Source organism: Pseudoxanthomonas sp. LjRoot143, from assembly GCF_964252945.1.
GTDB lineage: Bacteria > Pseudomonadota > Gammaproteobacteria > Xanthomonadales > Xanthomonadaceae > Pseudoxanthomonas_A.
In genome coordinates, this window is the sequence record NZ_CAXUPM020000001.1 from 2,862,671 (window position 1) to 3,093,356 (window position 230,686).

Below are 230,686 nucleotides of genomic sequence, written 5' to 3' on the forward strand. Positions count from 1 at the left end.
GTTCCACTGGTTCCACAACCGCGGCGAGCACCGGCGCACGAAGTTCATCGCGCTGGAGAACGGCTACCACGGCGAGACGCTCGGTGCGCTGGCGGTCGGCGACATCCCGCTGTACCGGCGGGTGTATGCGCCGCTGCTGACCGAAGCACTGTTCGCGCCCTCGCCCGACGCCTACCTGGCGCAGCCCGGCGAGACACCGGCCGACTGCGCACGCCGTGCCGCCGATGCGCTGGCGGCGCTGCTGGACAGGCATGCGGACGAGGTCTGCGCGGTCATCGTCGAACCGCGCGTGCAGTGCGCCGGCGGCATGCGCATGCATCACCCCGACTATCTGGCGCGCGTGCGCGAACTGTGCGACGCCAGCGGCGCGTTCCTGATCGCCGACGAGATCGCGGTGGGTTTCGGCCGCACCGGCACGCTGTTCGCCAGCGAGCAGAGCGGCGTGATGCCCGATCTGCTGTGCCTGTCGAAGGGACTGACCGGCGGCTTCCTGCCGCTGGCCGCGGTGCTTGCCACGCAGACGATCTACGACGGCTTCCTCGATGATTCGCGCGAACGCGCGTTCCTGCATTCGCACAGCTACACCGGCAACCCGCTGGCGTGTGCGGCAGCGCTGGCGTCGCTGGATATCCTCCGCGCCGACGATGTGCTGGCACGCAATCGCGCCACGGCGCGCACGATGGCAGCATTCGCCGAGCCCCTGGCGAGTCATCGACACGTGGCCGACGTGCGCCAGGCGGGCATGATGCTGGCCTTCGAACTGACGCAGGACGGCGACAAGGCAACGCCGTTCCCCGCCACCGCGCGCATCGGCCTGAAGGCGTACCGCGCGGCGCTGGCGCGTGGTGTGGTGCTGCGCCCGCTTGGCGACGTGCTGTACTGGATGCCCCCCTACTGCGTGGACGAGGACGCCCTGCGGATGCTCGCCGACGTCACCCGCCACGCCATCGACGAGGCCACGTCATGCGCCTGACCCGCTGCCATGTGGATGCCGCGCTCGCCGTCGGCACCTCGCTCGCGCTGCCCGATGCCGCCGCCAACCACCTCGCACGCGTACTGAGGCTGCGCGAAGGCGACGGCTGCGTGCTGTTCAACGGCGACGGGCGCGACTTCGACGCGCGCATTACCGCGATCAGCAAGCGCGGCGTGCTGGCCGACATCGTCGGCGCGCGCACCGTCGACAACGAATCTCCGCTGCACGTCACCCTGCTGCAGGGCATCGCGCGCGGGGAAAAGATGGACCTGATCCTGCAGAAGGCCACCGAGCTGGGCGTGGCGGCGTTCATTCCGGTGATGGCCGAGCGCACCGAAGTGAAGCTGGACGCCGAGCGGGCGGAGAAACGCGTGGCGCACTGGCGCAGCGTCATCGCCTCGGCCTGCGAGCAGAGCGGCCGCGCACGCTTGCCGACGCTGGCGCTACCCGCCGCCTTGATTGATGCGGTGCGCACCGTCGACGACGGGGCCACGAAGCTGACGCTTGACCCGACCGGCGACGTCGCGCTGTCCACGGTCGAGGTCGCCGCAGGTGGCGTGGTGGTGGCGATCGGACCGGAAGGCGGCTGGTCGCCGCGTGATCGCGACATCCTGTCGGCCGCCGGCTTCACCGGACTGCGCCTCGGCCCGCGCATCCTGCGCACCGAAACCGCCGGACTGGCGGCGATCGCCGCATTGCAGTCGAGATTCGGAGACCTGTAGGGCGGGCTCAAGCCCGCCATCGCACGGCGTCGGGTCCACGCAGCGGCAGACCAGGGCGCTCTTAGTCCTTGCGGATTGAGTGGTGGGCCAAGGCCCACCCTACGCAGCATCAGGCCGCGTTGGCCAGCGCGTCGCCGATCATCGTCTCGACGAGCTCCAGGTCGGGCAGCACGGCGGCTTCGTCGCCGAGCAGCACGCGGACCTTCACCCCGACCGGAAGATCCTCCTCGGTCGCGTCGGCAAGCAGGCCGTCGCGCGGCACCGATACCAGGCGCGGGAACGACGGCGTCAGCAGGGCGAAATAAGGGCGATCCTTGTCGCCGCTCAGCGCCTTCAGCACGACGATCTTGCTGTTCAGCGCCACCGGTTCGCCGGCGTTGCCGGTCAGGCGTCCGAACGCGACCAGCGGTACCAGCCAGCCGTGCCAGTCGATCCGGCCGGGCAGCCAGTCGGGCATGTCCGCGACCGGCTCCACGGGCGCGCGCGTCAGCACTTCGGCGACGGTGGCGTTGGGCAGCAGCAGGCGGTACTCGCCGGCCTGGATCAGGACGCCGCGGATTTCGTCGTTGGAATGGGCCATCGTATGTTCCTCAGAACCAGCGGTCGGTCAGGCGCTGCGCGATCTGCGCGGGGGAGCCCAGGTCGGCGCCGCGCGCCGCGAGCGCCTTGGGCGCGGCGGGGTCGTAGCAGCCTTCCTGCGACTGGCCCATGACCAGCGCCCCTTCACTGCCCAGCGTGGCCGCGGCATCGACCAGCGCGGTGTCGCTGCCGCTCAGCAGCAACACGGCGCTGTCGGCCGGCGGCAGCTGCGGGATCATCGTGTGGATCACCGCACCGGGGCGGAAACTCACTACGCCCGCATCGACGAACGGCACCACGTCACCTGGGAGCACGTACACATGCCCCGCCTCGGCGGCCTTGCCGGCTTCCGCCAGCAGCACCGGCATGTGCGACACGCGCTCCATCTGCCGGACCAGGTTGTCGTAGCGGCCACCATCGAGGCGCAGGTGCACCATCACCGGCTTCGGGAAACCCGTCGGCAGGTCGGCCAGCAGCTTGCGCACGGCATCGGGGCCGCCGATGCCGGCGAACACCAGCACCGCGCCCTGCACGCGCGCCGACGCGAGACTACCTGCTTCCAGCGGTTCCAGCTCCAGCTTCGACAGGTCGAAGCCGGCGTGACCGGTGCTGGTCGCGGCCGGTGCGGGAGGCAGCGGTGGCGGTCCCCCGGTCGGCAATTCGGGGAGTGGCGGCGGAACGGCCGGAGCCTCCGCCTGTGCGGACGCCGACCGCAGCCAGGCATCCGCATCGATGACCTGTTCGTCCGTGTCGCGCGCCTGGAAACTGCCGGTGTAGGCGAAATCGTCGCTCGGGAGTTCCAGCGCCATGCCGGCGGCCTCCTCGAGGTGCAGCGAGATCTCCGCACCTTCGTGCAACTGGGCCGGCGTCACCGGCAGGCCGGGCTCCAGCTGCAGGGCCACGTCTTCTTCGCGGCCCGGCGGCAGCACGTCACGGTGGCCGTGCAATTTGGCGGCCAGGTGGCGCGCCCAGCGCTGGGCGTCCCAGCCCTGGCGGCGCGCGGCGAGTTCGGCCTCGTCGAAGATCACCGCGACCGCGGGATCGTGCAGCACGCTGTCGAAGCGTTCCAGGCTGTCCTCGATGGCCGGTTCCAGCGCCACCAGCACCACCTGTGGTGCACTGTTGCCCAGCGCCTCGGCATCGAGCGCATTGGGGTCGTCTTCCAGCACGATCTCGGCGCCGGCCTCGTGCAGCGCCACGCGCAGGCGCTCGCGCGCCTCGCCCGGGCGCGCCAGCAGGGCGACGCGTTTGGCTTCACTCACGGACACGGGCGATTCCCAGCAGGTCGTACACGTTGCGCATCAGGTCGAGCTCCTGGTACGGCTTGCCCAGGTAGCGCTGCACGCCGATGTCGAAGGCGCGCTGGCGGTGCTTGTCGCCGGTACGCGAGGTGATCATGACGATGGGCACGTCCTTGAAGCGCGGATCGGCCTTCATCGCCGTGGCCAGCTCGTAACCGTCCATGCGCGGCATTTCGATGTCGAGCAGCATCAGGTCGGGCACGCGCTCGTCCAGTTTCTCGAGTGCCTCGACGCCATCGCGCGCGGCGGTGACCTCGAAGTTGTGGCGCTCCAGCACGCGGCTGGTCACCTTGCGCATGGTCAGCGAGTCGTCGACCACCATCACCAGCGGCACGCGGCGCTGTTCGACCACGGGTGCCTGCTGCGCGGGCTCCTGCGGCTGCGCCAGGTGGCGACGCACCAGCGGTGCGGCATCCAGGATCACCACCACGCTGCCGTCGCCGGTGATCGTGGCGCCGTAGATGCCGGGGATCGACGCAATCTGCGGACCGACCGGCTTGACCACGATTTCGCGGTTGCCGAGCACCTGGTCCACGGCCACGGCGGCGCGCAGGTCGCCCGAGCGCACCAGCAGCAGCGGCACCTGCGGCTGGCCTTCGGCCTTGGCGGCGCCCTGGCCGACCAGGTGGCCCAGGTTGTACAGCGGGTAGTCTTCGCCGGCGTAGTGGTAGCTGCCCGCACCCGCACTGAAACGCGCGTGGCTGATGCGACCGATGCCGCTGACCGCTGCCACCGGCACGGCGAACTGCGTCTCGCCAATCTGCACGAACACGGCCTGGCTGACGGCCAGCGTCTGCGGCAGGCGCAGGGTGAAGGTCGCACCCTTGCCCGGCACCGAGCTGATTTCCAGCGAACCGCCCAGCTGGCGGACTTCGTTGTAGACCACGTCCATGCCCACGCCACGGCCGGCCAGCTGGCTGACCTTGTCGGCGGTGCTGAAGCCGGGCTCGAGGATCAGGCGGTCCAGCGCGGTGTCGGGTAGCACGGCGCCCGGCTGCAGCAGGCCGCGCTGTTCGGCGCGCTTGCGGATGGCGTCGCGGTTCAGGCCGGCGCCGTCGTCGGACACCTCCAGCACCATTTCCGAGCCTTCGCGGCGCAGGGCGACATGCACCGTGCCCTCTTCCGGCTTGCCTGCCTTACGGCGTTCCTTCGGCGTCTCCAGGCCATGCGCGATCGAGTTGCGCAGCAAGTGCTCCAGCGGCGCCGTCATGCGGTCCAGCACGTTGCGGTCCATTTCGCCGTGCGTACCGGAGAACTGCAGGCTGACCTGCTTGTGCGTCTCGGTCGCGGCCTGGCGCAGCACGCGACGCAGGCGCGGCACGATGCCTTCGAACGGCAGCATGCGCGCGCGCATCAGGCCGTCCTGCAGTTCCGAGCTGACGCGCGACTGCTGCTGCAGCAGGCTGTCGTACTGGCGCGCGAGGTCGTCCAGCACGCCCTGCAGGCCGCTGATGTCGGCCGCCGATTCGGCGAGCGCGCGGCTCAGCTGCTGCAACGTGGAGAAGCGATCGAGTTCCAGCGGGTCGAACGTCGGGTCCTGCTTGTCGTGTTCGCGCTGGTAACGGGCGACGATCTGCGCCTCCGTTTCCAGGTCGAGGCGACGCAGCTGGTCGTGCATACGGATGTTGGTGCGGTCCAGTTCCGCCATCGCACCGCGGAACGCACCCAGCTGCTGTTCCAGGCGGGCGCGGTAGATCGCGACTTCGCCGGCGTTGTTGACCAGACGGTCCAGCAGATCGGCGCGGACGCGCACCTGCTCCTGCTGCCCGACGGGGAAGAACTCTTCCTCGACCGGTGCGGCCGCTTCGGTGTCGATCGGCGCAGACAGCGGCGCGAGCTCGACCGGTGCGGCGGGCGCATCCGTCGTCGCCGGCGCATCCGGCAGTTCGATGCCGCGGGCGCGCGCGTTGAACTCCGCGACCATGCCGTCCGGGATGGAGACGGTGCGGCGCGCGGTGACACGCGCAAGCTGCGCATGCAGGGTGTCGAAGCCGCGTTCCAGCAGCTGGATGCCGCGGCGGTCCAGCTCGGTGCGCTGGCCGGCGATCGACTCCAGCATCGACTCGATCGCGTGTCCCAGGTCGCCGACGGCATGGATGCCCGCCATGCGCGCGCCACCCTTCAGCGTGTGCAGATCGCGCTGCAGGCCGGTGAGCAGCGTGCGGTCTTCCGGCGTTTCACGCAGCTTGGCGATGAGGTCGTCGGAGTGGTCCAGCAGGTCGTTGCCTTCCTCGACGAAGATCTCGACCAGGTCCAGGTCGAGCCCGGTCAGGTCGAGCGCGTCTTCCGGCTCCGGCATGTCGGCAGGTGCGGTCACGGCAGACTCCTCGACTTCGACGGAGGCAACGGCTTCGACTTCGACTTCCTGCAGTGCGGGGACTTCCGCAGCAGGTGCATCTTCGACATCCACAACATTCACGATGTCCTGGATCTCGACGGTCTCGTCGACGGCGGCCGGCTCCGGCACGGCGTCCTCGACAACCGCATCCTCGACGGAACCCAAGGCGTCGGTGTCATCCGCGGAAGCGGTCTCGCTGGCGGATGCGTCGTCCTGCGGGACAACGGACAGCACTTCCGCCGCCACCGCTTCGTCTTCCGCCAAGACCGGCACGGCGTCGAGGCTGTCGACGGTATCGCCCTCGACGGTGATTTCTTCGACGGTGACCTCTTCGACGGCGTCGGCGACGTCTGTCGTCCAGGCGGCGGTCTCCGACACGTCGTCGGAGAGTTCCGCGGGAGCGGCTTCGTCCTGCGCCGCGACGTCATCGGCCGGGACGGACAGATCCGCTTCGGTCGCCACGTCACTGCCGCCAGCGTCGGTTATCGATGCGTCCTCCGCCTCGGCGAGGAACGCGGGCAGGTCGCCATCGACCACCAGCGCATCTTCGTCGGCGTCGGAGGCCGCTTCGTCGGCTACCAACCCGACGACGTCCGCATCGGAGACCACAACGGGCTCCTCGATCGCCGTCGAGGCGTCCTCGGTGACATCGACCAGGCCGGTATCGGCTTCGGCGACGACGATTTCCTCCGCCTCGGCGGGCGCCTCTTCCTCTTGGACGTCGCCGCCCGCCGGTGCCGCAGCCTCGGCATCCGGCGTCTGCGTGCGCGGCAGGATGCGGTAATCGATGTCGTAGAAGGTGACGCTCTGGTCCACGGGCGCCGGGGTTTCCGGCACCACGGGCGCATCGACCGATGCTGTCTCCGCCGCGTCGTGCGTGGCCTCTTCGATCACCACGCCGTCAGCCGCATCGGGAACGGAATCCTCGACGGGCACGGCGGCTTCGAATCCACCGGCGCCGTTGGCCGCCTCGGCATCGAGGTAGGCCGACAGGTCCATCGCCAGCAGCTCGACGTCCGACGGGCCGACGGGCGGCGCGATCGGCGTCTGGCCGACGTAGGTGCCCTGGCGCGTGTCGTCCACGATCTGCGCACCCTGCCGCACGTCGGGCAGGCTGTCGGTCAGCGCACGCAACTGGCCCGCGAGGGCAGCGAACACGGGGATGCGCGGCGACGGCGCCTGCAGTGCCGCGACGCTGCGACGGATCGCCTGCGCGGTATCGGCGAACGCGGACACGCCTTCCGGCGTCGGCGTTTCGCCGGCCGCCAGCAGCCGCTTGGTGTATTGCTCGGCCGCGGAGGTGACGTGGGTGATCTCCGGTACGTCGGCCATCGCCAGCGCACCGTTCATCGTGTGGATCGCGCGCAGCAATTCCTCGGTGACCGGCGTGGCTTCGACCTGCGCCTTCTGCAGCCAGTGGTCTACCGTATCGAGATGATTGTCGACCTCGGCTTCGAGGATTTCGCGCAGCACCGCGTCGACCGACGCCGGCGTGCCTTCGGTTTCCGGTTCGAATACGGCCGGCGCGTCGTCGACGAAGGCGACAGGCGCCACGGGTGTCGGCTCGACGAAGTCGGTCTGCTCTTCCAGCACGGTCGGCTCGGCGCTGTAGTACGCGTCCTCGCCCGCGGCCAGGCGGTCCGCCACGTCCTGCAGGCCGGCCAGGTCGGCGGTGACGCTGCCCTGGCCGCGCAGCGCAGCATTGAGCTGAGGCAGCGTGTCGCAGGCCTGTTCGAGCAGGACTTCGACGGCGTGGCTGGGAGCGCGCGTGCGGTCCAGCACGCGGTTGAGCATGTTCTCGACCTTCCAGCTGAACTCGCCGAGCGTCTTGGCGCCCACCAGGCGCCCGCTGCCCTTCAGCGTGTGGAACACGCGGCGGATCGGCCGCAGGCGCTCCAGGTCTTCGGTGTTGCTGCGCCAGGCCGGCAGCAGCTGCCGCAGGTTGACGATCTCTTCGTCGAACTCCTCGAGGAACACCTCGCGGATGTCGTCGTCGATGTCGGTGCTGTCGCCATCGAACCCCCCCATGATGGTGGAAGGCACGGCGGCCGCGGCCGCTGCGATCTCGTGACGCAGGTCGGGCAACGTATCGGCCTCGACCACCGGCGCGGGCGCCTCGGCGTCGACCGGCGCGTCGACCGGCGCGTCAACCGCCGTGTCGATCACCGTGGTGTCGACAGTGTCGACCGCGGTATCGCTTGCATTGCTATCGCCAGCCTCGATCGGCAGGTCGAATGCAGGCACCTCCGCCTCGATCGTCGCCGGCGAAGCGGTGCCTTCCTCCTCGAAGCCCACGGGATCGAACGGGTTCGCACCCGCGTTCGACGGCGGCGCCGGCGCGGCATCGAGCGGCTCCAGCGAAAGCGTGCCGAACGACGCCGGCGCAGGTGCTTCGGCGACAGGTTCGGAGACCGCTTCGGCGGCGGGCGTCGCCACGGTCACCGGCGCTTCGACGACGGGCGCTTCCGACGGCGCGACGGTTTCCGCCGGCAACGGCCAGTAGCGCAACGCTTCCAGGCTGCCCCGGGTGATCTCGAGGATGTCCTCGCGGTTGGGACGCCGCTCGCGCAGCGCCTCCAGGTAATACTCCAGACTGGCCATCGCGTCGGCCAGGGTGTCCAGCTGCTGGCCACCGGGGACGCGCTTCTTGCCGATCAGTTCGCCGCTCACGTAGCGCTTCACGCCGACGACGTAGTCGCCGGCCTGGCCGAGTTCGAGCATGCGCAGCGCGCCCGCCACTTCGTCGAGCAGGCGCGGGACATCCGCCAGTTCGGCGTGGTCCCAGTTGGTTTCGATGAAGGCGACGAAGCGCTCGCGCGCACCAGCGAAGTTGATGATGGCTTCCTGCGCCAGCACCTCGACCGTGCGCTGCGATTCCGCCGCGCTCGGGTCCTGTTCGGCATCGCCGCTACCCAGCCGCGCGACCTGGTCGTCCAGCGACGCGTCGACGTACAGCAGCGCACCGGCGACGTCGAGCAGGGTGCCCTCGTCGGCCGGACGCGACCCGGAGGCCACCTCGCGCAACGTGTCGCGCTGCTGCAGCACGACGTCGCGCGCCACGCCCAGCCCCATCATGCCGAGCGTATCGGCGACATTGCCCAGTTCGGTGACCTGCGAGTCGAGCTCGTTCGCGTCGCTGCCCGTGCGCAGGTGCAGGTCCAGCGCGTCCTTCACGCGCAGCAGTTCTTCCTTGACCGCGTTGCCGACGGTGTCCAGCAGCTCGCGATTGCGGCCACTCAGGCTGCTGCGCGCGTGGTCGATCTCGGCTTCGCTCGGGGCCGCTTCGTCGCGGGCGCCGCCCGGGAACAGCATGCTTTCGTTGAGGCCCGGCGCACCGCGCGAGGCACGGATCTCGTTGAGCAGCGGCAGCAGCACGATCGGGATGTCGCGATGCCCTTCCTGCAGGCGCTCCAGGTAATCCGGCAGCAGCACCGCGCCGCGCATCAGCGTGGCGCACGCCTCGTCGCGATCGCCCACGGCACCGTCCTGCAACGCCTTGGCGAGCAGTTCGAGTTCTTCGGCGACCATCGCCGGCGCGTACAGCTCGACCATGCGCAGCGTGCCCTGCACCTGGTGCAGGTAACCGGCGCAGAAGCGCATGCGGCTGGTATCGGCCGGGGCTTCGACGAACGCTTCGATCTCCTGGCGGACCAGGCGCAGCGTTTCGTCCAGTTCGGGCTTGACCCAGCCGAGCACGGCGTGGCTCATGGCTTCGCGCAGCGCACTCATGGGCGTGCTCCCGCGGCGACGGCAGGACCGTCAGCCTTGCGCTGCTGGCAGGCGGGATGGCGTAGGAAGTTCATGCAGTGCGTCCCGTCCTCAGCCCGGCAGCTTGAAGTCGGCGACCGAGCGGCGCAGGTCCGCGGCCAACTGCGCCAGGTGGCCGATGGACTCGGCGGTCTGGCCGGCGCCCAGCGAGGTCTGCGAGGTGATCTGGCGGATCACGCCCATCGTCTGGGTGATGTCCAATGCCGCCGACGACTGCTGCTGCGCGGCGCTGGAGATGCCCTTAATCAGGTTGTTGAGGTCGTTCGACACGCGCTCGATCTCGCCCAGCGCGGTGCCCGCGTCCTCGGCCAGGCGCGCACCGGACACCACTTCGGCGGTGGTCTGCTCCATCGAGCTGACCGCTTCGTTGGTATCGGCCTGAATCGTCTGCACCAGCGATTCGATGCGGCGCGTCGCGCCCGAGGTGCGTTCGGCGAGGCGTTGCACTTCGTCGGCCACGACCGCGAAACCGCGCCCCGCTTCACCGGCAGAGGCCGCCTGCACGGCCGCGTTGAGCGCCAGGATGTTGGTCTGTTCGGAAATGTCGTTGATCAGTTCCACGACCGAGCCGATTTCCTGCGACGACTCGCCCAGGCGCTTGATGCGCTTGGAGGTTTCCTGGATCTGGTCGCGGATCTGGTCCATGCCGCGGATCGTCTCGCGCACCACGCCCGCGCCCTCGGTCGCGATCTGCACCGAGCGCTGCGCCACTTCGGCGGACTCGGTGGAGTTCTTCGACACCTGGTCGATGCTGGTCGCGATCTCGCTGATGCGGTCGGAGGCGGTGGTGATCTGGTCGGCCTGGTGGCCGGCGGCTTCCGCCAGCTGCAGCGCGGTGGCCTGCGTTTCCTGCGTCGACGCCGCCACCTGCACCGAGGTGTCGTTGATCGTCGTCACCAGGTTGCGCAGTTCGTCCACGGCGTAGTTGATGGCGTCCGCGATCGCGCCGGTCATGTCCTCGGTCACCGAGGCCTTCACCGTCAGGTCGCCTTCACCCAGCGAGGAAATTTCGTCCAGCAGCCGCATGATCGCCTGTTGGTTGCGGCTGTTGTATTCCACCTGCGTCTGGTAGCGCATTTCCTGCTCGCGCTGGCGGGTGCGGTACAGCGAGTACAGCAGGCCGATGATGGAGATCAGCGCCGCGGCACCGGAGGCGATGCCCAGCCAGAAGTTCGGGAACAGGCGCGTGTCGCGCACCGAGCCGAACGCCGAGAACGCCTGGAACAGGTTGGTGCTGTCCTGGAGCATCTGGCCGGAGCCGTTGGTGAGCGCGGCGGCGGCCGACTGCGCGGCGAACAGGTTGCGCGAGCTCGCCAGGATCGCGTCCAGGTCCTTCTTCATCGCCGTCCACAGGGTCTGCGAGTTCTGCAGGGCCGACAGCGCGGCGGCATTGCGGACCGGGGCGATGCCGAGGTCGGGATTGCCTTCGCGCAGGCCGTCCAGCACCTGGCCGAACAGCACGGCGTCGCGGCCCAGCGCGTCGCCAGCGGTGGCGGCACCGGCGCCACCGGCGCGGATTTCCGTCACGCGGCGGGCCATGGTGCCGGCCAGCACGACCTGCTGCAGCGCGCTGTAGATCTGCGACGACGGCGCACCGCCGGCGGACATGGCACGCACCACTTCGTTGAGCTGTGCCTGCAGGCTGGGCACCTGGGTGGCGAACCGGTCGGCGTTGCCGGCCAGCGCCAGTACGGCGGCTTCGGAGGCGACGATCTGGTCGGCGTTCTTGCCCAGCGGCGCCCAGGTGGCGCTCAGCTTGGCCAGCGGGCCGGAGATGGCGCCTTCGTTGCCGAAGCGGGTCTGCAGGTCGGAGACGGTGGATTCGACCGACTGCTTGGTCTCCTTGAACGCCTTGAACGCCTCGGCGTTGCCGGCCACGGCTTCCCGGCCCTGGTTGGTCAACTGCTGCGACAGCACGCGCATGTCCGATGCGCCGGTGCTGGCGCCGGACAGGCGACTGCCCTGGTAGGTGGCCACACCGGTGTTGGCACCGAAGACCAGCACCGATAGCGCCAGCAGCAACAGCCAGAAATTGTTGCCGAAACTGCCGACCTTGCCGGCGCTAGGAGAATCCGTCGCAGTGCTCATCGTTCAACCCCTGATTGTTCTTGTCGTCCGCGCTCAGAGCGCGGTCTGGCGGAATTCCGGCGTGCGCGCCAACAGCCCCAGCGCGAAAACGCCCCACCGCTGATCGTCGCTGGCGAAAGCGCGATCGATGAAATGCCCGTAGCGGCCGTCCGCCAGATCCCCCGGCTCGACCTGCTGCGATTCGTGGAAACTGCGCTGGCCGTACAGCTCGTCGATGGTCAGCGCGACATCGCCACCGGCCTGGCGCATGACCAGCACGCGCTGGCCCTCGTGCAGCACGGTGCGTTCGCCTTCGAGGAACTGCTTCAGGTCCACGACCGGAAACAGGTTGCCGCGCAGGTTACCGATCCCCAGCAGCCACGGCTGCGCGCCCGGCACCGGCGTGACCGGCGGCATCTGCACGATTTCCACCACTTCCCCGAAGTTGGAAATCAGCCGGCGCTTGCCGACGCGGTAGCCGACGCCACGGTACTGGTCCTGCGCGATCTCGCGCGCCGGCTGTAGCACGGCATGCGCCAGGCTGCGGCGCTCGTATTCGGCCAGCGTATCGAACGGTGTGCGGATCATCGCCCGCCCCCTGTGCACTCAGTGCGAATGGTCGCCATGGCGCCAGCCCCTCAGGTGCTGACGTGGGCGCGGATGGCGTCGAGGAGTTCCTCGCGCGTGAACGGCTTGGTCAGGTACTGCTCCGAGCCGACGATGCGCCCGCGCGCCTTGTCGAACAGGCTGTCCTTGGACGACAGCATGATGACCGGCGTGGACTTGAACACCTGGTTGTTCTTGATCAGCGCACAGGTCTGATACCCGTCCAGGCGCGGCATCATGATGTCCACGAAGATGATCTGCGGCTGCTGGTCGGCGATCTTGGCCAGGGCCTCGAACCCGTCGGTCGCGGTCACGACTTCGCAACCCTCGCGTTTCAGCAGGGTTTCCGCGGTGCGGCGGATGGTTTTCGAGTCATCGATCACCATGACCCGTAGGCCGTGGAGTCCACCGGCCTGGCCTTCGTTCTGCGTCATTACCTGATTTCCCCATGCGCGCGTGGCTTCATTGACGAACCGGCCACGCTGCGTTGCTGCTTATATCCCCCATCCCGGCGCGCACTGTCAAGCCGCGCCTTTCCGGTGCGCGTCGCTGAACGGCATCATGCGATCCACGTCTCAATTTTCCGCCACCGGACGGACGCGGTGTTCCACCGGCGTCCGGACCGGCGGCCGCGTCCGCCCTGATACCATGCGGCGTCTCCCGCAGAACCGCCCCCATGCCGCTGGACGTCATCGTCGTCATGGACCCGATCGGGTCCATCAAGATCGCCAAGGACACCACCTTCGCCATGCTGCTGGAAGCCCAGCGGCGCGGTCACCGCCTCCAATACGTTATTCCCGGCCGCCTGTCGCTGCGCGAGGGCGTGGCCCAGGCCCAGGTCGCGGCGTTGACGGTGAAGGACGACAAGGCCGGCTGGTCCACCCTCGGCGACACGCGCACGCTGACGTTCGGCCCCGGCCAGGTCGTGCTGATGCGCAAGGATCCGCCGGTCGACGACCAGTATCTCTACGACACGCACGTGCTGGGCGTCGCGCAGCAGGCCGGCGCGCTGATCGTCAACGATCCGCAGGGCCTGCGCGATTTCAACGAGAAGCTGGCGGCGCTGCTCTTCCCGCAATGCTGCCCTCCCACCCTGGTGAGCCGCGACCCGGCCGCGCTCAAGGCCTTCGTGGCCGAGCACGGCGAGGCGGTGCTGAAGCCGCTGGACGGCATGGGCGGCCGCTCGATCTTCCGCGTGAAGGCCGGCGACCCCAACACCAACGTCATTCTGGAAACGCTGATCGGCGGCGGCAACTTCACCCTGGCCCAACGCTTCATCCCCGGCATCAAGGACGGCGACAAGCGCGTACTGCTGGTCGATGGCGAGCCGGTGGACTACGCGCTGGCGCGCATTCCGCAGGGCGACGAGTTCCGTGGCAACCTGGCCGCCGGCGGCCGCGGCGAGGGCCGTCCGCTGAGCGAGCGCGACCGCTGGATCGCCGCGCAGGTCGGCCCGGAGATGAAGCGTCGCGGCATGCTGTTCGTCGGCCTGGACGTGATCGGCGACTACCTGACCGAGGTCAACGTCACCAGCCCCACCTGCGTGCGCGAGCTGGACGGCCAGTACGGCCTGAACATCGCCGGCCAGCTGTTCGACGCCATCGAGAAGAAGCTGGCCGCCTGAGATGTCGGCCGTCCCCGTTCCACCGCCGAAGATCGGCGCGAACGAACGCCTCGGCGCCACCCTGGCGCTGTCGCTGATCGTGCACGGCCTGCTGGTGCTCGGCGTGGGCTTCGCCCTAGACGACGCCGCGCCGGTGATGCCGACGCTGGACGTGATCCTGAGCCAGACCAGCACGCCGCTGACGCCGAAGGAAGCCGACTTCCTCGCCGCCGCCAACCAGGAAGGCGGCGGCGAAAGCGAGCAGGCCAAGCGCCCGCGCGACAGCCAGGCCGGCTGGATCCCCCAACCCGACACCGGCCTGGCGCCGCAGCCGCTGCGTGCGCAGACCACCGCGCCGGTGCCGCCGCCGGAGAGCCGCGTGGTGACCACGCGCGACAGCGAGACGCGCGCGCCTGCCGCCGAAGCGCGCCCGCAGCCGGACCAGCCCGAACTGCCGCAGGGCGAGCAGAAAGTGCAGCGCGATGCCGAGATGGCACGACTGGCGGCGGAGTACCACCTGCGCTCGGAGCTGTACGCCAAGCGGCCGAAGCGCAAGTTCGTCTCGGCCAGCACCAAGGAATACGTCTACGCGAACTACTTGCGCGCCTGGGTGGATCGCGCCGAGCGCGTGGGCAACCTCAACTATCCCGACGAAGCGCGCCGCCGGCGCCTGGCCGGCACGCTGGTGATCAGCGTGGCGGTGCGCCGCGACGGCAGCGTCGAGCAGACGCGCATCATCCAGTCCAGCGGCGTGCCGTTGCTCGACTCGACGGCGCAGCGCATCGTGCAGTTGTCCTCGCCGTTCCCGCCGCTGCCGGAAACGGCGGAAAACGTCGACGTCCTGCACGTCACCCGCACCTGGCGCTTCCTGCCGGGCGGCGAAGTGCGCGACGAGTAACGCAGGCGCCCGCCTCAGCGTGAGGCGCGCAAGGCTTTCTGCTCTTCCAGCGTCAGCGCGACGTTGTTGCGCAGGTAGGCGGGCTCGACGAGCTCGGGCGCCACCATCTCGCCCCGGGCGAACGCGTCTGCCGCGAGTCGCGCGAGATCCGCCGCATGCGGCAATGCCTGTGCATCGATGCGGACGAAGCGGGATGACAGGCGCGCGGCCAGCACACCCTCGCCCGCCGCGAAACCGGTCCCTACCCCGATCCAGCCGGCGTCATCACCCGCCAGCGCGTAATCGGCCGGTGCGATCACCGCTTCGCCCGACGTTGCCTCGAGACGGTCGCCACGATGCACGAAGGTGCCCGTGTAGACCTCGCCCATACGCGCGTCGATCGCCGCAAGAATGGGGTGCGCGGTGCCGACATCGCAGCCGCCTTCGCCCGCCGTCACCCACGGTGGCGGCACCTGCGAGGCCAGCACGGCGAGCGTGGACACCGGCACCAGTGGCCGGTCCAGCGCCAACGCGATGCCCTGCGCGAGCGCGATGGCCAGGCGCACGCCGGTAAAGGCGCCGGGACCACGGCTCAGCGCAATGGCATCGAGCTGGCTGCGCACGATGCCTGCTTCCACCAGCAGGTGCTCGGCCCAAGGCAGCGCAAGTTCGGCATGCCGTCGCGGCGCGATTTCGAAACGCTCGCGCACCTCGCCATCGACATAGACGGCAATGGAACAGGCTTCGGTAGCGGTTTCGAAGGCGAGCAGATTCATAGGACGGACGGGACGGGGAAAGGGGGCTAGCTTAAACGCTGGCGCGTTTGCGCGATCGCCACCCCGCATCGGTGGAAACCCCGCCGCTGCTCTCTGGACGTCGGGTACTGCCTGATTACCTGCCTCCCGCTGCGGGCCTCGTCTTCAAGGCGTCAGGTATGGCGCCACAGGCTCGGCCTTTCGCTGCCGGTCTATCGCCAGCAGATCCTGGAGGATCGCGGTGTGGCCTGCTCCACCGATCACCAGCACGCGGCGCCCGGGCGCGGCTGCTTTCTGCACGTTGGCGTACATGCGGAAATTGCGATGCCACCAGCTGGCCGATGCATCGGCGCCCACGAATCCGCCGCCGGCATCCGCCGCATTCGTGGCGATGTACAGGTCCTTGTTCTCGCGATCCCGCTCCGGACTGTTGGCCAGCCGCAGCAGTTCGGATAACGGCAGCGTCGCCTGCTCTCGCGCCTCGCGTGCGGACAATGCCGCGAACACCGCGTCCATGGCCGCCTTCCGGTCAGGCTCGCGCTCGGCGATGTAGGCGAACAACGCCTCCCCCTTCCAGTGCACCTCATCTTCGTCAAAGCAGGTCACACCATCGAGGCCGGCCAGCTTGGCCACGCGGTAGCCGATCTGCTGGATTTCGTTGATGCCCAGCGTCGCGCCGTCATCACGGTACGCCACATAGGCCGCATCCTGCCGCGCCTGCGCCGATCGCTCGCATTCGACGAGCACATCGGTCGGCCGGAATGCCGCCAGTCGTGACGCCAGCCCCGCCAGATAGGCCTGGTTGGCGGCCGTCATCACGTCGATGACGTCCGCCTTCACCACGTCCCGACCAGGATTGGCGAAGTGGAACACCCCCAGCATCATGACCTTCGCAGGCTCCGGCGCAGGCTCGGCGGCGCGCCCCTGTACCGGTATGCCCGCCGCGCACAGCAACACCAGTGAGAACCACGACACGCGAAAACCCATCTCGAACTCCTGGACCAGACGAAGGCAAGTCCTTCGTCAGATGCAACAGACAGGCAGAGGGTTTAACCCAACCCGATACCCGTGTCAGGCGTCGGATCCGGTCCGGTCAGAAGCGCGCGTCCGCAAACCAGTCGTCCGCATCGCCGGCACGTGCCGGCGACGGCGCCGCCTCCTCGACCTCGGCACCGAAGAAGCGCTGTACGTCCTGCACGCGCTGGGTGCGGCGGAACGGCGGCAGCGAGTCGAGGAACACGCGGCCGTAGGGCTTGCCGGTCAGGCGCGGATCGCACAGCACCAGCACGCCGCGATCGGTCTCGCTGCGGATCAAGCGGCCGACCGCCTGCTTCAGCGCGATCACCGCCTGCGGCAGTTGTTCGTCGCGGAACGGATTGCCGCCGGCTCGGCGCACCGCTTCAAGACGCGCCTCGAACACCGGATCGTCTGGCGCGGCGAACGGCAGCTTGTCCACCACCACCACGCTCAGCGCATCACCGACCACGTCGACACCTTCGCGGAAACTGGCCGCGCCCAGCAGCACACCGTTGCCCGACTCGCGGAACCGCTGCAGCAGCGTGCCGCGCGGCGCCTCGCCCTGCACGAACAGCGGCCAGGGACCACCCCGCAGCGCCTCCGCGGCTTCGCGCAACGCACGGTGCGAGGCGAACAGCAGGAACGCGCGTCCCTGCGATGCCTCCAGCACCGGCCGCAAGGTCGCGATCAGCCCCTGGCCGTAGCCCGGTGCATTCGGATCGGGCAGGCCGGTAGGCAGGTAGCACAGCGCCTGCTGTGGCCAATCGAATGGACTCGGCTGCAGCAGCGTCGGCGGATCGTCCAGGCCGAGCCGCACGGCAAGATGGTCGAAGCGACCGCCTACCGCCAGCGTGGCCGAGGTGAACACCCACGCCGCGCGAGACTGCTCGCGATGCTGTCGCAGCGGTCCGGAGACATCGAGCGGCGTGCGCTGGCAACGGAACGCGCGCGGGGTGAGTTCGTACCAGAGCACGTCGCCATCGTCGGCCTGCGCCGCCTCCTCCGTGTCGTCGAATGCACCCGCGCCGGACGGCGCGGCATGCCAGCGCGACAGGCGCTTGGCGAATTCGGTGGCGCGCGCGGCGCAGGCTTCGAGCCCCAACGACGCCTGCGCCAGCGGTGCGAGCGCCGCGGACAGGTCGGCGAGCGCATGCTCGATGGCATCGAACCCCGCGCCGACCTCGGGCCTGGCCAGCAGGCGCTCGCGGGTGCCGCGCGCCGGCATGCCCTCCATGGCCGCGCGCGCCTCGCGCAACGCCTGTTCCAGCGCACGCACGGGCGGCTGCAAGGCGGCCAGTGCGCCCGCCGCGTCCTTCGACTCCGTCAGGCAATCGCGCGCCAGTTCCTGCAGCGGCCGCATGCCGAAGCCTTCGCCGAAGAAATTGGCGGCGAGTTCAGGCAGCTGGTGCGCCTCGTCGATGACGAACGCCTGCGCGCCCGGGAGGATCTCACCGAAGCCCTCCTGCTTCAGCGCCAGGTCGGCGAGCAGCAGATGGTGGTTGACGACCACGATGTCGGCCGCCTGTGCGCGCTGGCGCGCCTGCACCACGAAGCAGTCGTCCCAGAACGGGCACTCGCTGCCCAGGCAGTTGTCGATCGTCGACGTGACCAGCGGCAGCAGCGGCGAGTCGTCCGGCAACGCGGCCAGTTCCGCCATGTCGCCGTATTGCGTGCGTCCGCCCCACGCGACGATGCGCTGGAACTGGTCCACCTGCTCGCGGCTGGTGAACGTGGTGCGCAGCGCCTGCGGATCGCCCTTGGCCTGGTTGAGGCGGTAGCGGCACAGGTAGTTGCTGCGTCCCTTCAACAGCGCGGACTTCAGCCCGGCCACGCCGAGCGCATCGCGCACACGCGGCAGGTCGCGATGGTAGAGCTGGTCCTGCAGCGCGCGCGTGCCGGTCGAGACGATGGTCTTCAGGCCCGACAGCAGCGCAGGCACCAGGTAGGCGAAGGTCTTGCCGGTGCCCGTGCCGGCTTCGGCCAGCAGCACGTCGCGCGCGTCGAAGGCGTCGGCGATCGCCGCGGTCAGGCGCTGCTGGGCGTCGCGGGGGGCGAAGGCATCGAGTCGTTCCGCCAGCGCACCGCCCTCGCTGAGGGCATCGCGGCTGGCCTGGGCTAGCTGGGACATCAGGAAAACAGGAGGCGGCGTGCAGCGGCAAGGGTACCGCGTCACGGACGCGGCATGCGCCTCACATCCGCTCGATGACCGGCACGGTGCAGGCGTCGCGCTTGCTCTCCGCCTCGATGATCGCCGCCTGCAGGGTCGCCGCGCGCGCGGCATGCTGGGCCGCGTCCTCCGGCGTGTGCCGTGCGGGCAGAGGTTGATGCACAGCGAGTTCATGCTGGCGCACCTGACGCACGGTCTCCCAGTGCTGGCGGCACAACGGACCCACCTGCGAGCCCAGCTGGAAGGCGCGCTGCGCCAGTGTGTCCGCGCGCGCGTAGTCGCCCTGCAGCATCGCCACTTCGGCCCGTTCCTGCAGCACGGCGGGATCTTCCGGCACCAGCAGCAAGGCCTGGTTCAACGCGTCCGCCGCCCTGGCGACGTCGCGCGCCGCGCGCGCCTGCTGCGCCGTCTCGCGCAGATCCTCGACCTGCGGATCGCGCAGCGGCTGCACGGCGAGCTCGCGGTCGTCGTCCCCGGCGGCGGCATCGATGGCGGCGACGCGCTGGTCCGGCGTCACCGGATCGCGCACGACCGGCGCATCGGGCACCGGCGCGGAGACGCAGCCGGCCAGCAGGATCAGGGAAAGCGGGAATGCGTACTTCATGGTCATGGCTGTTGCGGAGGCGCTTCCTGTGGCGGCGGTGCGGGTTCTTCCTTGCGGTCCAGGCCGAACCAGCTGCGCCAGCCGCCACCTTCGGATTCCTCGCCCTCGACCGGCGCCTGTTCGATGACGCAAGGCGCATAGGCCGGTGCGAAGCCGGAGACGAACGGCAGCTGCCGGGCTTCCGGACAGCTGGCATCGGTGGTGTTGGATCCGGCGACCCACTGCCAGTCCAGGCCCTTGCCCGACACCTTCAGCGGTGCGCTGGGCAACCGCGCGAACAGGCCCGACCACACGCGCATCGCGCCGGTGCCGCCGTACAGGCCGGTCTGCTCGTTCTGGTCATTGCCCATCCACACCACCGCGAGGTGATCGCCGGTGTAGCCGGCGTACCAGCTGTCGCGACTGTCGTTGCTGGTGCCGGTCTTGCCCGCGGACTGCAAACGACCCAGGCCATCGCCGATCAGCTGGCGGCCGGTGCCGTTCGATACGACCTGCTGCAACGCCACCGTGATGAGGTTGGCGGCGATCGAATCGCCTTCCTGCGCCGGCGCCGGCGTCTTGTCGTAGCGCTTGAGCAGCTTGCCATCGGGATCGAGCACTCCGCGCACCGCGTGCAGCGGCTGGATCTCGCCGCCCGAAGCGAGGAACTGGTACAGCTGCGCCATCGCGTACGGGCTCTGGTCGGTGGAGCCCAGGATCAAGGCCGGGTTCGGTTCCGCCTGGATGCCGGCCAGCACCCGGATGAGTTGCGCCAGGCGGTCCGGTTCGACCTTCATGCCCACGCGCACGGTGGCCTGGTTGTACGAGCGCGCCAGCGCGTCGACCAGGCGCACGGTGCCATGGCTGCGGCGGTCGGCGTTGGCCGGCGTCCAGCGCCGGTTCTTGCCCAGTTGCACGGTCACCGGCGAATCGTCGACCCACGACGCCAGTGAATACTGGTCCGGCTGCGCCAGCGCGAGCAGGTAGACGAATGGCTTCAACAGCGAGCCGACCGGCCGCTGCGCTTCGACGGCGCGGTTGAAGCCGACTTCGGACACGTTGCGGCTGCCGACCACGGCCAGCACGTCGCCGTCGTGCACGTCGGTCACCACCATGGCGGCCTGCAGCGTCGGCCGGCGTTTGTTCTCCAGCGCCTTGATCGTGCGCGTCACCGACGATTCGGCGTACGCCTGCGCCGACGGCGACATGCCGGTGAGCACCGTCAGGCCTGCTCCCTGCAGCGCACTCTCGGGATAGTCGCGCGCCAGCTGGCGGCGGACCAGGTCCACGTAGGCGGGGAAACGGTTGGCGGCGGCCATGCCCGGCGTCTTGGTCACGCCCAGTGGCGCGGCAAGCGCACGCTTGTACTCGGCATCGTCGAGCAGGCCGGTCTCGTGCAGCTTGAGCAGCGCGTAGTCGCGGCGCTCCTTCGCACGTTCCGGGTTGCGCCGCGGGTCGTAGTACGACGGCCCCTTCACCATGCCGATGAGAAGCGCGATCTGCTCGGTGGTCAGGCTGTCGAGGTCGCGCCCGAACCAGAACTCCGCGCCGGCGGCGACGCCGTGGATCGCCTGGCTGCCCCGCTGCCCCAGGTACACCTGGTTGAAGTACGCCTCCAGGATCGTGCGCTTGTCGTAGCGCGCCTCCAGGATAAGCGCGTAGAGGATCTCGTTGAACTTGCGCGTCGGCGTCTGTTCCTTGCCGATGCCGAGCAGGCCGCTGCGTGCGAGCTGCTGGGTCAGCGTGCTGGCGCCCTGCCGCGTGTCGCCGCCGGAGCGCACCAGCAACCACGCCGCGCGCACCATGCCCGACAGGTCGATGCCGTGGTGGTCCTTGAAATCGCGGTCCTCGACCGCCTGCAGGCCGGTCACCAGCAGTTCCGGCACCTCTTCCAGCCGCACCAGCCGACGCTCTTCCTGCTTCTGTCCGTACAACGTGGCGATGCGCGCCGGATCCAGCCGCGCCGCCTTGAGGTTCTGCTTGCGGCCGAGGTCGCGCACCGCGGCAATACGGCCATCGGACAGGCTGACCTGCAACCGGCGCGGTATCACACGCCCGTCCACGTCGATGAAGCCACGACTGGAAATGGTGAAGCGGCCACCCTCGCGCGTGTAGGTGCCCGGGCTCTCGCCGCTACCGTCGTCGCGGTACGCCGCGGCATCGAGTTCGGTCTTCAGCGTCTGCGCATCCATCGCCAGGCCCGGCGCGACCTGCAGCGGCCGCGCATAGACGCGGGTAGGGATCTGCCAGCGCAACTCGCCGAAACGTTCGGTGACCTGGTGGTTCAGGTACAGCGTGTACGGGATCAGGAAGCCCAATCCCAGACCCACCGCGGCCAGGCCCCATGTCAGCAGGCGTTGCCGCCAGACGGGACCGTCGCCGTCGTCGATGTCGTCTTCGTCCAGTGCTTCGTCGTCGTAGTCGTTGCGGGCCACAGGGGATGCGACAATGGGAATTCGGGCGAGTCTAGCGCAGCCATCCGCGGTGCGCCCGGCCCGTTTCCCCCTTGCTCAGCTGGAGTTGCAACGGAATGTCGATGTCGTGGGCCGACGTGCGCTTCATGCTGGAACGCATGCGCGGCCTGGTCCGGCGAGGACTGGCCAGCCTGCGCACGCGGGGCCTGGGCCCCACGTGGGCGCGAGTACGGCGGCAGTTCGCGCGTCGCGTGCTTCCGGCCTCCGCGCCGCTCCATGTTCCCGCGGCGGCACCGTTCGCGCCGTTCGCGGTACCGGCGAACGATGCCCCGCGCGCCAGCATCGTGATTCCGGTCTACAACCAGGCGGCCTACACGCTCGCCTGCCTGCGCGCCCTGGCGGAATACCCGCCGGCCGCGACCTGCGAGATCCTCGTCGTCGACGACGGGTCCAGCGACGAGACCGGCGAATGGATGCCGCAGATCGCCGGACTGCGATACCACCGCCGCCCCGCCAACGGCGGTTTCATCGCGGCGTGCAACGACGGCGCGGCGCTGGCGAACGGCGCCCATCTGGTTTTCCTCAACAACGACACGGTGCCGCAACCGGGCTGGCTGGATGCGCTGCTCGATACGTTCGGAGCCCACCCGGATGCCGGCCTGGTCGGCGCGCAGCTGATCTACCCGGACGGACGCCTGCAGGAAGCCGGCGGCGTGGTGTTCGACGACGGCTCGGCCTGGAACTACGGACGCTTCGACTCGCCGGACGATCCCCGCTACGCCAGCCTGCGCGACGCGGACTATTGTTCGGGCGCCGCCGTCGCGGTGCCTACCCCTCTGTTCCGCGAGTTGGGCGGCTTCGACACGCGCTACGCGCCGGCCTACTACGAAGACACCGACCTCGCCTTCGCCGTGCGCGCGCGCGGTCTTCGCGTGCTCTACCAGCCCGCATCGCGGGTGGTGCATCTGGAAGGCATCACCTCCGGCACCGACACCGCAAGCGGCACCAAGGCCTACCAGGTGCGCAACCGTGGCGTGTTCGCGGAAAAATGGCGGGAAGCGCTCGCGCGACAGCCGCGCGCCGGCACCGTGCCGACCGCCGGCTCGGTCGTACGTCCGCGACGGCAGATCCTCGTCGTCGATGCGGAAACGCCGCGTCCGCTGCACGACTCCGCCTCCCTGCGCCTGGTCAACCTGATGCGGATGCTGGTGGAAGACGGGGCCCATGTCGTGTTCCTGCCCGCCGACCTTCACCACGCAGGCGACGATACCGCGCGACTGCGACGCCATGGCATCGAGGCCTGGCACGCACCGTTCGCGGCACGCGCATCGGCGTGGCTGCGCGAGCACGGCCACCGCTTCGACGTGGTCATGCTGTCGCGCCACTACGTGGCTGCGGAGTTCCTGCCCTTGGTCCGGCGCTTCGCGCCGCAGGCCAAGGTGGTGTTCGACACGGTCGACCTGCACTTCCTGCGCGAACGGCGCGGCGCCGAACTGGCGGGCGATGCAGGCCTGGAACGCGCCGCCGAACGCACGCGCGACCGCGAGCTCACGCTGATCCGCCAGGCCGATGCCACGCTGGTGGTGAGTCCGGTGGAGCGCGACATGCTGGCCGGGTTGCTGCCGGATGCATGCGTGGAGGTGGTGGCGAACCTCCACGAGGTGGCCGATAGCGGGCTTCCCTTCGGGCAACGGCACGATCTGGTGTTCGTGGGCGGCTTCCGTCATCCGCCCAATGTCGATGCGGTGCGCTGGTTCGGCGGCGAGGTGTTTCCGTTGATCCGCGCACGGCAACCCGGCATCCGCTTCCACTGCATCGGGATGGCGCCACCCGCCGAGGTGCTCGCCCTGCAGTCGCAGCCGGGCATTATCGTGCACGGGCACGTGGCGGAGCTGGAGCCTTACATGGCCGGCGCTCGCATCGCGCTGGCGCCGCTGCGCTTCGGCGCCGGCGTGAAGGGCAAGGTCAACCTGAGCATGGCGCACGGGCAACCGGTGGTGGCGACCTCGTGCGCGATCGAAGGCATGCACCTGACGGACGGACACGACGTGCTGGTGGCCGACGACGCCGCGGGGTTTGCGGAAGCGGTACTGCGACTGTACGCCGATGCGGCGCTGTGGCAGCGGCTCGCCGACAACGGTCGCGAGAACATCGCCCGCCATTTCTCGATGGACGCCGCCCGCGACACGGTGCGCCGCGTCTTCCTGCACTAGGGAGCGATGGCCGCCTGCGCCACGCGGACACGCGAGGCGAAGTCGTCCAGGCCGGCGACCGCGCCATCCAGCCGCCGCGCCTCCTGCAACGCCTGCCCCGCGAACGCCAGATCGCCCGCACCCAGGCGTTCCGTGCCCACCGCGATCCATTTTTCCGCCAACCGTCGGCGTGCGTCCTGCAAGGCGGGATCGCGCGGCTCCAGGGTCTGCCAGGCCTGCTGGCAGGCCTGCGCGCGGCGGATGCGATTGGCGCGCAGTTCGTCTTCGTAGCAGGTGCGGACGGCGGGCATCAGGCGAATCGCCGCCTGTTTCACCGCCGCACTTTCGGGGGACAGCGCCTGCGCCGCGCGCAACGTGTCGTACGCACTCTCCCCCGGTGGCGTCAGCCACTGGCCTTGCGCCTCGGCGTGCGCCATCCGTGCGAGCAGCACACCGACCCGGCGGTCCCGCTCGCGTGCGGTCATCGACGGCGCCGCGTTCTGGCGCTGCCGCGCCTGTCGTGCCCGCGCGACGGCCTGCTCCGCCTGCGCCACGCCGGCCGCCTGTGGCGCCAGCTCGCGCGCCAGGCGCAGCTCCTGCTGCGCCTGCGCAAAATTGAAATCGCCGGCCTCGCGCTCCGCCTGCCGGGCATGCGCGATACCGACCTGCTCAAGACCCTGCCGTGCCGCAGCATCGTCCGGCAGGGCCGACGCGACCGCCTCATAGGCCGCGCGTGCGGAGGCGAGCCGGCCTCGCGCCAGGTCGCGCGTACCTGCGCGACGCTGCGCATCCACTGCGGCCGCCAGCGCGGCTTCGGCTTGCGGCAGATCGACATGGCCGGCGTCGAACGTCCGCGCCGCCGCGATCCTGACCGCCGCCTCGCCGAGCTCGCCGCGACGGAGCTGCGATCCGGCTTCCTGCAGCAGGTCCGACAACGCGTCTTCCCTGCCCTCCAACGCCTCGATGCGTGTCGGCTGCAGCGCCAGCACGCGCAGGTACAGCGGCAGGGCCGTGTCCTCACCGCCCCACAGCTGCTCGTCCGCGTGTGCACGCGCCGCCGCCGCAAGCAGGCCGTCGATACCCGCATGCTCGACCTCGCGCGCGCGCAGTCTCGCCGCCAGCGCATCCGCCTGCGGCCGCGGCACCTGCAGGTCGCGGGCGAGCGCGAGCCGGGCACGCACGTCGTCGAACCGGTTCTGCTGCAGGGCCGCGTCCGCCGACTGCAGCGCGGCCAGTGCGACGCGGCGCAGGCCGTCGGCCGCCTCGGTACGATCGTTGTCGAGCGCCTGCGCCGCTTCGTACAGCTGGCGCGCACCACTGCCGTCGGCCGCGTCCAGCCGCCCGGCGCGCAACGCCTGGTCCGCCTGGTCGAGCAGCGACTGGATGCGGGTCTGCGGCCACACCATGTCAGCCAGCGGCTGGCGCAGGACGATGACGAGCAGGATGAAGCCGATGGCGGCCGCTACCGCCCATCGCCAATGGCGCCGATCACGCCACACCGGGCCGGGAGCGCGGCGCGGGCCGGCGTCGGGCCCTGCGGTAAGCGTCCAGTCGATGCGCGGTTCGATGCGTCGGCCCCGTCCGGCGCCATGGTGGTCTTCGCGGGTCACGCCCGCAGCATAACCACTCAGCCTGAACGTCGTGCGTCTTCCACGCCGGGCAGCGCATCCAGCTTGCCCAGCAGCGTCGACAGCTGTCCGAAGTCGGCGACCTTCAGCCGCAGCCGCAGATGCACGCGGCCGCTGGTGCGGTTGCTCTGGCTGTTGATGTCCAGCACGTTGGCTTCTTCCTGCGCGATCAGCGTGGTGATGTCCTTGAGCAGCCACTTCCGGTCGAGCGCCGTGACCTGCACGTCCACCTCGTACCCCCCACCGGCCTGGCCCCATTCCACCGGCAGCACGCGTTGCGGACTGGTCGCGGCCAGGCGTGCGAACGCCACGCAGTCCGCGCGGTGCACGGTCACGCCGCGGACCCGCGTCAGGTAGCCGGCGATCGGTTCGCCGGGCACCGGTTGGCAACACTTGGCCAGCTGCACCAACAGGTTGCCCACGCCCTGCACGGTGAACTTCGACTTGCCCGGCTTGGCGACCTTGCGCGGCGGTCGCAGCACCGGTAGCGAAACCGTATCCGGCTCGGCCGCGGCACGTTGCTCTTCGTGCAGCGCACGCCCGACCTGGTGCGGGCCGACGTCGCCCAGCGCGACCTGGATGTAGAGCTCCTCGACGCTGTCGGCATGGAACTTCTTCGCCGCGCCCGTCAGGTCGGCGTGGTGCAGCCCCAGCCGCTTCAGCTCCTTCTCCAGCAGGTCGCGACCGGCCTGCAGGTTGCGCGCGCGATCCAGCTTGTGGAACCACGCGCGCACCTTGTCGCGCGAGCGCCCGCTGGCGAGAAAGCCGTTGGCCTGCAGCAGCCAGTCGCGCCGCGGCTCCGGTTCCTTCGAGGTCAGGATCTCGACCCGGTCACCGCTGCGCAACACATGGCTGAGCGGCACGATGCGGCCGTTGACCTTTGCGCCGCGCGTGCGGTGACCCACCATGGTGTGCACGTGGTAGGCGAAGTCGAGCACGGTGCCGCTCCGCGGCAGGTCGACCACTTCTCCCTTCGGCGTCAGCGCGTAGATCCGGTCCTCGACCAGTTCCGCATCCAGTTCGCCCGCGAGGCTGCCTTCGCCGCCGGAACCCTCTGCCGCACCATCGAGCAGCCGGCGCATCCATGCGATCTTGCGATCGAAGGCATCGCCACCACCCTTGCCTTCCTTGTACTTCCAGTGCGCCGCCACGCCCAGTTCGGCCTGCGCATGCATCTCGTGCGTGCGGATCTGCACTTCGACCGTGCGCCCTTCCGGGCCGACCACGGCCGTGTGCAGCGAGCGGTAGTCGTTGGCCTTTGGGCGCGCGATGTAATCGTCGAACTCGCTGGGGATCGGTACCCACAGCGCATGCACGATGCCGAGCGCGGCATAGCACGCGGCAACGTCGTCCACCGCGATGCGGACCGCGCGCAGGTCGTACAGCTCGTCGAAGCCGACCTGCTTGCGCTGCATTTTCCGCCAGATGCTGTAGATGTGCTTCGGCCGGCCGCTGATGTCCGCCCGGATGCCATGCTCGGCCAGTGCCGCCCGCAGCGCGTCGATGACCTCGCCGATGTAGCGCTCGCGGCCGATGCGCTTCTCGTCGAGCTGCGTGGCGATCTGCTTGTACACCTGCGGCTGCAGGTAGCGGAATGCGAGGTCTTCCAGCTCCCATTTCAGCTGCCAGATGCCCAGCCGGTTGGCCAGCGGCGCGTGGATGTCGCGGGTGAGGCGCGCCAGCGCCTGCCGTTCGGATTCGGGCAGGGCGCCCGCGGCGCGCATGCGGGCGAGCTGCCGGGCCAGCAGGATGGTGACCACGCGCAGGTCGCGCACGATCGCCAGCAGCAGCCGGCGCAAGCCTTCCGTGTTCACTCCGCGCACCTGTTCCGCATGCAGCGCCCAGACCTGGGCCGCCGCCACCTGCCCCTCCAGCAGGGCCGCCAGCCCGGGAACCTGGCTGCCCACCGGCTCGGCCAGTGCCGGCACGCCATGCAGCAGGGCGGCGAGCACGACATCGCCATCCGCTCCCAGCGTCACCAGCGTGTCGAGCGTGTCGGCGAGCACGCCGATGGTGTCCGGCATGTCGCCCGTCGGCGCCGCGGCGTCCACCGCTCCGGCGAGCGCGCGACGCAGCGGTGCCGGCAACCCCTGGATCGCGGGTCGTTGCAGCAGCGTGGCGATGTCCTGGACGGGGGAAGGCATGGGCGCGGGACTGGGCGGTCAAGCGCCGCCGGAATGACTACACTACCGGCCAGTCGACCGCCGGAACAACCATGAAGATGAGCCGCTTGTTTCTATCCGTCGCGCTGCTGGTCGCATCCACGTGCGCCGTCGCGCAGCAGAATTCTCTCGAGCCGCTGCGCAACGCGATGAGCGACAGCGAGTTCAAGGCCGCCGGCCTGGACAAGCTGAGCGCGGAGGAACTCGCCGCGCTCGATGCGTGGCTGCAGCAACGCGTCGGCCAGCAGACCGCGCAGGCGGCTGCGCAGGCGAAGCAGGAGGGCCGCAAGGAGGTCGAACAGGAGACCCGCGGGTTCTTCGATTTCGGCACCACCGAGCCGATACAGAGCACGATCGTCGGCGCGTTCAACGGTTTCGCGAAGGGACGCCAGTACACGCTCGCCAATGGCCAGGTGTGGGAACAGGTCGAGCCGGCATCGCTCGCAGGCGTCCGTCGCACCGATCCCGTGGTGAAGATCACGCCGTCGCGTTTCGGCAACACATGGTTCCTGAAGATCGACGGCTACAACACCGCCGCACCCGTCCGCCGCATCAAATGACCGACCGAGAACATCCATGCGCCTGAAACGCCTCCTGCCCCTTGCCGCCCTGTGCATCGTCGCCCTGCCCTTGCACGCCCGCGACTACGTCGACATCCAGAATCGCCTCACGCCGGAACAGATGAAGGCCACCGGCCTGGACCAGCTGAGCAGCGAGCAGCTGCAACTGCTCAACAGCCTGCTCGATGAGGACAGGAAAGCGGTCGTTGAAGAAGTCCGCAAGGAGCGCAGGGACGATGGTCCGCGCGTGACGGGCACCCTGTTCGGCAGCGACGGACTGCAGCCGGTCGCCAGTGCGCTGGCCGCTAACAGCCTCAAGGGCTGGTCGCGCGGCACCGTGTTCACCCTGGAGAACGGCCAGCGCTGGCGGGTGATCGACGGCGAGTACTACGCGGGCAAGCCGCTCGGCAACGCCAAGGTCACGGTGTCGCCCGGCAAGATCAGCGGCTGGTACCTGCAGGTCGAAGGCCACAATCCGCGGCCCAAGGTGCAGCGCGCCGACTGACGCGCACACGATGCCTCACCCGCGCAGCGCCTGCAGGCGTTGCGCGAGCTTCTTCGGCGACACGCCGCTCTTCGCGCCCAGTTCCTGCGCGAACACCGACACACGCAGTTCCTCCAGGTCCCACCGCAGCGCCTGCCAGTCCGGTGCCTGCGCGATGCCGTCCTCGTTCGCCTGCGCCAACGCGTCGGCGAACGGCTTGAGTTCCAGCATGCGTACCTGGTCCTTCGCGGGATCGCGCTTGGCGCGTTCGGCGCGCAGGGTCATTGCCTTCAGGTAGCGCGGCAGCTGCGCCAGCGCATCGGCCGGCGTGTCGCGCAGGAAACCGGGATGCACCAGCGCCGCCAGTTGCGCGAGCAGGTCGTCGAGGTTGCCGCGCGCCCAGCCCATCAGCGGCGCGTCCAGCTGCGGTTTCAGTTCCGCCACCGCGGACAGGATCGCTTCGGCAAGTTTCAGCCGCTCCATCGCCTCGCCGAACAGACGCTTGCTGGCGTCGTCGCGCCGCTGCTCGAACGCGGCGCGGTCGCGGATCGCCTCCAGTCCGTCTGCAAGCACCGCGTTCATCGCCGCATCGACGATGTCGCCGCGCAACCGCTCCTGCGATTCGATGGCCGCATAGAGCAGGCCGGTCTTCGGCGATACCGGCAACTGCTTGCGCGCCTGCTTCACCTTGTCGGCCAGCGCGACCTCCAGCAGGCGGCGCACGCCGCCAGGATGCGCGGCAGCGGCCTCTGCGCGGTCGGCGAACACCTGCAGCGCTACCGTCTCGCCGTCATCGCGCAGCGCGGGATACGCCGGCACGCCGGCTTCGCCGGGTACCTCGCGCGGGATCGGCTGCGCAGGGAAGTCGCGCAATCCGGTGGCCGCCATCTCGCGGCCCGCGCGCGCGGCGAACGCCTGTCCCGCTTTCGCGCCGAAACGGGCGCGCAGTTCGTCGAGGTCGCGCGACTCCGCCAGCACCTTGCCCTCGCCTCCGCCGCGCGGGTCTTCGCGCAAGCGCAGGTTCATGCGCAGGTGCGGCTCCAGCGCGGTCTCGTCGAAGTCAAGCGCGCTGACCGCCACGCCGGTCGCCCGCGACAGGAAACGCGCCAACTCGCCGCGGATGTCGTCGGCAGTGGATTTGGCGAACGCTTCGAAGAACGCGCGGCCGAAATCCGGCGCCGGCACATAGTTGCGCCGCATCGCCTTGGGCAGGCTGCGGATCAGTCCAGCCGCCTTGTCGGCGACGAAGCCCGGCGCCAGCCACGACAGACGTGCGGGGTCGAGCGCATTGAGCAGGTGCAGCGGCACTTCCAGCGTCACGCCGTCATCGACGGATCCGGGCTCGAACTTGTAATGCAGCGGCAGTCGCGCATCGCCCAAGGGGAAATACTTCGGATAGCGGTCCTCCTCGCTACCTTCGCCCGGCAGCAGGTCGGCCAGCGACCAGTGCAGCGCGCGGCGCTTGTCGGCCGGCAAGGCTTTCCACCACGTATCCAGCCCCGCAGCGGAATGGAGATCGGCCGGCACGCGGTCCAGATACCAGCGCGCCTGCCAGTCCTCGTCGGCGACCAGGCCGGCGCGGCGCAGCTTGGCTTCCTCTTCCTGCGCCTGTTCCAGCGTCCTGAGGTTGTCGGCGACGAACGACGCGCGCGTGTTGATCTCGCCGGTCACCAGACCCTGGCGCACGAAGATGTCGTGCGCCTCGCCCGGTGCGATGCGGCCGTAGTGCACGGGCTTCTTCGGCGCCAGCACCAGGCCGAACAGGCTGATCTGCTCCGAGGCCAGCACCTGCCCCTGCACACGCGACCAGTGCGGATCGAAGTGTTTGCGCAGCAGCAGGTGTGGCAGCTCCGCGATCACCCAGTCGGGCTCGATCGCGGCCAGGGTCATGCCCCACACCTTCTGCGTATCCAGCAGATTGGCGGCCAGCAGCCAGGGCGGCGGGCGCTTCGACAACGGCGAGCCCGGGAACGGCAGGAAGCGGCGTTGTCGGGGCGCCTGGAAATCGCCCTTGTCGGTGCGATGGCCGATCTGCGTCGGCAGGCCCGCGACCAGCGCGCGGTGCAGGGTCTGGTAGGCGGCGGCGCGTACACGCTCGCTGAAGCCGCCCGCGGCGGGCGTCTGTTGCTTCTGCGCACTGACGGCGACCGGCGCCGGTGCAGCCTCGGTCTTGCCCTCGCGTGCGAGACGCGCGGCGCGATGCAGCTGGCCACGCGTCGCTTTCACCGCGGCGGCGTCATCGCGCGCGGCGGGCGGCGCGCTGCTGCCGGCGAGCAGTGGCGCCATCGAGGCTTCGCTGGCTTCTTCCTTCCAGCCCAGCTCCTCGCACAGCAGGCGCAGCTGGCGGTGTAGCTCGCGCCATTCGCGCATGCGCAGGAAGCCGAGGAAATGCCGCCCGCACCAGTCGCGCAACTTGGACTGGGTCAAGTCTTCATGCGCCTGCCGATATGCATCCCACAGGCGCAGCACGCCGACGAACTCGGAGCGCCCGTCGGCGAATTGCGCGTGCGCCGTGTCGGCCGCGCCACGCGCGTCGGCAGGCCGCTCGCGCGGGTCCTGGATGCCGAGGAACGAGGCGATCACCAGCATCGGACGCAGGCAGCCGGCGGCCTGCGCGGCCACCAGCATGCGCGCCAGCTTCACGTCGACCGGCAGCCGCGCCATCTGTTTGCCGATGGCGGTCATGCGCCGCTCGCCGTCGATCGCACCGAGTTCGGCCAGCTGCTGCCAGCCATCGGCCACCGCGCGCTCGTCCGGCGCTTCCAGGAACGGGAAATCCTCGATCCGGCCCAGGCCCAGCTGCAGCATGCGCAGGATCACCCCGGCCAGGCTGGAACGGCGGATCTCCGGATCGGTGAACTCCGCGCGCGCCTGGAAGTCCGCTTCGGCATACAGGCGGTAGCAGATGCCCTCGGCGATGCGGCCGCAGCGGCCCTTGCGCTGGTTGGCGCTGGCCTGCGAGACCGGTTCGATGTGCAAGCGGTCGAGCTTGTTGCGCGGGCTGTAGCGCTTGACGCGCGCGAAGCCCGGATCGACCACGTAGCGGATGCGCGGCACCGTCAGCGAGGTCTCGGCGACGTTGGTGGCCAGCACGATGCGCCGGTTCGGCCCCGGATTGAACACCCGGTCCTGGTCCTGGTTGGACAGGCGCGCGTACAGCGGCAGCACCTCGGTGTTGCGGTACTTGCGACGCTCCAGCGACTGGTGCGCATCGCGGATCTCGCGCTCGCCGGGCAGGAAGACCAGCACGTCGCCGCGCGCATCCTGCCGGGTGATCTCGTCCACCGCCGCCACGATGCCGTCGTTGACCGTGCGCTCGCCTTCCTGTTCGCCTTCGCCTTCCAGCGCGCGGTAGCGCACCTCGACGGGATACGTGCGGCCTTCCACGCTGATCACCGGGGCGTCGTCGAAGTGTTTCGCGAAGCGTGCGGTATCGATGGTGGCCGAGGTGACGATGACCTTCAGGTCGCGGCGCTTGCGCAGCAGCTGCTTCAGATAGCCGAGCAGGAAGTCGATGTTGAGGCTGCGTTCGTGCGCCTCGTCGACGATGATCGTGTCGTAGGCCGACAGCCAGCGGTCGCTGGCGATCTCCGCCAGCAGGATGCCGTCGGTCATGAACTTGATGTGGGTGTCTTCGCCGACCTGGTCGTTGAAGCGCACCTGGAAGCCGACGCCGCGGCCGAGCTCGGTGTTCAACTCTTCGGCCACGCGTCGCGCCACCGCGCGCGCGGCGATGCGGCGTGGCTGGGTGCAGCCGATCATGCCGGCCACACCGCGGCCGGCGGCCAGGCACAGCTTGGGCAGCTGGGTGGTCTTGCCGGAGCCGGTCTCGCCGGCGATGACGACGACCTGGTGGTTCCGGATCAGCTCGACGATGCGCTCGCCCTCGCGGGCGATGGGAAGCGACTCATCCAGGGTCACCGCCGGCACGGTCGATAGGCGCCGTTCGCGGCTGGCGATCGAGGCCGTCAATGCCTGTTCGAAGGCCTGCCGCGCGCCGGCATCGGCCGGCTTGCCCTGCCAGCGCGACCACAGCCCGTGCAGCCGGCCACGGTCCCGGCTCAGTGCACCGTCGAGCGCACGCCGCCCCTGGTCGAGGGCGGCGCGCTCGGGGGTACGGTCGGGGGTGGGATGGCGGGGGGTCATCATTCTTTAAGCACGGCGTTGAAACTTTTCGCTCACGCCACATGTTCTAGTGTGTCTATTGTGCCGCCTCAACCCACCTACAGGAGAATCCGCATGGCCAAGCCGAAGACCAAGCCCGCCAAGACCAAGGCCACCTCCGTGGCTGCGCCCCTCGCAGCCGCCCCGTCGGCACCGAACATCGATATCGGGATCAGTGGCGGCGAACGCAAGAAGATCGCCGACGGCCTGTCGCGCTTCCTGGCCGACAGCTACACGCTGTACCTGAAGACCCACAACTTCCACTGGAACATCACCGGCGCGATGTTCAATTCGCTGCATACGATGTTCGAAACCCAGTACACCGAGCAGTGGACCGCACTGGACGAAATCGCCGAGCGCATCCGCGCACTGGGCTTCAACGCCCCGGGCTCGTACCGCGAGTTCGTCAGCCTGACCTCGATCCCGGAAGAGCCGGGCCTGAGCGACAGCGCCGACTGGCGCGAGATGGTGCGCCAGCTGGTGATCGGAAACGAAGCCGTCTGCCGTACCGCGCGCAAGGTGCTCGACATCGCCGACGACGCGGACGATGCCCCGACCGAGGACCTGCTGACGCAGCGCCTGCAGACCCACGAGAAGTACGCCTGGATGCTGCGCTCGCTGCTGCAGTAATCCACGCTTCCGTGACGCACCGACGCCCGGCCCCTGCCGGGCGTCCTGCTTTTCGCGCCCGGATCGGGGTTTTCCTACACGCATCGCCGCCGTGGGCGCGACCGGCCCGCCCGGGGGCCGGGTTATCCTGTGCCCATGTCGTCCCCCGCACTTGAAACACTGCAGCGCGTCTTCGGTTACAGCGCCTTCCGTGGCCACCAGCAGGCGATCGTAGAACACCTCGCCGCCGGCCACGATGCCCTGGTCCTCATGCCGACCGGTGCTGGCAAATCCCTGTGCTACCAGGTGCCCGCACTGCTGCGCGACGGCACCGGCATCGTCGTCTCCCCGCTGATCGCCCTGATGCAGGACCAGGTGGATGCGCTGCGCCAACTGGGCGTGCGTGCGGCCTTCCTGAATTCCTCACTGGCGGCGGACGAGGCCCAGCAGGTCGAACAGGCGCTGCTGGCGGGCGAGCTGGACCTGCTGTACGTCGCGCCCGAGCGCTTGCTGACCGGTCGCTTCCTGTCGCTGCTGGACCGCAGCCGGATCGCGCTGTTCGCGATCGACGAAGCGCACTGCGTCTCGGCCTGGGGCCACGACTTCCGCCGCGAATACCTGGAACTGACCCTGCTGCACGAGCGCTGGCCGGACGTGCCGCGCATCGCGCTGACCGCGACCGCCGATCCGCCCACCCAGCGCGAGATCGCCGAGCGGCTGAACCTGGTCGAGGCCGAGAAGTTCGTCAGCTCGTTCGACCGCCCCAACATCCGCTACACCGTGGTGCAGAAGGACAACGCACGCCACCAGCTGCGCGACATGCTGCGCAAGCACCGTGGCGAGGCCGGCATCGTCTACTGCCTGTCGCGCAAGCGGGTGGAGCAGTTCGCCGACTACCTGGCCGAGCAGGGTTTCAATGCCCTGCCCTACCACGCGGGCCTGGATGCCAGCGTGCGCGCCCACAACCAGCGGCGGTTCCTGCGCGAGGAAGGCATTGTGATGGTGGCGACCATCGCCTTCGGCATGGGCATCGACAAGCCGGATGTGCGCTTCGTGGCGCACGTGGACCTGCCCAAGTCGATGGAGGGCTATTACCAAGAGACCGGTCGCGCCGGTCGCGACGGCGAGGCCGCCGAAGCCTGGCTCTGCTACGGCCTGGGCGATGTGGTGCTGCTCAAGCAGATGATCGAACAGGGCGAGGCCGGCGAGGAGCGCAAGCGGCTGGAGCGGCGCAAGCTGGACCAGTTGCTGGGCTACTGCGAGTCCACCCAGTGCCGGCGGCAGGTGCTGCTGGCCGGCTTCGGCGAAACCTATCCGCACGAGTGCGGCAACTGCGACAACTGCCTGAGCCCGGCCGAGACCTGGGACGCCACCCAGGCCGCGCAGAAGGCCTTGAGCTGCGTGTACCGCAGCGGCCAGCGCTTCGGTGTGAACCATGTCATCGACGTGTTGCGCGGCAGCGAGAGCGAGCGCATCCGCCAGTGCGGCCATGACCACCTGACCACTTACGGCATCGGCAAGGACCTGGACGCCACGGCGTGGCGCAGCGTGTTCCGCCAGCTCGTGGCCTGCGGCCTGCTGGAAGTGGAGGCCGAGTTCGGCAGCCTGCGCCTGACCGAGGGCAGCCGCGCGGTGCTGCGCGGCGAGCGCCGCCTGCAGCTGCGCAAGGAGCAACGCGAAAAGCGCGAGCGCGACCGCGGATCGCGCAGCGGCGTGCCGGTCCAGGCCGCCGACCTGCCGCGCTTCCAGGTGCTGCGCGACCTGCGCGCGCAACTCGCGCGCGAACAGAACGTCCCCGCCTACGTCATCTTCCACGACAGCACGCTCCGCAACATCGCCGAGCAGCAGCCCGCCACGCTGGACGAACTGGCCCGGGTCGGCGGTATCGGCGGCGCCAAGCTGGAGCGCTACGGCCAGCGCGTGCTGGACGTGCTGGGTGCGGCGGGATGAAGTTCCCTGCCCGCACGCGCCGATCTCAGCCGACGTTCAATCCGCGGCTGTTAGGTTGCCTTTCAGGTCCGCCAGCCGGCGCGCCCTCCTCCCGGGATGTCCCATGAAGACCTTGCCCATCGCATTGCTGGCCCTGCTGACCACCGCGCCCGCGCTCGCGCAGCCGACGGCGGAAGCACTCGACCTGAGCGTGCCGCGGGAGGCGACCTATGCCAAGGATCCGCCGGGCACCTGGTATGGCGACCGCCAGCCGGCACGGACGAAGGACACGGCACCGGCTGCCCCCATCGATCCCTGCGTGTACTACGGCGACGATGACGGAGACGGCGTGTCGGGCAGCGTGACCACCGGCATCGGCTACAGCAAGGGCCATGGCCGCAGCACCTACAACGCAGCCAACCTCAATCTCTGCAAGACCACGTACGACGACGAGGGCAAGCCGCGTACGTTCAACTTCAACATCAACGTCGAACGTTACGACGGGCCCGGTGGCTACTACGGCCCATACGGTTACCCCGGCGGCCCGATGATGCGCGGCGCACCGCGCCCGTAAGCCGCTCAGTCGCGCGTGGCGACGCGCGCGACCAGGGCCACCGCCACCAGCAGTACGACCAGCAGGCCCAGCGCCGCCGCCAGCGAGGTCAGCTTGGCGATGAAGCCCAGCGCCGCCGGCCCCAGCAGCACCCCTGCGTAACCCATGGTAGTGACCGCGGCGACCGCCAGGTGCGTGGGCATACTGCGCTGGCGCCCGGCGGCGGAGAACATCACCGGCACCACGTTGGCGGCGCCGGCACCGACCAGCGCGAAGCCGGCCAGACCGGCCAGCGAGGACGGCACCAGTATCGCCAGCGTGAAGCCTGCCGCCGCGATCAACGCACCGCACACAACCACACGGAACGCACCCAGCGCCTGCACGATGCGGTCGCCGGTCAGCCGTCCGATCGTCATCGTCACCGCGAACGCCACATAGCCGAACCCGGCGGTGGCCGGATCGGCGTTACGTACCGAAGTGAGGAAGACCGCACTCCAGTCCAGCACTGCACCTTCGGACAGGAACATCGCGAAGCACACCGCACCGACCAGCAACACACGTCCACGTGGCAACACGAACGCTGGCTGATCCGCATCGCCGCCCTCTTCCAGCAACCCGCGCCGCGCGCCGGCCAGCAGCAGGGCAGCGACCACCGCCATGCCGCCGATCGCCAGCAGCGGCGGCGCGCCCAGCGCCAGCGCACCGGCCACGCCACCAGCACCGGCGATGCCACCGACGCTGTACATGCCATGGAAGCCCGACATCATCGCGCGGCCGCTGGCGCGTTCGACGATCACCGCCTGCACATTCATCACCACGTCGAGCACGCCCATGCTGGCGCCGAACACGGCCAGCACCAGCGCGAGGACGGGAATGCTGGGCGCCAGCATCAACGCCGGCATGCACAGGCAGATCATCGCGCCCGCCGCCAGGATCATGCGACGGCAACCGAACCGTGCCGCCAGCCCGCCGGCCAGCGGCATCATCAGCACCGAGCCGACACCCAGGCACAGCAGCATCAGGCCGAGCTGGCCGTCATCGAGGGCAAGCTTGTGCTTGGCGAACGGAATCAGCGGCGCCCACGCCGAGATGGCGAAGCCGCCGATGAAGAAGGCGATGCGGGTGGCGATGCGTTCGCGCGCGCCGGGGGCCGGCATCGCGGCGTCACTCACGGACATGCGGCTCAGGGCGCCAGCAGTTCGAACGGCACCGCGTCGCCGACCGCGCTGGACGGCGCGACCCACAGGTCGAACAGACCGGGCTCGGCGACAGGGCGGTTGTCGACGCCATGGAACTCCAGATCAGCGCGCGTCAGCGTGAATTCGACGTCCTGCGACTCGCCTGCAGCGAGCGCGATCTTGCGGAAGCGCTTCAGTTCGCGCACCGGGCGCACACGGCTGGCGGTACGGTCGCGCAGGTAGAGCTGCACGACTTCTTCGCCCGCACGCGCACCGGTATTGGTGATGCGCGTGAGGATCGTCAGCGTGTCGTCCCAGCCCAGCGTCTGCGTATCGAGCTGCGGCACGCCGTAGTCGAAGCGCGTGTACGACAGGCCATGGCCGAACGGATACAGCGCGGCGTGGGTGACTTCGCGCCAACGTGTCTGGAAGAAACGCGGCGTGCCCGGCACGTTGGGACGGCCGGTGGCGGGATGGTTGTAGAAGTAGGGCTGCTGGCCGGCGTCCTGCGGGAAGCTCACCGGCAGGCGCGCGGACGGGTTGTAGTCGCCGAACACCACGTCGGCGATGGCCGGACCGGTCTGCGTGCCGAGGAACCAGCCCACCAGGATGGCCGACGCCTCGCGCACCGCGCCTTCCAGCGCCAGCGCACGGCCGTTTCGGAGCACGACGACGACCGGCGTGCCGGTGGCGGCGACCGCCTCGGCCAGTGCCTGCTGCGCGGCAGGCAGCACGATCTGCGTGCGCGACTGTGCTTCGCCGGAGAACTCGTGCGGCTCGCCGACGGCGAGCACGACCACATCGGCCGCGCGCGCGGCTGCGACCGCGGCGTCGATGCCGCCGTCGATCGCCTCCTCGATGCCGCTGCCCGGCACGACGACCAGCGCGGACGGATCGTCCAGCGCGGCACGCACGCCGGTTTCCACGTCCACCATGCGTGAGGCGTCGCCGAAGATGTTCCAGCAGCCACCGAGGTTGGCGGTGTCCTGCGCGAACGGCCCGATCAGCGCGATGCGCTGGCCGGTCTTCTTCAGCGGCAGCAGGTCGCCCTCGTTCTTCAGCAGCACGATGGAGCGGCGCGCGCAGTCGCGCGCCAGCGCATCGTGCGCGGCGATGTGCGACTGGTCGGCTTCGCGTTCGGCGTCGAGGCAGCGGTAGGGATCGTCGAACAGGCCGACCGCGGCCTTGACGTGCAGCACGCGGCGCACGGCCTCGTCGACCTCGTCCATGCTCAGCCGGCCTTCGGCGACCAGCGTGGCGACGTGGCCGGCGTAGATGCCGCTCTGCAGGCTCATGTCCAGGCCGGCCGACAGCGCCTTCTGCGCCGCGTCGGCTTCATCGCTGGCGTAGCCGTGCGCGATCAGCTCCAGGTCGGAGGTGTAGTCGGAGACGACGAAGCCTTCGAACTTCCACTCGCCGCGCAGGATGTCGGTCAGCAGTTCGCGATTGGCCGAGGCCGGCACGCCGTTGATGTCGTTGAACGAGCTCATCAGCGTCAGCGCGCCGGCATCGATCGCGGCCTTGAACGGCGGCAGGTGCACGTCGCGCAGCGTCTGCGGCGCCATGTCCACGAAGTTGTAATCCAGGCCAGCGGAGATCGCGCCGTAGGCGGCGAAGTGCTTCGGCGTGGTCAGCAGCGAATCGGCGGCGGTCAGGTCAGGGCCCTGGAAACCGCGCACGCGGGCGGCGGCCAGTTCGCAGGACAGATGGACGTCCTCGCCGGAGGTTTCCGCCACGCGGCCCCAGCGCTGGTCGCGGGCGATGTCGACCATCGGCGCGAACGTCCAGTGGATGCCGGCGGCGGTGGCCTCCTTCGCGGTGGCGCGCGCGGTGCGCTCGGCCAGCTCGGGTTCGAAGCTGGCCGCTTCGCCCAGCGGGATCGGGAACACCGTGCGCATACCGTGGATGACGTCGGCGCCCAGCAACAGCGGGATGCCGAGACGACTCTCTTCCACCGCGATGCGTTGCGCCTCGCGGCCTTCCGCCGCGCCTACGCCATTGAACAGTGCACCGACGCGGCCACTGCGGATCTGCTCGCGTACCTGCTCGGCATCACGGGCGAAGGTCTCGGGATTGACCTCGAAGGCGAACGGCCGCAACGCATCGGCGAAGGCGCCGAGCTGGCCGATCTTTTCCTCCAGCGTCATCCCGGCGATCAGGCCTTCGATCCTTCGCTGATGCGGCATGTAAGCGGTCCTCCCGGGAACGCCGGTGTTACGGGGGAGCCATTATGAAAACGTTTACAGGCGGGGTCAAACCCACTGGGAGCGGGTTCCGCCCTGCCCTCCAGGATCCGCCGCGATGCTTATCCGGCCATGCCGGAGTGGCGCAGCAGCGCGTCGATCCGGGGCGCGCGGCCGCGGAAGGCGCGGAAATTGTCGGCGGCCGCCCGGCTTCCGCCCCGCGCCAGCACCTCGCGACGGAAGCGCGCGCCGGTGTCGGCGACGTCGGTCGGGGCCTCCTCGAAGGCCGCATAGGCGTCGGCGCTCAGCACCTCGGCCCACTTGTAGCTGTAGTACCCCGCCCCGTAGCCGCCGGCGAAGATATGGCTGAACTGGTGGGGGAAGCGATTCCAGTCCGGCGGGATGTTCACCGCCACCTCGGCACGCACGCGGTCCAGCAAGGCGAGCACGCTGTCGTCGGCGGGATCGAAGCCACTGTGCAGCTGCATGTCGAACAGGCCGAATTCGAGCTGGCGCACGGTGGCCATGCCGCTCTGGTAGTTCTTGGCCGCCACCATCCGGTCGAACAGTGCGCGCGGCAGCGGTTCGCCGGTGTCCACGTGCGCGGTCATCGCCTGCACGCGTGCCCACTCCCAGCAGAAGTTCTCCATGAACTGGCTGGGCAGTTCCACCGCGTCCCACTCGACGCCGTTGATGCCGGCCACGCCGAGTTCGCCGACCTGGGTCAGCAGCTGGTGCAGGCCATGACCCATTTCGTGGAACAGGGTGGTGACGTCGTTGTGGCTGAAGGTGGCCGGATTGCCGTCCATGCCCCTGCCGAAGTTGCACACCAGATAGACCAGGGGCGTCTGCGTACCGCGCGCCGTCTCACGGCGGTTGCGGCAGTCGTCCATCCAGGCGCCGCCGCGCTTGCCTTCGCGGGCGTACAGGTCGAGATAGAACTGGCCGACCAGCGCACCGTCGCTGTCGATCAGGCGATAGAAACGCACATCCGGATGCCAGGTCGGCGCGGTGTCCTGTTCGACGCGCAGCCCGTAGAGATCGCCGATCACGCCGAACAGCCCGGCCAGCACTGCCGGCTCGGTGAAGTACTGCTTCACTTCCTGCGCGGAGAAGCTGTAGCGCGTCTGCTTGAGCTTTTCGCTGGCGTAGGCCAGGTCCCAAGCCTCCAGCGTTTCCAGGCCGAGCTGTTCGTGGGCGAACGCTTCCAGCTCCGCCCGATCGCGCTGCGCATGCGGTTTGGCGCGTGCGGCGAGGTCGCGCAGGAAGCTCAGCACGTCATCGGGCGTGTCGGCCATCTTGGTGGCCAATGAATAGTCCGCGTAGCTGGCAAAACCCAGCATCACAGCCAGTTCCGACCGCAGGGCGAGGATGCGATCGATCAGCGCGGAGTTGTCGAGCGCCGCGTTGTCGGCGAGTTCGGACGCGCGCACCGCATTCGCGTGGTACAGCGTCTCGCGCAGCGCGCGGTCGTCCGCATAGGCCTGCACCGGCAGGTAGCACGGCATCTGCAGGGTGAACTTCCAGCCCGGCTCGTCGTCGGCCTTGGCCGCCGCGCGCGCGGCCGACACCACGTCGGCCGGCAGGCCACCGAGGTGCTGCTTGTCCTTGATCCAGAACTCGTACTCGTCGGTCGCATCCAGCACGTTCTGCGAGAACTTGGCGGAGAGCCCGGCAAGCTCTTCCTTCACCGCGGCGAAGCGCACCTTCTGCTCCTCCGGCAACTCGGCACCGCCGAGCCGGAAATCGCGCAACGCGTTGTCCAGCACCTTGCGACGCGCTTCGTCGTACTGCGCCGCTTCGGGCGCATCGGCCAGTGCACGGTACTGCCGGTATAGTGCGAGGTTCTGTCCCAGCGCGCTCCAGAAGCGCGTCACCTTCGGCAACTGCGCGTTGTAGGCAGCGCGCAGCGCCGGGCTGTTCATCACGGCTTCCAGGTGGGTGACCTGGTTCCAGGCACGTGCCAGGCGCTCGGTGGCATCGTCCAGCGGTACCGCGAACGCATCCCAACTGACCGGCGCGACGGCTTCGGCCGTCTTCACCGCCGCCTCGGCCTCGGCCAGCAACTGGTCGATGGCAGGGGCGATGTGCTCGGGACGGATCGCATCGAAATGCGGCAGGCCGAAGTCGAGCAACGGATTGGTCATGGGGGCGTCTCGTTCAGAAGGGGGTATTCAGTTCGGCCAATCGGCCTGGGCCAGCGCGGGCAACCCGCGCCCGGCGACCGCCGCGGCGATGGCGTCGTCGCTTTCCACGATGGGGATGCCGCGTTGCAGATACCAGTCCCGGTTGTAGTAGCTGTGCGCATAGCGTTCACCGCTGTCGCACAGGATGCTGACGATCGAGCCGGCCTGCGCTTGCGCACGCATGCGCGTGGCCGCCGCCAGGATCCCGACGAAATTGGTGCCGGTCGACCCGCCGACGCGCCGCCCGAGTACCGCACTGACGTGGCGCATGGCGCCCAGGCTCAGCGCGTCCGGCACCTTGACCATCGCGTCGATGCAGGCCGGGATGAAACTGGGCTCGCAGTGCGGACGCCCGATGCCCTCGATGCCGGAACCGCGCGCGCAGGTCAGCGTCGTGTCTTCGTAGCCGTCGCAGGCGCCCCGGTACTGGTCGAAGAAGACCGAATGCTCGGGATCCGCGCACAGCACACGCGTCGGGTGGCGACGGTAGCGCACGTAGCGCCCCAGGGTGGCGCTGGTACCGCCGGTGCCCGGACTGCAGACGATCCATGCCGGCACCGGATGCGGTTCGGCTTCCATCTGCTTGAAGATGGATTCGGCGATGTTGTTGTTCGCGCGCCAGTCGGTGGCCCGCTCGGCGTAGGTGAACTGGTCCATGAAATGGCCCCCGCTCTCCTGCGCCAGTTGCCGGGAAACCTCATTGATCGCCGCCGCCTGTTCGACCAGGTGGCAGCGGCCACCCTGGAACTGGATCGCGGCGATCTTGTCCGGCGACGTAGACGACGGCATCACCGCGATGAAGGGCAAGCCCAGCAGGCGCGCGAAATAGGCTTCGGACACCGCGGTGGAACCGCTGGATGCCTCGATGACCGGCGCGCCCTCACGCAGCCAGCCGTTCGCCAGCGCGTACAGGAACAGCGAGCGCGCGAGCCGGTGCTTCAGGCTGCCGGTCGGGTGGCTGGATTCGTCCTTGAGGTAGACGTCGATGCCGGGAAAGCCGTGCAGCGGCAGCGGGATCAGGTGGGTGTCGGCGGACCGGTTGTAGTCCGCTTCGATGCGCTGGATCGCCTGCGCCGTCCAGTCACGCGCTGCCGTGGTCACGCGGAAGATTTCCTGCCGGGCGCCGACGCGAACGCAGCGCATGATGGCGCGGCGGCGGGATGTGCGTGGTGGGCCGTGAAGGATTCGAACCTTCGACCAAAAGATTAAAAGTCTTCTGCTCTACCGACTGAGCTAACGGCCCGGAAACGCATCCCGGCCTTGCACCGGGATGCGCATTCTAGCGCATCGTCCGCGAAGGGGCGAAATCCTGCCTCACACGTAATGCGTGGGGTCGGGTACGCCGGCGTCGGCGAAGCCGGCAGCGCGCAGGCGGCAGGCATCGCAGTGTCCGCAGGCGCGGCCCTGTGCGTCGGCCTGGTAGCAGGACACGGTCTGCGCGAAATCGACGCCCAGCCGCACGCCTTCGCGCACGATGTCGGCCTTGCTCATGCGCAGCAGTGGCGCCTGGATGCGCAGCCCCGCGCCTTCCACGCCCGCCTTGGTCGCGACATTGGCGAGCATCTCGAAGGCCTGGATGAACTCAGGGCGGCAATCCGGGTAGCCCGAATAGTCCACCGCATTGACGCCGCAGAAGATGTCGTTGGCGCCCAGCACTTCGGCCCAGCCCAGCGCCACCGACAGCATGATGGTGTTGCGCGCCGGCACGTAGGTCACCGGGATGCCCGGCCCGCCGGCTTCCGGCACGTCGATGTCGGCGGTCAGCGCGGAGCCGCCGATGCTGCGCAGGTCCACGTGGACGGTCTTGTGCGCGGCGGCGCCGAGCGTGGTGGCGACGCGCGCGGCGGCGTCGAGTTCGGAGGTATGGCGCTGGCCGTAGCGCACGCTGAGCGCATGCACGGCGAAGCCCTGTTCGCGGGCGATGGCGACGACGACGGCGGAGTCCATGCCTCCGGACAGCAGGACGACGGCATTCTTCATGGGGCGATGCTTCGTGGGGTGAAAGGTAGGCTACCGCAGGCGCTGCGTCAGCGCCCCGGCTCGTCGTTCCACAGCAGCTTGTGCAGCTGCATCTGGAAGCGCACCGGCAGGCGGTCCTCGACGATCCAGTCCGCCAGGTCGCGCGGCGACAGTTCGGATTTGCTGGGCGAGAACAGCACGTCGCAGCGCTCGGCCAGCCGGTGCTCGGCGAGCATGCCGCGCGCCCATTCGTAGTCGGCGCGGCCGCACAGGACGAACTTCACCTGGTCGCGCGCGGTGAGCAGCGGCAGGTTTTCCAGCCGGTTGCGTGCCACTTCCTTCGAGCCGGGCGTCTTCAGGTCGACCACGCGCGACACGCGCGGATCGACATCGGTGATGTCCAACGCGCCCGACGTTTCCAGCGACACGTCGAAACCGGCATCGCACAGCTTCCTCAGCAGCAGCAGGCAGCGCTTCTGCGACAGTGGCTCGCCGCCGGTGACGCAGACGTGGCGGACGCCCTGGCGCGCGACTTCGGCGACGATGTCGTCGATCTCGCGCCACTCGCCGCCGTGGAAGGCGTAGGCGGTGTCGCAGTACTGGCAGCGCAGCGGGCAGCCGGTCAGGCGGACGAAGACCGTGGGCCAGCCGACCGCGTTCGCCTCGCCCTGCAGGGACAGGAAGATCTCGGTGATCTTGAGGCGTTCCAGCGGGGACTGGACGATCTCGCTGGGGCGGGCGGCGTCATTCATGGGGTGCGCATGATACGCCCTGGCGGCCCGGCATCTCCGCCAGGCGCGCCGGACGTGGTCGCCTCAGCGCAGGCGACCGAGCTGGATGGCGCGCAGCCGGTCGTCGGCCGTGCGGGCGACGTCGGTGCCGGGATACTTGGCGATGACCTCGCCCAGGGTGCGCTCGGCTTCGGGCAGCTTGCCCAGTCCGTAGTCGCACAAGCCGATCTTCAGCAGGGCGCCGGGCGCCTTGTCGTGGGTCGGGTACTGTACGAGCAACGCGCGGAACTGTTCCGCGGCCAGTGCGTAATTCTGGGTGACGTAGTAACTCTCGCCCAGCCAGTAAAGCGCGTTGGGCGCATACACGCCGCTGGGGTAAAGCTGCAGGAAACTGGTGAACAACTGCGCCGCATCGGCGTACTCGCCGGCCTTGAGACGGTCGAACGCGACGTTGTAGGCGGTGCGCTCGTCGCCGGCGGCGGACAGCGCGCCCATGTCGCCATGGACGCTGGGCGGAGTTTCGGCGGTCGCCCCTGCAACGGGCGCCGGCGTGGTGGCCGGCGCAACGACGGGGGCACTGCCCAGGGGGGGCGCGGCAGGCGTCGTGCCGGCCGGGGCGGGTGCGGTGCCGCCTTCCAGGCGGTTGAGGCGACCGTCCAGGTCGAGGTACTGGTCGCGGCCGCGCTGCTTGAGCTGCTCGTTCTCGTTCTGCAGCTGCTCCAGCTGGGCGCGCAACTCGCGGAGCTCCGCTTCCTGCTGGGTGACCTTGTTGAGCAGGTCGAGGTTCTGCTGCGGGTTGTTGGCCTTCGCCTCAAGCGCGGCCACGCGATCGGCCAGGCTGACGCGTTGCGCGTAGGCGGGAGCGGCGGCCACGAGGGCCGCCGCCAGGACCAGCAGATAGGTCTTCTTCGCGATCATCGTGTCGACGACGGCTTACTTCGCCGTGTAGACGATCTCGACGCGACGGTTCTGCGACCAGGACGCTTCGTCCGAGCCAGTCGCGACCGGGCGCTCTTCGCCGTAGCTGACCACGGTCAGCTGGCTGGCCGAACCGCCGTTCGCCTGCAGGGCCGAATTCACGGCATTGCCGCGGCGCTCGCCCAGACCCAGGTTGTACTCGCGGCTGCCGCGCTCGTCGGCGTGGCCTTCCAGCGTGATGCGCGAGGACGGACGGTCACGCAGGTACTTGGCGTGGCAACCCATGATGGCCTGGAACTCCGGCTTCAGGGCGTCCTGGTCCAGATCGAAGTACACCACGCGCTGGCGCAGGCAGGCGTCGGTGTCCAGATCGTTCGGGCCGTACAGGCCGGACGTGGTCGGCGTCGTCGGGGTGGTCGGGGTGGTGGTCGTGGTGTCGGTCGGCGGGGTCGGCTTGACGTCCTTCTTACAGCCAGCCAGCACGGCGACGGACATCATGGAGAGCAGCAGAACACGGGTGGTCTTGTTCATGATCATTCCTTGCGTCGTTGGAACGGGGGATCGGTGGAACCGGGGGTCACATTGTAGACAGAAAATTAACGCTGGGTGCGGTAGGGCGACCACGCCGGCTCGCGAACGTCGGCGTTGGCGACCACCAGACGCTGGCGCACGCGCGCATCGGCCGACACGGCGTACAGCACGCCGCGTCCACCTTCCCGCGCCGCATACAGCACCATGCTGGCGTTCGGCGCAAAGCTCGGCGACTCGTCCAGCGAGCCCGGCGACAGCGACGTCCAGCGCGCACCACCCAGACTGGTGTCCATCAGGGCGATGCGGTAATTGTTGCCGCTGCCCTGCACCACCGCGACCTTCTTGCCATCGAAGCCGACACTGGCCGTGGCGTTGTAGTTGCCCTCGAAGGTCACCCGGCTGGCACTGCCACCCCCCGCCGGCACGCGGTAGATCTGCGGACGGCCGCCGCGGTCGGAGGTGAAGTAGATGCTGCTGCCATCCGGACTCCACACCGGTTCGGTGTCGATCGCCGACGTGGTGGTCAGCTGGCGCAGCGAACGGCTGCCCAAGTCCATCACGTAGATCTCGGGATTGCCGCTGCGCGACAGCGTCAGCGCCAGCTGGCGGCCGTCCGGCGAGAACGAGGGCGCACCGTTGATGCCACGGAAGCTGGCCACCTTCTCGCGTGCACCGGTGGAGATGTCCTGGATGTAGATCGCCGAGTTGCCGGTCTCGAAGCTGACGTAGGCCAGTTTGCGGCCATCCGGGCTCCACGACGGCGACAGCAGCGGCTCGGCAGAGCGCACCACGGTCTGCGGGTTGAAGCCATCGGAGTCGGCCACCATCAGCGCGTAGCGCGTCGCCTTGCCGGTGCCGGCGGCGGTGATGTACGCGATGCGGGTCCAGAACGCGCCGCGCACGCCGAGGATCTTTTCGTAGATCGCGTCGGCCATCTGGTGGGCGACATCGCGCAGCGCGTTGGCGCGCGCGGTCTTCACCTCGCCGAGCAGCCGCTCCTGCTTGGCCACATCGAACAGTTCGTACTCCACGCGGTAGCTGCCGTCGCCAGCATCGGCGACGCGGCCGACCACGATGTAGTCCTGCCGCAGCGCGCGCCAGGTCGGGTACTGGATCTCGCTACCGCGCGTGGGGCGCTCGGTGATGCGGGCTTCGGGCAGGGTACGGAAGGCGCCCGAGCGCTCCAGGTCGGCGCGCACCACGGCCGAGACGTCGGTCGGCGGCGCGGTGGTGCCCTGGTAAGGCATGGGCACGATGGTGATCGGCAGGGCTGAGGTGTTGCTGCCGACGATATCGATCTCCAGCCCCTGCTGCTGGGCGGACGCCAATGCCGGGACGAGAGCGAGCAGGAACAGGGCAAACCAGCGCAGCGGTTTCTTCATGGGCAACGGCTCTGGGGTTGAACGGGGGCGGCAAAGGGATACCAGCCCGCGCGTGAACGTTTTAACAATTGTGAACGGAGGGCGGCGAAACGTCGTGTGAAGTCAACGGTCCCGGGCTTCGAAAGTAAAGATCAGCGTCCGATTGAAGACCGTTTCGTAACCACGGTAGGGCAACGGCTGCGCCTTCAGGACCGCTCGCTCAAGAGAATCCTGCCCCAATTCGTCCATGGGACAGCCAGGTTGCACCTCTGCGCTGACGACTTCGCCACCGGGGAGCTGCCTGACCACGAGCTTGCAACGCGTACCGACAGGAACAGACTCCGGACGCGTCCACTGACGGGAGACAGACTGCTGGATCGCCTCCCGGTAGCGCGCGAGCAAACCATCATCGGTGCCTCCGTTGCCGGCCGGACCGGCGGCGGGAGTCGGAGAGGGCGCCGCCGCGCTCGCCGCCTGCCGCGCACGGGCATCCGCCAGCTGACGAAGCTTCTGTTCGGCCAGTTGCTGCTCCCGCTGCGCCTGGGTGCGCTGACGACGGATTTCCTCCAGACGCTTCTTATCGGCCTCGGCCTTCTGCGCGGCTTCGGCGGCGATGCGCTTCTGCCGATCTTCTTCCTGCTGCGCGGCCAGCCGGCGTTGCTGCTCGGCCTGCTCCTGGCGCTTGCGCTCGGTCAGGTCGATCTGCTCCTGGCGGCGCTTGGCCTCCTGCTCCTGGCGCGCCTTTTCCTGCGAGATCGCATCGCGGCGCGCTTCGTCCTGGTCGACATCGTCCGGCACCGGGATGCGTTCCTGGGCATTGGCCTGGCGCTCGACCGGTGCGTCCTGGGGTGCCGGCTCGGGAATCGGCTGCGGCGGCGGAACGGTGTCCTCAGGGGCCGGCTCCTGCACAGGCTCCGGCATCGGCGCCGGCTGGAAATCCAGCGCGCGCTCGACCGCCTGCTGGTCGGCGGCCGAGACATCGAGCGTGGCTTCCATCGACTGCGATCCCGCCGCATTCAGCCGGTCGCGATCCCACTTGAAGTACGGCGACAGCAACAACACGGCGAGCAACAGCAGGTGCAGGCCGATGGCCCACGCCACCGCCCGGCCCAACCCCTCGTCCTGCGGGGGGCGCTGGCGCTGGAGCACCTCAGCGTGCATTGCCACCCGCGTTGGTCATAAGACTGACGTTGCTGACCTTGGCACGGCGCAGCACGTCCATGGCATCGAGCACCTTCTGGTACGGCGCAGCGCCTTCGGCGGCCACCATGATGCGTAGCTCGTTGCCCTGCTCCGCGCGGATCGCGGCGACCTGGGCCTCGAGCGCGGCCGCATCCAGCACCTCGGGCTGCTTGGCTTCCGGCAACTTCAGGCCATAGCGGCCGTCGGGATACGCGATGACGATGACGGGCTCGTTGCGCGTCTCGACCGCCTTCGCGTTGGATGACGGCAGTTTCACGTCCACGCTCAGCGTGAGCAGCGGCGCGGTCACCATGAAGATGATCAGCAGTACCAGCATCACGTCGATATAGGGCACGACGTTGATCTCGGACTTCAGCTTGCGCCGCTTGCGATGGATGATGCTTCCGGCCATGGCGTGCCCCGCTTACTCGCCCGAATTCTGGCGCTGGAGGATCGAGCTGAACTCCTCGGCGAAGCTTTCATAGCGCACGGCCAGCCGCTCGACGCGGGTGGTGAAGCGGTTGTAGGCCCACACGGCCGGAATGGCGACGAACAGACCGATGGCGGTGGCGAACAGCGCTTCGGAGATGCCCGGCGCGACGGCCGCGATACCCGCCTGCTCGCCACTGTTGAGCATGTCGTGCATGGTCACCATGATGCCGAACACCGTACCGACCAGGCCCACGTAGGGTGCCGTCGAACCGATGTTCGCCAGCAGTTCCAGGTTGCGTTCCAGCTGGTCGACTTCGCGCGTGTAGGTCACGCGCATGGCGCGCTGCGCGCCTTCGAGCTGCGCGCGACCATCGAGACCGCGCTTGTCGCGCAGGCGGGTGAATTCGCGGAAGCCCGCTTCGAAGATGGCCTCCAGGCCGGTGACCATGCGGTTGCGGTCGGCGGCGCCGGCGTAGAGTTTGTGCAGCTCGGCGCCGGACCAGAAGCGGCCTTCGAACTCGTCGGCATCGCGGTTGGCGGTCTTGAACACACGCCCCTTGCGGAAAATGATCACCCAGCTGATCACCGACCCGACCAGCAGCAACAGCACGATCAGCTGCACCGGCAGGCTCGCCTTGAGCATCAGGTCGATGTAGTTGATCCCGCTGTGCGTGGTGGCAGCGGCGGCCTCGGCAGCGGCGGCAGCCGTCTCGGGCGGCAATGCCTCCGTCACGACTTCCTGGAAGGCCAGCAGCGTTGCGATCATCCGTCGTTCCTCGTGTCTCGGTTCGTGGTGCGTATCGGGTTAAAGCGGCCGGCCCGGGGATTCGAGTCGACGGAACTCCTGGTACAACGTATCGGGCAGCCCGACGGGTTTGAACGTCGACGCGCGGAGCGCAGCGACCTTCACCTCCGCGGTCAGCAGGACCTCGCCGTCCCGTTCGATGGACTGGGCGAAGACCACGCTGGCCCGCTTGCACTCGTGGATGCGCGCGCTGACCTGGAGCAGATCGTCCAGCCGTGCGGGGCGCAGGAAATCCAGGCGCATCGAACGGACGGCGAACACCAGGTCGTGGGTTTGGCGCAATCGCTCTTGGGCGTAACCTCCGGCCCGCAACCACTCGGTACGGGTCCGTTCCAGGAAGGCGACATATTGCGCGTGGTACACCACGCCACCGGCGTCGGTATCTTCCCAATAGACGCGTGTCGGAAAGATGAACGGAGCCGCATCCCCGGCGATCGTCTTCGAATCAGTCGTCAAAGCATGCGCTCCCACACGGTGTGATGCATACCAACCTGTAACCAGTGAGGTCTAGAACAGTTCGCCCGATGCCTCGCCGGCCTCCGGCACCCGCCCTTTCGGCGTCAGCCCGAGGTGCAGGTAAGCCTTGCGGGTCGCCATGCGGCCGCGTGCGGTACGGATCAGGAACCCCTGCTGGATGAGGTAGGGCTCGATGACGTCTTCCAGCGTGCCCCGCTCTTCGCTGAGCGCCGCCGCCAGCGACTCGACGCCCACCGGTCCGCCGTCGAAGCTGTCGATGATGGTACGCAGCATGCGGCGGTCCAGCTCGTCGAAGCCTTCCGGGTCCACCTTCAGCATCTGCATGGCGGCCTGTGCGACATCCACGTCGATATGGCCGCTGGCCTTGACCTGGGCGTAGTCGCGTACACGCCGCAGCAGGCGGTTGGCGATGCGTGGCGTCCCGCGTGCACGGCGGGCGATCTCGGCGGCGCCTTCCGGCACGCAGTCCATGCCGAGGATGCGGGCCGAGCGCTGCACGATGCGGGTGAGCTCCTCGGGCGAGTAGAACTCCAGCCGCTGCACGATGCCGAAGCGGTCGCGCAGCGGCGCGGTCAGCAACCCCGCACGCGTGGTGGCGCCGATGAGGGTGAACGGCGGCAGGTCGAGCTTGATCGAACGCGCGGCCGGACCTTCGCCGATCATGATGTCGATCTGGAAATCTTCCATCGCCGGGTACAGCACTTCCTCGACCACCGGCGACAGGCGATGGATCTCGTCGACGAACAGCACGTCGTGCGGCTGCAGGTTGGTCAGCAGCGCGGCCAGGTCGCCGGCCTTCTCGATCACCGGGCCGGAGGTCACCCGCAGGTTCACGCCCAGCTCGTTGGCGATGACATGACTCAGCGTGGTCTTGCCGAGCCCAGGCGGCCCGAAGATCAGCACGTGGTCCAGCGCCTCGCCCCGTCCCTTCGCCGCCTGGATATAGATGTCCAACTGTTCGCGGACCGGCTTCTGGCCGAGGTACTCGTCCAGTCGCTTGGGGCGGATGCTGGCCTCGATGGCGTCGTCTTCGCGCGTGGCGGACGAATCGATGATGCGGTCGGCGGTCATGCGCCCATTATGACGGACGGATTCGTCCCGCGGCCGCTCGATCAGGCCGCGACGGCATCGTTGGCCCTCGACCCGCGTGTCAGTCGCAGGTATGACCTGTGCCACAGCCATTCCAGCGGACCCCGCTTCGCATGTCGTTGCCACAGGTGGGCGAACAGCATCACGCAGGCGGCGACAAGGAGGTAGATCCCCACCGTGGCGGGAACCGACCAGGCCTCAGGTACACGGCGCGCCAGACCCAGGCCCCAGTCGTAGCACAGCGCCGACGCCAGCAGGTTCTGCAGCACGTAGCCGCTCAGGGCCATGCGACCCACCTCGGCGAGGCGGCGCCCGAGTGCGCCCGGCCGTGGACGGCGATGGAAGGCCTGCGCCACCGCCGCAAACAGGCCCATCGCGACGAACGGCGCCGTGCCGTAGCGGCCGGCCATGATGCCGGCATCGCCGCCGAACACGCCCAGCGCCATGTCGATGGGCCAGGCCACGCCGAGCCCCAGCACGATCAGCCAACGGCGCAGGCGCGCGCCCCGCGCTTCGAACACCCCCGCCTCCAGCAACCGCGCACCCAGCAGGAACAGCGCCACGCTCATCGGTGCGATGAAGAACATCTCTTCGCGGAACAACCAGACGTTATCGACGCGCGACTGCACCATGTCCCACCAGCCCGATCCGGTGGCGGCCGTCACCCCGCTCGGCATGTCGCCATCGAAGAACGCCAGCACCAGCACCACGAGGCCGAGGAACAGGAAATGCACGCCGGCGGCGACCCCCAGCCATGCGGTCCTGCCACGGTTTCCCAGCCGCAGCATGAAGGCCACGACCACCGAGGTGATCGCATAGCCCATCAGCACGTCGAACTCGACGACGAACAGGTAGTTCAGCACGCCGTCGACGAACAGCAGCGCGGCGCGCACCAGATAGGGGCCGGGCCAGCGGATGCCCGCGGCGAGCGCGGACCGCTGCTGCAGGACGATGCCCATACCGAACATCAGCGCGAGCAGGCCGAGAAACTTGCCCTGGGTCAGCTGTTGCAGGGCCAACGTGCCCCAATGCATGTCGTCGGACTGGCCCCAGCCTGTCGCGAGATAGCCGAGCAGGCCACCCGGGTACATGAAGATCCAGATATTGGTGCCCAGCGTGCCGAGGATCGCGATGCCCCGAAGGACATCGAGCACGATCAGGCGGTCATGCGGTGGCATCCGGCGTCCTTGCGTGAGCGGTGACCGAGTGTACGGCACCGCCTTGCGCGCGACGCGGGGTCAGATCTCGACCTGCGCGCCCAATTCCACGAGCCGATTGCCGGGAATCCGGAAGAAGCCGGTCGCCGGCGCGGCGTTGCGGTGCATGACCGCGAACAGCTTGTCGCGCCAGATAGGCATGCCGCGGCGACGGATGGCGACCACGCTTTCGCGGCTGGCGAAATAGGTGGTGTCCATCGGATCGAAGTAGATGCCGCCCTTGTCGCACGAACGCATCAGCGCCGCCGGCACGTCCGGCGTCTCCATGAAGCCATAGCGCACGATTACGCGATAGAAGTCGTCGCCGATCGATTCGATCTTCAGCTTCTTCGCCGGCGGCGCGTACGGCACCGTCAGCGTCTCGACCGTCAGGAACACGTTGCGCTCGTGCAGCACCTTGTTGTGCTTGAGGTTGTGCAGCAACGCATGCGGCACCATGCCGGTCTGCGCGGTCAGGAACACTGCCGTGCCCGGCACGCGCACCGGCGGCGCCAGCATCAGGCCCGGCAGGAACGTATCCAGCTGGATGCCGTCCTTGCGGATCTCGGCGGTCAGCAACTCGCGGCCACGGCGCCACGTGCGCAGCAGGGTGAACAGGATCGTGCCCAGCACCACCGGGAACCAGCCGCCCTGCAGGATCTTCGCGCCGTTGGCGATCACGAAGGCGACGTCGGCGACCAGGAACAGCGCGCACAACGGCAACACCCAGCGGCGCCACTTCGGCCACAGCGCGCGCGCCACGATGGCCAGCAGCAGCGTGTCGATCAGCATGGTGGCCGACACCGAGATGCCGTACGCGGTCGCCAGCGCCGAGGAGCTGCGGAACGCCAGCACCAGGCCGATGACGATGATCATCATCATCCAGTTGATGCCCGGGATGTAGATCTGGCCGATGGTGTCGTGCGAGGTGTGCTTGATGTGCATGCGCGGGATGTAGCCGAGCTGCATCGCCTGGCGCGCAATGGAGAAGCCGCCGGTGATGACCGCCTGCGAGGCGATCACGGTGGCCGCGGTGGCCAGCACGATCATCGGGATGCGCCCCCACTCCGGCACGCCGATGTAGAACGGATTCTTGATTGCGGCCGGGTTCTCGAGGATCAGCGCGCCCTGCCCCAGGTAGTTCAGCATCAGCGCCGGCAGCACGAACCAGTACCACGCCAGCCGGATCGGACGCGCACCGAAGTGGCCCATGTCCGTATAGATGGCCTCGCCGCCGGTCACCGCCAGCACCACGGCGCCCAGGATGAAGATGCCGTGCCAGTGGTGGGTAAGGAAGAAGTTGACCGCCCACACCGGATTGATCGCATGCAGCACTTCGGTCTCGTGGGTGATGTTGATCACCCCCAGCACCGCCAGCACCAGAAACCAGGTCACCGTGATCGGGCCGAATACCTTGCCCACCTTGGCGGTGCCGAACCGCTGGGTGGCGAACAGGCTGACCAGCACCACCAGCGTGATCGGCACGATCCAGCTGTGCATCTGCGGCGCGACCACTTCCAGTCCTTCCACGGCCGACAGCACCGAGATGGCCGGCGTGATGACGCCGTCGCCGAAGAACAGCGAGGCACCGAAGATGCCGAGGATGCCGACCAGGTAGGCCGAGCGCGACCCCTTCGCGAGGCTCCGCTGGGCGAGCGCCATCAGCGCCATGATGCCGCCCTCGCCTTCGTTGTCGGCCCGCATGATGATGGTCACGTACTTCACCGTGACCACCATGGTCAGCGCCCAGAACACCAGCGACAGCACGCCGAGCACGGTGTCGTGGTCGGCGACCAGACCATAGTGGCCAGAGAACGCCTCCTTCAGGGTGTACAGCGGGCTGGTGCCGATGTCGCCGAACACCACGCCGATGGCGCCGATGACCAGGGTGGCGAGACTGGCGTTGCCGTGCCCGTGGTGATGCCCATGGGGAGCGGACGACGCGGAATGCGAAGGGGTGGACATGGCGGCCGGCAGGGTAGCGCTGGAGAAGTGAAGGGATGCTCTAGAGCGACGGTCAGCGCAGCGCGGCCTGCAGGGCCTTGCGGATGATCATCGCCGTATCGTCGCCTGGCGCGGTGGCGTCGCGCGCCATCCGCGTGGCTTCGGCCGGCTTGTAGCCGAGCTGCTGCAGGGCGATGGTCGCCTCGGACTGCGGGTCGACCGGCAGCGCGGTGATGCCGCCCACGCCCGTGCCCATCAGGTCCGCCGCGCGGTCACGCAGCTCCACCACCATCCGCTCGGCGGTCTTCTTGCCGATGCCGGGGATGCGCGTCAGCGCCGTGATGTCGCCGGCCTGCACCATGCGCGCGAACTCGTCCACGCTGGCACCGGACAGCACGGCCAGCCCGATCTTCGCGCCGATGCCGGTGACCTTCTGCACGTCACGGAACAGCCGGCGCTCGCCTTCGCGCAGGAAGCCGTACAGCGACACGCTGTCTTCCTTCTGCGCGTAGTGGGTGAACAGCAACACCTCGCGCCCCACGTCCGGCAGGTCGTAGAAAGTGCTCATCGGCGCTTCCAGCTCGTAGCCCACGCCGCCGACATCGATCACCAGCCAGGGCGGCGACTTGTACGCCAGGATGCCGCGCAGACGTCCGATCATTTCCTGCTCCAGGCCAGTTGCGAACTCACGCCCAGCCGTTTGGCGGTGGCGCGTACATGTGCGTGGGTGATGGCGACGGCCAGCGCATCGGCGGCATCGGCCTGCAGCTTGCCGTGCAGATTCAGCATGATGCCGACCATGTGCTGGATCTGGGACTTCTCGGCGCTGCCGCGGCCGACCACGGCCAGCTTCACTTCCTTGGCGGCGTACTCGTGCACCGGCAGGTCGCGCAGCACCACCGCGCTGATGGCGGCGCCGCGCGCCTGCCCCAGCTTCAGGGCCGAATCGGGATTGCGCGCCATGAAGACTTTCTCGATGGCCACTTCGTCCGGCTGCCAGGTCGCGATGGCCTCGGTAAGACCGTCCAGCAGGCGGCGCAAGCGTTGCGGGAAATCGTCCGCGCCCAGCAGCACCAGCGGCGCGTGGTGGACATGCGTGACCTTGCCCGCTGCATCGACATCGATGATGCCGATGCCGGTGCGCTGCGAGCCGGGATCGATGCCGAGGATGCGGGTCACAGGATCGGCTTACGCGTACGCGTCGGCGCCCAGGTCGGCATTGGAATAGACGTCCTGCACGTCGTCCAGGTCTTCCAGCATGTCCAGCAGCTTCTTCACCTGCAGCGCGGTCTCGCCTTCCACGCTGATGTCGTTGTCGGCGCGGTAGGTGGTCTCGGCATGGTCCGGAGCCAGGCCGGCTGCCGTCATCGCATCCTTCACGGACTGGAAGGCATCGGGCGTGGTGACCACGTCGATGGAGCCGTCGTCCGGGTAGACGACGATGTCGTCGGCGCCCGCTTCGATGGCGGCCTCGGTGATCTTCTCTTCGTCCGCACCGGGCGCGTAGCTCAGCACGCCCAGGCGCTTGAACATGAAGGCTACCGAGCCCTCGGTGCCCATGTTGCCGCCGTGCTTGCCGAAGGCGTGGCGCACTTCGGCCACGGTGCGCACGCGGTTGTCGGTCAGGCAGTCGACGATCACGGCGACGCCGCCGGGCGCATAGCCTTCGTAGCGGATCTCCTCGAAGACCACGCCTTCCAGTTCACCGGTCGCCTTCTTGATGGCGCGCTCGATGACGTCCTTCGACATGTTGGCCGCCAGGCCCTTGTCGACGGCCACGCGCAGGCGCGGATTGTTGGCGGGCTCACCGCCACCGGCGCGTGCCGCCACGCCGATCTCACGGATGATCTTGGTGAAGATCTTGCCCCGTTTGGCATCGGTGGCGTTCTTGCGGGCTTCGATCGACGGGCCTCTGCCCATGGGAACTTCCGGAGTGCACTGACGAGGGCGCGGATTATACGCGCCCGCACACGGACGTCAGTCGACGACCCGGAAGCGGCCCTCGCGCAGGAAGCAGGCCGCCTGCCGGGCTGCCTCCGCGGAGAAGACCAGGCCCGTGTGGCTGGACGCCACGACGCAGTGGTCCGCCAGGCCCGGCAGCCGCGTCTCGTCCAGGCCCACCGTGCCGTCGGATTCGCCATCGAAGCGGGTGAGCAGCCGTCCGATACCCCGCGCGACATTGCCGGCCACCATGCCGACCGGCACGCGCCCACTCCAGGGCGGACAACCCGCCTGCAGCAACGCACCGCTGCGCCCCAGCACCGGTGCCGTCCAGGGCGAGCGCCCCAGGCTGCGTGCCGTGTTGCTGCCGCACAGGGGTGAACCGAGGCATACAAGACGTTGCACGGGCAGGCCCGGCGTGCGGCGCAGCGCCTCCAGGCCGATCAGCCCCCCCAGGCTGTGGCCGACCAGATGCACCGCCGCCCCGGCCTTCAGTCGCGTCGTAAGCGCGGCGATGGCGGGCTCCGGCCCACCGAGAATGCTCGGATAACCGAACGCCTCGACTTCGAAGCCCTCCTGCCGCAGGCGGCGCGCCAGCGGCGCCAACCATGACTTCGCATTCCAGATGCCATGCACCAGCACCACGCGTGGGAGAGAGGTCGATCGTCCTGTCATGCGACGGAGTGTCGACGAAGCGGGATGCACTTGCCAGCCGCGTTCAGTGCACCGCCTGCTGGCGCTTCCACTCGCGCGGCGACAGCCCACTATGCGCCTTGAAGGCGCGCGACAGCGCCGCCTCGCTGCCGTAACCCACGTCCGACGCCACCACCTTCAGCGGTTTGCCGCGCCGTAGCGCCTGCTGCGCCAGGCCCACGCGCCAGCCCTGCAGGTACTGCCCGGGCGTCAGCCCCAGCGCATCACGGAACGTGTTGGCGAAGACCGTGCGCGACAGCCCGGCCACGCGCGCCAGTTCCTCCAGCGTCCAGTCCTTCGCCGGCGCTTCGTGCATGGCGACGATCGCGTTGCGCAGGCGTGGGTGCGACAACCCGGCCAGCATGCCGCCCTTCACCTCGCCGGTTTCCATCAGCTGGCGCAGCACCTGGATCATCACCACCTCGAACAGGCGGTTGACCAGCGCGGTGCGCCCGCAACGCTGGGTGAAGGCCTCTTCGAACAGCAGCGCCAGCACGTCCTGGGCGCCGTGCAGGCTGGCCAGCGGCACGCACACCACATCCGGCAGCGCGGCGCTGATCGGGTTCTGCGCACCACCCTCGAACCGCACGCTGGCGCAGGCCATGTCCGCACCCCGCTCCTCGTCACTGACGAAGCGGTGCGTCAGCGCGCGCGGATAGAGCAGCAGGCTGGGCGTATCGATGCGCAGCGACGTCGTGCCATGGAACACCTCCAGGGGCCCGCGCTGGATCAGGTGCAGTTGGCCGACGCCGGGCTCGGCCTCCAGCGTGTTGACGCCGCACAGCGCACCGGCATGGAACACCGCTGCGCTGACGGAAAAGCGTTCCAGCAGGACCGCAAGGCGATCGACCACGGAAGTACTCCCGATCAAGTTTTCAGGATTCTATATCACCTTACGTACGTGGTGGCGGCGCAAAGTACACCTCACCGGACGGCCACCCGCCGGACCACCCCCCAACCCACCCAGGAAACCGCCATGTCCATCGAAAAGATTCTCTACACCGCCACCGCCACCGCCTCGGGCGGCCGCGAAGGCCAGGCCACCTCGTCCGACGGCGTGCTCGACGTCAAGCTGTCCACCCCGCGCGAGCTGGGCGGCGCCGGCGGCGACGGCACCAACCCGGAACAGCTGTTCGCGGCCGGCTGGTCGGCCTGCTTCCTGGGCGCGCTGAAGTTCGTCGCCGGCAAGCAGAAGGTCGCCCTGCCTTCGACCACCACCGTCACCGGCAAGGTCGGCATCGGCCCGATTCCCACCGGTTTCGGCATCCAGGCCGAACTGACCATCGCCGCGCCTGGCGTGGACCGCGCGCAGCTGCAGGCCCTGGTCGACGCCGCCCACATCGTCTGCCCCTACTCCAACGCCACGCGCGGCAACATCGACGTGACGCTGGTGATCGCCGACTGACCCCTCTCCTTCCTGACCCACCACCTTTCGCAGGAACCACCATCATGAACGTCTTCTCCCGCACCCTCGCCGTCACCCTGCTGGCCGTCGCCACCCAGGCCAGCCTCTCCGCCCACGCGGCGCCAGCCACCGCGCCGGTCGCGGTCGAGCGCACCGCCAGCACGCTCACCACCGCCGACGGCGTGCAGCTCTACTACAAGGACTGGGGCCCGAAGAACGGCCCGGTCGTCACCTTCAGCCACGGCTGGCCGCTGTCCTCGGACAGCTGGGAATCGCAGATGATCTTCCTGGCCTCCAAGGGCTACCGCGTGGTCGCCCACGATCGCCGTGGCCACGGCCGCTCCAGCCAGCCCTGGGACGGCAACGACATGGACCACTACGCCGACGACCTGGCCACCGTGATCAACACGCTGGACCTGAAGGACGTCACCCTGGTCGGTTTCTCCACCGGCGGTGGCGAAGTGGCGCGCTACATCGGCCGCCACGGCACCGCGCGGGTCAAGAAGGCCGTGCTGATCAGCGCTGTCCCGCCGCTGATGCTGAAGACCGCCGACAATCCGGGCGGCCTGCCGATCGAAGTCTTCGACGGCATCCGCAAGGGCTCGCTGGACAACCGCGCGCAGCTCTACAAGGACATCGCCTCGGGCCCGTTCTACGGCTTCAACCGTCCGGGCGCGAAGGTCTCGCAGGGCCTGATCGACAGCTGGTGGGCGCAGGGCATGCAGGGCGGCCACAAGAACACGTACGACTCGATCGCCGCGTTCTCGGCCACCGACTTCCGCGCCGACCTGAAGAAGTTCGACATCCCCACCCTGGTCATCCACGGCGACGACGACCAGATCGTCCCCATCGACGCCGCCGGCAAAGCCTCCGCCGCGCAGATCAAGAACGCCAAGCTGATCGTCTACCCCGGCGCCCCGCACGGCCTGACCGACACCCACAAGGACCGCGTCAACCAGGACCTGCTCGACTTCCTGCAGAAGTAAGAACAGACGCACAAACAGCAACGGCCGCTCACGCGGCCGTTTGCTTTTGGTTTCGCTCCATCCCGATGCGCCAGCGAGTCCCCCAGACCCGAAGGGCGGCGGACAAGGATGTCCGCCGTTTTCCACCTCGCCAGGAAGGCGAGTCGGAGAATCCCGACAGCACCCGAGTCATGGGATTGCTTCGTCGGGGTGTGGCCTTTCTTTTGGTGACTTTTCTTTGGCCAGACAAAGAAAAGTTACCCGCTAGACCGAAGGGCTAGCGGAAGCCTTGTCTCCAATACCCAGCGAACGAAGAGCACAGTCGTAGCGACGCGACCGTTTCCGCGCATGCGCGGCAGGTCAACAAGGCAACGCCGTCAGCGTGCTGCCAGCAGAGTGCAGCACCGCATTGAGAATACGCGTCGTCACCCGCGCCCGATTGGCCAGAATGTCGGTGAGCAAGGCCAACAGCATGCCGAGCCAGACCGCGTAGCCGTAGCCGCTGTAGTCGCTGAAAACGATAGTCCGTACCCAGTCCTGGTTGAACAGGTAGAACGATGTCGAGATGCCGACGGATGCCAGCAAGATGACGGCAGGCACGAGCAACTGCCACGTCGCCGAGGCTTTTCGCCACGCAACCACGCCCAACATCAGGAAGACCAACGCGTTGGTCCCGGCGAATATCCGCACCTCGCGCTGCAGGTGGTCGGCGGTATGCATGTAAGCGCGTTGGATCAGCGCCTCGAGGCGAAGATCCCAACTCGCGAGGCGCTCCAGTCGGGCATCGATTCCGGCGACGGCCTGATCCCTCGCGCGAGCACGGCAGGCGCAAGCCGGATCCGCCATGGCATCGACCGTGGACGACACCCGTTCCGACAAGGCTTCCTTCATGCGGCGCAATTGCGCGGTTTCGTCGGCATGCGTGGCCATTGCCTTGCGCGCCAGTCCGGCCAACGCGCTGTCGGACGCTGCATCGAGGCGCGCCTGCGTACGACGCTCGACCTCCGCCACCAGCAAGGTGCGGGCGGATGCCTCGATCACGTGCGGGCGCACCATCGACAACGTCCAAAGCATCGCAAACACGACGAAACCGCACACCGCTACGGCAAGCAGGCAACGTCTCACGACGACGCCTGCCGGCGGCCTCACGCAGGGCGCCTCAGGATGAACTCGTCATCCAGCGTCTTCCCGACCGCGAACTTGTACCCGCCCACGCGCGAGAATCCCTGCCGCTCGTAGAACCGCTGCGCGCCGAAATTCTCCGACCACACCCCGATCCACAACGTCCGCGGCCCGTCCTTCAACAACCACTGCTCGACTTCGGCGAACAGCTTGCCGCCCCACCCGCCGTTCTGGTGCGAACCCAGCACATACAGCCGCTTCAACTCGCCATCGTTCTTCACCACCTCAGCGTGCGGCAACCCGCACGGCCCGGCAGCCGCGTGACCCACCGCCACGCCATCGTCTTCCAGCAGCCAGACCGCGTAATCCGGGTGCGAAAGGATGACGCGCTGCTTGTCGACGTCATAGGCATCGGCGAGGAACGCCGCCAGATCCTCGGCCGGATACAGGTGACCGAAGGTCTCGGTGAACGTGCGCGACGCCAGATCCGACAGGACCGTGGCGTCATCGACGGTGGCACGACGGATCCGCACGCTTACGCGTCCTCTTCTTCCTCTTCTTCCTCTTCGTCTTCGTCCGCCTCGTCTTCCTCGTCGGCGTCCTCGTCTTCTTCCTCTTCGTACTCTTCTTCGTCTTCTTCTTCGTAATCGTCTTCGCCGAAGTCCTCGCCGTCCCAACGGCCTTGGCCATCCGGCACGAAGGTCACGGCCATCGCCGCCGGCGACGTGCCGACGCGCACCAGCCAGCCACCGAACACGCGCGCACGCTCAGTCACCAGCGCCGCATCGGCGCCTTCATTGCCCAGGCGTTCCCACTCCAGCGAAAAAGCAACTTCGGTCATTTCTTGGTTCTCTCGATCAGTCTTTCTTGGGGCGCACTTGAATGTGCACTTCCGCCAGTTGCTCATCCGGAATCGGCGACGGCGCGCCGGTCATCAGGCATTGCGCGCTGGTGGTCTTGGGGAACGGGATGACGTCACGGATCGATTCCGTGCCGGCCATCAGCGCGGCGATGCGATCGATGCCGAACGCGATGCCACCGTGAGGCGGCGCGCCGAAGCGCAACGCGTCCAGCAGGAAGCCGAACTTGGCTTCCGCTTCCTCGGCACCGATCCCGAGCAGTTCGAACACCGTGCTCTGCATCTCGGGGCGGTGGATACGGATCGAACCGCCGCCGATCTCGTTGCCGTTCAGCACCATGTCGTAACCGCGCGACACGGCCGTCTTCGCGTTGGCGCGCAGGTCGGCGATGTCGTCCACCGCCGGCGCGGTGAAGGGGTGATGCAGGGCGACGTAGCGCTGCGCTTCGTCGTCGTACTCGAACATCGGGAAATCGGTGACCCAGAGCGGCGTCCAGCCGTCCTGCACCAGGCCGAAGTCCTTGCCGGCCTTCAGGCGCAAGGCGCCCATGAAGTCGCTGACCTTGTTGTAGCCGCCCGCGCCGAAGAACACGATGTCGCCGTTGCCGGCGCCGACGTGCTTCACCAGCGCCGCGAAGGCGTCCTCGGCGAAGAACTTCTGGATCGGCGAGCTGACCGCGCCGGCGTCGTCGATCTTGATGTAGGCCAGGCCCTTGGCGCCGTACTTGGCGGCATGCGCGGCGTACTCGTCGATCTGCTTGCGGCTCAGCGACGCGCCGCCCGGGATGCGCAGCGCGGCGACGCGGCCGTCCGGATCATTGGCAGCGCCGGTGAACACGGCGAACTCGCTGGACTTCACCAGCTCGGCCACGTCGACCAGCTCCAGCGCGATGCGGAGATCCGGCTTGTCCGAGCCGTAACGGCGCATCGCCTCGGCCCAGGTCATACGCGGGAACGGGTTGGCCAGCTCGACGTCCATCACTTCCTTGAAGATGTCGCGGATCATGCCTTCGACCGCGTCCTGCACGTCGCGCTCGCGCACGAAGGCGAACTCCATGTCGAGCTGGGTGAACTCGAGCTGGCGGTCGGCGCGCAGCGCTTCGTCGCGGAAGCAGCGCGCGATCTGGTAGTAGCGGTCGAAGCCGGCCACCATCAGGATCTGCTTGAACAGCTGCGGCGACTGCGGCAGCGCGTAGAACTCGCCGGGATGCATGCGCGCCGGCACCAGGAAGTCGCGCGCGCCTTCCGGCGTGGCCTTGGTCAGGATCGGCGTCTCGATGTCCTGGAAGCCGCGTGCGTCCAGCCAGCGGCGCAGCGCCTGCACCAGGCGGATGCGGGTGCGCTGCTTGCGCTGCATGTCGGGGCTGCGCAGGTCCAGATAGCGGTACTTCAGGCGAACGTCTTCGCCCGGGTTCTCGTGGTGGTGGAACGGCAGCGGCTCGGCCTTGTTGAGCACCGTGATGCCGGTGGCGATCACTTCCACCTGGCCGGTGCGGATCTTGGTATTGACGGCCTCACGCGCACGCACGACACCCTCGACCTGCAGCACGTCCTCGTACCCCAGCGACGCGGCGACCTTGAAGACCTCGGCGTTGGACGGATCCACCGTCACCTGCACGATGCCTTCGTGGTCACGCAGGTCGATGAAGCAGACGCCGCCGAGGTTGCGGGCGACGTCGGTCCAGCCGCACAGGGTCACGGTCTGGCCGATCATGGCCTCGTCGACGAGGCCGCAGAAATGGGTACGCATGGGAACTCCAGGGGGTCATCCGGCATCGCCGGAAGGGGTGCGACGGCCATCGGCCGTCCTAGCCGGCTAGTTTACCCGGTCCCCCGGCCCGCCTCCGCTCCGGATTAACATTCCCGGCGTATGCTGGCGCCTCCCCAGGAGGGTGCCGCCATGAAGAAGCCGTTGTTGCAGTCCGTTTTCGTACTGTTGCTGGCCCTGGCGGCCGGCAGCGCTACCGCCCAGATCGCGCCGAAGGCCTACGCGCCGGAGAACTTGCGCACGCTGTCGGTGCAGGACCAGACCCGGGTGATCAGCCTGGAGTACTCGGAACAATCCCGCGGCCGCCGCATTCCGGACGACCAACTGCGGTTCTATCTGGACCAGGTCAACCGCTCCAACTGGACCTTCAGCCGCATCAAGCAGGACATCGCCCAGTCGCTGGGCGGCAACAACGGGGGCTGGAACCCCAACCCGCCGCCCTCCGGCGGCCAGGTCACCTGCGAAAGCAAGGACAACCGCCGCCGCGAATGCCAGACCGGCTTCCGCCGCAATGCCGTGCTCGTGCAGAACCTGTCCGGCACGCGCTGCGTCGAAGGCCAGAACTGGGGCAGCGGCAACGGCACGGTCTGGGTGGACCGCGGCTGCCGTGGGCGCTTCGCCGAAGGCAACTCGGGCGGTGACTGGGGCGGCGGCAACGGCGGCGTGGTGAAGTGCGAGAGCGCGAACGGCGCCTATCGCGAGTGCCGCACCAGCTTCCGCGGCCGTGCGGTCATCCAGCGCAACCTGTCCTCGACGCGCTGCACCGAGAACCAGAACTGGGGCCAGCGCCAGGGCATGGTCTGGGTGCGCAGCGGCTGCCGCGCCGAGTTCCGCGACTCGGGCACCGGCTGGGGGGGCGGCAACAGCGACTACAGCGTCACCTGCAGCAGCGACGACAACCGTCGCAGGACCTGCGCCTACGATGCCCGCCAGGGTCGGCCGATCCTGTTGCAGCAGTTGTCCAACAACAGCTGCCGGGAAGGCTACAGCTGGGGCTATGCCGGCAACCAGGTGTGGGTGGACCGTGGCTGCCGCGGCCGCTTCGGGCCGCGCTGACGCCTGGGCTCAACCCTCGTCGTCGGCGCCCCACGGCGCCGGCGGCAACGCGACCGGCGCGGTGAGATCGAACTCCACCCGGAACAACCGGCCGTTGGGGCGACTCAACTCGTAGACGAAGGTCTTCGCCGGCACCAGCTCCATCGCCCAGGTGTTCGTCACCGAGGCCGCCAACCCTTCCCGCTCGAACATCGCGATGGATTCGGCGTCCACGGGGAATGCCTGGCGCTGCGGCGTTCCCGCCACCGCCGTGTCGCCGCCGTACATCGTCACCGGATCCGGGCTGCCGTCTTCATGGCGATGGTCGTGCTTGAGCCGCAAACCGTTCGCCGTGCGCGTGAGCACCCAGGTGCGCGAATGATCGTCGCCCACATGGAAGGGCACGCGGATCTCCCGCGTGGGCGCATCGCAGCCGCGCACGTGCATGACCAGCGTCTTGCCTTCGAACGGATCGGGTGTCGTGGATGCGGGCTGGTTCGCCGTGATGCGGCCGGCGTAGGCCTTTCCGCAATGCGCGGCCAGGGATGCGAGGAACGCATCCGACGGCGGCGGCGCCTCCTTGCCATGCGCCGATGCTGCTGCGCTCAAGGCCAGCAATGCATATCCACCTTTCATCCACACGGTCCGCTTCATTCAGTTTCCCCACGCTGGTGCAATGTCCCTTTATACCGCGCGATGCAGGCCCGTCACAGGCGCGAACGACGCTGAGCATCCGGACGCGATGCGTGCATGACGACATCATGTTCAGTTTGCCCATGGCAGCGTCGGCACATCCATGTTTCAGGGGATTGACCGACTCATGACGTTTTTGCGACCGCACGCGCCCTCGCGGGCAAGGAGCCGCGCAACGATGCGGGAGGGCTGAACGATGTCCCTCTGGCTTGTTCCGTGCTCGCTTCTGCTCGCCTGCCTGCTGATGGCGTCGCCGCGCCGGCGCCGCGTCAAGGCAGCAGCATTCTGTGTGTGGCTGCTGTCGCTGGCGGTGTGGTGGCTGGTGGATCGCCTGAGCGGCGACGGCATCAATGCCGCCACGCTCTACCACCTGCAGACCGGCCTGAAAGGCGCCGGCATCGCGGAATTCCGCAACGTCATCGCGGTGTTCGCCGTGTTCGCCGCGCTCGCCGTGGCCTCGTTGCTGCTGTTGCGCGTACGCCGCTTCCAGATGCGCCGTCACGGCGGATGGCTGTCGGCAGCCTTCGCCGCCACCTTCATCGCAGCGGTCGTGGGCAGCCCCGTCTTCGCCGATGGCCTGCGACTCTACCGGGCCACGCTGCCGACCGACGTCACCGCCGTGTCGGCGGAATACGTCATCCCACACGCCCCCGTGGAGCGCACGCGCAACATCGTCTGGATCTACGGCGAGAGCCTCGAGCGCACGTACCTGGACCAGAAGGTCTTTCCGGATCTGATGCCGCATCTCTCGCGCCTGGCGGGACAGGCAGCCGACTTCCGCGGCATCGCATCGCCGGAAGGCAGCGGCTGGACCATCGCCGGGCTGGTGTCCTCGATGTGCGGCGTGCCGCTGACGACCGCGCGCGGCGACGAGAACAGCATGGGCCGCATGGGCCGATTCCTGCCCGGCGCGTACTGCCTGGGCGACTACCTGAAACAGCAGGGCTACCGCCTGCATTTCAGTGGCGGTGCGGATGCCTCGTTCGCCGCGAAGGGCAGCTTCCTCGCCAGCCACGGCTTCGACCGGATCAAGGAACGCGGCTACTACGAGAAGGCGGGCGTGGCGCGCGAGCACTTCTCGGACTGGGGCATCCACGACGACGTGCTGCTCGACGACGTGTTCGCCGATTTCATGAGCCTGTCGGCGCGCGGCGCGCCCTTCATGCTCACCACGCTGACGATGGATACGCACCACCCCGCCGGCCACCTGCCGGTGTCGTGCAAGGGTGAGCGCTACGAGAGCCGTCATGGCGACGTCGGCCTGCTCAACGCACTCAAGTGCACCGACCGGCTGATTTCTTCGCTGGTCGACAGGATCCGCAACAGCCCGTATGCGCAGGACACCCTCATCGTCATCGCGTCCGACCACTTGGCCATGCCGAACGACCTCAGTGGCGTGCTGGCGGACATGCCGCGTGAAAACCTGCTGCTGATGCTGGCGCCCGACCTGCCCGCCGGCCAGATCGACCGTGGCGGCAGCACGCTCGACACCGGCGCGACGGTCCTGCAGATGCTCCATCCGCAGCAGACCGCGCTGGGCTTCGGCCGTTCGCTGCTGGCGGATCAGCCGAGGGATGGTGCGAGCCTCGCCGCCCGCGATGGCGATGCGTCGGGGTATCGCCCCTACCTGGGTTACGCGCGCCAGCTGTGGATGGGGCGCGACACCGGCACGCTGCGCATGGAAGGCGACCACGTGGTGGTGGGCGACCAGCAGATCCGCCCGCCGGTGATGCTGGAGTACGACAAGACCTGGAACATCAGTTCGATCGTGCTCGAGGATGCGCCGCGCCAGTTCATGCGCGACCCCGACAACGTGCTCGCCTACATCGATCGCTGCACGGCGTTCGAGGACGCCCTGCCGCTGGGCGAATGGTGTGCGCTGCTGGTCGATCGCAACAACGACCTGAAGCTGTATGCCGATGCGGATCTCGCGCGCGGCGTGAAGATCGATACGCCGCTCGAAGTCAGCAACGAACCGCGCCCGCGACCGCGCCGGCCGCTCACGCTGAGCCAGGAATCGCGCCGCATGCTGGCGGGGCAGTACCAGGTGCGGCTGCGCCCGCAGCGGCTGCCCAGCCACCCGTTCTGGCTGGAAGCCGTGTCGGCGGATGGCAAGGTGATCCATGCCCGCGAGTGGGTGAATGTGGTGCCGGGTGCCGGCGGCCAGATCCGCCTGCCGATGTGGCTGGACACCGCCGTGGACGACCTGGTGATCCGCGCGTGGCTGGACTACACGGAGGAGATGCCCCTGGAGGGCATCGCCATGACCCGCGTCTCGGGCCGTCCGCGCTCCTGACCGCACATGCGCGCTGCCTGATGCGCGGCGCTCTCCGGCGTCCTTACTCGGCTGCCGGCTTCGCGGCGCTGGGCTTGGCGTCGGTCTTCGATGGTTCGCTCTTGGCCGCAGGCGCCGACTCGGTCGAAGGCTTGGAGTCGCCCGACGGCTTGGCGCCCTCGCCGCCATCGGCGAGGTTGCGCTTCTTGTCGCCGTCCTTCTTGAAGTCGGTCTCGTACCAGCCGCTGCCCGCCAGACGGAACGACGGCGCGGTCAGCTGCCGCTTCACCGCCTGCGCGCTGCACGCCGGGCAAGTATCGGGGTCCGGGTCGGACAACTTCTGCAGGCGGTCGAAACTGTGGCCGCACTGGGTGCATTCGAAGGCGTAGATGGGCATGGCGGTCGATCGGTAACCTGGATAAGCGTGGGCTGTTGTGGGGTTGGGGCGCGCGTGAATCAAGCCTCGTCGTACAGCGCCGACCAGGCCTCCTCGGCCTTGGACAGCTGCTGCTGCAGCGCTTCGCGGTCCCGGCCCAAGCGTGCGGCGAGGTCGGCATCGGCGTAGCTGCTCGGGTCCGCGAGCTGCGCGTCGAGATCGGCCAGCTTGCCTTCCAGTTCGGCGACCTTGGCTTCCGCGGCGGCCAGCTTCACCGGATTGACCTTGCGCGCAGGGGCCGGCGCGGTCTTCGGTGCTGGTGCCGGTTCGCTGCGCAGCGGCTTGCTGCCCTGCGCCGAGGCGCGCGTGCGCAGCCAGGCCGCGTATTCGTCGAGATCGCCGGCAAAGGGTTCGACCACGCCGTCGGCCACGCGCCAGAACGTGTCGCAGACCAGGCCGATCAGGTGGCGATCATGCGACACCATCACGATGGCGCCGTCGAAATCGCTGAGCGCTTCGGCCAGCGCCTCACGCATTTCCAGGTCGAGGTGGTTGGTCGGTTCGTCGAGCAGCAGCACGTTCGGCTGCTGCCACGCGATCAGCGCCAGCGCCAAGCGCGCGCGTTCGCCACCGGAGAAACCATCGACCGGCTCGAACGCGCGGTCGCCCGGGAAGTTCCACTTGCCCAGGAAGTCGCGGAACGACTGGTTGCTGGCGTCCGGCGACAGGTCGCGGAAATGGTCCATCGGCGACTGGCCCTCGTGCAGCGACTCCACCGTGTGCTGCGCGAAGTAGCCGATGCGCAGGTCCGGATGCGCCATGCGATCACCCGCCATCACCGCCAGTTCGCCCACCAGCGTCTTCACCAGCGTGGTCTTGCCGGCGCCGTTCGGGCCGAGCAGGCCGATGCGCTGTCCGGCCTCGAGGCCGAAACCGACGTCGTGCAGGATCACCGCGCCGGGACCGTAGCCGGCCTCGACGTGGTTCAGGCGGATCAGCGAGAACGGCAGCTTGGCCGGCTCGGCGAACTCGATGCGGAACTCGCGCTCGGCGCGCACCGCCTCGGTACCGGCGAGCTTGGCCAGGCGCTTCATGCGGCTCTGCGCCTGCGCCGCCTTCGAGGCCTTGGCCTTGAAGCGGTCGATGAAGCTCTGCAGGTGGGCGCGCTCGGCCTGTTCCTTCTCGTGCGCGATCTGCTGCTGGCGCAGCTGTTCGGCGCGCTGGCGTTCGAAGTCGGTGTAGCCGCCGGTGTACAGCTTGGCGCCGCCACCGTGCAGGTGCAGCGTGTGGGTGGCGACGTTGTCGAGGAACTCGCGGTCGTGCGAGATCAGCAGCAGCGTGCCGGGGTACTTCAGCAGCCACTGCTCCAGCCAGAGCACCGCGTCCATGTCGAGGTGGTTGGTGGGTTCGTCGAGCAGCAGCAGGTCGCTGGGCATCATCAGCGCGCGCGCCAGATTCAGGCGCACGCGCCAGCCACCGGAGAACGACGACACCGGCCGTGAATGCGTATCGGCCGGGAAGCCGAGGCCGTGCAACAGCTTGCCCGCGCGGGCTTCGGCGTCGTAGGCGCCGAGTTCGGCCATCTTCTGGTGCGCGTTGGCGACCGCTTCCCAGTCCTCGCGCGCACTGGCGTCGGCTTCGGCCTGCAGCACTGCGGCGACTTCGGTATCGCCGCCGAGCACGAAGGTCAGCGCGGGATCGGGCAGCGAGGGGGTTTCCTGCGCCACGCTGGCGATGCGTACCTTGCCGGGCAGGTCGAGATCGCCCTTGTCCGCTTCCAGTTCGCCCTGGACGGCGGCGAACAGGCTGGATTTGCCCGCGCCGTTGCGACCGACCACGCCCACGCGATAGCCGGCGTGCAGGGTCAGGTCGACGTTGGACAGCAGCAGGCGCTCGCCGCGGCGGAGCGCGAAATTACGAAGGGCAATCAAGAAACAACCTACGGGGATTTGGGGGGACGCGGCCGCGTAGTTTATCGATAGCGCACCTTCTCACACTTGTTAACAAAGCATTGACATGCCCTTTCCACCCCTGTAACCAGAACAGGTAGCACCTAAGTCCATGGTTTCAAAGGAAACTTTGCAAGCCCTGATCCACTTGAAGTCGCACTTCGCAGTCCTTCCCGGAGCTCCCCCATGACCCGCACGCTGTCGCCCCTGACCCTCGCCATCAGCCTGGCCCTGGTCGCCCCCGCCGCTTTCGCGCAGGAATCGGCCCCCGCCGACGCCCGCACGCTGGACACCCTGATCGTCACGGGTACCCGCGTCTCCGACCGCACGGTCGCCGAATCCCAGTCGCCCATCGACATCATCACGCCGGAAGTCCTGCAGTCGACCGGCACCACGGAACTGGCCACCGCGCTGGCCCGCGCCCTGCCCTCGCTGAACTTCCCGCGTCCGGCCGTCACCGACGGCACCAGCGGCGTGCGCCCGGCGCAGTTGCGCGGCCTGTCGCCCGACCAGGTCCTGATCCTCGTCAACGGCAAGCGCCGCCACATCTCGGCGCTGGTCAACGTCAACGGCAGCATCGGCCGCGGCTCGTCCGCGGTGGATCTCAACGCGATCCCGGTGTCGGCGATCGAGCGCGTGGAAGTGCTGCGCGACGGCGCGTCCGCGCAGTACGGCTCCGACGCCATCGCCGGTGTCGTCAACATCGTGCTGAAGGGCGCCGGCAAGGGCGGCAGCTTGGCGGTCGACGTGGGCGGTTACTCCGCCGGCGACGGCGGCAATACGCAGCTCTCCGGCGATGCCGGCGTGTCGTTCGGCGATGGCCGCGGCTTCGTGCATGTCGCCGGGCAGCTGACCCAGCAGGACAAGACCGATCGTGCCGGGCCGTACCAGGGCACCTCGCCCAACACCGGCAATAACCCGGCGATCGGCCAGGTCGCCTTCGTTTACGGCGATCCGAAGGTGGACGCGGGCGCGGTGTCGGCGAACGCCGGTTTCGACTTCAGCGACAACGTCTCTGCCTACGCCACCGCCATCGCCAGCAACCGCGACATCGTCTCGTTCGCCTTCTACCGCTCGATCGGCCACAACGCACTCGTGCCGCAGGTGTATCCGGACGGCTACGTGCCCGAGATCAACCAGTTGTCGCAGGACCGCTCGCTGGTCGCCGGCATCAAGGGCGACACCGAAAGCGGCTGGAAGTGGGACGTCAGCTACAACTACGGCTACAACCACCTGAAGTTCTACACCCAGAACAGCATCAACTACAGCCTGGGCGTGAACAGCCCGCGACGCTTCTACGACGGCGCGCTCGAGTACACCCAGAACGTGCTGAATGCCGACGTCAGCAAGCCCCTGGAGATCGGACTGGCCTACCCGGCGACGCTGTCGTTCGGCGCCGAGTACCGCCAGGAGAAGTGGAACCAGTCGCCGGGCGAGCTTAATTCTTACACCGGCAGCGGCGCACAGGGCTTCGCCGGCTTCACCCCGGCCAACGCCGTGCATTCGGATCGCGACAGCTACGCGGCCTACGTGGGCCTGGAAGCCGACCTCACCGAGAAGTTCTCCGCCGGCATCGCCGGACGCTACGAGGACTATTCCGACTTCGGCAGCGAGGTGTCGGGCAAGCTGTCCGCACGCTACGCCTTCACCGATGCGGTGGCGCTGCGCGCCACGGTCGCCAGCGGCTTCCGTGCACCGGCGCTCGCGCAGCAGTACTACCAGGTGGTGACCTCGCAGTACAACGCCTCGCTCGACCGCTTTTTCGAATCCGGCACCTTCCCCGCGACCGGCGCCGTCGCGCAGGCGCTGGGCGCCGATCCGCTGACCGCGGAGACCTCGCTGTCGTACGGTGTGGGCCTGGTGCTGCAGCCGATCGATCGCCTGTACGTGACCATCGACGCGTACCAGATCGACATCGACGACCGCATCGTGCTGTCCTCCAACCTGCTGCTGGGCGGCAACGCCGCGGCGCAGGCGCTGCTGTCCAGCCTGGGCGTCAACGGCGTCACCAGCGCGCGCTACTTCACCAACGCCGCCGACACCCGCACCCGCGGTATCGACGTGATCGCGCAGTACACGGTGCCGTTCGAGAACAGCAGCCTCGCCCTGACCGCGGGCTACAACCATAACAAGACCGAGATCCAGCGCATCGCGCCGAATCCCGCCGAACTGACCGCGCTGGGCGCGAACCTGTGGCGCATCGGCCGCGACGAACAGGGCCGCATCGAAGAGGGCTATCCGCGCGACAAGACCACGCTGACGGCAGCATGGAAGCTGGCCCGCTGGGACTTCACCTTCGGCGCCACCCGTTACGGCGAGTTCACCACGCGCATCAGCGAGACCGGCAATCCCGCCAACGACCAGACCTATGGCGCCAAGTGGATCCTGGACGCGTCCACCAGCTACCGTCCGAGCGAGAACTGGACGCTGACGCTGGGTGCGGACAACCTGCTGGACGAGTACCCGGACCGCACCATCTTCCCGAACGCGAACAGTGGCCAGTTCCCCTACAGCAGCCAGTCGCCGGGCGGCTTCAACGGCGCGTACGTCTACGGGCGCATCGCCTACAGGTGGTAACGGGCCTCATCGCCTGAGCGCTCCGGAACGCCCCGCCCCGCGCGGGGCGTTTCCGTTGTGGCGGCAGCGGAATGCGCTGTGCGCCGCGATGGACGCGCGCGACCAGCGTTTGCCGCAGGGTGTCCGCATCGGCGACACTCGACCCCCATGCAGAGGAAGAACGCCCGTCGATGCATCATGACACCGACCTGATCAACATCATCGCGGTGGGCCTGGCCCTGGCCTTCGTGCTGGGGGCGATCGCCCACAAGCTGCGCTTCTCGCCGCTGGTCGGTTATCTGGTCGCCGGCATCTTCGTCGGTCCGTTCACCCCCGGCTTCGTCGCCGACCAGGAACTCGCCACCCAGCTGTCCGAACTCGGCGTGATGCTGCTGATGTTCGGCGTAGGCCTGCATTTCTCGCTGGAAGACCTGCTGGAAGTGAAGGCGATCGCCATTCCAGGCGCGATCGTGCAGATACTGGTCGCCACCGGCCTCGGCTGGGCGCTGGCGTGGGGCATGGGCTGGACGCCGCTCAACGGGTTCGTGTTCGGCCTGGCGCTGTCGGTGGCCAGCACGGTGGTGCTGCTGCGCGCGATGGAGGAGCGGCGCCTGCTGGAAACCAAGCGTGGCCGCATCGCCGTGGGCTGGCTGATCGTCGAAGACCTGGCGATGGTGCTGGCGCTGGTGATGCTGCCGGTGCTGGCCTCCACCTTCGGACCCGAGAACGGCGGCGAGCAGGCGACGTTCGGTCGCTTCGCCGTCGAGATCGCCTGGACCTTCATCAAGCTCGGCGCCTTCGTCGCCTTCATGCTGCTGGTCGGCCGTCGCGCCATCCCGTGGACGCTGGAGAAGATCGCCGCCACCGGCTCGCGCGAGCTGTTCACGCTGTCGGTGCTGGCCATCGCGCTGGGCGTGGCGTTCGGCTCGGCGATGCTGTTCGGCGTGTCGTTCGCGCTGGGCGCGTTCTTCGCCGGCATGCTGCTCAACGAGTCGGAACTCAGCCACAAGGCCGCCAACGACTCGCTGCCGCTGCGCGACGCGTTCGCGGTGCTGTTCTTCGTCTCGGTGGGCATGCTGTTCAACCCGGCGATCGTCGTGGCGCATCCCTGGCAGGTGCTGGCCACGTTCGGCATCATCGTGCTGGGCAAGTCGGTGGCCGCCTACTACATCGTCAAGGCGTTCAAGCATCCCACCGGCACGGCGCTGACGATCTCGGTCAGCCTGGCGCAGATCGGCGAGTTCTCCTTCATCCTCGCCGCACTGGGCGTTTCGCTGAAGATCCTGCCGCCCGAGGGACGCGACCTGATCCTCGCCGGCTCGCTGCTGTCGATCATCGCCAACCCCTTCCTGTTCACCTGGCTGGACCGCTGGCAGAAGAAGCAGGAAGCCCTGGCCCCCGCACCGGCTGCACCCGAAGTGCCGCCGGGCCCGTCGCTGGACGTTACCGACCACGCCATCATCATCGGCTACGGCCGCGTGGGCAGCGAACTGGCGCGCGTCCTGCGCGACCGCGGCGTGCCGCTGATCGTGATCGACGACAACGGCGACCACGTCGCGCGCGCGCACGATGCCGGCATCCCGGCGATCCGCGGCAGCGCCGCCGCCGATCGCGTGCTGGCCGAAGCGCACCCGGAGCGCGCCAAGATCGCGGTGCTGGCGATTCCGCAACCGCTGGAGGCCGGCGAGGCACTGGCCAAGCTGCGCGCCATCAACCCCGGCCTGACGCTGCTCGCACGGGCGCACAGCGAGGGCGAGGTGAAACACCTGCTGGAACACGGCGCCGACGGCGCGGTGCTGGCCGAACGCGAACTGGCGTTCTCGCTGGCGGAAATGGTGATGTCCACGCCCCCCTACCGCCCGCAACGCGCGACGGCCTGAGGCCGGACTCAGTCGCGCGCGGCCTGCGCTTCGGCCGCCACGTCCGCCAGGACCTCCGCCAGCGGGCGCGGTGCGCCATAGAGATAGCCCTGCACGCGGTGCACGCCGAGGCGCCGCAGGCAGAACTCGGTGTCCTCGTCCTCCACGAACTCGGCCACCGTGGTCGCGCCGAAGGCCTTGGCCACCGCGACCGACGCCTGCACGACCGCATAGTCCTTGCCGAGCTGGGCAACGTTGCGCACGAAGGAACCGTCGATCTTGATCACGTCGACCGGCAGCTCGCGCAGACGGGCGAAGCTCTGCATGCCGGTGCCGAAATCGTCGATGGCGATGTGGCAGCCCAGCGCACGCAGGTCGGTGAGCAGATGGCTGGCGGCGGCCGTGTTGGAGATGGCGGCGGTTTCGGTGACCTCGAAGCACAGCGCACTCATCGGCAGCGGCGACCCGGCCAGCAACGTGCGCAATTCGACCTGGAAGCTCATCGAGGCCAGGCTTTGGCCAGTGAGGTTGATCGCGATCTCGCGGCAGTAGGGCAGCGCGCCGGGGGATTTCCGCAACAGCCGGAACAATGCGCGCATGACCGCCAGGTCGAGTTCCGCACCACGCCCGGCTGCTTCGAGCGGCGCCATGAAGCGTGCGGGCGACATGATCTCGCCGCGCTCGTCCAGCAGGCGGCAGAGCACTTCGCCGGCGAGCATCCGCGGTTCGGCACTGGCTCCCATGTCGGCGGTGAGGTCGCGGATCGGCTGGAAGTACAAGGCCACGCGCTCGCTGCGCAGGCTGGCTAGCGCCTCGGTGGCGTCATGCAGCTGGCGACGATGGGTGCGACGTACCTGCGTGTCACCGACCTCGCTGTAGCGCGGCCGCAGTTCGCCGTGCTGGCGGGCTTCGAACGCCAAGTGCGACGCGGCCAGCACGGCGCCGTCGATCACGCTGGCGTGGGTGCCGCTGAACGCTGCCACGCCGAGATAAGGCAGCAGGCGGATCGGTTCGCCGCCGACATCGATCTCGGCATGCTCCACCCGCGCCATCACGCGCTCCCACAGGTCCGCGTCGCGTCCGGGCCGGGGCAGCAGCGCGAACTGGCCGGTGCCCACGTAATAGGTCTCGACCAGATCCTCCAGGCGGCGCGCCGTCGCGTTCATCGCCTGCGCCTGCGTATCGAGGCCGAAGCCGGCGACCAGCGTATCGGTCTGGTCGAGCAGCAGGTAACCCAGTTCGGCCCGCGGCAGGGGGCGGCCCGTGCGCTCCCGCAGCGCCTTGAGGTTGGGCAGGCCCGTCACCTGGTCGCTCTGCGTCTCTTCCGACAGCTGCTCGGCCAGTGCGGACCGGTCGCGGTTGGTCAGCCACAGGTACAGCATCGCCAGCAGCAGGATATTCATCTCCACCGCGATGTGCAGCAGGTTGAAGAAGCCCACGGACGTGTTGGCGTACTCGGCCGTGCCGGCCACCATGCCGACCAGCAGCAGCAGGGTCAGCGACAGCGACAGCATGGCCCAGCGTGGAGACAACCTCAGCATGCACCAGGCGAGCACGACCAGCACCGCGAACCGGTAGTCCATCAGCACGGGCCCGGACAGCAGCGTGGCGAAGCCGTTGAAGGCGTGGCGCACCTGCACCGCCGCCCACAGGCTGATCGCAAGTCCCAGGCCCAACGTCAGTGGCCACAACCAGTGCGTACCGGTGCCGGCGCGCGGCGTGGGTTCGCTGCGCTCCAGCCAGCCGATGACCAGCGGCAGGGTCACGACCACCACGCCGAACTGCTTGGCGAAGAACATCTGGAATGCCGCGCTCAGCGCATCGGCCGGCGACGACACCAGCACGATGCTGAGCCCGAGCAGGGCCATCACCAGCGGGAACACCAGCAGGCCGATCGCCGCGAACCGCACCAGGTCGCCCCGCTGCAGGCGCGCGCCCGCGTTGCGAGGCCATCCCATCCAGCGTGCGCACGCCAGGGTCCAGGCGAACTGCAGCAGGTAGGTCGCGGCACCCCACGCCAGCATCCATGTCGGTTGCCCGTCGTCGAACAGGTACAGCTGGCGCAGCGTCCAGCCGACGAACGTCAGCGCGAAGCAGCCCGCCACCACGCGACGGTCGCGCACCAGCATGGCGATGGCCAGCAGTAGCCCGGTATGCAGATGGATGAGCGAGGCGTCGGCGATCTCGCCGAAGAAATCGATCCGGTAGCGGATGGGCACCTGCTGCAGCAACAGGCACAGGCCCCCGAGCACGAGCACCTGCATGCTCCCGCCCAGGCCACGCACCGGTTGCCCTGCATGATCGGCCATCGGTCGGTCCTTGCCCCAAAGTACTCGCCGCCAGCGGATGCTCGACGTGGTGCAGCCCTGCCCCATCGCGGGCTGCACCATAACGTACTACTACGCGATGACGGACGAAAGCAGGACACGCCTGCGCCGACCACCGGTCAGCGCGCGACGTCGAACACCAGTTGCCCGCCTTCCGCGCGCACGCGCACCGTGTCGCCCGCAGCGAATGCGCCGGACAGGATCTTGTGCGCCAGCGGGTTTTCCAGCTGCGCCTGGATGGCCCGCTTCAGCGGCCGTGCGCCGTACACCGGATCGAAGCCGACGTTGCCCAGCAGCGTCAGCGCCGAATCGTCCAGCTCCAGCGCGATCTGGCGCTCGGCCAGCCGCTTGCCCAGGTAGCGCGTCTGGATGCGCGCGATCTCGCGGATCTGCGCCTTGTCGAGCGGGTGGAACACGACGATGTCGTCCAGCCGGTTGATGAACTCCGGCCGGAAGTGCGCCTGCACCACGGCCATCACGCCGGCCTTCATCTGCGTGTAGCGCTCCGGGCTGTCGACCGAGCCGTCGCTCTCGGACATCTCCTGGATCAGGCTGGAGCCGAGGTTCGAGGTCATCACGATGACGGTGTTGCGGAAGTCGACCGTGCGGCCCTGGCCGTCGGTCAGGCGGCCGTCGTCGAGCACCTGCAGCAGGATGTTGAACACGTCCGGATGCGCCTTCTCCACCTCGTCCAGCAGGATCACGCTGTACGGACGGCGGCGTACGGCCTCGGTCAGGTAACCGCCTTCCTCGTAGCCGACATAGCCCGGAGGCGCGCCGACCAGCCGGCTGACCGCGTGCTTCTCCATGAACTCGCTCATGTCGATGCGGATCATCGCGTCGCTGCTGTCGAACAGGAACTCGGCCAGCGCCTTGCACAGCTCGGTCTTGCCGACGCCGGTCGGACCCAGGAACAGGAACGAGCCACTGGGGCGGTCGGGATCGGAAATGCCGGCGCGCGAACGGCGCACCGCATCGGACACGACCCTGATCGCCTCTTCCTGGCCGATCACGCGGCCACGCAGCGACTGTTCCATCTGCAGCAGCTTCTCGCGCTCACCCTCCAGCATCTTGCTGACCGGAATGCCGGTCCAGCGGCTGACGACTTCGGCGATCTCCTCGTCGGTCACCTTGTCCTGCAGCAGCTTGAAGCCCTTCTGCTCGGCTTCCTGCGCGGCGGAGAGCTGCTTCTCCAGTTCCGGCAGCTGGCCGTACTGCAGCTCGCTCATGCGCGCGTAGTCCTGCTTGCGCTGCGCGGCTTCCAGTTCGAGCTTCACCCGCTCGATCTGCTCCTTGATCCTGGTGGCGCCGGTCAGCGTGGCTTTCTCTGCCTTCCAGATCTCTTCGAGGTCATTGAACTCGCGCTGCAGCGCTTCGATCTCGCGCTCGAGATCGGCCAGGCGCTGCCTGGACTGCGCGTCCTTCTCCTTCTTCAGTGCCTCGCGCTGGATCTTCAGCTGGATCAGCCGGCGCTCCATGCGGTCCATCTCTTCCGGTTTGGAGTCGATCTCCATTCGGATGCGGCTGGCGGCCTCGTCCATCAGGTCGATGGCCTTGTCCGGCAGCTGGCGGTCGGCGATGTAGCGGTGGCTCAGCTGCGCGGCCGCGACGATGGCGGGGTCGGTGATCTCGACGCCGTGGTGCACGGCGTACTTTTCCTTCAGCCCGCGCAGGATGGCGATGGTGTCCTCGACGCTGGGTTCGCCCACGAACACCTTCTGGAAGCGGCGCTCCAGCGCGGCGTCCTTCTCGACGTACTTGCGGTACTCGTCCAGCGTGGTCGCGCCGATGCAGTGCAGTTCGCCGCGCGCCAGCGCGGGCTTCAGCATGTTGCCGGCATCCATCGAACCTTCGGCCTTGCCCGCACCGACCATGGTGTGCAGTTCGTCGATGAACAGGATGATCTGGCCTTCGTTCTTGGCCAGGTCGTTGAGGACGCTTTTCAGCCGCTCCTCGAATTCGCCACGGAACTTGGCGCCGGCGATCAGCGCGCCCATGTCCAGCGACAGCACGCGCTTGCCGCGCAGGCCCTCGGGCACTTCGCCGTTGACGATGCGCTGGGCCAGGCCTTCGACGATGGCGGTCTTGCCCACGCCGGGCTCACCGATCAGCACCGGGTTGTTCTTGGTGCGGCGCTGCAGGACCTGGATGGTGCGGCGGATCTCCTCGTCGCGACCGATCACCGGGTCGAGCTTGCCGATCTCGGCGCGCTCGGTCAGGTCGATGGTGTACTTCTCCAGCGCCTGGCGCTGGTCTTCGGCGTTCTCGGACTGCACCTTCTCGCCTCCCCTCAAGCGTTCGATCGCGGCGCGCAGCTTCTGCTTGTCGGCGCCGCTGGCCTTCAGCTCCTGGCCCGCCGCGCCGCTGTCGTCCAGTGCGGCCAGCAGGAACCACTCGCTGGCGATGTAGGTGTCGCCGGCGTCCTGCGCCAGCTTGTCGGTGACGTTGAGCAGGCGCGACAGGTCGTTGCCGATCGACAGCTGGCCGGCCTGGCCGGTCACCTTCGGCAGCTTGTCGAGCGCTTCCGTCAGCCGTTCGCGCAGCACGGGCACGTTGACGCCGGCCTGCGCCAGCAGCGGCCGCGAGCTGCCACCCTGCTGTTCGAGCAGCGTGGTCAGCACGTGGACGGGTTCGATCATGGTGTGGTCGCGGCCCACGGCCAGCGACTGCGCGTCGGCCAGCGCCTGCTGGAAACGCGAGGTCAGTTTGTCCATCCGCATCGGAAGAACCTCAAGGAAGTAGGGGCCGGCGAACGCCAGCCGATGCTACCCAGATGCGGTTAAGCGCCGGTGTTTCAAGACCGGGTGAAACCAGGATTCACCGTAGGGTGGGCCTTGGCCCACCGCGCCCGCCTATGCCGGGACGGTCAGTCCGCGGCGGGAGTCGGTTGCTTCTGCAGCGACAACAACCCCAGCAGCACCGCAAGCGCCGCATACGCGCCGGCGAACTGCCACAGGATGGTCGCGCGCAGACCTTCGACGTCCCACGGCAGGTAGATGCCGCCGCGCGGGTCGACCGAGTGGATGATGCCGAACAGCGTCAGCACGGCACCCACCAGCAGCGCGACGACGGCGCGGCCGTTGCGTCCGTCGATCATCGCCACCAGCGCCGTCGTCCAGATCATCGCGGTGATGATGAAGCCGTTGCCGAGCGTCACGATCGTGGCCAGGTCCGGCAGGCCGTGGCCATCGACGCCTTCGTACAGGCCGGCGAAGTGATCCGGTGCGATCCACGCAGGATTGCCGAACTTGATCGTCAGCAGGTAGGCCACCGACGGCAGAAAGCCGAGCGCCACCGCGATGGCGTGCTTGCGCGGCGTCTCGGTGAACGCCTGCACGGTGATGTCCAGGCCGACGTAGACGATGATCGGCGCCAGCACCGCGACCGGCAGCCACTGCACCAGGCCCGACACGTAACCGAGCACGCCGCCGAGGCCGATGAAGAGGCCCGTCAGCAGCGTGTAGCCCTTGCGCGCGCCCATGTGCTTGTACGCGGGCTGGCCGATGTAGGGCGTGGTCTGCGCCACGCCGCCGCAGAAACCGGCGACCAGCGTGGACACCGCTTCGGCCAGCAACACGTCGCGCGTGCGGTAGTCGTCGCCGGCCGCGCGCGCGCTTTCGCTGACGTTGATGCCGCCCACCACCATCAGCAGGCCGAACGGCAGCAGTAGCGGCAGGTAGGGCACGGTGTAGGCCAGGCCGTCCAGCCAGCCCAGCGTCGGCAGCGGCAGCGTCACCGCCAGCGGCACGGCATCGGGCACCTTGAAGCCAGGCGCGCCAAGGCCGGCAAGGCCCAGCGCGTAATACAGCGTGGTGCCGACGATGAAGGCCAGCAGCACGCCCGGGATCTTCACCGGCAGCTTGCCCTTCGCCACCAGCACGTACAGCAGCAGGCCGAAGGTGACGAAACCGACGACCGGCTGGCGCAGCGTCTCGATCAGCGGCAGGAAGCCGAGCAGCGTCAGCGCCGCGCCACCGATGGAGCCGAGCAGGCCGGCACGTGGCACCGCGCGCGTCACCGCATCGCCGAAGAACGACAGCACCAGCTTTAGCACGCCCATCACCACCAGCGAGGCCATGCCGAGCTGCCACGTGGCCGTCGCTGCGGCCTGTTCGTCCAGCCCCGCCTGCTTGAAGCCGACGAACGCCGGACCCAGCACCAGCAGCGCCATGCCGATGCTGGTGGGCGCGTCGAGGCCCAGCGGCATCGCGGTGACGTCGTCGCGCCCCGTCTTCGCCGCCAACCGGTGCGCCATCCACGTGTAGATCAGGTTGCCGACCAGCACGCCCAGCGCGGTGCCGGGGAACATGCGGGTGAACACCACCTCGGCCGGGAACTGGAAGATGCCGATCAGCGCGGCGGCGATGAAGCCGAGGATGGACAGGTTGTCCACCACCAGGCCGAAGAAGCCGTTGAGGTCGCCGGGAACGAACCAGCGGCGCACGGGAGTAGCCGATGCGGTCATGGGAGGCAAGGGAAGGAGAAGGAAAAGGAGGGAACCGAGTGCGACAGGATAAGCCCCCTCCCCCGTTCACGGGGGAGGGCTGGGGTGGGGGCGACGGAGCCCGTCATTCGCTGGCTTGGAGGCATATCGAGTGCCGAACCGCACGCTCGGGAACGCAACGCAGAAACGGTATGTCCACGCGCTCGCCCCCATCCCAGCCTTCCCCCGCAAGCAGGGGAAGGAGCAGATCGCGTCAGAACGATACGTCCACCGCGTGGCGCGACCACAGCACCGACTGGTGGCCGGTCGCCTGCTTCCACGCCAGGCGGATCGCCTCGATGTCGGCACGGCGCTGCGGCGTGTCTTCGTGCAGCACCACCAGCACCTTGGTCTTCAGCCGGTTCGGCTCGGCGGCACCGCGGAACAGCCACTGGCCGTATGCGTCGAACACGGTCAGGCCGTCCGGGAAGCGCGCGGTCACTTCCTTGTCGAGGAAAGCGCGCCACGTGTCTTCCGTGATGGTCTCGGTCTGCGGGCGGTCGGCGGGTCCAGTTTCCTTGCCCACACCGAAGTACAGCTCGCTACGCACCCAGCCGGCGGCCTGCGCAGGACGCAGTGCATCGCCCTGCAGCGACGCGGTCGTGGCCGACGGCGCGTCGGCAGGGCGGACGCTGGCGCATCCGGACACGGCCAGCAACGCGGTGGCCAGGAAGAAACTTCTCAACAGCATGGGGGCACTCCGATGGGGACAGGTACTGTCGGCGCACATGATCGCGCATCGAAATAACTGCTGGTTATGAGGACATGGGATCACGCCATGGCCTTGGACGGTCATGCAGGCGAACCGGCACGGTAAGGTTCCGTCACCCCGGCACCGCCCAATGACCGGGGACGACGACCCACACGACACACCTTGTCCCGATGCCGACCGCACGACCCGCAGCCGCCTACGTCCCCCTTGGTCTCTCCCCGCACGGGACCGGCGGCTGCGGCTGTCGTTGCCGCTGATCCGGCCACCGTCGTCCGCTTCACCTTCCCGTACCCCACCCGTCAGGAGTTTCCATGTCCCGCCCCACCGTGGCGCCGCTCGGCGCTGCCATCGCGCTTGCCCTCGCCTTCCCCGCGTTCGCCCAGCAGGCCCCCGCCGCCGGCACCACCGACCTGGACGCGGTGATCGTCACCGGTACCCGCGCCAGCGACCGCACGGCACTGGAATCGACCTCGCCGATCGACGTGCTGACGGCCGAGGACATCAGCAAGGCCGGCGTGCTCAACGGTGAGCTGGGCAGCGCGCTGCAGGCGCTGCTGCCGTCGTTCAACTTCCCGCGCCAGTCCAACTCCGGCGGCGCCGACCACGTGCGTGCGGCGCAGCTGCGCGGCCTGGCGCCCGACCAGGTGCTGGTGCTGGTCAACGGCAAGCGCCGCCATACCACCGCGCTGGTGTCGACGGGCTCGAAGATCGGACGCGGCACCACGCCGGTCGACTTCAACGCGATCCCGGTCACCGCCATCAAGCGCATCGAAGTGCTGCGCGACGGTGCGGGCGCGCAGTACGGCTCCGATGCGGTCGCCGGCGTGGTCAACATCATCCTCGACGACGCGCCCGAGGGCGGTGCGTGGGAAGCCAGCTTCGGCCTGCATCACACCGACGTCGAGCCGATCGGCCAGACGCTGACCGACGGCCAGACCAGCTTCCTGTCGGGCAAAGTCGGTACCGCGGTCGGCGATGGCGGCTTCTTCCGCGTCGGCTTCGAGCTGAAGAACCGCGAGGCGACCAATCGCGCCGGCTTCGACCAGGTGCCGCCGTGGGACCAGTCGCCGGCCAACCTGGCCGTGCAGGGCCAGCGCAACTACCACCTGGGCGATGGCGAATCCAAGGACATCAATGCCTGGATCAACGCCGGCGTGCCGGTGGGCGAAGCGTCGGAGTTCTACGTCTTCGGCACGTACAACAAGCGCGACACCGTCGGCGCCAACTACTTCCGCTATCCGGATGGCGTATCCAACTGGCCGGAGGTGTATCCGAACGGCTATCGCCCGGTTTCGCTGGGCGAGAACCAGGACGTCGCCCTCGTCGGCGGCGTGCGTGGCCAGTGGGGCGACTGGGACTACGACGCCAGCGTCAACCACGGCGGCAACAGCTTCACCTACCGCCTGCGCGATTCGCTCAATGCCTCGCTCGGCCCGAGCAGCCCGACGCGTTTCAAGACCGGCGACTACGAGTCCTCGCAGACGCTGGCCAACCTCGACCTGAGCCGCGGCTTCGGCAGCGGCGACACGACGCATGACGTCGCTTTCGGCGCGGAGTTCCGCTTCGAGGAATACGAGACCGGTGCCGGCGATCCCGCCAGCTACGCGGCCGGCCCGTACATCGACCGCCCGACCGGCTCGCAGGCCGGTGGCGGCCTGACCCCGCAGGACGTGGCCAACCTCGACCGCGATGTCGCCAGCGTCTACGCCGCGCTGTCCAGCAGCTTCGGCGAGAAGCTGACCACCGACATCGCCGTGCGCTACGAGCACTACAGCGACTTCGGTGGCGAACTGACCGGCAAGGTCGCCGCGCGCTACGAATTCGCCCCGGCGTTCGCGCTGCGCGGCGCGCTGTCGAACAACTTCCGCGCGCCGTCGCTGGCGCAGATCGGCTACGAGTCCACCTCGACCGGCTACAGCGCCGCCGGCCAGCTGACCCAGGGCCGCCTGCTGTCGGTCAACAACCCGATCGCCCGCGCACTGGGTGCGCAGGCGCTGGACCCGGAGAAGTCGATCAACGCCAGCCTCGGCTTCACCAGCCGGATCGGCGAGCACTTCGACCTGTCGCTGGATGTGTTCCATATCGAGATCGACGACCGCATCGCACTGTCCGAGAGCATCACCGGCGACGCACTGACCGACTTCGTCGAGGACGAGTTCGGCGTGCGCGGCGTGCAGAGCGTCAACTTCTTCACCAACGCCGCCGACACCCGCACGCAGGGCGTGGAACTGGTGACGAACTGGCGCCAGGCGCTGGCCGGCGGCAACCTGCTGCTCACCGGCACCTACAGCTACGCCAAGACCGAGCTGAAGAACATCGTCGCCACGCCGGCGCAGCTGCTGGCGCTGGATCCGTCCTACCAGCTGTTCGGCGTGGAAGAGAGCAACACGCTGACCGACGCGGCCCCGCGCACCCGCGCGCAATTCACCGCCAACTGGAACAACGACCACTGGAACCTGCTTGGCCGCGTCAGCCGCCATGGCAGTGCCAAGCGCGTGTTCAATTTCGGCGGCGGCTTCGAACCGGAACAGCGCTACGGCGCCGAATGGCAGCTCGACGCCGAGGTGGAATACAAGATCACCTCGAAGTGGAGCGTGGCGCTGGGCGGCCTGAACCTGACCGACGAGTATCCGGACCTGTCGAACGAGGACATCTACTACTTCGGCAACCTGCCGTACGACGTGCTCTCGCCGATCGGCAGCAACGGCGCGTACTACTACACCCGGGTGCGCTACACGTTCTGAGTTCCGTGAGCCCCGTCATCCCGGCGTAGGCCGGGACCCAGTGCCGTTGGTTCTTGCATGCGGCAGCGAATTCTCTGCGGGCAAAAGAGTCGCTGGGTCCCGGCATGCGCCGGGATGACGATCATGGGGGCCGACCGGATACGTGTGTCTATTCCAGGAACCGTGCCCACTCTTCCTGCGTCGGTACACGGCACTCCGTCGTGCCGAACCACCGGTAGCGGTTCCGCGCCACCCACCGGTACAACGGATCGCGCACGACGCGCGGCACCACGGCGATCACCGCCGCCAGGCGCCACACGCCACCCAGCCCGGTCAGCACGCGACGGATCGCATCGCTGTCGGTCCAGGCCTGCGCGCCCTCCACCAGCAGGAACGAGGCTGGATCGTCGGGGTCCAGGCCATGCCCGGCCAACAGCGCGCGTCCGGCGTCCGACTGCATCGCCGCGAAACGGTAGCGCCCTTCACGATCGTGCTTCAGCAGGAAGCGCACCCAGCCGTTGCACAGCACGCAGATGCCATCGAAGACGATGACCGGCCCCTCCTTGCGCGCGGGATCACCCGACATCCAGCCACCCCTGGTAGTGCACCAGCAGGCCGGCGATCGGCAGCGATGCCCACACGTCGAAGCGGTAGCGATCGCCGTCGGCGGATTCGCGCGCCCCCACGCCGGTGAACCAGCGCGCCGGCAGCGACACGCCGAATACGCGGACACGTGCGACGCGCCACGTGATGGTGCCGTCCGTGACGTCGAGCCGGAATCCGAACGTCGCCAGGCCGAGGCGTTCGCACAGCATGTCGCCCTCGCGCCACAGGCGTGACGGCATCGCACGGCCACCGATGAAGCGGATCCAGCGTTCCTGCAGCGGCGAGGCATCGATCTCCATGCACAGCGGACCGTTACCCGCAGGCGGCAGGCGCGTGGTGGCCGCCACGAGTCGGGATAGCAGCGTGCTTCCACGCTCCACCTGGACCTCGCCCCGGTACCGGTTCATCCCTTGCGCCACGTGCAGTGCGTGCACCGGCGCGGCCAGCGTGCCGAACGCCGGCCCCAGCACCTGCGCGAACAGCGACCTTACGGCTGCATCCATGCGAGCGTGGCGATGCGGCCGCTGCGGCCGTCGCGGCGATGCGAGAAGTAGCGTTCGGGCTCGCTGATCGTGCAGAGGTCGCCACCATGGATGTCGGTGGCCGCCATGCCTCGCGCCACCAGTCGACGACGCGCCAATGCCGGCAGGTCGGCCAGCCAGTGGTCGGGACGCGTCGGGATGAAGCAGGACGCAGCGCCGGCATCGTGGGCGACGAAGACGTCGAACACGTCCTTACCCACTTCGTAGCGCGTCGGACCCGCCGCCGGGCCGATCCACGCGACCACGTCGGCTGCGGGCGTCGTCATGGCATCCAGCGCGGCTTCCAGCATGCCTTTCGACAGGCCGGGCCAGCCGGCATGCGCGGCGGCGATCTCGCGACCGTCCTTCGCGGCGAACACCACCGGCAGGCAGTCGGCCGTGAGGATGGCGAGGACCACGCCCGGCGTCGATGTCACCAGCGCGTCGGCGACGGGCTCGGCGGCATCGGAGACCGCCGGCGTCTCCACGCGCAGCACGTCGGTGCCATGCACCTGCCTCAGCCAGTGCGGCGTTGACGGAACGCCGGCGAGCTCGACCAGCTGCGCGCGGTTGCGCGCGACGACCGCGGGATCATCGCCGTCGGCCGCGTACCTGTTTCCGAGATTGAACGTATCGAACGGCGCCGCGGAGAACCCGGCGCCGTGTCGTTGCGTGGTGAAGGCATGCACGCCGGCGGGTGCCGGCCAGTCGGCGGGCACCGACGGCGCGCGGTTCATCCGCGCTTGGCCTGGCTGTCCGCGCGCAGTGCCGCCAGCAACGCCACCATGTCGGCCGGCACCGGCGCGGTGACGCGGACCGGCTCGCCGCTGACGGGATGCGCGAACTCCAGCGTCTCGGCATGCAACGCCTGCCGGCGGAAACTGCGCAGCACCGCGATCAGCTCGTCGCTGGCGCCCTTCGGCAGCCGCAACGGGCCGCCGTACAGCGGATCGCCGATGATCGGGTACTTGATGTGCGCCATGTGCACGCGGATCTGGTGCGTGCGGCCGGTTTCCAGCCGGCATTCCAGCGCGGTGTGCGCACGGAAGCGTTCGCGCAGGCGGTAGTGGGTGACGGCGTCGCGGCCATCCTCGCGCACCGCCATCTTCAGGCGGTCGCGCGGATGGCGGTCGATCGGCGCATTGGCGGTGCCGCCGGACACCATCGCGCCGACCACCACCGCCAGGTACTGGCGGTGCACATCGCGCGAGGCCAGCTGCGCCACCAGCGAGGTGTGCGCCGGCAACGTGCGTGCCACCACCATGACCCCGGAGGTGTCCTTGTCCAGGCGGTGCACGATGCCCGCGCGCGGCAGGGCCGACAGCGACGGGTCGCGGAACAGCAGCGCGTTGACCAGGGTGCCGGTCGGATTGCCCGCACCCGGGTGCACCACCAGGCCCGCCGGCTTGTCCAGCACGAAGACGTGCTCATCCTCGTACAGGATGTCCAGCGGAATGTCTTCCGGCTCGGCATGGGTCTGGGTATCCAGCACCACGTCCAGGCTGGCGGTCTCGCCGCCACGGACGGGGTCGCGAGGCCGCACGGTCTGGCCGTCCAGCAGCGCATTGCCGGACTTGATCCACTCGGTCAGGCGCGAGCGGGAGAATTCGGGAAACAGCTCGGCCAGGGCCGCATCGAAGCGCCGGCCAGCGGCGCTGGCGGGCACGATGGCCGTACGGGGGGTGACAGCGGTATCGGGGGAATCGGGTTCGGTCATGCGGAAAGACGTCCAGGGAGGCCAGGATCCGGTCCGTATTGGCCGAATGTTCATGGCGAAGGCGGCGCCTAGGCTATCATCGACGGCCTGTTTCCCTGCCGCGGCCTGCCGCCAGCCCATGACCCAGCGTGCCTTCTCCCGCTTCTCCCGCTCCTCCGCGACCTCCCGCCTCGTCCTGCTGGCCGTGGTCGTCGCCTTCGCCGGCACCGGCTGCGGCAAGATCTTCAAGAAGAAGGACGCCGCCGAGAACCAGCCTGTCGAGGTGATGTACGAGGAAGCCCACCGGGCGATGGTCAACAACAACTGGGACCGCGGCCTGCAGAACTTCCGCCGCCTGATCGCCCAGTACCCGTACGGCCCGTACACCGAGCAGGCACTCATGGAAACGGCCTATGCCGAGTACAAGGCCGGCCGGCTGGACGACGCGGTGACCACGATTGACCGTTTCATCCGCACCTACCCGACCCACCGCCACATCCCGTACATGTATTACCTGCGCGGGCTGGCCAACTCCAACCGCGACACGGTGTTCCTGCAGAAGGTGTGGCGCCTCGACGCCAGCCGCCGCGACCTGGCCACGCCGATGCAGGGCTACAACGACTTCGCCCGCGTCGCCGAGAACTATCCCAACAGCCGCTACGCCGCCGACGCGCGCCAGCGCATGATCCTGCTGCGCGACCAGTTCGCGCTGCACGAGCTGGATACCGCGATCTACTACCTGCGCCGCGACGCGTGGGTGTCGGCCGCCAGCCGCGCGCGCTACCTGCTGGAAACCTACCCGCAGAGCAGCTACCAGTACGATGCCGTCGCCGTGCTCGCCGAGGCCTACACCCACCTGGGCAACCAGGCACTGGCCGCCGACGCCAAGCGCGTGCTGGAACTCAACGACCCGAAGCACCCCTGGCTGGCCGGCAAGTTCCCGGACTATCCGTGGATGGTGCGTCGCCTGAATCCGTTCGCCGGCGAGAAGTCGAGCAACACGGTGGAACAGCGCAAGAACGACTGACCGTCCAGCCGGTCGCAGGAACGAAAAAGGGCCGCGAGGCCGTTTTTCTTTGCCTGTGTACCGCCGGGGGTGGTCAGTCCTTGCCTCCGGCCTTGTCCCACTCGAACCGGGTGAGCACGGCCAGTTGCTGCGGCTCCATCACGCCGTTGTGTTCGATGCCATCGATCACCCACGTCGGGAACACCGTGATGCCCGCCGCCGCGCAGGCGGAGGTCATGGGGGTGTTGCGGCCGCCGGGCGAGCACTCGATGTAGGGCAGCTGTTCCGCCGCATGGCCGAAGTGCCGCTTCTGCCGGCTGCATTCCACGCACCACGATGCGCCGTAGAACTTCGCACCGTAGTCGGTCAGGTGCTGCGCCAGCGCGGCCGCACGGCGGCTTTCCGGCCGCTGGTGCAACAGGCCGCTCTGGTGCACGTGCAGGACGGCCACGATCAGCAGCACCGGCACGGCCTGCACGGCCCACCATCGTCCCCAGGCCTGGCCGGGCGCCGATGCCGGGCGACGCACCGTCAGCCACACGAACATCGCCACCAGGACCGCCAGCGAGGCGAGGCAGCCGACGCAGAACGCATCGAGCACCAGCTTGCCTACGGCCGTCAGGTACAGGCTGATCGCCAGCCCCAGCAGCACCAGCCGCCATTGCCGTTGCCATCGCAGCAGCGGCGACGCCTTGCGCGCCAGCGACACCAGCGCGACGACGGCGTACAGGCCGAAGCCCCACAACGCCATCGGCAGGCCCAGCAGCGTGGACCAGCCGCTGCGCTGGATCGCCTCGCAGCCGCGACCGGCGGTGCAGAACGCCGATGCTGAGCCGCTGCCCGCCGTCCATGTCAGGTAGCCGGTGATCAGCAGCCCCAGCATCGCCAGCGCCAGCATCACCCGGTCCGGCGGCGTTGCCGGACGCATCGCGGGCGTGGCGGGTCGGTCGCGGTGCGCGGTGCGCTTCTTCTTCCTGCTCATGTCGTTCTCCGTATCGGCCGGGCGCGGCGCGCGGCCGAGGTCACAGCGCGTACTTGTTGGTGATCGGATAGCGACGCTCGCGGCCGAACGCGCGGCGCGAGACCTTCGGTCCGGGCGCGGCCTGGTGGCGCTTCCACTCGTTGATGCGCACCAGCCGCAGCATGCGGTCGACAGTGGCCGCGTCGAAGCCAGCGGCGACGATCTCGTCGCGTGACTGCTCCAGGTCGACGTAGCGGAACAGGATGGCGTCCAGCACGTCGTACGGCGGCAGCGAATCCTGGTCCTTCTGGTTCTCGCGCAATTCCGCCGACGGGGGGCGATCGATGACGGCCGGCGGGATCACCGGCGCCCCGCCGACCGTGTTGCGCCAGCGCGCCAGCGCGAACACCTCGGTCTTGTACAGGTCCTTGATCGGCGCGTACCCGCCGCACATGTCGCCGTAGATGGTGGCGTAGCCGACCGCATACTCGCTCTTGTTGCCGGTGGTCAGCAGCAGGCCGCCGAACTTGTTGCTCAGCGCCATCAGGATCACGCCGCGACTGCGCGACTGCAGGTTCTCCTCGGTGGTGTCGGCCGCCTTGTCGCCGAACACCGGACCGAGCGCCTCCAGAAAGCCCTTGAATGGCGCCTCGATCGAGATCGCCTCCAGCTTCACCCCCAGGGCCGCGCACTGCTCGGCCGCCAGGTCGTTCGACAGGCCGGCGGTGTAGCGCGACGGCAGCCGCACCGCGGTGACATTGTCCGCACCCAGCGCATCGACGGCGAGCGCCAGCACCAGCGCCGAGTCGATGCCGCCGGACAGGCCCAGCCAGACCTTGGAGAAGCCGTTCTTGCCGCAGTAGTCGCGCAGGCCACGGACGATGGCGCGCCAGGCCAGCGCGTCGCGGCTCTCGTCGCCGTCGTCCATCCACACGACGGGGCTGAACTTGCGCGTCGCCACGTCGAAGTCCACGACCAGCCACTGGTCGGTGAACGCCGCCGCCGCCGGATGCACGGTGCCGTCGCCGTCGGCGACGACGGACGCGCCATCGAACACCACCGCATCCTGCCCGCCCACCACGTTGAGGTAAGCCAGCGCCATGCCGGTCTCGCGCGTGCGCTCTGCGATCAAGGCATCGCGCTGCGCATGCTTGTCGCGGTCGAACGGCGAGGCATTCGGCACCAGCGTCAGCACCGCGCCCGCCGCCGCCGTGTCGGCCAGCGGCTCGGGAAACCAGAGGTCCTCGCAGATCACCAGGCCCAGCGGCACACCCTTGACCTCGAAGTTGCAGGCGCCGCCATCCGGGTCGACATCGAAGTAGCGACGCTCGTCGAACACCGCGTAGTTCGGCAACTCGCGCTTGCGGTAGGTGGTTTCGACCACACCGTCGCGCAGCACGCTGGCCGCGTTGTACACCACGCTGCCCGCGCTCTGCGGCCAGCCCACCACAGCGACGATGCCATGCGTGGTCGCCGCGATCTCCGCCAGCGCCGCTTCGCAGTCGGCCAGGAATCTCGGCCGCAGCAGCAGGTCTTCCGGCGGGTAGCCACTGACCGCCAGTTCGGGAAACAGCACCACATCCGCCCCGTACTCGTCGCGCGCCTCGGCGATCATGCGCCGGATGCTGGCGCTGTTCTGCGCGACGCCGCCGACCGGAAAGTCGAACTGCGCCATGGCGATGCGTAACGAAGCCGTCATACCGTCTCCAGAAAAGCGAAAGGCCGCACGCGGCGGCCTTTCGTGTGCCTCAGGCGATTCTACTTACTTCTTCAGGCGCGCCGCGATGGCCGCACCCAGGTCGCCCGGCGAACGGACGGTGGTCACGCCCGCGGCTTCCATCGCCGCGAACTTGCCTTCCGCCGTACCCTTGCCGCCGCTGGCGATCGCACCGGCGTGGCCCATGCGCTTGCCGGCCGGGGCCGAGGCGCCCGCGATGAAGCCGACGACCGGCTTCTTCACGAACTGCTTGATGTACTCGGCACCCGCTTCCTCGGCGTCGCCGCCGATTTCACCGACCATGATGATGCCTTCGGTCTGCGGATCTTCGTTGAACAGCTTCAGGCAGTCGACGAAGTTCAGGCCGTTGATCGGGTCGCCGCCGATGCCGATGCAGGTCGACTGGCCCAGGCCCACTTCGGTGGTCTGCTTGACCGCTTCATACGTCAGCGTGCCCGAACGCGACACGATGCCGATCTTGCCCGGCTTGTGGATGTGGCCCGGCATGATGCCGATCTTGCACTCGCCCGGGGTGATCACGCCGGGGCAGTTCGGACCGACCAGCACGGTGTCCGGATGGGCGCGGGTCAGCACGTTCTTGACGCGCAGCATGTCCAGCACCGGGATGCCTTCGGTGATGCAGACGATGACCTTGATGCCGGCCGCGGCCGCTTCGAGGATCGCGTCGGCCGCGAACGGCGGCGGGACGTAGATGACGGACGCGTCGGCACCCGTGCTCTTGACCGCATCGGCGACGGTGTCGAACACCGGCAGGTCGATGTGGGTGGTGCCGCCCTTGCCCGGGGTGACGCCGCCGACGACCTGGGTGCCGTACTCGATCATCTGGGTGGCGTGGAAGGTGCCCTGCTGGCCGGTGAAGCCCTGCACGATCACCTTGGTGTTCTTGTTGATCAAAACGGACATTCGTTTTAGTCCTCTGAATTGCGTGTTGTTTATCGGCTCCGGGACCACGGCATGTTCCGCATCGCGAAACATGCCTCAGGTATGCCGCCACATCCCCGACATCGCCGCTTCGCGCCGATGTCGCCCCCTTGACTCAAGGGGGCTGGAAAAGCGGCCGGCGTCCCGGATCCCTGGAAGGTCAGGCGGCGGCCTTGACCGCTTCAACGACCTTCTTGGCGCCGTCGTTGATGTTGTCGGCCGGAATGATGGCCATGCCGCTGTCGCGCAGCAGCTGCTTGCCTTCTTCCACGTTGGTGCCTTCCAGGCGCACGACCACGGGCACCTTGACGCCCACTTCCTTCACCGCGGCGATGATGCCCTCGGCGATCATGTCGCAGCGGACGATGCCGCCGAAGATGTTGACGAAGATGCCTTCGACCTTGTCCGAGGACAGGATCAGCTTGAAGGCCTCGATCACGCGCTGCTTGTTGGCGCCGCCGCCCACGTCGAGGAAGTTCGCCGGTTCGCCGCCGTTGAGCTTGATGACGTCCATGGTGGCCATCGCCAGGCCCGCGCCGTTGACCATGCAGCCGATGTTGCCGTCCATGGTCACGTAGTTGATGTCCAGTTCCGAGGCCGTCACTTCGGTCTCGTCTTCCTGGCTCTTGTCGCGCATCGCGACCAGGGCCTTCTGGCGGAAGTTGGCGTTGTCGTCGCTGTTGAACTTGCCGTCCAGCGCGTACAGGTTGCCGTCATCCAGGATCGCCAGCGGGTTGATCTCGACCAGCGCCAGGTCCTTCTCGTTGAAGATGCGGTACAGGTTCACCATGATGTTGGCGAACTGGCCGGCCTGCTTGGCCGTCAGACCCATCTTGAAGCCGAACTCGCGGCCCTGGTAACCCTGCACGCCCTCGACGAAGTCGACGTTGAGGGTGTGGATCTTGTCCGGCGTCTCGGCCGCGACCTGCTCGATCTCCATGCCGCCTTCCGAAGAAGCGATGTAGGTGATGGTCTTGGTGCCGCGGTCGACGAGGACCGACAGGTAGAGCTCCTTGACGATCTCGCCGGCGGTGGTCACCAGCACCAGGTTGACCGGCAGCTCGACGCCGGCGGTCTGGTAGGTGGCCATCTTGGTGCCGAGCATCTTGGCGGCGGCCGCCTTCACGTCGTCGGTGGTCTTGCAGAACTTGACGCCGCCGGCCTTGCCGCGGCCGCCCGCGTGGATCTGGGCCTTGACCATCCAGGGGCCGTTGCCGAGGGACTGGGCGGCTGCGACGGCTTCATCTGCCGTGGCCGCGACTTTGCCGGCCGGGACCGGGATGCCGTACTCGGCCAGCAGCTGCTTGGCCTGATATTCGTGGAAATTCATGCGTCACCGTGGGTAGGGAACAGAAGACACTGCCCGGGCCGGGGCCGTGGGGGCAGAGGCCGGGCAAGCCCCCTATTGTCGCCGACGCGGCCGGGGGGCGCAAAACCCGGTGTCTAAGCCTTTGGTGGCAAAGGGGCGGCTGGGCGATCCGGCGGCCCGCATGCCTATACTGTGGGCCTCGCCTACAGGGGAAGTACGCGTTTGCGCCAGGCCCAGTCGCTCCTGTCCCGCCTCGAATCGGTACCGCGCCGCGAACTGTACTTCTTCGCCCTGTACCGGTTGCTGGAAGCCGGGATCCTGGCCGCGCTGATGTTCAGCCCGCTGGGCGAGGTGCTGGGGCAGCCGCGCCACGAAGACCTGGGCATGGTCGTGGCCGTGGGTTACCTGGTGCTCGCGCTGGTGCTGTTCTTCGTCGGCCGCAGCGTGCAGTGGCTGGTCTGGATCGTGTTCCTCAGCGTCTGCATCGACATCCTGGTCGCCGCGCTCATCACCCATGCCCTGCCCGGCGCCACCGCCGGCGTGGCGATGATGCTGCTGTTCAACGTGTCGGCCGCGGCGCTGTTGCTGCCGCGTACGCGGATGGCGCTGGCGGTGGCCCTGCTGGCCATCGGCGCCCTGTTCGGGGAGTACCTGTTCACCCAGTTCCATGACGGCGGCACGGCACGCTCGGCCGCCGAGGTCATCATGTTCGCGGTGAGCTACCTGGCGCTGGCGTACCTGGCGCACCAGGCCGGCCAGAAGGCGCGCACCAGTCAGGCCCTGGCGGACAAGCGCGGCGAGGAAGTCGCCAACCTGTTCGAAGTCAACGAACTGATCATCCGCCGCATGCGCACCGGGGTGCTGGTGGTGGACGCGGACAACCACATCAAGCTGGCCAACGAGGCCGCCAGCCTGCTGCTGGGCGACGGCGGCGACGGCCAGGGCGCCGACGGCAAGGGCGTGTCCCTGCTGCACGCCGCGCCGGAACTGGCCCGCCGCCTGCAGCGCTGGCGCAACGGCTGGCAGACCGACGAGACGCCGATGCAGTTCTCGCCCGACCAGCCCGAGGTGCAGCCGCGCTTCGCCCGGCTGCTGGCCGACAGCGAGACCTCGCTGATCTTCCTGGACGACGCCACGGTGGTCTCGCGCCGGGCGGAATCGCTGACCCTGGCCGCGCTCGGCCGCTTCTCCGCCAGCCTGGCGCACGAGATCCGCAATCCGCTGGCGGCCATCAACTACGCCGTGCAGTTGCTGGAGGAATCCCAGCAGGTCAACGACGGCGACCGGCGCCTGCTGCAGATCATCCACCAGCAGTGCCAGCGCACCAACGGCATCGTCGAAAGCGTGCTCGGCCTGGCCCGCCGTGAGCGCGCCACGCCCGAGCACGTCGACCTCAATGCCTTCGTCCGGCGCTTCGTCGACGATTACCAGCAGACGCTGTCCATCGAGACCGACACGCTGGAGACCATCATCGGCGCAAAGGCGGTGCCGGCGCTGGTCGATCCGCGCCATCTGCAGCAGGTGGTGACCGTGCTGGTGCAGAACGCGCTGAACTACGGCCGCCTGCCGGGCGAATCCGCACGCATCCGCGTGCGCGTGTTCAATGCCGAGAATCGTCCGACCATCGACGTGATGGACCGTGGTCCCGGCATCCCCGAGGCCGTGGCCGCGCAGCTGTTCCGGCCCTTCTTCACCACGTCCGAACACGGCACCGGCCTGGGCCTGTATATCGCCCGCGAGCTGTGCCGGGCCAACCAGGCCACGCTGGAATACGTGCCCGTCCCCGGTGGCGGCAGCTGCTTCCGCGTCACCCTGCCCGGCCCGCACGCACTGCTGCCGGCCTGACGTCCCCGCCGCCGCCCGGTTTTCCGCCCCGGCGGCACCTCGCGTACCATGATTCACATTCAGTGGTTACACTGGCGGCACAGGGGCACGAGGGGAGATGCATGAATCAAAGCCGTAGCGCCCTGATCGTCGACGACGAACGCGACATCCGTGAACTGCTGACGCTGACGCTGGGCCGCATGGGCCTGCGCATCGACACCGCCGCCAATCTCGGCGAGGCCCGCGAGCTGCTGGGCCGCAACACCTACGACCTCTGCTTCACCGACATGCGCCTGCCCGACGGCAACGGCATCGATCTGGTCGGCGAAATCTCGCGCAACTACCCCCATACGCCGGTGGCCATGATCACCGCGTTCGGCAACATCGAACTGGCGGTGGAAGCGCTGAAGGCCGGCGCCTTCGACTTCGTCAGCAAGCCGGTGGACCTGGCCGTCCTGCGCGGACTGGTCAAGCATGCGCTGGAGTTGAACAACAGCGATCGCGCGCCGCCACCGCCGCCACCGCCGGAACAGGCCAGCCGCCTGCTCGGCGCCTCGGCCGCGATGGACGGCCTGCGCGAAACCATCGGCAAGGTCGCCCGCAGCCAGGCGCCGGTCTACATCATGGGCGAGTCGGGTACCGGCAAAGAGCTGGTCGCCCGCACGATCCACGAACAGGGCGCGCGCGCGTCCGGCCCCTTCATTCCGGTCAACTGCGGCGCGATCCCCGCCGAACTGATGGAGAGCGAGTTCTTCGGCCACAAGAAGGGCAGCTTCACCGGTGCGCATGCCGACAAGCAGGGCCTGTTCCAGGCGGCGAATGGCGGCACGCTGTTCCTCGACGAGGTGGCCGAGCTGCCGCTGCCCATGCAGGTGAAGCTGCTGCGCGCCATCCAGGAGAAGGCCGTGCGCCCGGTCGGCGCCTCCGGCGAGGTGCAGGTGGACGTGCGCATCCTGTCGGCCACCCACAAGGACCTGGGCGAACTGGCCGCGGACGGCCGCTTCCGCCATGACCTGTACTACCGCATCAACGTCATCGAGCTGCGCGTGCCGCCGCTGCGCGAGCGCACCGGCGACCTGGCCCAGCTGACCACGGCCATTCTGGAGCGGCTCGCCGCCCAGCACGGCCGGATGGCGCCGTCGGTGTCGCCGGAGGCGATGGAGGCGCTGGGCCGCTATCCGTTCCCCGGCAATGTGCGCGAACTGGAGAACATCCTGGAGCGCGCGCTGGCCATGTCCGAGGGCCACAGCATCGAGATCGACGACCTCTACCTGCCGCAGGCGCCGGCCGGCAAGAAGTTCGGTGGCGACTTCAGCCCCGGCGAGGTGGTCCGCGATGCGCCCGGCGCCGTGGACGTGGACCCGGCCGCCGGTGGCGCCCTGCCCGACTACATCGAGCAACTGGAGCGCGCCGCCATCCAGAAGGCGCTGGAAGAGAACCGCTGGAACAAGACCAAGGCGGCCGCCCAGTTGGGCATCACCTTCCGGGCGCTGCGCTACAAGCTGAAGAAGCTGGGCATGGAGTAGGCCGTTCAAGGCCTTACGCCACACCTATATATATGTCTCCATGCAAACGTGCGCGGCATCGCACAGTGACCCGGGTGACGCGAAGCGTCACATTATGACGCTAGCGGTCACGTCACCAATCGAGCGTCATGCAATGGGTTCTGCTCGGCGCGAAATGCCGCATATCCCAATCTGTGACACGAACCGGGATTGACCGCATTTCCCGATACACAACGTCAAGGAATGATGCGATAGTCCCGCCCGACTTCGGTGTCAGGGTTTCCTCCCGGGGAAGTGTGGGGGAATCGCTGGGGGTATCAGAAGTTGGCACGCATCCTGCTCTACATCCCTGCACGCGTCGTAATGCTGTACGCGGCGCCCACGGTCCATGTAGGGACACGGGGCTTGTGTCCCTAACCATCAAGCCAATCCTGAAAGGGGAAATACCATGAAGAAGAACGCCCAGGGCTTCACCCTGATCGAACTGATGATCGTCGTCGCCATCATCGCCATCCTGGCCGCCATCGCGCTGCCGGCCTACAACAACTACCGCATCCGCTCGGCCGAGAACGCCTGCCTCGGCGAAGCCAAGGCTTACGCCAACGCTTGGCTGTCGGCTTCGGTTTCCAGCATGACCATCCCCGCGTGGACGCCGTCCGCCTGCCGTCTGCCTGCTGCCAGCGCCACTGGCGTTACCCCCGGCACGTTCACTCCGGCCAACCCGGGTACGCGCACGACCACCTGCAGCACCTCGACCGCAACCTGCCGTCTGCCGTAAGCTCCAGCAGCAAGGCGTCACGCTCGATTCGAAAGCCCCTCTCCGGAGGGGCTTTCTTTTTTTCACACTTCGCACCGTCCGTCTGGCGCCTGCGTCGCCGTGCAAGGTGGCCAGCGGCCAAAGCAAGCGCGGCATCACAGTTTTCACACGTGGCGGCGCGGGGCAGCAAAACCCCTACTCGATTGGCCTGTTATTTGCTGGTTCCACCCGGGGAATTACAGGGTTGAACACCATGTCTCGCAAGGCACAAGGCTTTACGTTGATCGAGCTGATGATCGTGGTGGCGATCATCGCCATCCTGGCGGCGATCGCGCTACCGGCCTACAACAACTACCGGATCCGCTCGGCAGAGTCTGCCTGCCAGGCCGAGATGAAGAACTACGCCAGCTTCTCGCTGGTGTCGATCTACAACAACAGCTCGGTTCCCACACCGAATCCAGGCGCCTGCGCGACCATTCAGGCCGTCACCAACATGGCCACGCCCATCACCGGTTCGCCCCGCTCGCCGGGCGTCCGGACCACCACCTGCGACATGAACACCGCAAGTTGCGCGCTCAACTGATCTCCCAGTGAGCAGATCCACGCACTAGAGCGGGCGACCCAGACTTGCGCTGCGGCCACGGTGCATGACGCACCTGTGGCGCGCCCAATCACCGATAATCCGTTGCCTGCCCCTCCCATACGAGCGTACATGTCCGCGCCTACCGGTCGGTTCCTGGTCTCCAGCATCGTCATCGCACTGATCGCCGGACTGTTGTTCATCGCCGGGCTGCCTGGCGGGTTCGTCTTTGACGACATCCCCAGCATCGTCAACAACAGCGCCATCCACCTGTCGCGACTGGACGGCGATGCACTGCTCAACGTGGTGACCACACGGCAGATCTCGGGCGACATGCGGACGCTGCCCACGCTGACGTTCGCGCTGGACTTCTGGCGAGGGGGCGGCCTTGAGCCCGCCACGTTCAAGACCACGAACATCGTCCTGCACGCACTCACCGCCTGCGTGCTGGCCTGGCTGTTCCGCAGCCTGCTGCTACTCGCACGCGTACCGGCCACCAGAGTTACGTGGCTAGCGCCGGCATTGGCCTTCGCTTGGGCCGCGCACCCCCTGCAGGTCTCTTCTGTGCTGTATGTGGTACAGCGCTTCCAGACCATGGGCACACTCTTCCTGCTGCTCGCCCTCTGCACCTACGTCACCGCGCGCAAGACGCAGATCGAAGGGGGCCGTGGCAGTACGGGCCTCCTGCTCACGGGGTTGCTTTGGGCGCTTGCATTGGGCTGCAAGGAAGACTCCATCCTGCTACCCGCCTACACCCTGGCCCTAGAACTGACCCTGCTGCGGTTTGCGGCGAACGACGCCGGCGTCGCCAAGCGCCTTAGGCTCGTCTATCTGATGGGGGCGTGGTCAGGCATCGTTATCTTCCTCTTCTACGTCATTCCGCGTCACTGGTCCTGGGAGCCTTATGCCGCACGCGATTTCTCAACGCCGGAGCGTCTGCTGACCCAGGCCAGGGTGCTGTGCATGTACCTGGGCCAGATCCTGCTGCCGCTGCCACAGCACATGCCGTTCTACTACGACTGGTTGCAGCCATCTCGCGGGATTCTGCAGCCATGGACAACACTGCCCTCAATCATCCTGCTTGTCGCCCTGCTGGCCACTGCATGGTGGCAACGCGCGCGCGCGCCGCTTTTCTCTCTCGGCGTCTTCATTTTCTTCGGCGCACATGCCATTACCAGCAATGTGGTTGGGTTGGAACTGGCCTTCGAGCATCGCAACCACCTTGCTCTGATAGGCGTCGTGCTTGCCGTGGGCAGCCTGCTGGCAAGCATCACCCAGCGATGGCTGGTCCGTCCTGCCATCAAGGAGGGGATGTACAGTGGGCTGTTGCTCGTACTGGCCTGCACCACGATCGTGCGTGCATACGACTGGCGCAGCAATCTGACGCTGGCCCACGCGAGTGCGGAAAGTTCCCCCGCGTCAGCGCGGGCCTGGTTTCAACTATGCGTCAGCCACTTCCAGGCAGGGGGCGGCGCGGTTTACGGCAACACGCAGCTTGATGAAGCCATCGCCGCCTGTGAGAAAGGATCGATGCTGGCGCCCGAGGCTCTGAACAATCCGGGATTGCTGATCGTGCTGAAAACCCTCCGGGGGGATGACACGTCACGCGACTGGGCTCTGTTCCAGCAACGACTGAAGACCGTGCGAATGAGCTGGGAAAACAAGCGTGGGCCCGTGATCTTCATGGAACACATGCAGAACGGGGTCAAGCTGGACAAGGATCAAGTACTAAAGACGCTGGCGACCTTGCGCCAAAGGACCACCATCGGGCCGCACGAGATAGTTGCCATGGGCTACTTCGTGATGACCGACATGAAAGAGCCGGATCTTTCGCTTCCTTACTTCATTGACGCCATCAACGCCATTCCTGTAAACGATCCTTACCCATACAGACTGGCCGGCGAGTTCCGCGCCATCGGCAGGCCCGATCTGGCTGCACAGATGGAACAGCTTGCCCATGCCAGAAGTTCAAGCGCACTGGCACCGCATTGACCGATGCCGATCCGAGGAAACTGAAGCTCCACACTCGACGATGAAGACGTCGCTCTCCTGGCGAAACCTAGCGAACTGGCGTCCCGGCACGCTGGCGTGGTCGGGCATCGAGTTGACCGGCTGGTTCTTCCTGCGCGCCGCAGCTCAGGCCAGCTGCATTTTCTTGATGGCCAAGGTCCTGGGCGCGACAAACTACGGCGCCTTCGTGGCCGTGATGGCGATTGCAGGCATCGCGGCCTCCATTGCCGGGCTCGGGCTACCCAGCGTGGTGTTGCGAGACGGCGCGAGGCAGCCAGCCGAACTGCCGCTGCTGCTGGGACGCGCATTGTGCGTCTGGTGGCGCAGCGTGCTGGTGTTCGCACTGTTGACCTCACTCCTGGCAACCTGGACGCTGCCTACTGTCGCCGCGCCCGTGTTCGCCGTCCACGGAATGATCTTCGCGGAAATCGTCGGCGTCTCGTTGATCGAATTGCTGGGGCGCGCCTTCCAGGCTCAACGAAAGACGCGCATCTATGGCGCGCTTCAGGCTGGACTTCCGCTCGCAAGATTGCTCGCGCTCGCCGGTCTATGGGGACTCGCGCATGCCGACCTGACCACCTGGCTGCTTGCGTACATCGTGGTCACCTTGGGCTACATGGGATGCGCGGCATGGTTCACCCATTGCCGCATCGGCTGGCAAACAAGCAACAGGAACATGTGGGCGATGGTTCGGGAGGGCATTCCCTTCACGGCGAGCGGCATATCAGCCCGCGTGCAAGCCGAATACAACAAGCCACTACTCGCACATACGGCTTTCTCCCATGCAGGCAATTTCAATATCGCCCAGCGCGCCGTGGATCTAGTCAGCTTACCCATCTTGGCACTGCAGGAAGCACTGTGGCCAAGACTGTACGCCGATGCGGACCACCGCCGGCGCCTGCTGGCTGCCGGTGCGGCCCTCATAGTGATGTCATTGATCGGCGCCGCCGTCGTGATCGCAGGTGCTCGACTGATACCTGTAGTGCTCGGCGAAGAATTTCGTTCGGCATCAGAGTTTATGGTGTGGCTGGCGCTACTACCGCTGCTTGCAGTTTTGCGAAATATCGGCTGCTTCCAGTTGATCGCAATGGGGCGAACCCAGCGAATCGCTTGGGTTTCAACTACGGGCGGCGTCACTGCGGTAGTGCTCAGCGGATGGCTAATTCCGCGCTTTGGACCAAACGGCGCCATATGGGCCTGCTACGTCTCTGAGGTGATAGCACTCCTCTCCATTCTTCTACTCAAACGTAGGAACTAGGTATGCCCCTGCATCCTGCCATCAAGACATCCAACCTACTGCGCGCGCCGCTGCTGGCACTGACACGCCTATGCCTCAGCCCACTGGCGTCGCGCATCCCGTTGTTACAGCGTGCAGCGTACGACGTATACCCCAATCCATACCTTGTAGTCGGCGACCCTGAGAAGTACGTGGTATCGACGAAAGACAAAGGCACCGGGCGCCTACTGTTCCAGCACGGTGAGATCGAGTTCCAGAAGCTCGTCACTGCCATAAACCTCCTGGCAAGAGAGGGATTCGCTACTCCCCATCATCTGATAGATGTGGGGGCCAACATTGGAATCATCGTGATACCCGCAATCGCCCGTGGTCTCGTGAAATCCGCGACCGCCATCGAGCCACACCCTGAAAACGTTAGGCTGCTCTACACGAACCTCGCCCTGAATGGCGTACTGGATCGCACACGCGTCCTGGCTCAGGCTGTCGGTGCGGAGTCTGGAGTGATGCTACTTCTGGACGAATCACCTGTCGACAGTAGTATTCATGCGATCGGGGATACTGGTATCGCCACGCCATCCTCAAAGTTGGATGATCTGGAACTACCCTGCAAGGGCGCACTGCTGTGGATGGATATCGAGGGATACGAGGGACATGCCCTGCACGGCGCATCCAATTTGCTGGCATTGGGCGTTCCGGTGGTATGCGAGTTCAATCCCCGGCTCCTGTCAAAGGCCGGCGGAATGGAATGGTTTAGGCACGCCCTGCAAGGACGTCGGATCTACGACCTGAAGCAGGGCGCCGGGGCACGCGAGACAAGCCTCGATGCACTCGCCGCCCAGTATGCGGAACATCCCCTGTGGACAGACCTGCTGGCAGTCCCGTCGCGGCTTGGATCATAGGCATGTCCTTCATACTTTCGACAATCATTCCCACGTTTCGTCGCCCCCATTATCTGGGTCGTGCGATAGAAAGCGCCCTGAGCGCAGCTCCAACTAGTGATGTGGAGGTTGTGGTCGTACCGAACGGCCCCGACGACTCATGGAAAGCTGTGGCAACCACCTACAAAAACGACGCGCGTATCTCGTGGCACTGTTTGAAAGTCGGCCATGCTTGTGCTGCCAGAAACCACGGCCTCGCGAAAGCAAGTGGAAAGTACATTAGATTTCTTGACGATGATGACTATCTGTATCCCGCAGCTGCGGACCAGCTGACGCTTATCGACTTGAAAAATGCGGATCTATGTTCCGCTCCGCTTGAGAACGTCCGAGAGGACGGCACGCCAGCGGGGAGGTTTCAACTACCTGACTCGGATGACTACCCAACCGCCGCCCTGCTTTCCATCGCGATCAGTGGATTCACCCAAGGATCAATTTTCAAACGATCTCTAATCAAGGATTTCTTTTGGAAAGATGATATCGCGCTCTACGATGACTACTTGTGGATGCTGGGCTTGGCTGAAAGAGAGGAGATCGACTGGCTCAAGACGCAGAAGGTCGTAGGCGCATACACCCAGCACTATGGAAGCAGGCTCTCCCGCATATCACGCTCCGAACACAACTCGCAGCCCTTGGTTACTGCGATACTGAAACTCCACGACAGCCTAGCTGAATCAGACCGCCTTTCCCCGCAAAGAGCGAGTGCAGTCGCATCCGCACTTCTGACTCATGCCCACTCCGCCTTTCCTTCATGCCCTGTTCTCCTGAGCGATGCCATTCGTCGGGCAAAAGAAATCGACTCAAGTGCACGTCCAGCCCAGGCGTTGTTCCTTGATCATCCATGGCTCGCCGACCATATGCTCGCAGCGCAATGGGCAATGGTTGCGCCCCGTTATCTCACACGCGGATATCGCAAACTAAGCTGGATCGTAAAAGGTAAGTTTGGTCCGGTCGTCCGGTGAGCTGCGTCGATCCCGCTCATCCATCGTGAACCAAGGTCGACAACGCACGCAGCGGCATCATTGACCGATATCGCCATGCCCGAACGCTGGCGCGCGCGAACAGGACCGGAACCCTCAGCACGTACATCAGCAGTTTCTCTAGCGCATTCGACGCGAGTTTCTCTGCCAACAGCCAGTGCGAGCGGACGAGAAATCGTTCGTATGCCGCACTCGCCGGCCCGCTGCTGGCCGACCCCTCATGCAGGACGAAGCTGCGGTCGAGCAAATGAAGGCGCGCGGTCATTCCATACATCCGCCATGAAAGCTCAACATCTTCGCCATACATGAAGAAATCCTCATCGAACAGCGGCAGCGCATTGTCGGGTCGCTCCACCAGCAGGCAACAGCCGCTCAGATAAGCAAAACTTCCGGGCAGCGGGCGACGTGTCACCAGTGCTAGCCATGGCTGGTAATAGAGCCAACCCTGCTCCTGGCCATCCTGCATCAAGCGCGGAGCCAGCAGCGCCGTACCACCAGAGAGTTTCTCTCCCAGCGCAAGCCGCATGCCTGGCACCACTAGCGCATCATTGTTCACCAACAGTACCGGACCTGAATAACCCTGCCTGCCCAGCAGGGCCAGGCCCGCATTCATGCCTTTGCCAAAGCCGAGATTGACGGCGTTCCGCGCAAGTCGCACACGCGGCTCTGGTGCATATTGTGCCTCCAGCGCCTTCAGGCTCTCGCCTCCGTCGGCGGAATTGTCCCAGACCAGAATCGGATCCCAACCATCCGCCAAAAGACTGTCGACACACTTGCTCGTCAATTCTGGCTTCCTGAAATGGATAGTGATGGCAGCCGTCATGCTTGCGAACTCATCAGGGATTCATAGACGGATCGATAGGCCTCCACCATGCCGTCATGGTCGAAACACCAGGCAACGATGGCCGCCGACGAGCCGGACATCATACGCAGTAGTCTCGCACTGCTGGCAAGCCTGCGCGCAGCTGCCACGAATGCCTGCACGTCATCCTGTCGACACAGTATTCCGGAGACATCGGCTTCCACCACCTCCGGTATCGATGCCGCATCTGTCGCGATCACAGGCAGCCCACACGCCATGGCTTCGGCAGCGACGAGCCCAAACCCCTCGCTGCGCGTTGGAAACAGAAGAGCATCCGCTTGCTGCATCGCGGCGAGCACGCCATCGCCCGACAAGCGACCCACATCAATCATGTTGGGAGGCATCGTGACCTTGTCACTCTCCGCTGCGGGGCCGCCCGTGTAGTGCAGCACGAAGCCCTCGCCGAGCTCACGCATGATGGGTGCCAACAGGTCGACACCTTTTCGCGCCATCCAGCTTCCCACGTACAGCAACCGGAACGGGCTGTGTGGCTTCACGCTGCCTTGGGCTTGCCGGAAGCGGCCGGTATCGATCCCATTGTGGATGACCTGCGTCGGCACATCGCGTAGCGTCTGGCGGGCCATGTCCGCAGCGAACCGACTGACCGCTACCACGCGATCCGCACGAGCCATCACGCGCCGTTCGTTGGGTGCGATCCAGAAACGGTGATATGCCGCGCGCGCAGGCCCCTTGTACGGACGCAAGACCGGGTCGTGGACGGAGTGGTGCAGGGTGGCGACGACGGGCACGTCATCCGGTATGAAACGAGGGTGCAGCCATGTGTTCACGTGGACGATGTCTGCCCATGCCGGCTTCACTGGCACCGGCAACGTCCAGGGCAGGTACTCTGCCCGATGGGGCAGCCACGTAATCTCGGCACGAACGCCACTTGCATTTAGGCCTTTGCACAATCGTTCGGTAAACACGTCCGTGCCCGTGCCGGTACGCACGGTGGGAAACCACACGCCGATCCCTGCATAGTCGCTGTCCAAAGGACGCCTGATCCGGGTCATGTTTTCCTCATGATCCATATCAGGGTCGGAAACATAGGACGAAGCAAGCGATACAGTCCGTCGGGAACAAGGCCCACGACCGCTCTCCAGCCGAAGGATTGCGGAAACTCGATCTCCACCAGCGCCCTCACCGCTTCGGCGTGGACCTGTCGAAACTCGAAGCCAGCTGCCCGCAGGCGGCGCTCGGCATCGGCCAACTGCAATGGCCGGCAATCGTAGAAATGCCCTTTCTTCCATAGCCTGAGCCATCCACTCCGCCATCGCTCAGGCCACCAGCTCAGCAGGGGAACCCTGTAGTGCGGCTCGACCAGCATCCAGCGATTGGGTACGGCCAGGTAGACGACGCCGTCCCGCTTCAGCACCCTGCGAATCTCGGCCAAGTGCGCATCCTGTCGACTGTCGTCGCCCACATGCTCAATGACGTGATTGGTCACAACGACATCGAACGTCTCGTCCTGGAAAGGAAGCAGGACATCTTCGACGACGTGGAAACGATAGGTCCCGGTCACCTGACGACTGTCAGTCACATCCACGGAATCGACGTCGAACCGATGCCCGGCATGGCGTGCGAAGTAGTGACTGATGCCGCCGGATCCGGTACCGACCTCGAGCAGTCTGCGCACGTCCCTTGAGGATTCGAGGCGCAGAAGACGCTCGATCTTTCTGCCCTTCAGGACACGGCTATCTAGGTCCAGCGCAGCATGTGGCTTTCGCTCTAGTTCCATGTTCATTCCAAGCCCTCATCGAGCAGGTCCCCGTAGCGCTTTGCGACCCTGGTCCATTCGAACCTGTCTATCACGCGCTCCCGCAGGCGGGCAGCGCGAAGAACGGCCGTGGCCGGGTCCGAAAGCGACGCGATGATCCTGGACGAAAGCTGTTCGACATCCTCCGCCCGAACCACTTGAAACGACTCCTTGCCCAGCACGTCTTCAACAGCGCCGACATCACCTGCGATCACCGGACAGCCACAGCCTATCGCCTCCACCAGCACCAGCCCCAGTCCCTCCTGGTCGCCCGACGCCGCCTCCACGAATGGGGCAACGAACAAAGACGCACGCCGGTACAGCATCGGGAGTTCGGTCTGGGGCACGGCGCCCAGGAACACGACGCGCTTATCCAGCCCAAGCGCAACCACCTGCTGCCTGAGCGCGGCTTCCTCAGGCCCGAAGCCAGCGATACGGAGCCGTACATTCGGCCTTTGCGCGGCAACCTCAGGCAAGGCGTCGAGCAGATGCCGAAGTCCCTTCTTCTCCACCAGCCTTCCAACGAAAAGGAGTTCATCTTCTGTCCGTGGATCGCTCGGTATTGGGACGAACCGGTGCTGCAGGTCGACGCCCATCGGCTGGACGCTCGGATTGGCGATGTCGCCCACGAGTCCCCGCACCTCGGTGCGCATGGCTTCGCTGACGACGGTGACAACCCGTGCCCGCCGGATTACCCAGCGCTTCATTGCCCCCAGGAGACGTCCCTTCAGCGCGAACAAATCCGCACCATGTGATGTCGCGACGAAGGGAGCGTGGCATCCCGGCATGTTCCGTAGCAGTGCAGCGATCAACCCTTGTGGTACCAACCAATGCGCATGGACGACATCGACCCGCTCACGACGCAGCAGACGCCATGCATGCCAGGTCTGCGCCAGTAAGAAACCTGGCAAGAGGAAATACCTCCATCGACCGCGCTTGAGGTTAGCCACGATGCCACCGCCATTGACAAGCGTCTCCCAGCGCTCAGGCGCATATCGGTAGCGATAGACCTCGACGCCATCCATCACCTCGCGCGTCGGGGCGCCCAAGGCATGTGGCACCAAGGCGACTACGCGGAACCGATCGGTCAGACGCTTCGCCAGCTCATGCACGAAACCCGGCTCCGGGTCACCTACCCATCGCGGATAGGTGGATGCGAGAACCAGGACCGTCCGCTTGATCAAATTCTTCTCCAGGCTCACGGTCACTTGTCCTCCGCCTGAAGTTCCGGCCAACCACTCACGGCAGTTCCCATCTTCTCGCGAAGACTGCCTGACAGCACACTGACGAACGTCGCGTCCAGATGCTGGTTATCGCGATAGACAAGCGCATGGCCTTGAGCCGCCCTGCAAATCCCTTCCGGGCATACTGCATCGTTCATGTCGACGACGTCAGTGTTTGCCCAGCGATGCGCCGCCGTCCGGAGCCAACCATCCACCTCGTCGTTCCGCGGGTCAAAGGCGGGTGCCGAGCACTCGTGCTCCGCGCGCTCCCAGTCGATCTCAGCCCCGGGGCTGATGCGTTGGACACACTGCGCACCGGAAAATGGCAACAAGGGTGTCGATCGCATGATGAATACCTTGCCGGCGACAGGGGCCATGCGTGCAAGCACCTCGCTGGTTCCGTCCACCCAAGCATCCTTGTCGAAGTCTGCCGTATGGGTCGTTCCCATGACAACAACATCCGGTCGCAACAAGGCGATATGATCGAGTGCCTTCTCCCGCCATGACGCGCATTCTTTGAACTCACGCCCGATCCGGTGATTGAATATAGGCCTGTTGACCATCGGACACGACGACTTGGTCAGCACGATCAACTTCCATTGCGGGCGCGAGAAGACCTCTGCGTACGCCGGAAACCATTGCAGACCGATACTGTCGCCGATGACGACCGCTGTCCTCGGAGCCGCTTCGTCGCCGAACACGCAAGGAACCAACTTATCGCTGTGATACCAGTCGTCGCAGCCCATCGCATAGATGACAGGCACTGAACTCGAATGCGAGCTGGACTGGCCGGAAGGCGTACTCCCGGCATCCTTTTCAGAGTCCGACCACCGCGCAAACAGCAACACTGAGCTGAGCATCATCAGCACTGCCGCCAGGATCGTGTAACGCGGCACCTTGACGAGTACGTCGCTCTCACGCAACGGCCGTTCCACCAGACGATACGACAGGACCGAAAACAGCAGCGCCCACGCTACCAGAAGTAGTCGCCGCGTAAGATCAGGCGCAGGTATCAGTACAGCACCGATGACGAGCACCGGCCAATGCCAGAGATACCAGCTGTAGGACACCTTACCCAGCGCCTGCAATGGCGCGACCGAGAGTACGCGCGACACGAGGGAGCTTCCGGTCGTTGCGGCCAACAACAGACCGGCTGCACCCAGCGAAGGAAGCACTGCCCATGCGCCGGGATAGACGACCTCCTTGTCGATCAGGATCAGCGACAACACGATCAGCGCAGCGCTACCTACACCCAATGCCGAAGCCAGCCGGGCGTGAGACAGACCCAGCACGCTCAATCTTGTGGTTAGCAGCCACGCCAACGCGCCCATCGCAAATTGCCAGGCGCGGAACGGCATGAGGTAGAACGCATGCCTGCTGGAAACGCCTGTCATCCAGAGGCACGTGCTTAGGCTGACAACCACGATGATCGCAAATCCCCAACTGAGCCAGCGCGCACGTCTCTCTGACCTCCGCGGCAACAGCAGCAAGAGCAGCAGCGGCCAGACCAGGTAGAACTGCTCCTCAAGACCCAGCGACCAACTGTGCAGATACGCATTGGACTCCGATGCCGCACCGAAGTAGTCGATCCGCGCGAATGCAAAGTACAGGTTGCTGGCCCAGACGGAAGCGGCTGCACCTGCCTCCGCCTGATACGCCCGCTCTTCCGATGGAAGTACCAGACGGACGGCGATCGCGGTCACCAGTAACATCAGCAACAATGCCGGAAGCAAACGCCTGAACCGACGTGCATAGAAAGCGGCGATCTCAATATGACCCGTTCGCGCATGCTCGCCAATGAGAAGGCCGGTGATCAGGTAGCCCGAAATGACGAAGAAGACATCGACACCGATGAAGCCCCCCTCGAATCCCGGTATTCCGGCATGCGCAGCTACAACCAGCAGGATCGCAACGGCGCGTAGACCCTCGATATCCGGCCTGTACTTCATGAGACCATCACGCAGCGTGTCAATCGTCCCGCCGATAGGTCAGGGACGTGATCTGCTCCGAGATCAGACCGATCAGGAAGACAATGACCGCCGCACTGAACAACAATACGCTCATGTTGGTGAAGCGCCCCTGCGTGGCAAAGGTGTAAACGTAGTAGCCCAATGCCGTCAGGAAGAACACGCCTGCCGTCGGCGCGAACAGCTTGAGCGGCGAGTACAAGGTGGCGATCTTGAAAATGATCAATAGAAAGCGGACACCATCGCGGATCGGGCGGATATGGCTCTTGCCGACGCGCTTGGCCACCGGGATGGGCATGTAGGCCACCGCGTAGGCGCTGCGGAAGAACGCCATGGTGCTGGTGGTGGGATAGCTGAAGCCATTGGGCAACAGGTGGATGAACTCGCGGAACTTGCCTGCCCGGACCACACGGAATCCCGAGGTCAGGTCCTTGACCTCGAATCCCGTCATCCGGCTGGCGAGCCAGTTGTAGAAGGCATTCGCCGCACCCCGATGCACGCCGGCCTGGCCGGACCAGTCGCGCGCCCCCACCACCATGTCGTATCCCTCGTCCAGTTTCGCGAGCAGGGCCGGGATGCAGGCGGGGTCGTGCTGGCCGTCCGCGTCCATGAAGACGAGGATGTCGCCTGCGGCCGCGCGGGCACCGCGCTTGATCGCGGCACCGTTGCCCATCGAGTACGGGGAGGAGAGGACGCGCGCACCCAGCGACGCCGCGACCTGTGCGGTGTCGTCGGTCGAGCCATCGTCGACCACGATGATCTCGGCGCTCGGCACCTGCGCCAGCAGTGCCGGCAACGTGCGGCGCAACCCTTCTGCCTCGTTCTTGGCAGGCAGAATGACGGAAATGGTCATGTTCGTCCCCTTTACGGCAAGCTTAGCCGGAAGCAGGGAGTGCGGGAATCCCGACGCATGCCCCCTTCGCGCGAGGAGGTGCGCGCGCATCGATGCGGGGGCGAAGCGTCTTCCTGTCAGCGTCCGGGAAGCACGCCCGGAAAGCGCCCGCCATCACGTTTCTGCCGCTGCGCCCCGGGAGCGCGCGCTTCGGTCGCACATTGATTGGCGCATTCCTTGCTTGGCTTGATCACCGCGTCATCCGGATGGCTGCGGTAGGCTGTCGCTGCATCGCCGTGTCCGTTACGGCTCCGACCATCGTCGGGATACCCGGCGCGCCGGGATGCAGTCGGGCGCTATATCCTTGTCATCGTTGATTCTGTCGTTTGGGAAGCCTCCACCATGAATGCAGTCGCCGCCCCCAATCTCGTAGGTATCACCGGCCTGGCCCGTCGGCTGGTGCAGGATGGCGCACTGGACGAGACCGCCGCCCGCAACGCGATGGCCAACGCCACCGAGGCCAAGATGCCGTTGCCGCAGTGGATCGCGGAGAAGCGCCTGGTCACCGCCCCCCAGCTGGCGGCCGCCAACGCGATGGAATTCGGCATGTCCCTGCTGGACGCCTCCGCGTTCGACCCGGCTCACAATGCGATCAAGCTGGTCAGCGAGGAGCTGGTGCAGAAGCACCAAGTGCTGCCGCTGTTCAAGCGCGGCGGCAAGCTGTTCGTCGGCGTGGCCGACCCCACCCGAAGCCACTCGGCGCTGGACGAGATCAAGTTCCACACCAACCTGATCGTCGAGCCGATCCTGGTCGACGAGGACCAGTTGCGGCGCACGCTGGACCAGTGGCAGAGCGCCGCGGCCAGCCTCAGCGGCGGCTTCGGCGACGATGAGGACGGGCTGGAGAACCTGGACGTGGATGCCGGCGACGAGGACGGCGCCAGCGACAATGCCGTGGACGCCAAGGGCGACGACACGCCGGTGGTGAAGTTCGTCAACAAGGTGCTGGTGGATGCGATCAAGCGCGGCGCCTCGGACATCCACTTCGAACCCTACGAAACCGACTACCGCGTCCGTCTGCGCATCGACGGCATCCTCAAGCAGGTGGCCAAGGCGCCGACCAAGCTGAAGGACCGCATCGCCGCGCGCATCAAGGTGATGGCGCAGCTGGACATCGCCGAAAAGCGCGTCCCCCAGGACGGCCGCATCAAGCTGAACCTGTCCAAGACCAAGCAGATCGACTTCCGCGTCAGCTCGCTGCCGACGCTGTTCGGCGAGAAGATCGTGCTGCGTATCCTCGACGGCAGTGCGGCCAAACTGGGCATCGACAAGCTGGGCTACGAGCCCGACCAGCAGAAGCTGTTCGAGGAGGCCATCCACAAGCCCTACGGCATGGTGCTGGTGACCGGACCGACCGGTTCGGGCAAGACGGTCAGCCTGTACACGGCGCTGGGTATCCTGAACGACGAGACCCGCAACATCTCCACCGCCGAAGACCCGGTGGAAATCCGCCTGCCGGGCGTGAACCAGGTGCAGCAGAACAACCGCCGCGGCATGACCTTCGCCGCCGCGCTGCGCAGCTTCCTGCGCCAGGATCCCGACATCATCATGGTCGGCGAAATCCGCGACCTGGAAACCGCCGAGATCGCCATCAAGGCGGCGCAGACCGGCCACATGGTGCTGTCCACGCTGCATACCAACGATGCGCCCCAGACCATCGCACGCCTGATGAACATGGGCATTGCGCCCTACAACATCACCAGTTCGGTGACGCTGGTCATCGCCCAGCGCCTGGCCCGCCGCCTGTGCAGCAAGTGCAAGCGGCCGATGGATATCCCGCCCCACGCCCTCGTGGCCGAGGGTTTCAGTGAAGCCGAGGTGCAGGCCGGCTTCACCATCTACGAGGCTGTCGGCTGCGACGAGTGCACCAGCGGCTACAAGGGCCGTACCGGCATCTACCAGGTGATGCCGATGAGCGAGGCGATCCAGGAAATCGTGCTGGAAGGCGGCAACGCCCTGCAGATCGCCGAGGTCGCCCAGAAGGCCGGCATCAACGACCTACGCAAGTCGGCCCTGCTCAAGGTGCGCAACGGCGTCACCAGCCTGGCCGAGATCAATCGCGTCACCAAGGACTGAGGGCGAGCGACCCGAACGCCGGGCGAACCGCTGCCGCGGGCCGCTTTCGCCCGCTGCGGGTTGTTCACGTCACCGAAACCCGGCCGCCGTCACAGGCGCGGCGCTTCCATTGGGCCGATTACCGGCTACCATGCGGCATTGACAGTCCGGGTGGGGAAATCCGGACAGGGGACTACCGATGGCCGTGACCCGTTCCGCCGCGAAGAAGACCGCAACCGCGCCCGTTCGCGAGAACCCGCTGAGCCTGTTCGTCTGGGAAGGCACCGACAAGCGCGGTGTCAAGATGAAGGGCGAGCAGAACTCCAAGAACGCGAACTTCCTGCGTGCGGAGCTGCGCAAGCAGGGCATCACGCCGACCATCGTCAAGCCCAAGGGCAAGCCGCTGTTCGGCGCGGCCGGCAAGCCGGTGACGCCGAAGGACATCGCGTTCTTCAGTCGCCAGATGGCGACCATGATGAAGTCCGGCGTGCCGATCGTGTCGTCGCTCGAGATCATCGAGAGCGGCCAGAAGAACATCCGCATGAAGAAGATGGTCGAGCAGATCCGCTTCGACATCGAAGGCGGCTCCTCGCTGCACGAAGCCATCAGCAAGTTCCCGGTGCAGTTCGACGAGCTCTACCGCAACCTCGTCCGCGCGGGCGAGTCGGCCGGCGTGCTGGAGACCGTGCTGGAAACGGTCGCCAACTACAAGGAAAACATCGAAGCCCTCAAGGGCAAGATCAAGAAGGCGCTGTTCTACCCGGCGGCGGTGATCGCGGTGGCCATCCTGGTCACCTCGGTGATCCTGATGTTCGTCATCCCGGAGTTCGAGAAGACCTTCGCCAGCTTCGGCACCGAACTGCCCGCCTTCACCCAGATGATCATGGGGGCGTCCCGCATCATGGTCAGCTGGTGGTGGCTCATCCTGATCGTGGTGGTGGGTACCATCTTCCTGACCCTGTTCATGTTCAAGCGGTCCCCCGCCTTCCAGCATGCCGTCGACAAGATGGTCCTGAAGGTACCGGTGATCGGCCAGATCATGCACAACTCCTCGGTCGCGCGTTTCGCGCGCACGACGGCGGTGACCTTCAAGGCCGGCGTGCCGCTGGTCGAGGCGCTGGACACCGTGGCAGGCGCCACCGGCAATACCGTGTACGAGAAGGCCGTGCATCGCATGCGCGACGACGTGTCGGTCGGTTATCCGCTGAACATGGCGATGAAGCAGACCCAGCTGTTCCCGCACATGGTGGTGCAGATGACCGCCATCGGCGAGGAAGCCGGCGCGCTGGACACCATGCTGTTCAAGGTGGCCGAGTACTTCGAGCAGGAGGTCAACAACGCGGTCGACGCGCTGTCGAGCCTGATCGAGCCCTTCATCATGGTGATCATCGGCGTGCTGGTCGGCGGCCTGGTCATCGGCATGTACCTGCCCATCTTCAAGATCGCGGCGACGGTGGTCGGCTGATACGTGGCGTTCCTCGATCAACACCCTGAACTGGGATACCCGGTAGTCGCAGGCCTCGGCCTGCTGGTGGGCAGCTTCCTCAACGTGGTCATCCTGCGGCTGCCGCGGCGGCTGGAGTGGGAGTGGAAGCGCGACGCGCGTGAAGTGCTGGAGGAACCGGAGCTCTACGACCCGCCGCCGCCCGGCATCGTGGTCGAGCGCTCGCACTGTCCGCACTGCAAGACCGCGCTGTCCTGGTACGAGAACATCCCGCTGTTCAGCTGGCTCGCGCTGCGCGGCAAGTGCCGGCATTGCAAGGCACCGATCTCGCCGCAGTATCCCCTCGTCGAGCTGCTGACCGCCCTGCTGGCGGTGGCCTCGGTGTGGCGGTTCGGCTTCGGCTGGCAGGGCTTCGGTGCGGCGCTGCTGAGCTGCTACCTGGTGGCGCTGAGCGGCATCGACCTGCGTACGCGACTGTTGCCCGACCAGTTGACCTTGCCGCTGATGTGGCTGGGCCTGATCGGCAGCCTCGATAACCTCTACATGCCCGCCAAGCCCGCACTGCTGGGCGCGATCGCCGGGTACGTATCGCTGTGGCTGGTGTGGTGGATCTTCAAGCAGGTCACCGGCAAGGAAGGCATGGGCCGCGGCGACTTCAAGCTGCTGGCGGCGCTGGGTGCCTGGGTCGGTCTGAGCGGCGTGCTCCCGATCATCCTGATCTCCTCGCTGGTGGGCGCCGTGGTGGGCTCAGCCTGGCTGGCCATCAAGGGTCGCGACCGCGCGACCCCTATTCCGTTCGGGCCCTACCTCGCGATCGCGGGTTTGATCGTGTTCTTCTGGGGCCCGGCCCAGATGGTCGACACGTATCTGCGCTTCGCGGGCCTGCAGTAGGCCCGCTTCGGGGCTGAGCCTGCATGCTCTGCTCCATACTCCGCCCATGAGCGATTACTTCATCGGACTGACCGGCGGCATCGCGTCGGGAAAGAGCGCGCTGGAGAGGGCCTTCGCCGCGCACGGCATCGTCGTGGCCGATGCCGACCTGCTGGCCCGCGAGGTGGTGCAACCGGGCACGCCTGCGCTGGCCGAGGTGGCGGAACGCTTCGGACGCGACGTGCTGCTGCCGGATGGCCAGCTGGACCGCGCCGCCCTGCGCCAGCGGGTGTTCGGCAACGACGGGGAACGGCGTGCGCTTGAAGCGATCCTGCATCCCGCCATCCGCGTGCGCCTGCAGGAGATCTGTCGGAACGCGACCAGTCCCTACGCCATCGCGATGGTCCCGCTCCTGACCGAAGGCGGTGGCCGTGCGGCCTATCCGTGGCTGCACCGCATCCTGGTGGTCGATACGCCCGCTGCCGTGCAGAAGGCGCGGCTGATGCAGCGCGACGGCATCGACGCCGATCTGGCGGAGCGGATGATGGCCGCGCAGGCATCGCGTGCGGACCGGCTTGCGCTGGCCGACGACATCATCGTCAACGATGGCGACATCGCCCACCTGCAACGTGCGGCCGATGCGCTGCACCGGCGCTACCTGGCGCTGGCCGCGCCCGTGCCGACGACCTAACGCTCCCAGAGTCCCCGGATGGCGGCGATCCCCTGTGCACCGTGCCGGCGCGCTTGCGGGATGTCCGTCGGAACCAGGCCGCCGATGGCATAGAGCGGCAACGACACGCCCTCGCGCAGGCCGGCGAAGCCGGGCCACCCCAGCGGTTCGCCGACGGGATGGGTCTGGGTCGGATAGACACTGCCCACGACGGCGAAATCGCAACCCAGCGCTTCCGCCTGACGCACGTCCGCTGCCACGTGGCAGGACGCCGCGACTGGCAAACCCTCCGGCAGCGGGCGCGCCGACCGCTCGTGCAGCTGCGAAGCGCGCAGATGGACGCCGACCTGCAGCGCGCGCGCCAGCTCGACATCGCCATTGAGCAGCACCTCGACGCCCGCCTCCCGGCACCGCGCGACGGCCTGCGTCGCCAACGCCTTCCATGGACCCTCGTCCAGGCTGCGCGCGCGTACCTGGACGCGCCTGATACCGTCGGCGAGCGCCTGCTCCAGGGCGGCCAGCCAAGGCGCGACCGCCGCCGGTTCGGGCGTGACGAGATAACGGTCCGGTTGCCGCAGTGCCGCCACCACGGGGCGGTCGGCAGGCGGCATGTCGTAGCGCATCAGCTTGTCGGGCGCGACCCACGCCAGCGCCTGGCCCTCATGCCCGCGCGGCGTACCCGTCCAGCCCGTCAGGTGCCGCACTTCCAGGCACAGCCGCTTGTCGGGGTACTGTTGGGGGACGCTGATGACGTGGTCGCCCACCCGCGCCTCGATGCCCAGCTCCTCGCGCAGCTCGCGCACCAGCGCGTCCTCGGCGCTCTCCCCCGGCTCCTGCTTGCCGCCCGGAAACTCCCAGCGCCCGGCCAGGTCGCGCCCTTCCATACGGCGGGCCAGCAGGATGCGGCCGCGCGCGTCGGTGATGACGGCCGCCATGACGTGGATGGAGCGCAGGGGTGTGAGCATGGAAGCAGCTTGCCGGGAACCGGCGGGTAGACGCAAATAGTCCCCGCCCGCCGAGGGCCAAAGAAAAGGCCGCGCAGTGCGCGGCCTTTTCCGTCAGGCGATGCGGCGAAGCCTCAGGCCAGCTGGCCGTGGCAGTGCTTGAACTTCTTGCCGCTGCCACACGGGCACGGGTCGTTGCGGCCGACCTTGGGCGCATCGCGGTGCGCCTGCACGGGGCCGGACTGCACGTAACCACCCTGCGCCGCGGCGACCTGCTGGGCCTGTTCGGCCTCTTCGTCGGCGCCGTAGCCGCCGGCGTCCTGGTGCTGGAACTGCATCTGCCGGGCCTGCGCCTCGGCCATGGCGCGCTCCTGCGCTTCCAGCGCGGCGACCTCTTCCTCGCTGCGGATACGCACGCGCGACAGCAGGGTGACCACTTCGCTCTTCACCCGCTCCAGCATGCTGGAGAACAGTTCGAAGGCTTCCTTCTTGTACTCCTGCTTGGGCTGCTTCTGCGCATAGCCGCGCAGGTGGATACCCTGGCGCAGGTAGTCCATGCGCGCCAGGTGCTCCTTCCAGTTCTTGTCGAGCACGGTCAGCATGATGTGCTTTTCCAGTGCGCGCATGGTCTCGCCGCCGACCACGGCTTCCTTGTCGGCGAAGTGCTGATCCATCGCTTCCTGCACGCGGCGCTCGATGGTCTCTGCGTCGAGGTCGTCGGTCTCCTCGCGCCAGCGGGTCACGGGGATTTCCGCTCCCATCTCCTCGCCCAGTTCGCTTTCCAGGCCGCGCAGGTCCCACTGTTCGTCCACCGAATTCAGCGGCACGAAGCGGGCGACCGTCTCGGCGACCACGTCGCCGCGGATGCCGTCGATGTTGTCCTTCACCGATTCGGCGTCGAGCAGTTCGTCGCGCTGGGCGTAGATCACCTTGCGCTGGTCGTTGTTGACGTCATCGAAGTCGAGCAGGTTCTTGCGGATGTCGAAGTTGTGCGCTTCCACCTTGCGCTGCGCCTTCTCGATCTGCCGGCTGACCAGCTTGTCCTCGATGACGTCGTCTTCCTTCATGCCGATCAGCTTCATCGCCTTCTGGACCCAGTCCGAGGCGAAGATGCGCATCAGGTTGTCTTCCAGCGACAGGTAGAAGCGGGACGAACCCGGATCGCCCTGGCGACCGGAACGACCACGCAGCTGGTTGTCGATGCGGCGCGATTCGTGGCGTTCGGTGCCGACGATGTGCAGGCCGCCGGCGGCCTTCACTTCGTCGTGGCGCTTCTGCCACTCGGCCTTGACGGCGGCGCGCGCAGCGTCATCGGCCTCTTCGCCCAGCGCTTCGTACTCGGCTTCCAGCGAACCGCCCAGCACGATGTCGGTACCGCGGCCAGCCATGTTGGTGGCGATGGTGATCGCACCCGGACGACCGGCCTGCGCGACGATGTGCGCTTCGCGCTCGTGCTGCTTGGCGTTGAGCACTTCGTGCGGCACGCCTGCCTTGTTGAGGAAGTCGGACAGCATTTCCGACGTTTCGATCGAGGTCGTGCCGACCAGCACCGGCTGGCCGCGCTGGTAGCACTCCTGGATGTCGGCCAGCACCGCCTTGAACTTGCCCTGGCGGTTGAGGAACACCTGGTCGGGCGAATCCTTGCGCACGGTCGGGCGGTTGGTCGGGATGACGATGACTTCCAGGCCGTAGATGCTCTGGAACTCGAAGGCTTCCGTGTCGGCCGTACCGGTCATGCCGGACAGCTTGTTGTACATGCGGAACAGGTTCTGGAACGTCACGCTGGCCAGCGTCTGGTTCTCGCGCTGGACCGGCACGCCTTCCTTCGCTTCCACCGCCTGGTGCAGGCCGTCGGACCAACGGCGGCCCGTCAGCGTGCGGCCGGTGAACTCGTCGACGATGACCACTTCGCCGTCGCGCACGATGTAGTCGACGTCGCGCTGGTAGATGGCGTGCGCGCGCAGCGCGGCGTTGAGGTGGTGCACGACCGACAGGTTGTTGGCGCCGTACAGCGGTTCTTCTTCGCTGATGATGCCGGCCTGCAGCAGCAGCTCCTCGGCGTGCTCCATGCCTGCTTCGGACAGGTGCACCTGCTTGCCCTTCTCGTCGACCCAGTAGTCGCCTTCGCCTTCCTCGCTCTCCTGCTTGATCAGCTGGGGCACGATGCGGTTGACGCGGATATACAGCTCGGGCGACTCGTCGGCCGGGCCGGAGATGATCAGCGGGGTACGCGCTTCGTCGATCAGGATGGAGTCGACTTCGTCGACGATGGCGTAGTGCAGGCCACGCTGGAAGCGGTCGGCGCGCGACATCGCCATGTTGTCGCGCAGGTAGTCGAAGCCGAATTCGTTGTTGGTGCCGTAGGTGATGTCGGCCGCGTAGGCAGCGCTCTTGTCGCCATGCGGCATGCCCGGGTACACCACGCCGACCGTCAGGCCCAGCCAGTTGTACAGGCGACCCATCCAGGCCGAGTCGCGGCGGGCCAGGTAGTCGTTCACGGTGACGACGTGCACGCCCTTGCCTTCCAGCGCATTGAGGTAGGTCGGCAGGGTGGCGACCAGCGTCTTGCCCTCGCCGGTACGCATTTCGGCGATCTTGCCCAGGTGCAGCACCATGCCGCCGATCAGCTGCACGTCGTAGTGGCGCATGCCCAGCACGCGGCGGCTGGCCTCGCGGCAGACCGCGAAGGCTTCGGGCAGGATCTTGTCGAGCGCTTCTCCGCCGGCGATGCGCTGCTGGAACTCCGGCGTCTTTGCCTTCAGCTGCTCGTCGGTGAGCTTCTGCAGCTCCGCTTCCAGCGCGTTGATCTTGTCGACGGAGCGGTGCAGCTGCTTGAGCAGGCGCTCGTTGCGGCTGCCGAAGACACGGGTGAGCAGGTTGTTGATCATGTAGGGAACCGGAAAGGAAGGGAACGCCGGGGTGGCGCAGCGTGTACGCCCCCAAAACGAAACAGGGCGCAAGGCGCCCTGTCTGGCAACACCATATTGTAGCTTGGGGCGCCGCCCGGGGAATCAAGGCGGGCCGTCAGACCGCCCCGCTCCCGGTTGGTTCCGCGCGATCAGCCGCGCTTGACCTGGCCCACCGGCGTCGGGCCTTCGCCCAGGAACTTGCGCGGATTGACCACGCGCCCGTTTTCCCACACTTCGAAGTGCACGTGCGCGCCGGTCGAGCGTCCGGTCGAGCCGGCCTTGGCCACTTCCTGACCCACGCGCACCAGGTCGCCGGCCCGCACGCTGAGGCGCGAGTTGTGCGCATAGCGGGTGACGTAGCCGTTGCCATGGTCGACGTCGATGACGTTGCCGTAGCCGCCCTTCACGCCGGCGAAGCTCACCACGCCGTCGGCCACCGACAGGACGGGATCGCCGACGCGCGCCTTGAAGTCGATGCCCTTGTGGTTCTGGCCGCCGCCGCCGAACGGGTCGGCGCGACCGCCGAAACCGGAGGTGATGTAGCTGTTGGCGATCGGCATGCGGCCCGGGGTCGCGTTCTTGTCCAGTTCGCGGTTGAACAGCAACGCTTCCAGCACCGACAGCTGGCGACCGGAGGCGGCGAACTGCCGCTCCAGGTTGTCCACGCCGTCCTTCAGATCGGCGGGCTTCATGTCGAAGGACACGTCGTTGCCGCCGACGCCGACCGGCTCGTTGAAGTCGAACTCGCCGTCCTGCAGCTGGCCTACGCGGGTCAGGCGCTCACCCAGGGCATTCAGGCGGTTGGCCTGCGCCTGCAGCTCGCCCAGGCGCGCGGCCATCGCGTTGATTTCCTGCTGGGCGCCACGGCGCACCTGCTCCAGTTCCGCATTGCGCTGCTCGGCCTTGGCCTGCAGCAGCGACACCTGGCCCATGCCGGCGGCGCTGCGGCCCGCCGCGCCGACCAGCAGGCCGGCCGCGACCAGCACCGCGGCACTGGCCAGCGGACGTGCGTGGAACGCGAGGCGGATGCGGTAAGCACCATGGGCGGACGCATGGGCCCACCAGGTACGCGAATTGTTTACGATGGTCTTAAAGCTCATAGATACCGATGTCTGATTCGAAGTCCAAGCCGCGCCGTACCGGCATCGCGCAACCTGCCTTGCAGGCTGCCCTGACGGATGCCGCCACCGACCCGGTGCGTCGCGCCCTATGGCTCGACGCCTTGGAACAGCAGCTTCGCCCCTGCCTTCCGCCCGCCCTGGCGCCGCATTGCCGATTGGCGAACGTGGCAGGCAAGCGGCTCGTTTTTATCGTCGACTCCCCCGTGTGGAACGCCCGGCTTCGCCTGGCGGCACCCGAATTGATCAACGTGGCCCAATCCATCGGACTGGCGGTCACCGAAGTCACCGCCAAGACGAGCCTCGCGCCGCTGATGAAGCCTGCGCAGGACCCGGTCGTACCCGTATCGGAGGCTTCCCGCAGAGGGCTGCAAGCGGCCCTCGACCTCCTGTCGGCGCCAGACTCCGCCGGCGCCTCCACCCCGCGGGGCGGTCATCGTGGGCGGCGGAAAAATTGACCCGGCCATCACGAAGGACGGGGCATGGTACCGGCCACCGCCGGTCGGGGCGTTAGTCAGAAGTTAACAAGTCGTTAGGATTCGGACCGGAATCCGACTCGGGTCACACTTTCGCACAAGCGTAACCATTCCCATGCCAGCGCGTGACGGGGATGGGAAACCGGTCGACAGGAAGGTCACCGTCCCGACGGGACGGCGGTCTCAGATGGCCAGGGCAGGCGTCGCGTAAGTGACCGGGGACGACCTGGCGCCCTCTTCGAAGGTCACTTCTTCCCAGGCCGAGGTCTCGGCCAGCAGGGCACGGACCAGCTTGTTGTTCAGTGCATGGCCCGACTTGAAGCCCTCATAGGCGCCCAGGATGGGCTTGCCGGCGAGGTACAGGTCGCCGATGGCGTCGAGGATCTTGTGGCGGACGAATTCGTCCGCGTAGCGCAGGCCGTCCTCGTTGAGGACACGGAACTCGTCCAGCACGATCGCGTTGTCCATCGAGCCACCGAGGCCGAGGTTGCGCTCGCGCATGTACTCCAGGTCGCGCATGAAACCGAACGTACGCGCGCGCGCGACTTCCTTGATGTAGGCGCCGGTGGAGAAGTCCACTTCCGCCCGCGACTGCGAGGCCGGGATCATCGGGTGGTCGAACTTGACGGTGAAGCCCAGCTTGAAGCCGTCGTAGGGCTCGAAGCGCGCCACCTTGTCGCCCTCGGTGACTTCCACCGGGCGGATGATGCGGATGAAGCGCTTCGGGGCGTCCTGCTCGGCGATGCCGGCGGACTGGATCAGGAACACGAACGGACCGGCGGAGCCGTCCATGATCGGCAGCTCGGCCGAGGACAGTTCCACATAGGCATTGTCGACGCCGAGGCCGGCCATGGCCGACATCAGGTGCTCGACGGTCTGCACCTTGGCGCCTTCGCAGGTCAGGCCGGTGCACAGCGTGGTCTCGGTGACCAGCTCCGCACTCGCGGGAATCTCCACCACCGGTGCCAGATCGATGCGCCGGAACACGATGCCGGTATCCACGGGGGCCGGACGCAAGGTCATGTAGACCTTTTCGCCACTGTGCAGCCCCACGCCCGTCGCGCGGATCACGTTCTTGAGGGTGCGTTGCTGGGCCATCGATAGGAATCGCAGGTGGGGGGGACCTGAGCGGGCAGCGAGAATATCACGCAGACCACTGAATCTTAACGGAAGAACCGGTCTGTCCCACCCCTGCAACAACGGCCTGCCAGGGCCGTCGGGAAAGGGCTGCCGGACCGGCGAAGGTCCGGCAGCGAAGGGACATGGCGATGAAACGGCACATCATCTGCGCCCTCCCCGGTTGATGGGAGAGGGTGGGGGTGGGCGCGCCTCGAAGACTGACCTCGCGCTGTCGTTGCTTTGTCGACGTCAGCCCGCGTTGCTCGACACCCATCCCCTCCTTCCCCCGCAAGCGGAGGAAGGGGTACGTCACATCAGTCGGCCTGGCGGCGCAGGAACGCCGGGATGTCCAGGTAGTCGGACGGCAGTTCCGCCGAGACCGGCGCGGACGCCGGTGCCGACGGCGCGGGCGAGGCCGACCCACGACGCAGGCCCAGGCCACTGGTGGCGGCGCTGATCGGATCCATCGAGAAACCGTCGTCGATCGGCATGCCGGTGGTCGCGTCGCGGACCAGCTTGATCGGCGCGCGCATCGGCTCGCGCAGGTCGCCGCCACGGCCGACCGGCTGGCGGGCGGCATTGCGGTTCAGGCCGGTGGCCACCACGGTCACGCGCACTTCGTCCTGCATGTCCGGATCCAGCACGGTGCCGACGACCACGGTCGCGTCTTCCGAGGCGAAGCCTTCGATGGTGCGACCCACTTCGTCGAACTCGGCCATGGTGAAGTCCGGGCCGGCGGTGATGTTGACCAGGATGCCGTTGGCGCCGTTGAGGTTGACGTCGTCCAGCAGCGGGTTCTGGATCGCGGCCTCGGCGGCGGCCTGCGCGCGGTCGTCGCCGCGGGCGGAACCGGTGCCCATCATGGCCAGGCCCATCTCGCTCATCACGGTGCGGACGTCGGCGAAGTCGACGTTGATCAGGCCCGGGCGGACGATCAGGTCGGCGATGCCCTGCACGGCGCCGAGCAGCACGTCGTTGGCGGCACGGAAGGCCTGGATCATCGTGGCGTTGCGGCCGAGCACGGTGATCAGCTTTTCGTTCGGGATGGTGATCAGCGAGTCGCAGTGGTGGCTCAGCTCCTCGATGCCCTTCAGCGCGACCTGCATGCGGCGGCGGCCTTCGAAGGGGAACGGCTTGGTGACCACGGCGACGGTCAGGATGCCCATTTCCTTGGCCAGCTGCGCCACGACCGGCGCGGCGCCGGTGCCGGTGCCGCCGCCCATGCCGGCGGTGATGAACACCATGTCGGCGCCGTCCAGCGCGTCGATGATGCGCTCGCGATCTTCCAGCGCGGCTTGGCGGCCCACTTCCGGATTCGCGCCTGCACCCAGGCCCTTGGTGACGTTGCTGCCCAACTGCAGCTGCAACTTGGCGCCGCAGTTCTTGATCGCCTGCGAGTCGGTGTTGGCGGTGATGAACTCCACGCCATCCACGCTGCCGTTGACCATGTGCGCCACGGCGTTGCCGCCGCCGCCGCCCACGCCCACGACCTTGATCACCGCATTCGGGGCCATCTTTTCAACCAGTTCGAAATGTGCCATGTCCTTGTCCTCGTTTATTTAGTTATGTGCTGCTGGGTGGAACGAACGTCGTGACGCCTTCAACTTCGCGGAGGATGTCGCCTCACTCAGAACTCGCCGCGATACCAGTTCTGCAGTTTCTTGAACCAGCTGCCCGCCTTGCCCGTGGGCAACGACGGACGCCGGGGGTGTTCGATCTGGCTGCCCATCAGCAGCAGGCCGACGCCGGTGGCATGCACCGGATTGCCGACCACTTCGCCCAAGCCGGTCACGTGCTGCGGGATGCCAACGCGCACCGGCATCTGCAGCATCTCTTCGGCCAGCTCGACCACGCCTTCCATCTTCGCGGCACCGCCGGTCAGCACCATGCCGGCGCGCACGCGCTCCTCGAAACCGGAACGGCGCAGTTCGGCCTGCACCATCTCGAAGATCTCCTCGTAGCGCTGCTGCACGGCCTGCGCCAGCGCGTGGCGCGGCAGGCGACGCGGGGGACGGTCGCCGACGCTGGGCACCTGGATGCTTTCCTCGGCGGTGGCCAGCTGCGCCAGCGCGCAGGCGTAGCGCACCTTGATCTGCTCGGCTTCCGGCGTCGGCGTGCGCAGCATGTGCGCGATGTCGTTGGTCACCTGGTCGCCGGCGATCGGCAGCGACGCGGTGTGGCAGATCGCGCCCTGCACGAACACCGCCAGGTCGGTGGTGCCTGCGCCCATGTCGACCAGCACCACGCCGAGCTCGCGCTCGTCGCTGGTCAGCACGGCGACGCTGGAGGCCAGCGACGAGAAGATCAGGTCGTCAATCTGCAGGCCACAACGCTGCACGCACTTGCTGATGTTGGCAGCGGCGGACTGCGCGCAGAACACCAGGTGCGCGTCCACTTCCAAGCGCACGCCGGTCATGCCGACCGGGTTGCGGATGCCTTCCTGCGAGTTGTCCAGCTTGTACTCGCGCGGGATGGCATGGAGGATCTTCTGGTCGGCCGGGATCGCGACCGCCTTGGCGGCTTCCAGCACGCGATCAAGATCGCCCCAGGTCACTTCGCCGTCGCGGATCGGCACGATGCCGGGCGAGTTGCGGCACTGCACGTGGTTGCCCGAGATCGACGCATAGACGGAGCGGATCTCGCAGCCGGCCATCAGCTCGGCTTCCTCGATCGCGCGCTGGATCGACTGCACGGTGGATTCGATGTCCACGACGACGCCGCGCTTGAGACCGCGCGACTCGTGCGAGCCGATGCCGATCACTTCGATCGGATTGCCCGGTGCGTATTCGCCGACCAGCGCCGTCACCTTGGACGTGCCGATATCCAGTCCGACGATCAGCGATTTGTCACCCTTGCGATTCATGTAGTGCCCTGCAGAAGACGACCTGCAACCGCGATCGGCGCAGGCAATGGAGTCGGTGTTGAAGCCGGCGGCGGCGCCTTTGGCGCTTCGCCCCAGCTGAGCGCGAAGCCGTTGGTGTAGCGCAGATCGGCACGCACCAAAGGCTGTGCCTGTGCAGCAAGCAGCTGCGGCAGCATCCGTGCGAAGCGGCCGAGGCGCGGTCGCGCATCGGCGCGCCCCACCACCACCTGCGTGCCATTGCCCAGCAGCAGCGACCAGCTGCCGCGGGCGTCCATCACCAGCGTGGTGACGTCCAGGCCCATGGGTGCGAACAGCTGGCGCGACTCGTTGTAGAGCGCGGTGACTTCCTGCACCTGCGACTCGGGACCACCGAGCTGCGGCAGCGCCAGGCCGGCGAGTTCCTTCGGCATCGGGAACAGGCGGCCATGCTCGGACAGCAGCTTGTCGTCGCCCCAGCGTGCGAACGGCTTGTGCTCGGTGATGCGGACTTCCAGCACGTCCGGCCAGCGCTTGCGAACTTCCGCGCGCTCCACCCACGGCAGCTTCTCGACCGCGTGCTTGGCATCCTCCAGGCGCACGGCGAAGAAGCCGCGACGCGCGTAGGGCAGCACCGTCGCCTGCAGCTGCGAAGCGTCCACACGCGCGAGTTCGCCCTGCACACGCAGGCGGGACAGCGGCCACCGATCGGCGCCGATCCAGCCGTTGACCACGGCCACGACCGGCAGCGCGACCAGCGCCAGCGCGATCAGCCAGGTCAGGATGCGCAGGGCGGCGTTCATCAGCCCGCCACCTCCGGCACCGTCTGCTCGAGGATGCGCCAGCACAGTTCTTCGAACCCGATGCCGACCTGTGCCGCTTCCTTCGGCACCAGCGAATGGCTGGTCATGCCCGGCGCGGTGTTCACTTCCATCAGCAGGAAACGGCCGTCGGCGTGACGCATCACGTCCACGCGACCCCAGCCGCTGCAGCCCGCGGCGCGGAAACCGGCCAGCGCCAGCGCACGGATCTGCGCTTCATCGCCGGCATCCTCCAGACCGGGGCACAGATACTGCGTGTCCTCGGCGATGTACTTGGCGTGGTAGTCGTACCAGCCCGTCGCCGGCACGATACGCACCGACGGCAACGCCAGGTCGCCGAGGATGGCGACGGTGAACTCGCCACCGGTCAGCATCTGCTCGGCCAACAGTTCGCCGGGATACGACGAGGCGAACGCGGCGGCCGGCGCCAGGTCGTCTTCGCCCTGGATCTGGAACACGCCGACGCTGGAGCCTTCCGCCGATGGCTTCACGAACACCGGGAAACCGAGCGAGCGCGCCGCAGCCTCCAGATCGTCGCCCGGCGCGATGCGCACGAAGCTGGCGGTCGGCAGGCCGGCGGCCTGCCACACCTGCTTGGTACGGATCTTGTCCATCGTCAGCGCGGAACCCAGCACGCCGGGGCCGGTGTACGGCACGCCGAGCGACTGCAGCAGGCCCTGCAGCACGCCGTTCTCGCCGTCGCCACCGTGCATGATGTTGAACACGCGATCGACCTTGCCGGCGCGGATCGCTTCGACCAGGGCCGGCACGCCATCCACCGCGAACGCCTGCACGCCGCGCGCGAGCAGCGCGTCGAGCACGTTCTGCCCGGAATTCAGCGATACCTCGCGCTCGCTGGACACGCCGCCCAGCAGCACGGCGACGCGACCGAAACGCGATGCGTCGGTGAAGCGCAGCGGCGGCACGGTCATCGCGTTCATGCGGAATCCTTTGCGGCGAAACCGTGCGCTGCGAGGTGCTGCGACATGTGGCCGATGTCGCCGGCGCCCATCAGCAGCAACAGGTCGCCGTCCTGCAGGACATCGGGCAGCACGTCGACCAGGTCGCTGACCTGGCTGACCACCACCGGTTCATTGCGGCCACGCGCGCGGATCGCACGCGCCAGCGACTTGGCATCGGCGCCGGCGATCGGCTGCTCGCCGGCCGGATACACCTCGCTCAGCACCAGCGCATCGACTTCCGACAGCACGGCGGCGAACGCATCGAACTGGTCACGCGTGCGGCTGTAGCGGTGCGGCTGGAAGGCGACCACCAGGCGCTTGTGCGGCCAGCCGCCGCGCGCGGCGGCGAACACCGCGGCGAGCTCCTTCGGATGATGGCCGTAGTCGTCGACCAGTTGCACACGCGCACCCTGCGGCGTGACGATCTCACCGAGGTCGTTGAAGCGGCGACCGATGCCGGCGAACTTCTCCAGCGCGGCGGCGATGTTCTCCGGCGAAACGCCAAGCTGCCAGCCGATGGCGGCGGCGGCCAGCGCGTTCTGCACGTTGTGGCGACCCGGCAGCGCCAGGCTGACGCGGATGCTGGCGTCCTCGGGCAGGCGCAGCGTGAAGTGCATGCGGCCGCCTTCCTGCTCGACATCCTCGGCACGCACGTCGGCGTTCTCGGCGAAGCCGTAGCTCATCACGTGGCGCGGCGTCTCGGCCGCGATGGCGGCGACCTCCGGATCGTCGATGCACAGCACTGCCAGTCCGTAGAACGGCAGGCGCTGCAGGAATTCGGCGAACGCGGCCTTCACGCGCTCGAAGTCGTTGCCGTAGTTCTCCAGGTGATCGGCATCGATGTTGGTGACGATGGAGATCAGCGGGTTCAGGCGCAGGAAGCTGCCGTCGCTCTCGTCGGCCTCGGCCACCAGCCACTGGCCATCGCCGAGCTTGGCGTTGGCACCGGCGGCGAGCAGCTGGCCGCCGATGACGAAGGTCGGGTCCAGCCCGCCCTCGCTCAGCACGGCCGCGGCCAGGCTGGTGGTGGTGGTCTTGCCGTGGGTGCCGGCCACCGCGATGCCGCGACGGAAGCGCATCAGCTCGGCCAGCATCGCCGCGCGGGGCACGATCGGAATGCGCTGGCTGCGCGCTTCCATCAGTTCGGGGTTGTCGTGCTTGATGGCGCTGGAGACGACCACGCAGTCGGTGCCCAGCACGTTGGAGGCGTTGTGCCCGCGCATCACGCGCGCACCCAGCGACGCCAGGCGGCGGGTCGACGCGTTGTCGGCATTGTCCGAACCGGAGACTTCGTAGCCCAGCGTGCACAGCACTTCGGCGATGCCGCTCATGCCCGAGCCGCCGATGCCGACGAAGTGGACCCGGCGGAATGCCTGGGCCAGGTTGCCGGTGTGCTGCAGGCGGCGCTCGCGTGCGGCGGCCATCATCATGCCTGCGTCCTCATCTTGACTGCTTCCTCGAGAATGATGTCGGCGATGCGGTCGGCCGCATCGGGCTTTGCCAGCGTGCGCGCCGCTTCCGCCATCGACAGGCGTGCGCCTGCGTCGTCAGTCAGTCGGCGCAGCGTGGCGGTCAGGCCGTCGGCAAGTGCGTCGTCCTGCTTCAGCAGCACGGCGGCATCGCGCTCGACCAGGTATTCGGCGTTGCGGGTCTGGTGGTCGTCGACGGCCTGCGGAAACGGCACCAGCACGCTGCCGACACCCACTGCACACAATTCGGCCAGCGTCGACGCGCCGGCGCGGCAGACCACCAGGTCCGCCCACGCGTACGCCGCGGCCATGTCGGTGATGAAAGCCTCCACGCTCGCGGTCACGCCGGCATCCGTGTACGCCTTGGCGGCTTCGTCGCGCAGCTTTTCGCCACACTGGTGGCGCACGTCGATGCTGCCCGCCGGGAGCGTGGCCAGCGCACGCGGCACGGCCATATTCAGGGCGCGGGCGCCCTGGCTGCCGCCCAGCACCAGCAGGTGCAGTGGGCCTTCGCGACCGGCAAGGCGTGATGCCGGCGGCGCGACCGCCGCGATCTCGTCGCGCACCGGGTTGCCGACCACATCCTCGCGACCCGGGAACGCGCCGGGGAAGCCCGACATGATCCGGCGCGCCACCTTGGCCAGCACGCGATTGGTGAAACCGGCCGCGCGATTCTGTTCGTGCACCAGCAACGGCAATCCCATCAGCCGCGCGGCCACGCCGCCCGGTCCCGAGGCGAAGCCACCGAAACTGACCACCGCCCGCGGCGCGCGACGACGCAGCACGAAGCCGGCAGCGCGGATCGCACGCAGCACGCGCACGGGTGCGCCGAGCAGCGCCAGTGTGCCCTTGCCGCGCAGGCCGGTGATCGCCAGCGTGTCGAGCGGAATGTCGTGCTGTGGCACCAGCCGCGTTTCCATGGCGCCATCCGCGCCCAGCCAGACGACCGGCACGCCACGCGTGCGCAGCACCTTGGCCACGGCCAGCGCAGGAAAGATGTGGCCGCCGGTACCGCCGGCCATGATCATCACAGGAGCCGCCATCGTCGCGCTCATGCCAGCCTCTCGAAGGTCGGCTCGATGCGCTGCTGCGGGCGGCTGGTGCCACGCAGCGTCTGCGACAACGATGCAGCGGCCGATGCCGATGCGGCCGGAGCCGGGCGCGGGTCGGTCGGCACGCGCGGCGCATCGCCGGCGCCCTGGACGGCTTCGCCGCGCAGCGCGACCTGGCGCTGCGTGCGCTCCAGTTCGTAGGACACGCGCAGCAGCAGGCCCATCGCCACGCAGGTCATCAGGATGCTGGAGCCACCGGAGGAAATCAGCGGCAGGGTCAGGCCCTTGGTCGGCAGCAGACCTAGGTTGACGCCCATCGACACGAAGCTCTGCATGCCGATCCACAGCGCCACACCGAAGGCGACGTAGCCGGCGAAGTGACGGCGCATCTCCACGCAGCGCAGGCCGATGACGAAGGCGCGGCCAACCAGCAGCGCGTACAGCGCCACCACCAGGCAGACGCCGGCGAAGCCGAGTTCCTCGCCGATCACGGAGAAGATGAAGTCGGTATGCACTTCCGGCAGGTAGTTGAGCTTCAGCACCGAGCCGCCCAGGCCGATGCCGCCCCACTCGCCGCGCCCGATCGCCATCAGCGCGTTGGTCAGCTGGTAGCCGCTGCCGAACGGATCGGCCCACGGATCCGAGAACGACGTCAGGCGGCGCATGCGATAGGGCTCGGCGATCGCGACGATGGCGAGGATCGGCAGCCCCACCAGCACCGGGCCGAACATGCGCGGCATGTTCACGCCACCCAGCACCAGCATCCCGGCGGTGATCGCCAGCAGCAGCGAGGACGAACCGAAGTCGGGCTGCAGCAACAGCAGCACGACCAGCAGCACCACCACGCCCAGCGGCTTCAGCATCGCCGCCCAGGTGGCATTCACTTCATCGCGGAAGCGCACCAGGTAGCTGGCCAGCCAGACGATGAAGAACACCTTCACCACCTCGACCACCTGGAAGTTCGACACGCCCAGGTTGATCCAGCGGTGCGCGCCCTTCACGCTGACACCCAGGCCGGGCACGAACACCATCAGCAGCAGCACCACGCAGCCGAGCAGCAGCAAATGGTTGCGCGCCTCGATGCTCTTCAGCTCGGTGCGCGTCACCCACCATGCCAGGCCTGCGCCGGCCACCAGGAACATGCCGTGGCGGATCAGGTAGTAGAACGGATTGCCGTGCTGGTAGATCGACGCCGACGCCACCATCACCACGCCGAGCGAGGCCAGCGCCAGCATGGCGCCGAGCAACCAGGGGTCGAAGCGGCCCCCGATGGCTTCCAGTCGCGTGGCTTGGCGCGGCGTGTCGTTCATCAGCGCACCTTCAACGTGGCCAGGCCGATCAGGACCAGCACGACGGAGATGATCCAGAAGCGCACGATCACGCGCGGCTCGGGCCAACCCTTTAGTTCGAAGTGGTGGTGGATCGGCGCCATGCGGAACACGCGCTTGCCGGTCAGCTTGAACGACGCCACCTGGATCATCACCGACAACGTCTCGATGACGAAGATGCCGCCCATGATCACCAGCACCAGTTCCTGGCGCACGATCACCGCGATGGTGCCCAGCACGGCGCCCAGCGCCAGCGCGCCGATGTCGCCCATAAACACCATCGCCGGATAGGTGTTGAACCACAGGAAGCCGAGGCCCGCGCCGGCGATCGCCGCGCAGATGATGGTCAGCTCGCCCGCGCCCGGCACCGGCGGGATCTGCAGGTAGTTGGAAAACACCGCGTTGCCGGAGGCATAGGCGAACACGCCCAGCGCGCAGGCCACCAGCACGGTCGGCATGATCGCCAGGCCGTCCAGGCCATCGGTCAGGTTGACCGCGTTGGAGAAGCCGACGATCCAGAAATACGCGATGGCCACGAAGCCGATGCCCGCCAGCGGCAACGCGATCGACTTGAAGAACGGCACGTAGAAGGTCGTCGCCGCCGGCACGTCGGCGTACAGGTACAGGTACAGGCCAGCCGCCAGGCCGAAGATCGACTGCAGCAGGTACTTCCAGCGCGACTTCAGGCCGTTGGGGTCGCGCTTGACGATCTTGATCCAGTCGTCGTACCAGCCGATGGCGCCGAAGGTCAGCATCACCAGCAGCACCACCCACACGTACTTGTTGCGCAGGTCGCCCCACAGCAGCACCGACAGCAGCACCGTCATCAGGATCAACGCGCCGCCCATCGTCGGCGTGCCGGCCTTGGAGAAGTGCGACTGCGGGCCGTCCTTGCGGATCGGCTGGCCGCCCTTCAGCTGGCCGAGCTTGCGGATCACCGCCGGCCCCAGCCACAGCGACAGCGCCAGCGACGTCAGCGCGGCCAGGATGCCGCGGAACGTCAGGTAGCCGAACAGGCCGAAGAAGTTTTCCAGGCTCTGCAGCCAGCGAGCCAGTTCAAGCAACATGCGATGCGTCCTCCCCGGTGGACAGCAGGGCGGCGACGATCCGGTCCATCGCGCTGCCGCGCGAACCCTTGACCAGACAGCGCACGCCGGCCCGCAGGTCGGCGCGCAGGGCGTCGGCCAGCGAGGCGTGGTCTTGGAATGAATGCGCGCCTTCGCCGAAGGCGGCGGCGGCGGCGGCGCTGAGCGGGCCCAGCGTGTAGAGGCGACGCAGGCCGGCGGCCTTCGCGCGGGTGCCCATCTCGGCGTGCAGCGCCTGTTCGTCGGCGCCCAGCTCGCGCATGTCACCCAGCACCAGCCAGCCCTCGCCGCCCGCCTGCCTGCTGGCAGCCGCGAGCGTGTCGATGGCGGCGATCAGCGAGCCGGGATTGGCGTTGTAGCTGTCGTCGATCACCACCGCGCCGTTCGGCAACGTGCGCGCGACCTGGCGGCCGGCGACCGGCTGCGCAGCCGACAGGCCGTCGGCGATGATCGCCAGCGACACGCCGCAGGCCATCGCGACGCCGGCCGCGGCCAGTGCATTGAGTACGTTGTGGCGGCCCGGCAGCTGCAGTTCGACGGCGACTTCGCCATGCGGCGCCACCAGCACGAAATCCGAACCGTCCGCCGTCGCGCGGATGTCACGCGCGGTCAGGTCGGCGGTCGCGTCCAGGCCGAAGCGCAGGATGCGGCGGTCGGGCACGCGGCTGGCGAAGTATTCGGCGAAGGCGTCGTCAGCGTTGATCACCGCGGTGCCGTCGGCCGGCAGCGCGTCATAGATCGCGCCCTTGGTCTCGGCCACGCCCATCAGCGAACCCATGCGCTCGAGATGCGCAGCCGCGATGTTGTTCACCAGCGCGACTTCCGGCGTGACGATGTCGGTCAGGTAGGCGATATCGCCCGGCTTGCCCGCGCCCATCTCGTAGACCGAGAAGTCGGCATCGTCCGGGCCGTCGATGACGGCCATCGGCAGGCCGATTTCGTTGTTGCGGTTGCCGGGATTGAAGTAGGTGACGCCCGCACGCTGCAGGATGGAGACCACCAGCGTCTTCACCGAGGTCTTGCCGTTGCTGCCGGTGATGGCGACCGTCTTCTCGACGCGGTCGCGCTGCAGGCCCGCGGCGATCCGCGCCAGCGCCAGTTGCGTGTCCGGCACCACCACCTGCGGCACATCGACCTTCACTTCATGATCGACCAGCACCGCGGCGGCGCCGCGCATGGAGGCGTCGTAGGCGAAATCATGGCCGTCGAAACGCTCGCCGCGCAACGCGACGTACAGACTGCCGGGCACCAGCGTGCGGGTGTCATGGGTCAGTGAACCGATCACCAGGTCGTCGCCGATCAGTTCACCGCCCGCCCAGTGCGCCAGCAGGGAAAGGGGAAGCCGCTTCATCGACGGTCCTCCAGTGCCTGCCGGGCGACGGCGGTGTCGTCGAACGGGTGCTTCACGCCGTGGATTTCCTGGTACGGCTCGTGGCCCTTGCCGGCCACCAGCACGATGTCGTCGGGTCCGGCCTGCGCCACCGCCTGCGCGATCGCCTGCGCGCGGTCGCGCTGCACGAGGATCGCGTCGGGCTTCGCGAAGCCGGCCATGATGTCGGCGACGATGCGGTCACCATCCTCGGTGCGCGGATTGTCGTCGGTGACCAGCACCACATCCGCCAGACGCTCGGCGATGGCGGCCATCTGCGGACGCTTGCCGGTATCGCGATCGCCACCGCAGCCGAACACACAGAACAGCCGGCCCTGGACGTGGTCGCGCAGGCTGGCCAGCGCCTGTTCGAGTGCGTCCGGCGTATGCGCGTAGTCGATGACGACCAGCGGGCGACGATTGCCGGACGCGTCGGCATCACCACCGAGCCGGTTCATCCGGCCATGGATCGGCGCCAGCCGCGCCAGCGTGCGCGCGATCTCGGCGGTCGTGTCGCCCAGCGCATGCAGCACGCCAGCCACCGCCAGCAGGTTGTCCACGTTGAAGCGGCCCAGCAGGCGCGACTGCACCGGCTGCGAGTCCTCGCCGATGACCAGGTCGAAGGCGATGCCGCTGCCGTCCAGCCGCAGCGCATCCGCACGCACGACCGCCTCGCCCTGCCCGCGCGAGCTCACGCCGATGCGCTGCAGGCCGTGCGGCAGGCGCCCGAACAGATCCCGCCCGTAGGCATCGTCAAGGTTGATGACACCGGCCTTCAGGCCTTCGCGCGCGAACAGCAGCGACTTGGCGGCGCCGTAGCGCTCCATGTCGCCGTGGTAGTCCAGGTGGTCGCGGGTGAGGTTGGTGAACACGCCGACATCGAAGTGCACGGCGTCCACGCGGCCCTGGTCCAGCGCATGCGAGCTGACTTCCATCGCGACGGCCTTGGCGCCGGCGTCGCGGAACTGCGCCAGCAGCGCGTGCATCTGCAGCACCAACGGCGTGGTGAAACCGGTCGGCACCACTTCGCCGTACATGCCGGCGCCCAGCGTACCGACGGTCGCGCAGCGTACGCCGCGCAGGTGCCAGGCCTGCGCCAGCAACTGCACCGTCGAGGTCTTGCCGTTGGTGCCGGTGACACCGACCATCTTCATGTCGTGCGACGGCGCCGCATGGAAGCGGTCCGCCATCGTGCCCATGCGCGCGCGCAGGCCGGGCACGGCGATCGCATCGCGCGGCGCCTCCAGCCCATCCGGCACCGGCGCTTCGAACAGGATCGCGCTGGCGCCGTTTTCCTTCGCCTGCGCGGCGAAGTTCAGGCCGTGCGCGCCGAAACCGGCGATGGCGACGAAGGCATCGCCGGACTGCACGCTGCGGCTGTCCAGCGTCAGTCCGCGCACGACGATGTCGCGCGGCACGTCGACGTCCGGCAGCAGTTCGGCGAGCGCCATCATCCGCCTCATCGCGTCGCCCCCGTCGCCGGCAGCGCGGCCTGCGGCGCATCGAACGCGGACGGGTCCGTCGTGTCGATGACATCATCGGCGATGGGGGTCGGCACGGCAGCCGGCGCGGCCGCGCCTGGCTTGTGCGTGTTCTTGGCCTGTGCGGCGAGCCAGGACTCGATGTCGTCCGGCGGCACGTCCATCAGGCGCAACGTTCCGTCCATGACGTCATGGAACACGGGCGCCGCCACCAGACCGCCGTAGTAGCCGCCTTCCTGCGAATCATTGATCACCACGACGGCGGCGAAGCGCGGATTGCTGGCCGGCACCAGACCGGCGAAGAACGAGGCGTAGCGGCCCTTCGCATAGCCGCCGCCCGAGGCGATGCGCGCCGTACCCGTCTTGCCGGCCACGCGGTAGCCGAGCACGCCGGCACGCTTGGCACCGCCCTGGGTCACCACGGTTTCCATCATGCCGACCACTTCGTGCGCGATCGCCGGATCCAGCACCTGCGGCGCTTCGCCGCGCTGGCCCTTCACGAACGTCGGCGTCACGAGCTTGCCGCCGTTGCCCAGCGCCGAGTACGCGCGCGCGATCTGCAGCGGCGTCACCGCCAGGCCATAGCCGTACGACATCGTCGCCTTCTGCAGGCCGTTCCAGCGATCCGGCGGCGCCAGCATGCCGGCGGACTCGCCCGGAAAGCCGCTGCCCGGCTTCTGGCCGTAGCCGAAGCTGTGGATGCTCTCGTAGAAGTAGGCGTTCGGCAGCTTCTCGGCGATCTTGATCGAGCCGATGTTGGAGCTCTTGGTGATGACGCCGGTGACGGTCAGCACGCCGTTGTTCCGCGGCACATCGCGGATGGTGTAGCGGCTGTTCAGCGCCATGTAGCCGGGATTGGTGTTGACCAGCGTCGACGGCGTGACCACGCCGGCCTTCAAGGCCGTCGATACCGTCAGCGGCTTCATGGTCGAGCCCGGCTCGATCATGTCGGTCAGCGCGCGGTTGCGGCGCGCGTCCGGCTTCACCCGATCGATCGCGTTGGGGTTGTAGGTCGGCAGGTTGACCATCGCCAGCACCTCGCCGGTGGCCACGTCCATGATCACGATGGAGCCGCTGCTGGCCTGGTGCTCGAGCAGCGCATTGCGCAACTCCCGGTGCGCCAGGTACTGGATGCGGCGGTCGATGCTGAGCGTCAGCTCCTTGCCCGGCTGCGCGGAGCGGATCAGGTCGACGTTCTCGACGATGCGGCCGCGGTTGTCGCGGATCACCTTCTGCGCGCCCGGCGTGCCGCTGAGCCATTCGTCGAAGGCCAGTTCCAGCCCTTCCTGGCCGCGGTCGTCGATGTTGGTGAAGCCCAGCACGTGGGCCATCGCCGGACCCTGCGGATAGAAACGACGGAACTCGCGCTGCGAGAACACACCGGGAATCTTGTGCGCAAGGATCTTCTGCGCCTCGTCCGGATTGATCCGGCGCTTGAGGTACAGGAATTCCTTGTCGGCCTTCTGCGACAGGCGATTGGTCAGATGGTTCAGCGGCACGCCCAGCGCCTGCGCCAGCTCGGGCAGGCGATCCGGGGTCTTCAGCAGTTCCTGTGGATTGCCCCACACCGATTCCACCGGCGACGACACGGCCACCGGCTCGCCGTTGCGGTCGGTGATCATGCCGCGCGAGGTCGGAATCGGAATCTCGCGCAGGAAGCGCGCATCGCCCTGCCGCTGGTAGAAATCGTGGTTGATCAGCTGCACGTAGGCCGCACGACCGACCAGGCTGACCGAGCACAGGCCCATCGCGCCGAGCACCAGCGCCAGACGGCCGCGCAGGTTGAAGCGGGCGCGGTTGCGGTTCTTCGTGGGCGCGGCGTTCATGGGCGGATCACCACCACGTCGGCCGCTTCCGGGGACTTCATGCCCAGGCGCACGCGCGCGACCTGGTCGATGCGCGTGGCCTCGGCGACCGTGGCCTGTTCGAGCTGGAGCCGGCCGAACTCGACGTTCAGCTCGTCGCGCGCGCGTTCCAGCCGCGTCACTTCGTCGAACAGCACGCGATGACGATGGCGGGCGTAGACCACGCCGATCGCCGAGGCGATGTTGGCCAACACCAGCACGATGATCAGGAAGCGGCTCATGCGGCCACCTCCAGTTTCTCCGCCACGCGCAGCACGGCGCTGCGGGCGCGCGGGTTGGACGAAATCTCGTCGGCCTCACCCTTCTGCCCACTGCCGATGGCGCGCAGCGTGGGGGTGAAGTCGATCGCCACCGGCAGGCGGCGATTGGCCGGCGGTGCCTTGGCGTGCCTGTTGATGAACTGCTTGACGATACGGTCTTCCAGCGAATGGAAGCTGATCACCGCCAGCCGGCCACCGACCTTCAGTCGCGCCAGCGCCGCGTCCAGCCCGGCTTCGAGGTCGGCCAGCTCGCGGTTGATGTGGATGCGGATGCCCTGGAAGCTGCGCGTGGCCGGGTGGATCTTCTCGCCACGCGGCATCACCGACGCGATCACGGCGGCCAGGTCGCCGGTGCGGATGAACGGCTGGGTGGCACGACGGGCGACGATCGCGCGCGCGATGCGGCGGCTCTGCTTCTCCTCGCCGTAGGTCCACAGCACGTCGGCGATCTCGCGCTCGTCGGCGCGCGCGATCCACGCGGCGGCGCTTTCGCCGGACTCCGGATCCATGCGCATGTCGAGCGGGCCGTCCTTGCCGAAGCTGAAACCGCGCTCGGCGACATCCAGTTGCGGCGACGACACGCCCAGGTCCAGCAGCACGCCGTCGAGCCCTGCGGCGGTTTCGTTCCACTGCGCGAGCGAGGCGAAGCTGCCGCGGAAGATCGACACGCGCGCATCGCCCGCGAACGTCTGTTCGGCATGCGCGATCGCGTCGGGATCCTTGTCCATCAACAGCAGCCGGCCTCCCGGGCCGAGTTGTTGCAGCACGCCGCGCGCGTGGCCTCCGCGCCCGAAGGTGCCGTCCAGGTATGTTCCGTCCTCTTTCACCTGCAGCCCTTCCATGACCTGCGTGTACAACACCGGCAAGTGCAGCGCTGGGAGGTGACCGGCCGGCGCGGACTGCCGCTTGCCGTCACCGGTGCTCACAAGCGCAGCTCGAGCATGTGTGCGCTCAGATCGTCGTCAGTGAGGGTCTGACGGATCTGCGCGTGGTGCGCCTGCTCGCTCCAGAGTTCGAATTTCTCGCCCATGCCCAGCAGCACGGCCTTCTTCTCGATGCCCACCGCGCTGCGATGGCTGGCCGGGATGCTGATGCGCCCGTTGCCGTCCAGTTCGACCGGTGATGCCGCGCCGATGAGCTTCAGCTGCAGGCTGCGGTGCGCCTTCTGGGTGCTGGGCAGCTTGCTGACGTCGTCGCGGACGCGCTGCCAGACCTTCTCGGGGTACAGGTACAGGCTGCCGCCTTCGAACGGGTTGTAGGTGATCACCAGGCGATTGCCGCACTCGCGCGCGACGAGGTCGCGGTACGCGGTGGGCACCGCGAGCCGTCCCTTGTCGTCCACTGTGATGGCGGTCTCACCCTGAAACACAGCCCCTGCCTTCCCGACGCTCATTGAGCGATCAATTGAACCACGAAAAACCACTGAAAACCCGGTTTTCCCTCTGTTGCCCACCTTAGCAGCGCGCACAGGGTTGTCAACAGGAAGAACGACCTGAAATCACTTGGCGGATCAATGGCTTGCAGCAAACTTCAGAGACTTGTTCAAGCCTTATCCACAAGTTGCTGTTTCGTCTCAAATTTTGAGATTGAGGAATGATTCAGTGAGGTGACCGTCGTTTCACACGAACGCTGGCATCGGCGCCTCGGCAGGAGTGGAACTGCGCAAACCGGGAGCCCAGAATCGGCCCATGTGCCTTGTCGCCCTCGCCTGGAAAGTCCACCCACGCTGGCGCCTGCTGCTGGCCGGCAACCGCGACGAGTTCCACGGCCGCCCCACCGCACCGCTCGCCCACTGGGTGACGTCGCCGGGCCTGATGGCGGGGCAGGACCTGCAGTCGGGCGGAACCTGGGCCGGCGTGGACGCCGGCGGCCGGATGGCGGTGGTGACCAACGTGCGCGACCCGGCCATCCAGGTGCCGGGCGCCCCGTCCCGTGGCCAGCTGGCGGCGGGGTTCCTGCAATCGCCCGACAGTGCCGACCATCGCGCCACCGGCCTGCTGGTGGCCGCAGAGGTCTTCGCGCCCTTCAACCTGCTGCTGGCCGACACGGAGGACTGCGAGTACCTCAGCAACTACCCCACGCCCCGCCGGCTCTCGCTCGCCCCGGGCGTGCACGGTCTTTCCAATGGCGACCTCGACGAACCCTGGCCGAAGACGATGGCGCTGAAGCAACGCCTGGCCGCCTGGCTGACCTCGGACGATGAGGACGTGTCGCCGCTCTGGCAGGCGCTGGCGGACGAGACGCAGGCGCCCGACGACTACCTGCCCGATACGGGCGTCGGCATCGAACTGGAGCGCATGCTGTCCCCCGCCTTCATCCGCGGCGACCGTTACGGCACCCGCGCCAGCACCCTGATCGCCATCGACCATGCGGGGCATGGATGGATCAGTGAGCGGAGATTCGGACCGGACGGGGCGTTCGAGGGAGAGACGACGCTGCGGATCGGTCGCGGCGCATAGCCGAGTCTCTCGGCCCTGAAGATCCGCGGTCGCGACTAACGTCGCTCCTACGGTAGAAACTGTCGCGTCCCACGCTCTTCTGAGCCCCCTGAGTCAGGGGGCGGCGAGCGCGCAGCGCGAGCGGGGGTATGGAGGCCAACGGCCCGGGGCCCAAGGTTTGCGCCGCAAACCTTGGGGCTTTTCAAAGCGCCGGTGGCGCTTTGAAAAGCGGCGGAGCCGGCCGGTAAGCCGGGTTCTGTCGTGGACAGTCATTCCTCTAGGCGCAACGTCACCGTTACGCTCAAGCAACCTACCCGGAGACACTGCGGGCCGCAGCATAGCCTCCCTATTTGGTCTTGCTCCCGGTGGGGTTTGCCGTGCCGGTCCGTTGCCGGACTCGCGGTGCGCTCTTACCGCACCATTTCACCCTTGCCACGCATTCCGAAGAACCGTTCGGCGGTATCTTTCTGTTGCACTTTCCGTCGGCTCGCGCCGCCCAGGCGTTACCTGGCACCGTGCCCTGTGGAGCCCGGACTTTCCTCGGCATCCATCATGGCAAGCACGATCGATGACGCGACTGTCTGGCCGACTCCGCCGAGCACATTGTCTCATGCCGGACGGCACGACGTTACCGCGACAGTAGGCGCGCCCGTCGCCAGCAACGCACGATGAGGGGTCGGACCAGCAACGGCAGCATCAACCACGCCCCAATGAATGCCGCCAGCCCCCATGCGGATGGACGATCCGGCAACATCGGCAGCAGGCCCAGTGGCCCGAGCGTCACCGCCATCGCAACGGCAGAGGCCAGCAGATGCAGCGGCACCGCCTGGAAGATCACGCGAACCCATCTCGACGCGCTCCCCACCGGAACGTCGAGTTCATGAGCTAGCGGTGGCCGATAGGGATTGCCTTCCCTAGCTTCCATACAAGGCTTTTCTCGGCGCACCGGTGATCTCGGCGGCGAGCTTGGCGGCGGCCGAGGGCGGCAAATGCTCGTTGAGCAGCGCATAGACGCGGCGGCCTTCGACCAGGCGCGCCTCCAGGTCGTCGCCGGCGCCCTGCACCATCACCACGAACTCGCCCTTGCGCTGGTTGTCGTCCGCTTCGACCTGCGCGTGCAGGTCCGCCAGCGTGCCGTCGAGAACGGTCTCGAACAGCTTGGTCAGCTCGCGCGCCAGCACCGCCGGGCGCTCATCGCCGAAAGCCGCGCGCATGTCGGCCAGCGATTCGGCAATACGGTGCGAGGACTCGTAGAACACCAGCGTGCGTGTCTCGCCGGCCAGTCGCTGCAGTTGTTCGCGGCGCGCGGAGGCCTTGGCTGGCAGGAAGCCTTCGAAGGTGAACCGGTCGCTGGGCAGCCCCGCCACGCTGAGCGCGGCGATGGCGGCACACGCGCCCGGCAACGGGCTGACCTTGATCCCCGCCGCACGCGCGGCGCGGACCAGGCGGAAGCCAGGATCGCTGACCAGCGGGGTACCGGCATCGCTGACCAGGGCGAGGGAGTCGCCGGTCAGCAGGCGCTCGACCACGCGCTGGGCCAGGGCATCCTCGTTGTGCTCGTGCAGGGCCAGCAACGGCGTGGACACGCCGAAGTGCGACATCAGCTGGCCACTGCGGCGCGTGTCCTCCGCACAGATCGCCGCCACGCCCCGCAGGGTCTCCAGCGCGCGCGGCGTCAGGTCGCCCAGGTTGCCGATCGGGGTGGCGACGATGAACAGGGTTCCGGCTGGCATTCCAGTGGGGCTCGGTGGCTGGGGGTAGAATCGTAGCCGGTTCCCCTGCCTGAACACCGACGATGCCCTTGGACCTGCCTGTCGCCCGCACGCTTTCTGCCCGCATCCGTCCCGCCCGGACCCTGGTGGCCCTGCTGCTGCTCGCCCTCCTGGCCAGCTGCGCGACCACGCCGGGCGCAGGTCCCACCCCCTCGGCGGCGCGTTTTGCGCCGGCGTTCGCCAACGCCGCGACGCTGGCTCGCCAGGATGCCGCCCTCACCGGCCAGGCACGCAGCGACAACGCGCGCGAAATCGACCGCCTGCTGGCCACGCTGGACGACGCCACCCTCACCCGCGATGCCGCGGCCCTGCCCTCGGGCGACCCGCTGTACAACTTCGCCGGCCGTGCGCTGCAACGCCGCGGCCTGCCGCTGCCGCGTCCGTTCGACCGCGGCACGCAATGGCGCTTCGATACCGCCAATCGCCCGCCTGCCGAGTCCGACGGCTACCGGCCGCCGGTGAAGCTGGCCGTGCTGCTGCCGCTGTCGGGCAACCTCGCCACCGCAGCCGCACCCGTGCGTGACGGGCTGCTCGCGGGTTACTACGGCGAACGCCGCCGCCGCCCCGACATCCAGTTCTACGACACCACCGGCACTGCCGCCGGCGCGACCGCCGCCTACGCGCGCGCCACCGCCGAGGGCGCCGACTTCGTGATCGGTCCACTCGGTCGCGACGAGGTGAGCGCACTGTTCCAGCAACCGCAGCTGGCCACCCCGCTGCTGGTGCTCAACCGCGGCATGGTGGCCGTGCCGGAGGGCAACGCCGGTTTCTCGCTGGCGCCCGAAGACGACGGCCTGGCCGCAGCGGAGTATCTGTTCGCGCGCGAGCGGCGGACGGCGCTCGTCATCGAAGGCAGCGACGACAACGGACGCCGCGCCTCGCAGGCGTTCGCCGAACGTTTCGCCGAACGCGGCGGCAAGGTCACGCGCGTGATCCGCGTGCAGGATGTCCCGGGCGATCTGTCGGCCGTGCTTGCCACCGCCGCGCAGGAAGGCGCCGATGCGGTGTTCCTGGCGGTGCGCGGAAATACCGCGCGCGCGCTGACGCCGCAGCTGGCGCTGGCCGGCCTGGGCGGCAAGACGCGCGTGGGCACCTCGCAGCTGACCTCGGGCACCGGAAAACCCGAAGAAGACATGGCACTGGATGGCATCGCGTTCCCGACCGAAGCCTGGACCTCGCGTGGCGTGCCGGCCCTGCCCGCCGCCAGCGTCACCGGCGAGCGCGTGCCGACCGCCCGCGGTCCGGCCGCGCGCCTGTTCGCGTTCGGCTACGACGCCTGGCTGCTCACCGCGTATCTCGAGAAGCTGGCGTTGGGCGCCAACACCGAGTTGCGCGGCGCCACCGGCCGCCTGCAGCTGGACGGCTTCGGCAACGTGGTGCGCACGCCGTCGTGGTCCACCTTCACCGCTGGCCGCCCTGCCCCCATCGCGGATGGCGGTTGACCGGCGCGCCCGCGGGCGCGCCGTCGAAGTCGCCGCGCGCGAGTTGCTGCGGCGAGCAGGACTGGCCGAGCTCGCCACCAACGCGAATTACCGCGGTGGCGAACTCGACCTGGTGATGCAGGACGCCAGCCGGCCCGGTGCGGCAACCGTCGTATTCGTCGAGGTGCGTTACCGCCGCTCGCAGGCGTTCGGCGGCGGCACCGCATCGATCGATGCCGGCAAGCGCCGCCGGCTGGTGCATGCGGCGCAGCGCTTCCTGCAGGACCATCCCACGCTCGTCGACGCACCATGCCGCTTCGACGTGGTCGACGCGCAGGGCGATCCCGACGCGCCGCAGTTCGAGTGGATCCGCGACGCCTTCCGCGCGGACGAGGTCTGACCGCTACAGCCCGGCCGACAGCAGCAGTTCGCGCGCGAGCCCGTGCCGGCGCTGCGATGACGACGTCCCCGCCCTCAGCGTGGTCGCCAGCGCGGCGGCCGCCGTGCGCAGTTCGGGCACCGCGGTGATTTCCCACAGATGCCCACGCAGCAGCGGACCCAGACAGTAGAGCCCGCGCACGGGCGCGCCGTGGCGATCCCGCACCTGCAGGTCGTCGCCGACCTCCACGCCCAGTCCATGCGGGTCGGCGGCGAGCAAGCCCGATTCCAGCAGGTGCGACACCAGCGGATGCGTCGTGCGCACGATGTCGGTGTCCAACCCGGTGGCGCGGATGACGTAGTCGTACTGCGCCACATCCGCCTGCTCTTCGCCACGCCCCCGCAACAGCACTTCCGCTCCTTGCGCGCGCAGGCCGGCGCGCAGCAGGCGCGCGGCGCGCACCTGAAGCTGCCCGCTCGCCTGCAGCCCCTCGATCACCTCGGCGACGCGCGGTGCGATGCGATGCCGCGCCACTTCCCAGTGCGACCGCAGGTGGCGCAGGAACCGCGCGCGCTGCGCGTCTGGCAGGCTGCGCCAGAACGCCTGCGTGTGGGGTCGCAGACCGTCCACCACGCTGCGCCAGTCCGGCGCGACATGGACGAGCGAGCGGACGGCAGCGAGCAATGCACGCAGGTAGCGTCCGCCCAGCGCCTGGCGGATGCTCGGCGGCAGTTCGATGGCCGCTCCCGGCACGGCGGCATGCGCGCGCGGCAACAGCCCATGGCGCGAGATCGCGGTCAGTCCGCCCCGATGTCCGCGTGCGGCCAGCGTCGCCGCCACATCGGCCATGGTCAGCCCGGTACCGACGATCAGCACGCGTGCGTCCGTCTCGATGCGTTCCAGCGCGTCGTCCTGCCAGGGCCAACCGATGTAGCGCGGACTCTGCGCGAGCCGCGGCCCGATGCCCGCCAGACGTTGCGGCGGCAACGCACCCAGCGCCAGCACCACGCGGTCGCTGGCGAAGTAGCCGCCATCGTCCAGGTGCACGCGATAGCCCTCGCCGACGCGTGTGATCGCGATGGCTTCCTGCCGTATCAGCGACAGATTGCCGGCGGCTTCATGCGCCTCACGCAGGCGTTCGGCAAGATAGTCGCCGTATGCGACGCGCGGCAGGAATTCGTCGCGGCCGCGCGGGCCAAGGCTGAGCCACGTCGCAAAGTCGTCCGGTCCGTCCGGATGCGTCCCCAACAGGCCGGCGCGCACGTTGAGCAGGTGTTCCGGACGCGCTTGCCCGTAGGCTATGCCGCGCGCGAACGTCTCGCCCACGCCGACCAGGCAGATCTCCGGTGCGCCTTCTTCTGCCGATGCCAACTGCGTCGCCAGTACGCTGCCGCTGAAACCCGCTCCCACGATGGTGATGCGCATGTATGTCTCCGGTCGATTGGGCCGGCCGATTTCTAGCAGCCGCGTCTCAGACGGATGTAAGGAATCGGTTAGCGCGACACGCACAAGGGAAGCCGGACGATCGCGCTGCGCGCGAAGACGTTGATTTACCGGCGCTGACACGGGATCCCGGATGGACATAGCGAAGCGGCATGTGCACATGCCGGCGCAGTATCAGGGCAGGACAGCGAGCGAACGATCCGTACAATGTCCGCATGGATGGAACGCTGCCCCCCGCACTGCATGATGCGATGTCGATCCGTCTCGGCGACGGCTGGCTGACCGGCGAGGCCTGCCGTTCCTTCGGCGGCGACGATTCGCGGCGATGGGCGATGCCGGCAGCCGTCGCGTTGCCATCAACGCAGGACGATGTCGTCGCCGTGGTTCGCGCGTGCCGCGAGCATCGCGTACCGATCGTCGCGCGCGGCGCCGGCACCGGCACGACCGGCGCGGCGGTGCCGATGCCGGGCGGCGTGGTGGTGTCGTTTGCGCGCATGGATCGCATCGTCGATATCCGCGCCGCGGACCGCTGCGTGGTGGTTCAGCCGGGCGTGCTGAACGGCGGACTGCAGCATGCGCTCGCGCCGCACGGCCTGTTCTGGCCACCGGACCCGTCGAGCGCGGATGCCTGCAGCGTGGGCGGCAATCTCGCCACCAATGCGGGTGGGCCGCGCGCCGTGAAGTACGGCACCGCGCGCGACAACGTGCTCGGCCTGGTCGCCGTGACCGGTGCGGGCGAGTTGATCCGCTGCGGCGGCGCGTATACCAAGGACGCGACCGGCTACGACCTCACCCACCTGATCGTCGGCAGCGAGGGCACGCTGGCGATCATCGTCGAGGCGACACTGAAGCTCGCGCCACGACCGCGTGCGCAGGCCGGCCTGCGCGTGCTGTACCGCGACGCGGCCACCGCGGCGGCCGCGGTGTCGCGCATCATGGCGCGGCCGGCGACACCGGCGATGCTGGAGTTCATGGACCGCAGTGCGATCGCGCTGATCCGCCGCAACGGCAGCGACGTGCCCGATGCCGGCGCGATGCTGCTGGTCGAAGCCGACGGCGACGAGGACACGCTGCCTTATGCGCTGCAGGCGTTGGCCGACGCGGCCGAGGGTGACGGCATGCTCGCGCTGGATGTCGCGCAGGACGGTGCCGCGCGCGACCGGCTGTGGGCGGCGAGGCGCGCGCTGTCGCCGGCGCTGCGCACGATCAAGCCCGGCAAGATCAACGAGGACGTGGTGGTGCCGGTTTCGCGCATTCCGGATCTCGTGGCCGCCATGGAAGTCCTGTCGGACGAGGCGGCATTGCCGATCGTCGTGTTCGGTCACGCCGGCAACGGCAACCTGCACGTCAACATCATGTACGACGACGGCGACGCGGATGAAACCGCACGCGCGCAGGCGACACTGCCGAAGGTGTTCGCACGGGTGCTGGCACTGGGCGGAACGCTGTCGGGCGAGCACGGCATCGGCCTGAGCAAGCGCGATTTCATGACGGATGCATTCAACGCGGCCACGCTGGACGCGATGCGTGCGGTAAAGGCGGCGCTCGATCCGGACGGCATCCTCAATCCCGGCAAGGTGCTGCCGCCGTCGTGATCCCCGCAGGAGCGACGCTTGTCGCTGCTACAGCCTCAGGACGTCACAAAATGATCGTAGCCACGACGCGGCGGCGTCCATGGCTCGCCATCCGCGCGCACGGACTGCACGCCCTCATCCGCCACGATGCGGCCGATGCGCGTGATCCGCAGGCAGAGTTTCGATGACAGCTCCTCGACGAGGGCGCATGCATCGGCCGGCGCGGTGAAACAGAGCTCATAGTCGTCGCCGCCAGCCGCCTGCAGCGCGATCCGCGTCGGCCCATCGAAGGCGTCGCACAAGGCATCCGATGCCGGCAGTGCATCGATATCGACGCGCGCGCCCACGCCGCTGCACAAGGCGATATGACCGAGATCGGCCAGCAGGCCGTCGGAGACATCGACGCACGCGGAAGCGATACCGCGCAGCGCGCGACCCGCCACCACGCGTGGTGTCGGCCGATCCAACCGCTCGCGCAAAGCGCCTCCAGAAGTACGATCCAGCAGCGCGAGGCCGCCGGCCGCATCACCCAGTGTGCCGGTAACCCAGATGTCGTCGCCGATACGTGCACCGTCGCGGCGCAGCGGCTCACCGGGCTCCGCCAGCCCCATCGCGGTCACCGAAATCGACAGCGGCCCGCGCGTGGTATCGCCGCCGACCAGCGCGATGCCGTGGCGTGCCGCCAGGTCGAGGAAACCGTCGAGGAAGCCATCGATCCACGCCGCATCGGACTGCGGCAACGACAGCGACAGCGTGCACCACGCGGGCTCGGCGCCCATCGCGGCGAGATCGGACAGGTTCACCGCCAGCGCCTTCCAACCGAGGTCGGCCGGCGCAGTGTCGTGCGGGAAATGGACGCCGTCGTTCAACGTGTCGGCGGTGACGACAAGCTGCTTTCCCGGCGGCGGCGCCAGCAGCGCGGCGTCGTCGCCGATGCCGAGCACGACATCGCCGCGCGTGCCCACGCGGGCGCGGATACGGGCGATCAGGTCGAACTCGCCGGTGCCCATGACCGGGTCAGGCGCGCGAACGCGCCAGATCGATGGCGGCCTGGACCGCAGCGCGCGCCTGCGGGCTGTTCTTCCAGCAGGAAGACCCGGTCAGACCGGCGGCACTGGCGACGATCTCCGACGGCTCGGCGGCGGCCAGCTGCCGCAGCGAGGCGATACCCATCTGCTCCAGGCGCTGCACGACGGTCGGACCGACGCCTTTCACGGCGAGCAGCGCATCGCGTTCGTCCGCGGGAAAGCGTGCGTCGCCGCCGGACACGTCAGCGGCGCGCCTGCGCCTCGGCGGGCCGCCATTCCACGGCCGCGTGGTCGAGCACGCCGTTGATGTAGGTGTGGCCGTGCTCGGAACCGAAGCGCTTGGCGGTTTCGATGGCTTCGTTCAGCACCACGCGGTACGGCACGTCGAGGCGATGGATCAGTTCGTAGGCGGCGATGCGCAGGACGGCACGCTCGATGGGATCGACTTCCTCCACCGTGCGGTCGAGGAACGGCAGCAGCGCCTCGTCCAGCGAGGCGCGATGCCTCACGACGCCGCGCACCAGATCTTCGAAGTACTCGAGATCGGCGATCTCGTGCGCCTGCTCGTGCGCGAACTGCGCGATCACCTGGCCCACTTCACCGCCCGACATCTGCCACGCGTAGACAGCCTGCAGCGCACGGCGGCGCGCGCGCGCGCGCGTGACCGGATCGACGCCGTCCTTGCGGTGGGGATGTTGTTGTCGGCTCACGTCGGCTCCTGCAATTTTTGGGTTACGGCAACTGTTCCAGCAGCTGGGCCATCTCGATGGCGGCCAGCGCGGCTTCCTCGCCCTTGTTGCCATGGCTGCCACCGGCACGCGCTTCGGCATCCTCGATGCGCTCCACCGCCAGCACACCGTTCAGCACCGGCACGCCGGTGTCCAGCTGCGCGCGCATCAGGCCCTCGGCGCAGCGGTCGGCGACATGTTCGTAATGGCGGGTATCGCCCCGGATCACGCAGCCCAGCGCGATCACCGCGGCGTGGTCGCCCGAGGCGGCCAGGCGCGCGGCGACCAGCGGGATTTCCCACGCGCCGGGCACCCGAACCACGTCGATCGCATCCTCGCCCACGCCGTTGCCGGCCAGGCTCTGGCGCGCACCGGCGACCAGCACATCGGTGATGCGCGGATTCCAGCGGCTGGCGATGATCGCGAAGCGGGCGCCGTCGGGCGCGCGCAGATCGCCTTCGTAGTGGGACATGGCGGGTTCCTTAGGGGTGGGGAAGTCTACCAGCCGGCGCGACCGGCCGGTCTGCCGGGGCCGGTCAGGGCTGGACGTACTCGACCACGTCGAGGCCGAACCCGGCCAGACCGACCTGCCGGCGCGGCGTGCCCAGCACCCGCAGCCGGCCGAGGCCGAGATCGGCCAGGATCTGCGCACCGGCGCCGTTGCGCCGCCACTGGCCGACGTCCTTGGCGTTGGCGCGCACCTCGGGTTGCTTGCGCAGACGCGCCAGCAGGGCCTCGGCGTTGCGGGGCTCGGACAGCACCACCATCACGCCCTGCCCTTCGGCGGCGATCGCGCGCAGCGCATCGGTCGCGTGCACGCCGAAGTCGTCACGCCGCCAGTGCAGCAGGTCGCTCAGCGGGTTTTCCACCTGCACGCGCACCAGCGTGGGCGTCGCCTTGTCCGGCGCGCCGCGGACCAGCGCGAAGTGCAGGTCGTGGGCGATGCGGTCGCGGTAGGTGACCAGCTGGAACGGACCGAACTCGGTCTCGATGTCGCGTTCGTCGATGCGCTCGACCGTGTGCTCGGTCGCCAGCCGGTAGGCGATCAGGTCGGCGATCGAGCCCATCTTCAGGCCGTGCTCGCGCGCGAACACCTCCAGTTGCGGGCGGCGCGCCATGCTGCCGTCGGGATTGAGCACTTCCACCAGCACGCCGGCCGGCTCCAGGCCGGCGAGCAGCGGCAGATCGTTCGCCGCTTCGGTATGCCCGGCGCGCGTCAGCACGCCGCCCGGCTGGGCGATCAGCGGGAAGATGTGGCCCGGCTGGCTGAGGTCGCTGGCCTTCGCGTCCGGACGCACGGCGGTGCGCACGGTATGCGCACGGTCGTAGGCGGAGATGCCGGTGGTGACGCCTTCGGCCGCCTCGATGCTGACGGTGAAATTGGTATGGAACTGCGCGGTATTGGTCTGCACCATCGGCGCCAGGCCCAGCTGCGTGCAGCGCTCGCGCGTCAGCGACAGGCAGACCAGGCCGCGCGCATGCGTGACCATGAAGTTGATGTCCGACGGCTTGACCAGCTCGGCCGCCATGATCAGGTCGCCTTCGTTCTCGCGGTCCTCGTCGTCGACGATGACGACCATGCGGCCGTTGCGGATCTCTTCCAGCAGCTCGGGGATCGGGGCGAAGTTCATGCGCCGCTCCTGTCGCTCAGCAGGCGCTCGACATAGCGCGCCACCAGGTCGATCTCCAGATTCACCGCATCGCCGACCGCGGTGGCGGCGAATGCCGTGTTCGAGACGGTGTGGGGAATCAGCGCGACCTCGAAGCCTTCGGTATCGACCTCGTTCACGGTGAGGCTGACGCCATCCACGCAGATCGATCCCTTCTTGGCGATGTACTTCGACAGTGACGCCGGCGCGGCGAAACGCCAACGCTGCGCGCGCGCGTCATCGTGCACGGACAGCACGCGACCGACACCATCGACGTGGCCGCTGACCAGATGGCCGCCCAGGCGGTCGGTCGGGCGCATCGCGCGCTCCAGGTTCACCACCGCGCCCTCGGCCAGTCCGCCGAGCGTGGTCAGCGACAGCGTCTCGGTGGACGCATCGACCTGGAAGCTGGCTGCATCGAACGCGATCACGGTCAGGCACACGCCATTCACCGCGATGCTCTCGCCCAGCTGCACGGCGTCGAACGGCAGCGAGCCGACGGCCACGGTCAGGCGAACATCACCGCCTACGGAATCCAGCGCGGCGATGCGGCCGACGCCTTCGATGATGCCGGTGAACATCAGCGCACCTCCGGAAGGAGGACGGGGACAGCACGGAAACTCGTGGAAGGCATGGAGCGTCTCTCGCAGGAACGGGCGGAGACGCCTCCGGGCGCGAAGGCAGGCGCACGACCCCACGCTCGCGCGCGGTTCGGCGGTGCCGTCTTCTTTCATCCGGACTATGACCGTCGGCTCCGGCATCGGACCGGATCTGCTGACCCTTCGGCGGCGATGGCGAGGAACTCGCCTGCCGTCCAAGGCGCTCGCGGGCTCGTGGGCATCCTGGAAGATGCGCCACCTACCGCCGGTGGGGAATTGCACCCCGCCCTGAAGACGTCGTTGGTGGTGTGCCGGCGGACCGGCCCGCGCATTTTACACGCCAGGTCCGGCGACGGCTCTGAACGGAGCGTTCCGCCGGCTCAGGCGGCCGGCTTGCGGCGCAGGTGCAGGATCAGCGGCCAGCGCATCGTGCGCACCCGCTGCGGATCGCCCCAGACCTCGGCCAGTGCCGGCGTGTGGGCGTAGACCGGGTCCTCGCCGGTGGCCGCGCGATAACTGCCGGTCGCGGACAGGCTGCCGAAGTAGCCCAGCAGCGTGGGCAGGTTCCATTCCGCCGTCAGCCACAGCCGCGGCGTGGGAATGATCTCGAACGGCCACACGTAGTCGCCGTAGCCCATGTCCACGTCGGCGCGTTCGGGCGGCCAGTAGGGATCGATGTCGTCGCGGACCTTCTCCGCCACCTCGGCCAGATCGTCCTCGAAAATGATGTCCTGGTAGGTCCACGCGGCCAGCACACCCCCCGGGCGCAGCACGCGCTCGCAGGTGGCGAAGAAGCGGTAGCGGTCGAACCAGTGCAGCGCCTGCGCTACGGCTACCAGGTCGACGCTGTGGTCCGCCAGCGCGGTGGTCTCGGCGGGTTCGACGGCCAGGCTGACGTTGCCGCCGGTTTTGCCCTGAGCCCAGTGCCGCTCGACCTGCGCGGCGCTGGGATCGGTGGCATGCACATGGGCGAAGCGCGCCGCCAGCCCACGCGTGGCCTGTCCGCTGCCGCAGCCGGGTTCCCAGACCTGGGCGGTGGCCGGCACGGCCGAGGCGATCACGTCGTACAGCGCGTCCGGATAGGTGGGACGCGAAGCGAGATAGACGTCGGCGACGCCGGAAAAATGATCCTTGAAGGCCACCATGGCGTGCGTTCAGCGGGCAGGTTGCAGCAGGAGGCGGTGATCTTCGCCAATCGCGCGGCTGTCCACAATCGCCAGCTTCAGGCGATCGGCCATCGCCTGGATGCCCAAGCCGCCGAACAGCGGCCGCGCCTGTTCGCCCAGCAGCACCGGCGCGACGTACAGCAGGACCTCGTCGGCGAGCCCCGCGGCCAGGAACGCGCCGGCCAGCGTGGCGCCCGCTTCGGCATGCACTTCGTTGATGCCGCGCGCGGCCAGCAATTCCAGCACCGCCTGCAGGTCGAAGTTGCTGCCCGTCGCCGGCGCGATCGCACGCTGCACGTCGACATCGCGCGGCGGTTTGGCATCGGCCGTATGGATATAGAGCGTCGGCGCCGTGCCCTGGCGCACGTTGCCGCGCGCCACGGTCGCCAGGCCGGGATCGAGCACCACGCGCAGCGGCGGCTCGAACGCGGTGTCATCGCCGAAACGCACCGTCAGCGACGGATCGTCGGCCAGCACCGTGCCGGCGCCGGTAAGGATGGCCCCGGCGCGCGCGCGCCAGCGCATCACGTCGCGGCGCGAGGCCTCGCCGCTGATCCACTTGGAATCGCCGTTCGCCATCGCGGTGCGGCCGTCCAGACTGGTGGCCAGCTTCACCCGCATCCACGGCCGGCCGCGCTCCACGCGCGACAGGAACCCACGGTTCAATCGCCGCGCCTGGGCCTCCATCAATCCCGACTGCACGGCGATGCCCGCCGCACGGAGGCGGTCGAAGCCCGCGCCATCGACCTGCGGGAACGGATCGCGCATCGCCGCGACGACACGGGTGACGCCTGCCGCCACCAGCGCCTCCGCGCACGGCCCGGTGCGGCCCGTATGCGCGCACGGCTCCAGCGTGACGTAGGCGGTCGCGCCCTTCGCGCGCTCGCCCGCCGCCTGCAGCGCGAACACCTCCGCGTGCGGGCCGCCGGCCTTCCGGTGCCAGCCTTCGCCGACAATCTGCCCACCCTGCACGATCACGCAGCCGACCATCGGGTTCGGTCGCGTGGTGTACGCGCCGCGCTCGGCCAGCCTCAGCGCGCGCGCCATGCACCGGTGGTCGAACGCGGAGAAGGCGGTATCAGTCATGCGTCGTCCAAGCGTCGGAAAGGGCGCCAGTATGCGCCACGCGCTGCGCCGGCCGGATCGACATGATCACCACCGGCGTACCGTGCAATGTGGTGCGCTCCTCTACCTGCCAACCGAGCGACGCGTAGAAGTCCTTGTGCCACAGCGTGAACAGCCGCAACAAGGACACGCCTTCCCGTGCCGCGTGCGCCACTGCTGCATCCACCAGGGCACGGCCGCCACCGCGGCCACGCGCATCGGGCAGTACATACAGGCTGCCCAGCCACGGACTGCCGCGGTCCTGCAGCGCGGGCGCATCCTCCAGCAGCAGACTGACGGAGCCCAGCAACGTCTCGCCGTCCAGCAACAGCAAGGTCGTCGGCAGCGAGGTCCGCGTGGTGTGGTCGACCAGTTCGTCGGTCGCCGCCTGCAAGGTCCAATCGTCGTACAGGGCGCCCCACTCGGCGTGATGGCGTACGGCCAGCGCCGCCACATGCTGCGGGTGCCGACCGATCCCCTCGATGCGCACGACTCAGCGCTTCTTGTTCTTGTCCGCGTGCTTGTCGAACGGGACCACGTCGCCGCTCAGCAGGGACAACTGGCCGGCGGCGGGCAGGTCGCGCTCCAGCTTCTCGATCTCGTCGCGGAAATCGGCCACGTCCTCGAAGCTGCGGTAGACCGAGGCGAAGCGGACGTAACCCACGTGGTCCAGCTTGCGCAACTCGCTCATGACGAACTCGCCGATCTTGCGCGAGGCGATCTCGCGCTCGCCGCTCATGCGGATGGCATGGATGACCGCTCGCACCGCGGCCTCGATCTGCTCTTCCGACACCGGACGCTTCTGCAGCGCGCGGTCAAACCCGGCGCGCAGCTTGCGCGCATCGAAGGTGTCGCGGCGACCATCGCCCTTGATGACCGCCGGCAGCTTGATCTCGATGTTCTCCAGCGTGGAGAACCGCTCCCCGCAGGCCTCGCACTCGCGACGGCGCCTGATCGTGGCGCCGTCCTCGGACACGCGCGAATCGATCACGCGAGTGTCGGTGTGCTGGCAGAAGGGGCAATGCATCGTTATCGATCAGCCGTAGACCGGGTACTTCCGGCACTGCGCGGTGACGCTGTCGCGTACCTTGGCCAGCACGGCCTCGTCGCTGGGCGCGTCGAGGACATCGCAGATCCAGTTGGCCAGGTCGACGCAGTCCTGCTCGCCATAGCCACGCGTGGTGACGGCGGGCGTACCAATGCGCAGGCCCGACGTCACGAAGGGCTTGCGCGGGTCGTTCGGCACGGAGTTCTTGTTGACGGTGATGTGCGCCTTGCCCAGCGCCTCTTCCGCGTCCTTGCCGCTGACGTCCTTGCCGATCATGTCGACCAGCATCAGGTGGTTCTCGGTGCCGCCGGACACGATCTTGTAGCCGCGCGCGATGATCGTCTTCGCCATCGCCTGTGCGTTCTTCACCACCTGCGACTGGTAGGTCTTGAAGTCGGGCTCCAGCGCTTCCTTGAAGGCCACCGCCTTGGCGGCGATCACGTGCATCAGTGGACCGCCCTGGATGCCCGGGAAGACGATGCTCTGCAGCTTCTTCTCGATCTCTTCGCCGGCACCCTTGGCGACGATGATGCCGCCACGCGGACCGCGCAGCGTCTTGTGGGTGGTCGAGGTGACCACGTGGGCGTGCGGCAGCGGATTCGGGTAGACACCGGCGGCGACCAGGCCCGCCACGTGCGCCATGTCGACGAACAGGTAGGCGCCGACCTTGTCGGCGATCGCGCGGAAGCGCGCCCAGTCCACGATCTGCGAATAAGCCGAGAAGCCGGCCACGACCATCTTCGGCTTGTGCTCCAGCGCCAGACGCTCGACTTCGTCGTAGTCGATCAGGCCCTGATCGTTCACGCCGTACTGGACCGCGTTGAAGATCTTGCCCGACGCATTGACCTTGGCGCCGTGGGTCAGGTGGCCGCCGTGGGCCAGGCTCATGCCCAGGATGGTGTCGCCGGGATTCAGCAGGGCGAAGTACACGGCCTGGTTGGCCTGCGAGCCGGAATGCGGCTGCACGTTGGCGTAATCGGCGCCGAACAGCTGCTTCACGCGGTGGATCGCCAGCTGCTCGGCGATGTCCACGTACTCGCAACCGCCGTAGTAGCGCTTGTGCGGGTAACCCTCGGCGTACTTGTTGGTAAGCACGCTGCCCTGGGCCTCCAGCACGCGGGGGCTGGCGTAGTTCTCGCTGGCGATCAGCTCGACGTGATCCTCCTGCCGGCGCGCCTCATGGGCGATGGCCTGGGCCAGTTCGGGATCGTAGGTTTCGATGCGGGCGTCGCGCGGGAACATCGGGTCTCCGGGGGCAAGGGCGGGCGGGATGGCCGATTGTAGCCCGCCAGGCCTCCGCCGGCCCCGTCCACCCGGGCCCGGAAAAGGAAAAGCGCGCCGGAGCGCGCTTTTCGGGGACATCGGGCCGGCCGGCTCAGTGGTGCAGCAGCAGGTCGGCGATGATGCCGGTGGCGATGGCGACCATCAGCATGTTGCCGCGGTCGTCGCGGATCCAGTGGTAGCCACGGGGCGGACGACGCAGGTGGTAGTAGCCGTAGTCGTTCACCACGTAGACCGGACCCCGGTAATGGTCGCGGTAGCGCTGGCCGCGGGCCCAGCGGTGGTAGCTCGGCGCCGGGCGGTACACGACACGTGGCGGGGCGTAGTAGCGGCGGTCGTCGTAACGACGGTCGTAGCGGCGATCATCCCGGCGTCCGTCGTTGTAACCATGGCGATAGGCCTGGCGCTGGTCGCGGTGGTCGCGGCGGTCGTCCCGACGATCTTCTCGCCAGTCGCGGCGATCATCGCGACGGTCGTCACGGCGGTCGTAGTGATGCGAACGGCCCCGGTCGTGGCCGCGGTCGTCGCGCGCCAGCACGGGAGCGGTGACCGCGAAGGCCAGGACGGCGCAGGCCATGCTCTGGAAAAGACGCTTGGTGTTCATGGAAAGCCCTCTGTGTGGCACGTGAGCCCATCATGCCGATCACATCTGAACCGATTCCCGCTGGAAAACGGTTACGGCCGCGTCAACGCCAGGTAGAGGAAATGTATTCAGCCGCCGGTCGGCCGGGCCCGAACGGCTATAATCGCCGCCTTCCCCTTTGCCCCATCGCCCGCCGCTGCCCGGCCGGGCGCCGGGGCCTGCGTACCGGAGCCTGCATGTCCTCGCAATACATCTACACCATGAACCGGGTCAGCAAGGTGGTCCCGCCGAAGCGGCAGATCATCAAGGACATCTCGCTGTCGTTCTTCCCGGGCGCGAAGATCGGCCTGCTGGGCCTGAATGGCGCGGGCAAGTCCACCGTGCTGAAGATCATGGCCGGCGTGGACACCGACTTCGAAGGCGAAGCCCGCCCGCAGCCCGGCATCAAGGTCGGCTATCTGGCGCAGGAGCCGGAACTGAATCCCGAGCACACCGTCCGCCAGGCCGTCGAGGAAGGCGTGGGCGACGTGCTGCAGGCGCAGGCCGCGCTGGAAGCCGTCTACGCCGCCTATGCGGAAGAAGGCGCCGACTTCGATGCGCTGGCCAAGGAGCAGGAACGCTTGGAAGCCATCCTTGCCGCGGGCGACGCGCATACGCTGGAAAACCAGCTGGACGTGGCCGCCGATGCGCTGCGCCTGCCACCGTGGGATGCGATCGTCGGCAAGCTCTCCGGCGGTGAGAAGCGCCGCGTCGCGCTGTGCCGCCTGCTGCTGCAGAAGCCGGACATGCTGCTGCTCGACGAACCGACCAACCACCTGGACGCCGAGTCCGTCGAGTGGCTGGAGCAGTTCCTCGCCCGCTACACCGGCACCGTGGTGGCCGTCACCCACGACCGCTACTTCCTCGACAACGCTGCCGAGTGGATCCTCGAACTCGACCGCGGCCGCGGCATTCCGTGGAAGGGCAACTACACCGACTGGCTGGTGCAGAAGGACGAGCGCCTGAAGCAGGAAGACAACCAGGAAAAGGCCCGCCAGAAGGCGATCCAGAAGGAACTGGAGTGGTCGCGCCAGAACGCCAAGGGCGGCCGCTCGAAGGGCAAGGCCCGCCTTGCCCGCCTGGAAGAACTGCAGTCGGTCGACTACCAGCGCCGCAACGAGACCAACGAGATCTTCATCCCACCGGGCGAGCGCCTGGGCAACTCGGTGATCGAGTTCAAGAACGTCTCCAAGAAGTTCGGCGACCGCCTGCTGATCGACAACCTCAGCTTCCTGGTCCCGGGCGGCGCCATCGTCGGCATCATCGGCCCGAACGGCGCCGGCAAGTCGACGCTGTTCAAGATGATCACCGGGCAGGAGAAGCCGGACTCCGGCGAGATCGTCAAAGGCCCGACCGTGCAGCTGGCCTACGTGGACCAGAGCCGCGACAAGCTGGAAGGCAACCACAACGTCTTCCAGGAAATCTCGGGCGGCCTGGACATCCTCAACATCAACGGCGTCGAGATCCAGTCGCGCGCCTACATCGGCCGTTTCAACTTCAAGGGCCAGGACCAGCAGAAGATGGTCGGCTCGCTGTCCGGTGGTGAGCGCGGCCGCCTGCACATGGCGAAGACGCTGTTGCAGGGCGGCAACGTGCTGCTGCTCGACGAACCGTCGAACGATCTGGACATCGAAACCCTGCGTGCGCTGGAAGACGCGCTGCTGGAATTCCCCGGCAACACCTTCGTCATTTCGCATGACCGCTGGTTCCTGGACCGCATCGCCACGCACATCCTCGCCTTCGAAGGCGATTCGCACGTGGAGTTCTTCCAGGGCAACTACCGCGAGTACGAGGAAGACAAGAAGCGTCGTCTGGGCGAAGAAGGCGCGCGTCCGCACCGTCTGCGCTTCAAGGCGCTGAAGTAAGCCACTTCTCGCCCCGCCCTGGAAACGCCGGCGAAGGCCGGCGTTTTTTTGTGCTCGATCAGCGCAAGCCGGATGCCACCAGCAGGACGGCAACGATCAGTGCGGTAAACAGACTCTGGGCCAGCACGAACATCACCAGACCCACCAAGGCACGAAATGCGGTTGCCCAACGCGAGTGATGCTGGAACAGCTGGATCAAGGAGAAGACCGCATACACGAAGACGACAGGCAGAATCCACGCCTGCACGCTCGGCACCCAACGCTGCACCGATACGGCGACCGCCATGAAAACGAATGTCTGCACCGTCAGGAAGGCCGACACCACGAGCCACTCGGGATAGTTCAGCCCGCGCCCACGGAACGCCAGTCGGAACGCGGCAGCTTCAAGCGGCAGGCACAGCAGCGTGAAGGCCGTGAGATGGCCGTTGATCCAATCCCTCACCATCGCGAACGTGCTCGTTACCACCACAGGATCGGCGACGTCGCCACCGCCCATGGCACGCCCCTGTGAGTAGCCAGCCTGCATCGCCGATCCCACCAGATCGCCTCCCAGCAGGTACTTCCCCAGCACCACTACCGCGGCAGCCGAAATCATGAGCAGCAAAAGCGGCTTGACCTGGTTCGCCCGTCGCCCTTCCAGATAGGCACGCATCAGATGCCCCGGCCGCAGCATCAGCTCCTTGAGCGAATAGAGGATGCCCCGATCCATGTGGAGCACGCTGTGCTCCAGCTCGTGCCCCAGGAAATGCCAGTCGATGCGATGCGCCGGCGTCGGCTGACCGCAGGCAGGGCAGAACTTTTGCTCGTGACCATCCATCGCCCGTGCGCAGTTGGCGCACTTCCCCGTATCCGACATCGCCATCCCCATGGCTGCAAAGCGTCGCATTCTAGAGCGGAGCACCTGCGTTTGGGAAAGCAGCGGCCGCCTCACTCCATCGGCAGTCCGAACACCTTGCGCAGGTAGGCCACGAAATCGGGATCGTCGCTCATGCCCTTGCCGGGCGTATCGCTGACCTTGGCGACCGGCTGTCCCTGGCAGCGCACCATCTTCAGCACCAACTGCAGCGGTTTCGGGCCGAGGTCGTTGGTCAGGTTGGTGCCGATGCCGAAGCCCACCTTGCAGCGCCCACGGAAGTGGGCGTGGATGCGCAGCACAGCGTCGATATCCAGGCCGTCACTGAAGACCAGTGTCTTGCCCTGTGGGTCGATCCGCTGCGACTCGAGGTGTGCGATGACACGATCGCCCCAGGCCAACGGGTCGCCGGAGTCGTGGCGCATGCCGTCGAACAGCTTGCTGAAGTACAGGTCGAAATCGCGCAGGAACGCGTCCAGACCCACGACGTCCGACAGCGCGATGCCCAGGTCGCCCCGGTACTCCTGCGCCCATGCCTCGAAGGCTGCCCGCTGCGAATCGCGCAGGCGCGGGCCCAGTTGCTGGAACGCCTGCAACCACTCGTGCGCCATCGTGCCGTGCGGCGTCATGCCGTACAGGCGCGCGAAGTGGATGTTGCTGGTACCGACGAACTGGCCGCCCAGCACTTCTTGGCAGATGGGCAGCAGCCGGGCGTGCCAGTCGTGCGAGTAGCGTCGCCGCGTTCCGAAGTCGGTGATGGTGCAGTCCGGCGCGACATCGCGCAGCCGCCCCAGTTTGGCGCGCAGGCGGCGCTCGCCTTCCTGCGCGTCGCCGTCCGGCTGCGCGCGCATCCAGGTCTCGCTGATGATCGCCAGCACCGGCACTTCGAACAGGATGGTCTGCAGCCACGGACCATCGATGGTCAGGTCCAGTTCGCCCGGCACCTGCGTGGAGGGCGCGATGTGCACATGGCGGCGGCGCAGCTGGAACTGCTCCAGGAAGTCGACGAAGTCCGGCTTGATGTAGCGCAGCGTGGACAGGAAACGCAGTTCGTCGTCGCTGAAACGCAGCGTGCAGAGCCGGTCGATCTCCGCGGAGATCGCGTCGAGGTGCTGCACCAGGTCCACGCCCGGCGTGCGGCACTTGAAGCGGTACAGCACCTGCGCGCCCGGGTGCTGGTGCAGCACCGCCTGCATCATCGTCAGCTTGTAGAGGTCGGTGTCGAGCAGCGAGGGGATCATCATGCCGGTCACGCCAGGTGCCGTCGGGGGTCTCCATGGTCGCACGGCGCGCGCGTGCCATCGCAGTCGATCTCGGTGCACTGCCCCATGACGGGGAAATCCTGCACCGCCAAGGTGCCGATTAAAGCGGTCCGCGCGCTCGCCGATAGCGCCTCAATCACGGGATCGATCGCGTACCGCCGCCTGCGACGCCGCACCGCCCGCCCTTCCGCGCAAGGAGATCCATGAACGCATGCCCCGCCGCTTCCGCATCCGACGCCGGCATCGACGACCACATCCAGTCCGTGTCCGGACTGTCGGACTCGCTGTTGAAGCAGCTGCGCCAGTCGCTGCAGAAGATCGACGAGATCAACCGCGTCACCCGCATCATCTCGATGAACGCCCGCATCGAGGCCGTCCGCATCGGCACGGCCGGGCGCAGCTTCGGCGTGATCGCGGAAGAGATGGATACGCTGTCGCGGCGGGTCAGCGATACGGCGCGCGAGATCGACCAGATGGCGGGTCGCACCAGCACCGACCTGCGCGAGCGGCTGGACGAGTTGCAGACCAATGTCCGTCGTACCCGCCTGACCGATCTGGCGCTGGCCAACATCGACCTGATCGACCGCAACCTGTACGAGCGCAGCTGCGACGTACGCTGGTGGGCGACCGACGCCGCCATGGTGGCGGCCGTGCAGGACCCGCGCCCGGCAGCGCTCGCCCACGCGAGCCAGCGCCTCGGCCAGATCCTCGATTCGTACACCGTCTATTTCGACCTGGTACTCGCCGATCTGCAGGGCAACGTCACCGCCAATGGACGGCCGCGCCAGTACCGCTCGGCGGGCCAGTCGGTGGCGCAGCAGGTCTGGTTCCAGTCGGCGATGGCCACCGCCAGTGGCGAGGCATTCGGCTTCCAGTCGATGCATGCCAGCCCGCTGGCGGGCGGCGAGCGCGTGCTCGTGTACGCCTGCACGGTGCGCGAGGGCGGTCGCGTGACGGGTCGCCCGCTCGGCGTGCTCGGCATCGTGTTCCGCTGGGACGCGCTCGCGCAGACCATCGTCGAACGCACGCCCCTGTCGGAGGCCGAGTGGCGTCGCAGCCGGGTCTGCATCGTCGATGGGCAGGGGCACGTGCTGGCCGATACGGCGGGCGGTGACGCGACGTCACCTCGCCTGGACTTTCCCGGCCGTGCCGCGTTGTTAGCCCAGTCGCGCGCGGCCGTCGACCTGGTCATCGATGGCCGCGCGCATTGCGTCGCGCATGCCGCGTCACCGGGCTACGAGACCTACCGCACCGGCTGGCATTGCGTGATCGTGCAGGGCGTCGACTGAGGCTGCCGCTCAGGCCAGCCAGACGCCGTCGTCGCGCACCTGCACGGCGACCGCACGCAGCGAGTCGCCGCGGCACGGCCCCGCCACGCAATCGCCGCGAACCAGCTCGAAGGAAGCGCCGTGGGCCGCACAGACCAGGTGGCCCTCCTTGCTCTTGAGGAACTGGCCCGGCGCCCAGTCGAGTCGACGGCCCGCATGCGGGCAGACGTTCAGCCAGGCGCGGACGTCTTCGCCGTCCCGGAAGAGGATCAATGACTCGGCATCGTCGCCGATCGTGGCCTCTACCTCGGCAAAACCACCGTCGACGATGTCATTCAGTGCACTCAGTCGCATGGCGTTTAACGAAGTCCTCACACGGTCACATAACGGTCATCCGATACTGCGGCACCGGCCCCCGCCGCATTCTGCACGACGCAACGCCATGTACGCACGCCACTTCCAGTTCAACGCCTTCCGCCACGCCTTCGCTCCGCGCAAGCCGCGCCATCCGCTGCTGCGGGTCGGCCTGGGCCTGTTGGGCGTCGCACTGCTGGGCGTGCTGGTGTTCTTCAGCGTGTTCGTCGGCGCCGCCATGATCGCGGCCGGCCTGGTGTACAAGCTGGTGCGCCAGCGCGGCAAACCGCAGGCGCGCGACGCCCGCGTGGTGGATGCCGAATACCACGTGGTCCGCAAGCCGGTGCTGCCGCTGCCGCGCTGATGTCATTCGCGGGAACCCGGTTCCCGCCTACACTCAGCGGCCGTCTGCTCCTCGTCCGGCCGCCATGACCGACCTCATTCCCGCTCCCCCCGTTCCCCGCGTGCCCGTGCGCGGCGGCGCCACGTTTCCGGTGCGCCGCATCTTCTGCGTCGGCCGCAATTTCGCCGACCATGCGCGAGAGATGGGCGCCAGCGCCCCGACCTCGAAAGCCGAGCGCGGTACACCGGTGTTCTTCCACAAGCCGGCCGACGCCATCGTCACCGGCGATGCCGACGTCCCCTATCCGCCCGGCACGCAGGATCTCCACCATGAGGTCGAACTGGTGGCGGCCCTTGGCACCGACGCACCGTCCGGCGACCTGAGCCGCGAAGCCGCCACCTCGCTGGTGGTCGCCTACGGCGTGGGCCTGGACCTGACCCGACGCGACCTGCAGGCCGCCGCCAAGGCCAAGGGCCTGCCCTGGGACACCGGCAAGGGCTTCGATCATTCCGCGCCGATCAGCGATCTGGTGGCCGTGGACCAGGCGGGCGACCTCGACGGCCGCACGCTGACACTGCAGGTGAACGGCCAGACGCGCCAGCACGGCGCGCTGCACGACCTCATTTGGGACGTGCCCGATATCCTCATCGAACTGTCGAAGCTCTACGCGCTGAAGGCCGGCGACCTGATCTTCATGGGCACGCCGGCGGGCGTGGCTGCGCTGGCGCCGGGCGACACGTTCGCTGCGTCGCTGGATGGTGTGGTGACGCTGCAGGGACGCATCGTCGGTTGAGGCGAGCGCGGTGGCCGGTGCCGCCAATGTCAGTCAACAAGCCACGCCACGCGCGTTATAGTCGCTCCCGATGGCGCGATGGCGTCGATGGATGAGGAAACCGGCATGGGCATGGTCAGCGAGTTCAAGGAGTTCATCGCGCGCGGCAACGTGGTCGACCTGGCGGTCGGTGTCGTCATCGGCGCCGCGTTCGGCAAGATCGTCACCACGCTGGTCGACAAGATCATCATGCCGCCCATCGGTCTTTTGGTCGGCGGTGTCGACTTCTCCAAGTGGGCCTGGACGCTGAAGGAGGCCACCATCGATGCAGCCGGCAAGGAGGTCCCCGCCGTCGTCATCGGCATCGGCGAGTTCCTCAATACGGTCATCCAGTTCGTCATCGTCGCCTTCGCGATCTTCCTGCTGGTCAAGGCAGTCAACCGCCTGCACCGCAAGCCGGAGGCCGCACCCGCCGCGACGCCCGAAGACGTGCTGCTTCTGCGCGAGATCCGCGATTCGCTGAAGAAGTAAGCGGACGCTGCATTCCTAACCGGCAACACCGGCAAAGGAACCGCGAGGCCGCGGGCTGCTAAGCTCGTGGCCTTCGTTTTTCCGGGATACGCCATGCGCTTTGCTCCGCTGCTGCTCGCACTGACCCTCGCCGTTCCCGCCTTCGCCGCCCAGCGCGAAACCCGCATCCCCGACGCCGCTCTCGCGACGGCCGCCACGCTGCGCGAACAGGCATTGGCCGACGACACCGGCTGGAAAGTCGTGGAGTCGCTGACCACCGAGATCGGCCCGCGCCTGGCGGGCAGCGAAGCCGACGCGAAAGCCGTGGCATGGGCAGAAGCGAAGTTCAAGGCGCTCGGCTTCGACAAGGTATGGCGGGAGCCGGTGACGTTCCCCAAGTGGGTGCGCCGCAGCGAACACGCCGCCATCGTCGGTGCGCACGCCCAGCCGATCACCATTACCGCGCTGGGCGGCAGCCCGGCCGGCACGGTGGAGGCGGAGATCGTCCGCTTCGCCGACCTGGCCGCACTGGAAGCCGCGCCGGAGGGTTCATTGGCCGGCAAGATCGCGTTCGTCGACTACCAGATGAAGGCCGCACGCGATGGTAGCGACTACCGCAACGGCGGCGCGATCCGTTCGAAGGGGCCGTCGGCGGCGATCCGCAAAGGCGCGCTGGCGTTCCTGATGCGCTCGGCCGGCACCGACAATCACCGCGTCGCGCATACCGGCATCACCCGCTTCGATGACGGCCTGACGCCGGTGCCGTCGGCCTCGCTGACCATTCCCGATGCCGACCAGTTGGCGCGCCTGCTGCAGCGCGGCCCGGTGCGGGTGTCGCTGGCGCTGGACTGCGGCTGGGACGGCGAATACACCTCGCACAACGTTATCGGCGAGATCACCGGGCGCAGCCTGCCGAAGGAGGTCGTGGTGATCGGCGGCCATCTGGATTCGTGGGACTTGGGCACCGGTGCGATCGACGATGGCGCCGGCATCGGCATCACCATGGCCGCCGGACATTTGATCGGCAAACTGAAGCAGGCGCCGAAGCGCACGATCCGCGTGATCGCCTTCGCCAACGAGGAGCAGGGCCTCTATGGCGGCAAGGCCTATGCCGAGAAGCACCTGGCCGACATCACCCGCCACCAGATCGCTGCCGAGAGCGACTTCGGCGCGGGCCGCATCTATGCCTTCAATACCGGCGCGCCGGAACACGCGCGCAAGGCCACCGAGCAGATCGCGCAGGCGTTGGCGCCGCTGGGCATCGAGTACGCGCCCGGCAAGGGCAGCGCCGGCCCGGACATCAGTCCGTTCGCGGCGAAAGGCATGGCGTGGGCATGGCTGGCGCAGGATGGGAGCGACTACTTCCACCTGCACCACAACGCCGACGACACGCTGGACAAGATCGATCCCGCCGCACTGGCGCAGAACGTCGCCGCGTACACCGTATTCGCCTATCTGGCGGCAGAGGCCGATGGTGACTTCGGCAGCCAGCTCAAGGAATGAGGCGTAGAGCCGAGCTTGCTCGGCTATCGGATCGCGAGAAAGAGCAGCGGAGCAAGCTCCGCTCTACAGACGCTGCTTCCACTGGGCGAGGAACACCGCGGTCGCGGCGGCGACGTTGAGGCTCTCGACGGCGCCGCTGCCGGGAATCGACAGGCGTGCATCGCAGGCGTCGGCAAGGCGTGCATCCATGCCCTCGCCTTCCGCACCCATCACGTAGACGAGGCGCTGCGGCAGTTGGGCCGCGAACAGATCGTCACCACCACGTACGACCGTCGCGGCCAGCGAGAATCCCGCATTCCGCAGTTGTGCCGCCGCATTGTCGGTCTGCCCCATGCGCACCAATGGCACCTGCTCGGCGCCGCCTTCGGCGACGCGCGCGGCCGCGCCGGAAATCGCCAGCGTCGAGTCGCGCGGCAGCAGGATCCCGGCCACGCCGAAATGCGCGGCCGACCGCAGGATCGCGCCGAAGTTGTGCGGATTACCCACGCCGTCCAGCCACAGCGCTGCCACGGGTTTTCCCTCTGGCAGCGTGCGCAGCCAGTCGCCCATCGGCGCCGGCTCGACCTTCAGTACATCGGCGACCACGCCTTCATGGTGCGTGCTGGCGGCGAGCCGGTCTAGATCGCCTTCCTCCACCACGCGATAGCCGACGCGCTGCTTGACGCACCAGGCCAGCAGCGGCTTCAGCGCCGGAATGCGCGACTCGATCAGATAGACCTTGCGGATCGCCTCGGGTCGGCGTGCGAACACCGCGTGCACGGCATTGAGTCCATACAACCGCAGCTCGCTGCGCGAAGCTCCCGCAGGCCGCTCCTCACGCGGCGCCTCGTTGCGCGGCGCGCGCTCGTCCGGCGCACGCGGCGGACGCCGCCGGTCGGGTGGGTTGCCGGGGCCTCGCGGCGGGCGGTTGTTCCAGGGATTGCTCACGTCAGGCCTTGGTCTTCCAGAAATCGGCGTTGCGGATGCCCAGTGCATCCGGATCGAAGGTCGGATCCAGGCCGAGCTTCTTCTGCCGTTCGTAGTCGCGCAGCGCGATCAGCGCCGGCTTCTGCAGGAACAGGATGGCGACGACGTTCAACCACGCCATCAGACCCACGCCGATGTCGCCCAGCGTCCACGCCATCGCGGCGTTGTGGTACGCGCCGAACACCACCATGCCCACGATGCCCAGGCGCAGCAGCAGCGTCGCCAGCGGATGCGTCTTCTTCACGCCGGCCAGATAGGTCAGGTTGGTCTCGGCCATGTAGTAGTAGGCCATGATGGTGGTGAAGGCGAAGAAGAACAGCGCCAGTGCCACGAAACCCGCGCCCCAGCCCGGCAGCACCGACTCGACGGCGGCCTGGGTGAACTTGGCGCCCTCCGACGGCTGCACGCCGGGTACGCCGGAGAAGATCTCCACCAGCGTGTCCTTGCCGTTTTCGGTGACGCTCTTGAAGGTGTTGTACATGCCGGTGGACAGCACCAGGAACGCGGTCGAGGTGCAGACCAGCATGGTGTCGAAGTAGATCGCGAACGCCTGTACGTAGCCCTGCTTGGCCGGATGCGAGACCTCGGCGGCGGCGGCGGCGTGCGGGCCGGTGCCCTGCCCGGCCTCGTTCGCGTAGATGCCGCGCTTGACGCCCCAGATGATGGCCTGGCCGATGATCGCGCCGAAGGCCGCATGCGCACCGAACGCGCTGGAGAAGATGTCGGCGAACATCGTCGGCACCTTGCCGGCGTTGACGATCATCACGGTGACCGCCATCAGGATGAAGCCCAGCGCCATGAACGGCACCACGACCTCGGCGAAGGTGGCGATGCGCTTGATGCCGCCGAAGATGATGACCGCCAGCAGTGCCGCCACGGCCAGGCCGATCCACAGCTTCATGCCGCCCACGCCACCGAGCGACTCGCAGCCCGCTGTGCCGCAGAGCACGTTGGTCGCGCTGTCGGCGATGGCGTTGGCCTGCACGCCCGGCAGCAGGAAGCCCGCGGCGATCACGGTGGCCAGTGCGAACGTCACCGCATACCACTTCAGGCCCATCGCCTTTTCGATGTAGTAGGCCGGACCGCCGCGGTAACGGCCTTCGGCGTCCTTTTCCTTGTAGATCTGCGCCAGGGTGCACTCGATGTACGAGGTCGACGCGCCCAGGAAGCCCATCACCCACATCCAGAACACCGCGCCGGGACCACCGTAGGCGATCGCCGTGGCGACACCGGCGATGTTGCCGATGCCCATGCGGCCGGCCATCGAGATCGCCAGCGCCTGGAACGAGGACACGCCCGCCTCGGACTTCTGCCCGGTGACGGTCAGGCGGCACATCTCGGCGAAGCCGCGCACCTGCATGACGCGGGTGCGGAGGGTGAACCACAGGCCGGCACCCAGGCAGAGCGCGATCAGCGCATTGCTCCAGATGATGCCGTTCAACCAGTTGAAAAAGGCTTCCACAGAGAGGGATCTCCGGACAGTGAGGGGCGGGAGGCGGGAAGGCTGTGCGCGGATGCGCCGCCGGACCCCTGCAAGATAACCGCAACCTGCCCTTTCGCGCAGTCCCCGGAAACGGTCAGCCGGGCCAGATCCTTCCGAAAAGCCGCAGATCGTGCAGTCCGTCCGGCTTGCGGATGGCATCGCGTCGCCGGCCTTCTTCGGCGAACCCGTTTTTTTCCAGCACGCGCGCCGAGGCGGGATTGGTATCCAGCACGTTGGCCTCGACGCGGTGCAGCGCCAGCGCGGGCGCCACCCAGTCGAGGTAGACCGCCACCACGCGGGTCATGTGGCCTTGCCCCCAACGCCCCCTGCCGAGCCAGTAGCCCAGTTCGGCGCTGTGCGCCTTCTCGCCCGCATGGGGACGCACGGCAATGCCACCGCAGGCCTCGCCACCGATCTCGATGGCGAACACCGGATGCGCGAAATCCACCACGCGACCGGCGAGGAACGCCTCGCCGTCGGCCCGCGTATAGGGGTGTGGAAACCGGTCGCTCAGGCCGCGCGGCACCTGCGGATCGTCCGCATGGCGCAGCAGGGCCTCGATATCATCCTGCCGCCATGCGCGCAGCAGGAACCCCTCGCCTTCGATGCGCACGCCGTCGAACGGGCGCGCGCCGGCATCAGCCATGGCCACCGACGGAAGGCGTTTCCGCCTCCAGCTTGCTCAGCTCGTGCGCCACCGCTTCCGGTGAACGCGTGAACGGCGCGAGCAGCGCGTAGAACGCCGGCACCACGTACAGCGACAGCAGCGTGGAGAAGGTCACGCCGAAGATCACCACGATGCCGATGGTGGCGCGGCTCGCCGAGCCGGGACCGCCCGCGACGACCAGCGGAATGGCGCCCACCACGGTGGCCACCGACGTCATCAGGATCGGGCGCAGGCGCACGCGTGCGGATTCGGCAATGGCCTTGGCGACGCTGGCGCCATCGTCGCGCAGCTGGTTGGCGAACTCGACGATCAGGATGCCGTTCTTCGCCGCCAGACCGATCAGCATCACGATGCCGATCTGGCTGAAGAGGTTCAGCGTGCCGCCGGTGACCCACAGGCCGATCAACGCGCCCAGCACCGCCAGCGGCACGGTCAGCATGATGATCAGCGGGTGGATGAAGCTCTCGAACTGCGCCGCCAACACCAGGTAGACGATCAGCAGCGCCAGCGTGAAGGTCAGCAGGATCGCGCCGCCGGCTTCCTGGTACTCGCGCGACTCGCCTTTCCAGTCGATCTGCGCGTAGTCCGGCAGCTCCTCGGATACGGTCTGCCGCGTCCACTCCAGCGCCTCGCCCATCGTGTAGCCGGGCGCCAGGCCCGCGCTGATGGTGATGGCGCGCAGGCGGTTGAAACGGTTGAACGTACCGGGCTCGGCGATCTCGCTGAGCGTCACCAGATTGGACAGCGGGATCAGCGCGCCGTCGCTGCCGCGCACATAGGTCTGCGCGAGGTCTTCGGTATTGGCGCGCTTGTCGCGGCCGGCCTGCAGCATGACGTCGTATTCCTCGCCGTTGTCCACGTACGTGGTCACCTGGCGCGAACCCATCATCGTTTCCAGCGTGCGTCCGATCTCCTGCACCGACACGCCGAGGTCGGCGGCACGATCGCGGTCGATGTTCACGCGCATCTGCGGACGTGTTTCCTTGTAGTCCGAGTCCGGATCCTGGATGCCGGGATTGCCTTCCATCCGCTGCAGGATGCGGTCGCGCCACTGCGCGAGTTCCGCGTAGTCGGGGCCGCCCAGCACCAGCTGGTAGCGCTGGCCGCGGCTGCCCACCAGGCCACCGGCCACGTTGGCGCGCGCCTGCACGCCGGGCAACTTGGACAGCTCGGCGCGCAGACCGTTGACCACGTCGTCGGTGGTGGCCTCGCGCTCGTGCCAGTCCTGCAGGAACACGATCACCTGGCCGGTATGCATATCCTCGCTGCCACCGAAACCGCGCGGCACGCGCGAGTTGGCGCGCTCGATCGGCTTGTCGCCGCCGACCTGGCCCATGACGATGCGCTCGACCTGCTGCATCTGGTTGACCATGTAGTCGAAGCCCGCGCCTTCCGGACCGTCGACCATGACGAAGAAACGGCCGCGGTCTTCCGCCGGCGCCAGTTCGCTGGGCACGCGCAGGCCGAGCACGGCGATCGCGATGCCGCACAGCGCCATCGCCGCCAGCACCAGGCCGAGGATGCGCTTGCCGGTCAGGCCGACCAGCCGCTCGACGTGGCGGCCATAGCCGTCGCTGACGCGGGTCAGCGTGCGGTTGGTCCAGGCGTTGAGTCCGCGCGGCTCGGTATGCGGGCGCACCAGCTTGGACGACATCATCGGCGTCAGCGTCAGCGCGACGAAGGCGGAAATCGCCACCGCCGCCGCCAGCGCCACCGAGAGTTCACGGAAAAGGCGGCCGGTATTGCCTTCCATGAAGCCGACCGGCAGGAACACCGCCACCAGGACCGCGGTGGTCGCGATCACCGCGAACGCCACCTGGGTGGTGCCGCGTCGCGCCGCGACCAGCGCCGGCTCGCCAAGGTCGGCGCGGCGTTGCACGTTCTCCAGCACCACGATGGCGTCGTCGACCACCAGGCCGATGCAGAGCACCAGCGCGAGCAGGGTCAGCAGGTTGATCGAGAAGCCGAACGCATACAGCGCGATGAACGCGGAGATCAGGCAGACCGGCACCGTCACTGCCGGGATCAGCGCGGCACGCAGGCTGCCGAGGAACAGCCAGATCACCAGGAACACCAGCACCATCGCCTCGGCCAGCGTCCAGTACACGCGCTCGATGGAGGCTTCGATGAAGGTGGTGCTGTCGAAGGCGACGAAGATGTCGGTGCCTTCCGGCAGCGTCTGCTGGATGACCTCGGCCTCGGCGCGCGCCGCGCGCGCGACATCCAGCGCGTTCGCGGTCGATGTGCGCACGATGCCCAGGCCGACGTTCGGCACGGCGTTGCTGCGCAGGTAGGAGCGGCGCTCCTCGGCGCCGAGCTCGACCTGCGCCACGTCGCCCAGCCGCACCACGTAGCCGTCGGTGCCCTTGCGCAGTGGCAGTTGGGCGAACTGCTCGGGGCGCTGGTAGCCGCGCTCGACACGCAGGGTGAAGTCGCGCGTCTGCGATTCGATGCGGCCGGCAGGCAGTTCGACGTTCTGCGCGCGCAGCGCGGTCTCGACATCGTTGGTGGTCACGCCGCGCGCGGCCATCGCTTCGCGGTCCAGCCAGATGCGCATCGCATAGCGCTGCCCGCCGCCGAGCTGCACGCGCGCGACGCCGTCCAGTGCGGACAGGCGGTCCAGCACGTAGCGGTCGGCGTAATCGGTCAGCTCCATCGTGTCCATCACGGTGGAGCGCATGTTCAACCAGATGATGACGTCGGCGTCGGCCTCGACCTTGGAGATCTGCGGCGGATCGGCTTCGTCCGGCAGGCGGTTCATCACGCGGCTGACGCGGTCGCGCACGTCGTTGGCGGCGGCCTCGATGTCGCGACTGAGATTGAACTCGATGGTGACGTCGGCGCGGCCGTTGCGGCTGCTCGACTGGATGGTCTTGATGCCCTCGATGCCGGACAGGCCGTCCTCGAGGATCTGGGTGATGCGCGTCTCGACGACGGCCGCAGAGGCGCCCGGATAGTTCACTTCCACCGACACGATGGGCGGATCGATGTTGGGCAACTCGCGCAGGGTCAGGCGCATGAACGACATGACGCCCAGCACGACCAGCAGCAGACTGACCACCACCGCGAAGATGGGGCGCTTGATCGACAGATCGGAGAGCTTCATGACGCTCAGCCCTGGCCGTCGGCGGCGGGCGCGTCCTGCTTCGCCGGAGCCGCCGGCGCGGCGTCGGCGACCTTCACGCCAGGTCGCAGCTTGCCGGTGCCGTCGATGACTAGGCGGTCGCCGGCTTCCACGCCTTTGACGATCTCGACGCGACCATCACGGCGCACGCCGGCAGTGATCGGCCCCTGCTCGACGCTGCCATCCGCCTTCACGCGGTAGACGAAGGAGTCGCGGCCCACCTGCACCACCGCGATCTCCGGGATCACCAGTGCCTGACGCTCCGGGCGGAACAGGCGCACGTCCAGCAGCATGCCGGGGCGCAGCTTGCGGTCGGGGTTCGGGAACACCGCGCGCACCGTTACCGCACGCGTGGCCGTGTCGATGCGCGCATCGACGGTCTCGACCGTGCCTTCGAAGGTCTCGCCCGGATACGCCGTCGCACCGGCGGTGACCGCGTTGCCGGCGGCGACCGAGGCCAACGCCGCTTCCGGTACCTGGAAATCCACGTACATGCGCGAGATGTCGTCCAGCGTGGCGATGCTGCTGTTGGCGGTGATCAGCGAGCCTGGGGAGACCTGGCGGATGCCGAGCACGCCGGCAAATGGCGCACGCACGCTGCGGTCGCCGATGTCGGCGCGCGCCTGGCGCACGCGTGCGGCGGCGGCATCGCGCAGGGCCAGCTGGGTGTCGAGCTGCGAGCGCGCGATCAGCTGCTGGTCGGCCAGTTCCTTCTGCCGGCGGTAGAGGCGTTCGGCTTCGGCGTAGGTGGCCTCCGCCTGCACCAGCGTGGCCTGCGCGGCGTCGCCCTTCAGCGTCACCAGCGTCTGGCCCGCCGCGACCTGCTGGCCGCTTTCGAAATGCACGTCCTGCACGATCTCGCTGACCTTGGCGGTCAGGGTGACGGACTCACGGGCCTTCGCCGTGCCCAGCGCCTGCAGGGTGTCGTTCCACGCGCCCGGCTGCACGACCTGGGTGGTGACCGGGATCGGACGCTCACCCGCATTGCCGTTGGCCCTCGCCTGTGCGCCCTTGTCACCGCCACAGGCAGTGAGCAACACCAGGGGCAGCGCGACCAACAGGGCGCGGGGGGCGAATCGGTTGAGCATGGACCATCCCGTAATCGTCGTTATTCAGGCAGTTTACCGGGCCCGCATGACGCAAAGCGCAGCGGATGCGGCGGTTGGTGCCTGAAACGCGCCAAAGGGCGTGTGGTGCACACGCCGGACCATGACCAATGACCCTTGCCGGCCATGGCAGGCCGGTCGGCAGGTTACTCCAGCCCCAGCTTCGCCAGCACCTGCAGCGCCAGCGCCTCGGGATCGTGCTCACCCGCCTGCAGGTGCACGTCGGGCTGTTCGGGCACTTCGTAGGGCGAATCGATGCCGGTGAAGTTCGGGATCAGGCCAGCGCGTGCCTTCCTGTAGAGGCCTTTCACGTCGCGCGCCTCGGCCAGCGCCAGTGGCACGTCGACGAAGACCTCGATGAACTCGCCTTCAGCGAACCGCTCGCGCGCCATCCGCCGCTCGGCGCGGAACGGCGAGATGAAGCTGACCAGCACGATCAGGCCGGCATCGGCCATCAGCTTCGCCACTTCCGCGACGCGGCGGATGTTCTCCACGCGGTCCTCGTCGGTGAAGCCGAGGTCGCGGTTTAGGCCGTGGCGCACGTTGTCGCCATCGAGCAGGAAGCTGTGGTAGCCCAACGCGTGAAGGCGCCTGTCGACCAGGTTGGCGATCGTCGACTTGCCCGCGCCGGACAGGCCGGTGAACCACAGCACCTTCGGCGCCTGGCCCTTCTGGCGTGCCCGCGCGGCCCGGTCGACGTCGACGTGCTGCCAGTGCACGTTGCCGGCGCGACGCAATGCGAAGTCGAGCGTACCCGCGCCTGCCGTGGTGTTGTCGTAGCGGTCGATCAGGATGAAGCCGCCCAGCGCGCGATTGCGTGCATAGGCCTCGAAGGCGATCGGCTCGTCCAGGCTGAGGTTGCAGTAACCCACCTCATTGAGTTCCAGGCGCTTGGCGGCCAGGTGCTCCTGCGTGTTCACGTCGATGCGATGCTTGATGTCCGTAATCGTGGCCGCGACGGTGCGGGCACCGATCTTCAGCCAATACGGCCGCCCCGGCAGCAGCGGCGCGTCCGACATCCACAGCACGTGCGCAGCGAACTGGTCGGCCACCTCCGGCGGATCGCCGCCGGCTGCAATGACGTCGCCGCGACTGATGTCGATCTCGTCGGTGAGCGTGAGGGTCACGGCCTGTCCTGCGGATGCCGAGGCCACCTCGCCATCGGCGCCGAACACCTGCGCCACCCGCGAGCGTCGCGCGGATGGCAGCGCGATGACCTCGTCGCCCGGCTTCACCTCGCCGACGGCGATCGTGCCTGCGTAGCCGCGGAAATTCTGGTGTGGGCGATTCACCCATTGCACCGGCAGGCGCAGGCCGCTTTCGTTTTCCTGTGCGTCGACCTGTGCCTGCTCCAGGTGTTCGAGCAGGGCGGGGCCGGAGTACCAAGGCGTCCGCGTGGAGCGCGACGACAGGTTGTCGCCTTCCAGCGCCGACAGCGGGATGCAGGTGACCTCGGCAATGCCCAGCCGCTGCGCCAGCGCGCGGTAGTCGGCGGCGATACGCTCGAATACGGCCTCGTCGAAATCGACCAGATCCATCTTGTTTACCGCCAGCACCACGTGGCGGATGCCGAGCAGCGAGACGATGTAGCTGTGCCGGTGGGTCTGCGTCAGCAGCCCTTTGCGCGCGTCCACCAGCACGACGGCCAGGTCCGCGGTCGATGCGCCGGTGGCCATGTTGCGCGTGTACTGCTCGTGGCCCGGGCAGTCGGCGACGATGAACTTGCGCCGGTCGGTATCGAAGTAGCGGTACGCCACATCGATGGTGATGCCCTGCTCGCGCTCGGCGGCCAGCCCGTCCAGCAGCAGCGCGTAATCGATGCGCTCGCCCTGCGTGCCGTGCTTGCGGCTGTCCTTCTCCAGCGCAGCCAGCTGGTCGTCGAACAGGCGCTTGCTGTCGTACAGCAGGCGGCCGATCAGCGTGCTCTTGCCGTCGTCCACGCTGCCGCAGGTGATGAAGCGCAGCAGCGGCTTGTCTTCGTGCTGCTTGAGGTAGCTGGCGATATCGGTAGGGGCGCTGTCGACAAGCGTGCTCATCAGAAATAGCCCTCCAGCTTCTTCTTCTCCATCGACGCGCCGGGATCGTGATCGATCACGCGCCCCTGCCGTTCCGAGCTGGTGGTCACCAGCATCTCGGCGATGATCTTTTCCAGCGAGTCGGCCTCGGACTCGATCGCGCCTGTCAGCGGATAGCAGCCCAGCGTGCGGAAGCGGACGCGGCGCTGCTGCGGCACTTCGCCCGCACGCAGCGGAAGACGTTCGTCATCGACCATCAGCAAGGCGCCGTCGCGCTCGACGACCGGCCGTTCGGCGGCGAAGTACAGCGGCACAACGGGGATGTTCTCCCGGTAGATGTAGAGCCAGATGTCCAGCTCGGTCCAGTTCGACAGCGGGAACACCCGCACGCTCTCGCCGGTGTTGATGCGCGCGTTGTAGAGGTTCCACAGCTCGGGGCGCTGGTTCTTCGGATCCCAGCGGTGCTTGTCGTTGCGGAAGGAAAACACGCGCTCCTTGGCGCGCGACTTCTCCTCGTCGCGGCGAGCGCCGCCGATGGCGGCATCGAACCGGTAGTGGTCCAGCGCCTGCTTCAGCCCCTGGGTCTTCATCACGTCGGTATGGACGGTGGCGCCGTGACTGATCGGGCCGATGTCGCGGGCGATGCCGTCGGGGTTGATGTGCACGCGCAGGTCCACGCCGGTCTCGGCGGCGCGCTGGTCGCGGAAGGCGATCATCTCGCGGAACTTCCAGCGGGTGTCCACGTGCAGCAGCGGGATAGGCGGGCGGGCCGGGGCGAACGCCTTCAGCAGCAGGTGCAGCAGCACCGAGCTGTCCTTGCCCACCGAGTACAGCAGCACGGGATTGCGGAACTCGGCGGCGACCTCCCGCAGGATGTGGATGCTTTCCGCTTCCAGGCGGTCGAGGTGGGACAGGCGGGGTACGGCGGTCATCGAGGCGGGCAGCGGGGACGGTGGACCGGACGGGCTAGCCTAGCAGGCGTCGCCACGGGGTCCGGGAGGCAGGCCAGTATTCGGCCGGGCGCTCATGCGGACGAAATAAGCGGGCGACATAAGCCCATAACCATGCGTCCTTTCTGGCCGGCGCAACGCCTTCCTAACATCGGTCGTCCCAGTCGCGCCCACGGGCCACGCCGATGTCCGCCACCCAGCCTGTCCTCGCCCCCATCCCCCTCGCGGAGGAACGGCGGGCGCTGCTGGCCCAGGCAGTGGCCGGACTGGACGGCGCCAGCCTGTGGTGGGTCTCCGGCTACGCCGCCGGGCTTGCGCAGGCGCAACTGGCTCCGCAGGCCTCGCCCGCCACCCCGCCGACGAAGGCGGTCGCTCCCGCGGTGGCCACGCAGGCCGCCCAGCGCCTGACCATCGTCTACGGCAGCCAGACCGGCAACGCCCGCCGGGCCGCCGAAGCGCTGGCCCAGCAGGCCGAAGCGTCCGGCCTGTCGGTCCGTCTGCTGCGCGCCGATACCTACCCGCAGCGCGAACTGGCCAGCGAGCGCCTGCTCTATATCGTCATCAGCACCCAGGGCGAAGGCGATCCGCCGGACGACAGCATCGGCCTGGTCGAATTCATCGCCGGCAAGCGCGCGCCCAAGCTGCCTGAGCTGAAGTACGCCGTGCTCGGCCTCGGCGACTCCAGCTATGCGGACTTCTGCGGCATCTCGCAGCGCCTGGATGCCCGCCTGGCCGAGCTGGGGGCGACCCGCCTGATTCCGGCCGGCGCGGCCGATCTCGACATCGATACCGTCGCCACCCCGTGGCGCGAGCAGGCACTGACCCAGGCCCGCGAGCTGTTGAAGGCACCGGCCGCCACGACGGCGCTGGCGACGGTCACGCCGCTGCGCCCCGGCCAGGCGGCGGTGTGGTCGCACGAACACCCCTTCCCGGCCGAGCTGCTGCTCAACCAGCGCATCAGCGGACGTGACTTCAAGGGCCCGCGCTTCGGACAACACGGCACCGCCGACAAGGATGTGCGCCACATCGAGCTGTCGCTGGACGGCAGCGGCCTGCACTACGAGCCGGGCGACGCACTCGGCGTGCGCCACCGCAATCCCGGCGCGCTGGTCGAGGGCGTGCTCGAGGCGCTGCGCCTGGACGGCGAGACCGGCGTCAGCGACGGCGGCGACACCCTGCCGCTGCGCGAATGGCTGGCTGCGCGCCGCGAACTGACCCGCCTGTCGCGCCCGTTCCTCGCCACCCATGCCGCGCATGCGCAGGCCGACGACCTCAACGCCCTGCTCGCGCCCGCGCAGAACGCCAGCCTGGCGCAGCTGTTCAACACGCACCAGCTGGTCGACGTGCTGCGCCGCTGGCCGGCGGGCTGGTCCGCGCAGGAACTGGTCGCCGCTCTGCGTCCGCTGGCGCCGCGCCTGTATTCCATCGCCTCCAGCCGCAAGCGCGTGGGCGAGGAAGCGCACCTGACCGTCGACGTGCTGGGCTACGACGCGTTCGGCCACGCCCATGGCGGCGCGGCCAGCGGTTTCCTGGCCGCGCGCGAGGAAGGCGACCAGGTGCCGGTCTATATCGAGGCCAACGAGCGCTTCCGCGTGCCGGCCGACGGCAGCCGCGACATCCTGATGATCGGGCCGGGTACCGGCGTCGCGCCATTCCGCGGCTTCGTGCAGGAGCGTGCGGAAACCGGCGCACGCGGCCGCAACTGGCTGTTCTTCGGCGCGCAGCACTTCAACCACGGCTTCTTCTACCAGAGCGAATGGCAGGACGCGCTGCGCAGCGGCGAACTGCATCGCCTGGACCTGGCGTTCTCACGCGACCAGGCCCGCAAGATCTACGTGCAGGACCGCCTGCGCGAGCGCGGCCGCGACGTCTACGACTGGCTGCAGAACGGCGCGCACCTGTATGTCTGCGGCGCCATCGCGATGGGCAAGGACGTGCACGCGGCGTTGCAGGCCATCGTGGTGGAGCACGGCGGCGTGGACGAGGACGCCGCGCGCGACTACCTGACCACCCTGCAGACCGACGGCCGCTATGGCCGCGATGTGTACTGACGGAATCCGAACATGAGCAGCCATTCCGTCGAAGACATCAAATCCGAGAGCAACCGCCTGCGCGGCAGCCTGCTCGACAGCCTGGCCGATCCGGTCACCGGCGCGCTGCGCGAGTCGGACCAGACCCTGATCAAGTACCACGGCAGCTACCAGCAGGACGATCGCGACCTGCGCGACGAGCGACGCCGGCAGAAGCTGGAGCCGGCCTACCAGTTCATGATCCGCACGCGCACGCCGGGCGGCGTGGTCACGCCGGAGCAGTGGCTGAAGCTGGACGCCATCGCCACGCAGTACGCCAACCATTCGCTGCGCATCACCACGCGCCAGGCCTTCCAGTACCACGGCGTGATCAAGCGCGAACTGAAGGCGACGATGCAGGCCATCAACGCCGCGCTGATCGACACGCTGGCCGCCTGCGGCGACGTCAACCGCAACGTGCTGGTCGCGGCCAACCCGCTGGAATCGCGCGCGCATGCCGAGGTGCAGGCCTGGGCGGCGAAGCTGTCCGAACACCTGCTGCCCAACACCCGCGCCTACTACGAGATCTGGCTGGACGAGGAGCGCGTCGCCGGCAGCGGCGAGGAAGAGGAGCCGATCTACGGCGCCACCTACCTGCCGCGCAAGTTCAAGGTCGGCTTTGCCGTGCCGCCGGTCAACGACGTGGACGTGTTCGCCAACGACCTCGGCTTCATCGCCGTGCTGGAAGACGGTGCGCTGGCCGGCTTCAACCTGGTCATCGGCGGCGGCATGGGCGCCACCCATGGCGATGCCGAAACCTATCCGCGCGTCGGCAACGTGGTCGGCTTCATCACCCCGGAACAGTTGCTGGACGTCGCCACCGCCGTGGTCACCACCCAGCGCGACCTCGGCAACCGCGTGCAGCGCAAGCGTGCGCGCTTCAAGTACACCATCGACGATCACGGGCTGGCTACGGTGGTCGCCGAGATCGAGCGCCGCAGCGGCGTGACGCTGCAGCCGGTACGGTCGTTCCGCTTCGAACACAACGGCGACCGCTACGGCTGGGTGGAAGGCGAGGACGGTCGCTGGCACCTGACCCTGCACCTGTACGCCGGTCGCATCGCCGATACCGCGCATGCCACACACCTGACGGGCCTGCGCGAGATCGCCAACGTGCACCGCGGCGAATTCCGGATGACGGCGAACCAGAACCTCGTCATCGCCGGTGTGCCCGCCGGCGAGCGCGAGCGCATCGACGCGCTGGCGAAGGCGCACGGACTGGATGCCGGCGAACGCCTGGGCACGGCGCTGCAACGCGCCGCCGTGGCCTGCGTGGCGCTGCCGACCTGCGGGCTGGCGATGGCCGAGGCCGAGCGCTACCTGCCCGATTTCACCGAACGCCTGCAGCCGCTGCTGGACAAGCACGGCCTGCGCGACGCGCCGATCGTGCTGCGCATCTCCGGCTGCCCGAACGGCTGCTCGCGCCCCTATCTCGCCGAGATCGCCCTGGTCGGCAAGGCGCCCGGCCGCTACAACCTGATGCTCGGCGGCGACGCCCGCGGCCAGCGCCTCAACACGCTGTACCGCGAGAACATCGACGAGCCCGCCATCCTCGACACGCTGGACGGCCTGTTCGCCCGCTACGCCGGCGAACGCGACGGCGACGAAGGCTTCGGCGACTTCCTGCACCGCAGCGGCGTGGTCGCCCTGCCCGCCTATCCCACACACCGACAGATCGCACTGGAACTGCACGCATGAGCGCCCTCGCCCTTTCCCTGGACACGGACCAGATCGCCGAGCACAACGCGTCGCTGGAAGCACAGACCGCCGAGCAGCGTGTCGCCTGGGCGCTCAAGCACGGGCCGGCGGAAGCGGCGATGTCGTCGAGCTTCGGTGCGCAGGCCGCGGTGCTGCTGCACATGGTCACGCGCCAGAAGCCGGACATCCCGGTGGTGCTGATCGACACCGGCTACCTGTTCCCCGAGACCTACCGCTTCGCCGACGAGCTGGTCGAACGGCTGCAGCTCAACCTGCAGGTGTTCCGTCCGCTGGTCAGCCGCGCCTGGATGGAAGCGCGCCATGGCCGGTTATGGGAACAGGGCCTGGTCGGCATCGAGCAGTACAACAGCCTGCGCAAGGTCGAACCGATGAAGCGCGCGCTCAAGGAACTGGGCGTCGGCACATGGTTCACCGGTCTGCGCCGCGTCCAGGCCACCAGCCGCGCCAACACGCCGGTGCTGCAGCGGCGCGAGGAGCGCTGGAAGGTCAACCCGATCGCCGACTGGACCGACCGCGACGTCTGGCAGTACATGAAGCAGCACGACCTGCCCTACCACCCGCTGTGGGAGCAGGGCTACGTGTCGATCGGCGACTTCCATACCACGCGGCGCTGGGAGCCCGGCATGCGCGAGGAAGACACCCGCTTCAACGGCCTCAAGCGCGAGTGCGGCATCCACATCGACGTCTGATGCGCGGACGGCGGCCGCCCGGCTGATCCGTTCGCACCGGTCCACCCCGGTTTCGTCGCCGCATCGCGGGGTCCGTCGCGCTCCCCCTTCCCTCTGCGGACCAGCGGGCTATCCTCCACGGCACTCCCGAAGCCGTGGTGTCCGACGTGTTCCCCAGCCTGCTCCTGATCATCCGCATCCTCATCGCCTGGTTCGTCGCGATCCTGATGGCGGGCCTGGTCTGGAACGGCCTCTTCGACCGGACCTTCCTGGCGGGCGGCGCGAGCTGGTTGTTCAACCTGGCCGCGACGCTGGTGATGATTTCGGTACTGATCGGCCTGATCAGCCACCTGCGCCGCATCTGGCTGATCACCGGCCGCCTGGACAGCGCCGCGCTGTCGAGCCGGCAGCGCCGGCAGATCGAAGTGCCACTGGATACCGCCGCCGCGTTCGCGCTGATCGAAGGCGCGCTACGCGAACTCCCCCGCGCCGAAGAAGCGGAAAGCGCGCCCGACAGCCTGCAGGTGCGGGTCAAGGTGCGCCGCGTGGACAGCTTCGACGGCCCCAGCCAGCCCTCGCGCTTCAACATCATGGCCCGCTTCGCGGTGAAGCGCGACCTGGTGCAGGCCACGGTCACGCCCGGCAACGGCACCAGCAGCATCACCCTGATGGTGGGACCGGATGCGAGCGCCTGGCTGGACCTGTTCGTGCTCGACGACGGCGTCAACGTGGAGAACGCCGAGGCCGTCACCCGCGCCATCACCCGCCGCGTCGCCGACCAGCGCCGGCAGGAGCAGGCCGATGTGGTGAAGACCGTCAGCGAGAAGGAACTGACGGTGGCGCGCCTGAACCTGCTCAACGCGCAGGTGGAACCGCACTTCCTCTACAACACGCTGGCCAGCGCGCAGGTGCTGACGCGCACCGATCCGCCGCGCGCCGACGTGATGCTGGGCCATCTGATCCAGTACCTGCGCAGCTCACTGCCGCGCACCGACGATAGCCTGTCGACGCTGGGCGAGGAGCTGCAGCTCACGCTGGCCTACCTGGAGATCCTGAAGATCCGCATGGGCAGCCGCCTGTCGATGCAGATCGAGGTGCCGGAGGCGCTGAAGTCGGTGCCGATGCCATCGATGATGCTGCAGACGCTGGTCGAGAACGCGATCAAGCACGGGCTTGAACCGAAGACCGGCGGAGGCACCATCTGGATCCTGGCGCGCCAGCACGACGACCACGCGACGCTGACCGTCGCCGACGATGGCCAGGGCTTCGGTGGCCAGAGCACGGGCACCGGTATCGGCCTGAAGAACCTGCGCGAACGCCTGCGCCTGACGTTCGGTGGCAACGCCTCGTTCGCCATCGTGTCCAACTTCCCCAGTGGCGTCGCCGCCACGTTGACGCTGCCGCTGGACGGCACCACGGGTGCCGCATGAACTTCCGGGGCGTGATCGCCGAAGACGAGGAACTGCTGCGTACCGCGCTGTCCTCGCTGCTGAAGGAAGCCTGGCCGCAGCTCGACATCGTGGCCGAATGCGAGGACGGCGCCAGCGCGCTGGAATCGATCGCCGAGCTGCAGCCGGACGTCGCCTTCCTCGACATCCGCATGCCGGGCCTGACCGGTATCGAGGTCGCGCGTGGTCTGGCTGAAGCGAGCCCGCGCACGCAGGTGGTGTTCGTCACCGCCTACGACCAGTACGCGATCGATGCCTTCGAACAGGGCGCCATCGACTACCTGCTGAAGCCGATCACGCGCGAACGCCTGCTCGCCACCGTGCAGCGCATCCAGGCGCGCGCGGCCGCAGGCCATCCCGATGGCGCCACGCTGGACGCACTGCTGCGCCACCTGTCGGCGCGCCAGGGCACGCCGAGCAAGCCGCCGCTGGTGTGGATCACCGCCAGCGCCGGAAAGGACACCAAGCTGATCATGGTGGACGACGTGGCCTACTTCCAGGCCGACAACAAGTACACCACCGTGATGACCGCCGACGGCGAGTCGCTGCTGCGCACGCCGCTGCGCGAGCTGCTCGACTCGCTGGACACGAACACCTTCAAGCAGATCCACCGCTCCACCATCGTCAACATGAAGGCCGTCGCCTCGGTCAGTCGCGACGACACCGGCCGCGGCCGGCTGAAACTGAAGACGCGACCGGAAGTCCTGACCGTCAGCCAGCCCTTCATGACGCTGTTCCGCAACATGTAGCGCCGCTCTAAACCCGCCCGCCCCGCGCGGCATCCAACGTGGCATCGCCGGCACGACGCACCTGCGTCGTGGAGGGCATGCCTTTGCCCAACGGAACACCCAAGGAAAACGCCATGCGCATCATCACGTCCCTGATGTCCTGCCTGCTGGCCCTGGCAGGATGCGACGATAAGCCCAGCGTCACCACCATCCACCACAGCACCGAAAACGGGATTGACACGCTCTTCAGCAAGAGCACGCTGAAGGAAGGCGTGGCGAAGTTCGAATGCTTCGCCAGCGAGAGCGGCCAGTGCCATTACCGCGTGTACACGGAGCAATGCCCGACGCCCGCACCGGGCGATAACCCGGCTGCCTGCGCGCGCACGACGCTGGAAGACTTCGCGTTGTCGCCAGGCAAGACGCATGAGATCCGTGGCCTGCCCGACGGTTACCGCGAGTGCGTCGCGCAGCAGGCGGTCGGCGAGCGCTGCCCTTCGTGAGCGCTCAGCCTGCCGGCGCGCCAGCACCTCGTCGTTCCAGCAGGCAGGCCAGCGCGAAGCCGATCAGGTAGGCGACCACGTCCAGCAAGTCGGGCGTGCTGCCCAGCACGATGCGCAATACCGGCGAAGCCACCTGCCAGCCCGTCTGCTGGCAGACGTACTGCATCGCCTCCACCGCCAGTCCTGCGACGAGCGCCAGCAGTGGCCGCATGGGCGGACGCATCCAGACGACGCTGGCCAGCAGGCAATACACCCAGACGACCGCGATGATGTCACCCGCAAAACTGCGCAGCCAGCCCAATCCCGCGCCGACGGTCGCCAGCAGGACAAGCAGCACGAACAGGCCCGCCGCCCATCCGGCCACGGCCGGATCGAACCGCCACCTCACGCGCTGCCGCAATGTGCGCCCTCGAGGCTCTTGCCGCCGCACGCGAGGCACTTGCGGTATTTCTGCCGCTGCCGGTTGTAGCGGATGCGCGACATCATGCCGCCGCAGGCGCAGCGCAGTTCGCGACCGCGCGCCCAGCGGTAGAGGCGCCAGCTGGAATGCAGTGCCCACGCCGTACCCAGCAGGATCGCCAACAGGAACGAAAGCGAGGCCAGCCGCTGCGGCGTGAGATCGCCGAATGCGCGCTCGGTGCGCGTCACCACCTCGGCCGTGGCGAAACCGCCGACCGCAAGCACCACGGCCGGGGCGTACATGCGGGCGACCATCCGGGAGATGCGGTTCATGGGGCACGATGCGGGGGGCGATGCGCGCAGACTCGCTCCCGCAGGCACACTGCGTCAATCACACCGCCGGGGGACGCTCAGCTGGTGATCGTCTGGGTCAGCGACTGCCAGGTGGGCGGCTCTGGCCAGTCCGGGTCCTGGTTGCCGTCGATCACCCGGCGCAGGTCGCGGCGGTCGATCTGCGGCGCCAGCGCGCGCACCAGGTCCAGCGCGTAGTCGCGCAGCACGCGCTCGCGCGGCAGCACCGCCCAGGCGATGCACTCCTTCACTTCCACCGGCGCCGGCCAGGCGCGCAGGTCGGTGTCGGTGGCATTCACCGCCATCTCGGCCAACAGGCCCACGCCGAGGCCGGCGCGGACGTAGGTCTTGATCAGGTCGGCATCCAGCGCGGTCAGCGCGATGTTCGGCTCCAGCCCCACCTTGGCGAAGGCACGCTGCAACGACGAGCCAGGTCGCGTCGACGACTCGTAGCTGATCAGCGGCTGGTCGGCGAGGTCGGCCATGCCGGGCACGCGCCCGAGCTGTTCCAGCGCATGCCCGCGCGGCACCAGCACCAGCCGCCGCCAGCGGTACAGCGGCACAGCGATGCCGGCCTGCGGCTGGTCGCCGGCCGTGCTGACCACGGCCATGTCGGCATCGCCCTGCGTCAGCAGGTCCAGCGCCTGACTCTCCGGCGCCTGCTGGAGGTGCACGCTGACCTGCGGGAAGTCGCGCTTGATCTGCGCGATGGCCGGCGGCAGCACGAAACGCGCCTGCGTGTGCGTGGTGACCAGCACCAGCTGGCCCTGGCTCTCGCGGCGCTGGTTGGCGGCGTAGGTGCGGATGTTGTTGGCCTCGGCCAGCACCAGCCGCGCCCGGTCGATCACTTCCTGCCCGGCCGGGGTCACGCTCTCCAGGCTGCGGCCCTTGCGCACGAACAGCAGGAAGCCGAGTTCGTCTTCCAGCTGCTTGAGTTGCTTGGACAGGCCCGGTTGGGTGGCGTGCACGCGCGCCGCCGCCAGCGTGATGTTCAGGTCGGCATCGGCGATCGCCACCAGATAGCGGAGTTGGGTCAGCGTCATCGGCGCGGGGGCGTGGGGCCCACGGGAGGGGGGCCTTGGACTGTAGAGGATTTGTCCGGACCGTAGCGGGCGCTGCTTATAACTGCAAGGCATATGGTTTTGGTGGGATGTCATTTCCGACCACCATGAGGGGCCGGTACGGTCGACAGCCCAGCCGCCAATCCCCGACGCCCGTGAGCGCTCCGCTGTTTCCCCTGTTCGCCGACCTGCAAGGCCGCCGGGTCCTGGTCGTCGGTGGCGGTCCGGTGGCGGAGCGGAAGACCCAGGCCCTGCTGCATGCCGGCGCCCGCCCCCGTGTCGGCGCGCCCGACCTCACGCCGCGCCTGCAGGCCTGGCATGAGGAAGGCCGCATCGAATGGATCGCCGGGCGTTTCGACGCCCCCTGGTTGTCGGGCGCCTGGCTGGCGGTTGCCGCGACCGAAGACGCCAGCGTCAACCGCGCGGTGGCGGCCGCGGCCGAAGCGCGCCATGTCTTCGCCAACGTCGTCGACGATGGCGAACTCTCCTCCTTCCAGGTCCCCGCCATCGTCGAACGCGGCCCCTTGCAGGTCGCCATCTCCAGCGGCGGCGGCGCGCCGATGCTGGCCCGCCACCTGCGACGCCAGCTCGAAACCCTGCTGGACGATTCGTGGGCCTCGCTGGCGGACCTGTTCACCCGCCAGCGCCGGCGCATCCGCCAGCGCTTCCCGCAGCCCGCGGAACGACGCCGCTTCTTCGAGAGGCTGTTGGCGGGACCGCTACCGCGCCTGTACCGGCAGCGGCTGCATGCGCAGGCCGAACAGCATTTCACGGCGATGCTGGACGAGCCCGTCGCGAACACGCGCAGCGGCAGCGTCGCCGTCGTCGGCGCCGGGCCCGGTGATGCCGGTCTGCTGACGCTCAATGCACTGCGCGCGATGAACGAAGCCGACGTGATCCTGCACGACCGTCTGGTCAGCGAAGACGTGCTGCGCCTCGGTCGCCGCGACGCGACCTATATCGAAGTCGGCAAATCGGCCTCCGGCCACAGCACGCGGCAGGAAGACATCCACGCCCTGATGCTCGAACACGCACGCGCCGGCAAGCGCGTCGTGCGCCTGAAGGGCGGTGATCCCTTCGTGTTCGGCCGTGGCGGCGAAGAGCTCGAATTCCTGCACGCGCATGGCGTTCCCTATGAAGTGGTTCCCGGCATCACCGCCGCCGTCGCCTGCGCCGCCTATGCCGGCATCCCGTTGACCCATCGCGACCACGCCCAGGCAGTGCGGCTGGTGACGGCGCACTGCAAGGATTCGTTCGACACGCTCGACTGGCAAGCGCTGGCGCAGGAGCGGCAGACGCTGGCCGTCTACATGGGCGTGGCGGGACTGGAAGGCCTGCGCGACCGACTGGTCGCCCACGGCCGCGCCGCCTCCACGCCGTTCGCGCTGGTGGAGAACGGCTCGCGTCGCGACCAGCGCGTGGTGACTGGCACGCTGGCCGATCTTCCCGAAACCGCGCGTTTCCACCAGGTGCATTCGCCCGCGCTGCTGATCCTCGGCGAGGTCACCGCCCTCGCCGGCACGCTGCACTGGTTCGGCGCGCCGCCGGTCGGCGCCCCGCACCCAACACATTCCCGCAACCTTCCGGCGCCCACACTGCAGGCCGCCTGAGCCCACGCCCCCACGGAGATCCCATGGCCGTTTACGACAGCATCCTCGACACCATCGGCCGCACCCCGGTCGTCAAGCTGCACCGCGTCGCGCCCGAGCACGTCACGCTGTATGCCAAAGTCGAATCGTTCAATCCGGGCGGCTCGGTGAAGGACCGCCTGGCGCTGGCGATCATCCTCGACGCCGAGGCCAAGGGCCTGCTGAAGCCCGGCGACACCATCGTCGAGGCGACCTCCGGCAACACCGGCGTGGCACTGGCGATGGTGGCTGCGGCACGCGGCTACAAGTTCGTCGCCACGATGGTGGAAACCTTCTCCATCGAACGCCGCAAGCTGATGCGCGCCTACGGTGCCAAGGTCATCCTGACGCCCGCCGCCGAGCGCGGCAGCGGCATGGTGCGGCGCGCCGAGGAACTGGCGAAGCAGCACGGCTGGTTCCTCGCCCGCCAGTTCGCCAATCCCGCCAACCCCGCATACCACCGCCAGACAACAGCGGCGGAAATCCTGCGCGATTTCGCCGGCCGCCGACTCGACCATTTCGTCACCGGCTGGGGCACGGGCGGCACGCTGACCGGCGTGGGCGAAGTGCTCAAGGTCGCGCGTCCGGAAGTGCGCATCACTGCGTCCGAGCCGGCCGGCGCGTCGCTGCTGCAGGGCAAGGAATGGCAGCCGCACAAGATCCAGGGCTGGACGCCGGACTTCGTGCCGGACGTGCTGAACCGCGAAGTGGCCGACGAGATTCTGTCGATCACCGACGTCGACGCCATCGCCACGTCGCGCCGGCTGGCGGCGGAGGAAGGCATCTTCGTCGGCATCTCCGCCGGCGCCACCGTCGCCGCCGCATTGCAGGTCGCGCAGAAGGCCAAGCCCGGCGACGTGCTGCTGGCGGTGCTGCCGGATACCGGTGAGCGCTACTTCTCCACGCCGCTGTTCGAAGGCGTCAACGAAGGCTCCGACGACGAATGGCTGGCCTCGCTGGGCGACGCCGCACTGCCGTAACCGATCAGCTGGACGGCGGCGCGACACAATCGCGCCGCCACGTCCATTCCATCGCCTGGCCGTCGTCGTGACCATCGTCGATGCGCGCTTTCAGCGTGTCGGGATCCGGCCTCGCATAGATCACCCGCTTCGGAAAATCGTGTGCGGGATTCGCAAACACCACGCGATTCTCCTCGACACGCGCCGCGTGGAACGTGGTGACCGCCGCGCCGCCCGGCTGCGCCAGCAACACCCAGCGCCCGTCCTGTTGCGCGATCCGCATGAACTCGAAGCCGATCGCCTTGCCGTCGCGCGTATCGCGGTGCATGCCGACCAGCAGCCCGGCGCGCGGCGCCATCCAGGTTTCCTCGCTGAAGGTCTTGCCCTGCTGCCCGCACCAGTGGCCAGCCAGCCAGTCGAGGTCACTGGCGGACGCCGGGGCGGCCGTCGACAAGGTGGACAGGAACAGTAAGGACGTCGCCAGGTGCTTCATAAGGCCGCTCGCTGCCGCGGATCACGCGTGGTGCGACCTTAGCAGGCGTCGGGTCAGACAGGCGACCTCCTCACCCATGTAGGAGCGACGTGAGTCGCAACCGCGAGCTTTGAACATCCAAGGCCCAAGAGCGAGCGGGATACATGTCAACGTAGGGACGGACCATGGATCGATGCCGCCGATAGAGTGCGGTCGCGACTCACGTCGCTCCTACTACGAGCAGATCACTGCTCGTAAAGCTCCAGCGGCAGATCGTCCGGATCGGCAAAGAAGGTGAAGCGGCGGCCGGTGTACTCGTCCACGCGCACCGGCTCGGTGGCCACGCCATGGACATTCAGATGCGCGACGGCTTCGTCGAGGTCGGTCACCCGCAGCGCCAGATGGCGCAGGCCGCAGGCTTCCGGCCGCGAGACGCGGGGTGGCGGCGACGGGAACGAGAACAGCTCGACCTGGGTGCCGTCGGGCAGCGCGAGATCGAGCTTCCAGGAGTCGCGCTCATCGCGGTAATGCTCCGCGACCACGCGCAAGCCAAGCACGTCCGTGTAGAAACGCTTCGAACGCGCATAGTCCGACGCGATGATGGCGACGTGGTGCAGGCCGGCGAGGCGCATGTCAGTGCGCCGCCGCGGCATCCGCGCCGGCATTGCCACCCGAAGGCGCCTTGCCACCACGCATCAGCAGCACCAGCGGCATCGACACCAGCGTCAACAGCATCATCAGCTTGAAGTCGTTGAGATAGCCGATCGCCGCCGCCTGCCGGTTGACCTCGGCATTGAGCAAAGCGAGACCGGTGGCGGTGGACGGATCCATCGCCGCAGGAAGCAGTGTCGTCTCCGCGCCGAACGCCGGGATGCGCGCGCCGATCTCGGCATGGTTCACCTGCATCGCGCGCGACAGCATCGTCATCACCACCGAGATGCCGACCGACGAGCCGATGTTGCGCACCAGGCTGAAGAGGCCTGCGGCTTCGGTGCGCTGGTGCGGTTCCAGCGTGGCGTAGGCGACGGTCGAGATCGGCACGAACACCAGACCCAGGCCCATGCCCTGCACCACGCCGAGCCAGACGATGGATTCCATCGATGCGTTCGGGCCGAACTGGGTCATGCCGTGGAGCGACACCACCATCAAGGCCATGCCGACCAGAATTGGCCAGCGCGCGTCGATGCGGCCCAGCAGGCGACCGACGATCATCATGCTGAACATCGTGCCCACGCCGCGCGGTGCCAGCACCAGGCCGATGGTCAGCACCGGGTAGTTCATCAGCGTGCTGAGGTACGGCGGCAGCAGCGCCAGCGTGGCGAACAGCACGATGCCGACGACGAAGATCAGCGCACAGCCAACAGCGAAGTTCGCATTCTTCAGCAGGCCCAGGTCGAGCAGCGCATGGTCGCGCTTGCGCCACCACCACAGGCCGTACATATACAGCGCGAGGAAGGCGAGCGCGGCTTCGATCTGGATCTCGACGCTGCCGAACCAGTCCTCGCTCTGTCCGCGGTCGAGGAACAGCTGCAGCGCACCGATGCCCAGCGCGAGCAGGCCCAGACCGATGCCGTCGAGCGGGCGTTCGTGCGGCACGTCCTTCTTGACGCTGGCCATGATGCCGAGCAGCGCGAGGATGCCGATCGGCAGGTTGATCAGGAACACCCAGTGCCAGCTGTAGTTCTGGGTCAGGAAGCCGCCCAGCGGCGGCCCGAGGATGGGGCCGACCATGATGCCCATGCCCCACATCGCCATCGCGGCGCCATGCTTCTCTTTCGGGAAGGCGTCGAGCAGCAGCGACTGCGAGATCGGCACCAGCGAGGCGCCGAACACACCCTGCAGGATGCGGAACGCGACCATCTCGCCGATGCCGCTGGCGATGCCGCACAACAGCGAGGCGACGGTGAAGCCGCTGACCGCGATGATCAGCAGGCGGCGACGGCCGAGGCGGCCGGCAAGCCAGCCGGTGACCGGCGTCAGGATCGCCGCGGCGACGATGTAACTGGTCAGCACCCACGACACCTGGTCCTGGGTGGCCGACAGCGAGCCCTGCATGTCCGGCAGCGCGACGTTGGCGATGGTGGTGTCCAGCGCCTGCATCAGCGTGGCCAGCATCACCGAACCGACCAGCAGCGTGCGCTTGCCGGTGTCTTCCTGCGCGGTGGCGGCAGGAGCGGTGGTTGTACTCATGGGGAATTCCGGAAGGGACCGCCGTGCGCGATGCACGGCGATCCAGAGGTCACCCGGGGCGCGGCGTCAGCGGGGCCGGGCCCCACCACAGTGCCCTCGCCCGCGTCCGCACACGCCCGGGATGACATGGAAACAGGACCTCAGCGTGCGGCGGTGGCGCGGCTGGAGGCGGTGCCGCCGTCGCGCAGTTCGACATGCACGTCGGCGCTCATGCCGGCGCGCAGCTGCGGCGCGTCGGCGGCGGCGCTGTCGATCTCCAGGCGCACCGGGATGCGCTGCACGATCTTCACCCAGTTGCCGGTGGCGTTCTGCGGCGGCAGCACGCTGAACTCGGCGCCCGAGGCGGGTGCGATGGAGGCCACGTGCGCCTTCCACTTCACGCCAGGATAGGAATCGACTTCGATGGTCGCCACCTGGCCGACCTGCATCTTCGTCAGCTCGGTTTCCTTGAAGTTGGCTTCCACCCAGATTGGCGACGTGGCGACCAACGGCATCGCGGTCTGGCCGACGTTGATGTACTCGCCCACCTGCAGGTCGTGCAGGCCGACGATGCCGTCGACCGGCGCGCGGACTTCGGCATGCGCCAGGTCGAGCTTGGCCTTGGCCAGCATCGCCATCGCGGCGCGATACTCCGGCAGGTCCTGCGTCGGCGTGCCCGGGCTGCCGCTCAACGAAGCGGTGGCTTCGGACTGCGTGGCGATGGCGTCGGCCAGGTCAGTGCGCGCTTCGGCGACGGCATGGCGCGCGTCGTCCAGCATCTTGCGCGAGACCAGCTGCTGGCCGGCGAGCTGCTGCATGCGCTGGAAGTCGCGCTGCGCCCACGCCAACGTCTCGCGCGCAGCCTGGATCGAGGTACCCGTGCCGACGACCTTGGCGCGGCTGGCGCTGGCGCTGTTGGCCATGCGCGCAACCAGGGCTTCGTTCTGCGTCACCGCGATGGTCAGCGGATCGGCGTCGATGCGGAACAGCAGGTCGCCTTTCTTCACCGGCTGGTTCTGCTGCACGGCGACTTCGACCACGCGGCCGCCGACCTGCGGCGCGATCAGGATGCGCTCGGCCTTGATATAGGCGTTGTCGGTGCTGACCTCGCGGCCAGAGGCGACGTATTCCCAGCCGAAGAAGCCGGCGACGGCGAGCGGGCCGGCAACCCACAGCCACACCGGCACACGGCGACGCTTGGGAGCGGGAGTCTTGGCCGCGTTCTCGGCGGCCTCGTTGATCTTGCTGGTCATGGTGGGTATCAGCTCTTGCGGAGAGAGGAGTCGCCGCGGCTGGCGCGGTCGAGCAGGGAGAGGTTTTCGCGGATCTGGCCGAGCACCTTCAGCGCCGTGGCGAGTTCGTCGGGATCGATACCGGCCAGGCAATCCTCGCGGACGGAGGTGGCTACGGCCTCGATGTCGTGCATCACCGCATCGGACTGCGGCAGCAGATGCAGGCGCCACACGCGGCGGTCGTCCGGATCGCTGCGGCGCTCGACGAAGCCTGCTTTCTGCAGGCGGTCGACAACGCGGCCGACGGCGATCGGTTCCATGTCCATCAGATCGGCCAACTCGGACTGGGTGATGCCCTCACTCGTGTGGATGCGCTTGAGCGCACGCCACTGCACGCGGGTCAGGCCCAGATGGGCGGCGCGGCGGTCGAAGACCCGGCCGAACAACCGGCTGAGGTCCGCGATCAGGTATCCGATGGTGCTTTGGCCGGCAGGTGTCTTCATGGGTGCCTATGATATAGCTGCTTAAGCAATAATGTTCATGGCGAGAAATCCCGTTCAGTCTTGGGAATGCCCAAAGTATTGCTATTCAAGGGAATTCAGCGCACATCCTGAACAACGACGCCCCGCCGGGCTCGCGGAACGGCGAACCGGGTGGCTCAGGACCGCCGGAAACGACGACGCCGGCACGAGGCCGGCGTCGAAGTCACTTCGTGGGGGCGAGGCGGCTTACCCCTCCCACTTGCCCAGCGCGGCCAGGCCGTTTTCCTTGGCGCGCTCGTACACCACGGCCTGGGCCTTGGCGAAGTTGCCCTTCAGGTCCTGCGACCAGAGCTTCAGCGCGGCCTGCTGCATGGCGCGGCCGTAGGAGAAGCTCAGCGGCCACGGCAGGCTGCCCAGCTGGTTCATCGCGTTGAGATGGGCGGTGGACTGCTCGTCGGTCTGGCCACCGGACAGGAACACCACGCCCGGCAGGATCGCCGGCACGGTGCTCTTCAGGCACATCACGGTGGACTCGGCCACTTCGTCGACGTCGGCCTGCTCTTCACAGTCCTTGCCGGCGATGACCATCGAGGCCTTCAGGATGGTGCCTTCCAGCAGCACGTTCTGCTCGTACAGCGCGCCGAACAGCGAGCGCAGCACGGCTTCCGTCACTTCGTAGCAGACTTCGATGTTGTGGTCGCCGTCCATCAGCACTTCCGGCTCCACCATCGGCACCAGGCCGCATTCCTGGCACAGCGCGGCATAGCGGGCCAGCGCGTGCGCATTGGCTTCGATGCAGGTACCGGAGGGGATGTCCTCGCCGATGGTGATGACCGCACGCCACTTGGCGAAGCGCGCACCCAGCTTGTAGTACTCCTTCAGGCGGTCACGCAGGCCGTCGAGGCCTTCGGTGACCACCTCGCCCGGACAGCCGGCCAGGGCATGCGTGCCCTTGTCGACCTTGATGCCGGGAATGATGCCGTGGTCGGCCATGTACTTGGCGAACGGCACGCCGTCCTTGGTGGACTGGCGCAGGGTTTCGTCGAACAGGATGGCGCCGGAGATGTAGTCCGACAGCTTCGGCGTGGTGAGCAGCAGCTCGCGGTAGGCGCGACGGTTCTCTTCCGTGTTCTCGATGCCCACGCCCTGGAACCGCTTGGCGATGGTGGTGGTGGACTCGTCGATCGCGATGATGCCCTTGCCCGCGGCCACCATGGCCTGGGCGGTTTCGGCAAGCTGTTCGATGCTCATGGGGTTCCTGGGGAAGCGGCGGGAAAGATACCAATTATAGCCCACTGACCAAGCGGCTTTGGCGATGAAGGAGCGTTGCAACCGGTTTCAAGAGCGCTAGATCGCCGGATCCGACGGTTCCGCTTTCAGATCGCCATAGCGCCAACGGTGGATCATGTTGGAGATACCCCGGCCTCGCAGCAGGAACACCGTCGCGAGCACGGCTTCGAACGCGGTAGCGATGGCATCCGGCAACAACTGGTCCAATCCGTTGTCCAGCGTCAGCGACCCCGGCGTCGCACGCGAAAAGATCACCCAGCGCACCAGCAGGTACGCCGCGTCTTTCAGGGCGACGAACAGAAACCACGCGCCGATGACGGAAATGGCGAGTCCGAGCCAGACGCGTGGCTCCAGGTCGCTCTCGAAGACTTGCTCTTTGGGGCTCGACAGGGTCAGTCGCGCCAGCTTGTCGGCGAACAGCCAAGCCAGCGCCAGTAGACCGAGCACGGACGCCACGATGATCAGCGATGTGCCTTCACTGCCCAGCGGCATCTCGCCCCGCCGGATCGCGATCAACAGCGAAGGAACGCCGACCAGCGCATTCGCCGCGACCCACACGATCACAGCGCGGATCGCGATGCACAGCAGGGTGTAAGCGTTCGTCCTTGTCATGCGCGACTCCGGTGATTACAGCTCGCCCAGGCCCTCGGCCTTGCCGCGCTCGCCCATCTGCAGCAGGCGCAGCGTATTGGTGGCGCCGTGCTTCTCCATGTGGTCGCCGCTGGTGAAGATCACGCGGTCGCCCTCGGCCAGCAGTTCGCGGTCGTGCAGCACGCGCATCGCATCGCGGGCGGCCTCGCGCGGCGCCAGGCCACGACTGTCGAACGCGATCGGGAACACGTCGCGGATCATCGCCATCTTGCGGCGCGCGCCGTCGTGGCGCGAGAACGCGTAGATCGGTGCACTGGAACGGAAACGCGACAGGAACCGCGCGGTGCCACCGGACTCGGTCATCGCGACGATCGCGCGCACGCCGATGTGCTCGGACAGGAACATCGTGGCCATCGCGATGGCCTGGTCGGCGCGCTCCAGGTTGCGCGGCGCCTTCTCGAAATCGGTATCCATCTCGAACTGCTTCTCGGCGCCGAGGCAGATGCGCGCCATCGCTTCCACCGCGCGCACCGGATAGCTGCCGGCCGCGGTTTCCGCCGACAGCATCACCGCGTCGGTGCCATCGATGACGGCGTTGGCGACGTCGAGCACTTCGGCACGCGTCGGGATCGGGCTGTCGACCATCGACTGCAGCATCTGGGTGGCGGTGATCACGACCTTGTTGCGCGCCAGCGACTCCCTGATGATCTTTTTCTGCAGGCCTGGCAGCTCGGCGTCGCCGATTTCCACGCCCAGGTCGCCGCGCGCCACCATCACCACGTCGCTGGCATCGACGATTTCGGCGAGGTTCTCGATCGCCTCGGTGCGCTCGATCTTGGAGACGAGCGCGGCGTCACAGCCATGTTCGCGCGCGATGCGGCGCGCCTCGTTCATGTCGTCGGCATTGCGGCAGAACGACACGGCGATGAAGTCGACGCCGATGTTCTCCGCCACATACGCGATCAGTTCGCGGTCGCGCTCGGTCAGCGCGCCCAGCGACAGGCCGCCGCCCTGCTTGTTCAGGCCCTTGCGGTCGGACAGCACGCCGTCGTTGAGCACGGTGCAGACGATGCGTTCGCCTTCGACCGACACCACCTTCAGCTGCATCAGGCCGTCGTCGAGCAGCAGGACGTCGCCGGCTTCCACGTCGCCCGGCAGACCGAGGTAGCTGACGCCCACCTGCGACGCATCGCCCGGGGGGGCAGCGGGATTGGCTACCAGGTCGAAGCGGTCACCGGTCTTCAGTACCACCTTGCCTTCGGCAAAGCGCTCGACGCGGATCTTCGGGCCCGGCAGGTCGGCGAGGATGCCGACTTCCGCACCCACGCGCTGCGCGGCGAGACGCACCGCCGCCGCACGCTTGGCCTGGCCGGAAGGATCGCCGTGCGAGAAGTTCAGGCGCACCACGTTGACGCCGGCGCGGAACAGGTCCTCCAGCACGCCGGGCGGGTCGGTCGCCGGTCCGAGGGTGGCGAGGATCTTGGTGCGGCGCTGGCGTTCGGTCATGGTACGGATTCCCTGTGATCGCGCAAACGCTACCACAGCGAAACGGGACCGTTGCGACCGACAATCCCCATGTCATCAAGCTGTCCCGGGACAGCAGCGATGCCTGTTGGCGCGACCTTGTGAAAGCGCTGTTTTCTAGCACTTTCGAACGCATGCGCGACTTCGATGGACTGGTATTTTTTTGGTCTCTGCGCGCACGTCGAATGCTGCGCGCGCACACCCGACTGCGCAAAAACGGCGGCGATGAAACGCGCGTTTGACTGCGCGCGTTTTACGCTCAGGCGAACAGTGGCCGCAATTGGTCCGGTGTCGCAGCGAGATGGGTTGCGCCTGCATCACGCAACTCCTGTTCACCACCGAATCCCCACAGCACGCCGACATTGCGCATGCCGTGGTGACGCGCGCCATCGATGTCCATATGGCGGTCACCGACCATCCAGCACGCGTCCGGCGTCAACGACAGTCGCCGCAAGGCTTCGCCGATCAGGTCCTTCTTGTGGCTCAGGCGGCCATCGGCGGTGGCGCCGATGATGTCTTCGAAGCAATGCCCGAACGGCAGGTGCGCAAGGATCTTGCGCGCATGCGGCTCGTTCTTCGCCGTTACCACCGCAAGCCGGTGCCCGTGCGCATGCAACGCCTCGATGGCGTCGCCGATACCGGCGTAGACCTGGTGCTCGAGCCAGCCGTGCGATTCGAAGCGCTCGAGGTAGAGCTCGACCGCCGCTTCGACCTTCGCCGGATCGCCGAGCAACGGCATGAAGCTGGTCCGCAACGAAGGACCGATCCAGCCCCGCAGCTCGGCCTCCGTCGGCACCGGGTGCTCCAGTTGCGTCAGCGCATGCGTGATGCAACGGGTGATGCCGACCGCCGAATCGATCAGCGTGCCGTCCAGGTCGAAGAACAGCGTGTCGCGGCTCACTTGGCGCGCGCTGCCAGCGCGGCCACGGCCGGCAACGTCTTGCCTTCCAGGAATTCCAGGAACGCACCGCCGCCGGTGGAGATGTAGCTGACGTCGTCGGCAATGCCGTACTTGTCCACCGCCGCCAGCGTGTCGCCGCCACCGGCGATCGAGAACGCTTTCGATTGCGCGATGGCGTGCGCCAGCGTCTCGGTGCCCTTGCCGAAGGCATCGAACTCGAACACGCCCACCGGGCCGTTCCACACCACCGTGCCGGCGGACTTGATCAGCTCGGCGTAGCGCCGCGCGGTCTGCGGGCCGATGTCGAGGACCAGGTCGTCGGCGGCGACGGCATCGACGTTCTTCACCGTCGCCGGCGCATCGGCGGCGAAGGCTGTCGCGACCACGACGTCGGTCGGCAGCGGGATCTCGGCGCCGCGCGCTTTGGCGTCGGCATCGATCTTCTTCGCGGTATCGATCAGGTCGGCTTCGTAAAGCGACTTGCCGACGGCATGGCCTTCGGCCGCGATGAAGGTGTTGGCGATGCCGCCGCCGACGATCAGTTGGTCGACCTTGCCGACCAGGCTGGTCAGCAGCTCCAGCTTGGTGGACACCTTGCTGCCGGCGACGATGGCGAGCAGCGGACGCGCGGGGTTGGCCAGCGCCTTGTCCAGCGCATCCAGTTCGGCCATCAGCAACGGGCCGCCGGCGGCGACCGGTGCGAAGCGGATCACGCCGTGCGTGGAGGCTTGGGCACGGTGCGCGGTGCCGAAGGCATCCATGACGAACACGTCGCACAGCGCCGCGTACTTCTTCGAGAGCCCCTCATCGTCCTTGCCCTCACCGACGTTCATGCGGCAGTTCTCGAGCAGCACGATCTGGCCCGGCTGCACGTCCACACCATCCACCCAGTCCTTCACCAGCGGCACGTCCACGCCAAGCAGTTCGGACAAGCGGGCGGCGACCGGCGCCAGCGAATCCGCCTCGCTCCACACGCCTTCCTTCGGGCGGCCCAGGTGCGAGGTCACCATGACCGCCGCGCCCTTCTGCAGCGCCAGTTTCAGCGTCGGCAGGGACGCGGTGATCCGCTGCTCGGAGGTGATGCGGCCCGCGTCGATCGGCACGTTCAAATCCTGGCGGATCAGCACGCGCTTGCCGGCGAGGTCGAGGTCGGTCATGCGGACGATGGGCATGGGAGGTCCTGGGCAGCGGGAAAGACGGCTATTGTCCCGCCTGCCCTGCCCTGCCGCAAACGACGGGCGACCTACGCGGAGGGACGGTTGCGCAACAGACTGAAGGCGAACGCCGCCACCAGCGCCGCACCGAGCACCAGCAGCCCCCACAGCAGCCAGGTCTTCCAGTCGCGCGGCGTGGGCGGTGGAATCAACGCGGCATCCCCGGCGAGTACCGAGGCCGGCGACAGGTACGCCGGCGCAGGCTGCCAGTCTTCACCCCGGTCGCGGCGCAGCGCATCCACGAGGGCCGGCATCGGGACGGTCGCGCGACTCGCCCGCGCGCTGCCCGCGACCAGTGCGTAGGGCGGCGTGCCCTGCGCGAGGAACACCATGACCTCCGGCCGGTAGCCCAGCCGCAGCGTCGGTACCTGGTCCGGCAATGCGCCCCTGTTTCGCAGCCGCCAGTAGCGATCGCGCGCAGGCCCGCTCGACAGCGGCTGCGCGGCCGAACTGCTGGGCTGCTGGCCGGCCACCCGATAGGCCACCCAGGGACCCGCGCGCAGGCGCCACGGCGCATCCAGCGCATCGCGGCTTTCCAGCGTCCACTCGCCGACGGCGTAGTCGTCGACTGCCAGGTCGGCGAGCGCCACCGGGTAACGTCCATCGCTTTCGTAGGCGAAACCGTCCACGCCCTGCTCGGAAACACGGCGGCCCCGCAGTTCCGACCACAGCACGGACTGCTGCGGGTGCACTTCGTCGAGGCGCACGCGCACCTCGCGGATCGGCAAGGCCGGCGAGGCGTCGAGCGGCACGAAGCGGATGTAGCGGAGTCCGGCACGGATCGGCGCTTCGTCGCGCAGCAGGCGTTGCGAGCCGCGCTGTAGCTCCACCAGCGTCACGCGCTCCTGCACCGTCTCCCACGCCTGGAGGTCCTGGCTGCCTTCCACGCGGTAGCGGGCTTCGCGCGGCGTCCCCGGGTCCCAGGTGAACTCCAGCGCTTCGGCGTTGTAGCGGATGCCGCTGAGATCTACGAGGAACGCACGCGCGGGACCCGCCGCGCTGCTGCCGCCGCCATCGGCTTCGATGCGGACGATGCGCCCGTTCTCGCCGAACTGCGCCGATACGCGCGAAGGACCATCGTCATCCTGCGGCGAGGCAGGCAGCGGGAACCACGGCACCACGATGCGTCGTGCCGGCAACGCCGTGGGTTGTTCCGGTCCGAACAGCGCGGCGGCGACCGGCTTTGCGTTCGCATCCAGCACGTCGATATCGCGCAGGTCGGGCCACGCGGTGGTCGTGTAGACATCACGATCCAGCACCACACGGTAGGCGCCCGCCTGTTCGGTCGACAACGCCAGCGGCCAGCGCTTCGCATACGGCGCCGGTGCGGGCGCCTGCGCGGCGGCGAGCGTGGGCAGCAGCCCGAGTAGCAACAAGAACTTCTTCATGCGGACACTTCCTCGTTCTCGACGCGGCGCGGCGGGGCCGGAGCCAGATACCCCACCACCGTGCACAGCAGGCCATAGGCGATGAACGAACCGATGCCGAGCAGGTTGCCCAGATGCTGCCGATCGACGAACACCAGCTTCGCCAGCACCACGCCCATCAGCACCGCACCGCCCAGCCACAGCATGCGCTGGCCACGACGCGAGCCGATCACCCAGCCCAACACGCCCAACACGCTCCAGGTGACCGTCAGACTGGTCTGCGCCAGGCTGCCGGAGACCAGACTGTCGTTCCACGGCACGTCGCCCCAGTGGTGGACGGCATGCAGCACCACCGAGGTGATCCACACGAAGGCCAGCGACGACAGGAGGACGATGCGCGCCGGCGGCAACGCGCGTTCCTCCGGCATCCACCAGCACAACAGGAGCACCAGCGTGCCGAGCTGGGCCAGCTCCAGCGGATTCAACACCGGAATCCAGGGCAGCGGCGTGGCATCGCCAGCGAGGAACAGCGACACCAGCCACCACAGGCCGAGTGCGGCGAACAGCACGCCCAGCAGTGGCGTGCGCCATCCGCCAAAGCGCTCGCCGAGCGGCGCAGCCAGCCACGTCCAGCGGAACAGGGCGAGCGCGGCGACCACCAGCCACGGCAGCGCGATCAGGCCCGCCTGCCAGCCATCGCCCATGCCCTCCACATGATCCGGCAGCCAGGCCAGCAGCAGGCTGGCCACCAGCGGCCACACCAGCCACCACACGAACTGCGCGGCGCCGGCGAGACGGTGTTCGCTGTCGCGCAGGCACATCAGGCTGCGTACGCCCATCACGGCATAGGCGAGCCATGCCCAGGCACCGTATCCGGCGAAGGGTTGCTGGTGCACGTCGGACTGCCACAACGCGAACAGCCCGGCGGACGCCAACCCGGCGAGGGTGGTCCAGGCCAACGCGGTGGCCGGACGCCGGCGATGGACTTCCGCGGCAAGCCAGCCGGTGAGCGCGATGAACACCAGCATGGCGTCGGGCTCGTCACGACGTGCGAGATACTCGACGATCTCGACCATGCCGTTGCCCAGCCACCAGGCGAGCGCCCACAGGTAATACGCCAGCGCGACGCCAGGGCTGCGTGCGCGGTAAGCCCAGGCGCTGGCGAAGCCCGCTACCGCGATCAGCAACGCGCTCATGAAAGACGCGTTGGCGAACATCGGCGCGACCGTTGTCGTCTCATGCCACGACACCACGTCGACGCGCGCGATGAAGAAGGCGACCGCCGCGGCGAGCTGCAGGCCGGCGCCGGTCAGCTGCGGCAACAGGCGCGACTGCCGCAGTCCCAGCCAGGCCAGCGCCGCACCTTCCAGCGCGAACACGCACGCCGTGGCCTGCGCCGACAGCGCCAGCGGTACCGACAGGGTGGCGAAGCCGACCGCCAGCAGCGCGTACGACTGCGCGAGCACGTCGTAGTTCGCGCGACGGCGCAACGCCCACGACAGTCCCGCATACAGCACGCCCAGGCCCAGCGCGCAGAACGCCAGCGGCAGGCGGCTGTCCTCGAAGCTGCCCCTCTGCATCAGGCCCGCCTGCAGCGAGAACGCCACCAGCGGCATGCCGAACACCAGGCAGCCATCGATGAAGTCGCGACGACTGGCCGGCTGGCGCCGCGCGAACAACAGCGGGATCAGCAGGTAGAAGACGAAGAACAGGGCGAGGAACGGTTGCGTGCTGGCGTACTTCTGCGGGCCATAGTCGAACAGGCCCCACGCCGTGCCGATGCCGAAGGTGAAGACGAAGCCGAGCAGGTTCAGTACGCGCCACGACTTGTACCAGGCGATGCCGACGATGGCCGCATTCAACACCGCGTAGTACGAGAACAGCGCCACGTGATTGCCGCTGCCGGTCGACAACCAGATCGGCGCGAGGAAGCCGGCGAGCAGCGCGAACACGGCCAGCGACTTCGCATCCTGCAGGACGGCCAGCATGCCGGCACCGGCGACCAGCACGATGCTCAGTGCAAACGCCGCCCCGGCCGGCATTACGCCGAAGATCTTGAACGCACCGAACACCACCAGCAGCAGCACGCCGATGGCACCGCCCTGCAGGCTCAACGCGAAGGTGCGATTGCTTTCGCGCTTGCGCCACGCGAACACCAGCGCGCCCAGCGCCGCGGCGGCGATGCCTGCCAGGCGCAGCTCCGGCGGCAGCGAGAACCAGCCCTGGTCTGCACCGTACTTCAGCAACGCGGCCACACCGGCGAACAACACCAGCACACCGATCTTGACCGGCACGTTGCCCACGGTGAACCAGCGTTGCACCGCGCGGATCGCAAGGGTGAACACGTCGGGTGTCGCGGGACGGGACGGCGTCTCGGCGCGCGGCGGACGCGGCGGCAACGGAAGAGCGGGCGCCGCGGGAGCCACAGGAGGAGGAGGCGTGGGCGCGGGCCGCTGTGGCGGGATGGGCGGCGGCGCTGCGGCCTGCGGCGGTCGCGGGGCCTCGGCGCGTGACACCGGCGGAGGCGCCGTCCGCACCAGCTCCGCCAGTGTGGGATCCGAGGGGGCAGCGGCCGCGTCGGGCCGCGCCGGCGACACCGCAGGTGCGAGGTGGGCGCTGTGCAGCTTGTCCACCTGCCGCTCCAGCTCCGTGACCCGGCGCTTCAGTCCACTGATCGCGACCAACGCCACGATCAGCAGTACCGGCACCGCCAGCACGGCCAGGCCAAGCAACACCAGGATTCCCGCCAGATCATCCATCGCCTACCCCGTCTCTGCGTATTCGGTGCAAGAAGGGGCATTCCGTCCCCCGGGCCGTCCATTCAGCCTCGCCGCAGCCTCGGGCAACGCGCCGGGATTTGCAAGAATCCGAGCCGCCGGTGGCGGGATCCGGCCCGGCTCGTATCACATGGCGATACCCGGAAACGACACGGGCGCCCAACGGCGCCCGTGCAGCACAGCGGGAACGGTGCGGCTTACTTGCCGGCGACCACGCGGACCATTTCCAGGCACTTGTTGGAATAACCCCACTCGTTGTCGTACCAGCTGACGATCTTCACGAAGGTCGGGTCCAGCGCAATGCCGGCCTCGGCGTCGAAGATCGAGGTGCGGGTGTCGCCGCGGAAATCGGTGGCCACCACCTTGTCCTCGGTGTAGCCCAGGATGCCCTTCAACGCGCCCTGGCTCTGCGCCTTCATCTCGGCCTTGATCTCGTCGTACGTGGCCGGGTTCTCGAGCTCGGCGGTCAGGTCGACCACCGACACGTCGCTGGTCGGCACGCGGAACGACATGCCGGTCAGCTTCTTGTTGAGCGACGGGATCACCACGCCGACGGCCTTGGCCGCACCGGTGGACGACGGGATGATGTTTTCGAGGATGCCGCGGCCGCCGCGCCAGTCCTTGTTGCTCGGGCCGTCGACGGTCTTCTGCGTGGCGGTGGCCGCATGCACGGTGGTCATCAGGCCGCGCTTGATGCCCCACTTGTCGTGCAGCACCTTCGCGATCGGGGCCAGGCAGTTGGTCGTGCACGAGGCGTTGGAGATGATGGCCTCGCCGTTGTAGGTCTCGTGGTTCACGCCGTAGACGAACATCGGCGTGTCGTCCTTCGACGGCGCCGACAGGACGACCTTCTTCGCGCCAGCATCGAGATGCTTCTGCGCGGTGGCCTTGTCGAGGAACAGGCCGGTGGATTCGATGACGATGTCGGCGCCGACTTCATCCCACTTCAGGTTGGCGGGGTCGCGTTCCTGGGTCAGGCGGATCTTCTTGCCGTTGACGAACAGTGCGCCGCCCTCGACCTTCACGTCGCCATCGAAGCGGCCGTGCACGGAGTCGTACTGCAGCATGTAGGCCAGGTAGTCCGGCTCCAGCAGATCGTTGATGGCGACGATCTCGATGTCGTTGCCGAAATTCTGCACGGCGGAACGCAGCACGTTGCGTCCGATGCGGCCGAAGCCGTTGATACCCACCTTGATCGACATTGCTCAGGACTCCTGCGGCCGCGCGCGGCGCGGCGGGGTTGACGGGGGCCGTCATTCTAACAGGCCGCCCCCGCCGCGAAGCCCCGTGGGCATTGATCAGGATCAAGGCATGGCGGGAAACCGGGGCAGAGACTGGCGCCACATTCCAACGAGCGTCACCACCATGAAGAAGACCCTGATCCCGATTGCCATCGCCCTCGCCCTGGGCGCCGCCGTTCCCGCCTTCGCCCAGTCCAAGGGCGACTGGACGCTGGGCGTCGGCGTGCACCAGGTCAATCCGAAGTCGGACAACGGCACCATCGCGGCCGGCACGCTGCCGCTGGAAATCGACAGCGACGTCAAGCCGACCGTGACCTTCGAGTATTTCCTGCGCGACAACCTGGGCCTGGAAGTGCTGGCCGCGCTGCCGTTCAAGCACGACATCTCGGTGAAGGGCGTGGGCAAGGTGGGCGAAACCAAGCACCTGCCGCCGACCGTCTCGCTGCAGTACCACTTCAACAGCAAGGGCAAGGTGTCGCCGCTGCTCGGTGTGGGCCTGAACTACACGACGTTCTTCAGCGAAGACACCACCGGCGCGCTCGAAGGCGCCAAGCTGAAGCTGGACGACTCGTGGGGCCTCGCCGCTCACGCCGGCCTGGATTTCAAGGTCAGCGAGCGCAGCGCGGTGCGCGTGGACGTGCGCTGGGCCGACATCGACACCGAGGTCGAAGTCGAAGGCGCCAAGCTGGGCACCGCCAACATCGACCCGCTGGTGTACGGCGTGGCTTATGTCCTGAAGTTCTGAGCAGGCCGTCGATCCAGCGCCTGCGGTAAATTGGGGAACGGCCCGTGTCGGTTACAGTACCGGCATGGTCCGTTCCCTTCTTTTCTCACTCGCCCTCGTCGTCTCCCTTGCCATGGCCCTTGCGCCCATGCCCGCGTACGCGTGGGGCCCGCTCGGCCATCGCCTGGTCGCGCTGCTGGCGTGGGACGACCTGACCCCACACGCACGCCGCGAGATCGAGACGCTCCTGAAAGGCGAATCCGACCCCACCTTGGCCGGGATCGCGAGTTGGGCGGACGACCTGCGCGAGAGCGACCCCGTGCTCGGCCGCAAGACGGCGCGCTGGCACTTCGTCAACATCGGCGAACACGACTGCGACTACCAGCCTGCGCGCGATTGCCCGGGCGGCAACTGCGTGGTCGAAGCGATCCGGACACAGGCGACCATCCTGGCGGATACGAAGCGCACGCGTGCCGAACGCCTGCAGGCGCTGAAATTCGTGGTGCATTTCGTCGGCGACGTGCACCAGCCGCTGCATGCGGGTTACGGCCGCGACAAGGGCGGCAACGACGTGCAGGTCAACTGGAATGGCCGCGGCACCAACCTGCACACGCTGTGGGACAGCCGCATGCTGGTGACGAACGGCCGCAGCGAAGCCGACTACCTGCGTCACCTGCGCGCATTGCCGCGGCCGTCGCTGGACGCGATCGCCCTGCCGCCACCCGCGGAAGCTTGGGCCGAGCAGTCGTGCCGTGTGGTGACCCAACCGGATTTCTATCCGCGCCGCGCGAAGCTTGAACAGAGCTACGTGGACAAGCACCTGCCCATCGCCGAGCGCCAGCTGCGTGCCGGTGGTGTGGCGCTGGCGGCGGTGTTGAACAAGGCGCTGGACCGGCACTGACCTTCCCCTCGACATCGCGAGATCGCACATGACGCTCCGCCCCTGTCTCCCGCTCCTGATGGCGATCTGCCTCGTTCCCCCGGCACTGTCCGTACGCGCACAGTCGCATGCCGCGCACGCGCCCTCCGCACCATCGCCCGGCCGCGTGGAGCTGCCATGGCACGCGGACCTGTTGCAGGGCCTGCCACGTCACGCGGTCAGCATGGACGTGCACGGTACGCCGCTGCAGTGCCGTGGCGTGGATCTTGTCGACGTGCTGCGGCGCGCCGGTGCGATGCCCACCGATCCGCTGCGCGGCGCGCACCTCGCCCGCCGCGTGGAAGTGCGCGCGCGTGATGGCTACACGGTCGTGTTCTCGCTGGGCGAACTGGATCCGACCCTCGGCAAGCAGCGCGTCTATGTGGCCGACGAATGCGATGGCAGGCCGCTGCCGGCCGAGGCCGGTCCAGCCCGGCTGCTGATTCCCGGCGACTCACGCCCTGCCCGCAGCGCGCGCCAGATCCAGACCTTCGTCATCGAGTAGTCCTCTCTTCATCACAGGAGTCGTTCGCATGAACCTGTCCGCGTTGCTCCGCCCTGTCGTTGCCGTCGCCTTCCTGCTCGCCGCTGCGTTCGCACCCACCGTCGTGCACGCACAGGACGATGCAGGCCTCACCGTCTTCGCCGCCGCCAGCCTGAAGGAGTCGCTGGACGAAGCCGCCGCCGCCTACCAGAAGCAGACCGGCACTCCCGTGCGCGTGTCCTATGCCGCCAGTTCAGCGCTGGCACGGCAGATCGAACAGGGCGCGCCGGCCGACGTGTTCTTCTCCGCCGACCTGGAATGGATGGACTACCTGCAGGAACGCAACAAGCTGGAGACGGCCACACGCCGCAGCCTGCTGGGCAACCAGCTGGTGCTGGTCGCGCCGAAGGCGAGCACGGCGCGGGTGGACCTGAAGCGCCCGGCAACCTTCCTCGCCGCGCTCGGCGATGGCCGCCTGGCCGTGGGACAGACGCAGACCGTACCGGCCGGCAAGTACGCCAAGGCGTCGCTGGAATCGCTGTCGCTGTGGAACGGCGTCAAGGCACGCCTGGCCGAATCGGAAAGCGTGCGCGCCGCGCTGATGCTGGTGGCACGTGGCGAGACACCGCTGGGCATCGTGTACGCGTCCGACGCGAAGGCCGAACCGGCCGTGCGCGTCGTTGCGACGTTCCCCGAGGACTCGCATCCCGCCATCGTCTACCCGGTAGCGGCCTTGCGCGGCACGCGTTCTGCACAGGCCACGGCCTTCGTGCAGTGGCTGGCCTCACCTGCCGCCGATGCGATCTTCCAGCGGCGCGGCTTCGCAGTGAAGAACTGACCGGCACATGCTCGACGCGTTCTCGCCGGAAGAACTCACTGCCATCCGCCTCAGCCTGAAGGTGGCGCTGGTGGCGGCGCTCGCCATCCTGCCGTTCGGGGTGCTGGTGGGCTGGCTGCTGGCGCGCACGCGGTTCCCCGGCAAGGCATTGCTCGATGCGGTCGTGCACCTGCCGCTGGTGCTGCCCCCGGTGGTGATGGGTTACGCGCTGCTGGTGACGCTGGGCACGCAGGGTACGGTCGGTGCGTTCCTGCAGGAACACTTCGGGATCGTGTTCGCGTTCCGCTGGACTGGCGCCGCGCTGGCCTGCGCGGTGATGGGGTTTCCGCTGATGGTGCGATCGATCCGTCTGTCGCTGGAAGCGACAGACCGGCGACTGGAGCAGGCGGCTTCCACGCTCGGCGCAGGTCCGTGGCGCGTGTTCTTCACCGTCACCCTGCCGCTGGCGTGGCCCGGTCTGGTCGCCGGCAGCGTGCTGGCGTTTGCGAAGGCGCTGGGCGAATTCGGCGCGACCATCACCTTCGTATCGAACATCCCCGGTGAAACGCAGACGCTTTCGTCCGCCATCTACGGACTGATGCAGGTCCCGGGCGGCGAAGCCGGCATCTGGCGACTCGCGGCGGTCGCGGTGGTGATCTCGCTGGCGGCGCTGCTGTTCTCGGAGTGGCTGGTGCGACGCCACTACACGCGCCAGGGGGAAGACAGCTGATGTTGAAGCTCGACATCGAACTCCGCCGCGGCCACTTCCATCGTCATGTCCGCATCGACGACGACGCCCGCGTGATCGCGCTGGTCGGACCCTCGGGCGCCGGCAAGACCTCGGTGCTCAATGCCATCGCCGGCCTGGTAACGCCGGTCGCGGGGCGCATCGAAGTGGATGGGCATTGCCTGTTCGACAGCGCATCGCGCATCGACGAACCCGTGCATCGCCGGCGCGTGGGCTACGTGTTCCAGGATGCGCGGCTGTTCCCGCACCTCGACGTGCGTCGCAACCTGCAGTACGGACGCCATGGCGGGCGCGGTACCCCGCAGTTCGGCTTCGACACCGTGGTCGACCTGCTGGGTATCACCCCCCTGCTGGATCGCCGCACGCGCAACCTGTCCGGTGGCGAAGCGCAGCGCGTGGCGATCGGCCGTGCGCTGCTGTCGCAACCGTCGCTGCTGCTGTTCGACGAGCCGCTGTCTGCGCTGGACCAGGCGCGTCGCGAGGAATTGATCCCCTACCTGCAGCGCGTGCGCGACGAGATCCGCCTGCCCATCGTCTACGTCAGCCACCACCCTGACGAAGTCCGCCGCGTCGCCGACTCCATACACGCTCTCGACTGAGCTGCGCGTAGGCTGCTGCCGGACATCGGAGCCGCCGCATGAGAAAACAGCGCTGGAAGACCCTTCCGCCCGACCAGGCACGGCGCTACCTCGAGCCCGGCCCTGTCGTGCTGCTCAGCACGGCGCACCGGGACGAGCGTGCGATCATGACGCTGGGCTGGCACATGATGCTGGGCTACGACCTGGTCGGCACGTATCTCTGGCAGGCGAACCGCAGCCACGCCCTGGCCCGCGCCAGCCGCGAGTGCGTGATCAACCTGCCGACCGAGGACCTGCTGGACACGGTGGTGCGGATCGGCAACTGCAGCAGCACCGAGCAGGACAAGTTCGAGCGCTTCGGCCTGACCGCGCTGCCCTCACGCGACGTGGACGCACCCGGCATCGGGGAGTGCCATGCGCGCTTCGAATGCCGCCTGCACGAGACCCGCATCACCGCCGACTACCCGCTGTTCGTATGGCGCATCGTCCACGCGCATGTCGCCACCTCGCCCCGCCTGCCGCGCACCGTGCATTACCGGGGCGATGGCCGCTTCATGGTGTCCGGCCGTGAGGTATCCCGGCGCCGGCTGTTCCGGCCGGACATGCTGGAGCAGTAGGCCCATGGCCGGTTAACGCCCGGCTGGGTACGCTGCGCGCATGGCCAAGCACCTCAACGACCTCGAAGAAGCCGTCGACCTCATCCTGTCCCATACCTATGGGCCGCTGCGCATGGGCGCGCCGCTGGGCATCGGCAAGCCGCACCGGCTGCTGAATGCGCTGTACGCGCGCATCGCCGCGGATCCGTCGCGCCCGTGGACGCTGTACACGGCGCTGTCGCTGGATCCGCCGGGCGGCGGCAAGGGACTGGAAGGGCGCTTCGTGAAGCCCTTCGCCGCGCGGCATTTCGGCGGGGACTTCCCGCGACTCGCCTACGTACAGGCGATCAAGCGCGACGCACTGCCCGCGAACATCGAGGTGGAAGAGTTCTACATGCAGGGCGGTGCGTTGCTGCGCTCGGCCACGGCGCAACGCCATTACGCCAGCCTCAACTACACCCACGTCGCCCGTGTGCTGGCCGATCGCGAACTCAACGTCATCGTGCAGAAGGTCGCACGCGAGCCGAACGGCACCCGGCTGTCGTTCTCGTGCAACAACGACCTGACGCAGGACGCCGTGAATGCCATCGTCGCGCGAGGACTTCCGCGGCCGATGCTGGTGGCCGAAGTCGATCCCGATCTGCCCTGGATCGGCGGTACCGCCGCGGTCGAGGAGGACTACTTCGACCTGGTCGTCTCGCCGTCGGGCCCTTATCCCCGCCTGTTCGGACTACCGCGCCAGCCGGTGTCGGATGTCGACTACGCCATCGGCCTGTACGCCAGTGCGCTGGTGCGCGACGGCGGCACGCTGCAGATCGGCATCGGTGCGCTGGCCGATGCGCTGTGTCACGCGCTGGTGCTGCGCCACACCGACAACGCGACCTACCGCCGCGTGCTGGCGGCGCTGGATCCGGAACTGGAACGGCACCCTGCCGTGATCGCCAGCGGCGGCCTGGATGCCTTCGCCGTCGGCCTGTACGGCTGCAGCGAGATGGTCAACGAAGGTTTCAAGCGACTGGTCGAGACCGGCGTGATCCGCCGCAAGGTGGTGGACGACGAAGCGCTGATGCAGCGGCTCGCCGACGGCACCGCCAACCTCGGCGACCAGGCAAGGCTGGAGCGCGATGGCGAATACCTGCATGGTGCGTTCTACCTCGGCTCGCCGGCGTTCTACGACTGGCTGCGCGCGTTGCCGGACGACCAGCGCCGCGCGATCGGCATGCGCCGCATCAGCCTGATCAACGAACTGGAGCGTGGACGGGAATCGCTGGCGCGCCTGCAACGCCACGACGCGCGTTTCTTCAACTCCTGCATGATGGCGACCGTGCTGGGTGCCGCGGTGTCCGACGGTCTGGAAGATGGTCGCGTGGTGTCCGGCGTCGGCGGGCAGTACAACTTCGTCGACATGTCGAATGCGCTGGACGGCGCGCGCAGCGTGCTGATGTTCCGCGCGGTACGCGAGGATGCCGGGGCCGCCGGATCGAACGTGCGCTGGAACTACGGTCACACGACCATCCCGCGCCACCTGCGCGACCTGTACGTCAACGAGTACGGCATCGCCGATGTCCGCGGCAAGAACGACGAGGACTGCATCATCGCGATGGGCGGCATCACCGATGCGCGCTTCCAGGAAGGACTGATGGCGCAGGCGCAGCAGGCCGGAAAGTTGCGCGCGACCTTCCACGCACCCACCCACTGGATCGACAACACACCCGTACACCTGTCCGCACGCCTGCGCGCGTTCCGTCACGACGGCACCCTGCCCGACTACCCGCTGGGCAGCGATTTCACCGGGGTCGAGCAGCGCATCGTCAAGGCGCTGGGCTGGCTGAAGGCGAGTACCGCCACGCCGGCAAAGAAAATCGGCACCGTGTTGCGTGCGCTGAGTGCACGCGTGGAGGATGCCGAGGCGATGGCGCGGATGGGGCTGGACGCACCCGGCAGCCTGGGCGAGCGCATCGAAGCCAAGCTGCTGGCGCTGGGATTGCGCGAGACCCGCTAAGTCCGGCGCAAGAAAAAAGCCGGGCGATGCCCGGCTTTTCTCATCCACTCGACGTAGTCCGCCTCAGAGCGACTTCGCCGCCTCGACCACCGCATCGGCGGTGATGCCGAAGTGCTTGTACAGCGCGTCCGCCGGTGCGGAGGCGCCGAAGGTCGTCATGCCGATGACCGCGCCGTCCAGGCCGACGTACTTGCCCCAGAAGTCGGCGATGGCGGCTTCGATCGCGACGCGCTTGCGCACGGCCTTCGGCAGCACTGCTTCGCGGTAGGCGGCGTCCTGGCGGTCGAACACGTCGGTCGACGGCATCGACACCACGCGCGTCTTGATGCCCTGCGCGTCCAGCGTGGCCTTCGCCTGCGTGGCGAGGCCGACTTCCGAACCGGTGGCGATCAGGATGACGTCCGGCGTGCCGTCGGCATCGGCCAGCACGTAACCGCCGCGCGCAATCTCGCCGACCTGCGCGTCGGTACGCGGCTGGTGCGGCAGGTTCTGGCGCGAGAACACCAGGCAGCTCGGGCCGTCCTGGCGGACGATCGCCTGCTTCCACGCCACCGCCGATTCCACCGCGTCGCACGGACGCCACACGTCGTTGTTCGGGATGTAGCGCAGCGAGGCGAGGTGCTCGACCGGCTGGTGGGTCGGGCCGTCTTCGCCCAGGCCGATGGAATCGTGCGTGTACACGTGGATGGCGTGCGCCGGGATCAGCGCGCTCATGCGCACGCCGTTGCGGGCGTAGTCGCTGAACACCAGGAACGTGGCATCGAACGGCACGAAGCCGCCGTGCAGCGCCAGGCCATTGGCGATCGCGGTCATGCCGAACTCGCGCACGCCGTAGTACACGTAGTTGGCGTTCGGATCGGTGGTGGAGACCGACTTGCTGGCCTTCCACAGCGTCAGGTTGGAGTGCGCCAGATCGGCCGAACCGCCGACCAGTTCCGGCAACAGCGGCGCAAACGCTTCGATGGCGTTCTGCGAGGCCTTGCGCGAGGCGATGACCGGACCTTCGGCCTGCACCTTGGCGATGTAGGCATCGGCCTGCGCGGCGAACTCGGCGGGCAGCTCGCCCGAGGCGCGACGCTTCAGCTCGGCGGCCTGTTCCGGGAACTGTGCGGTGTAGGCGTCGAACAGCGCATTCCAGTCGGCTTCCAGCGCCTTGCCGGCGTCGACCTTGTTCCAGCCGGCGTAAATCTCGGCGGGGACCTCGAACGGACCGTACGGCCATTCCAGCGCGGCGCGCGTGGCCTCCAGTTCGTCCTTGCCCAGCGGGGCGCCGTGGCTGGACTCCTTGCCGGCCTTGTTCGGCGAACCAAAGCCGATCGTGGTGCGGCAGCAGATCAGCGTCGGCTTGTCGGTGGCCTTCAGCGCGGTGTCGATGGCGGTCTTGATCTCGACCGGATCGTGGCCGTTGACGTTGCGCACCACCTGCCAGCCGTAGGCCTCGAAGCGGGCCGGCGTGTCATCGGTGAACCAGCCGTCGGTGTTGCCGTCGATGGAGATCTTGTTGTCGTCCCAGAAGCAGACCAGCTTGCCCAGGCCCCAGGTGCCGGCGAGCGAGGCGGCTTCATGCGAGACGCCTTCCATCAGGCAGCCGTCCCCCATGAACACGAAGGTGCGGTGGTCGACGATGGCGTGGCCTTCGCGGTTGAAGCGCTGCGCCAGCAGCTTCTCGGCCAGCGCGAAACCGACCGCGTTGGCGAAACCCTGACCGAGCGGACCGGTGGTGGTCTCGACGCCCGGCGTCTCGTGGCGTTCCGGGTGGCCGGCGGTCTTGCTGTGCAGCTGGCGGAAGTTCTTCAGTTCCTGCAGCGGCAGGTCGTAGCCGGCCAGGTGCAGCAGCGCGTACTGCAGCATCGAACCGTGGCCGTTGGACAGGATGAAGCGGTCGCGGTTGAACCAGTGCGGGTTAGACGGGCTGTGGCGGTAGTAATCGTTCCACAGCACTTCGGCGATATCGGCCATGCCCATGGGCATGCCGGGATGGCCGGAATTGGCGGCCTGCACCGCGTCGGCGGCGAGGAAACGGATGGCGTTGGCGAGCTGGCGGCGGGTGGGCGTCGTCATGGGGATCGGGACAGAGGGGGCGGCGCCCGGCGGGCTGCGGGCCGCCCATTGTCCCACCCCCTGCCCGCCCTGTCGCGGTTGCGGGTCCCCGCCCGGGGTGTTAGCCGGGGTTTCCGGGCAGCTTCACGTCGCCCTTCTCGCCCTTGGCCACCAGCGAGGCCAGGGTCAGGTCGCCGGTGACATTGAGCGTGGTGCGGCACATGTCAAGGAAGTGGTTCACGCCCAGGATCAGGCCGATGCCGATGGGGTTCACGCCCACCATCGCGCAGATCAGCGCCACCACCGGCAGCGAGCCCGACGGCACGCCGGCCGTGCCGATACCGCCCAGGATGCACACCAGCATCACCATGAACTGCTGGCCCAGCGACAGGTCCACGCCGAAGAACTGCGCCAGGAAGATCACCGTCACGCCTTCGAACAGCGCGGTGCCGTTCTGGTTGGCGGTGGCGCCCACGGTCAGCACAAAGCGCGAGACCGTGCGCGGCAGGCCCAGCTTCTCGTCGGCCACGCGCAGCGCGGTCGGCAGGGTCGCATTGCTGGACGCGGTGGAGAACGCCATCACCATCGCTTCCTGCGCGCCGCGGAAGAAACTGAGTGGCGAGTAGCCGGCCAGCTTCAGCGCGACCGAATAGCTGACGAACTGGTGCAACGCCAATGCCAACACCACCACGAACACGTACTGGCCCAACCGCACCAGCAGGTCGAAGCCGAAGATTGCGGCTAGGTTGAACATGAAGCAGGCCACCGCGTACGGCGCCAGGCGGATGACCAGGCCGATAAGCGTCATCGAGATCTCGAACACGCCTTCGATACCGCGCTTGAGGATGCCGGTGTTCTCCGACGGCGTCAGCACCAGGCCGATGCCGAACATCACTGCGAAGAACATCAGCGACAGGATGGCGGCGTTGCTGGAGGCCGCACTGATCACGTTGTCCGGCACGATCGACAGCAGCATGTCCATGCCGGTCGCCTGCGTACCGACGCTGGCGACGATTTCCTTGGTGCGCTCGGCGTTCTCGGCGATCAGCTGCTGCGCCAGCGCCGGATCGACGCCGACGCCCGGCTTCAGCACGTTGACCAGCACCAGGCCGATCAACACGGCGACCGCCGACAGCACGATGGTGTAGGCCAGCGTCTTCCAGCCGATCCGGCCCAGTGCGCGGATGTCGCCCATCTCGGCGATGCCGCAGACCAGCGCCGAGAACAGCAGCGGCACGATCAGCATGAAGATCAGGTTGAGGAAGACCTTGCTGAACGGCGTGGTGACGTACTTGGTGACGTCCTGCACCCAGCCCGCGTCGCCCTGCCCCGTCGCGTGCACCAGCAGGCCGACGAGCAGGCCGATGCCGAAGCCGATGGCCATCTTCCAGTGCAGCGGCAGTTTGGTGCGGGTGGCGGGCGTGGCGTCGGTCATCGGCGGGTCCTGCGGAGACAAGATCGGGAGCTTAGCAAACCCGGCATGACGTCCCGTCCTTGCACGACAGGCCGGCCCGGGCCACGTGCGGGCATCGTCCGCGCACCCAGGGAATGACGAACGTCGACCCGGTTTCCCTTATCGCGGGTAGAGCGGCGGCAACGGTTCGTCCGCCACGCCGGCGTCCCTGGCTTGCCACTGGGGACCGCCACGGAAGGCCTCGCGCAGGGCGAGGCGGGCCTGTGCGGGATCGCCGTCAGCCCAGCGGGCACGGCGCAGCAGGTCCACCGCTGCGCGTTGCGAGGGCGCGGCGAGACGACGTTCCAGGTCGTCGAGATCGATGGCGACGGGGCGCGCCATGCCGCAGAGCACGACTTCGATGTCATCGAGGTCACCGGTGTCGAGCACGCGCTTGAGGTCGGCGGCCGTATGCGTCGCGAACGACACCGACGCTTCGGATCCGGCCGCGGCTGCCCGGTCACGCGACACCGCCGTGCCGCGCTGCCCACGCGACAGGCCCCACACGAGGGTGGCCAGCCAGAGCAGCGCGAACCCGGCCGCCAGCCAGGGCCACAGATGGGCGGGTATGCGCCGTTCGCCGGCCAGTGCGATGACGCCATCGCCCGGAGGCGACAGCGAGGCGGGCGCCGCGCCGTCCCGCACCGGTGGTCGCGGGGCCTGTCCACTGCCTGCGACGACCGGAATCGTCAGGTCCGGCAGCGTCGCGCGCTTGTTCGCGCCGGCACGGACGTCCCACCACGCCATTGCCACGCCCGGCACCGCGAGCGTGCCGGTCGTGGACGGCACGATCGAATAGCGGCGCGTGAGCTTCACCTGCGGCGTGCCGCCGACGAAGGTCTCGTCGTACTGCGGCGGTTCCGCGAACACCTGCGCTCCCGGCACTGCCGGTGCGGGCAACTCCGGCAACTGCGCCTGCGTCGCGCCGACGACCGTCGTCTCGATCGCGAAGGTGGCGGCTTCGCCCGTGCGCATCTGCTCGGGCACGGCGGTGTAGCGCAGGCGCAGGTCGCGCACGGGCAGCCACGGCTGGCCGGCATCCGCCGGTTGCGGACGCACCTGCAGGACGCGTGGCGTACCGGTGATGTTGACCTCGCGACTGTTGCCGCCCAGCAGATCGTCCATCCAGCCGCCCGCCCCGCGTCCGCTGAAACGTGCGCCCGGCAACGTCAGCGGGCCGCTGCGTTCGGGCACCAGCAGGAAGCGGCGCTCGGCGGTGTTGTAGCGGCGTCCGTCGATCTCGCGGCTCGACTGCACGATCTCGCCGACCCGTTGCAGCAGCGCGCCATCGGGTGGATCCAGATCCAGTTGGCCGGACACCAGCGGTGTCGCATAGAACAGCCGCACCGTGACGCCCACCGATTGCTGCACGTAGGGGCGGGCAGCGTCGACCTCGGTTTCCACGAACACCAGACCATTGGACGCAGCGCTCGCCGTAGCCGTTGCGGTGACCTCCAGTACCAGCGGCACGGAACGCTCATTGCCCACCTGCAGGGCGGGAATCGTCAGTGTTCCCGCGCGACGGGGGCGCAGCGTCAGCGCGAACGTCGTGCGGCTGCTCATGCGCCCGTTCACCAGCTGCACGCTGCGACTGTCGGACTGCCCTTCCACCTCGAAGTCGCGCATCAGCGGCGTCAGGTCGGGGGTGGCGGATACCGCATCGGTTTCGACGTTCAATGTCACCGCCTGGCCGAGCGAGACCTGGCTCTGCTCGAGCCACGCGCGGGTCGCCGCCAGCGACGACAGTGGCCACGCCAGAAGCAGACACAGCAACAGCCATGCACGGTGTTTCATCGTCCTTCCCTCTGCCGCCGTTCCTGTTCGAGGCGGAACTTCGCCTTCAGCAGCGAGCCCGGCTCGTCAGGCACGCGTTTCAGCCACGCATCCACCGCCTGACGGCGCTCGCGCTGTTCTGCGGACTCGGCCTGCACGGCCGGCTCGCCCTGCTTTTTCTGCTCCGCGCGCTGCGCGGCCGCCTTCGCTACCGCCTCGCGCATGCGTTCGCGTTGCGCGGCGTCTGCAGCCGACTGCGCTGCCGCATCCGCCGGTGACGAAGAAGGGGTACGGGCAGGCGTCGTCGCAGGCGGTGTCTTTCCCTGGCCCTGCGAGGATGGCTCGCTCTTCGCCTGCGAGGTTGAAGCATCTTTCTGTTCGCCGGGTTGCGACTTGGCATCACCCTGCGAGCCTGCGGATCCCTGTTTCCCGTCTCCTTGCGGACCGGACTTGCCCTGACCCTCGCCCGACGACGGCGGGCGCTTCCGCGCGGCATCGACGGCGGCGCGGTTCGCCACCGCATCGGGCATGCCGGGACGCGCGCGCAGGGCGCGGTCGTAAGCAGCGATGGCGGCGTCGTAGCGCTGCTGTTTCGCCAGCGCATTGCCCAGGTTGTACCAGCCCTCGGCGGTGTCGATACCGGTGAAGGCCTGTTCCGCGGCAGCGTAATCGCCCTGCCGGTAAGCGTCGGCGCCTCGCACGACGCGTGCGTGTTCGGTCTGGTCCGGCCGCTGCCACCAGTCGATGCCGGTCGCGGCTGCCGGTTGCGCCATCGGCAGCCACAGGGCACCGACCAGCACCAGCGCCGCGCCCCGGCGGAAGCCGAGCAAGGCGATCGCCATCAGGGGAATCAGCAGCCAGTAGCCTTCGTCGCGCCACGCCTTGCCACCGCCGGTCGTGGCGGCCTCGCCGGTGGTGCCGGGTGTCCGCAGTCCCAGCGCCGCGAGGTCGTCTTCGCCGGCCGTCAACGCGTGGTAGCGACCGCCGCCGGCCGACGCGAGGCTGCGCAGGGAGGAGGCATCGAGTGCGGCGTGCCCGATGGCCCCATCGCCGCCACGGTAGGCCGCTCCCGCCGCGGTACCGAGGCCAAGCGCGGAAACGGTGTAGCCTCCGGTACGCGCGGCTGCAGCCGCCGTGGTTGCCGCGGCATCGGCACGGTCGGTCAGCACGAGGATGTCGCCGCTGCGCGCCTTCGCCTGCGTAAGCAGGCGCGCCGCCCACGCGATACCGTGATCCGTGCGCTGTCCGTCCACCGGCATGATGTCGGGCGCCAGGTCATCGAGGAACAGGCGGATGTTCGCGGTATCGTCGGTCAATGGCGTGACGGTGAAAGCGTCGTCGGCGTACGCGACCAGCGCGACCGGGCTGCCGGCGCGAGCCTCCAGCACCTGCGCCAGCTTCGCGCGCGCCTGCAGCACGCGCGAAGGCGGCAGGTCGCTGGTCGTGGTGCGGCTGGAGAGGTCCAGCACGATCACCAGCGGCCGCTTCACCTGCCACAGCGGCTGCTCGGCCTGGCGCCAGCTCGGCCCGGCCAACGCGAGCACGGCCAGCGTGAATGCCGCGATGGCGGCGATCAGGCCGCTGCGCGCGGCGGCGCCTCCGCGCACCAGCACATGCGGCAGCAAGTGCGCATCGACATGTCCCCGCCACGCACTGCGGCGCTGCCGTTGCGCGCGCCACGCCCACGCCAGCACGGGCAATGCCAGCAACGCCCACAGCCAATGAGGACGCAGGAGATGCAGTGCCATCCAGTCGACGCTCATGTCCTTCTCCGCGGCAACACGAACGCGATCAGTGAAATCGCCAGCGCGGCAGCGAGCGGCCACGCATAGCGCTCGATGCGCGGGCGCACCGCCTTGCCGGGCTGCTCGACGGGCTCCAGCCGATCCAGTTCGGCATAGATGCCCACGAGTTCGCGGGTATCCCGCGCCCGGTAGAAGCGCCCGCCCGTCTGTTCCGCCACAGCGCGCAGCGTCGCTTCGTCGATGGCCTCGGGCGCACTGGCCGGCATCGGCAACGGGATGCCGAACACGCTGATGCCGCCATCGCCGCCGAAGGCGATGGTATGGATGCGCACGCGCTCTTCTTTCGCCAGTTCGGCCGCCTTCTGCGGTGTCAGCACGCCGGCGGAGTTGACGCCGTCGGTGAGCAGGATCAGCACGCGCTGGCCGTCTTCCTGCATGCGGAGGCGGCGTACCGCGAGCGCGATGGCGTCGCCGATGGCGGTCTCGCGCCCCGCCAGTCCGGCCACGGCGTCGCGCAGCTGCTCGCGCACCGTGTGCAGGTCGCGCGTCAGCGGCGTCATCGCATAGGCACGCTGCCCGAACACCAGCAGCCCGACGCGGTCGCCGTCGCGGCGATCGAGGAAATCCGCGAGCACCGCCTTCGCCGCGGTCAGGCGATCGACCACCGCACCACCAAGCTCCATGTCGGGCTCGGTCATGCTGCCCGACAGGTCCACGGCCAGCATCAGGTCGCGTCCGCTCACCGGAGGCGTCACCGCATCGCCGAACTGCTGCGGGCGTGCCGCCGCGGCGCACAGCAGGAACCACGCCAGCCACGCGAGGGCGGCGGCGCGACGCGGCAACCCGCGCCCGCCCCGTTGCGCGATGGCCTGCATGGCCGGACCGTAGGGCACCTTGAGGGCATCGGCATCGGAGCGCCGCGCAGGCATCAGCCAGCGCACCAGCCACGGCAGTGGAAATGCCAGCCAGAACCATGGCCACGCGAATCCCGCATAGCCGTCCTGCAGCCACTGCAACGCGGGTAGCGACACACTCACCGCACACCCGCCATCAGTTCGAGGAAGCGGGCCCGTGCGACCACAGTGGCGGCGGCGAGCTCCTCCGGCGGCACATCGCGGCGATAGCCGCCATCGAGCAGCAGGCGACCGGGCCCCTGCGAGAACGCATGACCGCGCTTGCCATCGAGGAACCGCAGCCAGGCCTCGCCTTCCAGCCGATCTGCCGACCGATCGAGACGGCGCGCCGCGCGACGCAGGCGTTCCGACATCAAGGCGACCCGCTCCGCCGGCGAAGGCGCGCCTTCCGCCGCATCGAACCAGCGCTGCCATCCCTGCCGCCTGCGACGGACGACGATGCGCCTCGCGGCGACTCCCGCGATCAGCAGCAACACGACGGCGAGCGCCAGCCACCAGCCCGGCGCAGGCGGCCACCACGACGGCGACGCCGGCACATGTACATCGCGCAACACGAGCGTCGCCATGCCCATCTCAGGCCACCTGGGGCTGCGCGCGACCCAGCGCGACGAGCCACGCATCGCTGGGCGCATCCGTCGACAGCGTGCGCACCTGCACGCCGCGTGCAGGCAATCGATCCAGCGCGCGATCGAGCGGCTGCTGGAACTCGGTGCGCCACGCGTCGCGCTGCACGTCGCTGGCAAGGTCGAGCTCGATGCGCTGGCTGCCCACGACGAACGGCAAGCGCTGCGGCGGTGGCGCCGTCTCCAGCGGATCGGTCAACAACAGCACGACGACATCATGATGTGCCGCGAGTGCCGGCCAGCGCGACTCGGGAACGGCGGCCAGGCTATGGGGATCGGCGAGCACCAGCAGTCGTGACCCCGGCCGCAGCAGGCGCGCGGCGTGATCGAGCGCGAACGCCAGGCCGAGATCGTCCGATGGCGGTGACGTGTACCAGCGCGCCAACGCGTCGAGCACGCGCAAAGCACCCCGGGTGCCGGAGGCAGGAGGAACCGGCGCTTCCGTCATGCTGCCGCGCAGGATGGCGAGCCGATCGCCTTCGCGGACCGCCTGCCATGCCGCGACGGCGCCTGCACGCGCAGCCTGCACCGACTTGAACCGTGTACGCGTGCCGAAGTACAGCAGGGGCGACGTATCGGCGACAAGGAGCGTCAGCCGTTCGCGCTCGGCCTGGAACAACTTGGTGTGTGTGCGACCGCTGCGCGCCGTCAGGCGCCAGTCGATGTGGCGGACATCGTCACCGGCGACATACTCGCGTGATTCCGCGTACTCCATGCCGCGCCCACGCAGCGGCGATGCGGATGGACCGGTGACCGAGTGCCGGCCTCGGCGCGCGGGCGGTCGCCGCTGCGCGCTGGCACGCAGCGCGATCAGTTCGGCCAACGTGGGAGTGATGCCTTCGCTCATGGTCCGGTGCAACCGGGATCAGGGCAGCGGAACCACGTCGAGCAACGCCTTCACCAGGCGATCGCCGTCCCAGCCTTCCGCCGTCGCCTCGTAGCTGGGGAGGACACGGTGGCGCAGCACGTCGGGCGCGATGGCACGGATATCGTCGGGCGTGACGTAGTCGCGCCCCGCCAGCCAGGCACGCGCACGCGCACAGCGTTCCAGCGCAATGGAGCCACGCGGACTGGCGCCCCAGGCGATGCGTCTGGCGAGCGAAGCGTCATATCGCGAGGCGTCACGCGAGGCAAGCACCAGCTCGATCAGATAGCGCTCCAGCGCAGGCGCCAGATGCAGGTCCAGTACTTGCGCGCGCGCCTCGAAGACGTCCTCCAGCGGCATGCGTGCGACGGCGGCATGCATCGGCTGCATCTGCTCGCGGGCGCGATCACGCGCCAGGCGCAGGATGTCGGCTTCGGCAGCGGCTTCGGGATAGCCGATCTTCACGTGCATCAGGAACCGGTCGAGCTGCGCTTCCGGCAACGGGAACGTGCCCTCCTGCTCGATCGGATTCTGCGTCGCCATCACCAGGAACAGCGCCGGCAGCGGATAGGTATGCCGGCCCACGGTGACCTGACGCTCGCCCATCGCCTCCAGCAACGCAGACTGCACCTTGGCGGGCGCGCGGTTGATCTCGTCGGCCAGCAACAGCGGATGGAAGATCGGCCCGGCCTGGAACTCGAAACGCCCCTCCTGGGGCCGCCACACCTCGGTGCCCGTGAGGTCAGCCGGCAGCAGATCCGGCGTGAACTGCACACGTGCGAACTCTGCCTGCAGCCGTGACGCCAGCGCGCGGATGGCGGTCGTCTTCGCCAGTCCCGGCGCGCCTTCCACCAGCAGGTGGCCATCGGCCAGCAACGCGATCAACAGGCGTTCGACCAGCGCCGCCTGCCCCACGATGGTCTGCGACAGGTCTTCACGGAGAGTGGCGAATCGATCGAACAGGCGGACATCCGGGGAGATGCGGTCCATGGGCTTCCGGGAAGTGCGGGGTGCGCGTGGGACCGCCAGTGTGCCACGCGGGTTCCCGGGAGCCCCGTGAGGAACGGCAGGGGTTCAGCGGAAGTTTCCGACAGGTTGCCCCAAATGAAGACGGGCCGCAGAAGCGGCCCGTCCCATGCAACTCAATTCGGTTCGTCTCAGCGCTTGGCGACCGACAGTACCTTCGGGGTGATGAAGATCAGCAGCTCCGCCTTTTCCTTGCTGCGACCCTTCTTCTTGAACAGGTTGCCCAGGAAGGGGATGTCGCCCAGGAACGGCACCTTGGCTACGCTGCTGCGATCGGCGAACTCGTACACGCCGCCGATCACGACCGTCTGCCCGTCTTCGACCAGCACGGCCGTATTGATCTCGCGCTTGTCGATGGTCGGCACGGTGCCGTAGCCCTCCAGCGTGATCAGCTCGGCCACTTCGTCCTTCTTGACGTTGAGGTTCAGGAACACGCGATCGTCGTTGGTGATGGTCGGCATCACCTTCAGCTCGAGCAAGGCTTCCTTGAACTGGACATTCGGTGTGGAAACACCACCCTGGCCGGCCGCTGTGATCGTGACGTAGCCGATCTCCTTGCCCTGACGGATCACGCCTTCGCGCTGGTTCGCCGTCACGATGCGCGGATTGGAAATCACTTCACCGCGCCCCTCCTCCTGCATCGCCGACAGTTCGAGGTCGATGGAGAAGTTGCGGCCCAGCAACGTGTAGGCCAGCGCGCCCGCGGGTGAGTCCGTGAAACCGGCTGCCGGCAGATTGACGTTCAGCGCGCCCGGCCTTATCGGCTGAACAGGCGTGCCGATGGTGCCGACGTTACCCGCGTTACCACCAAGCGAGCCGCCGATGCCCTGCCGACGGTCGCCAGTGCGCCTGCCCTGCACGCCGAACTTCGCACCCAGATCACGCGCAAAGGTATCGCTGGCGATGACGATGCGGCCTTCGATCAGCACCTGGTCGACAGGGCGATCGATCATCGAGATTAGCTCGCGCATCTGCGCGACCTTCTTCGGGATGTCGCTGATCATCAGCATGTTGGTGCGTTCGTCGGCGACGATACGACCGCGTGACGAGAGGAAGCCGTTCTCGTTTTCCCGGTTGCCACTACCACCGCCACCGCTGCCCTGGTTGCCGATGCCCTTGGCTTCCGTCAGCGCCTTGAAGATCGCGGCGGCGCTGTGATAGTTGATCTGGACGTAGTCGGTGATCATGTCTTCGCGATTCTCGATCGCGATGCGGGCGTCTTCCTTGTCCTGCTCGAACTTGGCCAATTCGGGCTGGGGGGCGACCCAGACGACCGCACCGTCACGACGCTTGTCCAGGCCTTTGGCGCGCAGGACGATGTCGAGCGCTTGGTCCCACGGCACGTTGACCAGACGCAGGGTAACGTTGCCCTGCACGGTGTCGGACGCGACGATGTTGAGGTTGGATTCTTCGGCGATCAGCTGCAGCACGGTGCGCACCGGCACGTCCTGGAAGTTGAACGTCACCGGGCGGCCGCTGTAGCGGCGCGCTTCGGAGGCCACCTTCTGCGCGGCGGCCACGACGGCCGAAGCGCTGGTGCCGGATGTCGCATTCGCGGCGCCCATTGCCTTCTTGCCGGCGCTCGGCACGATCTCGACGACGTATTCGTTGCCGGACTGGTAAGCCAGCGATTCGAAGTCGCCGCGCGTACTGATCACCAGTTCGGTGCCGCCGCCCTTGCTCTGGGCGTCGACACGCTGGACCGGGGTCGCGAAGTCGATGACGTTGAGCGGACGCTGCAACGAGGCCGGCAGCGTGGCGTTGCCTACGTTCACCACGACGCTGTCGCCCTGGTTGCGCAGGTCCGGCGCCGCGCCCTGACCATCGAACTTGATGACCAGGCGGCCGGAACCGTCTTCACCCCGACGGAAATCGATGTTCGACACCGACACCGCCGACGCCGGCTGAACGGCGGCGACAGGGGATGCGGCCTGCGGCGCGGGTGACGTGGCGCCCGCGGCGCTTGCCGCGGCGAGCAGGCCGATGGCCAGCCCCAGAGAGCAGACCCGGAAGGTGGCCAGGCGCCGGGACGGCCGCGGGCGGTAGGCATTCGTTGCGGTCATCGTGTATCCCCCAATCATTGATCTTCAAGCGAGAGCGACGCCGGCCTTTCCAGCCAGCCACCCGCGCCATCCGGCACTAGTTCGACAAGTTCGACGCCATCTTCGCGGACCGAGGTCACCCGGCCGTCGCTCTGGCCCAGGTAGTTCCCCGGACGTACCCGGTAGGTGACCTTGTCGGGTCCCATCACCAGTGCCACCAGACCTGCCCCCTTTCCGATCGTACCGACCATGTCCAGGCTGTCCAGCGGGTACTGCTCCAGTGTTTCCTTGCGCCGGTTCGGATCGGGCCGCAGCCCACCCGTATCGGCGTTGCTCCAGGCGTTGCTGAAGGGGTCGCGCAGCGTCTGCGCGGCGTACTCGAAGGTCTCGAACTGCTGCATCACCGGCAACGGCTCGAGTGGCGGCGCGGGGCGCGCACGCACGTCCTCCACCCACTTCTCGAGATTGGGCGCGTCGCCCGGGGTGCTGCTGATTCCTCGCGCGCAGCCCGATGTCGCGACCACCGCGGCGAGAATCATCCAATGCCAGTTGCTGCGCATCACGGGGCTCCTCCCGATGCGGGGGCATTATTCTTGCGGGCCGCCTTGGCCGCCTCGGCCGCAGCGGCCTCCTGCTCGGCCACCTCGGTTTCATCGAGGTAACGGTACGTCTTGACCGTGCCCGACAGCTCGAGCGCGCCACGGTTGACGCCGCCTTTGCCTTCCTTCGGCTGCAGCGAGATGTCGTGCATGGTCAGGATGACCACGCGCGGCAGGGACGCGACGCCACTGACGAAGGCCCCGAACTGGTGGTAGTTGCCCACCATGCGCAGCTGGATCGGCTTCTCGGCGTAGAACTCCTTCAGCGTTTCCGGCTGCGGCTGGAACAACTCGTTGGTCAGGCCGCTCGATAGCGCCGTCTGCGAGATATCGATGATCAGATCCGGCATCTCGGTCTTGCTGGGCAGCTGCCGCAGCATCTGCTGCAGCACCTGTTCCATCTGTGCGAGCTGCTGCTTCAGGGGTTCAAGGTTCGCGGCCTTGGCCTGCTCTTTCTCGAAGTCCTGGCGCAGGCGGACTTCCTCCTGCTCCAGCGAATCCAGGGTCTGCGTCTTCCCCCTGACGACAAGGAAGTACGACAGCGCCAGGATGAAGATCGCCAGCACTACGCAAAAGCCTGCCTTGGCGTTCTGCGGCCACGCGCCGATGTTGTTGATGTCCAGGTTCTTGAGCGATGTCTTCTGGCTCATGAGTTGCTCCCGGAGGCCGGAGTGGGGCTGCTGGGTGGCGTCGCGGGGGCGGGTGCCGCAGGTGCCGGGGCAGCGGGTTGGCCCTCCAGCGGTGCCGCCGGCGGTGCGCTCGGATCGGCGGGCGCGGTACCGGCGGCCGTTTCGGCCTCCTGTTCCGCGGTCGGGTTCGCCAGCCTGACCTGCAGCGTGAACACGTACGGCAGCGCACTACCCGCACCGGTATTGGTCAGCGTTTTGACCTCTTCCGGCTTGGCTTCGATGATCGACAGCTCGGGCTTGGTCATCCAGCCCGACGTCTCGAGATTGCGCATGTAGGCACTGACGCGGGCGTTGGACTGCGCGCGACCCTGCAACGTCAGCACCTCGCCTTCCTGCTTGATGTTGGCCAGCATCACGCCATCGGGGATGGTGCGGACCAGCGAGTCGAACAGGTGGACCATCTGCGAGCGGTTGGCCTGCAGCTTCTCGATGACGTCCTTGCGTGCCAGCAGGCGACGCTTCTGCTCGTCCAGCTTTTCGATTTCCTTGTTCTGCGCCTGGACCTTGGCGATCTCGTCCTTGAGGAAATCGTTGCGCTCGGTCTGGCCAGCGACCTGACGGTCGTAGTGGAACCAGAGCAGGAAGGACAGCAGCAGGCCGGCGATCGCCGCCGCGCCCAGCATGACGTAGAACTCACGCTGGCGTTGCGCACGGCGTTCGGTGCGCCAAGGGAGTAGGTTGATTCTTGCCATCAGTCGAAGCTCCTCAAAGCCAGGCCGGTGGCGATCATCAGCGCGGGGGCATCCTGCGCCAGCGCGTGCGCCTGCACGCGGGGGCCGAGGGTCATCTGCGCGAGGGGGTTGGCGACGACGGTGGGCACGCCCAGCTGCTCTTCCACCATTTCGGGCAGGCCGGGCAACGCGGCACAGCCACCGGCGAGCACGATCTGGTCGACGCGGTTGAACTCGCTGCCAGCGTAGAAGAACTGCAGCAGGCGACTGATCTGCTGGACCGTGGCTTCCTTGAACGGCTCCAGCACTTCGATTTCGTAGCTTTCGGGCAGGCCGCCCTGGCGCTTGGCCAGCCCGGCTTCCTCATAAGTCAGGCCGTAGCGACGCATCACCTCGTCGGTGAGCTGCTTGCCGCCGAACACCTGTTCGCGGCTGTAGAGGCTGCGGCCCCGGCGCAGGACATTGAGCGTGGTCATGGTGGCGCCGATGTCGACCAGCGCGACCACGCCATCCTGCGGGATCGGCAGGTCGGTGGCCATCAGGGCGAAGGCGTTCTCGACGGCGAACGCTTCCACGTCCATGACCTTGGCGGTCAGTCCGCCGAGCTCCAGCGCGGACTGGCGCAGCTCCACGTTCTCCGAGCGCGACGCAGCGAGGAGTACCTGCACCATCTCCGGGTTGTTGGGCATGGGGCCCAGCACCTCGAAGTCGATGTTCACTTCCTCGATGGGATACGGGATGTAGTTGACGGCCTCGAGCTCGACCTGGGCTTCCAGGTCGCTTTCGTCGAGGTCGGCAGGCATCGGGATGATCTTGGTGATCACCGCCGAACCGGCCACGGCGGCAGCGGCGTGCTTCGCCTTGCTGCCCGCCCGGTTGACCGCGCGGCGGATGGCCTCGCCGACGGCCTCGACCTCGACGATGTTCTTCTCGACCACGGCATTCGGCGGCAGCGGCTCGACAGCGTAGTGTTCAACCCGGTAACGGTTGCCCACGCGCGACAGCTGCAGCAGTTTCACCGCAGTCGAACTGATGTCGACGCCGATCAGCGGCGACTGGCTTTTTGGGATTAGCCCCACGGTCTTTCCCCTTCCGACGGGCACTGGACGCACAACGTGCGCCGACATTAATAACCAACTTTTTACGCTTGGCAACCGCCGATGACGTGGCTGTGCGGCTTGTCACGTTTCACGAGGGTTGTGCCCCAAGTCCCTGTTCCCCTTGGAATCACCTGTGGCGATCCCGGCGGTCATCTATACTCTGCCGCTACGAATTCTGCAATCGGAAAGCACTGGATGTCCCGGTTCCGTCGTCTTCTCCGTTGGACCCTCATCACGTTCCTGATACTTGCCCTGGCCGGCGCTATCGGCCTGGGGGTTCTGTACTACACGGTCTCGGCCAAGGTCCCGGACGTCCAGTCCCTGCGGAACGTCGAACTGCAGGAACCCCTCTATATCTACGCCAGCGACGGCCGCCTGATGGGCCTGTACGGCGAGATCCGCCGCTATCCGGTGCAGATCGACAAGGTCCCGGCCCGGGTCAAGCAGGCCTTCGTGGCGGCCGAGGACAGCAAGTTCTACGAGCACAACGGCATCGATCCCACCGGCATCGCCCGCGCCGTCTGGCAGATCGTCAGCCGCAAGGAAGGTCGCGTGGCCGGCGGCAGCACGATCACCCAGCAGGTCGCCCGGCAGTGGTTCCTCAGCTCCGAGTACAGCTACACGCGCAAGCTGGTCGAGATGATGCTGGCGATGCGCATCGAGAACATGCTGACCAAGGACGAGATCCTGGAGCTGTACCTCAACAAGAGCTTCTTCGGGAACCGGTCCTACGGCGTGGCCGCCGCGGCCGAGTACTACTACGGCAAGACGCTGGACCAGCTGACCCTGGCGGAGACCGCCACGCTGGTCAGCGCACTCAAGTTCCCCTCCAGCGGCAACCCGATCAGCAACCCCGGCCGCAACCAGCAACGCAGCGCCTATGTCGTGGAGCGGATGCGCGAGGACGGCTACGTCACCGCCGCCGAGGCCGCGCAGGCCAAGGCCGAGCCGATGCACGCCAAGCCGCACGAGCGGCCGATCGAGGTCTACGCCCCCTACGTGGCCGAAATGGTGCGCCAGGAGATGATCGCGCGCTTCGGGCCGGAGGCGCTGACCAAGGGCTACCACGTCACCACCACGCTGGACGCGGTGGCGCAGGGCGCCGCCAACGACGCCGTTCGCGATGGCCTGGGACTGTATGACCACCGCCACGGCTGGAACGGGGTCGAGCAGCATTTCGACGTCGCGGCCGACGCGGATGCCAAGGCATTGGCCGTCCACCTGCGGGCGATTCCCGCACAGAACGGCCTGCTGCCGGTCATCGTGGCACGTGTCGCGGACGACGGTAGTGCGACGGTGGTGCTGGCCGACGGCAAGGAGGTCGTTCTGCCGGTCAGCGCGAGCAAGTGGACCGGACGCTCGCCGGCCAAGCTGCTCAAGCGCGGCGACCTGACCCGTATCAAGGCAGGCAAGGAAGAAGGCAGCTACGTGATCGACCAGATTCCGCGCGCGCAGGCGGCGCTGGTCTCGCTCGACGCGAACAACGGCGCGGTGCGAGCACTGGTCGGCGGCTACAGCTTCGCCGGCAACAAGTTCAATCGCGCCACGCAGGCACGCCGCCAACCCGGCTCCAGCTTCAAGCCGTTCCTGTACGCCGCCTCGTTCGAGAAGGGGTTCAACCCGGCGTCGATCGTGCTGGATGCGCCTGTCGTGTTCCGCGACCGTCGCGGCCACATGTGGCGTCCGCAGAACGACGGCGGCGGCTTCCGCGGCCCGATGCGCCTGCGCGAAGCGCTGGTGCAGTCGCGCAACCTCGTGTCGGTACGCCTGCTCGACGGCATCGGCGTGCCGTTCGCGCGCACCTACATCAGCCAGTTCGGCTTCGAGGAGGCGGAACTGCCGCCCAACCTGTCGATGTCGCTGGGTACGGCCTCGCTGACGCCACTGTCGGTCGCCCGCGGCTACGCCGTGTTCGCCAACGGCGGTTCGCGCGTGACGCCCTGGTTCATCGACCAGGTGAAGGATCGCGAAGGCAACGTGGTGTTCAAGGAGAATCCTGCCGTCGCCTGCCGCGGCTGCGGCGCGGGACAGCACGGTACCGGCACGCCGGCCTCGCAGGTGGTGGACGGATTCAACTTCGGCCCCGCCGAAGCCGCCAAGCCGGCGACCGCCTCGGCGCCGAAGGCCAAGGCCGAAGAGAAGCCGGCCGATCCGAATGCCGTGACGGCGCCGCGCGCCATCGACGAGCGTACCGCTTACCAGATGGTGTCGATGATGCGCGACGTGGTCCAGCGCGGCACGGGTACGGCCGCCAAGGTACTGGGCCGCGAGGACGTCGGCGGCAAGACCGGCTCGACCAACGACCACCGCGATGCCTGGTTCGGCGGATTCGGCGGCACCTACGCCACGGTCGTGTGGGTCGGTCGCGACAACTTCCAGTCGCTGGGCTACCGCGAGTACGGCGGCAAGGCGGCCCTGCCGATCTGGATCGACTACATGCGCGCCGCATTGAAGGACACGCCGGTCGCGCAGAACGATCCGCCCGAAGGCATGGTGCAGGCCACGCTCAACGGTGTGACCGAATGGGTCAAGGTCGAGGACATGGAACGCATCCAGGACTACGACCTCTACGGACCCGAGGACGCGGTGCCCGACGAGGAAGCGTTCGACATCTTCTGATCGCGGTCTCGCGATCAAGCTCCCATGACGGTGCCCCGGCGCCGTCATGGACACGTCGACAGCATGGTGTACATTCGCGGTCAGTTTCGACGCGGAGGCCTGCCATGCACCACGCCCGCCAACATGCCGAAACGCGCACCCGCGAACGCCGCCAGCGGCTGGCTCACGAAGCCGCGCGGCTGATGGCCGAAGGCGGCATCCGCGACTTCCACCAGGCCAAGCTCAAGGCCGCCAGCCGGCTGGGCATCCACGACGACGCGTCCCTTCCGCGCAACCGCGAGATCGAGGATGCGCTGCGCGAGTACCAGCGCCTGTTCGCCGGCGAGGCGCACACGACCGGCCTGCGGCAGCGGCGCGAGGCCGCACTGCGTGCGATGGAGTTCCTGTCGGCCTTCTCGCCACGGCTCGTCGGTCCCGTGCTGGAGGGTACAGCCGACGCCAACACGCCGGTTCACCTGCATGTCCACAGCGACGATCCGGACGCCGTCACCCGGTGGCTGGAAGACCACCATGTGCCGGCCGAATCGCGCGAGCGCCGGCTGCGTATCGACCGCGAGCGCGTGGCCGACGTGCCGGTCTGGGTGTTCAGCGCCGAGGAACTGAGCTTCGACCTGACCGTGCTGCCGCACGATGCCCTGCGTCAGGCGCCGCTCTCCAGCATCGACGAGAAGCCGATGAAGCGGGCCTCCGCCCCCCAGCTCCGTCAGTTGCTTGCCGAGGAAGACATCGCAGGCTACGAGCTGGACGTTGCGCGCCGCTGAAGCAGCGCCTTACGCCTTCACGCACCGGATCTCGCTGGCCACCTTGTAGCGGCCATATCGCAGCAGGGCCTGCGTGAAGGCCTCCAGCCCTGCATCGTCCTCGCAGGCCAGCACCACCTGATAGCAACCCTCGCCGGCGATCTTGCTGGCGCTTGCCACGTCCGCCTGCGACTGCAGGAACGCTTCGAAGGCATCGAACTGCGGCGTATCCATGAACACCGTGATGAAGTAGCGGCGCAGATCGCCACGCAGCACCGTGAAGCCACGGATCGTGCCGTCGTCGACCATCTGCTGCACCCGCGTGGCGACAGCCTGCCCGGTGAGGTGCACTTGGCGGCCCAGGGCCTGCCAGGTGATGCGCGCATCCCGCGCCAGGCAGGCCAGGATGCTCCGATCCATCTTGTCCAGGGACATGTCTTTCGATCCTCAAGGAAAAAGGCGCGGCTTCTTGCAGCCTGCAATTATCGCCGGTGCACCCCATCACTACGATGAGGCAATCCCATCCGCTGCAAGGTATCCCATGACCACCGCCCTGCTCGTCATCGACGTACAGAACGACTACTTCCCGAATGGCGAACTTCCGCTCTGGAACGTCGACGCCACCCTCGACGCCATCGTCGCCGCCATCGGGCGAGCCCGCTCGCGTGGCGAGCCCGTCATCCTGGTCCAGCACGTGGCCGCGTCGGCGGACAGCAGCCTGTTCCGCGCCGGAACCCACGGCGTCGAGATCCATCCGCGCATACACGAAGTGGCATCCGACGCCCCGGTCATCGTGAAACGGTACGCCGACAGCTTCCACCAGACCGGGCTGACCGATCTGCTGTCCGACCTCGGCGTCAACCGCCTGCGGATCGCCGGCATGATGACGCAGAACTGCGTGGTGTTCACCGCGCTCTCGCCAGCCGCGGACCGCTACCAGGTGAGCGTCCTGTCGGACTGCACGACCACCACCGATGGCGCGATCCACGGTTTCGCCCTGCATGCCCTGACGACACGCGTCGACGTGCAGCCTGACGCCTGACGGCACAACGGAAAAGGCCCCTTGCGGGGCCTTTTCTTCTTGCTGCTTGCGATATCAGCGCTTGTCGTTCGGCGCGTAGTCGCGCGGCGCGTAACCGGTGTAGATCTGGCGCGGACGACCGATCTTGGCTTCCGGGTCGACCTGCTGCTCCAGCCAGTGCGAGACCCAGCCGGCAGTGCGACCGATCGCGAACATGACGGTGAACATCTCGGTCGGGATCTTCAGCGCCTTGTAGATGATGCCGCTGTAGAAATCGACGTTCGGGTAGAGCTTGCGCTGGATGAAGTACTCGTCCTTCAGCGCCGCCTCTTCCAGCCGCATCGCCACTTCCAGCAGCGGATCGTCGACGCCCAGTTCGCCCAGCACCTTGTGGGTCATCTCGCGGATGATCTTGGCGCGCGGATCGAAGTTCTTGTAGACGCGATGGCCGAAGCCCATCAGGCGGAAGCCCGATTCCTTGTCCTTGGCCTTGGCGACGGCCGACGCGACATTCTTCGCATCGCCGATCTCTTCCAGCATCTTCAGCACGGCTTCGTTGGCGCCGCCGTGCGCGGGACCCCACAGCGCGGTGATGCCGGCGGCGACGGACGCATACGGGTTTGCGCCGGTCGAACCGACCAGGCGCACCGTCGAGGTCGACGCGTTCTGCTCGTGGTCGGCGTGCAGGATGAACAGCAGGTCCAGCGCCTTGGCGACGACCGGGTTCAGCTCCAGCGGCTCGCTCGGCACCTCGAACATCATGTGCAGGAAGCGGTCGACGTAGTCGAGGTTGTTGCGCGGATAGCGGATCGGCCAACCGATCGAATAACGGTACGCGGCGGCGGCCAGGGTCGGCATCTTCGCCAGCAGGCGGATGGCGGCCAGACGGCGCTGCTCGGGATCTTCCAGGTCCAGCGTATCGTGGTAGAACGCCGACAGCGAGGCGACCGTGCCGGCCAGCATGGCCATCGGATGCGCGTCGTAGTGGAAGCCGTGCAGGAAGTTCTTCAGCGACTCATGCATCATCGTGTGATGCGTGACCTCGTGCTCGAACTTGGCGAACTCGGCCGGCGTCGGCAGTTCGCCGTTCATCAGCAGGTACGAGACTTCCAGGAAGTTCGAGTGCTGGGCCAGCTGTTCGATCGGGTAGCCGCGGTACAGCAGGACGCCGTTGTCGCCATCGATGTAGGTGATGGCCGACTTGCAGCTGGCCGTGGCGGTGAAACCGGAGTCGTAGGTGAAGAGACCCGTTTCCTTGGTCAGCTTCGAAATATCGACGCAATCGTTGCCAAGCGTGGGTTTCAGGACTGGCAGGACGACGGATTTGTCGCCCGCATTCAGCGTGACCTGGTCAAGTTCGGACACAGTGTGCGCTCCTTCGTGGGGTAACACCGGCCAGAGGTCCGGACGGCGCGTGACGGGAGTCCAGGGAATGACCCTTGGATGCGTCGAATTATCGCACACGGCATTTGGAGCCGTCGCTCGATACCGTACCAACGTCAGACCAAAGACTAAGGCCGGGACCGCAACCGCGCGTTCCGGCAAGCGCACGATCGGATGCGCACAAACGCGAACGGCCGCGCACAAGGCGCGGCCGCAGGCGGATCAGACGAACGACGGTTCGATCAGCGCGCGTAGCGCTTCTGGAACTTGTCGATACGGCCGCTGGTATCGATGACCTTGTGCTTGCCCGTGTAGAACGGGTGCGAGGCCGAGGAGATTTCGACCTTGATCAGCGGGTACTCGTTGCCGTCTTCCCACTTCGTCGTTTCCTTGCTGCCCAGCGTGGAGCGCGTCAGGAACTTGAAATCGGAGGTCACGTCGTGGAAGACGACTTCGCGGTAATTCGGGTGGATGTCGGCCTTCATGGCGGGAACACCGTGTAGCGGGGAATGGAAGAGCGGCATTGTAGACCGCCCTGCCCGTCCCGCGCAACCCGCCCCTCAACCGGCGGCCAGCGCGGCCTCGATCAGGGCCTCGAAACGGGCCTGGTCATAGCGCAGCAGGATGTTGGCCCTGTCCGGCCGCCCCCCTTCCCGGCGCCAGTCCACGACCGAGGCGCCCCGGGCGTGGGCGCCTTGAAGTTCGATCGCGAGCGGGCGCTCCGCCAGTTCCAGTGCGCCCTCCGGCGCCAGTGCGAAGGCCATGGCCAAGGCATCGGCGGCGAACCAGTGGTCGCCCCGGCGGTCGGCGGACCATGACCGGGTCTTTTCGGAGATGCGATCGTAGAAGCGGGCACGGTCCGAATCGGCCCGCAACCAGCCCGCCACGCGCTCATGGTGCAGGCCATGGGCGATGGTGGCTTCCCAGTCGGCCAGGTCGTAGCGGTCGAAGGCCTCGAGCACCAGGTGTGCGGCTTCCGGATCGAAGTAGAAATTGAACTCGGCCGCCGGCGTGATGTTGCCGTGGCAGGTGACCGCGCCGCCCATCACCACCAGACGCGCGATCCGCTGCGGCAGCGTCGGGTCCAGCTTGAGCGCAAGCGCGACATTGGTCAGCGGCCCGAGCGCGACCAGCACCAGGCGGCCGGCATGCGCGTGCGACAGCCGCAGGAGCGCCAGCGCCGCGTGCTCCGCGTCCGCCTGGCGCGCGGCCGGCGGAAAGCCGACGTCACCGAAGCCGTCCTGGCCGTGCACGTAACCCGCGTCCGGCGAGGGATGCAGCAGCGGCGCCGGTGCGCCAGCGAACACGGGAACGTCGTCGCGGCCTGCCACCTCGCACAACTTCAGCGCGTTGCGCACGGTGTGCTGCAGGCCGACGTTACCGGCTGCGATGGTCAGGCCGACGATATCGTGGCGTGCATCGTTAAACGCCATCAACAGAGCGAGCGCATCGTCAACGCCCGGATCGGTGTCGATCAGCAGGGGAATCCTGTCCGTCATCTTCTTCTCTTCGTCTTCTCGGCCGCCGAGTCTCGCACCGCTGGCGGCCCCATGGAAGCGCAGGGCGCTCCAGGGCAGAGAGCGTTATGCGGACGCGTATCGCGCTGCGCCGCCCACCCAGCGATGGATCACGCGATCCGCCGCTGCGGGATCGTCGGCGAGCAACCGTTCCGCCAATGCATGCACTTGCGGCAGAAGACCGGCGTCGCGCGCCAGGTCGGCGACCCGGAACGCCGCCAGACCGGTCTGCCGCGTGCCCAGCAGCTCGCCGGGGCCACGCAACTCCAGGTCCTTCTCGGCGATGACGAAGCCATCGTTGGTCTCGCGCATCGTCGCCAGCCGATGTTTGGCCATCATCGACAACGGCGGCTGGTACATCAGCACGCAGGTCGACGCGGTGGCGCCGCGGCCGACGCGGCCGCGCAGCTGGTGCAGCTGCGCAAGGCCCAGTCGCTCCGCGTTCTCGATGATCATCAGCGAGGCGTTGGGCACGTCCACGCCGACTTCGATCACCGTGGTCGCGACCAGCAGGTCGACGTCGCCCTGCTTGAAGCGGCGCATCGTGGCCTGCTTGTCGGCTGCCTTCATCCGGCCGTGCACCAGCGCGATGCGGGCATCGGGCAACGAGGCAGACAGGGCTTCGAACGTGGTCTGCGCGGCCTGCGCCACGACCTCGTCGCTGTCGTCGATCAGCGTACAGACCCAGTACGCCTGTCGGCCTTCCGCGCAGGCGGTGCGGATCCGCTCGACCAGCTCCGGCCGTCGCTCGGCGCTCAGCGCGACGGTCTGCACGGGGGTACGCCCAGGTGGCAGCTCGTCGATGGCGGACACATCCAGGTCCGCATACGCCGCCATCGCCAGCGTGCGTGGAATGGGTGTCGCCGTCATCACGAGCTGGTGCGGGACGCGGTTCTTGCCCGCCCCCTTGTCGCGCAACGCCAGGCGCTGGTGCACGCCGAACCGGTGCTGTTCGTCGACGATGGCCAGGCCAAGGTCGTGGAAGGTCACCGCTTCCTGCATCAGCGCATGGGTACCCACCACCACTTGGGCCTCGCCCGACGCCACCTGTGCCAGCACCGTGGCGCGCGCCTTGCCGGTGACCTTGCCCGCCAACCAGGCGACGCGCACGCCCAGCGGCTCCAGCCAGGCGCGCAGGTTGGCCAGGTGCTGCTCCGCCAGCAATTCGGTGGGCGCGGCGAGCGCCACCTGTTTGCCGGCTTCGACCGCCAGCATGCCCGCCAGTGCGGCCACCACGGTCTTGCCGGTGCCAACGTCGCCCTGCACCAGCCGCAACATCGGCGAGGGTTTGCCGATGTCCTCGCGGATCTGCGCGAACACGCGCTGCTGCGCCCCCGTCAGCGTGAACGGCAGCGCCTTGACCAGCGCCTTGACCAGCGTGCCCTTGCCCTTCAGCGCCGGCGCGCCATGCTGCTGCAGCGCCAGCCGTTGGCGACGGAGACTGAGGTGATGGGCCAGCAGTTCCTCGATCGCCAGTCGACGTTGTGCGGGATGCGTGCCCAGCGACAGCGCTGCAACGTCGGCATTGC

Annotated in this window: 196 protein-coding genes, 1 tRNA gene, 1 other RNA gene, 3 pseudogenes and 1 riboswitch (2 of these 202 cut by a window edge); of the genes and pseudogenes, 61 read left to right on the plus strand and 140 right to left on the minus strand. The window is 67.9% G+C overall.

Translation table 11 applies throughout. The annotated features are described in order from the left end of the window. Together bioA and ACSQ1W_RS13975 are read left to right on the plus strand one after the other, a co-directional pair. Positions 1-973 carry the 3' portion of an adenosylmethionine--8-amino-7-oxononanoate transaminase gene (gene bioA / locus ACSQ1W_RS13970; protein ID WP_436044269.1) on the plus strand. The gene continues 428 nt to the left of window position 1, outside the view, so only the last 973 of its 1,401 coding nucleotides appear in the window; the start codon falls outside the window, past its left edge; the stop codon is at positions 971-973. Continuing rightward, positions 964-1,695, plus strand: a complete 732-nt coding sequence (locus ACSQ1W_RS13975; protein WP_436044271.1) for a 16S rRNA (uracil(1498)-N(3))-methyltransferase — start codon at positions 964-966, stop codon at positions 1,693-1,695. The genes bioA and ACSQ1W_RS13975 overlap by 10 nt, the downstream gene beginning before the upstream one ends. A gap of 109 nt (positions 1,696-1,804) precedes the next feature. Here ACSQ1W_RS13975 and ACSQ1W_RS13980 read toward each other — a convergent pair whose 3' ends face one another. From ACSQ1W_RS13980 to ACSQ1W_RS14010, 7 genes and pseudogenes are all read right to left on the minus strand, one after another. Further along, entirely contained in the window at positions 1,805-2,275 is a 471-nt protein-coding gene (locus ACSQ1W_RS13980; protein WP_436044273.1) for a chemotaxis protein CheW, read from the minus strand. Positions 2,276-2,285: 10 nt separating this feature from the next. Next, complete coding sequence (locus tag ACSQ1W_RS13985; protein WP_436044274.1) at positions 2,286-3,542, minus strand: chemotaxis protein CheB; 1,257 nt, start codon at positions 3,540-3,542, stop codon at positions 2,286-2,288. Beyond that, entirely contained in the window at positions 3,529-5,499 is a 1,971-nt protein-coding gene (locus ACSQ1W_RS13990) for a response regulator (RefSeq protein WP_436046192.1), read from the minus strand. The genes ACSQ1W_RS13985 and ACSQ1W_RS13990 overlap by 14 nt, the downstream gene beginning before the upstream one ends. A 14-nt stretch (positions 5,500-5,513) precedes the next feature. Beyond that, positions 5,514-9,642: pseudogene (locus tag ACSQ1W_RS13995) on the minus strand (Hpt domain-containing protein); the annotation flags it as partial. 90 nt (positions 9,643-9,732) lie between these two features. Continuing rightward, positions 9,733-11,769 carry a methyl-accepting chemotaxis protein gene (locus tag ACSQ1W_RS14000; protein WP_192272681.1) on the minus strand — a complete coding sequence of 679 codons (2,037 nt, stop codon included), beginning with the start codon at positions 11,767-11,769 and terminating at the stop codon, positions 9,733-9,735. 33 nt (positions 11,770-11,802) lie between these two features. Continuing rightward, positions 11,803-12,333 carry a chemotaxis protein CheW gene (locus tag ACSQ1W_RS14005; RefSeq protein ID WP_192273918.1) on the minus strand — a complete coding sequence of 177 codons (531 nt, stop codon included), beginning with the start codon at positions 12,331-12,333 and terminating at the stop codon, positions 11,803-11,805. A gap of 53 nt (positions 12,334-12,386) precedes the next feature. After that, on the minus strand, positions 12,387-12,788 hold the full coding sequence (locus tag ACSQ1W_RS14010) for a response regulator (protein ID WP_055940451.1): 402 nt from the start codon (positions 12,786-12,788) through the stop codon (positions 12,387-12,389). A 242-nt stretch (positions 12,789-13,030) separates the two neighbouring features. Here ACSQ1W_RS14010 and gshB point away from each other — a divergent pair, with 242 nt between their 5' ends. Further along, positions 13,031-13,978, plus strand: a complete 948-nt coding sequence (gene gshB / locus ACSQ1W_RS14015; protein ID WP_436044275.1) for a glutathione synthase — start codon at positions 13,031-13,033, stop codon at positions 13,976-13,978. Between the two features lies 1 nt (position 13,979). Further along, positions 13,980-14,855, plus strand: a complete 876-nt coding sequence (locus tag ACSQ1W_RS14020; protein ID WP_436044276.1) for an energy transducer TonB — start codon at positions 13,980-13,982, stop codon at positions 14,853-14,855. A 14-nt stretch (positions 14,856-14,869) separates the two neighbouring features. Here the strand turns inward: ACSQ1W_RS14020 and tsaB are convergent, their stop codons facing one another. The 5 genes from tsaB to mrcB all read right to left on the minus strand — a co-directional run bounded on the left by tsaB (position 14,870) and on the right by mrcB (position 21,761). Further along, positions 14,870-15,610 carry a tRNA (adenosine(37)-N6)-threonylcarbamoyltransferase complex dimerization subunit type 1 TsaB gene (tsaB, locus tag ACSQ1W_RS14025; protein WP_436044277.1) on the minus strand — a complete coding sequence of 247 codons (741 nt, stop codon included), beginning with the start codon at positions 15,608-15,610 and terminating at the stop codon, positions 14,870-14,872. A 144-nt stretch (positions 15,611-15,754) separates the two neighbouring features. Then, on the minus strand, positions 15,755-16,576 hold the full coding sequence (locus ACSQ1W_RS14030; protein ID WP_436044278.1) for a DUF5694 domain-containing protein: 822 nt from the start codon (positions 16,574-16,576) through the stop codon (positions 15,755-15,757). A 106-nt stretch (positions 16,577-16,682) separates the two neighbouring features. Further along, positions 16,683-18,734: an ATP-dependent DNA helicase gene (locus tag ACSQ1W_RS14035; RefSeq protein ID WP_436044279.1), complete on the minus strand. Its 2,052-nt coding sequence runs from the start codon at positions 18,732-18,734 to the stop codon at positions 16,683-16,685. Between the two features lie 61 nt (positions 18,735-18,795). Then, positions 18,796-19,377 (minus strand): hypothetical protein, encoded by a 582-nt coding sequence (locus ACSQ1W_RS14040; RefSeq protein WP_436044280.1) that lies wholly within the window; start codon positions 19,375-19,377, stop codon positions 18,796-18,798. Between the two features lie 2 nt (positions 19,378-19,379). Then, positions 19,380-21,761, minus strand: a complete 2,382-nt coding sequence (mrcB, locus tag ACSQ1W_RS14045) for a penicillin-binding protein 1B (protein WP_436046195.1) — start codon at positions 21,759-21,761, stop codon at positions 19,380-19,382. A 125-nt stretch (positions 21,762-21,886) separates the two neighbouring features. Here mrcB and ACSQ1W_RS14050 point away from each other — a divergent pair, with 125 nt between their 5' ends. After that, positions 21,887-23,983, plus strand: a complete 2,097-nt coding sequence (locus tag ACSQ1W_RS14050; RefSeq protein WP_436044281.1) for a glycosyltransferase — start codon at positions 21,887-21,889, stop codon at positions 23,981-23,983. On the opposite strand, the gene ACSQ1W_RS14055 is transcribed toward ACSQ1W_RS14050, so the two are convergent. Continuing rightward, positions 23,980-25,572 (minus strand): hypothetical protein, encoded by a 1,593-nt coding sequence (locus tag ACSQ1W_RS14055; RefSeq protein ID WP_436044282.1) that lies wholly within the window; start codon positions 25,570-25,572, stop codon positions 23,980-23,982. The two genes, ACSQ1W_RS14050 and ACSQ1W_RS14055, sit on opposite strands and share 4 nt — an antisense overlap. Positions 25,573-25,589: 17 nt before the next feature. Beyond that, positions 25,590-27,734, minus strand: coding sequence for a RelA/SpoT family protein (locus tag ACSQ1W_RS14060; protein WP_436044284.1), 2,145 nt, complete (start codon positions 27,732-27,734; stop codon positions 25,590-25,592). A gap of 71 nt (positions 27,735-27,805) precedes the next feature. Between ACSQ1W_RS14060 and ACSQ1W_RS14065 the strand changes: the two genes are divergently transcribed. Beyond that, on the plus strand, positions 27,806-28,312 hold the full coding sequence (locus ACSQ1W_RS14065) for a hypothetical protein (RefSeq protein WP_436044286.1): 507 nt from the start codon (positions 27,806-27,808) through the stop codon (positions 28,310-28,312). A gap of 16 nt (positions 28,313-28,328) precedes the next feature. Further along, entirely contained in the window at positions 28,329-28,817 is a 489-nt protein-coding gene (locus ACSQ1W_RS14070; RefSeq protein ID WP_436044287.1) for a hypothetical protein, read from the plus strand. Positions 28,818-28,832: 15 nt separating this feature from the next. Here ACSQ1W_RS14070 and hrpA read toward each other — a convergent pair whose 3' ends face one another. Beyond that, complete coding sequence (gene hrpA, locus ACSQ1W_RS14075; RefSeq protein ID WP_436046197.1) at positions 28,833-32,942, minus strand: ATP-dependent RNA helicase HrpA; 4,110 nt, start codon at positions 32,940-32,942, stop codon at positions 28,833-28,835. A 93-nt stretch (positions 32,943-33,035) separates the two neighbouring features. Here hrpA and ACSQ1W_RS14080 point away from each other — a divergent pair, with 93 nt between their 5' ends. The 3 genes from ACSQ1W_RS14080 (at position 33,036) to ACSQ1W_RS14090 (ending at position 36,072) form a co-directional block, all read left to right on the plus strand. Beyond that, complete coding sequence (locus ACSQ1W_RS14080; RefSeq protein ID WP_436044288.1) at positions 33,036-33,590, plus strand: Dps family protein; 555 nt, start codon at positions 33,036-33,038, stop codon at positions 33,588-33,590. 135 nt (positions 33,591-33,725) lie between these two features. After that, positions 33,726-35,519 (plus strand): DNA helicase RecQ, encoded by a 1,794-nt coding sequence (gene recQ, locus ACSQ1W_RS14085; protein WP_436044289.1) that lies wholly within the window; start codon positions 33,726-33,728, stop codon positions 35,517-35,519. A 103-nt stretch (positions 35,520-35,622) separates the two neighbouring features. Beyond that, on the plus strand, positions 35,623-36,072 hold the full coding sequence (locus ACSQ1W_RS14090; RefSeq protein ID WP_192272708.1) for a hypothetical protein: 450 nt from the start codon (positions 35,623-35,625) through the stop codon (positions 36,070-36,072). 5 nt (positions 36,073-36,077) lie between these two features. Here the strand turns inward: ACSQ1W_RS14090 and ACSQ1W_RS14095 are convergent, their stop codons facing one another. From ACSQ1W_RS14095 to ACSQ1W_RS14200, 22 genes are all read right to left on the minus strand, one after another. Continuing rightward, positions 36,078-37,229, minus strand: coding sequence for an MFS transporter (locus tag ACSQ1W_RS14095; protein ID WP_436044291.1), 1,152 nt, complete (start codon positions 37,227-37,229; stop codon positions 36,078-36,080). 5 nt (positions 37,230-37,234) lie between these two features. Continuing rightward, positions 37,235-39,415, minus strand: a complete 2,181-nt coding sequence (locus ACSQ1W_RS14100; protein WP_436044293.1) for a glycoside hydrolase family 3 N-terminal domain-containing protein — start codon at positions 39,413-39,415, stop codon at positions 37,235-37,237. Between the two features lie 119 nt (positions 39,416-39,534). Beyond that, positions 39,535-41,559, minus strand: coding sequence for a M3 family metallopeptidase (locus tag ACSQ1W_RS14105; protein ID WP_436044295.1), 2,025 nt, complete (start codon positions 41,557-41,559; stop codon positions 39,535-39,537). A 27-nt stretch (positions 41,560-41,586) separates the two neighbouring features. Then, the gene (locus ACSQ1W_RS14110; RefSeq protein WP_436044297.1) at positions 41,587-42,699 is read right to left on the minus strand and encodes a PLP-dependent cysteine synthase family protein; all 1,113 of its coding nucleotides are present in this window, start codon (positions 42,697-42,699) and stop codon (positions 41,587-41,589) included. Positions 42,700-42,765: 66 nt separating this feature from the next. Then, positions 42,766-42,841, minus strand: a tRNA-Lys gene (locus tag ACSQ1W_RS14115). A 71-nt stretch (positions 42,842-42,912) separates the two neighbouring features. Further along, positions 42,913-43,578 carry a 7-cyano-7-deazaguanine synthase QueC gene (gene queC / locus ACSQ1W_RS14120; RefSeq protein ID WP_436044298.1) on the minus strand — a complete coding sequence of 222 codons (666 nt, stop codon included), beginning with the start codon at positions 43,576-43,578 and terminating at the stop codon, positions 42,913-42,915. Between the two features lie 47 nt (positions 43,579-43,625). Beyond that, positions 43,626-44,309, minus strand: coding sequence for a 7-carboxy-7-deazaguanine synthase QueE (queE, locus tag ACSQ1W_RS14125; protein ID WP_436044299.1), 684 nt, complete (start codon positions 44,307-44,309; stop codon positions 43,626-43,628). A 63-nt stretch (positions 44,310-44,372) separates the two neighbouring features. Beyond that, a complete protein-coding gene (gene ybgF, locus ACSQ1W_RS14130) occupies positions 44,373-45,206 on the minus strand; it encodes a tol-pal system protein YbgF (RefSeq protein ID WP_436044300.1) in 834 nt (277 codons plus the stop codon). Positions 45,207-45,221: 15 nt separating this feature from the next. Next, positions 45,222-45,737 (minus strand): peptidoglycan-associated lipoprotein Pal, encoded by a 516-nt coding sequence (gene pal, locus ACSQ1W_RS14135; protein ID WP_192272724.1) that lies wholly within the window; start codon positions 45,735-45,737, stop codon positions 45,222-45,224. Positions 45,738-45,802: 65 nt separating this feature from the next. Next, a complete protein-coding gene (tolB, locus tag ACSQ1W_RS14140; protein ID WP_436044301.1) occupies positions 45,803-47,119 on the minus strand; it encodes a Tol-Pal system beta propeller repeat protein TolB in 1,317 nt (438 codons plus the stop codon). Positions 47,120-47,221: 102 nt separating this feature from the next. After that, the gene (gene tolA, locus ACSQ1W_RS14145; protein WP_436044302.1) at positions 47,222-48,259 is read right to left on the minus strand and encodes a cell envelope integrity protein TolA; all 1,038 of its coding nucleotides are present in this window, start codon (positions 48,257-48,259) and stop codon (positions 47,222-47,224) included. Continuing rightward, on the minus strand, positions 48,249-48,692 hold the full coding sequence (locus ACSQ1W_RS14150; RefSeq protein ID WP_436044303.1) for an ExbD/TolR family protein: 444 nt from the start codon (positions 48,690-48,692) through the stop codon (positions 48,249-48,251). The genes tolA and ACSQ1W_RS14150 overlap by 11 nt, the downstream gene beginning before the upstream one ends. A 12-nt stretch (positions 48,693-48,704) precedes the next feature. Beyond that, complete coding sequence (gene tolQ, locus ACSQ1W_RS14155; RefSeq protein WP_436044304.1) at positions 48,705-49,478, minus strand: protein TolQ; 774 nt, start codon at positions 49,476-49,478, stop codon at positions 48,705-48,707. 39 nt (positions 49,479-49,517) lie between these two features. After that, a complete protein-coding gene (gene ybgC / locus ACSQ1W_RS14160) occupies positions 49,518-49,973 on the minus strand; it encodes a tol-pal system-associated acyl-CoA thioesterase (RefSeq protein WP_436044305.1) in 456 nt (151 codons plus the stop codon). A 51-nt stretch (positions 49,974-50,024) separates the two neighbouring features. After that, positions 50,025-51,065 (minus strand): Holliday junction branch migration DNA helicase RuvB, encoded by a 1,041-nt coding sequence (gene ruvB / locus ACSQ1W_RS14165; protein WP_436044306.1) that lies wholly within the window; start codon positions 51,063-51,065, stop codon positions 50,025-50,027. A 41-nt stretch (positions 51,066-51,106) separates the two neighbouring features. Continuing rightward, positions 51,107-52,261, minus strand: coding sequence for a DUF418 domain-containing protein (locus tag ACSQ1W_RS14170; RefSeq protein WP_436044307.1), 1,155 nt, complete (start codon positions 52,259-52,261; stop codon positions 51,107-51,109). Between the two features lie 60 nt (positions 52,262-52,321). After that, a complete protein-coding gene (locus ACSQ1W_RS14175; RefSeq protein WP_192272741.1) occupies positions 52,322-54,244 on the minus strand; it encodes a potassium transporter Kup in 1,923 nt (640 codons plus the stop codon). Positions 54,245-54,296: 52 nt separating this feature from the next. Continuing rightward, positions 54,297-54,884, minus strand: a complete 588-nt coding sequence (gene ruvA, locus ACSQ1W_RS14180; RefSeq protein WP_436044308.1) for a Holliday junction branch migration protein RuvA — start codon at positions 54,882-54,884, stop codon at positions 54,297-54,299. Continuing rightward, complete coding sequence (ruvC, locus tag ACSQ1W_RS14185; protein ID WP_436044309.1) at positions 54,881-55,402, minus strand: crossover junction endodeoxyribonuclease RuvC; 522 nt, start codon at positions 55,400-55,402, stop codon at positions 54,881-54,883. The genes ruvA and ruvC overlap by 4 nt, the downstream gene beginning before the upstream one ends. A gap of 9 nt (positions 55,403-55,411) precedes the next feature. Next, complete coding sequence (locus ACSQ1W_RS14190; RefSeq protein WP_192272747.1) at positions 55,412-56,143, minus strand: YebC/PmpR family DNA-binding transcriptional regulator; 732 nt, start codon at positions 56,141-56,143, stop codon at positions 55,412-55,414. Positions 56,144-56,200: 57 nt separating this feature from the next. Next, entirely contained in the window at positions 56,201-56,839 is a 639-nt protein-coding gene (locus ACSQ1W_RS14195; protein ID WP_436044310.1) for an esterase/lipase family protein, read from the minus strand. A gap of 43 nt (positions 56,840-56,882) precedes the next feature. After that, the gene (locus ACSQ1W_RS14200) at positions 56,883-57,710 is read right to left on the minus strand and encodes a cupin domain-containing protein (protein WP_436044311.1); all 828 of its coding nucleotides are present in this window, start codon (positions 57,708-57,710) and stop codon (positions 56,883-56,885) included. Positions 57,711-57,833: 123 nt separating this feature from the next. Between ACSQ1W_RS14200 and ACSQ1W_RS14205 the strand changes: the two genes are divergently transcribed. Together ACSQ1W_RS14205 and ACSQ1W_RS14210 are read left to right on the plus strand one after the other, a co-directional pair. Further along, the gene (locus tag ACSQ1W_RS14205; protein WP_436044312.1) at positions 57,834-58,262 is read left to right on the plus strand and encodes an organic hydroperoxide resistance protein; all 429 of its coding nucleotides are present in this window, start codon (positions 57,834-57,836) and stop codon (positions 58,260-58,262) included. Positions 58,263-58,306: 44 nt separating this feature from the next. Beyond that, entirely contained in the window at positions 58,307-59,248 is a 942-nt protein-coding gene (locus ACSQ1W_RS14210) for an alpha/beta fold hydrolase (RefSeq protein ID WP_436044313.1), read from the plus strand. Between the two features lie 339 nt (positions 59,249-59,587). Here the strand turns inward: ACSQ1W_RS14210 and ACSQ1W_RS14215 are convergent, their stop codons facing one another. From ACSQ1W_RS14215 to aspS, 4 genes are read right to left on the minus strand one after another with little or no spacing between them, the layout of a single operon-like run. Continuing rightward, positions 59,588-60,352, minus strand: coding sequence for a hypothetical protein (locus ACSQ1W_RS14215; RefSeq protein ID WP_436044314.1), 765 nt, complete (start codon positions 60,350-60,352; stop codon positions 59,588-59,590). Positions 60,353-60,372: 20 nt separating this feature from the next. Further along, positions 60,373-60,882 (minus strand): N-acetyltransferase family protein, encoded by a 510-nt coding sequence (locus tag ACSQ1W_RS14220; protein ID WP_436044315.1) that lies wholly within the window; start codon positions 60,880-60,882, stop codon positions 60,373-60,375. A gap of 2 nt (positions 60,883-60,884) precedes the next feature. After that, positions 60,885-61,190, minus strand: a complete 306-nt coding sequence (locus tag ACSQ1W_RS14225) for a DNA primase (protein ID WP_436044317.1) — start codon at positions 61,188-61,190, stop codon at positions 60,885-60,887. 16 nt (positions 61,191-61,206) lie between these two features. Further along, positions 61,207-62,958 (minus strand): aspartate--tRNA ligase, encoded by a 1,752-nt coding sequence (gene aspS, locus ACSQ1W_RS14230; protein WP_436044318.1) that lies wholly within the window; start codon positions 62,956-62,958, stop codon positions 61,207-61,209. A 150-nt stretch (positions 62,959-63,108) separates the two neighbouring features. Here aspS and ACSQ1W_RS14235 point away from each other — a divergent pair, with 150 nt between their 5' ends. Continuing rightward, positions 63,109-64,032, plus strand: a complete 924-nt coding sequence (locus ACSQ1W_RS14235) for a DUF3011 domain-containing protein (RefSeq protein WP_436044319.1) — start codon at positions 63,109-63,111, stop codon at positions 64,030-64,032. 9 nt (positions 64,033-64,041) lie between these two features. Here the strand turns inward: ACSQ1W_RS14235 and ACSQ1W_RS14240 are convergent, their stop codons facing one another. Next, positions 64,042-64,665 (minus strand): hypothetical protein, encoded by a 624-nt coding sequence (locus ACSQ1W_RS14240; RefSeq protein ID WP_436044321.1) that lies wholly within the window; start codon positions 64,663-64,665, stop codon positions 64,042-64,044. Positions 64,666-64,900: 235 nt separating this feature from the next. Between ACSQ1W_RS14240 and ACSQ1W_RS14245 the strand changes: the two genes are divergently transcribed. Next, positions 64,901-67,000, plus strand: coding sequence for a phosphoglycerol transferase I (locus ACSQ1W_RS14245; RefSeq protein WP_436044322.1), 2,100 nt, complete (start codon positions 64,901-64,903; stop codon positions 66,998-67,000). A gap of 43 nt (positions 67,001-67,043) precedes the next feature. On the opposite strand, the gene ACSQ1W_RS14250 is transcribed toward ACSQ1W_RS14245, so the two are convergent. Next, positions 67,044-67,376 (minus strand): FmdB family zinc ribbon protein, encoded by a 333-nt coding sequence (locus tag ACSQ1W_RS14250; protein ID WP_436044323.1) that lies wholly within the window; start codon positions 67,374-67,376, stop codon positions 67,044-67,046. A 59-nt stretch (positions 67,377-67,435) separates the two neighbouring features. Next, on the minus strand, positions 67,436-69,286 hold the full coding sequence (locus ACSQ1W_RS14255) for an ABC-F family ATP-binding cassette domain-containing protein (protein ID WP_436044324.1): 1,851 nt from the start codon (positions 69,284-69,286) through the stop codon (positions 67,436-67,438). Positions 69,287-69,490: 204 nt separating this feature from the next. Here ACSQ1W_RS14255 and ACSQ1W_RS14260 point away from each other — a divergent pair, with 204 nt between their 5' ends. Together ACSQ1W_RS14260 and ybaL are read left to right on the plus strand one after the other, a co-directional pair. Beyond that, the gene (locus ACSQ1W_RS14260) at positions 69,491-71,881 is read left to right on the plus strand and encodes a TonB-dependent receptor plug domain-containing protein (protein WP_436044325.1); all 2,391 of its coding nucleotides are present in this window, start codon (positions 69,491-69,493) and stop codon (positions 71,879-71,881) included. Between the two features lie 170 nt (positions 71,882-72,051). Further along, positions 72,052-73,740, plus strand: a complete 1,689-nt coding sequence (gene ybaL / locus ACSQ1W_RS14265) for a YbaL family putative K(+) efflux transporter (protein ID WP_436044326.1) — start codon at positions 72,052-72,054, stop codon at positions 73,738-73,740. An 8-nt stretch (positions 73,741-73,748) separates the two neighbouring features. Here the strand turns inward: ybaL and ACSQ1W_RS14270 are convergent, their stop codons facing one another. From ACSQ1W_RS14270 to ACSQ1W_RS14285, 4 genes are all read right to left on the minus strand, one after another. Continuing rightward, positions 73,749-76,028 (minus strand): EAL domain-containing protein, encoded by a 2,280-nt coding sequence (locus tag ACSQ1W_RS14270; RefSeq protein ID WP_436044327.1) that lies wholly within the window; start codon positions 76,026-76,028, stop codon positions 73,749-73,751. Between the two features lie 137 nt (positions 76,029-76,165). Next, a complete protein-coding gene (clpB, locus tag ACSQ1W_RS14275) occupies positions 76,166-78,766 on the minus strand; it encodes an ATP-dependent chaperone ClpB (RefSeq protein ID WP_436044328.1) in 2,601 nt (866 codons plus the stop codon). 146 nt (positions 78,767-78,912) lie between these two features. Beyond that, positions 78,913-80,511, minus strand: coding sequence for a hypothetical protein (locus ACSQ1W_RS14280; RefSeq protein ID WP_436044329.1), 1,599 nt, complete (start codon positions 80,509-80,511; stop codon positions 78,913-78,915). A 232-nt stretch (positions 80,512-80,743) separates the two neighbouring features. Next, positions 80,744-81,220 carry a DUF3574 domain-containing protein gene (locus ACSQ1W_RS14285; RefSeq protein WP_436044330.1) on the minus strand — a complete coding sequence of 159 codons (477 nt, stop codon included), beginning with the start codon at positions 81,218-81,220 and terminating at the stop codon, positions 80,744-80,746. A gap of 332 nt (positions 81,221-81,552) precedes the next feature. Here ACSQ1W_RS14285 and ACSQ1W_RS14290 point away from each other — a divergent pair, with 332 nt between their 5' ends. Further along, positions 81,553-83,985: a TonB-dependent receptor plug domain-containing protein gene (locus ACSQ1W_RS14290; protein ID WP_436044331.1), complete on the plus strand. Its 2,433-nt coding sequence runs from the start codon at positions 81,553-81,555 to the stop codon at positions 83,983-83,985. A gap of 148 nt (positions 83,986-84,133) precedes the next feature. On the opposite strand, the gene ACSQ1W_RS14295 is transcribed toward ACSQ1W_RS14290, so the two are convergent. The 4 genes from ACSQ1W_RS14295 to rluD are packed head-to-tail and all read right to left on the minus strand — an operon-like array spanning position 84,134 to position 86,808. Beyond that, on the minus strand, positions 84,134-84,550 hold the full coding sequence (locus tag ACSQ1W_RS14295; RefSeq protein ID WP_436044332.1) for a thiol-disulfide oxidoreductase DCC family protein: 417 nt from the start codon (positions 84,548-84,550) through the stop codon (positions 84,134-84,136). Next, positions 84,540-85,073, minus strand: coding sequence for a DUF4166 domain-containing protein (locus ACSQ1W_RS14300; protein ID WP_436044333.1), 534 nt, complete (start codon positions 85,071-85,073; stop codon positions 84,540-84,542). The genes ACSQ1W_RS14295 and ACSQ1W_RS14300 overlap by 11 nt, the downstream gene beginning before the upstream one ends. Continuing rightward, on the minus strand, positions 85,058-85,828 hold the full coding sequence (gene pgeF, locus ACSQ1W_RS14305; protein WP_436044334.1) for a peptidoglycan editing factor PgeF: 771 nt from the start codon (positions 85,826-85,828) through the stop codon (positions 85,058-85,060). The genes ACSQ1W_RS14300 and pgeF overlap by 16 nt, the downstream gene beginning before the upstream one ends. After that, positions 85,825-86,808: a 23S rRNA pseudouridine(1911/1915/1917) synthase RluD gene (gene rluD / locus ACSQ1W_RS14310; RefSeq protein WP_436044336.1), complete on the minus strand. Its 984-nt coding sequence runs from the start codon at positions 86,806-86,808 to the stop codon at positions 85,825-85,827. The genes pgeF and rluD overlap by 4 nt, the downstream gene beginning before the upstream one ends. A 118-nt stretch (positions 86,809-86,926) precedes the next feature. On the opposite strand from rluD, the gene ACSQ1W_RS14315 reads away from it, so the two are divergent. After that, a complete protein-coding gene (locus ACSQ1W_RS14315) occupies positions 86,927-87,814 on the plus strand; it encodes an outer membrane protein assembly factor BamD (protein ID WP_192272788.1) in 888 nt (295 codons plus the stop codon). Between the two features lie 73 nt (positions 87,815-87,887). Here the strand turns inward: ACSQ1W_RS14315 and ACSQ1W_RS14320 are convergent, their stop codons facing one another. From ACSQ1W_RS14320 to sucC, 4 genes are all read right to left on the minus strand, one after another. Then, entirely contained in the window at positions 87,888-88,775 is an 888-nt protein-coding gene (locus tag ACSQ1W_RS14320; RefSeq protein ID WP_436044337.1) for a vitamin K epoxide reductase family protein, read from the minus strand. Positions 88,776-88,815: 40 nt separating this feature from the next. Then, a complete protein-coding gene (locus ACSQ1W_RS14325) occupies positions 88,816-90,453 on the minus strand; it encodes an NAD+ synthase (protein ID WP_436044339.1) in 1,638 nt (545 codons plus the stop codon). A 63-nt stretch (positions 90,454-90,516) separates the two neighbouring features. Beyond that, positions 90,517-91,395 carry a succinate--CoA ligase subunit alpha gene (gene sucD / locus ACSQ1W_RS14330; RefSeq protein WP_192272794.1) on the minus strand — a complete coding sequence of 293 codons (879 nt, stop codon included), beginning with the start codon at positions 91,393-91,395 and terminating at the stop codon, positions 90,517-90,519. Positions 91,396-91,573: 178 nt separating this feature from the next. After that, complete coding sequence (gene sucC, locus ACSQ1W_RS14335; RefSeq protein WP_436044340.1) at positions 91,574-92,743, minus strand: ADP-forming succinate--CoA ligase subunit beta; 1,170 nt, start codon at positions 92,741-92,743, stop codon at positions 91,574-91,576. 201 nt (positions 92,744-92,944) lie between these two features. On the opposite strand from sucC, the gene ACSQ1W_RS14340 reads away from it, so the two are divergent. From ACSQ1W_RS14340 to ACSQ1W_RS14375, 8 genes and pseudogenes are all read left to right on the plus strand, one after another. Continuing rightward, positions 92,945-94,567, plus strand: a complete 1,623-nt coding sequence (locus ACSQ1W_RS14340; protein ID WP_436044341.1) for a sensor histidine kinase — start codon at positions 92,945-92,947, stop codon at positions 94,565-94,567. 101 nt (positions 94,568-94,668) lie between these two features. Beyond that, a complete protein-coding gene (locus ACSQ1W_RS14345) occupies positions 94,669-96,072 on the plus strand; it encodes a sigma-54-dependent transcriptional regulator (RefSeq protein ID WP_436044342.1) in 1,404 nt (467 codons plus the stop codon). A gap of 427 nt (positions 96,073-96,499) precedes the next feature. Continuing rightward, positions 96,500-96,829 carry a prepilin-type N-terminal cleavage/methylation domain-containing protein gene (locus ACSQ1W_RS14350; RefSeq protein WP_436044344.1) on the plus strand — a complete coding sequence of 110 codons (330 nt, stop codon included), beginning with the start codon at positions 96,500-96,502 and terminating at the stop codon, positions 96,827-96,829. 232 nt (positions 96,830-97,061) lie between these two features. Then, positions 97,062-97,176: pseudogene (locus ACSQ1W_RS14355) on the plus strand (prepilin-type N-terminal cleavage/methylation domain-containing protein); the annotation flags it as partial. 344 nt (positions 97,177-97,520) lie between these two features. Then, positions 97,521-99,380 (plus strand): hypothetical protein, encoded by a 1,860-nt coding sequence (locus ACSQ1W_RS14360; protein WP_436044345.1) that lies wholly within the window; start codon positions 97,521-97,523, stop codon positions 99,378-99,380. Between the two features lie 40 nt (positions 99,381-99,420). Further along, on the plus strand, positions 99,421-100,656 hold the full coding sequence (locus tag ACSQ1W_RS14365) for a lipopolysaccharide biosynthesis protein (protein ID WP_436044347.1): 1,236 nt from the start codon (positions 99,421-99,423) through the stop codon (positions 100,654-100,656). A 2-nt stretch (positions 100,657-100,658) separates the two neighbouring features. Beyond that, the gene (locus ACSQ1W_RS14370) at positions 100,659-101,534 is read left to right on the plus strand and encodes an FkbM family methyltransferase (protein ID WP_436044348.1); all 876 of its coding nucleotides are present in this window, start codon (positions 100,659-100,661) and stop codon (positions 101,532-101,534) included. A 2-nt stretch (positions 101,535-101,536) separates the two neighbouring features. Continuing rightward, positions 101,537-102,532 (plus strand): glycosyltransferase family 2 protein, encoded by a 996-nt coding sequence (locus ACSQ1W_RS14375; protein ID WP_436044349.1) that lies wholly within the window; start codon positions 101,537-101,539, stop codon positions 102,530-102,532. A 16-nt stretch (positions 102,533-102,548) separates the two neighbouring features. Here ACSQ1W_RS14375 and ACSQ1W_RS14380 read toward each other — a convergent pair whose 3' ends face one another. Genes ACSQ1W_RS14380 through ACSQ1W_RS14405 form a run of 6 tightly spaced genes read right to left on the minus strand, consistent with a single transcriptional unit; the run spans position 102,549 to position 109,211 of the window. Next, positions 102,549-103,373 carry a hypothetical protein gene (locus tag ACSQ1W_RS14380; RefSeq protein ID WP_436044350.1) on the minus strand — a complete coding sequence of 275 codons (825 nt, stop codon included), beginning with the start codon at positions 103,371-103,373 and terminating at the stop codon, positions 102,549-102,551. After that, complete coding sequence (locus ACSQ1W_RS14385) at positions 103,370-104,425, minus strand: glycosyltransferase family 4 protein (RefSeq protein ID WP_436044351.1); 1,056 nt, start codon at positions 104,423-104,425, stop codon at positions 103,370-103,372. The genes ACSQ1W_RS14380 and ACSQ1W_RS14385 overlap by 4 nt, the downstream gene beginning before the upstream one ends. Continuing rightward, positions 104,422-105,156, minus strand: coding sequence for a methyltransferase domain-containing protein (locus tag ACSQ1W_RS14390; RefSeq protein WP_436044352.1), 735 nt, complete (start codon positions 105,154-105,156; stop codon positions 104,422-104,424). The genes ACSQ1W_RS14385 and ACSQ1W_RS14390 overlap by 4 nt, the downstream gene beginning before the upstream one ends. Beyond that, positions 105,153-106,370, minus strand: coding sequence for a glycosyltransferase (locus ACSQ1W_RS14395; RefSeq protein ID WP_436044354.1), 1,218 nt, complete (start codon positions 106,368-106,370; stop codon positions 105,153-105,155). Before ACSQ1W_RS14395 ends, ACSQ1W_RS14390 begins: the two co-directional genes overlap by 4 nt. A 2-nt stretch (positions 106,371-106,372) precedes the next feature. Continuing rightward, positions 106,373-108,340 carry an acyltransferase family protein gene (locus ACSQ1W_RS14400; protein ID WP_436044355.1) on the minus strand — a complete coding sequence of 656 codons (1,968 nt, stop codon included), beginning with the start codon at positions 108,338-108,340 and terminating at the stop codon, positions 106,373-106,375. 19 nt (positions 108,341-108,359) lie between these two features. Continuing rightward, positions 108,360-109,211, minus strand: coding sequence for a glycosyltransferase family 2 protein (locus tag ACSQ1W_RS14405; RefSeq protein WP_436044357.1), 852 nt, complete (start codon positions 109,209-109,211; stop codon positions 108,360-108,362). Between the two features lie 381 nt (positions 109,212-109,592). Between ACSQ1W_RS14405 and pilB the strand changes: the two genes are divergently transcribed. The 4 genes from pilB (at position 109,593) to coaE (ending at position 114,310) form a co-directional block, all read left to right on the plus strand. Further along, a complete protein-coding gene (gene pilB / locus ACSQ1W_RS14410; RefSeq protein WP_436044358.1) occupies positions 109,593-111,326 on the plus strand; it encodes a type IV-A pilus assembly ATPase PilB in 1,734 nt (577 codons plus the stop codon). A 178-nt stretch (positions 111,327-111,504) separates the two neighbouring features. Beyond that, positions 111,505-112,770, plus strand: a complete 1,266-nt coding sequence (locus tag ACSQ1W_RS14415; RefSeq protein WP_192272826.1) for a type II secretion system F family protein — start codon at positions 111,505-111,507, stop codon at positions 112,768-112,770. 3 nt (positions 112,771-112,773) lie between these two features. Continuing rightward, the gene (locus tag ACSQ1W_RS14420; protein ID WP_436044359.1) at positions 112,774-113,640 is read left to right on the plus strand and encodes a prepilin peptidase; all 867 of its coding nucleotides are present in this window, start codon (positions 112,774-112,776) and stop codon (positions 113,638-113,640) included. 46 nt (positions 113,641-113,686) lie between these two features. Next, the gene (coaE, locus tag ACSQ1W_RS14425) at positions 113,687-114,310 is read left to right on the plus strand and encodes a dephospho-CoA kinase (protein WP_436044360.1); all 624 of its coding nucleotides are present in this window, start codon (positions 113,687-113,689) and stop codon (positions 114,308-114,310) included. Here the strand turns inward: coaE and ACSQ1W_RS14430 are convergent. From ACSQ1W_RS14430 to ACSQ1W_RS14440, 3 genes are all read right to left on the minus strand, one after another. Then, a complete protein-coding gene (locus ACSQ1W_RS14430) occupies positions 114,307-115,254 on the minus strand; it encodes a Nudix family hydrolase (RefSeq protein WP_436044361.1) in 948 nt (315 codons plus the stop codon). The two genes, coaE and ACSQ1W_RS14430, sit on opposite strands and share 4 nt — an antisense overlap. A gap of 113 nt (positions 115,255-115,367) precedes the next feature. Beyond that, on the minus strand, positions 115,368-118,121 hold the full coding sequence (secA, locus tag ACSQ1W_RS14435; protein ID WP_436044362.1) for a preprotein translocase subunit SecA: 2,754 nt from the start codon (positions 118,119-118,121) through the stop codon (positions 115,368-115,370). A 170-nt stretch (positions 118,122-118,291) separates the two neighbouring features. Next, entirely contained in the window at positions 118,292-119,242 is a 951-nt protein-coding gene (locus tag ACSQ1W_RS14440; RefSeq protein WP_192272844.1) for a M23 family metallopeptidase, read from the minus strand. Positions 119,243-119,250: 8 nt separating this feature from the next. Here ACSQ1W_RS14440 and ACSQ1W_RS14445 point away from each other — a divergent pair, with 8 nt between their 5' ends. Further along, a complete protein-coding gene (locus ACSQ1W_RS14445; RefSeq protein ID WP_192272846.1) occupies positions 119,251-119,718 on the plus strand; it encodes a DUF721 domain-containing protein in 468 nt (155 codons plus the stop codon). A gap of 201 nt (positions 119,719-119,919) precedes the next feature. Here the strand turns inward: ACSQ1W_RS14445 and lpxC are convergent, their stop codons facing one another. The 15 genes from lpxC to mraZ form a co-directional block, all read right to left on the minus strand. Next, entirely contained in the window at positions 119,920-120,834 is a 915-nt protein-coding gene (lpxC, locus tag ACSQ1W_RS14450) for a UDP-3-O-acyl-N-acetylglucosamine deacetylase (RefSeq protein WP_192272848.1), read from the minus strand. 335 nt (positions 120,835-121,169) lie between these two features. Continuing rightward, a complete protein-coding gene (gene ftsZ / locus ACSQ1W_RS14455) occupies positions 121,170-122,396 on the minus strand; it encodes a cell division protein FtsZ (protein WP_062357732.1) in 1,227 nt (408 codons plus the stop codon). A gap of 86 nt (positions 122,397-122,482) precedes the next feature. After that, positions 122,483-123,718, minus strand: a complete 1,236-nt coding sequence (ftsA, locus tag ACSQ1W_RS14460) for a cell division protein FtsA (protein ID WP_055940270.1) — start codon at positions 123,716-123,718, stop codon at positions 122,483-122,485. Next, on the minus strand, positions 123,715-124,497 hold the full coding sequence (locus tag ACSQ1W_RS14465; RefSeq protein ID WP_192272850.1) for a cell division protein FtsQ/DivIB: 783 nt from the start codon (positions 124,495-124,497) through the stop codon (positions 123,715-123,717). The genes ftsA and ACSQ1W_RS14465 overlap by 4 nt, the downstream gene beginning before the upstream one ends. Next, positions 124,497-125,456 (minus strand): D-alanine--D-alanine ligase, encoded by a 960-nt coding sequence (locus tag ACSQ1W_RS14470; protein ID WP_436044363.1) that lies wholly within the window; start codon positions 125,454-125,456, stop codon positions 124,497-124,499. The genes ACSQ1W_RS14465 and ACSQ1W_RS14470 overlap by 1 nt, the downstream gene beginning before the upstream one ends. Further along, positions 125,453-126,904 carry a UDP-N-acetylmuramate--L-alanine ligase gene (gene murC, locus ACSQ1W_RS14475; protein WP_436046199.1) on the minus strand — a complete coding sequence of 484 codons (1,452 nt, stop codon included), beginning with the start codon at positions 126,902-126,904 and terminating at the stop codon, positions 125,453-125,455. The genes ACSQ1W_RS14470 and murC overlap by 4 nt, the downstream gene beginning before the upstream one ends. Beyond that, positions 126,904-127,989 carry an undecaprenyldiphospho-muramoylpentapeptide beta-N-acetylglucosaminyltransferase gene (gene murG / locus ACSQ1W_RS14480; protein WP_436044364.1) on the minus strand — a complete coding sequence of 362 codons (1,086 nt, stop codon included), beginning with the start codon at positions 127,987-127,989 and terminating at the stop codon, positions 126,904-126,906. Before murG ends, murC begins: the two co-directional genes overlap by 1 nt. 8 nt (positions 127,990-127,997) lie before the next feature. Then, positions 127,998-129,308 (minus strand): putative lipid II flippase FtsW, encoded by a 1,311-nt coding sequence (gene ftsW, locus ACSQ1W_RS14485; RefSeq protein WP_436044365.1) that lies wholly within the window; start codon positions 129,306-129,308, stop codon positions 127,998-128,000. Then, positions 129,308-130,393 carry a phospho-N-acetylmuramoyl-pentapeptide-transferase gene (mraY, locus tag ACSQ1W_RS14490; RefSeq protein WP_192272856.1) on the minus strand — a complete coding sequence of 362 codons (1,086 nt, stop codon included), beginning with the start codon at positions 130,391-130,393 and terminating at the stop codon, positions 129,308-129,310. Before mraY ends, ftsW begins: the two co-directional genes overlap by 1 nt. After that, positions 130,383-131,762, minus strand: coding sequence for a UDP-N-acetylmuramoyl-tripeptide--D-alanyl-D-alanine ligase (locus ACSQ1W_RS14495; protein WP_436044366.1), 1,380 nt, complete (start codon positions 131,760-131,762; stop codon positions 130,383-130,385). The genes mraY and ACSQ1W_RS14495 overlap by 11 nt, the downstream gene beginning before the upstream one ends. After that, positions 131,759-133,243 (minus strand): UDP-N-acetylmuramoyl-L-alanyl-D-glutamate--2,6-diaminopimelate ligase, encoded by a 1,485-nt coding sequence (locus tag ACSQ1W_RS14500; protein WP_436044367.1) that lies wholly within the window; start codon positions 133,241-133,243, stop codon positions 131,759-131,761. The genes ACSQ1W_RS14495 and ACSQ1W_RS14500 overlap by 4 nt, the downstream gene beginning before the upstream one ends. After that, entirely contained in the window at positions 133,240-135,087 is a 1,848-nt protein-coding gene (locus ACSQ1W_RS14505) for a peptidoglycan D,D-transpeptidase FtsI family protein (RefSeq protein ID WP_436044368.1), read from the minus strand. The genes ACSQ1W_RS14500 and ACSQ1W_RS14505 overlap by 4 nt, the downstream gene beginning before the upstream one ends. Next, positions 135,084-135,347 (minus strand): cell division protein FtsL, encoded by a 264-nt coding sequence (gene ftsL / locus ACSQ1W_RS14510; RefSeq protein ID WP_062357749.1) that lies wholly within the window; start codon positions 135,345-135,347, stop codon positions 135,084-135,086. Before ftsL ends, ACSQ1W_RS14505 begins: the two co-directional genes overlap by 4 nt. After that, the gene (rsmH, locus tag ACSQ1W_RS14515; protein ID WP_436044369.1) at positions 135,344-136,312 is read right to left on the minus strand and encodes a 16S rRNA (cytosine(1402)-N(4))-methyltransferase RsmH; all 969 of its coding nucleotides are present in this window, start codon (positions 136,310-136,312) and stop codon (positions 135,344-135,346) included. The genes ftsL and rsmH overlap by 4 nt, the downstream gene beginning before the upstream one ends. Further along, positions 136,309-136,779, minus strand: a complete 471-nt coding sequence (gene mraZ / locus ACSQ1W_RS14520) for a division/cell wall cluster transcriptional repressor MraZ (protein ID WP_192272864.1) — start codon at positions 136,777-136,779, stop codon at positions 136,309-136,311. The genes rsmH and mraZ overlap by 4 nt, the downstream gene beginning before the upstream one ends. Before the next feature lie 295 nt (positions 136,780-137,074). Here mraZ and ACSQ1W_RS14525 point away from each other — a divergent pair, with 295 nt between their 5' ends. Further along, positions 137,075-137,845 carry an NRDE family protein gene (locus ACSQ1W_RS14525; RefSeq protein WP_436044370.1) on the plus strand — a complete coding sequence of 257 codons (771 nt, stop codon included), beginning with the start codon at positions 137,075-137,077 and terminating at the stop codon, positions 137,843-137,845. 208 nt (positions 137,846-138,053) lie between these two features. Here ACSQ1W_RS14525 and rnpB read toward each other — a convergent pair. From rnpB to rsmI, 3 genes are all read right to left on the minus strand, one after another. After that, positions 138,054-138,417, minus strand: an RNA gene (gene rnpB / locus ACSQ1W_RS14530) — RNase P RNA component class A. 35 nt (positions 138,418-138,452) lie between these two features. Beyond that, positions 138,453-138,662: a hypothetical protein gene (locus ACSQ1W_RS14535; RefSeq protein ID WP_436044371.1), complete on the minus strand. Its 210-nt coding sequence runs from the start codon at positions 138,660-138,662 to the stop codon at positions 138,453-138,455. Between the two features lie 76 nt (positions 138,663-138,738). Then, positions 138,739-139,557: a 16S rRNA (cytidine(1402)-2'-O)-methyltransferase gene (gene rsmI, locus ACSQ1W_RS14540; protein WP_436044372.1), complete on the minus strand. Its 819-nt coding sequence runs from the start codon at positions 139,555-139,557 to the stop codon at positions 138,739-138,741. Between the two features lie 215 nt (positions 139,558-139,772). On the opposite strand from rsmI, the pseudogene ACSQ1W_RS14545 reads away from it, so the two are divergent. Further along, a pseudogene (locus ACSQ1W_RS14545) lies at positions 139,773-141,038 on the plus strand (penicillin-binding protein activator); the annotation flags it as partial. Beyond that, positions 141,028-141,417, plus strand: coding sequence for a YraN family protein (locus tag ACSQ1W_RS14550; protein ID WP_436044373.1), 390 nt, complete (start codon positions 141,028-141,030; stop codon positions 141,415-141,417). The pseudogene ACSQ1W_RS14545 and the gene ACSQ1W_RS14550, both read left to right, overlap by 11 nt. Positions 141,418-141,420: 3 nt before the next feature. Here ACSQ1W_RS14550 and ACSQ1W_RS14555 read toward each other — a convergent pair whose 3' ends face one another. Further along, the gene (locus tag ACSQ1W_RS14555; RefSeq protein ID WP_436044374.1) at positions 141,421-142,821 is read right to left on the minus strand and encodes an FAD/NAD(P)-binding protein; all 1,401 of its coding nucleotides are present in this window, start codon (positions 142,819-142,821) and stop codon (positions 141,421-141,423) included. 233 nt (positions 142,822-143,054) lie between these two features. Between ACSQ1W_RS14555 and ACSQ1W_RS14560 the strand changes: the two genes are divergently transcribed. Beyond that, positions 143,055-144,434 carry an FAD-binding oxidoreductase gene (locus ACSQ1W_RS14560; protein WP_436044375.1) on the plus strand — a complete coding sequence of 460 codons (1,380 nt, stop codon included), beginning with the start codon at positions 143,055-143,057 and terminating at the stop codon, positions 144,432-144,434. 35 nt (positions 144,435-144,469) lie between these two features. Here ACSQ1W_RS14560 and thiL read toward each other — a convergent pair whose 3' ends face one another. The 12 genes from thiL to ACSQ1W_RS14620 form a co-directional block, all read right to left on the minus strand. Further along, a complete protein-coding gene (gene thiL, locus ACSQ1W_RS14565) occupies positions 144,470-145,423 on the minus strand; it encodes a thiamine-phosphate kinase (protein ID WP_436044376.1) in 954 nt (317 codons plus the stop codon). Positions 145,424-145,430: 7 nt separating this feature from the next. Further along, entirely contained in the window at positions 145,431-145,682 is a 252-nt protein-coding gene (locus ACSQ1W_RS14570; RefSeq protein ID WP_436044377.1) for a helix-hairpin-helix domain-containing protein, read from the minus strand. Position 145,683: 1 nt separating this feature from the next. After that, positions 145,684-146,151 (minus strand): transcription antitermination factor NusB, encoded by a 468-nt coding sequence (gene nusB, locus ACSQ1W_RS14575; protein ID WP_343227318.1) that lies wholly within the window; start codon positions 146,149-146,151, stop codon positions 145,684-145,686. A gap of 22 nt (positions 146,152-146,173) precedes the next feature. Continuing rightward, entirely contained in the window at positions 146,174-146,641 is a 468-nt protein-coding gene (ribH, locus tag ACSQ1W_RS14580; RefSeq protein WP_436044378.1) for a 6,7-dimethyl-8-ribityllumazine synthase, read from the minus strand. A gap of 64 nt (positions 146,642-146,705) precedes the next feature. After that, positions 146,706-147,800, minus strand: a complete 1,095-nt coding sequence (ribB, locus tag ACSQ1W_RS14585) for a 3,4-dihydroxy-2-butanone-4-phosphate synthase (protein ID WP_436044380.1) — start codon at positions 147,798-147,800, stop codon at positions 146,706-146,708. Further along, positions 147,797-148,399, minus strand: coding sequence for a riboflavin synthase (locus ACSQ1W_RS14590; protein WP_436044381.1), 603 nt, complete (start codon positions 148,397-148,399; stop codon positions 147,797-147,799). The genes ribB and ACSQ1W_RS14590 overlap by 4 nt, the downstream gene beginning before the upstream one ends. 137 nt (positions 148,400-148,536) lie before the next feature. Further along, positions 148,537-148,717, minus strand: a riboswitch (FMN riboswitch). Between the two features lie 80 nt (positions 148,718-148,797). Next, positions 148,798-149,562: a class I SAM-dependent methyltransferase gene (locus ACSQ1W_RS14595; protein WP_436044382.1), complete on the minus strand. Its 765-nt coding sequence runs from the start codon at positions 149,560-149,562 to the stop codon at positions 148,798-148,800. Positions 149,563-149,571: 9 nt separating this feature from the next. Continuing rightward, a complete protein-coding gene (gene ribD / locus ACSQ1W_RS14600) occupies positions 149,572-150,669 on the minus strand; it encodes a bifunctional diaminohydroxyphosphoribosylaminopyrimidine deaminase/5-amino-6-(5-phosphoribosylamino)uracil reductase RibD (protein WP_436044384.1) in 1,098 nt (365 codons plus the stop codon). Continuing rightward, positions 150,662-151,177 carry a GNAT family N-acetyltransferase gene (locus ACSQ1W_RS14605; RefSeq protein WP_436044385.1) on the minus strand — a complete coding sequence of 172 codons (516 nt, stop codon included), beginning with the start codon at positions 151,175-151,177 and terminating at the stop codon, positions 150,662-150,664. Before ACSQ1W_RS14605 ends, ribD begins: the two co-directional genes overlap by 8 nt. A gap of 3 nt (positions 151,178-151,180) precedes the next feature. Further along, on the minus strand, positions 151,181-151,714 hold the full coding sequence (gene nrdR, locus ACSQ1W_RS14610) for a transcriptional regulator NrdR (RefSeq protein WP_192272899.1): 534 nt from the start codon (positions 151,712-151,714) through the stop codon (positions 151,181-151,183). Positions 151,715-151,723: 9 nt separating this feature from the next. Beyond that, the gene (gene glyA, locus ACSQ1W_RS14615; RefSeq protein ID WP_436044386.1) at positions 151,724-152,977 is read right to left on the minus strand and encodes a serine hydroxymethyltransferase; all 1,254 of its coding nucleotides are present in this window, start codon (positions 152,975-152,977) and stop codon (positions 151,724-151,726) included. A gap of 133 nt (positions 152,978-153,110) precedes the next feature. Further along, entirely contained in the window at positions 153,111-153,620 is a 510-nt protein-coding gene (locus tag ACSQ1W_RS14620) for an RcnB family protein (protein ID WP_436044387.1), read from the minus strand. 215 nt (positions 153,621-153,835) lie between these two features. On the opposite strand from ACSQ1W_RS14620, the gene ettA reads away from it, so the two are divergent. Then, a complete protein-coding gene (ettA, locus tag ACSQ1W_RS14625) occupies positions 153,836-155,503 on the plus strand; it encodes an energy-dependent translational throttle protein EttA (protein ID WP_192272905.1) in 1,668 nt (555 codons plus the stop codon). Between the two features lie 58 nt (positions 155,504-155,561). On the opposite strand, the gene ACSQ1W_RS14630 is transcribed toward ettA, so the two are convergent. Together ACSQ1W_RS14630 and pncB are read right to left on the minus strand one after the other, a co-directional pair. Further along, a complete protein-coding gene (locus ACSQ1W_RS14630; RefSeq protein WP_436044388.1) occupies positions 155,562-156,389 on the minus strand; it encodes a DUF3667 domain-containing protein in 828 nt (275 codons plus the stop codon). Between the two features lie 41 nt (positions 156,390-156,430). Then, positions 156,431-157,600, minus strand: coding sequence for a nicotinate phosphoribosyltransferase (gene pncB, locus ACSQ1W_RS14635; RefSeq protein WP_436044389.1), 1,170 nt, complete (start codon positions 157,598-157,600; stop codon positions 156,431-156,433). A gap of 221 nt (positions 157,601-157,821) precedes the next feature. Here pncB and ACSQ1W_RS14640 point away from each other — a divergent pair, with 221 nt between their 5' ends. After that, positions 157,822-158,907, plus strand: a complete 1,086-nt coding sequence (locus ACSQ1W_RS14640; protein WP_436044390.1) for a methyl-accepting chemotaxis protein — start codon at positions 157,822-157,824, stop codon at positions 158,905-158,907. A 9-nt stretch (positions 158,908-158,916) separates the two neighbouring features. On the opposite strand, the gene ACSQ1W_RS14645 is transcribed toward ACSQ1W_RS14640, so the two are convergent. Continuing rightward, a complete protein-coding gene (locus tag ACSQ1W_RS14645) occupies positions 158,917-159,240 on the minus strand; it encodes a Rieske (2Fe-2S) protein (protein ID WP_192272917.1) in 324 nt (107 codons plus the stop codon). A gap of 88 nt (positions 159,241-159,328) precedes the next feature. On the opposite strand from ACSQ1W_RS14645, the gene ACSQ1W_RS14650 reads away from it, so the two are divergent. From ACSQ1W_RS14650 to ACSQ1W_RS14665, 4 genes are all read left to right on the plus strand, one after another. Continuing rightward, positions 159,329-159,604, plus strand: coding sequence for a hypothetical protein (locus tag ACSQ1W_RS14650; protein WP_192272919.1), 276 nt, complete (start codon positions 159,329-159,331; stop codon positions 159,602-159,604). A 64-nt stretch (positions 159,605-159,668) separates the two neighbouring features. Further along, complete coding sequence (locus tag ACSQ1W_RS14655) at positions 159,669-160,376, plus strand: fumarylacetoacetate hydrolase family protein (protein ID WP_436044391.1); 708 nt, start codon at positions 159,669-159,671, stop codon at positions 160,374-160,376. Positions 160,377-160,481: 105 nt separating this feature from the next. Continuing rightward, positions 160,482-160,886 (plus strand): large-conductance mechanosensitive channel protein MscL, encoded by a 405-nt coding sequence (mscL, locus tag ACSQ1W_RS14660; RefSeq protein WP_436046201.1) that lies wholly within the window; start codon positions 160,482-160,484, stop codon positions 160,884-160,886. A gap of 93 nt (positions 160,887-160,979) precedes the next feature. Continuing rightward, on the plus strand, positions 160,980-162,368 hold the full coding sequence (locus ACSQ1W_RS14665) for a M28 family peptidase (RefSeq protein WP_436044392.1): 1,389 nt from the start codon (positions 160,980-160,982) through the stop codon (positions 162,366-162,368). Positions 162,369-162,431: 63 nt separating this feature from the next. Here the strand turns inward: ACSQ1W_RS14665 and ACSQ1W_RS14670 are convergent, their stop codons facing one another. The 7 genes from ACSQ1W_RS14670 to cysD form a co-directional block, all read right to left on the minus strand. Beyond that, on the minus strand, positions 162,432-163,295 hold the full coding sequence (locus tag ACSQ1W_RS14670; RefSeq protein WP_436044393.1) for a TrmH family RNA methyltransferase: 864 nt from the start codon (positions 163,293-163,295) through the stop codon (positions 162,432-162,434). A 1-nt stretch (position 163,296) separates the two neighbouring features. Then, positions 163,297-164,796 (minus strand): alanine/glycine:cation symporter family protein, encoded by a 1,500-nt coding sequence (locus ACSQ1W_RS14675; RefSeq protein ID WP_436044394.1) that lies wholly within the window; start codon positions 164,794-164,796, stop codon positions 163,297-163,299. A 115-nt stretch (positions 164,797-164,911) separates the two neighbouring features. Further along, positions 164,912-165,463, minus strand: coding sequence for a GNAT family N-acetyltransferase (locus tag ACSQ1W_RS14680; RefSeq protein WP_436044395.1), 552 nt, complete (start codon positions 165,461-165,463; stop codon positions 164,912-164,914). Continuing rightward, positions 165,456-168,590, minus strand: coding sequence for an efflux RND transporter permease subunit (locus ACSQ1W_RS14685; RefSeq protein ID WP_436044396.1), 3,135 nt, complete (start codon positions 168,588-168,590; stop codon positions 165,456-165,458). Before ACSQ1W_RS14685 ends, ACSQ1W_RS14680 begins: the two co-directional genes overlap by 8 nt. Before the next feature lie 5 nt (positions 168,591-168,595). After that, positions 168,596-169,696: an efflux RND transporter periplasmic adaptor subunit gene (locus tag ACSQ1W_RS14690; protein WP_436044397.1), complete on the minus strand. Its 1,101-nt coding sequence runs from the start codon at positions 169,694-169,696 to the stop codon at positions 168,596-168,598. Positions 169,697-169,860: 164 nt separating this feature from the next. After that, the gene (gene cysN / locus ACSQ1W_RS14695) at positions 169,861-171,750 is read right to left on the minus strand and encodes a sulfate adenylyltransferase subunit CysN (RefSeq protein ID WP_436044398.1); all 1,890 of its coding nucleotides are present in this window, start codon (positions 171,748-171,750) and stop codon (positions 169,861-169,863) included. Next, positions 171,750-172,661: a sulfate adenylyltransferase subunit CysD gene (cysD, locus tag ACSQ1W_RS14700; RefSeq protein ID WP_436044399.1), complete on the minus strand. Its 912-nt coding sequence runs from the start codon at positions 172,659-172,661 to the stop codon at positions 171,750-171,752. Before cysD ends, cysN begins: the two co-directional genes overlap by 1 nt. A gap of 203 nt (positions 172,662-172,864) precedes the next feature. On the opposite strand from cysD, the gene ACSQ1W_RS14705 reads away from it, so the two are divergent. The 6 genes from ACSQ1W_RS14705 to ACSQ1W_RS14730 all read left to right on the plus strand — a co-directional run bounded on the left by ACSQ1W_RS14705 (position 172,865) and on the right by ACSQ1W_RS14730 (position 179,811). Continuing rightward, positions 172,865-174,730, plus strand: a complete 1,866-nt coding sequence (locus ACSQ1W_RS14705; protein WP_436044400.1) for an assimilatory sulfite reductase (NADPH) flavoprotein subunit — start codon at positions 172,865-172,867, stop codon at positions 174,728-174,730. Between the two features lie 12 nt (positions 174,731-174,742). After that, on the plus strand, positions 174,743-176,446 hold the full coding sequence (gene cysI, locus ACSQ1W_RS14710) for an assimilatory sulfite reductase (NADPH) hemoprotein subunit (RefSeq protein ID WP_436044401.1): 1,704 nt from the start codon (positions 174,743-174,745) through the stop codon (positions 176,444-176,446). Then, entirely contained in the window at positions 176,443-177,156 is a 714-nt protein-coding gene (locus ACSQ1W_RS14715) for a phosphoadenylyl-sulfate reductase (RefSeq protein ID WP_436044402.1), read from the plus strand. Before cysI ends, ACSQ1W_RS14715 begins: the two co-directional genes overlap by 4 nt. 146 nt (positions 177,157-177,302) lie before the next feature. Next, positions 177,303-178,565, plus strand: a complete 1,263-nt coding sequence (locus ACSQ1W_RS14720) for a sensor histidine kinase (RefSeq protein WP_436046203.1) — start codon at positions 177,303-177,305, stop codon at positions 178,563-178,565. Next, positions 178,562-179,332 carry a LytR/AlgR family response regulator transcription factor gene (locus ACSQ1W_RS14725; protein ID WP_436044403.1) on the plus strand — a complete coding sequence of 257 codons (771 nt, stop codon included), beginning with the start codon at positions 178,562-178,564 and terminating at the stop codon, positions 179,330-179,332. Before ACSQ1W_RS14720 ends, ACSQ1W_RS14725 begins: the two co-directional genes overlap by 4 nt. Positions 179,333-179,445: 113 nt before the next feature. After that, the gene (locus tag ACSQ1W_RS14730) at positions 179,446-179,811 is read left to right on the plus strand and encodes a hypothetical protein (RefSeq protein ID WP_436044404.1); all 366 of its coding nucleotides are present in this window, start codon (positions 179,446-179,448) and stop codon (positions 179,809-179,811) included. A 4-nt stretch (positions 179,812-179,815) separates the two neighbouring features. Here ACSQ1W_RS14730 and ACSQ1W_RS14735 read toward each other — a convergent pair whose 3' ends face one another. The 3 genes from ACSQ1W_RS14735 to ACSQ1W_RS14745 form a co-directional block, all read right to left on the minus strand. Then, positions 179,816-180,199: a DUF2809 domain-containing protein gene (locus tag ACSQ1W_RS14735; RefSeq protein ID WP_436044405.1), complete on the minus strand. Its 384-nt coding sequence runs from the start codon at positions 180,197-180,199 to the stop codon at positions 179,816-179,818. Then, complete coding sequence (locus tag ACSQ1W_RS14740) at positions 180,196-180,543, minus strand: hypothetical protein (protein WP_436044406.1); 348 nt, start codon at positions 180,541-180,543, stop codon at positions 180,196-180,198. Before ACSQ1W_RS14740 ends, ACSQ1W_RS14735 begins: the two co-directional genes overlap by 4 nt. A gap of 77 nt (positions 180,544-180,620) precedes the next feature. Further along, a complete protein-coding gene (locus ACSQ1W_RS14745) occupies positions 180,621-181,604 on the minus strand; it encodes a LysR family transcriptional regulator (protein ID WP_436044407.1) in 984 nt (327 codons plus the stop codon). Between the two features lie 173 nt (positions 181,605-181,777). On the opposite strand from ACSQ1W_RS14745, the gene cysG reads away from it, so the two are divergent. Next, a complete protein-coding gene (cysG, locus tag ACSQ1W_RS14750; RefSeq protein WP_436044408.1) occupies positions 181,778-183,232 on the plus strand; it encodes a siroheme synthase CysG in 1,455 nt (484 codons plus the stop codon). A 23-nt stretch (positions 183,233-183,255) separates the two neighbouring features. Further along, entirely contained in the window at positions 183,256-184,230 is a 975-nt protein-coding gene (cysK, locus tag ACSQ1W_RS14755; RefSeq protein ID WP_436044409.1) for a cysteine synthase A, read from the plus strand. A 4-nt stretch (positions 184,231-184,234) separates the two neighbouring features. Here cysK and ACSQ1W_RS14760 read toward each other — a convergent pair whose 3' ends face one another. The 8 genes from ACSQ1W_RS14760 to pyk form a co-directional block, all read right to left on the minus strand. Beyond that, positions 184,235-184,702 carry a DUF6265 family protein gene (locus tag ACSQ1W_RS14760; RefSeq protein ID WP_436044410.1) on the minus strand — a complete coding sequence of 156 codons (468 nt, stop codon included), beginning with the start codon at positions 184,700-184,702 and terminating at the stop codon, positions 184,235-184,237. A gap of 224 nt (positions 184,703-184,926) precedes the next feature. After that, on the minus strand, positions 184,927-185,313 hold the full coding sequence (gloA2, locus tag ACSQ1W_RS14765; RefSeq protein WP_436044411.1) for an SMU1112c/YaeR family gloxylase I-like metalloprotein: 387 nt from the start codon (positions 185,311-185,313) through the stop codon (positions 184,927-184,929). Between the two features lies 1 nt (position 185,314). After that, a complete protein-coding gene (locus ACSQ1W_RS14770) occupies positions 185,315-186,871 on the minus strand; it encodes an MDR family MFS transporter (RefSeq protein ID WP_436044412.1) in 1,557 nt (518 codons plus the stop codon). Positions 186,872-187,011: 140 nt separating this feature from the next. Continuing rightward, entirely contained in the window at positions 187,012-188,103 is a 1,092-nt protein-coding gene (locus ACSQ1W_RS14775) for an HlyD family secretion protein (protein WP_436044413.1), read from the minus strand. A gap of 8 nt (positions 188,104-188,111) precedes the next feature. Continuing rightward, entirely contained in the window at positions 188,112-188,585 is a 474-nt protein-coding gene (locus ACSQ1W_RS14780) for a MarR family winged helix-turn-helix transcriptional regulator (RefSeq protein WP_192272972.1), read from the minus strand. A 225-nt stretch (positions 188,586-188,810) separates the two neighbouring features. Beyond that, a complete protein-coding gene (locus tag ACSQ1W_RS14785; RefSeq protein WP_192272974.1) occupies positions 188,811-189,815 on the minus strand; it encodes a class I fructose-bisphosphate aldolase in 1,005 nt (334 codons plus the stop codon). A 96-nt stretch (positions 189,816-189,911) separates the two neighbouring features. Further along, entirely contained in the window at positions 189,912-190,466 is a 555-nt protein-coding gene (locus ACSQ1W_RS14790; protein WP_436044414.1) for a hypothetical protein, read from the minus strand. 15 nt (positions 190,467-190,481) lie between these two features. Beyond that, the gene (gene pyk / locus ACSQ1W_RS14795; protein ID WP_436044415.1) at positions 190,482-191,951 is read right to left on the minus strand and encodes a pyruvate kinase; all 1,470 of its coding nucleotides are present in this window, start codon (positions 191,949-191,951) and stop codon (positions 190,482-190,484) included. A 14-nt stretch (positions 191,952-191,965) separates the two neighbouring features. Here pyk and ACSQ1W_RS14800 point away from each other — a divergent pair, with 14 nt between their 5' ends. Beyond that, a complete protein-coding gene (locus ACSQ1W_RS14800; protein ID WP_192272978.1) occupies positions 191,966-192,211 on the plus strand; it encodes a hypothetical protein in 246 nt (81 codons plus the stop codon). Positions 192,212-192,228: 17 nt separating this feature from the next. Here the strand turns inward: ACSQ1W_RS14800 and ACSQ1W_RS14805 are convergent, their stop codons facing one another. From ACSQ1W_RS14805 to gap, 5 genes are all read right to left on the minus strand, one after another. Beyond that, positions 192,229-192,870: an HAD hydrolase-like protein gene (locus ACSQ1W_RS14805; RefSeq protein WP_436044416.1), complete on the minus strand. Its 642-nt coding sequence runs from the start codon at positions 192,868-192,870 to the stop codon at positions 192,229-192,231. Beyond that, positions 192,867-194,042, minus strand: coding sequence for a phosphoglycerate kinase (locus tag ACSQ1W_RS14810; RefSeq protein ID WP_436044417.1), 1,176 nt, complete (start codon positions 194,040-194,042; stop codon positions 192,867-192,869). Before ACSQ1W_RS14810 ends, ACSQ1W_RS14805 begins: the two co-directional genes overlap by 4 nt. 71 nt (positions 194,043-194,113) lie before the next feature. Further along, a complete protein-coding gene (locus ACSQ1W_RS14815) occupies positions 194,114-195,472 on the minus strand; it encodes a DUF3999 family protein (RefSeq protein WP_436044418.1) in 1,359 nt (452 codons plus the stop codon). Continuing rightward, positions 195,469-198,201, minus strand: coding sequence for a DUF2339 domain-containing protein (locus tag ACSQ1W_RS14820; protein ID WP_436046205.1), 2,733 nt, complete (start codon positions 198,199-198,201; stop codon positions 195,469-195,471). The genes ACSQ1W_RS14815 and ACSQ1W_RS14820 overlap by 4 nt, the downstream gene beginning before the upstream one ends. 224 nt (positions 198,202-198,425) lie before the next feature. After that, positions 198,426-199,430, minus strand: coding sequence for a type I glyceraldehyde-3-phosphate dehydrogenase (gene gap, locus ACSQ1W_RS14825; RefSeq protein WP_162336785.1), 1,005 nt, complete (start codon positions 199,428-199,430; stop codon positions 198,426-198,428). A 163-nt stretch (positions 199,431-199,593) separates the two neighbouring features. Between gap and ACSQ1W_RS14830 the strand changes: the two genes are divergently transcribed. The 8 genes from ACSQ1W_RS14830 to ACSQ1W_RS14865 all read left to right on the plus strand — a co-directional run bounded on the left by ACSQ1W_RS14830 (position 199,594) and on the right by ACSQ1W_RS14865 (position 206,337). Continuing rightward, positions 199,594-200,214, plus strand: coding sequence for an OmpW/AlkL family protein (locus ACSQ1W_RS14830; RefSeq protein WP_436044419.1), 621 nt, complete (start codon positions 199,594-199,596; stop codon positions 200,212-200,214). 127 nt (positions 200,215-200,341) lie between these two features. Beyond that, entirely contained in the window at positions 200,342-201,094 is a 753-nt protein-coding gene (locus tag ACSQ1W_RS14835) for a S1/P1 nuclease (protein ID WP_436044420.1), read from the plus strand. Positions 201,095-201,152: 58 nt separating this feature from the next. Further along, on the plus strand, positions 201,153-201,617 hold the full coding sequence (locus ACSQ1W_RS14840) for a hypothetical protein (protein WP_436044421.1): 465 nt from the start codon (positions 201,153-201,155) through the stop codon (positions 201,615-201,617). 28 nt (positions 201,618-201,645) lie between these two features. Then, on the plus strand, positions 201,646-202,434 hold the full coding sequence (modA, locus tag ACSQ1W_RS14845; RefSeq protein ID WP_436044422.1) for a molybdate ABC transporter substrate-binding protein: 789 nt from the start codon (positions 201,646-201,648) through the stop codon (positions 202,432-202,434). A gap of 7 nt (positions 202,435-202,441) precedes the next feature. Beyond that, on the plus strand, positions 202,442-203,143 hold the full coding sequence (gene modB / locus ACSQ1W_RS14850; protein ID WP_436044424.1) for a molybdate ABC transporter permease subunit: 702 nt from the start codon (positions 202,442-202,444) through the stop codon (positions 203,141-203,143). After that, complete coding sequence (locus ACSQ1W_RS14855; RefSeq protein ID WP_436044425.1) at positions 203,143-203,760, plus strand: molybdenum ABC transporter ATP-binding protein; 618 nt, start codon at positions 203,143-203,145, stop codon at positions 203,758-203,760. Before modB ends, ACSQ1W_RS14855 begins: the two co-directional genes overlap by 1 nt. 38 nt (positions 203,761-203,798) lie before the next feature. Then, positions 203,799-204,356 carry a flavin reductase family protein gene (locus tag ACSQ1W_RS14860; RefSeq protein ID WP_436044426.1) on the plus strand — a complete coding sequence of 186 codons (558 nt, stop codon included), beginning with the start codon at positions 203,799-203,801 and terminating at the stop codon, positions 204,354-204,356. Between the two features lie 40 nt (positions 204,357-204,396). Beyond that, complete coding sequence (locus ACSQ1W_RS14865; RefSeq protein ID WP_436044427.1) at positions 204,397-206,337, plus strand: acetyl-CoA hydrolase/transferase C-terminal domain-containing protein; 1,941 nt, start codon at positions 204,397-204,399, stop codon at positions 206,335-206,337. A gap of 63 nt (positions 206,338-206,400) precedes the next feature. Here ACSQ1W_RS14865 and tkt read toward each other — a convergent pair whose 3' ends face one another. The 13 genes from tkt to ACSQ1W_RS14930 all read right to left on the minus strand — a co-directional run bounded on the left by tkt (position 206,401) and on the right by ACSQ1W_RS14930 (position 221,856). Next, positions 206,401-208,398, minus strand: a complete 1,998-nt coding sequence (gene tkt / locus ACSQ1W_RS14870) for a transketolase (protein WP_436044429.1) — start codon at positions 208,396-208,398, stop codon at positions 206,401-206,403. Between the two features lie 100 nt (positions 208,399-208,498). Then, complete coding sequence (locus ACSQ1W_RS14875) at positions 208,499-209,812, minus strand: dicarboxylate/amino acid:cation symporter (protein WP_436044430.1); 1,314 nt, start codon at positions 209,810-209,812, stop codon at positions 208,499-208,501. A 138-nt stretch (positions 209,813-209,950) separates the two neighbouring features. Continuing rightward, positions 209,951-211,624: a BatD family protein gene (locus ACSQ1W_RS14880; RefSeq protein WP_436044431.1), complete on the minus strand. Its 1,674-nt coding sequence runs from the start codon at positions 211,622-211,624 to the stop codon at positions 209,951-209,953. Next, positions 211,621-213,366 carry a VWA domain-containing protein gene (locus tag ACSQ1W_RS14885; protein WP_436044432.1) on the minus strand — a complete coding sequence of 582 codons (1,746 nt, stop codon included), beginning with the start codon at positions 213,364-213,366 and terminating at the stop codon, positions 211,621-211,623. The genes ACSQ1W_RS14880 and ACSQ1W_RS14885 overlap by 4 nt, the downstream gene beginning before the upstream one ends. Beyond that, positions 213,363-214,385 carry a vWA domain-containing protein gene (locus ACSQ1W_RS14890; protein ID WP_436044433.1) on the minus strand — a complete coding sequence of 341 codons (1,023 nt, stop codon included), beginning with the start codon at positions 214,383-214,385 and terminating at the stop codon, positions 213,363-213,365. Before ACSQ1W_RS14890 ends, ACSQ1W_RS14885 begins: the two co-directional genes overlap by 4 nt. Continuing rightward, positions 214,382-214,834, minus strand: a complete 453-nt coding sequence (locus tag ACSQ1W_RS14895; RefSeq protein ID WP_436044434.1) for a DUF4381 family protein — start codon at positions 214,832-214,834, stop codon at positions 214,382-214,384. Before ACSQ1W_RS14895 ends, ACSQ1W_RS14890 begins: the two co-directional genes overlap by 4 nt. A 1-nt stretch (position 214,835) precedes the next feature. Continuing rightward, positions 214,836-215,732 carry a DUF58 domain-containing protein gene (locus ACSQ1W_RS14900; protein ID WP_436044435.1) on the minus strand — a complete coding sequence of 299 codons (897 nt, stop codon included), beginning with the start codon at positions 215,730-215,732 and terminating at the stop codon, positions 214,836-214,838. An 18-nt stretch (positions 215,733-215,750) separates the two neighbouring features. Then, positions 215,751-216,740: an AAA family ATPase gene (locus ACSQ1W_RS14905; protein ID WP_436044436.1), complete on the minus strand. Its 990-nt coding sequence runs from the start codon at positions 216,738-216,740 to the stop codon at positions 215,751-215,753. Positions 216,741-216,907: 167 nt separating this feature from the next. Then, entirely contained in the window at positions 216,908-218,839 is a 1,932-nt protein-coding gene (locus ACSQ1W_RS14910; protein ID WP_436044437.1) for a type IV pilus secretin PilQ, read from the minus strand. Between the two features lie 14 nt (positions 218,840-218,853). After that, a complete protein-coding gene (locus ACSQ1W_RS14915) occupies positions 218,854-219,378 on the minus strand; it encodes a pilus assembly protein PilP (protein ID WP_192273041.1) in 525 nt (174 codons plus the stop codon). Continuing rightward, complete coding sequence (locus ACSQ1W_RS14920) at positions 219,378-220,067, minus strand: type 4a pilus biogenesis protein PilO (protein ID WP_436044438.1); 690 nt, start codon at positions 220,065-220,067, stop codon at positions 219,378-219,380. The genes ACSQ1W_RS14915 and ACSQ1W_RS14920 overlap by 1 nt, the downstream gene beginning before the upstream one ends. Next, entirely contained in the window at positions 220,064-220,798 is a 735-nt protein-coding gene (locus tag ACSQ1W_RS14925; RefSeq protein WP_436044439.1) for a PilN domain-containing protein, read from the minus strand. The genes ACSQ1W_RS14920 and ACSQ1W_RS14925 overlap by 4 nt, the downstream gene beginning before the upstream one ends. Beyond that, positions 220,798-221,856, minus strand: coding sequence for a pilus assembly protein PilM (locus ACSQ1W_RS14930; protein ID WP_162336766.1), 1,059 nt, complete (start codon positions 221,854-221,856; stop codon positions 220,798-220,800). The genes ACSQ1W_RS14925 and ACSQ1W_RS14930 overlap by 1 nt, the downstream gene beginning before the upstream one ends. A 216-nt stretch (positions 221,857-222,072) precedes the next feature. Between ACSQ1W_RS14930 and ACSQ1W_RS14935 the strand changes: the two genes are divergently transcribed. Together ACSQ1W_RS14935 and ACSQ1W_RS14940 are read left to right on the plus strand one after the other, a co-directional pair. After that, positions 222,073-224,496 (plus strand): penicillin-binding protein 1A, encoded by a 2,424-nt coding sequence (locus ACSQ1W_RS14935; protein WP_436044440.1) that lies wholly within the window; start codon positions 222,073-222,075, stop codon positions 224,494-224,496. Between the two features lie 104 nt (positions 224,497-224,600). Further along, the gene (locus ACSQ1W_RS14940; protein ID WP_436044442.1) at positions 224,601-225,257 is read left to right on the plus strand and encodes a hypothetical protein; all 657 of its coding nucleotides are present in this window, start codon (positions 224,601-224,603) and stop codon (positions 225,255-225,257) included. A 9-nt stretch (positions 225,258-225,266) separates the two neighbouring features. On the opposite strand, the gene ACSQ1W_RS14945 is transcribed toward ACSQ1W_RS14940, so the two are convergent. Beyond that, complete coding sequence (locus ACSQ1W_RS14945; protein WP_436044443.1) at positions 225,267-225,671, minus strand: Lrp/AsnC family transcriptional regulator; 405 nt, start codon at positions 225,669-225,671, stop codon at positions 225,267-225,269. Between the two features lie 106 nt (positions 225,672-225,777). On the opposite strand from ACSQ1W_RS14945, the gene ACSQ1W_RS14950 reads away from it, so the two are divergent. Then, the gene (locus ACSQ1W_RS14950; protein WP_436044444.1) at positions 225,778-226,278 is read left to right on the plus strand and encodes a cysteine hydrolase family protein; all 501 of its coding nucleotides are present in this window, start codon (positions 225,778-225,780) and stop codon (positions 226,276-226,278) included. 54 nt (positions 226,279-226,332) lie between these two features. Here ACSQ1W_RS14950 and ACSQ1W_RS14955 read toward each other — a convergent pair whose 3' ends face one another. The 4 genes from ACSQ1W_RS14955 to recG all read right to left on the minus strand — a co-directional run. After that, positions 226,333-227,622: a citrate synthase gene (locus ACSQ1W_RS14955; RefSeq protein WP_192273062.1), complete on the minus strand. Its 1,290-nt coding sequence runs from the start codon at positions 227,620-227,622 to the stop codon at positions 226,333-226,335. Between the two features lie 260 nt (positions 227,623-227,882). After that, entirely contained in the window at positions 227,883-228,125 is a 243-nt protein-coding gene (locus tag ACSQ1W_RS14960; RefSeq protein ID WP_162336762.1) for a type B 50S ribosomal protein L31, read from the minus strand. A gap of 75 nt (positions 228,126-228,200) precedes the next feature. Continuing rightward, positions 228,201-229,139 carry a nucleoside hydrolase gene (locus ACSQ1W_RS14965; protein WP_436044445.1) on the minus strand — a complete coding sequence of 313 codons (939 nt, stop codon included), beginning with the start codon at positions 229,137-229,139 and terminating at the stop codon, positions 228,201-228,203. 84 nt (positions 229,140-229,223) lie between these two features. Then, positions 229,224-230,686, minus strand: partial view of an ATP-dependent DNA helicase RecG gene (gene recG, locus ACSQ1W_RS14970; RefSeq protein ID WP_436044446.1) — the 3' portion only. Its footprint extends 643 nt past the window's final position; only the last 1,463 of its 2,106 coding nucleotides appear in the window; its start codon lies off the right edge, out of view; its stop codon occupies positions 229,224-229,226.

Coding starts and splice junctions, on each gene's coding strand:
- ACSQ1W_RS14905 (WP_436044436.1), bottom strand. CDS start 216,740: ATGGACCGCATCTCCCCGGATGTCCGCCTGTTCGATCGATTCGCCACT.
- ACSQ1W_RS14775 (WP_436044413.1), bottom strand. CDS start 188,103: ATGACCAGCAAGATCAACGAGGCCGCCGAGAACGCGGCCAAGACTCCC.
- ruvB (WP_436044306.1), bottom strand. CDS start 51,065: ATGACCGCCGACCGCATCATCGATTCGTCCGCCACGCGCGAAGACGAC.
- ACSQ1W_RS14235 (WP_436044319.1), top strand. CDS start 63,109: ATGAAGAAGCCGTTGTTGCAGTCCGTTTTCGTACTGTTGCTGGCCCTG.
- ACSQ1W_RS14405 (WP_436044357.1), bottom strand. CDS start 109,211: ATGACCATTTCCGTCATTCTGCCTGCCAAGAACGAGGCAGAAGGGTTG.
- ACSQ1W_RS14830 (WP_436044419.1), top strand. CDS start 199,594: ATGAAGAAGACCCTGATCCCGATTGCCATCGCCCTCGCCCTGGGCGCC.
- ybgF (WP_436044300.1), bottom strand. CDS start 45,206: ATGATCGCGAAGAAGACCTATCTGCTGGTCCTGGCGGCGGCCCTCGTG.
- ACSQ1W_RS14070 (WP_436044287.1), top strand. CDS start 28,329: ATGCGCCTGAAACGCCTCCTGCCCCTTGCCGCCCTGTGCATCGTCGCC.
- ACSQ1W_RS14590 (WP_436044381.1), bottom strand. CDS start 148,399: ATGTTCACCGGCATCATCGAAGGCGTCGGCCGCATCGCCGCGCTGGAT.
- ACSQ1W_RS14000 (WP_192272681.1), bottom strand. CDS start 11,769: ATGAGCACTGCGACGGATTCTCCTAGCGCCGGCAAGGTCGGCAGTTTC.
- ACSQ1W_RS14370 (WP_436044348.1), top strand. CDS start 100,659: ATGCCCCTGCATCCTGCCATCAAGACATCCAACCTACTGCGCGCGCCG.
- ACSQ1W_RS14270 (WP_436044327.1), bottom strand. CDS start 76,028: ATGGCCGATCATGCAGGGCAACCGGTGCGTGGCCTGGGCGGGAGCATG.
- ACSQ1W_RS14100 (WP_436044293.1), bottom strand. CDS start 39,415: ATGCCGCATCAGCGAAGGATCGAAGGCCTGATCGCCGGGATGACGCTG.
- ACSQ1W_RS14915 (WP_192273041.1), bottom strand. CDS start 219,378: ATGCGCAGCAACTGGCATTGGATGATTCTCGCCGCGGTGGTCGCGACA.
- ACSQ1W_RS14780 (WP_192272972.1), bottom strand. CDS start 188,585: ATGAAGACACCTGCCGGCCAAAGCACCATCGGATACCTGATCGCGGAC.
- ACSQ1W_RS14060 (WP_436044284.1), bottom strand. CDS start 27,734: ATGCCTTCCCCCGTCCAGGACATCGCCACGCTGCTGCAACGACCCGCG.
- ACSQ1W_RS14815 (WP_436044418.1), bottom strand. CDS start 195,472: ATGAAGAAGTTCTTGTTGCTACTCGGGCTGCTGCCCACGCTCGCCGCC.
- ACSQ1W_RS14495 (WP_436044366.1), bottom strand. CDS start 131,762: ATGAAGCGGCTTCCCCTTTCCCTGCTGGCGCACTGGGCGGGCGGTGAA.
- ACSQ1W_RS14595 (WP_436044382.1), bottom strand. CDS start 149,562: ATGGTGGCCTTCAAGGATCATTTTTCCGGCGTCGCCGACGTCTATCTC.
- ACSQ1W_RS14665 (WP_436044392.1), top strand. CDS start 160,980: ATGCGCTTTGCTCCGCTGCTGCTCGCACTGACCCTCGCCGTTCCCGCC.
- queE (WP_436044299.1), bottom strand. CDS start 44,309: ATGAATGACGCCGCCCGCCCCAGCGAGATCGTCCAGTCCCCGCTGGAA.
- pilB (WP_436044358.1), top strand. CDS start 109,593: ATGAATGCAGTCGCCGCCCCCAATCTCGTAGGTATCACCGGCCTGGCC.
- ACSQ1W_RS14175 (WP_192272741.1), bottom strand. CDS start 54,244: ATGTCCACCCCTTCGCATTCCGCGTCGTCCGCTCCCCATGGGCATCAC.
- ACSQ1W_RS14865 (WP_436044427.1), top strand. CDS start 204,397: ATGGCCAAGCACCTCAACGACCTCGAAGAAGCCGTCGACCTCATCCTG.
- gap (WP_162336785.1), bottom strand. CDS start 199,430: ATGTCGATCAAGGTGGGTATCAACGGCTTCGGCCGCATCGGACGCAAC.
- ACSQ1W_RS14465 (WP_192272850.1), bottom strand. CDS start 124,497: ATGAACGCCGCCCTGCGCATCCTGACCTGGCTGATCGCGCTGGCGCTG.
- cysK (WP_436044409.1), top strand. CDS start 183,256: ATGGCCGTTTACGACAGCATCCTCGACACCATCGGCCGCACCCCGGTC.
- ACSQ1W_RS14790 (WP_436044414.1), bottom strand. CDS start 190,466: ATGACAAGGACGAACGCTTACACCCTGCTGTGCATCGCGATCCGCGCT.
- ACSQ1W_RS14195 (WP_436044310.1), bottom strand. CDS start 56,839: ATGACAGGACGATCGACCTCTCTCCCACGCGTGGTGCTGGTGCATGGC.
- ACSQ1W_RS14350 (WP_436044344.1), top strand. CDS start 96,500: ATGAAGAAGAACGCCCAGGGCTTCACCCTGATCGAACTGATGATCGTC.
- ACSQ1W_RS14620 (WP_436044387.1), bottom strand. CDS start 153,620: ATGAACACCAAGCGTCTTTTCCAGAGCATGGCCTGCGCCGTCCTGGCC.
- ACSQ1W_RS14430 (WP_436044361.1), bottom strand. CDS start 115,254: ATGCTCACACCCCTGCGCTCCATCCACGTCATGGCGGCCGTCATCACC.
- gloA2 (WP_436044411.1), bottom strand. CDS start 185,313: ATGCGCCTCGCCGGCCTGCACCACGTCGCCATCATCGCGTCGGACTAT.
- ACSQ1W_RS14245 (WP_436044322.1), top strand. CDS start 64,901: ATGTCCCTCTGGCTTGTTCCGTGCTCGCTTCTGCTCGCCTGCCTGCTG.
- ACSQ1W_RS14550 (WP_436044373.1), top strand. CDS start 141,028: ATGGCGGTTGACCGGCGCGCCCGCGGGCGCGCCGTCGAAGTCGCCGCG.
- ACSQ1W_RS13990 (WP_436046192.1), bottom strand. CDS start 5,499: ATGGTCGCGGAGTTCAACGCGCGCGCCCGCGGCATCGAACTGCCGGAT.
- ACSQ1W_RS14240 (WP_436044321.1), bottom strand. CDS start 64,665: ATGAAGCGGACCGTGTGGATGAAAGGTGGATATGCATTGCTGGCCTTG.
- ACSQ1W_RS14225 (WP_436044317.1), bottom strand. CDS start 61,190: ATGACCGAAGTTGCTTTTTCGCTGGAGTGGGAACGCCTGGGCAATGAA.
- queC (WP_436044298.1), bottom strand. CDS start 43,578: ATGAAGAATGCCGTCGTCCTGCTGTCCGGAGGCATGGACTCCGCCGTC.
- ACSQ1W_RS14065 (WP_436044286.1), top strand. CDS start 27,806: ATGAAGATGAGCCGCTTGTTTCTATCCGTCGCGCTGCTGGTCGCATCC.
- ACSQ1W_RS14900 (WP_436044435.1), bottom strand. CDS start 215,732: ATGAGCGAAGGCATCACTCCCACGTTGGCCGAACTGATCGCGCTGCGT.
- ftsL (WP_062357749.1), bottom strand. CDS start 135,347: ATGAGCCGCTTCCTGATCATCGTGCTGGTGTTGGCCAACATCGCCTCG.
- ACSQ1W_RS14415 (WP_192272826.1), top strand. CDS start 111,505: ATGGCCGTGACCCGTTCCGCCGCGAAGAAGACCGCAACCGCGCCCGTT.
- ACSQ1W_RS14280 (WP_436044329.1), bottom strand. CDS start 80,511: ATGACCGCATCGGCTACTCCCGTGCGCCGCTGGTTCGTTCCCGGCGAC.
- ACSQ1W_RS14500 (WP_436044367.1), bottom strand. CDS start 133,243: ATGAGGCGGATGATGGCGCTCGCCGAACTGCTGCCGGACGTCGACGTG.
- ACSQ1W_RS14655 (WP_436044391.1), top strand. CDS start 159,669: ATGACCGACCTCATTCCCGCTCCCCCCGTTCCCCGCGTGCCCGTGCGC.
- thiL (WP_436044376.1), bottom strand. CDS start 145,423: ATGGGCACCGGCGAGTTCGACCTGATCGCCCGTATCCGCGCCCGCGTG.
- cysN (WP_436044398.1), bottom strand. CDS start 171,750: ATGAGCACGCTTGTCGACAGCGCCCCTACCGATATCGCCAGCTACCTC.
- hrpA (WP_436046197.1), bottom strand. CDS start 32,942: ATGACCCCCCGCCATCCCACCCCCGACCGTACCCCCGAGCGCGCCGCC.
- cysI (WP_436044401.1), top strand. CDS start 174,743: ATGAGCAGCCATTCCGTCGAAGACATCAAATCCGAGAGCAACCGCCTG.
- ACSQ1W_RS14020 (WP_436044276.1), top strand. CDS start 13,980: ATGTCGGCCGTCCCCGTTCCACCGCCGAAGATCGGCGCGAACGAACGC.
- ACSQ1W_RS13975 (WP_436044271.1), top strand. CDS start 964: ATGCGCCTGACCCGCTGCCATGTGGATGCCGCGCTCGCCGTCGGCACC.
- ACSQ1W_RS14560 (WP_436044375.1), top strand. CDS start 143,055: ATGGATGGAACGCTGCCCCCCGCACTGCATGATGCGATGTCGATCCGT.
- ACSQ1W_RS14935 (WP_436044440.1), top strand. CDS start 222,073: ATGTCCCGGTTCCGTCGTCTTCTCCGTTGGACCCTCATCACGTTCCTG.
- ACSQ1W_RS14210 (WP_436044313.1), top strand. CDS start 58,307: ATGAACGTCTTCTCCCGCACCCTCGCCGTCACCCTGCTGGCCGTCGCC.
- ACSQ1W_RS14725 (WP_436044403.1), top strand. CDS start 178,562: ATGAACTTCCGGGGCGTGATCGCCGAAGACGAGGAACTGCTGCGTACC.
- ACSQ1W_RS14150 (WP_436044303.1), bottom strand. CDS start 48,692: ATGGCCGGAAGCATCATCCATCGCAAGCGGCGCAAGCTGAAGTCCGAG.
- modA (WP_436044422.1), top strand. CDS start 201,646: ATGAACCTGTCCGCGTTGCTCCGCCCTGTCGTTGCCGTCGCCTTCCTG.
- ACSQ1W_RS14325 (WP_436044339.1), bottom strand. CDS start 90,453: ATGACGGCTTCGTTACGCATCGCCATGGCGCAGTTCGACTTTCCGGTC.
- ettA (WP_192272905.1), top strand. CDS start 153,836: ATGTCCTCGCAATACATCTACACCATGAACCGGGTCAGCAAGGTGGTC.
- ACSQ1W_RS14285 (WP_436044330.1), bottom strand. CDS start 81,220: ATGCTGTTGAGAAGTTTCTTCCTGGCCACCGCGTTGCTGGCCGTGTCC.
- ACSQ1W_RS14785 (WP_192272974.1), bottom strand. CDS start 189,815: ATGAGCATCGAACAGCTTGCCGAAACCGCCCAGGCCATGGTGGCCGCG.
- ACSQ1W_RS14525 (WP_436044370.1), top strand. CDS start 137,075: ATGTGCCTTGTCGCCCTCGCCTGGAAAGTCCACCCACGCTGGCGCCTG.
- ACSQ1W_RS14730 (WP_436044404.1), top strand. CDS start 179,446: ATGCGCATCATCACGTCCCTGATGTCCTGCCTGCTGGCCCTGGCAGGA.
- ACSQ1W_RS14885 (WP_436044432.1), bottom strand. CDS start 213,366: ATGAGCGTCGACTGGATGGCACTGCATCTCCTGCGTCCTCATTGGCTG.
- ACSQ1W_RS14920 (WP_436044438.1), bottom strand. CDS start 220,067: ATGAGCCAGAAGACATCGCTCAAGAACCTGGACATCAACAACATCGGC.
- ftsW (WP_436044365.1), bottom strand. CDS start 129,308: ATGAACGACACGCCGCGCCAAGCCACGCGACTGGAAGCCATCGGGGGC.
- ACSQ1W_RS14770 (WP_436044412.1), bottom strand. CDS start 186,871: ATGAGTACAACCACCGCTCCTGCCGCCACCGCGCAGGAAGACACCGGC.
- murG (WP_436044364.1), bottom strand. CDS start 127,989: ATGGCGGCTCCTGTGATGATCATGGCCGGCGGTACCGGCGGCCACATC.
- ACSQ1W_RS14040 (WP_436044280.1), bottom strand. CDS start 19,377: ATGAAGTACGCATTCCCGCTTTCCCTGATCCTGCTGGCCGGCTGCGTC.
- ACSQ1W_RS14290 (WP_436044331.1), top strand. CDS start 81,553: ATGTCCCGCCCCACCGTGGCGCCGCTCGGCGCTGCCATCGCGCTTGCC.
- lpxC (WP_192272848.1), bottom strand. CDS start 120,834: ATGGCCCAGCAACGCACCCTCAAGAACGTGATCCGCGCGACGGGCGTG.
- sucD (WP_192272794.1), bottom strand. CDS start 91,395: ATGTCCGTTTTGATCAACAAGAACACCAAGGTGATCGTGCAGGGCTTC.
- ybaL (WP_436044326.1), top strand. CDS start 72,052: ATGCATCATGACACCGACCTGATCAACATCATCGCGGTGGGCCTGGCC.
- pgeF (WP_436044334.1), bottom strand. CDS start 85,828: ATGAACCGCGCGCCGTCGGTGCCCGCCGACTGGCCGGCACCCGCCGGC.
- ACSQ1W_RS14880 (WP_436044431.1), bottom strand. CDS start 211,624: ATGAAACACCGTGCATGGCTGTTGCTGTGTCTGCTTCTGGCGTGGCCA.
- ACSQ1W_RS14315 (WP_192272788.1), top strand. CDS start 86,927: ATGACCCAGCGTGCCTTCTCCCGCTTCTCCCGCTCCTCCGCGACCTCC.
- mscL (WP_436046201.1), top strand. CDS start 160,482: ATGGGCATGGTCAGCGAGTTCAAGGAGTTCATCGCGCGCGGCAACGTG.
- gshB (WP_436044275.1), top strand. CDS start 13,031: ATGCCGCTGGACGTCATCGTCGTCATGGACCCGATCGGGTCCATCAAG.
- ACSQ1W_RS14010 (WP_055940451.1), bottom strand. CDS start 12,788: ATGACGCAGAACGAAGGCCAGGCCGGTGGACTCCACGGCCTACGGGTC.
- nrdR (WP_192272899.1), bottom strand. CDS start 151,714: ATGCATTGCCCCTTCTGCCAGCACACCGACACTCGCGTGATCGATTCG.
- ACSQ1W_RS14385 (WP_436044351.1), bottom strand. CDS start 104,425: ATGACCCGGATCAGGCGTCCTTTGGACAGCGACTATGCAGGGATCGGC.
- secA (WP_436044362.1), bottom strand. CDS start 118,121: ATGATCAACAACCTGCTCACCCGTGTCTTCGGCAGCCGCAACGAGCGC.
- ACSQ1W_RS14835 (WP_436044420.1), top strand. CDS start 200,342: ATGCCCGCGTACGCGTGGGGCCCGCTCGGCCATCGCCTGGTCGCGCTG.
- ACSQ1W_RS14650 (WP_192272919.1), top strand. CDS start 159,329: ATGTACGCACGCCACTTCCAGTTCAACGCCTTCCGCCACGCCTTCGCT.
- ACSQ1W_RS14505 (WP_436044368.1), bottom strand. CDS start 135,087: ATGAACGCCGCGCCCACGAAGAACCGCAACCGCGCCCGCTTCAACCTG.
- murC (WP_436046199.1), bottom strand. CDS start 126,904: ATGATGGCCGCCGCACGCGAGCGCCGCCTGCAGCACACCGGCAACCTG.
- pncB (WP_436044389.1), bottom strand. CDS start 157,600: ATGATGATCCCCTCGCTGCTCGACACCGACCTCTACAAGCTGACGATG.
- ACSQ1W_RS14630 (WP_436044388.1), bottom strand. CDS start 156,389: ATGCGACGCTTTGCAGCCATGGGGATGGCGATGTCGGATACGGGGAAG.
- ACSQ1W_RS14910 (WP_436044437.1), bottom strand. CDS start 218,839: ATGACCGCAACGAATGCCTACCGCCCGCGGCCGTCCCGGCGCCTGGCC.
- rluD (WP_436044336.1), bottom strand. CDS start 86,808: ATGACCGAACCCGATTCCCCCGATACCGCTGTCACCCCCCGTACGGCC.
- ACSQ1W_RS14295 (WP_436044332.1), bottom strand. CDS start 84,550: ATGTCGGGTGATCCCGCGCGCAAGGAGGGGCCGGTCATCGTCTTCGAT.
- mraZ (WP_192272864.1), bottom strand. CDS start 136,779: ATGAGCGTCGGGAAGGCAGGGGCTGTGTTTCAGGGTGAGACCGCCATC.
- ACSQ1W_RS14470 (WP_436044363.1), bottom strand. CDS start 125,456: ATGAACGCGATGACCGTGCCGCCGCTGCGCTTCACCGACGCATCGCGT.
- ftsA (WP_055940270.1), bottom strand. CDS start 123,718: ATGAATCGCAAGGGTGACAAATCGCTGATCGTCGGACTGGATATCGGC.
- ruvA (WP_436044308.1), bottom strand. CDS start 54,884: ATGATCGGACGTCTGCGCGGCATCCTGGCGTACAAGTCGCCGCCCTGG.
- ACSQ1W_RS14690 (WP_436044397.1), bottom strand. CDS start 169,696: ATGCTCAACCGATTCGCCCCCCGCGCCCTGTTGGTCGCGCTGCCCCTG.
- coaE (WP_436044360.1), top strand. CDS start 113,687: ATGAGCGATTACTTCATCGGACTGACCGGCGGCATCGCGTCGGGAAAG.
- ACSQ1W_RS14945 (WP_436044443.1), bottom strand. CDS start 225,671: ATGTCCCTGGACAAGATGGATCGGAGCATCCTGGCCTGCCTGGCGCGG.
- aspS (WP_436044318.1), bottom strand. CDS start 62,958: ATGCGTACCCATTTCTGCGGCCTCGTCGACGAGGCCATGATCGGCCAG.
- ACSQ1W_RS14925 (WP_436044439.1), bottom strand. CDS start 220,798: ATGGCAAGAATCAACCTACTCCCTTGGCGCACCGAACGCCGTGCGCAA.
- ACSQ1W_RS14640 (WP_436044390.1), top strand. CDS start 157,822: ATGAACGCATGCCCCGCCGCTTCCGCATCCGACGCCGGCATCGACGAC.
- ACSQ1W_RS14810 (WP_436044417.1), bottom strand. CDS start 194,042: ATGCCCATCGTCCGCATGACCGACCTCGACCTCGCCGGCAAGCGCGTG.
- tkt (WP_436044429.1), bottom strand. CDS start 208,398: ATGACGACGCCCACCCGCCGCCAGCTCGCCAACGCCATCCGTTTCCTC.
- glyA (WP_436044386.1), bottom strand. CDS start 152,977: ATGTTCCCGCGCGACGCCCGCATCGAAACCTACGATCCCGAACTGGCC.
- modB (WP_436044424.1), top strand. CDS start 202,442: ATGCTCGACGCGTTCTCGCCGGAAGAACTCACTGCCATCCGCCTCAGC.
- clpB (WP_436044328.1), bottom strand. CDS start 78,766: ATGCGGATGGACAAACTGACCTCGCGTTTCCAGCAGGCGCTGGCCGAC.
- ACSQ1W_RS14950 (WP_436044444.1), top strand. CDS start 225,778: ATGACCACCGCCCTGCTCGTCATCGACGTACAGAACGACTACTTCCCG.
- tsaB (WP_436044277.1), bottom strand. CDS start 15,610: ATGAATCTGCTCGCCTTCGAAACCGCTACCGAAGCCTGTTCCATTGCC.
- ACSQ1W_RS14090 (WP_192272708.1), top strand. CDS start 35,623: ATGAAGACCTTGCCCATCGCATTGCTGGCCCTGCTGACCACCGCGCCC.
- tolB (WP_436044301.1), bottom strand. CDS start 47,119: ATGAAGAAACCGCTGCGCTGGTTTGCCCTGTTCCTGCTCGCTCTCGTC.
- ACSQ1W_RS14400 (WP_436044355.1), bottom strand. CDS start 108,340: ATGAAGTACAGGCCGGATATCGAGGGTCTACGCGCCGTTGCGATCCTG.
- ACSQ1W_RS14875 (WP_436044430.1), bottom strand. CDS start 209,812: ATGACCGACGCCACGCCCGCCACCCGCACCAAACTGCCGCTGCACTGG.
- ACSQ1W_RS14170 (WP_436044307.1), bottom strand. CDS start 52,261: ATGCCACCGCATGACCGCCTGATCGTGCTCGATGTCCTTCGGGGCATC.
- pal (WP_192272724.1), bottom strand. CDS start 45,737: ATGAACAAGACCACCCGTGTTCTGCTGCTCTCCATGATGTCCGTCGCC.
- ribH (WP_436044378.1), bottom strand. CDS start 146,641: ATGTCCCACTACGAAGGCGATCTGCGCGCGCCCGACGGCGCCCGCTTC.
- mraY (WP_192272856.1), bottom strand. CDS start 130,393: ATGTTGCTTGAACTGGCTCGCTGGCTGCAGAGCCTGGAAAACTTCTTC.
- ACSQ1W_RS14050 (WP_436044281.1), top strand. CDS start 21,887: ATGTCGATGTCGTGGGCCGACGTGCGCTTCATGCTGGAACGCATGCGC.
- ACSQ1W_RS14965 (WP_436044445.1), bottom strand. CDS start 229,139: ATGACGGACAGGATTCCCCTGCTGATCGACACCGATCCGGGCGTTGAC.
- ACSQ1W_RS14645 (WP_192272917.1), bottom strand. CDS start 159,240: ATGCGACTGAGTGCACTGAATGACATCGTCGACGGTGGTTTTGCCGAG.
- ACSQ1W_RS14320 (WP_436044337.1), bottom strand. CDS start 88,775: ATGAGCAGGAAGAAGAAGCGCACCGCGCACCGCGACCGACCCGCCACG.
- ACSQ1W_RS14445 (WP_192272846.1), top strand. CDS start 119,251: ATGTCTGATTCGAAGTCCAAGCCGCGCCGTACCGGCATCGCGCAACCT.
- sucC (WP_436044340.1), bottom strand. CDS start 92,743: ATGAATTTCCACGAATATCAGGCCAAGCAGCTGCTGGCCGAGTACGGC.
- ACSQ1W_RS14440 (WP_192272844.1), bottom strand. CDS start 119,242: ATGAGCTTTAAGACCATCGTAAACAATTCGCGTACCTGGTGGGCCCAT.
- ACSQ1W_RS14555 (WP_436044374.1), bottom strand. CDS start 142,821: ATGCGCATCACCATCGTGGGAGCGGGTTTCAGCGGCAGCGTACTGGCG.
- ACSQ1W_RS14680 (WP_436044395.1), bottom strand. CDS start 165,463: ATGGCTGATGCCGGCGCGCGCCCGTTCGACGGCGTGCGCATCGAAGGC.
- ACSQ1W_RS14105 (WP_436044295.1), bottom strand. CDS start 41,559: ATGACCAATCCGTTGCTCGACTTCGGCCTGCCGCATTTCGATGCGATC.
- ACSQ1W_RS14715 (WP_436044402.1), top strand. CDS start 176,443: ATGAGCGCCCTCGCCCTTTCCCTGGACACGGACCAGATCGCCGAGCAC.
- ACSQ1W_RS14895 (WP_436044434.1), bottom strand. CDS start 214,834: ATGGGCATGGCGACGCTCGTGTTGCGCGATGTACATGTGCCGGCGTCG.
- ACSQ1W_RS14375 (WP_436044349.1), top strand. CDS start 101,537: ATGTCCTTCATACTTTCGACAATCATTCCCACGTTTCGTCGCCCCCAT.
- ACSQ1W_RS14940 (WP_436044442.1), top strand. CDS start 224,601: ATGCACCACGCCCGCCAACATGCCGAAACGCGCACCCGCGAACGCCGC.
- ribD (WP_436044384.1), bottom strand. CDS start 150,669: ATGACTGATACCGCCTTCTCCGCGTTCGACCACCGGTGCATGGCGCGC.
- ACSQ1W_RS14205 (WP_436044312.1), top strand. CDS start 57,834: ATGTCCATCGAAAAGATTCTCTACACCGCCACCGCCACCGCCTCGGGC.
- ACSQ1W_RS14960 (WP_162336762.1), bottom strand. CDS start 228,125: ATGAAGGCCGACATCCACCCGAATTACCGCGAAGTCGTCTTCCACGAC.
- ACSQ1W_RS14855 (WP_436044425.1), top strand. CDS start 203,143: ATGTTGAAGCTCGACATCGAACTCCGCCGCGGCCACTTCCATCGTCAT.
- ACSQ1W_RS14360 (WP_436044345.1), top strand. CDS start 97,521: ATGTCCGCGCCTACCGGTCGGTTCCTGGTCTCCAGCATCGTCATCGCA.
- ACSQ1W_RS14860 (WP_436044426.1), top strand. CDS start 203,799: ATGAGAAAACAGCGCTGGAAGACCCTTCCGCCCGACCAGGCACGGCGC.
- tolA (WP_436044302.1), bottom strand. CDS start 48,259: ATGCACGCTGAGGTGCTCCAGCGCCAGCGCCCCCCGCAGGACGAGGGG.
- rsmI (WP_436044372.1), bottom strand. CDS start 139,557: ATGCCAGCCGGAACCCTGTTCATCGTCGCCACCCCGATCGGCAACCTG.
- ACSQ1W_RS14035 (WP_436044279.1), bottom strand. CDS start 18,734: ATGTCCCAGCTAGCCCAGGCCAGCCGCGATGCCCTCAGCGAGGGCGGT.
- ACSQ1W_RS14840 (WP_436044421.1), top strand. CDS start 201,153: ATGGCGATCTGCCTCGTTCCCCCGGCACTGTCCGTACGCGCACAGTCG.
- ACSQ1W_RS14760 (WP_436044410.1), bottom strand. CDS start 184,702: ATGAAGCACCTGGCGACGTCCTTACTGTTCCTGTCCACCTTGTCGACG.
- ACSQ1W_RS14300 (WP_436044333.1), bottom strand. CDS start 85,073: ATGGATGCAGCCGTAAGGTCGCTGTTCGCGCAGGTGCTGGGGCCGGCG.
- ACSQ1W_RS14705 (WP_436044400.1), top strand. CDS start 172,865: ATGTCCGCCACCCAGCCTGTCCTCGCCCCCATCCCCCTCGCGGAGGAA.
- ACSQ1W_RS14345 (WP_436044342.1), top strand. CDS start 94,669: ATGAATCAAAGCCGTAGCGCCCTGATCGTCGACGACGAACGCGACATC.
- ACSQ1W_RS13980 (WP_436044273.1), bottom strand. CDS start 2,275: ATGGCCCATTCCAACGACGAAATCCGCGGCGTCCTGATCCAGGCCGGC.
- cysD (WP_436044399.1), bottom strand. CDS start 172,661: ATGACCGCCGTACCCCGCCTGTCCCACCTCGACCGCCTGGAAGCGGAA.
- ACSQ1W_RS14745 (WP_436044407.1), bottom strand. CDS start 181,604: ATGACGCTGACCCAACTCCGCTATCTGGTGGCGATCGCCGATGCCGAC.
- ACSQ1W_RS14095 (WP_436044291.1), bottom strand. CDS start 37,229: ATGTCCGTGAGTGACGCCGCGATGCCGGCCCCCGGCGCGCGCGAACGC.
- ACSQ1W_RS14260 (WP_436044325.1), top strand. CDS start 69,491: ATGACCCGCACGCTGTCGCCCCTGACCCTCGCCATCAGCCTGGCCCTG.
- ftsZ (WP_062357732.1), bottom strand. CDS start 122,396: ATGGCACATTTCGAACTGGTTGAAAAGATGGCCCCGAATGCGGTGATC.
- ACSQ1W_RS14685 (WP_436044396.1), bottom strand. CDS start 168,590: ATGAAGCTCTCCGATCTGTCGATCAAGCGCCCCATCTTCGCGGTGGTG.
- ACSQ1W_RS14390 (WP_436044352.1), bottom strand. CDS start 105,156: ATGAACATGGAACTAGAGCGAAAGCCACATGCTGCGCTGGACCTAGAT.
- ACSQ1W_RS14380 (WP_436044350.1), bottom strand. CDS start 103,373: ATGACGGCTGCCATCACTATCCATTTCAGGAAGCCAGAATTGACGAGC.
- pyk (WP_436044415.1), bottom strand. CDS start 191,951: ATGACCGAACGCCAGCGCCGCACCAAGATCCTCGCCACCCTCGGACCG.
- tolQ (WP_436044304.1), bottom strand. CDS start 49,478: ATGATCGCAACGCTGCTGGCCTTCCAGGAAGTCGTGACGGAGGCATTG.
- ACSQ1W_RS14740 (WP_436044406.1), bottom strand. CDS start 180,543: ATGAACCGCATCTCCCGGATGGTCGCCCGCATGTACGCCCCGGCCGTG.
- ACSQ1W_RS14190 (WP_192272747.1), bottom strand. CDS start 56,143: ATGGGCAGAGGCCCGTCGATCGAAGCCCGCAAGAACGCCACCGATGCC.
- ACSQ1W_RS14080 (WP_436044288.1), top strand. CDS start 33,036: ATGGCCAAGCCGAAGACCAAGCCCGCCAAGACCAAGGCCACCTCCGTG.
- ACSQ1W_RS14030 (WP_436044278.1), bottom strand. CDS start 16,576: ATGGGTTTTCGCGTGTCGTGGTTCTCACTGGTGTTGCTGTGCGCGGCG.
- ribB (WP_436044380.1), bottom strand. CDS start 147,800: ATGAACTTCGCCCCGATCCCCGAGCTGCTGGAAGAGATCCGCAACGGC.
- ACSQ1W_RS14365 (WP_436044347.1), top strand. CDS start 99,421: ATGAAGACGTCGCTCTCCTGGCGAAACCTAGCGAACTGGCGTCCCGGC.
- ACSQ1W_RS14250 (WP_436044323.1), bottom strand. CDS start 67,376: ATGCCCATCTACGCCTTCGAATGCACCCAGTGCGGCCACAGTTTCGAC.
- recQ (WP_436044289.1), top strand. CDS start 33,726: ATGTCGTCCCCCGCACTTGAAACACTGCAGCGCGTCTTCGGTTACAGC.